This is a genomic window from Blautia glucerasea (assembly GCF_020537505.1).
In the GTDB taxonomy this organism is placed as follows: domain Bacteria; phylum Bacillota; class Clostridia; order Lachnospirales; family Lachnospiraceae; genus Blautia_A.
This window is the reverse complement of the sequence record NZ_JAJBMO010000004.1, coordinates 1-230,686: the sequence shown is the minus strand read 5'-3', so window position 1 is coordinate 230,686 and position 230,686 is coordinate 1. Positions and strand designations below refer to the sequence as shown.

217 protein-coding genes, 1 tRNA gene, 1 riboswitch and 1 other annotated feature are annotated in these 230,686 nt (G+C 43.9%); of the genes, 189 read left to right on the top strand and 29 right to left on the bottom strand.

The window, feature by feature from the left end; all coding sequences use genetic code 11:
• The first annotated feature begins 96 nt into the window (after positions 1–96).
• Complete coding sequence (locus LIQ05_RS05470; RefSeq protein WP_226819253.1) at positions 97–1,479, top strand: uracil-xanthine permease family protein; 1,383 nt, start codon at positions 97–99, stop codon at positions 1,477–1,479.
• 285 nt (positions 1,480–1,764) lie between these two features.
• Here LIQ05_RS05470 and LIQ05_RS05465 read toward each other — a convergent pair whose 3' ends face one another.
• A complete protein-coding gene (locus LIQ05_RS05465; protein ID WP_226819252.1) occupies positions 1,765–2,994 on the bottom strand; it encodes a 6-phosphofructokinase in 1,230 nt (409 codons plus the stop codon).
• Between the two features lie 205 nt (positions 2,995–3,199).
• Here LIQ05_RS05465 and LIQ05_RS05460 point away from each other — a divergent pair, with 205 nt between their 5' ends.
• The 13 genes from LIQ05_RS05460 (at position 3,200) to LIQ05_RS05400 (ending at position 14,592) form a co-directional block, all read left to right on the top strand.
• Complete coding sequence (locus tag LIQ05_RS05460; RefSeq protein WP_226819251.1) at positions 3,200–3,553, top strand: hypothetical protein; 354 nt, start codon at positions 3,200–3,202, stop codon at positions 3,551–3,553.
• A complete protein-coding gene (locus tag LIQ05_RS05455) occupies positions 3,543–4,886 on the top strand; it encodes a VWA-like domain-containing protein (RefSeq protein WP_226819250.1) in 1,344 nt (447 codons plus the stop codon). The genes LIQ05_RS05460 and LIQ05_RS05455 overlap by 11 nt, the downstream gene beginning before the upstream one ends.
• A gap of 2 nt (positions 4,887–4,888) precedes the next feature.
• Positions 4,889–6,415 carry an AAA family ATPase gene (locus tag LIQ05_RS05450; RefSeq protein ID WP_226819249.1) on the top strand — a complete coding sequence of 509 codons (1,527 nt, stop codon included), beginning with the start codon at positions 4,889–4,891 and terminating at the stop codon, positions 6,413–6,415.
• A 261-nt stretch (positions 6,416–6,676) separates the two neighbouring features.
• Complete coding sequence (gene srtB, locus LIQ05_RS05445; RefSeq protein WP_226819248.1) at positions 6,677–7,546, top strand: class B sortase; 870 nt, start codon at positions 6,677–6,679, stop codon at positions 7,544–7,546.
• 85 nt (positions 7,547–7,631) lie between these two features.
• Positions 7,632–8,360, top strand: a complete 729-nt coding sequence (locus LIQ05_RS05440; protein ID WP_226819247.1) for an NAD-dependent protein deacylase — start codon at positions 7,632–7,634, stop codon at positions 8,358–8,360.
• 75 nt (positions 8,361–8,435) lie between these two features.
• The gene (locus LIQ05_RS05435; RefSeq protein WP_226819246.1) at positions 8,436–8,630 is read left to right on the top strand and encodes a DUF951 domain-containing protein; all 195 of its coding nucleotides are present in this window, start codon (positions 8,436–8,438) and stop codon (positions 8,628–8,630) included.
• Positions 8,631–8,738: 108 nt separating this feature from the next.
• Positions 8,739–9,026 (top strand): 30S ribosomal protein S6, encoded by a 288-nt coding sequence (gene rpsF, locus LIQ05_RS05430; RefSeq protein WP_117851485.1) that lies wholly within the window; start codon positions 8,739–8,741, stop codon positions 9,024–9,026.
• A 74-nt stretch (positions 9,027–9,100) separates the two neighbouring features.
• Complete coding sequence (locus tag LIQ05_RS05425) at positions 9,101–9,553, top strand: single-stranded DNA-binding protein (RefSeq protein WP_118583680.1); 453 nt, start codon at positions 9,101–9,103, stop codon at positions 9,551–9,553.
• A 42-nt stretch (positions 9,554–9,595) separates the two neighbouring features.
• Entirely contained in the window at positions 9,596–9,862 is a 267-nt protein-coding gene (rpsR, locus tag LIQ05_RS05420) for a 30S ribosomal protein S18 (protein WP_118583682.1), read from the top strand.
• A gap of 195 nt (positions 9,863–10,057) precedes the next feature.
• Complete coding sequence (locus tag LIQ05_RS05415) at positions 10,058–12,112, top strand: DHH family phosphoesterase (RefSeq protein ID WP_226819245.1); 2,055 nt, start codon at positions 10,058–10,060, stop codon at positions 12,110–12,112.
• Positions 12,109–12,558 carry a 50S ribosomal protein L9 gene (gene rplI, locus LIQ05_RS05410; RefSeq protein WP_226819244.1) on the top strand — a complete coding sequence of 150 codons (450 nt, stop codon included), beginning with the start codon at positions 12,109–12,111 and terminating at the stop codon, positions 12,556–12,558. Before LIQ05_RS05415 ends, rplI begins: the two co-directional genes overlap by 4 nt.
• Before the next feature lie 36 nt (positions 12,559–12,594).
• On the top strand, positions 12,595–13,923 hold the full coding sequence (dnaB, locus tag LIQ05_RS05405; protein ID WP_226819243.1) for a replicative DNA helicase: 1,329 nt from the start codon (positions 12,595–12,597) through the stop codon (positions 13,921–13,923).
• A gap of 123 nt (positions 13,924–14,046) precedes the next feature.
• Positions 14,047–14,592 carry a helix-turn-helix domain-containing protein gene (locus tag LIQ05_RS05400; RefSeq protein WP_226819242.1) on the top strand — a complete coding sequence of 182 codons (546 nt, stop codon included), beginning with the start codon at positions 14,047–14,049 and terminating at the stop codon, positions 14,590–14,592.
• A gap of 67 nt (positions 14,593–14,659) precedes the next feature.
• On the opposite strand, the gene LIQ05_RS05395 is transcribed toward LIQ05_RS05400, so the two are convergent.
• Positions 14,660–14,830, bottom strand: coding sequence for a DUF362 domain-containing protein (locus tag LIQ05_RS05395; protein WP_226819241.1), 171 nt, complete (start codon positions 14,828–14,830; stop codon positions 14,660–14,662).
• Positions 14,831–15,063: 233 nt separating this feature from the next.
• Here LIQ05_RS05395 and LIQ05_RS05390 point away from each other — a divergent pair, with 233 nt between their 5' ends.
• The gene (locus LIQ05_RS05390) at positions 15,064–15,267 is read left to right on the top strand and encodes a DUF1858 domain-containing protein (RefSeq protein ID WP_226819240.1); all 204 of its coding nucleotides are present in this window, start codon (positions 15,064–15,066) and stop codon (positions 15,265–15,267) included.
• Between the two features lie 176 nt (positions 15,268–15,443).
• Here the strand turns inward: LIQ05_RS05390 and LIQ05_RS05385 are convergent, their stop codons facing one another.
• Positions 15,444–16,229: an adaptor protein MecA gene (locus LIQ05_RS05385; RefSeq protein WP_226819239.1), complete on the bottom strand. Its 786-nt coding sequence runs from the start codon at positions 16,227–16,229 to the stop codon at positions 15,444–15,446.
• A 985-nt stretch (positions 16,230–17,214) separates the two neighbouring features.
• Between LIQ05_RS05385 and LIQ05_RS05380 the strand changes: the two genes are divergently transcribed.
• The 21 genes from LIQ05_RS05380 to LIQ05_RS05280 all read left to right on the top strand — a co-directional run bounded on the left by LIQ05_RS05380 (position 17,215) and on the right by LIQ05_RS05280 (position 43,185).
• Positions 17,215–18,879 (top strand): glycosyl hydrolase family 18 protein, encoded by a 1,665-nt coding sequence (locus tag LIQ05_RS05380; protein ID WP_226819238.1) that lies wholly within the window; start codon positions 17,215–17,217, stop codon positions 18,877–18,879.
• Between the two features lie 166 nt (positions 18,880–19,045).
• Entirely contained in the window at positions 19,046–19,729 is a 684-nt protein-coding gene (locus tag LIQ05_RS05375) for an N-acetylmuramoyl-L-alanine amidase (RefSeq protein ID WP_226819237.1), read from the top strand.
• A 131-nt stretch (positions 19,730–19,860) separates the two neighbouring features.
• Positions 19,861–21,843: a hypothetical protein gene (locus tag LIQ05_RS05370; RefSeq protein WP_226819236.1), complete on the top strand. Its 1,983-nt coding sequence runs from the start codon at positions 19,861–19,863 to the stop codon at positions 21,841–21,843.
• The gene (locus LIQ05_RS05365) at positions 21,827–24,100 is read left to right on the top strand and encodes a DUF2298 domain-containing protein (protein WP_226819235.1); all 2,274 of its coding nucleotides are present in this window, start codon (positions 21,827–21,829) and stop codon (positions 24,098–24,100) included. The genes LIQ05_RS05370 and LIQ05_RS05365 overlap by 17 nt, the downstream gene beginning before the upstream one ends.
• 88 nt (positions 24,101–24,188) lie before the next feature.
• The gene (locus LIQ05_RS05360) at positions 24,189–25,253 is read left to right on the top strand and encodes an L-threonylcarbamoyladenylate synthase (protein WP_226819234.1); all 1,065 of its coding nucleotides are present in this window, start codon (positions 24,189–24,191) and stop codon (positions 25,251–25,253) included.
• Complete coding sequence (rpiB, locus tag LIQ05_RS05355; protein WP_226819233.1) at positions 25,250–25,684, top strand: ribose 5-phosphate isomerase B; 435 nt, start codon at positions 25,250–25,252, stop codon at positions 25,682–25,684. The genes LIQ05_RS05360 and rpiB overlap by 4 nt, the downstream gene beginning before the upstream one ends.
• 16 nt (positions 25,685–25,700) lie before the next feature.
• Entirely contained in the window at positions 25,701–26,231 is a 531-nt protein-coding gene (locus tag LIQ05_RS05350) for a dCMP deaminase family protein (RefSeq protein ID WP_330633950.1), read from the top strand.
• A 13-nt stretch (positions 26,232–26,244) separates the two neighbouring features.
• Positions 26,245–28,398, top strand: a complete 2,154-nt coding sequence (locus tag LIQ05_RS19825; protein WP_226819231.1) for an LTA synthase family protein — start codon at positions 26,245–26,247, stop codon at positions 28,396–28,398.
• A gap of 759 nt (positions 28,399–29,157) precedes the next feature.
• Positions 29,158–30,597 carry a proline--tRNA ligase gene (gene proS / locus LIQ05_RS05340; protein WP_226819229.1) on the top strand — a complete coding sequence of 480 codons (1,440 nt, stop codon included), beginning with the start codon at positions 29,158–29,160 and terminating at the stop codon, positions 30,595–30,597.
• Positions 30,598–30,737: 140 nt separating this feature from the next.
• On the top strand, positions 30,738–32,066 hold the full coding sequence (locus LIQ05_RS05335) for a CCA tRNA nucleotidyltransferase (RefSeq protein WP_226819227.1): 1,329 nt from the start codon (positions 30,738–30,740) through the stop codon (positions 32,064–32,066).
• A 132-nt stretch (positions 32,067–32,198) separates the two neighbouring features.
• Positions 32,199–33,182, top strand: a complete 984-nt coding sequence (locus LIQ05_RS05330) for a CotS family spore coat protein (RefSeq protein ID WP_226819225.1) — start codon at positions 32,199–32,201, stop codon at positions 33,180–33,182.
• Positions 33,183–33,253: 71 nt separating this feature from the next.
• Positions 33,254–33,529 carry an HU family DNA-binding protein gene (locus tag LIQ05_RS05325; RefSeq protein ID WP_226819223.1) on the top strand — a complete coding sequence of 92 codons (276 nt, stop codon included), beginning with the start codon at positions 33,254–33,256 and terminating at the stop codon, positions 33,527–33,529.
• A 117-nt stretch (positions 33,530–33,646) separates the two neighbouring features.
• Entirely contained in the window at positions 33,647–33,886 is a 240-nt protein-coding gene (locus tag LIQ05_RS05320; RefSeq protein WP_226819221.1) for an RNA-binding S4 domain-containing protein, read from the top strand.
• Between the two features lie 118 nt (positions 33,887–34,004).
• Positions 34,005–34,286, top strand: a complete 282-nt coding sequence (yabP, locus tag LIQ05_RS05315) for a sporulation protein YabP (protein WP_226819219.1) — start codon at positions 34,005–34,007, stop codon at positions 34,284–34,286.
• Positions 34,287–34,289: 3 nt separating this feature from the next.
• The gene (gene yabQ, locus LIQ05_RS05310; RefSeq protein ID WP_226819218.1) at positions 34,290–34,793 is read left to right on the top strand and encodes a spore cortex biosynthesis protein YabQ; all 504 of its coding nucleotides are present in this window, start codon (positions 34,290–34,292) and stop codon (positions 34,791–34,793) included.
• Positions 34,747–35,061 carry an FtsB family cell division protein gene (locus LIQ05_RS05305; protein WP_226819216.1) on the top strand — a complete coding sequence of 105 codons (315 nt, stop codon included), beginning with the start codon at positions 34,747–34,749 and terminating at the stop codon, positions 35,059–35,061. Before yabQ ends, LIQ05_RS05305 begins: the two co-directional genes overlap by 47 nt.
• Before the next feature lie 220 nt (positions 35,062–35,281).
• Entirely contained in the window at positions 35,282–36,772 is a 1,491-nt protein-coding gene (locus tag LIQ05_RS05300; RefSeq protein WP_226819209.1) for a SpoIIE family protein phosphatase, read from the top strand.
• Between the two features lie 102 nt (positions 36,773–36,874).
• The gene (tilS, locus tag LIQ05_RS05295; RefSeq protein ID WP_226819208.1) at positions 36,875–38,314 is read left to right on the top strand and encodes a tRNA lysidine(34) synthetase TilS; all 1,440 of its coding nucleotides are present in this window, start codon (positions 36,875–36,877) and stop codon (positions 38,312–38,314) included.
• Complete coding sequence (gene hpt, locus LIQ05_RS05290; protein WP_226819206.1) at positions 38,307–38,834, top strand: hypoxanthine phosphoribosyltransferase; 528 nt, start codon at positions 38,307–38,309, stop codon at positions 38,832–38,834. The genes tilS and hpt overlap by 8 nt, the downstream gene beginning before the upstream one ends.
• A gap of 16 nt (positions 38,835–38,850) precedes the next feature.
• Positions 38,851–40,698 (top strand): ATP-dependent zinc metalloprotease FtsH, encoded by a 1,848-nt coding sequence (gene ftsH, locus LIQ05_RS05285; RefSeq protein WP_226819204.1) that lies wholly within the window; start codon positions 38,851–38,853, stop codon positions 40,696–40,698.
• 354 nt (positions 40,699–41,052) lie between these two features.
• Positions 41,053–43,185 carry a glycoside hydrolase family 13 protein gene (locus LIQ05_RS05280; RefSeq protein ID WP_226819202.1) on the top strand — a complete coding sequence of 711 codons (2,133 nt, stop codon included), beginning with the start codon at positions 41,053–41,055 and terminating at the stop codon, positions 43,183–43,185.
• 394 nt (positions 43,186–43,579) lie between these two features.
• On the opposite strand, the gene LIQ05_RS05275 is transcribed toward LIQ05_RS05280, so the two are convergent.
• Positions 43,580–43,661 (bottom strand) — tRNA-Tyr (locus LIQ05_RS05275).
• 204 nt (positions 43,662–43,865) lie between these two features.
• Here LIQ05_RS05275 and fba point away from each other — a divergent pair.
• From fba to LIQ05_RS05230, 9 genes are all read left to right on the top strand, one after another.
• Positions 43,866–44,735, top strand: a complete 870-nt coding sequence (gene fba / locus LIQ05_RS05270) for a class II fructose-1,6-bisphosphate aldolase (protein ID WP_118581582.1) — start codon at positions 43,866–43,868, stop codon at positions 44,733–44,735.
• Between the two features lie 333 nt (positions 44,736–45,068).
• Positions 45,069–46,346 (top strand): ABC transporter substrate-binding protein, encoded by a 1,278-nt coding sequence (locus LIQ05_RS05265; protein WP_226819200.1) that lies wholly within the window; start codon positions 45,069–45,071, stop codon positions 46,344–46,346.
• A gap of 193 nt (positions 46,347–46,539) precedes the next feature.
• The gene (locus tag LIQ05_RS05260) at positions 46,540–47,394 is read left to right on the top strand and encodes a carbohydrate ABC transporter permease (RefSeq protein WP_226819198.1); all 855 of its coding nucleotides are present in this window, start codon (positions 46,540–46,542) and stop codon (positions 47,392–47,394) included.
• On the top strand, positions 47,394–48,230 hold the full coding sequence (locus tag LIQ05_RS05255; RefSeq protein ID WP_226819196.1) for a carbohydrate ABC transporter permease: 837 nt from the start codon (positions 47,394–47,396) through the stop codon (positions 48,228–48,230). Before LIQ05_RS05260 ends, LIQ05_RS05255 begins: the two co-directional genes overlap by 1 nt.
• A gap of 305 nt (positions 48,231–48,535) precedes the next feature.
• Positions 48,536–48,997, top strand: coding sequence for a response regulator (locus LIQ05_RS05250; RefSeq protein WP_226819194.1), 462 nt, complete (start codon positions 48,536–48,538; stop codon positions 48,995–48,997).
• 4 nt (positions 48,998–49,001) lie between these two features.
• Positions 49,002–50,084 (top strand): helix-turn-helix transcriptional regulator, encoded by a 1,083-nt coding sequence (locus LIQ05_RS05245; protein ID WP_226819191.1) that lies wholly within the window; start codon positions 49,002–49,004, stop codon positions 50,082–50,084.
• Positions 50,056–51,876, top strand: coding sequence for a cache domain-containing sensor histidine kinase (locus LIQ05_RS05240; protein WP_226819189.1), 1,821 nt, complete (start codon positions 50,056–50,058; stop codon positions 51,874–51,876). The genes LIQ05_RS05245 and LIQ05_RS05240 overlap by 29 nt, the downstream gene beginning before the upstream one ends.
• Positions 51,860–53,707 (top strand): sugar ABC transporter substrate-binding protein, encoded by a 1,848-nt coding sequence (locus tag LIQ05_RS05235; RefSeq protein WP_226819188.1) that lies wholly within the window; start codon positions 51,860–51,862, stop codon positions 53,705–53,707. The genes LIQ05_RS05240 and LIQ05_RS05235 overlap by 17 nt, the downstream gene beginning before the upstream one ends.
• Positions 53,708–53,711: 4 nt before the next feature.
• Entirely contained in the window at positions 53,712–54,614 is a 903-nt protein-coding gene (locus tag LIQ05_RS05230; protein WP_226819185.1) for a radical SAM protein, read from the top strand.
• A gap of 43 nt (positions 54,615–54,657) precedes the next feature.
• Here the strand turns inward: LIQ05_RS05230 and LIQ05_RS05225 are convergent, their stop codons facing one another.
• From LIQ05_RS05225 to LIQ05_RS05210, 4 genes are all read right to left on the bottom strand, one after another.
• The gene (locus tag LIQ05_RS05225; protein WP_226819181.1) at positions 54,658–55,290 is read right to left on the bottom strand and encodes a manganese catalase family protein; all 633 of its coding nucleotides are present in this window, start codon (positions 55,288–55,290) and stop codon (positions 54,658–54,660) included.
• Between the two features lie 6 nt (positions 55,291–55,296).
• Positions 55,297–55,572, bottom strand: coding sequence for a spore coat protein CotJB (locus LIQ05_RS05220; protein WP_226819179.1), 276 nt, complete (start codon positions 55,570–55,572; stop codon positions 55,297–55,299).
• Positions 55,569–55,862, bottom strand: coding sequence for a spore coat associated protein CotJA (locus LIQ05_RS05215; protein ID WP_226819177.1), 294 nt, complete (start codon positions 55,860–55,862; stop codon positions 55,569–55,571). The genes LIQ05_RS05220 and LIQ05_RS05215 overlap by 4 nt, the downstream gene beginning before the upstream one ends.
• Positions 55,863–55,955: 93 nt before the next feature.
• Positions 55,956–56,606, bottom strand: coding sequence for a restriction endonuclease (locus tag LIQ05_RS05210; protein WP_226819175.1), 651 nt, complete (start codon positions 56,604–56,606; stop codon positions 55,956–55,958).
• Positions 56,607–57,092: 486 nt separating this feature from the next.
• Here LIQ05_RS05210 and trkA point away from each other — a divergent pair, with 486 nt between their 5' ends.
• Together trkA and LIQ05_RS05200 are read left to right on the top strand one after the other, a co-directional pair.
• Positions 57,093–58,451 (top strand): Trk system potassium transporter TrkA, encoded by a 1,359-nt coding sequence (trkA, locus tag LIQ05_RS05205; RefSeq protein ID WP_226819173.1) that lies wholly within the window; start codon positions 57,093–57,095, stop codon positions 58,449–58,451.
• Between the two features lie 12 nt (positions 58,452–58,463).
• Positions 58,464–59,903: a TrkH family potassium uptake protein gene (locus LIQ05_RS05200; protein WP_226819171.1), complete on the top strand. Its 1,440-nt coding sequence runs from the start codon at positions 58,464–58,466 to the stop codon at positions 59,901–59,903.
• A gap of 1 nt (position 59,904) precedes the next feature.
• Here LIQ05_RS05200 and LIQ05_RS05195 read toward each other — a convergent pair whose 3' ends face one another.
• Together LIQ05_RS05195 and LIQ05_RS05190 are read right to left on the bottom strand one after the other, a co-directional pair.
• Entirely contained in the window at positions 59,905–60,678 is a 774-nt protein-coding gene (locus LIQ05_RS05195) for a DUF6062 family protein (RefSeq protein ID WP_226819169.1), read from the bottom strand.
• A 151-nt stretch (positions 60,679–60,829) separates the two neighbouring features.
• Positions 60,830–61,462: a TetR/AcrR family transcriptional regulator gene (locus LIQ05_RS05190; RefSeq protein ID WP_226819167.1), complete on the bottom strand. Its 633-nt coding sequence runs from the start codon at positions 61,460–61,462 to the stop codon at positions 60,830–60,832.
• A 398-nt stretch (positions 61,463–61,860) separates the two neighbouring features.
• Between LIQ05_RS05190 and LIQ05_RS05185 the strand changes: the two genes are divergently transcribed.
• The 25 genes from LIQ05_RS05185 (at position 61,861) to recN (ending at position 88,708) form a co-directional block, all read left to right on the top strand.
• Positions 61,861–65,430 carry a hypothetical protein gene (locus LIQ05_RS05185; RefSeq protein WP_226819165.1) on the top strand — a complete coding sequence of 1,190 codons (3,570 nt, stop codon included), beginning with the start codon at positions 61,861–61,863 and terminating at the stop codon, positions 65,428–65,430.
• 254 nt (positions 65,431–65,684) lie between these two features.
• Positions 65,685–66,827, top strand: a complete 1,143-nt coding sequence (locus LIQ05_RS05180) for an FtsW/RodA/SpoVE family cell cycle protein (RefSeq protein ID WP_226819163.1) — start codon at positions 65,685–65,687, stop codon at positions 66,825–66,827.
• Positions 66,828–66,930: 103 nt separating this feature from the next.
• Positions 66,931–67,164: an acyl carrier protein gene (gene acpP / locus LIQ05_RS05175; protein WP_021924300.1), complete on the top strand. Its 234-nt coding sequence runs from the start codon at positions 66,931–66,933 to the stop codon at positions 67,162–67,164.
• 217 nt (positions 67,165–67,381) lie between these two features.
• On the top strand, positions 67,382–68,836 hold the full coding sequence (gene gltX, locus LIQ05_RS05170; RefSeq protein ID WP_226819161.1) for a glutamate--tRNA ligase: 1,455 nt from the start codon (positions 67,382–67,384) through the stop codon (positions 68,834–68,836).
• Positions 68,837–68,854: 18 nt separating this feature from the next.
• The gene (locus LIQ05_RS05165) at positions 68,855–70,681 is read left to right on the top strand and encodes an ATP-dependent helicase (protein ID WP_226819159.1); all 1,827 of its coding nucleotides are present in this window, start codon (positions 68,855–68,857) and stop codon (positions 70,679–70,681) included.
• 75 nt (positions 70,682–70,756) lie between these two features.
• Complete coding sequence (locus tag LIQ05_RS05160; RefSeq protein ID WP_226819157.1) at positions 70,757–71,896, top strand: hypothetical protein; 1,140 nt, start codon at positions 70,757–70,759, stop codon at positions 71,894–71,896.
• Between the two features lie 104 nt (positions 71,897–72,000).
• The gene (gene spoIIIAA, locus LIQ05_RS05155) at positions 72,001–72,924 is read left to right on the top strand and encodes a stage III sporulation protein AA (protein ID WP_226819270.1); all 924 of its coding nucleotides are present in this window, start codon (positions 72,001–72,003) and stop codon (positions 72,922–72,924) included.
• The gene (locus tag LIQ05_RS05150; RefSeq protein WP_226819156.1) at positions 72,921–73,436 is read left to right on the top strand and encodes a stage III sporulation protein AB; all 516 of its coding nucleotides are present in this window, start codon (positions 72,921–72,923) and stop codon (positions 73,434–73,436) included. The genes spoIIIAA and LIQ05_RS05150 overlap by 4 nt, the downstream gene beginning before the upstream one ends.
• 16 nt (positions 73,437–73,452) lie before the next feature.
• Positions 73,453–73,647 (top strand): stage III sporulation protein AC, encoded by a 195-nt coding sequence (spoIIIAC, locus tag LIQ05_RS05145; protein WP_021924294.1) that lies wholly within the window; start codon positions 73,453–73,455, stop codon positions 73,645–73,647.
• A gap of 103 nt (positions 73,648–73,750) precedes the next feature.
• A complete protein-coding gene (locus LIQ05_RS05140) occupies positions 73,751–74,137 on the top strand; it encodes a SpoIIIAC/SpoIIIAD family protein (protein WP_226819154.1) in 387 nt (128 codons plus the stop codon).
• Positions 74,134–75,402: a stage III sporulation protein AE gene (locus tag LIQ05_RS05135; RefSeq protein ID WP_226819152.1), complete on the top strand. Its 1,269-nt coding sequence runs from the start codon at positions 74,134–74,136 to the stop codon at positions 75,400–75,402. Before LIQ05_RS05140 ends, LIQ05_RS05135 begins: the two co-directional genes overlap by 4 nt.
• Before the next feature lie 89 nt (positions 75,403–75,491).
• Positions 75,492–76,058 carry a stage III sporulation protein AF gene (locus LIQ05_RS05130; protein ID WP_226819151.1) on the top strand — a complete coding sequence of 189 codons (567 nt, stop codon included), beginning with the start codon at positions 75,492–75,494 and terminating at the stop codon, positions 76,056–76,058.
• Complete coding sequence (locus LIQ05_RS05125; protein ID WP_226819149.1) at positions 76,000–76,389, top strand: hypothetical protein; 390 nt, start codon at positions 76,000–76,002, stop codon at positions 76,387–76,389. Before LIQ05_RS05130 ends, LIQ05_RS05125 begins: the two co-directional genes overlap by 59 nt.
• An 11-nt stretch (positions 76,390–76,400) precedes the next feature.
• Positions 76,401–77,093, top strand: a complete 693-nt coding sequence (locus LIQ05_RS05120) for a SpoIIIAH-like family protein (RefSeq protein WP_226819147.1) — start codon at positions 76,401–76,403, stop codon at positions 77,091–77,093.
• 275 nt (positions 77,094–77,368) lie between these two features.
• Positions 77,369–78,958: a peptide chain release factor 3 gene (locus LIQ05_RS05115; protein WP_226819145.1), complete on the top strand. Its 1,590-nt coding sequence runs from the start codon at positions 77,369–77,371 to the stop codon at positions 78,956–78,958.
• Between the two features lie 180 nt (positions 78,959–79,138).
• Positions 79,139–79,525, top strand: coding sequence for an Asp23/Gls24 family envelope stress response protein (locus tag LIQ05_RS05110; RefSeq protein WP_226819143.1), 387 nt, complete (start codon positions 79,139–79,141; stop codon positions 79,523–79,525).
• Positions 79,526–79,614: 89 nt separating this feature from the next.
• The gene (nusB, locus tag LIQ05_RS05105) at positions 79,615–80,172 is read left to right on the top strand and encodes a transcription antitermination factor NusB (RefSeq protein WP_226819141.1); all 558 of its coding nucleotides are present in this window, start codon (positions 79,615–79,617) and stop codon (positions 80,170–80,172) included.
• On the top strand, positions 80,165–81,394 hold the full coding sequence (gene xseA / locus LIQ05_RS05100) for an exodeoxyribonuclease VII large subunit (RefSeq protein WP_226819139.1): 1,230 nt from the start codon (positions 80,165–80,167) through the stop codon (positions 81,392–81,394). The genes nusB and xseA overlap by 8 nt, the downstream gene beginning before the upstream one ends.
• 85 nt (positions 81,395–81,479) lie before the next feature.
• Positions 81,480–81,704, top strand: a complete 225-nt coding sequence (xseB, locus tag LIQ05_RS05095; RefSeq protein WP_226819137.1) for an exodeoxyribonuclease VII small subunit — start codon at positions 81,480–81,482, stop codon at positions 81,702–81,704.
• Positions 81,688–82,584: a polyprenyl synthetase family protein gene (locus tag LIQ05_RS05090; RefSeq protein ID WP_226819268.1), complete on the top strand. Its 897-nt coding sequence runs from the start codon at positions 81,688–81,690 to the stop codon at positions 82,582–82,584. The genes xseB and LIQ05_RS05090 overlap by 17 nt, the downstream gene beginning before the upstream one ends.
• 13 nt (positions 82,585–82,597) lie before the next feature.
• Positions 82,598–84,469, top strand: a complete 1,872-nt coding sequence (dxs, locus tag LIQ05_RS05085; protein WP_226819135.1) for a 1-deoxy-D-xylulose-5-phosphate synthase — start codon at positions 82,598–82,600, stop codon at positions 84,467–84,469.
• The gene (locus LIQ05_RS05080; protein ID WP_226819133.1) at positions 84,466–85,290 is read left to right on the top strand and encodes a TlyA family RNA methyltransferase; all 825 of its coding nucleotides are present in this window, start codon (positions 84,466–84,468) and stop codon (positions 85,288–85,290) included. Before dxs ends, LIQ05_RS05080 begins: the two co-directional genes overlap by 4 nt.
• 85 nt (positions 85,291–85,375) lie before the next feature.
• Entirely contained in the window at positions 85,376–86,254 is an 879-nt protein-coding gene (locus LIQ05_RS05075) for an NAD(+)/NADH kinase (protein ID WP_226819131.1), read from the top strand.
• A gap of 176 nt (positions 86,255–86,430) precedes the next feature.
• A complete protein-coding gene (gene argR, locus LIQ05_RS05070) occupies positions 86,431–86,886 on the top strand; it encodes an arginine repressor (protein ID WP_226819129.1) in 456 nt (151 codons plus the stop codon).
• A 139-nt stretch (positions 86,887–87,025) separates the two neighbouring features.
• A complete protein-coding gene (gene recN / locus LIQ05_RS05065) occupies positions 87,026–88,708 on the top strand; it encodes a DNA repair protein RecN (protein ID WP_226819127.1) in 1,683 nt (560 codons plus the stop codon).
• A gap of 238 nt (positions 88,709–88,946) precedes the next feature.
• Here the strand turns inward: recN and LIQ05_RS05060 are convergent, their stop codons facing one another.
• Positions 88,947–90,275 (bottom strand): SpoIVB peptidase S55 domain-containing protein, encoded by a 1,329-nt coding sequence (locus LIQ05_RS05060; RefSeq protein WP_226819125.1) that lies wholly within the window; start codon positions 90,273–90,275, stop codon positions 88,947–88,949.
• 503 nt (positions 90,276–90,778) lie between these two features.
• On the opposite strand from LIQ05_RS05060, the gene spo0A reads away from it, so the two are divergent.
• The 9 genes from spo0A to xerD all read left to right on the top strand — a co-directional run bounded on the left by spo0A (position 90,779) and on the right by xerD (position 99,531).
• Positions 90,779–91,585, top strand: a complete 807-nt coding sequence (gene spo0A / locus LIQ05_RS05055; RefSeq protein WP_226819123.1) for a sporulation transcription factor Spo0A — start codon at positions 90,779–90,781, stop codon at positions 91,583–91,585.
• A gap of 65 nt (positions 91,586–91,650) precedes the next feature.
• Positions 91,651–93,096, top strand: coding sequence for a glycogen synthase GlgA (gene glgA, locus LIQ05_RS05050; protein WP_226819121.1), 1,446 nt, complete (start codon positions 91,651–91,653; stop codon positions 93,094–93,096).
• Positions 93,097–93,326: 230 nt separating this feature from the next.
• Positions 93,327–93,512 carry a hypothetical protein gene (locus LIQ05_RS05045; protein WP_226819119.1) on the top strand — a complete coding sequence of 62 codons (186 nt, stop codon included), beginning with the start codon at positions 93,327–93,329 and terminating at the stop codon, positions 93,510–93,512.
• Between the two features lie 12 nt (positions 93,513–93,524).
• Positions 93,525–93,773, top strand: a complete 249-nt coding sequence (locus tag LIQ05_RS05040) for a spore coat protein (protein ID WP_226819117.1) — start codon at positions 93,525–93,527, stop codon at positions 93,771–93,773.
• A 432-nt stretch (positions 93,774–94,205) separates the two neighbouring features.
• The gene (gene recA, locus LIQ05_RS05035; protein ID WP_226819115.1) at positions 94,206–95,279 is read left to right on the top strand and encodes a recombinase RecA; all 1,074 of its coding nucleotides are present in this window, start codon (positions 94,206–94,208) and stop codon (positions 95,277–95,279) included.
• Between the two features lie 3 nt (positions 95,280–95,282).
• Positions 95,283–95,774: a regulatory protein RecX gene (locus LIQ05_RS05030; RefSeq protein WP_226819113.1), complete on the top strand. Its 492-nt coding sequence runs from the start codon at positions 95,283–95,285 to the stop codon at positions 95,772–95,774.
• A 187-nt stretch (positions 95,775–95,961) separates the two neighbouring features.
• The gene (gene rny / locus LIQ05_RS05025) at positions 95,962–97,506 is read left to right on the top strand and encodes a ribonuclease Y (RefSeq protein WP_416385977.1); all 1,545 of its coding nucleotides are present in this window, start codon (positions 95,962–95,964) and stop codon (positions 97,504–97,506) included.
• Positions 97,507–97,684: 178 nt separating this feature from the next.
• A complete protein-coding gene (locus LIQ05_RS05020; protein WP_226819109.1) occupies positions 97,685–98,284 on the top strand; it encodes a stage II sporulation protein M in 600 nt (199 codons plus the stop codon).
• 365 nt (positions 98,285–98,649) lie between these two features.
• Positions 98,650–99,531 (top strand): site-specific tyrosine recombinase XerD, encoded by an 882-nt coding sequence (gene xerD / locus LIQ05_RS05015; RefSeq protein ID WP_226819107.1) that lies wholly within the window; start codon positions 98,650–98,652, stop codon positions 99,529–99,531.
• Between the two features lie 374 nt (positions 99,532–99,905).
• Here the strand turns inward: xerD and LIQ05_RS05010 are convergent, their stop codons facing one another.
• Positions 99,906–100,937 carry a 3-deoxy-7-phosphoheptulonate synthase gene (locus LIQ05_RS05010; RefSeq protein ID WP_226819105.1) on the bottom strand — a complete coding sequence of 344 codons (1,032 nt, stop codon included), beginning with the start codon at positions 100,935–100,937 and terminating at the stop codon, positions 99,906–99,908.
• Between the two features lie 91 nt (positions 100,938–101,028).
• Positions 101,029–102,372 carry an MATE family efflux transporter gene (locus LIQ05_RS05005; protein ID WP_226819103.1) on the bottom strand — a complete coding sequence of 448 codons (1,344 nt, stop codon included), beginning with the start codon at positions 102,370–102,372 and terminating at the stop codon, positions 101,029–101,031.
• Positions 102,373–102,614: 242 nt separating this feature from the next.
• Between LIQ05_RS05005 and nifS the strand changes: the two genes are divergently transcribed.
• From nifS to LIQ05_RS04990, 3 genes are all read left to right on the top strand, one after another.
• Positions 102,615–103,796 (top strand): cysteine desulfurase NifS, encoded by a 1,182-nt coding sequence (nifS, locus tag LIQ05_RS05000; protein ID WP_226819101.1) that lies wholly within the window; start codon positions 102,615–102,617, stop codon positions 103,794–103,796.
• Between the two features lie 185 nt (positions 103,797–103,981).
• A complete protein-coding gene (nifU, locus tag LIQ05_RS04995) occupies positions 103,982–104,428 on the top strand; it encodes a Fe-S cluster assembly scaffold protein NifU (RefSeq protein WP_226819099.1) in 447 nt (148 codons plus the stop codon).
• Between the two features lie 208 nt (positions 104,429–104,636).
• Positions 104,637–107,258, top strand: a complete 2,622-nt coding sequence (locus tag LIQ05_RS04990; protein WP_226819097.1) for a cation-translocating P-type ATPase — start codon at positions 104,637–104,639, stop codon at positions 107,256–107,258.
• Positions 107,259–107,313: 55 nt separating this feature from the next.
• Here the strand turns inward: LIQ05_RS04990 and LIQ05_RS04985 are convergent, their stop codons facing one another.
• Positions 107,314–108,147, bottom strand: a complete 834-nt coding sequence (locus tag LIQ05_RS04985) for a histidinol-phosphatase HisJ family protein (protein WP_226819095.1) — start codon at positions 108,145–108,147, stop codon at positions 107,314–107,316.
• Positions 108,148–108,516: 369 nt separating this feature from the next.
• On the opposite strand from LIQ05_RS04985, the gene gap reads away from it, so the two are divergent.
• The 3 genes from gap to tpiA all read left to right on the top strand — a co-directional run bounded on the left by gap (position 108,517) and on the right by tpiA (position 111,814).
• Positions 108,517–109,536, top strand: a complete 1,020-nt coding sequence (gap, locus tag LIQ05_RS04980) for a type I glyceraldehyde-3-phosphate dehydrogenase (protein ID WP_117851616.1) — start codon at positions 108,517–108,519, stop codon at positions 109,534–109,536.
• A 143-nt stretch (positions 109,537–109,679) separates the two neighbouring features.
• Entirely contained in the window at positions 109,680–110,873 is a 1,194-nt protein-coding gene (locus LIQ05_RS04975) for a phosphoglycerate kinase (protein ID WP_118580955.1), read from the top strand.
• 188 nt (positions 110,874–111,061) lie between these two features.
• Positions 111,062–111,814, top strand: coding sequence for a triose-phosphate isomerase (gene tpiA / locus LIQ05_RS04970; protein WP_173771569.1), 753 nt, complete (start codon positions 111,062–111,064; stop codon positions 111,812–111,814).
• Positions 111,815–112,277: 463 nt separating this feature from the next.
• Here tpiA and LIQ05_RS20250 read toward each other — a convergent pair whose 3' ends face one another.
• The gene (locus LIQ05_RS20250; RefSeq protein ID WP_318289485.1) at positions 112,278–112,481 is read right to left on the bottom strand and encodes a DUF6783 domain-containing protein; all 204 of its coding nucleotides are present in this window, start codon (positions 112,479–112,481) and stop codon (positions 112,278–112,280) included.
• 194 nt (positions 112,482–112,675) lie between these two features.
• Between LIQ05_RS20250 and LIQ05_RS04965 the strand changes: the two genes are divergently transcribed.
• From LIQ05_RS04965 to LIQ05_RS19810, 9 genes are all read left to right on the top strand, one after another.
• Positions 112,676–113,665 (top strand): LacI family DNA-binding transcriptional regulator, encoded by a 990-nt coding sequence (locus tag LIQ05_RS04965; protein ID WP_226819093.1) that lies wholly within the window; start codon positions 112,676–112,678, stop codon positions 113,663–113,665.
• A gap of 257 nt (positions 113,666–113,922) precedes the next feature.
• Entirely contained in the window at positions 113,923–115,173 is a 1,251-nt protein-coding gene (locus tag LIQ05_RS04960; protein ID WP_226819091.1) for an ABC transporter substrate-binding protein, read from the top strand.
• A 74-nt stretch (positions 115,174–115,247) separates the two neighbouring features.
• Entirely contained in the window at positions 115,248–116,153 is a 906-nt protein-coding gene (locus LIQ05_RS04955) for a carbohydrate ABC transporter permease (protein ID WP_226819089.1), read from the top strand.
• Positions 116,146–117,030, top strand: coding sequence for a carbohydrate ABC transporter permease (locus LIQ05_RS04950; protein WP_226819087.1), 885 nt, complete (start codon positions 116,146–116,148; stop codon positions 117,028–117,030). The genes LIQ05_RS04955 and LIQ05_RS04950 overlap by 8 nt, the downstream gene beginning before the upstream one ends.
• A gap of 27 nt (positions 117,031–117,057) precedes the next feature.
• Positions 117,058–119,529 carry a GH116 family glycosyl-hydrolase gene (locus tag LIQ05_RS04945; protein ID WP_226819086.1) on the top strand — a complete coding sequence of 824 codons (2,472 nt, stop codon included), beginning with the start codon at positions 117,058–117,060 and terminating at the stop codon, positions 119,527–119,529.
• Between the two features lie 2 nt (positions 119,530–119,531).
• On the top strand, positions 119,532–121,001 hold the full coding sequence (locus LIQ05_RS04940; protein WP_226819085.1) for a glycoside hydrolase family 32 protein: 1,470 nt from the start codon (positions 119,532–119,534) through the stop codon (positions 120,999–121,001).
• Positions 121,002–121,069: 68 nt separating this feature from the next.
• A complete protein-coding gene (locus LIQ05_RS04935; RefSeq protein WP_226819084.1) occupies positions 121,070–121,693 on the top strand; it encodes a sugar O-acetyltransferase in 624 nt (207 codons plus the stop codon).
• Between the two features lie 89 nt (positions 121,694–121,782).
• Positions 121,783–122,484: an MATE family efflux transporter gene (locus LIQ05_RS19815; RefSeq protein WP_318289484.1), complete on the top strand. Its 702-nt coding sequence runs from the start codon at positions 121,783–121,785 to the stop codon at positions 122,482–122,484.
• Positions 122,366–122,830, top strand: a complete 465-nt coding sequence (locus tag LIQ05_RS19810; RefSeq protein ID WP_318289483.1) for an MATE family efflux transporter — start codon at positions 122,366–122,368, stop codon at positions 122,828–122,830. Before LIQ05_RS19815 ends, LIQ05_RS19810 begins: the two co-directional genes overlap by 119 nt.
• A 100-nt stretch (positions 122,831–122,930) precedes the next feature.
• On the opposite strand, the gene LIQ05_RS19645 is transcribed toward LIQ05_RS19810, so the two are convergent.
• On the bottom strand, positions 122,931–123,122 hold the full coding sequence (locus LIQ05_RS19645; RefSeq protein ID WP_264292711.1) for a hypothetical protein: 192 nt from the start codon (positions 123,120–123,122) through the stop codon (positions 122,931–122,933).
• 167 nt (positions 123,123–123,289) lie between these two features.
• Complete coding sequence (locus LIQ05_RS04920; RefSeq protein WP_226819083.1) at positions 123,290–123,664, bottom strand: hypothetical protein; 375 nt, start codon at positions 123,662–123,664, stop codon at positions 123,290–123,292.
• 223 nt (positions 123,665–123,887) lie between these two features.
• On the opposite strand from LIQ05_RS04920, the gene LIQ05_RS04915 reads away from it, so the two are divergent.
• The 10 genes from LIQ05_RS04915 (at position 123,888) to LIQ05_RS04870 (ending at position 135,148) form a co-directional block, all read left to right on the top strand.
• Positions 123,888–124,583, top strand: a complete 696-nt coding sequence (locus tag LIQ05_RS04915; protein ID WP_226819082.1) for a polyphosphate polymerase domain-containing protein — start codon at positions 123,888–123,890, stop codon at positions 124,581–124,583.
• A gap of 11 nt (positions 124,584–124,594) precedes the next feature.
• On the top strand, positions 124,595–125,272 hold the full coding sequence (locus tag LIQ05_RS04910; RefSeq protein WP_226819081.1) for a DUF4956 domain-containing protein: 678 nt from the start codon (positions 124,595–124,597) through the stop codon (positions 125,270–125,272).
• A 1-nt stretch (position 125,273) separates the two neighbouring features.
• A complete protein-coding gene (locus tag LIQ05_RS04905) occupies positions 125,274–126,755 on the top strand; it encodes a CotH kinase family protein (protein ID WP_226819080.1) in 1,482 nt (493 codons plus the stop codon).
• 3 nt (positions 126,756–126,758) lie between these two features.
• Positions 126,759–128,933: a hypothetical protein gene (locus tag LIQ05_RS04900; protein WP_226819076.1), complete on the top strand. Its 2,175-nt coding sequence runs from the start codon at positions 126,759–126,761 to the stop codon at positions 128,931–128,933.
• Positions 128,930–130,021, top strand: a complete 1,092-nt coding sequence (locus tag LIQ05_RS04895; protein WP_226819074.1) for a HEAT repeat domain-containing protein — start codon at positions 128,930–128,932, stop codon at positions 130,019–130,021. The genes LIQ05_RS04900 and LIQ05_RS04895 overlap by 4 nt, the downstream gene beginning before the upstream one ends.
• Positions 130,018–131,421 carry a glycosyltransferase family 2 protein gene (locus tag LIQ05_RS04890; RefSeq protein WP_226819072.1) on the top strand — a complete coding sequence of 468 codons (1,404 nt, stop codon included), beginning with the start codon at positions 130,018–130,020 and terminating at the stop codon, positions 131,419–131,421. The genes LIQ05_RS04895 and LIQ05_RS04890 overlap by 4 nt, the downstream gene beginning before the upstream one ends.
• 104 nt (positions 131,422–131,525) lie before the next feature.
• On the top strand, positions 131,526–131,708 hold the full coding sequence (locus LIQ05_RS04885) for a hypothetical protein (RefSeq protein WP_226819070.1): 183 nt from the start codon (positions 131,526–131,528) through the stop codon (positions 131,706–131,708).
• 28 nt (positions 131,709–131,736) lie between these two features.
• Positions 131,737–131,880, top strand: a complete 144-nt coding sequence (locus LIQ05_RS20560; RefSeq protein WP_264292710.1) for a hypothetical protein — start codon at positions 131,737–131,739, stop codon at positions 131,878–131,880.
• Between the two features lie 497 nt (positions 131,881–132,377).
• On the top strand, positions 132,378–134,186 hold the full coding sequence (locus LIQ05_RS04875) for a Na/Pi cotransporter family protein (RefSeq protein ID WP_226819068.1): 1,809 nt from the start codon (positions 132,378–132,380) through the stop codon (positions 134,184–134,186).
• Between the two features lie 548 nt (positions 134,187–134,734).
• Positions 134,735–135,148, top strand: coding sequence for a polymorphic toxin type 15 domain-containing protein (locus tag LIQ05_RS04870; protein ID WP_226819066.1), 414 nt, complete (start codon positions 134,735–134,737; stop codon positions 135,146–135,148).
• Between the two features lie 93 nt (positions 135,149–135,241).
• Here the strand turns inward: LIQ05_RS04870 and gpmI are convergent, their stop codons facing one another.
• Entirely contained in the window at positions 135,242–136,783 is a 1,542-nt protein-coding gene (gpmI, locus tag LIQ05_RS04865) for a 2,3-bisphosphoglycerate-independent phosphoglycerate mutase (protein ID WP_226819064.1), read from the bottom strand.
• A gap of 322 nt (positions 136,784–137,105) precedes the next feature.
• Positions 137,106–138,407 (bottom strand): homoserine dehydrogenase, encoded by a 1,302-nt coding sequence (locus tag LIQ05_RS04860; RefSeq protein ID WP_226819062.1) that lies wholly within the window; start codon positions 138,405–138,407, stop codon positions 137,106–137,108.
• Positions 138,408–138,710: 303 nt separating this feature from the next.
• On the opposite strand from LIQ05_RS04860, the gene LIQ05_RS04855 reads away from it, so the two are divergent.
• The 3 genes from LIQ05_RS04855 to LIQ05_RS04845 all read left to right on the top strand — a co-directional run bounded on the left by LIQ05_RS04855 (position 138,711) and on the right by LIQ05_RS04845 (position 142,608).
• Positions 138,711–140,051, top strand: coding sequence for an MATE family efflux transporter (locus LIQ05_RS04855; protein ID WP_226819060.1), 1,341 nt, complete (start codon positions 138,711–138,713; stop codon positions 140,049–140,051).
• Between the two features lie 284 nt (positions 140,052–140,335).
• Positions 140,336–142,273 (top strand): L,D-transpeptidase family protein, encoded by a 1,938-nt coding sequence (locus LIQ05_RS04850; protein ID WP_226819058.1) that lies wholly within the window; start codon positions 140,336–140,338, stop codon positions 142,271–142,273.
• Positions 142,274–142,311: 38 nt separating this feature from the next.
• Positions 142,312–142,608, top strand: a complete 297-nt coding sequence (locus LIQ05_RS04845; protein ID WP_226819056.1) for a DUF3784 domain-containing protein — start codon at positions 142,312–142,314, stop codon at positions 142,606–142,608.
• Positions 142,609–142,823: 215 nt separating this feature from the next.
• On the opposite strand, the gene LIQ05_RS04840 is transcribed toward LIQ05_RS04845, so the two are convergent.
• Entirely contained in the window at positions 142,824–143,438 is a 615-nt protein-coding gene (locus LIQ05_RS04840) for an HAD family hydrolase (RefSeq protein ID WP_226819054.1), read from the bottom strand.
• A gap of 256 nt (positions 143,439–143,694) precedes the next feature.
• Here LIQ05_RS04840 and sfsA point away from each other — a divergent pair, with 256 nt between their 5' ends.
• Genes sfsA through LIQ05_RS04825 form a run of 3 tightly spaced genes read left to right on the top strand, consistent with a single transcriptional unit; the run spans position 143,695 to position 146,452 of the window.
• Positions 143,695–144,387, top strand: coding sequence for a DNA/RNA nuclease SfsA (gene sfsA, locus LIQ05_RS04835; RefSeq protein ID WP_226819052.1), 693 nt, complete (start codon positions 143,695–143,697; stop codon positions 144,385–144,387).
• Positions 144,384–145,439: an A/G-specific adenine glycosylase gene (gene mutY / locus LIQ05_RS04830; protein WP_226819050.1), complete on the top strand. Its 1,056-nt coding sequence runs from the start codon at positions 144,384–144,386 to the stop codon at positions 145,437–145,439. Before sfsA ends, mutY begins: the two co-directional genes overlap by 4 nt.
• Positions 145,436–146,452 (top strand): glycosyltransferase family 2 protein, encoded by a 1,017-nt coding sequence (locus LIQ05_RS04825; protein WP_226819048.1) that lies wholly within the window; start codon positions 145,436–145,438, stop codon positions 146,450–146,452. The genes mutY and LIQ05_RS04825 overlap by 4 nt, the downstream gene beginning before the upstream one ends.
• Before the next feature lie 159 nt (positions 146,453–146,611).
• Here the strand turns inward: LIQ05_RS04825 and LIQ05_RS04820 are convergent, their stop codons facing one another.
• Together LIQ05_RS04820 and LIQ05_RS04815 are read right to left on the bottom strand one after the other, a co-directional pair.
• Positions 146,612–147,301 carry a phosphatase PAP2 family protein gene (locus tag LIQ05_RS04820; RefSeq protein WP_226819046.1) on the bottom strand — a complete coding sequence of 230 codons (690 nt, stop codon included), beginning with the start codon at positions 147,299–147,301 and terminating at the stop codon, positions 146,612–146,614.
• 68 nt (positions 147,302–147,369) lie between these two features.
• Positions 147,370–148,302, bottom strand: a complete 933-nt coding sequence (locus LIQ05_RS04815; protein ID WP_226819044.1) for a diacylglycerol/lipid kinase family protein — start codon at positions 148,300–148,302, stop codon at positions 147,370–147,372.
• 218 nt (positions 148,303–148,520) lie between these two features.
• Here LIQ05_RS04815 and LIQ05_RS04810 point away from each other — a divergent pair, with 218 nt between their 5' ends.
• The 8 genes from LIQ05_RS04810 (at position 148,521) to LIQ05_RS04775 (ending at position 157,551) form a co-directional block, all read left to right on the top strand.
• Positions 148,521–150,719, top strand: coding sequence for a DNA topoisomerase III (locus LIQ05_RS04810; protein WP_226819042.1), 2,199 nt, complete (start codon positions 148,521–148,523; stop codon positions 150,717–150,719).
• 124 nt (positions 150,720–150,843) lie between these two features.
• Positions 150,844–151,515, top strand: coding sequence for a YkgJ family cysteine cluster protein (locus LIQ05_RS04805; protein ID WP_226819040.1), 672 nt, complete (start codon positions 150,844–150,846; stop codon positions 151,513–151,515).
• Between the two features lie 460 nt (positions 151,516–151,975).
• Positions 151,976–153,460 (top strand): AAA family ATPase, encoded by a 1,485-nt coding sequence (locus tag LIQ05_RS04800; protein ID WP_226819038.1) that lies wholly within the window; start codon positions 151,976–151,978, stop codon positions 153,458–153,460.
• Positions 153,461–153,708: 248 nt separating this feature from the next.
• The gene (locus LIQ05_RS04795) at positions 153,709–154,215 is read left to right on the top strand and encodes an NUDIX hydrolase (RefSeq protein WP_226819036.1); all 507 of its coding nucleotides are present in this window, start codon (positions 153,709–153,711) and stop codon (positions 154,213–154,215) included.
• A 122-nt stretch (positions 154,216–154,337) separates the two neighbouring features.
• A riboswitch (TPP riboswitch) is annotated at positions 154,338–154,444 on the top strand.
• A 192-nt stretch (positions 154,445–154,636) separates the two neighbouring features.
• The gene (locus LIQ05_RS04790) at positions 154,637–154,933 is read left to right on the top strand and encodes a thiamine-binding protein (RefSeq protein WP_226819034.1); all 297 of its coding nucleotides are present in this window, start codon (positions 154,637–154,639) and stop codon (positions 154,931–154,933) included.
• The gene (locus LIQ05_RS04785; RefSeq protein ID WP_226819032.1) at positions 154,902–155,684 is read left to right on the top strand and encodes an ABC transporter permease; all 783 of its coding nucleotides are present in this window, start codon (positions 154,902–154,904) and stop codon (positions 155,682–155,684) included. The genes LIQ05_RS04790 and LIQ05_RS04785 overlap by 32 nt, the downstream gene beginning before the upstream one ends.
• Entirely contained in the window at positions 155,677–156,684 is a 1,008-nt protein-coding gene (locus LIQ05_RS04780) for an ABC transporter substrate-binding protein (RefSeq protein WP_226819030.1), read from the top strand. The genes LIQ05_RS04785 and LIQ05_RS04780 overlap by 8 nt, the downstream gene beginning before the upstream one ends.
• A 114-nt stretch (positions 156,685–156,798) precedes the next feature.
• Entirely contained in the window at positions 156,799–157,551 is a 753-nt protein-coding gene (locus LIQ05_RS04775; RefSeq protein ID WP_226819028.1) for an ABC transporter ATP-binding protein, read from the top strand.
• A 184-nt stretch (positions 157,552–157,735) separates the two neighbouring features.
• Here LIQ05_RS04775 and LIQ05_RS04770 read toward each other — a convergent pair whose 3' ends face one another.
• Positions 157,736–158,197, bottom strand: coding sequence for a TspO/MBR family protein (locus LIQ05_RS04770; RefSeq protein ID WP_226819026.1), 462 nt, complete (start codon positions 158,195–158,197; stop codon positions 157,736–157,738).
• A 230-nt stretch (positions 158,198–158,427) separates the two neighbouring features.
• Between LIQ05_RS04770 and LIQ05_RS04765 the strand changes: the two genes are divergently transcribed.
• From LIQ05_RS04765 to LIQ05_RS04735, 7 genes are all read left to right on the top strand, one after another.
• Entirely contained in the window at positions 158,428–159,783 is a 1,356-nt protein-coding gene (locus tag LIQ05_RS04765; protein ID WP_226819024.1) for an MFS transporter, read from the top strand.
• A gap of 179 nt (positions 159,784–159,962) precedes the next feature.
• Positions 159,963–160,958, top strand: coding sequence for an alpha/beta fold hydrolase (locus LIQ05_RS04760; RefSeq protein WP_226819022.1), 996 nt, complete (start codon positions 159,963–159,965; stop codon positions 160,956–160,958).
• 357 nt (positions 160,959–161,315) lie between these two features.
• On the top strand, positions 161,316–161,819 hold the full coding sequence (locus LIQ05_RS04755; protein WP_226819020.1) for a gamma carbonic anhydrase family protein: 504 nt from the start codon (positions 161,316–161,318) through the stop codon (positions 161,817–161,819).
• A gap of 4 nt (positions 161,820–161,823) precedes the next feature.
• The gene (locus LIQ05_RS04750; protein WP_226819018.1) at positions 161,824–164,808 is read left to right on the top strand and encodes a DUF3427 domain-containing protein; all 2,985 of its coding nucleotides are present in this window, start codon (positions 161,824–161,826) and stop codon (positions 164,806–164,808) included.
• Between the two features lie 13 nt (positions 164,809–164,821).
• Positions 164,822–165,223, top strand: coding sequence for a (deoxy)nucleoside triphosphate pyrophosphohydrolase (locus tag LIQ05_RS04745; RefSeq protein ID WP_226819016.1), 402 nt, complete (start codon positions 164,822–164,824; stop codon positions 165,221–165,223).
• 14 nt (positions 165,224–165,237) lie between these two features.
• Positions 165,238–165,729, top strand: coding sequence for a hypothetical protein (locus tag LIQ05_RS04740; protein ID WP_226819014.1), 492 nt, complete (start codon positions 165,238–165,240; stop codon positions 165,727–165,729).
• A gap of 166 nt (positions 165,730–165,895) precedes the next feature.
• A complete protein-coding gene (locus LIQ05_RS04735) occupies positions 165,896–166,222 on the top strand; it encodes a hypothetical protein (protein WP_318289482.1) in 327 nt (108 codons plus the stop codon).
• Here the strand turns inward: LIQ05_RS04735 and LIQ05_RS20555 are convergent.
• A complete protein-coding gene (locus LIQ05_RS20555) occupies positions 166,178–166,498 on the bottom strand; it encodes a PBECR4 domain-containing protein (protein WP_226819011.1) in 321 nt (106 codons plus the stop codon). The genes LIQ05_RS04735 and LIQ05_RS20555 overlap by 45 nt on opposite strands.
• A gap of 532 nt (positions 166,499–167,030) precedes the next feature.
• On the opposite strand from LIQ05_RS20555, the gene LIQ05_RS04725 reads away from it, so the two are divergent.
• From LIQ05_RS04725 to LIQ05_RS04690, 8 genes are all read left to right on the top strand, one after another.
• A complete protein-coding gene (locus LIQ05_RS04725) occupies positions 167,031–167,600 on the top strand; it encodes a histidine phosphatase family protein (RefSeq protein ID WP_226819009.1) in 570 nt (189 codons plus the stop codon).
• 171 nt (positions 167,601–167,771) lie between these two features.
• The gene (locus tag LIQ05_RS04720) at positions 167,772–168,368 is read left to right on the top strand and encodes a metallophosphoesterase (protein WP_226819007.1); all 597 of its coding nucleotides are present in this window, start codon (positions 167,772–167,774) and stop codon (positions 168,366–168,368) included.
• Positions 168,369–168,383: 15 nt separating this feature from the next.
• Complete coding sequence (locus LIQ05_RS04715) at positions 168,384–169,496, top strand: heparan-alpha-glucosaminide N-acetyltransferase domain-containing protein (protein WP_226819005.1); 1,113 nt, start codon at positions 168,384–168,386, stop codon at positions 169,494–169,496.
• Positions 169,497–169,498: 2 nt separating this feature from the next.
• Positions 169,499–170,524, top strand: coding sequence for a transglutaminase domain-containing protein (locus LIQ05_RS04710; protein WP_226819003.1), 1,026 nt, complete (start codon positions 169,499–169,501; stop codon positions 170,522–170,524).
• A 5-nt stretch (positions 170,525–170,529) separates the two neighbouring features.
• Positions 170,530–171,015 carry a low molecular weight protein-tyrosine-phosphatase gene (locus LIQ05_RS04705; RefSeq protein WP_226819001.1) on the top strand — a complete coding sequence of 162 codons (486 nt, stop codon included), beginning with the start codon at positions 170,530–170,532 and terminating at the stop codon, positions 171,013–171,015.
• A 107-nt stretch (positions 171,016–171,122) separates the two neighbouring features.
• Positions 171,123–171,405: a binding site (T-box leader), on the top strand.
• Positions 171,406–171,619: 214 nt separating this feature from the next.
• The gene (locus LIQ05_RS04700; RefSeq protein ID WP_226818999.1) at positions 171,620–172,570 is read left to right on the top strand and encodes a bile acid:sodium symporter family protein; all 951 of its coding nucleotides are present in this window, start codon (positions 171,620–171,622) and stop codon (positions 172,568–172,570) included.
• A 299-nt stretch (positions 172,571–172,869) separates the two neighbouring features.
• Positions 172,870–174,474 carry a phosphoenolpyruvate carboxykinase (ATP) gene (gene pckA / locus LIQ05_RS04695; protein WP_226818997.1) on the top strand — a complete coding sequence of 535 codons (1,605 nt, stop codon included), beginning with the start codon at positions 172,870–172,872 and terminating at the stop codon, positions 174,472–174,474.
• Between the two features lie 287 nt (positions 174,475–174,761).
• Positions 174,762–175,754, top strand: a complete 993-nt coding sequence (locus LIQ05_RS04690) for a DUF5688 family protein (protein WP_226818995.1) — start codon at positions 174,762–174,764, stop codon at positions 175,752–175,754.
• A 161-nt stretch (positions 175,755–175,915) separates the two neighbouring features.
• On the opposite strand, the gene LIQ05_RS04685 is transcribed toward LIQ05_RS04690, so the two are convergent.
• From LIQ05_RS04685 to LIQ05_RS04675, 3 genes are all read right to left on the bottom strand, one after another.
• Positions 175,916–176,710: an ABC transporter ATP-binding protein gene (locus LIQ05_RS04685; protein ID WP_226818993.1), complete on the bottom strand. Its 795-nt coding sequence runs from the start codon at positions 176,708–176,710 to the stop codon at positions 175,916–175,918.
• Positions 176,703–177,629 (bottom strand): ABC transporter permease, encoded by a 927-nt coding sequence (locus LIQ05_RS04680; RefSeq protein ID WP_226818992.1) that lies wholly within the window; start codon positions 177,627–177,629, stop codon positions 176,703–176,705. The genes LIQ05_RS04685 and LIQ05_RS04680 overlap by 8 nt, the downstream gene beginning before the upstream one ends.
• A gap of 216 nt (positions 177,630–177,845) precedes the next feature.
• Entirely contained in the window at positions 177,846–178,823 is a 978-nt protein-coding gene (locus LIQ05_RS04675) for an ABC transporter substrate-binding protein (RefSeq protein WP_226818991.1), read from the bottom strand.
• A gap of 295 nt (positions 178,824–179,118) precedes the next feature.
• Between LIQ05_RS04675 and LIQ05_RS04670 the strand changes: the two genes are divergently transcribed.
• The 22 genes from LIQ05_RS04670 (at position 179,119) to LIQ05_RS04565 (ending at position 197,903) form a co-directional block, all read left to right on the top strand.
• A complete protein-coding gene (locus LIQ05_RS04670; protein WP_226818989.1) occupies positions 179,119–180,474 on the top strand; it encodes a DEAD/DEAH box helicase in 1,356 nt (451 codons plus the stop codon).
• Between the two features lie 179 nt (positions 180,475–180,653).
• A complete protein-coding gene (locus tag LIQ05_RS04665) occupies positions 180,654–180,938 on the top strand; it encodes a hypothetical protein (RefSeq protein ID WP_226818986.1) in 285 nt (94 codons plus the stop codon).
• Positions 180,939–181,038: 100 nt separating this feature from the next.
• Positions 181,039–181,977, top strand: a complete 939-nt coding sequence (locus LIQ05_RS04660) for a hypothetical protein (protein WP_215659784.1) — start codon at positions 181,039–181,041, stop codon at positions 181,975–181,977.
• Positions 181,962–183,200: a DEAD/DEAH box helicase gene (locus LIQ05_RS04655; RefSeq protein ID WP_215659786.1), complete on the top strand. Its 1,239-nt coding sequence runs from the start codon at positions 181,962–181,964 to the stop codon at positions 183,198–183,200. The genes LIQ05_RS04660 and LIQ05_RS04655 overlap by 16 nt, the downstream gene beginning before the upstream one ends.
• Positions 183,201–183,737: 537 nt before the next feature.
• Positions 183,738–184,766 (top strand): hypothetical protein, encoded by a 1,029-nt coding sequence (locus tag LIQ05_RS04650; protein ID WP_215659788.1) that lies wholly within the window; start codon positions 183,738–183,740, stop codon positions 184,764–184,766.
• A gap of 23 nt (positions 184,767–184,789) precedes the next feature.
• Positions 184,790–186,103 (top strand): DUF3440 domain-containing protein, encoded by a 1,314-nt coding sequence (locus LIQ05_RS04645; RefSeq protein ID WP_226818984.1) that lies wholly within the window; start codon positions 184,790–184,792, stop codon positions 186,101–186,103.
• Entirely contained in the window at positions 186,104–186,484 is a 381-nt protein-coding gene (locus LIQ05_RS04640) for a GNAT family N-acetyltransferase (RefSeq protein WP_226818982.1), read from the top strand.
• The gene (locus LIQ05_RS04635) at positions 186,481–187,011 is read left to right on the top strand and encodes an IbrB-like domain-containing protein (protein ID WP_264292709.1); all 531 of its coding nucleotides are present in this window, start codon (positions 186,481–186,483) and stop codon (positions 187,009–187,011) included. Before LIQ05_RS04640 ends, LIQ05_RS04635 begins: the two co-directional genes overlap by 4 nt.
• Positions 187,008–187,625, top strand: coding sequence for a hypothetical protein (locus LIQ05_RS04630; protein WP_226818980.1), 618 nt, complete (start codon positions 187,008–187,010; stop codon positions 187,623–187,625). The genes LIQ05_RS04635 and LIQ05_RS04630 overlap by 4 nt, the downstream gene beginning before the upstream one ends.
• Before the next feature lie 189 nt (positions 187,626–187,814).
• Complete coding sequence (locus LIQ05_RS04625; protein WP_215659797.1) at positions 187,815–188,162, top strand: hypothetical protein; 348 nt, start codon at positions 187,815–187,817, stop codon at positions 188,160–188,162.
• A gap of 12 nt (positions 188,163–188,174) precedes the next feature.
• Positions 188,175–188,381 (top strand): hypothetical protein, encoded by a 207-nt coding sequence (locus tag LIQ05_RS04620; protein WP_215659800.1) that lies wholly within the window; start codon positions 188,175–188,177, stop codon positions 188,379–188,381.
• Positions 188,371–188,724 carry a hypothetical protein gene (locus LIQ05_RS04615; protein ID WP_226818978.1) on the top strand — a complete coding sequence of 118 codons (354 nt, stop codon included), beginning with the start codon at positions 188,371–188,373 and terminating at the stop codon, positions 188,722–188,724. The genes LIQ05_RS04620 and LIQ05_RS04615 overlap by 11 nt, the downstream gene beginning before the upstream one ends.
• On the top strand, positions 188,702–189,037 hold the full coding sequence (locus LIQ05_RS04610) for a VRR-NUC domain-containing protein (RefSeq protein WP_226818976.1): 336 nt from the start codon (positions 188,702–188,704) through the stop codon (positions 189,035–189,037). The genes LIQ05_RS04615 and LIQ05_RS04610 overlap by 23 nt, the downstream gene beginning before the upstream one ends.
• Before the next feature lie 99 nt (positions 189,038–189,136).
• Positions 189,137–189,796, top strand: a complete 660-nt coding sequence (locus LIQ05_RS04605; protein WP_226818974.1) for a hypothetical protein — start codon at positions 189,137–189,139, stop codon at positions 189,794–189,796.
• 54 nt (positions 189,797–189,850) lie between these two features.
• Positions 189,851–190,087: a hypothetical protein gene (locus tag LIQ05_RS04600; RefSeq protein ID WP_226818972.1), complete on the top strand. Its 237-nt coding sequence runs from the start codon at positions 189,851–189,853 to the stop codon at positions 190,085–190,087.
• Positions 190,088–190,389: 302 nt separating this feature from the next.
• Positions 190,390–190,956, top strand: a complete 567-nt coding sequence (locus tag LIQ05_RS04595) for a recombinase family protein (RefSeq protein ID WP_226818970.1) — start codon at positions 190,390–190,392, stop codon at positions 190,954–190,956.
• The gene (locus tag LIQ05_RS04590; protein ID WP_226818968.1) at positions 190,953–191,168 is read left to right on the top strand and encodes a hypothetical protein; all 216 of its coding nucleotides are present in this window, start codon (positions 190,953–190,955) and stop codon (positions 191,166–191,168) included. The genes LIQ05_RS04595 and LIQ05_RS04590 overlap by 4 nt, the downstream gene beginning before the upstream one ends.
• Positions 191,169–192,096: 928 nt before the next feature.
• Positions 192,097–194,568: a DUF927 domain-containing protein gene (locus tag LIQ05_RS04585; protein WP_226818966.1), complete on the top strand. Its 2,472-nt coding sequence runs from the start codon at positions 192,097–192,099 to the stop codon at positions 194,566–194,568.
• Between the two features lie 658 nt (positions 194,569–195,226).
• Positions 195,227–195,727 carry a hypothetical protein gene (locus tag LIQ05_RS04580; protein ID WP_226818964.1) on the top strand — a complete coding sequence of 167 codons (501 nt, stop codon included), beginning with the start codon at positions 195,227–195,229 and terminating at the stop codon, positions 195,725–195,727.
• On the top strand, positions 195,696–196,247 hold the full coding sequence (locus LIQ05_RS04575; RefSeq protein ID WP_226818962.1) for a hypothetical protein: 552 nt from the start codon (positions 195,696–195,698) through the stop codon (positions 196,245–196,247). The genes LIQ05_RS04580 and LIQ05_RS04575 overlap by 32 nt, the downstream gene beginning before the upstream one ends.
• A 3-nt stretch (positions 196,248–196,250) precedes the next feature.
• Entirely contained in the window at positions 196,251–196,742 is a 492-nt protein-coding gene (locus LIQ05_RS04570) for a hypothetical protein (protein ID WP_226818960.1), read from the top strand.
• Between the two features lie 960 nt (positions 196,743–197,702).
• Positions 197,703–197,903, top strand: coding sequence for a hypothetical protein (locus tag LIQ05_RS04565; RefSeq protein ID WP_215659831.1), 201 nt, complete (start codon positions 197,703–197,705; stop codon positions 197,901–197,903).
• 160 nt (positions 197,904–198,063) lie between these two features.
• On the opposite strand, the gene LIQ05_RS04560 is transcribed toward LIQ05_RS04565, so the two are convergent.
• Entirely contained in the window at positions 198,064–198,312 is a 249-nt protein-coding gene (locus tag LIQ05_RS04560) for a hypothetical protein (protein WP_215659834.1), read from the bottom strand.
• Positions 198,313–198,556: 244 nt separating this feature from the next.
• Between LIQ05_RS04560 and LIQ05_RS04555 the strand changes: the two genes are divergently transcribed.
• The 27 genes from LIQ05_RS04555 to LIQ05_RS04425 all read left to right on the top strand — a co-directional run bounded on the left by LIQ05_RS04555 (position 198,557) and on the right by LIQ05_RS04425 (position 221,947).
• Entirely contained in the window at positions 198,557–199,099 is a 543-nt protein-coding gene (locus LIQ05_RS04555) for a hypothetical protein (protein ID WP_215659837.1), read from the top strand.
• A complete protein-coding gene (locus tag LIQ05_RS04550) occupies positions 199,096–199,515 on the top strand; it encodes an HNH endonuclease (RefSeq protein ID WP_215659840.1) in 420 nt (139 codons plus the stop codon). Before LIQ05_RS04555 ends, LIQ05_RS04550 begins: the two co-directional genes overlap by 4 nt.
• A gap of 278 nt (positions 199,516–199,793) precedes the next feature.
• A complete protein-coding gene (locus tag LIQ05_RS04545) occupies positions 199,794–200,252 on the top strand; it encodes a phage terminase small subunit P27 family (protein WP_226818958.1) in 459 nt (152 codons plus the stop codon).
• Between the two features lie 11 nt (positions 200,253–200,263).
• The gene (locus LIQ05_RS04540; protein ID WP_226818956.1) at positions 200,264–202,036 is read left to right on the top strand and encodes a terminase large subunit; all 1,773 of its coding nucleotides are present in this window, start codon (positions 200,264–200,266) and stop codon (positions 202,034–202,036) included.
• A 13-nt stretch (positions 202,037–202,049) separates the two neighbouring features.
• Complete coding sequence (locus LIQ05_RS04535; protein WP_226818954.1) at positions 202,050–203,393, top strand: phage portal protein; 1,344 nt, start codon at positions 202,050–202,052, stop codon at positions 203,391–203,393.
• On the top strand, positions 203,390–204,076 hold the full coding sequence (locus tag LIQ05_RS04530) for a head maturation protease, ClpP-related (RefSeq protein WP_215661399.1): 687 nt from the start codon (positions 203,390–203,392) through the stop codon (positions 204,074–204,076). Before LIQ05_RS04535 ends, LIQ05_RS04530 begins: the two co-directional genes overlap by 4 nt.
• Positions 204,077–204,284: 208 nt before the next feature.
• Positions 204,285–205,475: a phage major capsid protein gene (locus tag LIQ05_RS04525; RefSeq protein WP_215661397.1), complete on the top strand. Its 1,191-nt coding sequence runs from the start codon at positions 204,285–204,287 to the stop codon at positions 205,473–205,475.
• 29 nt (positions 205,476–205,504) lie between these two features.
• Entirely contained in the window at positions 205,505–205,828 is a 324-nt protein-coding gene (locus tag LIQ05_RS04520; protein WP_215661390.1) for a hypothetical protein, read from the top strand.
• Complete coding sequence (locus LIQ05_RS04515) at positions 205,825–206,151, top strand: hypothetical protein (protein WP_215661383.1); 327 nt, start codon at positions 205,825–205,827, stop codon at positions 206,149–206,151. Before LIQ05_RS04520 ends, LIQ05_RS04515 begins: the two co-directional genes overlap by 4 nt.
• Positions 206,141–206,674 carry a hypothetical protein gene (locus LIQ05_RS04510; RefSeq protein WP_215661381.1) on the top strand — a complete coding sequence of 178 codons (534 nt, stop codon included), beginning with the start codon at positions 206,141–206,143 and terminating at the stop codon, positions 206,672–206,674. Before LIQ05_RS04515 ends, LIQ05_RS04510 begins: the two co-directional genes overlap by 11 nt.
• Positions 206,671–207,003, top strand: a complete 333-nt coding sequence (locus LIQ05_RS04505) for a hypothetical protein (RefSeq protein WP_226818952.1) — start codon at positions 206,671–206,673, stop codon at positions 207,001–207,003. Before LIQ05_RS04510 ends, LIQ05_RS04505 begins: the two co-directional genes overlap by 4 nt.
• A 34-nt stretch (positions 207,004–207,037) precedes the next feature.
• The gene (locus LIQ05_RS04500; protein ID WP_215661377.1) at positions 207,038–207,592 is read left to right on the top strand and encodes a major tail protein; all 555 of its coding nucleotides are present in this window, start codon (positions 207,038–207,040) and stop codon (positions 207,590–207,592) included.
• Positions 207,593–207,664: 72 nt separating this feature from the next.
• A complete protein-coding gene (locus tag LIQ05_RS04495) occupies positions 207,665–208,063 on the top strand; it encodes a hypothetical protein (protein ID WP_215661375.1) in 399 nt (132 codons plus the stop codon).
• A 214-nt stretch (positions 208,064–208,277) separates the two neighbouring features.
• On the top strand, positions 208,278–211,592 hold the full coding sequence (locus LIQ05_RS04490) for a phage tail tape measure protein (protein ID WP_215661373.1): 3,315 nt from the start codon (positions 208,278–208,280) through the stop codon (positions 211,590–211,592).
• A gap of 13 nt (positions 211,593–211,605) precedes the next feature.
• Positions 211,606–212,052, top strand: coding sequence for a DUF6711 family protein (locus LIQ05_RS04485; protein WP_215661371.1), 447 nt, complete (start codon positions 211,606–211,608; stop codon positions 212,050–212,052).
• Complete coding sequence (locus tag LIQ05_RS04480; RefSeq protein ID WP_226818950.1) at positions 212,045–213,460, top strand: hypothetical protein; 1,416 nt, start codon at positions 212,045–212,047, stop codon at positions 213,458–213,460. The genes LIQ05_RS04485 and LIQ05_RS04480 overlap by 8 nt, the downstream gene beginning before the upstream one ends.
• A 14-nt stretch (positions 213,461–213,474) precedes the next feature.
• On the top strand, positions 213,475–214,737 hold the full coding sequence (locus LIQ05_RS04475; protein ID WP_226818948.1) for a hypothetical protein: 1,263 nt from the start codon (positions 213,475–213,477) through the stop codon (positions 214,735–214,737).
• Complete coding sequence (locus tag LIQ05_RS04470; RefSeq protein ID WP_215661365.1) at positions 214,737–215,072, top strand: serine/threonine protein kinase; 336 nt, start codon at positions 214,737–214,739, stop codon at positions 215,070–215,072. The genes LIQ05_RS04475 and LIQ05_RS04470 overlap by 1 nt, the downstream gene beginning before the upstream one ends.
• Positions 215,073–215,164: 92 nt before the next feature.
• Positions 215,165–215,788: a hypothetical protein gene (locus LIQ05_RS04465; RefSeq protein ID WP_226818946.1), complete on the top strand. Its 624-nt coding sequence runs from the start codon at positions 215,165–215,167 to the stop codon at positions 215,786–215,788.
• A complete protein-coding gene (locus LIQ05_RS04460) occupies positions 215,788–217,077 on the top strand; it encodes a leucine-rich repeat domain-containing protein (RefSeq protein ID WP_226818944.1) in 1,290 nt (429 codons plus the stop codon). Before LIQ05_RS04465 ends, LIQ05_RS04460 begins: the two co-directional genes overlap by 1 nt.
• 15 nt (positions 217,078–217,092) lie before the next feature.
• Positions 217,093–217,365, top strand: coding sequence for a hypothetical protein (locus tag LIQ05_RS04455; protein WP_215661356.1), 273 nt, complete (start codon positions 217,093–217,095; stop codon positions 217,363–217,365).
• A 16-nt stretch (positions 217,366–217,381) separates the two neighbouring features.
• Positions 217,382–217,528 carry an XkdX family protein gene (locus tag LIQ05_RS04450; protein WP_215661354.1) on the top strand — a complete coding sequence of 49 codons (147 nt, stop codon included), beginning with the start codon at positions 217,382–217,384 and terminating at the stop codon, positions 217,526–217,528.
• 3 nt (positions 217,529–217,531) lie between these two features.
• A complete protein-coding gene (locus tag LIQ05_RS04445; RefSeq protein ID WP_226818942.1) occupies positions 217,532–217,975 on the top strand; it encodes a holin in 444 nt (147 codons plus the stop codon).
• Positions 217,976–218,033: 58 nt separating this feature from the next.
• Positions 218,034–218,957 carry an N-acetylmuramoyl-L-alanine amidase family protein gene (locus LIQ05_RS04440; RefSeq protein ID WP_215661352.1) on the top strand — a complete coding sequence of 308 codons (924 nt, stop codon included), beginning with the start codon at positions 218,034–218,036 and terminating at the stop codon, positions 218,955–218,957.
• A gap of 122 nt (positions 218,958–219,079) precedes the next feature.
• Complete coding sequence (locus LIQ05_RS04435; RefSeq protein WP_215661350.1) at positions 219,080–220,378, top strand: tyrosine-type recombinase/integrase; 1,299 nt, start codon at positions 219,080–219,082, stop codon at positions 220,376–220,378.
• Positions 220,379–220,476: 98 nt separating this feature from the next.
• Positions 220,477–221,241, top strand: coding sequence for an N-acetylmuramoyl-L-alanine amidase (locus LIQ05_RS04430; RefSeq protein WP_226819263.1), 765 nt, complete (start codon positions 220,477–220,479; stop codon positions 221,239–221,241).
• A gap of 100 nt (positions 221,242–221,341) precedes the next feature.
• Positions 221,342–221,947: a YdcF family protein gene (locus LIQ05_RS04425; protein ID WP_226818940.1), complete on the top strand. Its 606-nt coding sequence runs from the start codon at positions 221,342–221,344 to the stop codon at positions 221,945–221,947.
• Between the two features lie 101 nt (positions 221,948–222,048).
• Here LIQ05_RS04425 and LIQ05_RS04420 read toward each other — a convergent pair whose 3' ends face one another.
• Complete coding sequence (locus tag LIQ05_RS04420; RefSeq protein WP_226818938.1) at positions 222,049–223,335, bottom strand: HlyC/CorC family transporter; 1,287 nt, start codon at positions 223,333–223,335, stop codon at positions 222,049–222,051.
• Positions 223,336–223,631: 296 nt separating this feature from the next.
• Between LIQ05_RS04420 and LIQ05_RS04415 the strand changes: the two genes are divergently transcribed.
• The 5 genes from LIQ05_RS04415 (at position 223,632) to secD (ending at position 230,477) form a co-directional block, all read left to right on the top strand.
• Positions 223,632–225,632, top strand: coding sequence for an MSCRAMM family adhesin SdrC (locus LIQ05_RS04415; RefSeq protein WP_226818936.1), 2,001 nt, complete (start codon positions 223,632–223,634; stop codon positions 225,630–225,632).
• A 72-nt stretch (positions 225,633–225,704) separates the two neighbouring features.
• Positions 225,705–226,055: a TIGR04086 family membrane protein gene (locus tag LIQ05_RS04410; RefSeq protein WP_226818934.1), complete on the top strand. Its 351-nt coding sequence runs from the start codon at positions 225,705–225,707 to the stop codon at positions 226,053–226,055.
• Between the two features lie 132 nt (positions 226,056–226,187).
• Positions 226,188–226,328, top strand: coding sequence for a six-cysteine ranthipeptide SCIFF (scfA, locus tag LIQ05_RS04405; protein ID WP_021926839.1), 141 nt, complete (start codon positions 226,188–226,190; stop codon positions 226,326–226,328).
• Positions 226,329–226,609: 281 nt separating this feature from the next.
• Positions 226,610–227,977, top strand: a complete 1,368-nt coding sequence (gene scfB / locus LIQ05_RS04400; RefSeq protein WP_226818932.1) for a thioether cross-link-forming SCIFF peptide maturase — start codon at positions 226,610–226,612, stop codon at positions 227,975–227,977.
• 73 nt (positions 227,978–228,050) lie between these two features.
• Complete coding sequence (gene secD / locus LIQ05_RS04395) at positions 228,051–230,477, top strand: protein translocase subunit SecD (RefSeq protein WP_226818930.1); 2,427 nt, start codon at positions 228,051–228,053, stop codon at positions 230,475–230,477.
• The last annotated feature ends 209 nt before the right edge of the window (positions 230,478–230,686 follow it).

Sequence of the window (230,686 nt, the reverse complement as noted above, 5' to 3'; positions counted from 1 at the left end):
TGTAAATATTATAGCAAAAGATTTTTTGCTCATCTAATTGTTTTTGTATACCTGATTTGTTATACTGTAAAAAACAAATGAAAGCAGGAAAACATTATGAAAAGAGGCAGTATTTTTGAAACGGATGGTATCCCGCGGATACAGGAAGCTCTTCCTCTTGCATTGCAGCATGTAGTTGCAATGATCGTGGGATGTGTCACCCCTGCCATTATTGTGGCAGGTGCAGCAGGTCTTGAGAATAAGGATCAGGTCATTCTTATTCAGGCAGCTCTGGTAGTTGCAGCGCTGTCTACTTTGCTCCAGCTTTTTCCGTTAGGGAAGAAGTTTAAGATCGGTTCGGGACTTCCTGTTATTATGGGCGTCAGCTTCGCATATGTGCCCAGTATGCAGGCTATTGCGGACGGATATGGAATCGACACCATTTTGGGAGCGCAGATCGTGGGCGGTATTGTGGCTATTTTTATGGGAATCATGGTGAAGAAGATCCGGGTCTTTTTCCCTCCGCTGATCACAGGGACAGTAGTATTTACCATCGGACTTTCCCTGTATCCCACTGCGATCAACTACATGGCTGGAGGAACCTCTAATCCGGACTATGGCTCCTGGCAGAACTGGCTGGTGGCATTTTTCACACTTGCTGTAGTAACTGTCCTGAATCACTTTGGAAAGGGAATCTGGAAGCTTTCTTCTATTTTGATCGGTATGCTGGCTGGATATGTTGTGTCTATTCCTTTTGGCATGGTGGATCTTTCCAGCGTAGGGGCAGCAAGCGTGTTCCAGGTACCGCAGCCGCTGCATTTTGGAGTGCATTTTGAGATTTCGGCATGCGTGGCTATTGGATTGCTTTTTGCCATCAACTCCATTCAGGCAATCGGTGATTATTCTGCTACTACCATCGGGGCTATGAACCGGACGCCAAAGGATTCGGAGCTTCAGGGTGGTATTGTGGCTTACGGTATCACCAATATTGTGGGAGCGTTGTTTGGAGGTCTTCCGACTGCTACATACAGCCAGAATGTTGGTATTGTTACCACGACAAAGGTTATTAACCGGTGGGTTCTGGGGCTGGCAGCTGCTTTCCTTGGAATTGCAGGGTTTGTGCCGAAATTTTCTGCACTTCTTACTACCATTCCCCAGTGTGTGCTGGGTGGTGCCACCGTATCTGTATTTGCTTCCATTGCCATGACCGGAATGAAGCTGGTGGCTTCAGCCGAGATGGATTACCGGAATTCTTCCATTGTAGGTCTGGCAGCAGCACTTGGCGTGGGTGTTTCCCAGGCGAACGCAGCACTTGCTACACTTCCTGCATGGGTAACCACCATTTTCGGAAAATCCCCGGTTGTGCTGGCAACCCTTATTGCAGTCTGTCTGAATCTGATCCTGCCGAAGTCAAGAGATGAAAAGAAGGAAGAGAATATCCACGATAGTCAGATCCAGGAGAAGCTGGAAGAGGATCATAAGATGTTTGGGAATGAGTAGTGCTGGGAAAACGGTGGGAACTGGGTGTTTTTACTGTTTGTACGTGAAAATTCAATAAAAATAAGAACCCCTTTGTTATGGAATACCGGGTATACGAAAGCCTTTTTCAAACAGGCTTTAAGGTTCGTAGTATCCGATATTGTGAAGAAAGGGGTTCTTTTAATTTATACGGGCAACGGGCCAAAGTTTGCGTTAACATACATGCGTGTACGAAATTTTGGAGATTGTTGCGAGTATTTTAAAGATTGTTGTCTGGGCCTTAAGAGCCAGATGATGGGGCTGGTGCTATTTTCTATAAACACAAACCGGAAGGCCGTCCTTGTCTATAGGCAGTTCTACCTGTCCCTGAATCAGCGGGTGGGCGTAGCGGATGAAGTCTTCGGTCACGTCAGAACCATCCTGGCAGATCCAGGAGAGGGGAACGGTTTTCTCCTCGTTACAGATCTCGTTGACATCCTCAAGTCCGCATTTCATCTGGTAGACTCCCTCAGAGGTCTCCTGACGGATGAAAGAAACCATCTTTCCTGTCTCTCCCTTAAGTGCAGCCTGAACGCCGAAAATACCGGCTGTAATGGCCTCCTGGCGGTCCGTATCAGAGAGCATGGAAGCACTGCAGCGCTGGCTTACATTCAGCTCAATGGAGCGTGCTTTCACACCAAGGCAGCTGCGAACCAGATTCTCCAGGTATTTGCCGCAGCCTGCCAGCATTTTGTGGCCGAAGGTGTCTGTGCCTACGGAATTGTCATATTCGCAGATGAAAGTGCCTTTCTCATCATGGATTCCCTCGGAAACGCAGACCACAACGTTGCAGTTTTTCTGGAAGCTTGCCTCTACCTTTTTCAAAAATTCCTTTGTGTCAAAGGCTGTCTCCGGAAGATAAATAAGAAGGGGGTTATCCCCTGGGTATTTGCGGGCAAGGGCACTGGCAGCAGTCAGCCATCCGGCATGACGTCCCATGATCTCAACAATGGTGACAGATTTTTTCTCATAAACATTGGCGTCCAGGGTGATTTCACGGACTGTGGAAGCCACATATCTGGCAGCGCTTCCGAATCCCGGGGTGTGATCGGTGTGGATAAGGTCGTTGTCAATGGTCTTCGGTTCACCGATAATGCGGATATCGCTGCCGATCTTTGCCGCATACCGGGAAAGCTTGCTCACCGTATCCATAGAATCGTTGCCGCCGATATAGAAGAACCATCCAATGTTCCTCTCCTCAAATTTACGGAAAAGCTCCGGATAAACCGGATCCTCCAAGGATTCCGGAAGCTTATAGCGGCAGGAACCAAGGTATGCGCCTGGAGTGTAGGTGAGATATTCCAATTTTTCTTCTGGAAGTGCTTCCTCAAAATCCAGGACAGTGCCCTTCAGGAATCCCTCGATTCCATTTACCATGCCGTAAACATGTCCAATTTCTTCCTGGCGGATTCCCTCAGATACCACGCCGTAAAGGCTGCTGTTGATGACTGCTGTAGGTCCGCCGGACTGTCCGACGATCAGATTCTTTTTTGCCATTTTAGTGAAACCTCCTGTTGTTCTTAATAGCCTTATTATAACAGGGGATGGTGAATGTGGCAAATCCGAAAAATACGATTGTGGGAAAGGGATGGATGGATTATAATAAAGGGCAGGGAAACTGCTAAAAAAAGCAAAGTGTGATGTTTAAGACAGCAGAAATAAGTGGAGAATCTGCCTCCTTAAGCATTTATAAGGATTAGAAATGAAAGAAGAACAGAATATTCTGTACCGGAAATTTCAAACCACCGGGCAAGAGCGGATCAGGCTTGCCTGTGCACTGGAAGGTTTTTTTTCAGAGGAAAAGGACAAAGAAGCAGAAAAAAAAGTCTATGGACAATACCTGAAGCGCCGGATCCGCCCGGCTATGGAAGCACTGATCCAGGAAGAAAATGTGCTGAAAATGGAGCAGCTTGAAGCCAAGGGATGGTTTGGAGCAGAGGAACTGGATCAGTTTATTGCCGTAGCAAGGAAGGAACGAAGGCTTGAGAGCCTGGTGTGGCTGATGAAACTAAAGGATTCCAAGTACGGATATAAGGATAAAACATTTGAACTCTGATAGCAAAATTAAAGAAAAAAACAAGATTTACCAGGACATGGGACTAAAGATCCTATACACCTGTAAGAATGAAATATGCGCACGTTTTCCCTTTTTTTCACAGGGTGCAGCGGCACTTCCTTTTGTTATGGAAGAGATTGATTCGGCGAAGCAAAGTGTAGATAAAATAGGCACAAAGACGCAGATTACGTCTATTGGAACCGATGGAGAGTGCATAAAAGCACAGCCCCTGTTTCTGATCCAGACCTGGGCAAAAGAACCGGAAATGCTGAAAAGAGGGTATCTTCACATGCTGCTTCATTGTCTTTATCTCCATCCTTTTTATGGGGAAAAGAGAGAAAAACGCCTCTGGAATCTGGCCTGTGATCTGGCTGTAGAGCTTCTGACAGAGGAGAATCTTCCCAAGAATTTATGGGGATTTTCAGACGAAAAACAGAGAAAAAGAAAGCAAATTTTACAGTCCTTTGAAGGGAAAATTCCCTCCGCAGAGGTGATCTATCAGAGGCTTTTGGAGGATGAAATTCCTTTTGAAATAGAAGAAATGGAGACTCTTTTTTCCTTTGATAACCATGCTTTATGGGAGAAAATATTGGGAAATAGAGAGGAAAAAAGAAGCAGATGGGAGAGAATCCTTACCTACACGAACCTGGGAAAAGAACGGCAGAAGCACCGGATCGGAGCGACTGCCGGAAGCATGGAAGAAGAACTGGAAGAGCATTATAAGGGCAGGTATGACTACCGGAAATTCCTCAGAAGGTTTGCTTTTCCAAGGGAAGAAATCCTGTTGGATGAGGAGAGCTTTGACTATGTTTTTTATCATCTGGGGATGGAGCAATATGGAAATCTGCCGCTTATAGAGCCACTGGAATATAAGGAGGTGAACCGGCTGGAGGAGCTTGTGATTGCCATTGACACTTCCGGTTCCTGTTCGAAAGAGCTGGTACAGCGATTTCTTGGGGAAACATACCAGATTCTCAGCACAAGAGAGAACTTTTTTAAAAAAATGAAGGTATATATCGTACAATGTGACTGTTGTATTCAGTGGTACCGTATCGTGCATTCAGAAGAAGAATGGAGGTCCTGTATGCAGGAAATCACCATACAGGGGCGCGGCGGCACTGATTTCCGTCCTGTTTTTGAATTCATCCGGAAGGAAAAGGCGAAGCGGGAACTGCGGAATCTGAAAGCGCTTATTTATTTTACTGACGGAGATGGGATTTATCCCAGGGAGAAACCGGATTACGAGACCGCCTTTGTATTTGTGAAAAAGACGGAAAACATGAGATTTGTGCCAAACTGGGCTTATAAGCTGGTAATCGTGGAAAGGACATAAAGATGAACATAAAAGAAGCCAAAAATGAGATTATCCATACGCTTGCTGCATATCTGAAAAAAGATGAAAACGGGATCTATACCTATCCACTGGTGCGGCAGCGCCCGATCCTTCTCATTGGACCGCCTGGAATCGGTAAAACAGCCATTATGGAACAGATTGCTGATGAGTGTGGTGTAGGGCTTGTGGCTTATACCATTACCCACCATACCAGACAGAGCGCAGTGGGATTGCCGAAAATCGTCTCTCGAAGCTATGGGGGTATTCAGATGAATATAACGGAATACACCATGAGTGAAATTATTGCTTCGGTATATGACTGCATGGAACAGACGGGAAAGAAAGAAGGAATCCTTTTTATTGATGAGATCAACTGTGTGTCAGAGACACTTGCTCCTGCTATGCTGCAGTTTTTGCAGAATAAAACCTTTGGAACCCACAAAGTGCCAAAAGGCTGGATCATTGTAGCTGCAGGAAACCCGTCTTCATACAATAAATCTGTCCGGGAATTTGATATTGTAACACTGGATCGCGTGCGTAAAATTCCCATACAGGCAGAGCCGGATGTGTGGCTGGAATATGCCAGAAAGAGAAAGCTGCATGGAGCGGTTCTATCCTATCTTTCCATGAAAAAAGAGAATTTTTATGTGGTGGAAAATACAGTAGATGGTAAGTTTTTTGTGACCGCCAGAGGGTGGGAAGATCTGTCGGAAATTCTGAAAAGTTATGAAGAACTTCAGGTAGAGATCAGCGAAGCATTGATTGGGGAATTTCTTCAAAAAGAAGAGATTGCCAGAGACTTTGCTTCTTATTACAGACTATATGAGAAGTATAAAACAGATTATAAACTCCTGGAAATTCTTGGGGATACTGCAACACGGGAACAGTATGAACTTAGCTGCAATATGGCAAAGAAGGCGTCTTTTGAAGAACGCTTTATGGTCACAGAACTGATCGTGCAGGTGGTAGAAAATCAGATCACAGCCTTTGAAAAATATGATAAAAAAACAGAAACCCTTCATGAAAATCTGAGACAGTTAAAGGCTTTTCTCCAGGGAAAAGACAGTATTGATGCGATGGAAAAATTTATTTTTTCCAGAAGAAATGCGCTTAAGGCGAAGCTGGATTCTGAGCTTCTGACCTCTGCAGAAGGAGTGCTGGAAGAAGAACAGATCCGGATTCTGGAAGAGTATTTCCAGACCTTGAAGGAATGGCATATCAGGGATATCATAGATGGATACGGCCGGATCTGTATCCTGTTTGCAAAGGTTTGTGCAGGAAGAAGAGAACTGTTGAAAAGGACGAAAAAAGTGCTGGAAAATGCTTTTCTTTTTCTGGAAAAATGTTTTGGAAAGGAACAGGAGCTTTTACTGTTTGAGACAGAGCTGACAGCAGATGACCAGGCAGGTATTTTTATATCCAGTTATGGATGTGCTCATTATTTCCAGAATTGTGATCTTCTGCTTTACCAGAAGCAGGAGAGAGAACTGCAAAAAGAGTGCAGGGTGATTTTGGAAGATAAGGACTGAAATCTTGCGCCTGGCGACGGGAACGTTACTGTTATAGCATCGCGGAACATTCTTTGTGAGCAGCAACACGGGAACTTCTGAATGTGGAAATTACCACAGGAAAGTCAGAGAGAGTTATAATAAGAAATGATAGTTGCGTGAAAAACCAGTACCTATTATAATAAGTGAGATGTAAGGAATCCATAACGTTTCCGTTATGGAGAGGAGGAGCATGCTGCTGGTCATGTTGTAAACAGTGAACGCTACATAAAGGAGGTATGTATGAGCGAAGACAAGAAACCCAAAAAGAAGAAAAAAGCAGGGGACGTTCTGCTGACAGTTGTGCTGATTGCTGCAATCTGTATATTCTGTTACGCAGCATACAATCTTTACCATATTTATACAGAGTACAAGAAGGGCTCTGATGAGTACAATGCCATTGCACAGATGGCTGTAACGGAGCGTGATCCGGATAAGGACAGTGAGAACAGCGAGGCGGCAGGGCCAGAGGGACCAACCTTGAAGGCGCCTCTTGACATTGATTTTGACTCCCTTCGAAGCATTAACACAGATGTGATCGGCTGGATCTATGTGGAGGCATTGGACGGTGTGAGTTATCCGGTGGTTAAGGGAACGGACAATGAGCAGTATCTTCATATGACATACGAGAAGAACTACAATTTTGCCGGAACGATTTTCATTGATTATGAAAATAAAGCGGATTTCAGCGACTGCAACACACTGGTGTATGGACATAATATGAAGAATGGCACCATGTTTGGACAGCTGAAGAATTTCAGTAAGGATGATTCTGCTTATAATAAGAGTAAATATTTCTGGATCTTTACCCCGGAGAAGACTTACCGGTATGAGATCATTTCAGCCTATACCACAGCAGTAAACAGCGATACCTATACTCTGTTTAAGGGACCCGGACAGGAATTTGTGGATTATATGAATAAGATCATTTCCTATTCAGATATCAAGACCACACCAGGAGAGCTTGGGGTGGAGGATAAGATCGTTACCCTTTCCACCTGTACTGGCAACGAGTCTACGCGTTATGTGGTGCAGGGAAAAAGAGTGGATACCATTGATGTTGTGAAGAAGTCAGACAGTGCAGACCAGACGGCACAGACAAGCGGGAACTGATCTGCAGCTGACAACAGGTATAAAAATGCAGAGCTGAGAACATGTGGGGAATTCTTACAGGAAGCGGGAGATTGGAGGATTGGATATGAGTAAAGAAGTGGAAAGACTTCAGGAACTGATCGACCAGTATGATAATATTGTGTTTTTCGGAGGTGCAGGAGTTTCGACTGAGAGCGGAATACCGGATTTTCGAAGCCAGGACGGACTTTATAACCAGAAGTATGATTACCCACCAGAGACCATCTTAAGCCATACCTTTTTCATGCGCCATCCAGAAGAGTTTTACCGTTTTTACCAGGATAAGATGCTGTGCGATACGGCGAAGCCCAATGCAGCCCATATGAAGCTTGCAGAACTGGAAAGAGCAGGAAAATTGAAGGCAGTCATTACCCAGAATATTGACAATCTGCACCAGATGGCAGGAAGCCGGAATGTTCTGGAGCTTCACGGAAGCGTATACCGCAATTACTGTATGAAATGCGGGAAGTCTTATGATTTCAAATATATGAAGGCTGCAAAAGGGGTGCCAAAATGTTCCTGCGGCGGAACCATCAAGCCAGATGTGGTTCTTTATGAGGAAGGGCTTGATAATGATACCATTCGTGCGGCAGTACGGGTGATTTCCCAGGCACAGGTTCTTATCATAGGGGGAACCTCCCTGGCAGTTTATCCGGCAGCAGGATTGATCGACTATTTTTCCGGGGAGCATCTGGTAGTGATCAACAAGTCCGCGACGCCAAGAGACCGGTATGCGGACCTTCTGATCAAGGAACCTATTGGACAGGCGTTTTCCCAGATAAAAGTGGGCAAATAGGCAGAGTATACGGGCAGGTAAGCTGTAATGGCTTACCTGTCCGTGTCAAAGAAGAAATAAGGAGTTTATAGATATATGGCAGCAGTTGTTTATGAAATTGGAGATATTGTTACATTAAAAAAAGGTCACCCTTGCGGATGCAAAGAGTGGGAGATCTTAAGGGTGGGCGCTGATTTCCGGCTGAAGTGCACGGGCTGTGGACACCAGATCATGGTGCCGCGTAAAATGGTGGAGAAAAACACAAAAAAACTTCAAAAAAAGGAAAAATGATGCTTTACAGCTCATAAAAAGTATGTTATAATCAAAAATCGTGATATATAAATATCCTTGCTCTTTGACAGGCAAAGGGCCAACAGACCATAAGGAGGTAAGACAAGCATGAACAAGTACGAGTTAGCATTAGTTGTTAGCGCAAAAGTTGAAGACGAAGTACGTGATGCAGTAGTTGAGAAAGCTAAAGGATACATCACTCGTTACAACGGCGTTATCACAGACGTTGAAGAATGGGGTAAGAAGAAATTAGCTTACGAGATTCAGAAAATGCATGAAGGCTTCTACTACTTTATTCAGTTTGAGGCAGACGCACAGTGTCCGGCAGAAGTAGAAAGACATGTACGTATCATGGACAACGTATTAAGATACTTAGTTGTCAGAAAAGACGCATAATCTTTTTGCATAATCGGATTTAGAAAGCACCATTAAGAGCCCGTTCACTTAGCATATTAAGAGAGGTAAGAAGAATGAACAAAGTAATTTTAATGGGACGCTTAACCAGAGATCCTGAGGTGAGATATTCCGCAGGGGAGAATGCACTGGCAATTGCCAGATACACATTAGCGGTAGACAGAAGATTCCGTCGTGACGGAGAAGCAAGTGCTGATTTTATTCAGTGTGTTTCTTTCGGACGTACAGCGGAGTTTGCTGAGAAGTATTTCCGCCAGGGACTGAAGATTGCTGTTACAGGCCGTATTCAGACTGGAAGCTATACCAACCGCGATGGACAGAAGGTTTACACTACAGAGGTTGTGGTAGAGGATCAGGAGTTTGCTGAGAGCAAGGCTTCCAGCGACAGCTATGCTGCTTCCCATCCGCGCACAAGTGCTCCGGAGGCATCCATGCCGAACCCGGGAACCGCTGCAGAGGGCTTTATGAACATTCCAGACGGCATTGACGAAGAACTGCCATTTAATTAGAGCCTGGCTCTAAAGACTGAATAAAACAGGAGGAAAACCAACATGGCTTACAATAATAGAAGCGAAAGACCAGATTCTCCAATGAAGAGAAGAGGCGGCCGCAGAAGAAAAAAAGTTTGCGTATTCTGTGGTAAAGAGAATAACGAAATCGATTACAAGGATGTAGCAAAATTAAGAAAATATGTTTCTGAGAGAGGAAAAATCCTTCCTAGAAGAATCACAGGAAACTGTGCAAAACATCAGAGAGCTCTGACTGTTGCTGTTAAGAGAGCACGTCATCTTGCTATGATGCCATACATCCAGGACTAATTTGGAAGTGCAAACCGTCATCCGCATGGGTGGCGGTTTTTCTATCTAATGGGTTACTGCGAACGAAGTGAGCGGTAACCTTTAATCTTCTATGGAAAATTCCTCAGAAATCTGTTATACTATAACGAAAAGGCGGATTTGGGGCCTGTGGTTATGTAATGTGCTGTCTGAGGTTTTGCAAGTGAGGATAAACTTATGAATAAAAAACTGAAATTCAAGGGATCCATGAAGCAGTTCATGAGGTGGCCGCTGTATCTGACCATACTTCTTATTTGGTTGGATATCCTTATTTTTATGATAAGTGTGAAAGCAGGAATCCTGGCTACATTGGGAATTGTGGTCTATGTTGTGGCAGCTCTTTTGCTCACACGTTTTCACAGACCGCTGATCCTCAATGATCTGATTGCATTTGCCAATCAATATGAATCTCTTGAGAAGCGGCTTCTGGATGATTTGGCTCTTCCATACGCCATTATGGATACCAACGGAAGAATGATCTGGTCCAATAAAGTATTTTCAGAGCTTACTGGAAAAGAGCAGCTTTACAATAAACATATCAGCACGATTTTCCCAGAAATCACATCTGAGAGGCTTCCCGTTCCGGAAAAGCAGGAAATCGCAGAGATGAGCACCAGCTTTGGTGACAGGATCTATCGGGTTTCCATGCAGCTGATCACCATGAAGGACGTGGTAAACGAGGCACGTATTCTGGAAAATGTGGATACAGATATTAACCTTGTGGCAATGTTTTTTTATGATGAGACAGAGCTGCAGGAGTATATTCAGAAGAATGAAGATGACAAGCTGGTAGTTGCGCTGGCTTATCTGGATAACTATGAAGAGGCATTGGAAGGAGTAGAAGAGGTAAGACGTTCCCTTCTGATCGCCTTGATCGACCGAAAGATCACCAAATATTTTTCAAATTTCGATGGACTTGTGCGTAAGCTGGAGAGAGACAAGTATTTCCTGATTATGAGACAGAGCTCTCTGGAGGTTCTGAAAGAACAGCGCTTTCACATTTTGGATGAGGTGAAAACAGTCAATATCGGAAACGAGATGGCAGTTACCTTAAGCATTGGTATCGGACTGAACGGTGCCAATTATCTTCAGAATTACGAATATTGCCGTATCGCTATTGAGATGGCTCTCGGCCGCGGCGGAGACCAGGTTGTGATCAAGAATGGGGATTCTATCACTTATTTTGGCGGAAAATCCCAGCAGATGGAGAAGAACACCAGAGTAAAAGCCAGAGTAAAGGCGCAGGCATTGAAGGAGTTTATGAGCACCAAGGACCGTGTTGTGGTTATGGGACACAAGATTACAGACGTAGATGCCCTTGGAGCTGCGATCGGTATTTACCGGGCTGGCAAGACTCTTGGCAAGCCAGTGCATATTGTAGTGAATGATCCTACTACTTCCATCCGTCCGCTGATGGCTGGCTACATCAACAATCCAGATTACGAACCGTCTATGTTCGTGGATTGCAGCCAGGCAAAGGAGCTGGTAGACAACAATACTGTTGTGGTTGTAGTAGACACCAATAAACCAAGCTACACAGAGTGCCAGGATCTTTTGTATCTGACAAGGACTATTGTGGTTCTGGATCATCACAGAAGAGGAAGTGAGGTCATCCAGAATGCAGTTCTTTCCTATGTAGAACCCTATGCATCCTCTACATGTGAGATGGTTGCAGAGATCCTTCAGTATTTTGCTGAAGATCTCAGGCTTCGCAGTCTGGAGGCAGACTGCCTGTATGCAGGTATGGTGATCGATACCAATAACTTTACCACACGTTCTGGTGTGCGTACGTTTGAGGCAGCAGCATATCTTCGAAGAAATGGTGCGGATATTACAAGGGTCCGCAAAATGCTTCGGGATAACATTGATGCATATAAGGCAAGAGCGGAGGTTGTCCGCACTGCCCAGATTTACAGAAATTGTTTTGCAATCGGAAGATGCCCAAGTGAAGGCCTTGAGAGCCCTACTGTAGTAGGTGCGCAGGCGGCAAATGAGCTTCTGAACATTGCAGGCGTGAAGGCTTCTTTTGTTCTGACTCCATATAATAATGAAGTATATGTAAGTGCACGTGCCATTGATGAGGTTAATGTGCAGGTTATGATGGAGAGAATGGGCGGCGGCGGTCATCTGAACATTGCCGGAGCCCAGGTAAAGGCTACAGAAGATGAGACAGAGCAGATGATCAAAGAAATCATAGATCAGTTATACCAGGAAGGAGAATTCAAAGAATGAAAGTAATTTTATTGGAAGATGTAAAATCTCTTGGAAAAAAAGGTGAAATTGTAAACGTCAGCGACGGATATGCAAGAAACATGATCCTGCCAAAGAAGCTGGGACTTGAGGCAACTCCAAAGAACTTAAATGACCTGAAGCTTCAGAAGGCAAATGAGGAGAAGGTAGCCCAGGAGAACTTAGAGGCTGCAAGAGCTTTTGCAAAGGATCTTGAGGATAAAGAAGTGATCCTTACCCTGAAAGTAGGAGAAGGCGGAAGAACATTCGGTTCCGTTTCCACAAAGGAGATTTCCGAAGCTGCCAGAAAACAGCTGAATCTTGACATTGAGAAGAAAAAACTGGTCCTTCCAAATCCAATCCGTAATCTTGGCGTGACAAATGTACCGGTTAAGCTTCATCCAAAGGTAACCGGAAGCCTGAAAGTATGGGTAAAAGAGGAAGCCTGAAGATCGTAAGCTACAAGAGAGGATGTTTGTCACTAAATGGAAGAAGCATTGATCAAGAGGATACTTCCTCACAGTATTGAAGCGGAGCAGTCTGTGATCGGTTCCATGATCCTGGACCGAGATGCGATTCTGGTAGCGTCAGAGATTCTTACAAGCGACGATTTCTATCAGAGCCAGTACGGTATTATTTTTGATGCCATGGTGGAATTGTGCAATGAAGGAAAGCCAGTGGATATGATCACTCTTCAGAACCGTCTGAAGGAGAAAGAGCTTCCGCCAGATATCAGCAGTATGGAATATGTGAGGGATCTGATCTCTGCAGTTCCTACCTCTGCAAATGTAAAATATTATGCCAATATTGTCAGCGAGAAGGCGGTCCTCAGACGCCTGATCAAGGTAAATGAGGAAGTGGAGAACGCCTGCTATCTGGAGAAAGAGGGCACCCAGATGATTCTTGAGGAAGCGGAGAAGAAGCTTTTTAATGTTCTTCAGCGTCGTTCCAGTGATGAGTTTGTGCCCATTCAGCAGGTTGTTTTAAATGCGGTTAATAATATTGAGAAGGCTTCCAAGATGAAGGGCACTGTAACGGGTATTCCTACTGGGTTTGTGGATCTGGATTACAAGACTTCCGGAATGCATGCTTCAGATCTTGTACTGATCGCAGCACGTCCTTCCATGGGAAAAACTGCTTTTGTTCTGAACATTGCCCAGTATATGGCATTCCGCAAGGATGTTACTGTCGCTATATTCAGTCTGGAGATGTCAAAGGAGCAGCTGGTAAACCGTCTCCTTGCAATGGAATCCCACGTAGACTCACAGAATATGCGAACCGGTAATCTAAAGGATGAGGACTGGACCAAACTGGTTGAGGGCGCAGATATCATTGGCCGATCCAACCTGATCATCGATGATACACCTGGTATTTCTATTTCCGAGCTTCGTTCCAAGTGCAGGAAATATAAGCTGGAGCACAATCTGGGAATTATTATGATTGACTATCTTCAGCTGATGAGTGGAAGCGGGCATTCGGATTCTAGACAGCAGGAGATTTCAGATATTTCCCGTTCCTTAAAGGCACTTGCCCGTGAGATCAGCGTTCCGGTGATCGCCCTTTCCCAGCTTAGCCGAGCGGTTGAGCAGCGCCCGGATCACAGACCTATGCTTTCTGACCTTCGTGAGTCAGGAGCTATTGAGCAGGATGCGGATATGGTAATGTTCATTTATCGTGATGATTATTATCATAAGGATACAGAGAAAAAGGGAATTGCTGAGATCATCATCGCCAAACAGAGAAACGGCCCTATTGGTACCGTAGAACTTGTATGGCTGCCTCAGTATACACAGTTTGTAAATATGAAAAAATAGGGAAATGCTGAGAAATTCAGTCATTTCATGGAAAAGGCCGGCATGTTATGTCGACCTTTTTTTCTTGCATTTAAATGCCCCTTTGTTATAATGGAGTTAGTGAATTTCATAAGGAGGGGTAGTATGGAAAAATGCTATACCGTGGCTGAGACGGTGAAGCTGACAGGGGTAAAGTCCTATGTTCTCCGTTACTGGGAGGACGAGCTTTCCATTCCTGTTGGCAGAAACGAGCTGGGGCACCGCTGCTACACTCAGGATGATATTCAATTGTTTTTGAACATTAAAGAACTGAAGAACAGAGGTCTGCAGCTGCGGGCCATACACGATCTGCTTCCCAAGCTTGTGAAAAAAGAAGCAGTGGAAGTGACTGCGCCAGGGGAGCAGGACAAAATACAGCTGCTTGAATTGGAAAGTCTGGAAAAAGAGGAGAAAGAAAACAGAGGAGCGCTTCAGGATGGAGAGCTGGAGAATGGGGAAGCTCTGAAAGAAAAAACAGATCCAAAAATTCTGGAATTCCAGGAAATACTGGAGCGTCTCATCACCCAGGAGCTTCATGCGAAAAAAGAAGGGGAAGAGAGATGGCGGACGCTGGATGAAGCAATCCGTAGGCAGCAGATGGCAAGAAGAGAAGCGGCCGCAGTTTCAGAGAAGAATAAAAAGAGAAAATGAAACAAAAAGAGGGGAGCTCCCGTAGAAAGCTCCCCCCTTCATGCTATCAATATCTTGTACGAGAGAATCAACCCTCGCTGATAGCGCCTGTAGGACAGGCATCAGCACAAGTTCCGCACTCCATGCAGGAATCTGCATCGATTACGTAATGATCATCTCCCTGAGAAATAGCACCTGCTGGGCACTCGCTCTCGCATGTTCCACAGCTTACGCACTCGTCAGAAATTACATATGCCATTGTTATATCCTCCTTTAATCTCTTTAATTCCCTAATGGGATATGATTCTATTTTAATATATATGGCATAGGATATCAAGTACAAAATTATAAACAAAATTTTAGAATTGTGGTAGTTGCGCAAATGTGCATTTGGTATTATAATGGTGGAACGTGGAGAATCGTTGCTGTTTATAGAGAAAAATAGTTTGGATTTTTCATGGATGTTTTAATTCAAAAAGGAGGAAACAGATCATGGCACAGGTGACAAAAGACATGCTGATCGGTCAGCTTCTTCAGTTAGATCCTAATATGGCTGGTATTCTTATGGCATCCGGTATGGGATGTGTAGGATGCCCATCCGCACAGATGGAATCTCTGGAGGAGGCTGCTATGGTACACGGAATTGATGCTGACGTTTTACTTCAGCAGCTGAACGATTATCTTGCAGGCCGTTAGTATATGAATACCCGTAAAGGGTTATATACGAAGTGATAAATAAAAGGGACTGGCGCAGTTTGCCAGTCCTTTTTATTTACGGTAGACGAGCCAGGGTTCGTGCTTGCACGAAAGACTGGCGGGTGCAGTGGTAACGGGATAAAACTCGCAAAGCGTGCTTTATCCCGTTTATTGTGTCAGATTTTCGCAAGCTGCTGCAATGCCTTGCGGGAAATCAGTTCCCCGTGTTCTTTCAGATGGGCCTCTCCAGAAGAAGTGAAAGCACGCCCATTTCCATACTCAGAGAGAATGTTGCAGACTTTGTTAAAATCCTCCGCAGTACAGGAGGATTGATGTACAATCAACTGGTAAAGGGCATTTTCATCTTTATAAAGAGTGTTGACACCATTATAGAAGCCGTCCAGCCCATGAGCTGCTGCAATGACATCATCCAAGGCCTGGAAGGTGTAAAGCCTTACCAGATTTACAGAAACCTTCCGCGTATCGGCGGAAGAATTCTTAGAAGCAGTCTCACTGGAACTGGCGGAAGCAGCAGGTGCTTCGTCAGAACTCTTTTTCCCAGAAGCGTCCTTCTGGCCAGATGATTTTACTGCCTCCTCATAGAGCTTCTGGAAAATATCAATGATATTGTCTGCTCCATCAAAATGGAGGGTATCTGTTTTGGGCTTCTTATTATATGGTGAAAACTTGGAAAAACGGGTGTCAAGCTCTTCTGGATCTTCTACTTTCGTGACGATCAGAATCACACTTTCCCCGTTTACCGGAATTGCCTCGATCATCAGCGGGATGTTATCAGCTTCAAAGCCAAATTCAATCTGGGCCTGCTGCATCATTTCCCGGAAAAGCTTCTTCGCTTTATCTGTGCCATAGGCAAGCTCGCTGATGCGAATCTGGTGACTGTCGAGATCTTCTTTTGTAAGGGTACAGCGAATCTGGTTATCACTGATTTTTTCTATTTTCATATAATCACATCCTGTTCTTTGTGGAATCATCATATTATATTATCTTGATTTCTCATTGTATAATATATGTTTCAAAAGTGCAATAGGAAAAAAACAGGTAATTTTCACCTTAATTATAAAATTTTTCGAAACAGATTGGGAAAAAAGAATAAACTGGTCAAAAGCTCTTGCATAATGGAAAAAGAATCCGTATAATGAGGAACAGAAAAAGGAAACGGTTCTGTGACTCACAAGATTAAGAGCGCAACTGTTCACAAGTTCGTATTAAGTATTAACATTAACATCTGTTTTTTCTAAAAACAGCGCTTATTTATCATACAGCGTATCAGCTGTGGCGTTGTTTATATTCCCTGAAGATGAAATGAATCCAAGCTCCGTCTCTTTTTTCTGTAAAATGATTCAGGTGTTTTCTGAATCCATAAAATGGGAAAGGAGGTTAGGACACGAAGCGTATATCACGACCAGGAAAGGAAGAATCCTGCAGATCGCTGGAAGGTGAACTTGCCCAGTACGAAGAGCTTGGAATCACTCTTTATCTGGAAGGAAAGCCCAGTGATGCCAGATCCATTGCAAAAGCCTGTCAGATTGCAGATGGAGGAGGATATATGCGGGATTACACAGAAGATGGGCAGGGACATATTGCCCGTGTAGATTTCGATTTTGTGCTCGACGAGCAGTAAGAGGTAAGCCATGTAAAATGCCGGAAATGCTTCTGAAACAGCAGTTTCCCCCTACTCATGCTTTATAAGAAGACATTTCCGGCATTTACCAACAGGAAGAACGATTCAGCAGCGATATGCTGTGGCTGTTATAAAATGAAGTGAACAGCGACAAAAATAGTAAAGAAGAATGTAAACAATTTGTAAAAAGTCGAATTATGTAATACAATCCCAAAATAAAGTGTGCTATAATAAACGGTATCTGCGGTGAAAAGCCAGCAGGAAATTGTAGCGATGAAATTTGTACCGAGAGGATAAATTAATTTATGAAAAGAAGAATTAATCCGGTAGTGATAGTGGGCGTTCTGATCGCAGTAGTGGCATTGATCGGAATCATAACAACCCTGATCATGCGTCGTATCCCTACCAGAAAACAGATGGATTTAACGGAATATTATGGACAGACGGATGATTCCGAAGCTGTGCTCATAATTGGAACACAGATTCTGGAAGAACGGGCAGTCATGTCTGGAGAACAGCCATACCTGCCTGTTGATGTGGTGGACAGCTATCTGAACCAGAGATATTACTGGGATGAAGAAGGTCAACAGATTCTTTATGCCACACCTTCAGAACTGGTATATACGCCAGCTTCTTCTGAAGCAGGCGGGGATGTGTGGCTGAAGGACGGAACTGCATATCTGAGCCTTGATTTTATAAAGAAATATACAGATTTGGATACTTATGTGTACCAGCAGCCGAACCGTGTGGCAATTCAGAAAGATTTTTCTGATGTATCAGTTGTCACAGCAAATAAGGATACTTATGTACGTTACCGCGGTGGAATTAAGTCTGAAGTCCTTTCACGAGTAAATAAAGGAGACAATCTGATCCTTATGGAAGAACTTGAGAACTGGGATCAGGTGGCAACCTGGGATGGCTACATCGGTTATGTGGAGAAGAAGAGTGTAAGCGATGTCCAGACACTGAATATGGACCGGGCAGCAGTGGGAGAGTCTTATACGTACCTTACCTTGGATGAGCCAGTGAATCTGGTATGGCATCAGGTAATGTCCACAGATGCCAATGCAGGACTTTCCGATTCCATCCAGAACATGACCGGAGTAAATGTGATTTCCCCTACCTGGTTCTATGTGACAGACAACAGCGGCAATATTATTAACAATGCCACTGCTGATTATGTAGCTACAGCTCATGACCGGGGCTTGAAGGTATGGGGACTGGTGGATAACTTTACTCAGGATATCAGCACTTATGAAGTATTGTCTAAGACAAGTTCCAGACAGAATCTGGTCACCCAGCTGGTGAATGCAGCAGTTGGAGCTGGAATTGATGGAATCAATGTGGATTTCGAGCAGCTAAGTGAAGAGGTAGGCGTTCATTTCCTGGAGTTCCTCCGTGAGCTTTCAATAGAGTGCCATAAGAACAACCTGGTCCTTTCCGTAGACAATCCGGTTCCGGAAGATTTTACCAGTCATTATGACCGGGCAGAGCAGGGAAAAGTGGTAGATTATGTAATTGTTATGGGATATGATGAACACTACGTAGGTTCCGAGGAGGCTGGTTCCGTAGCTTCTCTTCCATGGGTTGAGAAAGGAATCCAGGATACCATCGCAGAAGTTCCTGCAGAGCGTGTGATCAATGCAGTTCCATTTTATACAAGACTCTGGAAGACAGAGGCAGGCAGTCTTTCCAGTGAAGCCATCGGAATGGATACTGCGCAGGAAGTGGTAACTACAAATAATGCCCAGGTATACTGGGACAGCGATGTAAGCCAGAATTATGGAAGCTTTGAGAAAGATGGTTGTACCTATCAGATTTGGATCGAGGATTCCCAGTCCATCGCAGCCAAGGTACAGCTGGTGCAGAAGTATAATCTGGCAGGTGTTGCTGCATGGAAGCTTGGATTTGAGAATAGCGGTATCTGGCAAGTGATCACAGACAACCTGTCTGGCAGTACAGCAGAATAAAGAATGCTATTGCTTACGAAGCAAATAATAGCCGAAAATTACGAATGATAAAAACACTCTTTGAAACATATATATGGTGTGAAGGGCGATTGTTGATTACTGTTCCTCGAGAGAACAGTAACCAATAGGTTCAGGCAGTTTATATATGACAGGGGTGTTTTTTTCATTGAAAAAACATATAATGGAATTGCTGATGGGATGTTTTTTACTGGTATGCTTCTATTATCTTTCCAGAGAAGCAGCGGTTGTGACTGTGGAGATGAACCAGAAGAAGGTAATTGTGGTAGATTGTGGACATGGTGGAAGTGATCCAGGAATGATCGGCATAGACGGCTTAAAGGAGAAGGATTTTAACCTTGCCATTGGCTTGAAGGTAAAGGAGTCTCTGGAGAAAAGAGACTTCCAGGTTGTGATGACAAGAGACACAGATACAGGTCTCTATGAGGAGGCCTCCAATAATAAAAAAGCCCAGGATATGCAGAAGAGGATCCTTCTGATACAGGAGGTGAAGCCGGTCCTCACAGTGAGCATTCATCAGAACAGCTATGAGGATTCCAGGGTAAAAGGACCTCAGGTGTTTTATTACCGGGATTCCCCACAAGGAGAAAAACTGGCGAAGATCCTACAGGAGAAATTAAATGAGTACCTTCAGGTAGAACGGCCAAGGGAAGCGAAGGGGAACACTACATATTATCTGTTGAGACGGAGTCCGGGAGTTTTGAATATTGTTGAGTGTGGCTTTCTTACCAATCCGGAGGAGGCTACCATGTTATCTCACGAAGAATATCAGCAGAAAGTGGCGGAGGCTGTAGCAGATGGTGTGGTGCAATATATGAATGGGATGAAATGAAAAGCCGCTGTGGGGAAGACGGCGAATTGTAATTGCTAATGAGAAAACCTCTCATTTGATTAGAACTATATACTTTTCAGAAAGAACGGATTCTGCTATACTGGACTGGAAAAAATAAGTGAGGAAATACCATGTTAGGATATATTTATCTGATTTTGGCGACGCTTTTGGGCAGGGAGATTACAAGACCGCTTTTACCAGAACAAAGAATAAAAGAAAAAGAAGTTACTCCCTGTTGGATCACATTTTCCGCTGCTTTCGGGTGCGGGGTATTGTTTCTTACCTGGGCGGTATACATAGCTGCATGGCTGTTTAGCGCATGTGGAGGAATGGAGAAACCGCTTTTTGCAGCCAATCTTCTGGTACTGGCGGCAGTGGGACTTCTTCTGACCGGGATTTATTATAGAAGAAAATGCTCTTTTAAGAAAATAAAAGAGAATATTTCCCGAAATTTTCCGCCACGGAAGGAAATTTTCTTTTTCCTGATCCTGTTTGCTGCGGTTATGTGGATCATGTTTTATGTATTTCACATAAGTGGTGGATACCTGTATTCCGGATTTACTGTATTTGGTGATTATGCGCCCCATACAGCCATGATACGGTCTTTTTCATTGGGAAATAATTTCCCTACCCAGTATCCTCATTTTGGCGGTGCTGATGTGAAATATCATTTTATGTTCCAGTTTCTAACTGGAAACCTGGAATATCTGGGAATGCCAATTGATGTTGGATATAACCTTGTAAGCAGTCTGTCCCTCTGGGGCTTTTTCGCAATGCTGTATTCCCTGGCGAAGTGGTTTAGCAAAAGCATGGCAGCAGGTGTGCTGGCTGTGGTCTTTATGGTATTTCGAAGTGGAACGGCATTTTTCAGATTTGCCTTTGAGCATTTTTTAACAGGTGATCTGTGGGAGACACTTTCACAGAATACTACCTTTATTGGCTATACCCCCAATGAGGACTGGGGACTTTGGAATTTTAATGTTTATCTGAATCAGAGACATCTGGGGTTCGGACTTTTGATCGTGGCTCTTTCCTTGTGGATTTTTATGGAGTGGCTGGAAGAGGGATGTGCACAGGAAGAGAAGGGCTTTTTGTGGTTGAGAAAACGCTTCTTTACCAGTGAAGCCTGGAAATGCAAAAGACCCGAAATAGCCCTCTTGGTTGGAATGCTTCTGGGACTCTGCTCCTTCTGGAATGGGGCAGCGGTAATTGCCGGCCTTTTGATCCTTGCAGGCTTTGCAGTGTTTTCAGATGGCAAGCTGGACTACCTGATTGTGGCGGTGGTAACGATCTTGTTCTCGGAAATCCAGTCGAAGATGTTCGTAAGTGGAAGCGTTGTTACCCCTTCTATTTATCTTGGGTTTCTGGCGGAAGAGAAGACTCTTTCGGGAGTGGCGTGGTATCTGTTTGAGATCAGTGGGCTGGTTTTCCTGGGCGTGCTGGTACTTGTATTTTTTATGAAGCGAATGGAAAGAGCTGCGGCAGTCAGTATGCTGTTTCCAGCAATATTCGCATTTCTCATTTCTCTTACACCGGATATAAATGTAAATCATAAATATATTATGATCTCATATGCGTTTCTTACAATTTTCTGGGCGGATGCGGTGTGCAGACTATTCAGAACCAGATATTTAACCGGAAAATTGATGGGAATCCTTCTGGCAATGAGCCTTACGGTTACAGGAATTTATGATTTTGTGGTAGTATTAAAGGACAACGATTCCGGACACAGAGTTGCTGTAAATCTGGAAAGCAGCCTTACAGCATGGCTTTCAGGGAATCTTGGGAAAAATGACCTTATCCTTACGCCGGAATATAGCATGAATGAGGTTACAATGTCTGGTGTAATGCTGTACCTTGGCTGGCCTTATTATGCATGGTCTGCCGGATATGATACGTATTACAGGGCAGAGCAGGCGGTGGTGATGTACACTACAGCTAGTTCCCAGGTGTTGAAGGAAACAGTTGAGAAAGAACATATCACTTATATCCTTTACGAGGATGGGATGAAATTTGAGGAAAAAGAATGCCGTGAAGATGTGATCGCGGATACTTATCCTCTGGTTTATGAATCAGATGATGGGAGAATCAGAATTTATGGAACAGAACAATAAGAAAAAGCTGAACACGCAAATGATCATAAAAATCCTGTTAGCAGTGATGCTGCTTGGATTGTCTGCTTTTTTACTAAAAGGGGATGTCTGGACCTTTTGGACCTGGTGGCTGCTGGCAGGTGTGCTGGGATTTTCAGCTATGCCGGTTACAGGCAGGCTGTTCTGGCGTTTTGAGGACAAAGGCTGGATTTTTTCAAAGGTTCTGGCAATAGCAGCTACAGGATTTCTTACCTGGTTTCTGGTTTCTATTAAGCTGCTGCCATTTAATGCGCTCACATGTACAGCGGTATGTGTAATATGTGCGGTCATCTGTCTTTTCTTATTAAAAAAACAGTCCAGGGAGAAGATTGAGTGCTTTCCAGTAGAGCATATATCCTTGATCTACTGGGAGGAACTGCTGTTTTTTGCTGCCTTTCTAATGTGGACCTATCTGGCTGGCTTCCATCCGGCTGCATATGGCACTGAGAAATTTATGGATTATGGATTTATGGAGGCCATGATGAGAAGCACCACACTTCCGGCAAGGGATCTGTGGTATTCAGAAGGCCATATTAATTATTATTATGGCGGTCAGTATTTTGCGGTATTTCTTACCAGGCTTTCCCATACAAAGGTAGAGCTGACCTATAATCTTATGCGTACCTTTGTTGCCGGACTGGCTTTTGCCATGCCGTTTTCCCTGGCTTACCAGATGATGGCGGACCGCATGAAAGGGCAGGAAAAAGGTGAAAAAACAATCAGAAGGCTTCCATATGCAGCTGGTTTTACAGCTGGTCTGGCAGTCTCCATTGCTGGAAACATGCATTATGTAATCTATGCACAGATCATTCCATGGATCGAGAAGCTGACCGGGCAGGAGGTGAGCTCTTACTGGTTCCCCGATGCCACCCGGTATATCGGCTATAATCCATACCGTGAGGAAGACCGGACGATCCATGAATTTCCATGCTACTCTTTTGTATTAGGAGATCTCCATGCCCATGTGGTAAATATTATGTTTGTACTTCTTGTGATAGCACTTCTTTATGTGTGGTTAAGAGGCGTGCGTAAGAAGACGGTGCCAGTGGATGCCTCTATGAAAGAGGGAAGCTTCTGGAAAGAGCAGCTTCTTATGCCTCATCTTCTGGTTGTAAGTGTGCTTCTTGGCATGTTCCAGTGGACAAACTTCTGGGATTTCGTAATTTACTATGTGGTAACTCTTGGAACGGTATTATTTGCCAACATTCTCAGATTTCAGGGAAAAATAAAGAAGATCATTGCTGTGACTTTTGTACAGATGGCAGAGATTTATCTGGTGGCATATCTTGTGATTCTGCCCTTTACCCTGCAGTTTGATACTATGGTGGACGGCGTTGGAATCGCAAAATATCATTCCTATTTTTATCAGCTGATGGTATTGTGGGGGCTTCCGGCAGTTCTTACGATCACCTTCATAATTGCCATTCTCTGTGAGAAATTAAGAGGGATGGAGCACAAGAGCCTGTATCGTCTTATGAAGGCAATCCGTACAGCGGATCTTTTTGCCATTATTACCGGGCTTTGTGCAATTGGGCTTGTAGCAATTCCAGAATTGGTCTATGTGCGCGATATTTACGAAAATGGAAATGCCAGGGCAAATACCATGTTCAAGCTTACCTATCAGGCCTATATTTTGTTTGCATTGACTATGGGATACGGAATTTACAGGCTATTGGTGGTATCCAGACAGAAGCTTGCTAAGATTATTTCTGCAATCTGTCTGTTTTTCCTGATCTGGACGGTAGGATATTTTGGAAAGAGTGTCACCTCCTGGTTTGGAAAAGTACTGGATCCGTCTGGCTATCAGGGACTTTATGCACTGGGCTATCTGGACACAGATTTTTCAGAGGATGTAAATGCTATCCAGTGGTTGAAAGAAAATATAAAGGGTTCTCCTGTTGTGCTTGAGGCAAATGGGGACAGTTATTCTGGCTTTGAGCGTGTTTCTGCATCCACTGGCCTGCCGACCATTCTTGGCTGGTATGTTCATGAATGGCTGTGGAGAAATGACACAGATGATCTGAATCAGAAGAGTGGAGATATTACGGCAATCTATACTTCCCGGGATGAAGAACAGGTAAGAGCACTTTTAAAGGAATATGACGTTTCTTATATCTTTGTGGGTTCTAAGGAAATTGAGAAATATGAAGATTCTTTAAATAATACCCTGCTTCAGAATCTTGGAGAAACCGTGTTTATGGATGAAGATTCCGGTACTTATATTGTAAAGGTGGATTGACATTAATTCAGAACTGGTGTTATAGTAAGGAATGCTGAAAAAAATAGAAATATACTGAAAATGAAAGGAAAAAGAAAGCTGGATTAAAATGAAAGCAGAAATTGTATCCATGACGGCAGAGGCCATTGATCAGGAAGCCCTTGCCCGAGGCGGAGAAATATTAAAAAAAGGAGGCCTGGTTGCATTTCCTACAGAGACTGTCTATGGTCTTGGCGGAAATGCGCTGGATCCTATGGCATCCAAAAAGATCTATGCTGCTAAGGGACGTCCTTCTGATAATCCGCTGATCGTGCACATTGCAGATATTAAGGCGCTTGCACCTATTGTAAAGAATGTGCCTGAGAAAGCGAAGATCCTGGCTGAGAAATTCTGGCCAGGTCCTCTTACCATGATCTTTGAAAAATCAGATTTAGTTCCATTAGAGACAACTGGCGGACTTAACAGTGTGGCGGTCCGTTTTCCAAGTGATCCCATTGCGGCGCAGCTGATCCTGGCAGCAGGCGGTTATGTGGCAGCACCAAGTGCCAACACTTCTGGAAGACCAAGCCCTACTACAGCACAGCATGTAGAGGAAGATTTAGGAGATGCCATTGATATGATCATTGATGGCGGCCCGGTTGGAATTGGCCTGGAATCTACCATTGTTGATTTTACAGAGGATGTTCCTGTGGTTTTAAGACCAGGATATATTTCTCTGAAAATGCTTCAGGAGGTCCTTGGAGATGTGCGTATGGACAAAGGCCTGATAAAGCCTGACAGTAAGGTACATCCTAAGGCTCCAGGAATGAAATACCGGCATTATGCACCGAAGGCCGACCTTGCGATCGTGGAAGGTCCGACGGAAGAGGTGATTCATGCCATCAACCAGTTTGTAAAGGAAGACCAGGCGAATGGTCTTCAGGCAGGTATTATTGCCACAGAAGAGACCATTTCCAAATATCCTCTTGGAACTGTGAAATGTATTGGAAGCAGGGAAGCTGAGGAGACCATTGCCCATAATCTTTATGAGGTACTGCGTGAATTTGACCAGTGCCAGGTAAGTAAGATTTATTCAGAAGCTTTTTATACACCTAAGATGGGACAGGCGATTATGAACCGGCTTTTAAAAGCAGCCGGACACAAAATCATTCAGGTAGGGAGAGAAGAAAAATGAGAGTAGCATTAGGTTGTGACCATGGCGGATTTGAACTGAAACAGGAGATTATGAAACATCTGGAAGAGAGAAATATTGAATACAAGGATTATGGCTGTCACAGCACCCAGTCAACCGATTATCCTATTTATGCCAAGAAGGTAGCACATGGTATTCTGGATGGAGAATGTGACCTTGGAATTCTGGTATGTGGAACCGGTATCGGTATCTCTATTACCGCAAATAAGATCAAAGGCATTCGTGCAGCAGTGTGCACCGACTGTTTTACTGCTGAGGCTACAAGACTTCACAATGATGCCAATATCCTGGCACTTGGCGGCCGTGTGGTAGGTCCTGGACTTGCCCTTAAGATTGTGGATACCTTCCTGGATACCCCATTTTCCAATGAGGAAAGACATATCCGCAGAATCGCTCAGATCGAGACCGAGTAGAAAGGAGTGCTTTCCTATGGAAAAAAATATGCAGATGGCGCCTGTAAGTGCAGCTGTAAATCTGAATCATAAAAGAGAGGGATATCTGACCTGGGATGAGTATTTTATGGGAGTTGCCATGCTTTCCGGAATGCGTTCCAAGGATCCCAATTCCCAGGTGGGGGCATGTATTGTCAGCGATGACAATAAAATCCTTTCCATGGGATATAATGGTTTTCCCAAGGGCTGTTCTGATGATGAGTTTCCCTGGGCAAGAGAAGGGGAGCCTCTGGACACCAAGTATCTGTATGTAACCCATAGTGAGCTGAATGCTATTTTGAATTATCGTGGAGGAAGCCTTGAAGGGGCGAAGATGTATGTAACGCTTTTCCCCTGCAATGAATGTGCCAAGGCGATCATCCAGGCTGGAATCAAGACTCTGGTCTATGATTGCGATAAATATGCAAGTACTCCGTCTGTTCTGGCATCCAAGAGAATGCTGGATTCAGCAGGCGTGCGTTACTATCAATATAAAAGAACCGGACGCGAGATTTCGCTGACAGTGTAAGAAGAGGTTAGTCGTGGAAAATACAAATGAAAATAAAGAAGGATTAATAAAACAGTCTGGCAATTGGAAGAAGACGCTTGGACTTGTTTTGAATATTGCATTATTAGTGCTGATTGATGGATTGATGATCTATACTTTTATCAGTGATGGAAATACTCTTTCCAGAAAAACCGCATTTAAGATATTACTGCTTCTCGTAGGCAATATCATGTTTCTTGTGCTTTTGTTCTGGGGAGAGAGAATAAGCAGCAAAATAAAAAATACAGCTGCTATGAGGATTGTGGATGTATTGCTTTTGCTGGCAACTCCTGTGATCGTATTCTGGTTTGTACAGATGATTACATGGCTGTCAGGTTACAAGAATAAAGCAGTAGGAACGATTCGTGGACTGTTTACCATGTCTTTGAATATGAATCAGCCGTATCTGGCTGTTAACCTGGCAGTTTATGCAGCATTTTTTGTTCTGCTGATTCTAATCTGCCGTAAGGTGAATCTTGCATCAGCTGCGCTGTGTTACTTGCTGGTGATCATGGCAATGGTAAACTATTTTGTAATGGAGTTTCGTGGGGAACCATTTTTACTTCTGGATGTTGTGGGAATGGGAACCGCTGCAGAAGTAGTTGGGGAATATAGTTTCAAAATCAAGCTTATGCTGGGAATCCCCCTGATTTATTCGTTGGTGTTCAGCCAGCTGGTTCTGAAATTCCAGAAGTTGGAGCTTGGTAAGAAGAGCAAAAAGAACACAGGGGTTCGTTTTGGTGTACTTGCAGCACTTATTTTAACACTTTGTGTTTCGATGAAGCCTCTTATGCAGGTTTTAGGACCAGTGCCGTTATGGAGGATTAACCGTATTTACAAACTGCAGGGGTATACATTGTCTCTGTTCAAGGAAATTCAGTATTTCTATATTGACCAGCCTGCGGGATATTCAGAAGAGAAAGTAGAAAAGTTAGCTCAGAAACTTGAAGCTGGGGAAAATATCGTGGCTGAAGTTATGGGAAATGATTCCAGTGATTCAGGTAAAGAAGCGGATACATCAGCAGATACTTCTTCAACGGTGACGCCTACTAATATCATTATGATTATGAACGAGAGTCTTGCGGACTTTGAAAATGTGGGAAAAATAAAGACGGATGTGGAGATTCTTCCATACATAAGAAGTCTTAATAAGAATGTAAAACATGGACAGCTTCATGTACCTACTTTTGGAGCTGGTACTGCCAGATCAGAATATGAGGCGCTTACTGGAAACAGTATGAGTTTCTTACCGTCAGGAAGTGTGCCATATCAGTTGTATGTGCGTGATCCGGAATACGGTATGGCTGATATTTTGAAAGACCAGGGCTACTATACAATTGCAATGCACCCCAATAAGGCTCATAACTGGAATCGTGCTGCAGTATACCCGGAAATGGGATTTGATGAATTTATCAGTCTTGAAAACTGGGGAGATGAGCATAGAGAGCTGCTTAGAAATTACGTCAGTGACAAGGCTACTTTTGAAAAGATCATCAGTCTCTATGAAGAAAAGAAACAGGATGAAAAGCTGTTTACGTTCTGTGTGACAATGCAGAATCATGGTGGATATACAGTGGGCGACAGAGCCGGCTTTGAACCTACTGTGAAGCTTAATTACGGTAAGGAATTCCCGCTGGCTGAAACATATTTATCATTAGCCAGAGAGTCTGATTCTGCCTTCAAAGAACTTTTGGAGTACTTTGAAAAAGTAGATGAACCTACTATGATCGTTATGTTTGGCGATCACTGGCCAAAGATTGAAGAAGAATTTATGGCCAAACTGTTAGGTGGTGACAGACAGGGACTTGATCTGGTTGCTGGTCAGCAGTCTTATACGACACCATATGTGATTTGGACCAACTATCCGTCTGAGACAGTAGAAGAGGATTTCAGTGCCAATTATCTTGGCAGCTATATGCTTCAGCTGGCTGGACTTGATATGCCGGAATACAATCAGTACCTTATGAATCTGAAGGAACAGCTTCCGATCATCGGAATTGGAGCTGTTTGCGATAAAGATGGAAACTGGTATGCAACGGATGATCTGCCAGCAGATTACAGTGAGCTGATGACGGACTACAATATCCTGGAATACAATAACCAGTTTGAGAAGAAAAATGTGCTGGAGAGTTTGTTCACACTGCACTAAACGGACATGTCGCCTACCGGCGACATCACCGTTTCTGAAAGTCAGCTGTTCCGCGCCTGTGGCACTTCCACAGCTGCCGACCGCATTCGTAATCGGTGAATGTTCCCTCCGCCAACAAACTAAGAACGCCAGAAGAAATTTTCCTTTAAAAGAATTTCTTCTGGCGTTTTTTCTTCCCCTTTTTTGAATATCCATACTTGACATAAGAAAAATTTTCGCATAAAATAAACGAGTCAGACAGATAAATTCAGTAAATCAAATTTATATGGAAACGGCAATGAAGAGAATAGTACATGAGGAGCAATCTCAGAGAGAAATCCAGGCTGGAAGGCAATGGTGTGAGGATTTTGTGCGCGAGTCATGGAACCGGCCTTGGAGCTCCGTATGATTGAAGTACGGCGTATGTCCTACGTTATCGGGATAATTGAGTGAGCAGTGGAATAGAAATTTGAGGATAGATTTCCCTTGATCCGGTGCTAATCAGGGTGGTACCGCCGAAGCCTTTCGGTCCCTTTTTCAGGGATGGAAGGTCTTTTTTTATGTGATTTTCAGATTATACATAGAAGAAACCAGATTTCCCTGGTATGAAAATGAAAAAGTCCCAGACAACGGCCTCGAATCAGGAAGCTGAATGGGCAGAATGCATGCGTGAGCAGGGCACCAGAGCCTTTTTTGAACACGCTCTGGTTTGGCTGCGAATGCGGAAGTTATTTTCCTGTATGGGAAATATTTGCAAAAATTGGAAAAAGGAGAAAAATCATGGCAAAAGAAAAGAAAATGGTAGAAGCCATCACTTCTATGGATGTGGATTTTGCACAGTGGTATACTGACGTTGTAAAAAAAGCGGAACTGTGCGGCTACACAAGTGTAAAAGGATGTATGGCAATCAAACCCGCAGGGTATGCAATCTGGGAGAATATCCAGAAAGAGCTTGACCGCAGATTCAAAGAAACAGGCGTAGAGAACGTATACATGCCAATGTTCATTCCGGAATCCCTTCTGGACAAAGAAAAAGATCACGTAGAGGGATTTGCACCGGAGGTTGCATGGGTAACACACGGTGGACTTGACCAGCTTCAGGAGCGTCTTTGTGTACGTCCGACTTCTGAAACCCTGTTCTGCGATTTCTATCAGAAAGAGATCCAGTCCCACAGAGATCTTCCGAAAGTATACAACCAGTGGTGTTCAGTAGTACGTTGGGAGAAAACAACCCGTCCATTCCTTCGTTCCCGTGAGTTCTTATGGCAGGAAGGCCACACTGCTCATGCAACTGCTGAGGAAGCAAAAGAGCGTACTATCCAGATGCTGAACCTGTATGCTGACTTCTGTGAGGAAGTTCTTGCAATCCCGGTTATCAAAGGCCAGAAGACAGAAAAAGAGAAATTTGCAGGTGCTGAAGCTACTTACACCATCGAGTCCCTGATGCATGATGGAAAAGCGCTTCAGTCTGGAACAAGCCATAACTTTGGTGACGGATTTGCAAGAGCATTTGGCATTCAGTACACAGATAAAAATAATCAGCTCCAGTATGTACACCAGACATCCTGGGGAATGACAACCCGTATGATCGGTGCCCTGATCATGGTTCACGGAGATAACAGCGGACTTGTTCTTCCGCCAAGAATTGCTCCGGTTCAGGCTGTTGTGATCCCGATCCAGCAGAGAAAAGAAGGGGTTCTGGAGAAAGCAGATGAACTGACACAGATCCTGAAGGCAGCTGGCATCCGCGTAAAAGCAGACGTTACAGACAAGAGCCCGGGATTCAAATTCGCAGAGCAGGAAATGCGCGGTATTCCGGTAAGAATCGAGTGTGGTCCGAAGGATATCGAGAACGGACAGGCTGTAATCTGCCGAAGAGATACCAGAGAGAAATACGTTGTGAAATTCGAAGAGCTTGCAGCTAAGGTTCAGGAAGTTCTGGACACTATGCAGAAAGAAATGCTGGAGCGCGCAAGAGCTCACAGAGATGCTCATACTTATGTGGCAACAAATTATGAAGAATTCAAGGAGACCATCAACACAAAACCTGGTTTTGTAAAGGCTATGTGGTGCGGTAACCGTGAGTGCGAGGATAAGATCAAAGAAGACGTTCAGGCAACATCCAGATGTATGCCGTTCGAGCAGGAGCATTTAAGTGACGTATGTGTATGCTGCGGAAAACCTGCTAAGAAAATGGTATACTGGGGACGTGCATATTAAAGAGCAAAAGGGTTACGGTTTACTTCGCAGCCAGCAACACGTTTTGCAATGTGTAGTAAACAATGTTAGCGAATTGTAATGAAAAGGGGCAAAATTATTTTGCCCCGCTTTATTTTCTGGAAATGAGGCAGGTGATCACAATGGTATTTGAAATTCCGCAAAAAGTTGAAATAATCATAAATACTCTGGAAAAAGCGGGCTATGAAGCCTACGCAGTTGGGGGATGTGTCCGGGATGCGCTTCTTGGAAGAACGCCGAATGACTGGGACATCACCACTTCAGCTAAGCCAGAGCAGGTGAAAGCCCTGTTTCGGAGAACGGTAGATACCGGTATCGCCCATGGAACTGTAACGGTTTTGCTGGACAAAGATGGATTCGAGGTTACCACTTACCGGGTGGATGGAGAGTATGAGGATGGACGTCATCCCAAAGAGGTGACCTTTACCGCCAGCCTGGAGGAAGACCTGAAACGCCGTGATTTTACCATCAACGCCATGGCCTACAATCCGGGAAAAGGTCTTGTGGATCTTTTTGACGGCCAAAGGGATCTGGAAAACAAAGTGATCCGCTGTGTAGGCGATCCCCTGGAGCGTTTCACAGAGGATGCCCTTCGCATTATGCGTGCGGTCCGTTTTTCCGCCCAGCTTGGTTTTTCCCTGGAAGAAGAGACCAGAAAAGCCCTTTCCGTCCTGGCGCCTAATCTGAAGCATGTAAGTGCAGAGCGGATCCAGGTAGAGCTTGTAAAACTGCTGGTATCCCCTCATCCCGATTATCTGCGGATCGCCTACGAAGCGGGAGTGACAAAGGAATTTCTGCCAGAATTTGACCGCTGTATGGAGACTTCTCAGAACACCCCGCATCATTGCTACAATGTGGGAGAGCACATTCTTCACAGCCTTTTATATGTGCGCGAAGATAAGGTGCTGCGTCTTACCATGCTTCTTCACGATATTGCAAAGCCTGTTGTGCGAAAAACAGATGAAAATGGCAGAGACCATTTCAAGACACATGCCCCTGTTGGGGAAAAAATGTCTAAGGAAATCCTTCGCCGCCTGAAATTCGACAATGATACCATTGGAAAGGTCAGCCGTCTGATCCGCTGGCATGACCTGCGTCCCACTCCGGTTCCAGCAGAAGTGCGTAAGACTGTGAATCTCATCGGAGAGGATCTGTTCCCCATGTGGATGGAAGTCCAGTATGCGGACAACAAGGCGAAAAGTGATTACCGTCAGGAAGAGAAAGTTGCCCGTCAGGAAGGCGTCCGAAAGATCTGGGAAGAAATTCTGGAAAAAGGAGAGTGCGTTTCCATGAAAGAGCTTGCTGTTACAGGAAGTGACCTGATCGCAGCTGGTATGAAGCCGGGAAAAGAAATGGGAACGGTACTTCATAAACTTCTGGATGCAGTTCTTGAGGATCCTGGGTTAAATGAGAAAAAGAAGCTTCTTTCCATGGCCTTTGCTGAAAAATAAGTGTCCGTATTCGTGCTGCATATAAGTCATGTCTCTTTTGGAAATCTTATATAGAATAACATATCCCTCCCACTCATAAGATAGAAGGTATCTGAAAGCCGTTTTTATCTATGCGTGACGGGGGGATTTTTATTGTATGATTATGGTCTTAGCACCCTGACCCAGTATGGGATGGAAGCGAAATCCTCATCCCGGACAAGGGGAGCATTGGTATGCCGTACCGATCAGGGACTTCTGATCCTGCGGGAATTTCACGGTTCTGAAAAAAAACTGCTGTTTCAGCAGGAATTGTTAAAAAAAATATCCCAGGAAGGCAGCCTGGTGGACACATTTCTGGAAAATCAGGAAGGATCTCTGATTACCCGTGATAAGGACAACATTCCTTATACCGTCCAGACGTGGTATGAGGGGCGTGAGTGCGACACGAAGTCCAGAGAGGATATTGTAAGAAGTGTCCAGACTCTGGCAAAAATACATAAGTCCATGAACATGCCTGTGGAGGTACCCTATGTGGTACGGCCTCTTACAGAGGAGTATGTAAGACACAACCGGGAAATCCGGAAGATCCGCAAATTTATCCGGCAGAAAGGTGCCAGTGTCACCTTTGAAAAAGCTTTTCTTGGAAGTGTGCAGCGTTTTCTGGAAAAAGGGGAAAAAGCACTGGAAATGCTTACCAGGTCAGATTATGAAAAGCTTTTATACAAAGCAAGAAAAGAAGGGGCTTTGTGTCACGGGGAGTACAATCAGCACAATGTGCTTCTTGGCAGAAATCAGACAGCCGTAACGAATTTTGGACATTTTGGATTTGATGTTCAGATCAGTGACCTGTACTGTTTTATGAGAAAAATCCTGGAAAAATATAACTGGGATGTTTCTCTGGCATTAAAAATGATGGAACAGTATCACAAAGTACGCCCCATTTCACCAGAAGAATGGGAAAATTTAAAAATCCGTTTTACCTACCCGGAAAAGTACTGGAAACTGGCAAATTACTACATTTCCCACAGAAAAGCATGGATTTCCGGTAAGAATACAGAAAAACTGGAAAAGGTGATCGGACAGCTGGAAATATGGGGAGATTTCCCCGAAAAATGCTTTGGAAAATACCCTTTCTGACGCAAAAACCTTGACAATACAAGGCAAAAGGTATATATATAGATAGAAGAATCTTTAGAGGAGGAAACACCATGAATAAGACTGAATTAGTAGCAGCTATGGCGAAAGAAACCAATCTGTCCAAGAAGGACGTTGAAGCTGTTTTAAAATCATTCATCGACGTTGTAGCAGAAGAACTGAAAAAAGGTGAGAAAGTTCAGTTAGTTGGCTTTGGTACATTCGAAGTCAGCGAGAGAGCTGCCAGAGAGGGAAGAAATCCTCAGACTGGTGAGACCATGAAGATCGAAGCTTCCAAGGCTCCGAAATTTAAAGCTGGTAAAGCTTTAAAAGATATGGTAAATGCATAATAGCGCAGGCTTTTGCAGGGAGGAACTTCTTAGTTCCTCCTTTTTTTTCACGGGCAACGAGCTAAAGCCGTAACAAAGATATAACCATCAGGTAATATTTCATTTTAGGAGAGTGCTATGAGATTAGATAAATTTTTGAAGGTATCCCGCCTGATCAAGAGAAGAACTGTAGCCAATGAAGCCTGCGATGCAGGCCGTGTGCTGGTAAATGACAAGCCAGCCAAGGCATCCGTACAGGTAAAGACAGGGGACACCATTGAGATCCAGTTTGGAAGCCGTAATGTGAAAGTGGAAGTGCTGGATGTGAAAGAAACAGTAAAGAAAGAAGAAGTTGAGAACCTTTATAAGTACATTTAAGACTGCGCAGAGTGTGCCCAAATCATTTTTGCAGTCAGTACGATCCATTTTGCAGGTTCTATTTGAAAAGAAAATTTCATAGATTATCTGTGAACCCACATATTCGGGAGAGAGGGATTTGGAAGAAAAGATCAGGAACATTTCCCACAAGCTGACCTTAGATAACAGAAAGGAAGTATTGCTCACAGGTGTGAAGGATGTGGTTTCTTTTGACGAAAAAGAAATCCTTCTTCAGACTTCTGAGGGAAGGCTGCAGATCAGAGGCAGCCAGCTTCATGTAAAAGGACTGGATCTGGAAAAAGGAGAAGCTGTTCTTGCCGGACATGTGGATTCTCTTGTCTATTTGTCAAAAGATTCCCCAAAAAAAGAAGAACCATTATTTACAAGGTTGTTCCGTTAAGCTATGAGTACCTATATCCATAACGAAATCTGGCTTTTCCTGCAATCCATGCTGGGAGGTGCCGGTCTTGTGATCTGCTACAGTCTGATCGGTGTTATCAAACGGCTGCTCCTTGAAAATCCGGCAGTAGGGGGGATTCCGGATATTCTGTACTGGCTGGCAGCAGGCCTTCTGGTGTTTGCCAGAATCTACCAGATCAACCAGGGAATCCTGCGGAATTTTCTGTTTTTAGGAATTGCAGCAGGCGCATTTCTTACATATCTGACAATAAAACCAATATTGGACAAAATATGCTATATTATTCTGGAGATTCCTGTCAGATTCATAAAAAAAATTTCAAAAAAATATATAAAGCGGTTGCTATTTTGGGGTAAACGTTGTAAAATTTTGGTTAGACAATCTGCAAATCAGTACAAAAATAGTACCAGAAATCATTTGCAGACGAGAAGAGGCAGGAAATTTGGGAAAATCAGGGAAAAAGCGAAGGAAAAAGAGAATAGGGTATAATCATCTCGGAATGTTCGGCATTTCTCTGATCGTTCTGATACTCATGCTGTCTCTTATGGCACAGAGCCGGAATCTTCAGGAATCTCTTGCAGGCTATGAGACCAGGGCGGAAGCATTAAGTCAGCAGATTGAGGATGAGAAGGCACGGACCGAGGAGATTGAGGCACTGAAGGAATACATGCTCACAGATGAGTATACAGAGGAGGCCGCCAGAGAGAAGCTGGGGCTTGTGAAGGAGAATGAGATCATTTTCCAGGAAGAGAAGTAACGAAGTTTGGAAGTTTCTGACGATATATTTTATTGGATGTTCGTCGTTGTTTGACATATATTTTTATACCTATCCCCTATAATAAGTGTAAGGTGCTGCCGGAGGCGGTGCGTAAGGCAGTAGCCATAAGGTGTTACTGTTCACCGGTAATATTCTGCGAAGCGTGTTACTGTGAACGGAGTGAACAGTAGCCACAAGGCTGTACAGGGGAGGGGAGAATATGCAGGAATGGATAATTGCCATGCTCGTGATCAGTGTACTGCTGGTGGTGCGGGACATGGCAAAAACTTTTTTCAGGGGAAGAAGCTTTCTTAAGGCGGAGCAGCCGGCCGAAGAGAAAAATCCCCAGAAGGAGAAAGTAGAGCGCTATGCAGCGTCTTTCCGGAAATTAGCAGACAGCTTTTATGGGCTGCCCTACCGAAAGGATTATTTAAGCAGCGGGCAGGTAGAGGGCATGATAAGGGAGACCTGTGAGGAAGTGTGTGACCACTGCTACCAGCGGGAAATGTGCTGGGGAGCCAGGGCACAGGAAATGTACCAGGGAAGCGAGCGGCTGATCCATTCCATGGAAGAGGGGAAGCCGGACATGATCCAGGAGACAAAAAGTGACTGGATGAGTGTATGCAGTCGCTTTTCCAAGTATTATGAGGTGCTGGGAAGTGCCTATATGCGGGAACGGCAGAAGCTCCTTTTTGATAACCGGATGATCGAAAGCCGCCTGGCTGTGGCACAGCAGCTTCAGGAAATGTCCAGGATTATGGATATGGTTGCAGAAGATCTGTACGATATTTCCCTTGCAGATCCCCCTCTTATGACAGGATTGAAGAAGCTTCTGGGAAAGCGCCACATTGTGGTGAAGCAGGTCTGGGTGATGGACAAGGTAGAGGGCAGGCGGCAGATTTTTCTCACCATGCGGGCAAGAAGCGGACAGTGTATTTCTGTCAATGAGGTGGCACAGCTTTTGTCCAGGGAATTTGGGACTCCCATGGCTGCTGCCGGCGGGGGAAGACGGATTGTAAATGGAGAATACCACACCGTTCATTTTGTGGAGGATGTAAGCTATCAGATCCTTTACGGAGTGGCCAAGCTGACTAAGGAGAAGGAAAAGGTTTCCGGGGATAATTATATCTGTAGACAGGAGGAGGCCGGGCGCTTTGTCATGTGCCTTTCCGATGGAATGGGCTCTGGGGTGGAAGCCTGCCAGGAGAGTGAGGAAGTGGTGGAGCTTCTGGAGCAGTTCCTGGAATCCGGTTTTTCCCAGGAAACAGCAGCAAAAATGGTAAATTCGGCTCTTGTGATGAAGGGACAGGATGGAAATTTTTCTACTGTGGATATCTGTGCTGTGGATCTGTACACCGGAATCTGTAATTTCCTGAAGGCAGGCGCTTCGGCAACGTTTATCAAAAGGGATCACTGGGTGGAGGCAATTTCTTCGGAAAGCCTGGCAGCAGGACTGATGCAGCAGGTGGATTTCGAGACCTCTTCCAGGAAGCTGTATCACGGGGATTACCTGATCATGATGACGGACGGCGTTCTGGATGCACTGCCGGCCATGCGTGAGGAAGAGACCATGAAGGAGATCATTATGGATATCCATGAGGAGACGCCTAAGGAGATGAGCCGGGGAATCCTGGACCGGGTGCTGGGATACAGCGATTACTGCGCCAGGGATGACATGACAGTAATTGTAGCTGGCATGTGGAAGAAGTAGGGTGGCTGTTTTCCCGGCGCGATGGATAATGTGGGAAATAGGTATGCAGCCAGATGAGAACGTGAAAGAGATTGAAAAAAGTAATTCAGAGGCAGATGTAGTATGTATCAGAAAGTGAAAGCATATATAAAAGAACATGGCATGATAGAGGCTGGAGATGTGGTTTTCGCCGGAGTTTCCGGAGGCGGGGATTCTATGGCCATGCTGACATTGTTAAAAAGGTATCAGACGGAGATGCCCTTTTCCCTGTGTGCAGTACATATACACCATGGCATACGGGGGGAGGAAGCCGACCGGGATGAGCTTCTGGTAAAGGAGACCTGTGAGAAATGGGAGATTCCATTTCTGGCCTATCATTATCCAGTGCCGGAGCTTGCAAAGAAGTGGAAAATGGGTTTGGAAGAGGCTGGAAGAAAGGTACGGCAAGATGGGTTTTCCAGAGCAGAATCCGATTATTTCGTAAAAATAGAAGTGGCGGACCATCGGAATGAGCAAAATGGCGCTGCCGCCCGGCGGGGGAAAGCGCGGATCCGCATTGCCCTTGCCCACAACGAAAATGACGTGGCGGAAACCCTGCTCCACAATCTTTGCAGGGGGACAGGGCTGAAAGGTCTGGCTGCGATCCTGCCGGTGCGTGATGGAATCATTCGTCCGGTTTTGTGTTTAAATAAACAGGAAATTGTCAATTATCTAATAGAAGAACAGATTCCATATGCCATAGACAGTACCAATCTTACAGATGATTATACAAGAAACAAGATCCGGCACCAGATTCTGCCCCTCCTGGAAGAACAGGTGAATTCATCAGCTGTGCGTCATATGGCGGAGACGGCCAGTCTGGTAAGCCAGGCGGAAGAGTATCTGGCGCGTCAGGGGGAGCTTCTTGTGAAAAAGTATGGGGAGAACCGGGAACGGGGGATCTTTCTGTCGGAAGCCTTCTGGCGGGAAGAGCCTGCAGTAGCATCTTACGGGGTGCTGCAGGTGTTTGAAGAACTGGCAGGAAAACGCAAGGATTTCACAGCTGCCAATGTAAAAAGCGTGGAAAACCTTCTGAGACTTCAGGTGGGACGGAGGATCAACCTGCCTTATGACCTGGCGGCCCTTAGAACTTACGGGGGGATTTTGCTTGGGGAGAGAGAACTGCTTGGAATGTCAGACCGAAATTCCAAAGGGGATGAGCCTGTTTCCAGGGATGATCCTTTTGCGTTAAAAATATTTTCCAATGAAGGCCAGAAGATTGAAGAAAAAATGTATACGAAATGGCTGGATTATGATAAAATAAAACAGGAACTGTCCATCAGGACCAGACAGCCGGGAGATTTTCTCGTTGTAGATGAAAAGGGAAGCCGTAAGAAGCTGAACCGTTACTTCATAGATGAGAAGATCCCATCAGAAGAAAGAGACAGCGTTCTGCTTCTGTGTGCCGGTTCTGAGGTTCTGTGGGTGGTGGGAGGCAGAATCAATGAGAATTATAAAATAACTCCCAGAACCAGGAGAATATTGGAAATACAATACCAAGGAGGAAAAGATATTCATGAGTGAAAAAATCAGAGTTTTACTAGATGAGGAAACTGTGGAGAAGCGTATCTGTGAAGTGGCAGCCCAGATCAGTGAAGCGTACAAGGGCAAAGAGATCCACATGATCTGCGTTCTTAAGGGCGGAGTATTTTTCATGTGCGAGCTGGCTAAGCGGATCACAGTACCGGTAACTCTTGATTTCATGTCTGTTTCCAGCTATGGAGATGACACCAAATCAAGCGGAGTTGTAAAGATCGTTAAGGATCTTGATCAGCCTCTTGAAGATAAAGAAGTTCTTGTTGTAGAGGATATTATTGACTCCGGAAGAACATTAAGCTATCTGCTGGATGTTCTGAAGAGACGTAATCCAAACAGCGTGAAGCTTTGCACCTTACTGGACAAACCAGACCGCAGAGTGGTAAAAGGTGTTGATGTGGATTATTGCTGCTTCAATATTCCGGATGAGTTTGTTGTGGGCTATGGTCTTGACTATGCCCAGAAATACAGAAATCTGCCATACATCGGAGTGGTAGAGTTCGAATGAAAGGAGAATTATACAAGTGAATAAGCAGTCAGGCAGAATTGGCTTGTATCTTGTCCTGATCGTAGCTTTGATCGCAGGTTACCTGTATCTGAACAATCAGGTGTCTGTCCAGAGTGATTATACTTATGGACAGCTGGAGCAGGCCGTAGCAGACGGTAAGGCGACCAGTGCCACGATCCATCAGAACAGCGAGGTTCCAACAGGTTCTGTGATTGTGAACATTAGCGGCGAGGGACAGAAGCGTATTTATGTGGCAGATGTAAATGAGGCTGAGCAGCTTCTTCGTGAGAACGGGCTTGATCCTGCTGTGGAGGATGTGCCGAAGCAGAGCGTATTTCTGGCCTCGGTATTTCCGGTGCTTCTTACCTGTGGCCTTATCATCTTCCTTATGCTGATGATGAACCGCCAGATGTCAGGCGGTGGCGGCACTAACGCCAAGATGATGAATTTCGGCAAAAGCAGGGCAAGAATGTCCATGCCGGATGATAAGAAGGTAACCTTCCAGAATGTAGCCGGTCTGGAGGAAGAGAAGGAGGAACTGAAGGAGGTTGTAGATTTTCTGAAGGATCCTCAGAAATATACCAAGGTTGGAGCAAGGATCCCGAAAGGTGTGATCCTTGTAGGCCCTCCAGGAACTGGTAAGACTCTCCTTGCCAAGGCGGTTGCAGGGGAAGCGGGGGTTCCGTTTTTCTCCATTTCCGGTTCTGATTTTGTAGAAATGTTTGTTGGTGTAGGTGCTTCCCGTGTAAGGGACCTTTTCGAAGAGGGCAAGCGTCACGCGCCTTGTATTATTTTTATTGATGAGATCGACGCGGTTGCAAGACAGCGTGGAACTGGTATGGGCGGCGGCCATGATGAGAGAGAGCAGACTCTGAACCAGCTTCTTGTAGAGATGGATGGTTTCGGGGTAAATGAAGGAATCATTGTAATGGCAGCGACCAACCGTGTGGATATTCTGGATCCTGCTATCCTTCGTCCGGGACGTTTTGACCGTAAGGTTGGCGTTGGACGTCCGGATATCAAGGGCAGGGAGGAAATCCTTCATGTCCATGCCAAGGATAAACCTCTTGGAGAGGACGTGGATCTGAAGCAGATCGCCCAGACCACAGCTGGATTTACAGGAGCAGATCTGGAGAACCTGATGAATGAGGCTGCCATTGCAGCCGCAAGAAAAGGCCATGTATTTATCCGCCAGAAGGATATTAAGAATGCCTTTATCAAAGTTGGTATCGGTGCAGAGAAGAAGAGCAAGGTGATTTCCGGGAAAGAGAAACGGATCACTGCTTACCATGAGGCAGGTCATGCGATCCTGTTCCATGTGCTGCCGGATATGGAGCCTGTTTACACCATTTCCATTATTCCTACAGGAATGGGAGCTGCTGGTTATACCATGCCTCTTCCGGAGAATGATGAAATGTTTAACACCAAGGGCAAAATGCTCCAGGATATTACCACACTTCTTGGAGGACGTGTGGCCGAGGAATTGATCTTTGGGGATATTACAACAGGTGCATCCAATGATATCAAGCGTGCTACCAGTGAGGCCAGAGCTATGGTGACCAAGTATGGTATGTCTGATAGGATCGGTCTGATTTCCTACGGGGATGATGACGATGAGGTATTTATTGGCAGGGATCTGGCACATACCCGTGGTTACAGCGAGGATGTGGCCAAGGCAATCGACAGTGAGATCCACAGTATTATTGAGGAGTGCCACGACAATGCGAAGAAGATCATTTCTGAACATATGGACGTTCTTCACGGCTGTGCGAAGCTTCTTCTCGAGAAGGAAAAAGTACATCGGGACGAGTTTGAAGCACTTTTTACAATGGAAAAACAGGGTGAATCAAACAATAGTATATAACATGCACAAAAAATAATAGCAATTTTTGTGAAGTTTGTGCACACTTTTTTGTGGACACATGGTACTATATACATCGTAAAAACCCCCCAATACATTATATAGTTTTTGCTACACCCCATAAGAAGAAATACCTTCTCCAAAAAAGACAGCTTTCATCGGCTGTCTTTTTTACGTTAAGGGGATTGAGAAAGAAGTGCAGGGTTATTGGTCAGAGTATAAGTGACAGCCCTTTGGTGAAATCGCCTTGAAGATGGGCGGAAGTTTGGAGAATAAGCCGAATTTTAATTGTTGTGGGAAGACCTGTTTTCAGTTAAAATAAAATACAGGGCGTAATTTTTTAGAAAGAGGGATGTTATGGATTGTAATAATGCAGATGTGATGAAGAAAATGCAATATATATTAAATATGAGACCGGTTTTGAATACAGAGGCATTGTTCAGCGATGGTTCTGATTATTACCGTAGTCCGTCAAATCCCAAGGCAGGAGACAAAGTCCGGATCCGCTTCCGTACCAAGTGTAATAACGTGGATATGGTTTATCTGGTGTATGATGGCAGGCGTCAGCAGATGGAGCGTGTAGCGAAATCCAATGGATTCGATTATTATGAGACTTCTATTATGATGGGGGAGAAGATCATCCGCTATCATTTTGAGATCACATACGGATGGGTGACCTGTTATTATAATTATCAGGGTGTTTCCATGAACCCGGAGGAACGCCTGGAGTTTGAGATTTATCCGGATTATGACACACCACAGTGGGCGAAGGGTGCAGTTATGTACCAGATTTTTGTAGATCGTTTTTGTAATGGGGATCCGTCTAATGATGTGGAGGACCGGGAGTATTTTTATATTGGGGATATGACTTCCAGGGTGAGAGACTGGGGGAAAGTTCCGGCAGTTATGGGTGTCCGTGAGTTCTACGGCGGTGACCTGCAGGGAATTATGGATAAACTGGATTATCTGCAGGATCTGGGAGTGGATGTTATTTATCTGAATCCGATTTTTGTTTCTCCAAGTAATCATAAGTACGATATTCAGGACTATGAGTATGTGGATCCTCATTACGGCAAAATCGTGGAGGATATGGAGGGCGGCCTACTGAATGAGGGGGACCGTGAGAATGCCCATGCCCAGAAGTTTATTAAGCGTGTGACAGATAAACGGAATCTGGAGGCTAGTAATGAGCTGTTTGCCAAGCTGGTGGAGGAGATTCACAGAAGAGGCATGAAGGTGATCCTGGATGGGGTATTTAACCATTGTGGATCGTTTAACAAATGGATGGACAGGGAGCGGATTTATGAGAATCAGGAGGGGTATCCCAAGGGAGCTTATATTTCTGCGGACAGTCCATATAGATATTACTTTAATTTTTATGATGAAAACCGCTGGCCGTATAATCCGACTTATGATGGCTGGTGGACTCATGATACCTTGCCGAAGTTGAATTACGAGGCTTCCAGGGATCTGTATGATAGGATTCTGGAGATTGGTAAGAAGTGGGTTTCAGCACCATATAACGTAGATGGATGGAGACTGGATGTGGCGGCTGACCTTGGTCACAGCAATGAATTTAACCATCAGTTCTGGAAGGATTTCAGGAAGGCTGTAAAGGAGGCAAATCCAAATGCTATCATTCTGGCAGAGCATTATGGTAATCCGGAGAGCTGGCTGCAGGGGGATGAGTGGGATACGGTTATGAACTACGATGCCTTTATGGAGCCGCTGACCTGGTTCCTTACTGGTATGGAGAAGCACAGTGATGAGTGCAGGGATGACCTTTATGGAAATAGTGATGCGTTTATCGGGGCGATGAAGACGCATATGAGGGCGCTTCATATGTCTGCGCTTTATACTTCTATGAATGAGTTGTCGAATCATGACCATTCCAGGTTCCTGACAAGAACCAACCGTCGTGTGGGACGTATTTCCTATGCAGGGGCGGAGGCTGCTTCTCAGAATATCAATCCTGCTGTAATGCGTGAGGGCGTTGTGGTGCAGATGACATGGCCGGGAGCTCCGACGGTTTATTATGGAGATGAGGCTGGTGTCTGTGGATTTACGGATCCGGATAACAGGAGGACGTATCCCTGGGGCCATGAGGATCAGATGATGATCGCGTTCCATAGAGATATGATCAGGATCCATAAGGAGTATGAGTTCCTTAGCAATGGGTCACTGGTGTTCCTTTGGAATGATTATCAGGGACTTTGTTTTGGTAGATTTTCTCATGATGAGAGGATGATCGTGATTTTGAATAACCGGAATGAGGACCGGGAGGTGGAGATTGAGGTCTGGAAGACGGGAATCAGCAGGCTGAAGGATTCGGTGTTGAAGAGAATTATGCTGTCTTACCGGGACGGATATACCACTGAGGAATATGCGTATACAGCGAAGGCTGGCGTGATCAGGGTGCCGATGCCGGCGTTTGGGGCGATGGTGCTGTATCATAAGTGTGAGAATCCGACTGTTTTTGTGGAAGATTAAGGGACGCCGTGAGGAGGGGCCTATGGGCTGGCGGCCAGAGCTGCGGTTCCGGGATTTTCCATATACGCCTTTTTGCAGGAGGTGGAGCAAACTCGGCCACAGGGTGGCCTCAGACAGTGCTCCACCTCCTGCGCGTATATGGAAAATCCCTGGAATCCTCGCAATGGCCGCCAGCCCATAGGCCCCTCCTCGCGGCTGTGGACTCAAGGCGGAAGGAAAAATGAAAAGTTTGGTATCAGGGCGCTGCGCTGCTGATACGGGGAAACAGGAAATAAAAAACTCCCGAGCGGAATACTCAGGAGTAAATAAAATAGTGGATGGAGAAGGATTCGAACCGCTTTGGCGTATGACAGAAAAACTCCCGAGTATAAAATACTCAGGAGTTAATAAGTAGTGGATGGAGAAGGATTCGAACCTTCGAAGGCATCGCCAGCAGATTTACAGTCTGTCCCCTTTGGCCACTCGGGAATCCATCCGTGAACGAACTTATTATATACAAAGAAGAAGGTTTTTGCAAGATATTTTTTCAGTTTTTTTGATGTTTTGCACGCTCCAGAAGAATGAAAAAAGAATCAATAACTCATTTTTTTTGCAAAGAGGTAGACGAATGGGGAAAAATCTGCTAAACTACAGACAATGGAAATAGTTAAGGTGTTTCCAAAGATAGGAGGAATTTTATCATGTATGAGTTAGTTAATGCAACAGAAATGCTGAAAAAAGCAAAAGCTGGACATTATGCAGTTGGTCAGTTCAATATCAACAACCTTGAGTGGACAAAGGCTATCCTGCTTACAGCACAGGAACTGAACTCTCCAGTTATTCTGGGTGTTTCCGAAGGCGCTGGTAAGTATATGGCTGGTTACAAGACCGTTGTTGGAATGGTTAAAGGTATGATGGAAGAGCAGAAGATCACTGTTCCGGTTGCACTTCACCTGGACCATGGTTCCTATGAAGGATGCCTGAAATGCGTTGAGGCTGGATTCTCATCTATCATGTTCGACGGTTCTCATTACCCGATCGAGGAGAACGTTGCTAAGACTAAAGAGCTGGTTAAGATCACAAGAGAGCATGGAATGTCCTTAGAGGCAGAGGTTGGATCCATCGGTGGTGAGGAAGACGGCGTTATCGGTATGGGCGAGTGCGCAGATCCTAAGGAATGCAAGATGATTGCTGATCTTGGTATCGATTTCCTGGCAGCAGGTATCGGTAACATCCATGGTAAATATCCGGCTAACTGGAAGGGCTTAAGTTTTGAGACTCTGGACGCAATCCAGCAGCTTACAGGCGATATGCCGTTAGTACTTCACGGTGGCACAGGTATTCCTACAGACATGATCAAGAAAGCAATCGACCTTGGAGTTTCCAAGATCAACGTTAACACAGAGTGCCAGCTTTCTTTCGCAGAAGCTACACGTAAATACATCGAGGAAGGCAAAGATCAGCAGGGTAAAGGATATGACCCACGTAAACTTCTTGCACCTGGCTTCGATGCAATCAAGGCTACTGTTAAGGAGAAAATGGAGATCTTCGGATCCGTTGGAAAAGCCTGAATATGATTTTCCTCCGCACATGCGGGAAGAGAGAGGGGACTGCAGTTTGCAGTCCCCTTTTTATAGTTTTGTTAGAGACTGCTTGAAAATGTGACGCACATCCTGCAGAAAGCCTTTTTCAAATACGCTCTAGAACTTGGAGAATATAACAACAAGAAAAGAAAACAGGTTCTCTTTTTTTTATACAAATTGCAGCAAAATATCCATATTCAAATTTTACTCTCTAAAAAAATCAACATGTTTCTTGATTTTTTATCATGGTTTTTTAACAGAAAAATCAGTATTATATAAATATCTTAAGAAACGGTTCTCAAAGAAAAGGAGAGTAAAATTATGAAGATGAGAAAAATCGCAGCAATGGGACTTAGCGCAGTTATGGCAGTTTCTATGGTACCAGCATTACCGGTTATGGCTGATGATGCAGCTGGAAAGGTTTACTACTTAAACTTTAAACCAGAGCAGGATGAAGCATGGCAGAACCTGGCAGCAAAATATACAGAAGAAACAGGAGTTCCGGTAACAGTTGTTACAGCAGCTTCCGGACAGTATGAGACCACACTTCAGTCTGAGATGGCTAAGAGCGATGCTCCTACACTTTTCCAGGTAAACGGACCTGTAGGACTTAAGAACTGGAAGGATTATTGCTATGATCTGTCCGGATCTGATATCTACTCACAGCTTACATCCGATGCTTACACTGTAAAAGACGGTGATGCAGTTGATGGTATCGCATACGTAATCGAGTCCTATGGACTGATCGTAAACAAAACCTTACTGGAAAAAGCTGGTTACACAGTAGATGATATTAAGAGCTTTGATGATCTGAAGAAGGTTGCTGATGACATTCAGGCAAGAAAAGATGAGCTTGGAGTGAAAGGTGCTTTCACAAGTGCTGGTATGGACGGATCCTCTGACTGGAGATTCAAAACACACCTTGCAAACCTTCCAATCTACTATGAGTATCAGGCAGATGGCATCGATGATACAGATGCAATCAAGGGAACATACCTTGACAATTACAAGAACGTATTTGATCTTTATATCACAGATTCTACCTGCGATGGAGCAGAGCTTTCCGCTAAGACAGCAGATGACTCCCGTAACGAGTTCATCAACGGAGATGCAGTATTCTATCAGAATGGTTCCTGGGAATATGGCGAACTGTCCAAGACATACGGCGATGACGAGCTGGCTATGATCCCGATTTACTTCGGTGTTGATGATGAGAACGAAGGCCTTGCAACCGGTACAGAGAACTTCTGGTGTGTAAACAAAGAAGCTTCCGAGGAAGATATCCAGGCAACACTTGATTTCATGAACTGGTGTGTAACTTCTGAGGATGGAACAAAGGCTATGTCAGAAGACATGGGCTTCACAATTCCTTTCAAAACAGCACAGGAGTCCACAAACGTATTTGTAAAACAGGATGCAGAGTATACAGCAGCAGGTCTTACACCTGTATCATGGAACTTCACAACAATGCCATCTGAAGAGTGGAAGAACGGTCTTGGTACAGCACTTACATTATATGCAGCAGGAAGCGGTTCCTGGGATGATGTAGTTTCCGCATTCGTTGACAATTGGGCAACTGAGAAAGCTCTTTCCGAATAATCGTAACAGGTAATAAATTTCTTTCCAACAGCATATAATATGTCAGAAGAAATTCGGGGCATAATATAGAATGGTGAACAGGGTGGGGAGGCGAACTACAGCCTCCCCGTTTTATTGGGAAAATGATGTAGTGTTTTTGGGTGGCGGATAACCTTCCGAAAAGGTGTCATAACAGGAAAAGGAGGAGTGAAAAATGGTAGGAAAATCTCTGAAAAAATGGTGGCCGGTATTTGTCCTGCCAACATTGGCTGCATTTATTATCGGTTTCTTATGGCCGTTTATCTGGGGTATTTATCTTTCATTTTGTAAATTTTCAACTGTAAAAGATGTAGTCTGGGTTGGACTTTCCAACTATCAGAAAATTTTTATCGGTGGTGACTTCAGTCATGCATTCTGGCTGACCGTTGTATTCGCATTTGTTTCCAGTATTCTGATCAATGTGCTGGCATTTTCCATTGCACTGGCTTTGACAAAAGGCTTAAAAGGAACAAACGTGTTCCGTACTGTATTCTTCATGCCGAACCTGATCGGCGGTATTGTACTTGGTTATATCTGGCAGACACTGTTAAACGGTCTGCTTTCCATGTGGGGACAGCCTCTTTTAAAGCTGTCTGCAACAAATGGTTTTATTGGAATGATCATCCTGTTGTTATGGCAGCAGATTGGATATATGATGATCATTTATGTAGCTGGTCTTAATAACGTATCTCCGGATCTGATTGAGGCCGCACAGATTGATGGCGCAACCGCATCACAGATCCTGTTTAAAATCAAGATTCCGATGATCATGCCATCTGTTACAATTTGTACATTCCTTACTCTTACAAACGGATTCAAGATGTTCGACCAGAACCTTTCCCTTACAGGCGGAGATCCTGGAAAACAGTCACAGTTACTGGCACTGAATATTTACGATACATTCTACGGACGAAGCGGCCCTGCATGGAAGGGTATCGGCCAGGCAAAAGCTGTTGTATTCTTTGTACTGGTTGTTGTGATCGCATTGATCCAGCTTCGTGCAACATCATCTAAGGAGGTGCAGGCATAATGGCAGATAAGAAAAAAAGTATTATCCCAACTATAATTCTTTCCATAATTTCAATTATCTGGATCTACCCGATTGTTATGATCCTGTTTAACTCTTTAAAAGTGGAGTCTGCAATCACTACATCTGGTGTATTCCAGCTTCCTACAGCTGAGACCTGGAACGGAATCCAGAACTTTGTAGCCAGCGTTACACAGATGGATTTCCTGAAATCCTTCTGGTACAGTCTTGCGATCTCTGTAATGTCCGTTGCTCTGATCCTGCTTTGCTGTTCCATGTGCGCATGGTACATTGTGCGTGTAAACGGTTTGCTTTCCAAGGTTCTGTATTACCTTTGTGTATTCAGTATGGTTGTTCCTTTCCAGATGGTTATGTTTACCCTGGCAAAGACAGCGGATACTTTGAAGCTGAATAATCCATATACCATCTGTATTGTATACCTTGGATTTGGTGCAGGACTTGCAGTATTCATGTTTACCGGTTTTGTAAAGGGAAGCCCTCTGGAAATCGAGGAAGCTGCCATGATCGACGGATGCAGCCCTCTGCAGGTTTACTTTAAAATCCTGATGCCAATCCTGAAACCAACCATCATCTCTACTGCAATCCTGGAGCTGATGTGGGTATGGAACGATTATCTTCTTCCAACACTGGTTCTGGATATTAAGAAGTATAAAACAATCCCAATGGCAATCCAGTACTTCCGTGGAAGCTATGGTCATGTACAGATGGGACCGATGATGGCAAGTATTATGATCGACATTATCCCGATCATTGTTGTATATCTGGTTTGCCAGAAGTATATTATCGAGGGAGTTGTTGCTGGTGCAGTTAAGGGTTGATTCCTTTGGGTAAAAGAACGGTTTTTACCTGAGAAATTTGGAGATTATTCCCTTTTCAATATGATACCTGGATGTTAAAATAAAGATAGTTCTTTGCAGAAATGCGAGGGGCTATCTTTATCTTTATATAAGACCTCATGTGCGCCAGACAGAAAAATAGTTACTGTTCACTCCGTGACCAGTAACAAAAATGAGACAGAAGCAACAGGCGGTATGAGATTTTGACTTTTTCTGACAGACGGACATAAATGATAGTTGGAAGAGATGTCCTGGTATTAAATATAATAAAAGATCGGAGTCCCAATATGTACAGAGTTTTGATAACAGACGATGAGAAAATTGAGCGGGAGGGAATTAAATTCCTTCTGGCACAGGAAGAGGGAGAATACGAGATCCATGAGGCTGCCAATGGCAGGCAGGCACTGAATGTATTGCGAAGTAAAGAAATTGATTTTCTTTTAACAGACATAAAAATGCCTCATATGGACGGTCTGGAGCTGGCTGGAAAGGCCAGAGAAGAGTATCCCAATCTTCCAATCGTAATTTTTAGTGGATATAGTGATTTTGCTTTTGCCCAGGAAGCCATGCACTATGGAGTGAATGATTATGTGCTGAAGCCGGTTGATCCGGATACCTTCCATAAAAAAAACTATCGTGAAAGTAAAAGCAGAGCTCCAAAGTATCCGATCTCAGAAGCAGAAGGAAGAGAAGGGGAAGAATTTCCTTCTTCAGTATTTTCTTCAGACTTACCTGTATTCTGGAAATGAAGAAGTGTTGAAAAAGGCTGGGGAGATTTTGGATGAATCTAACTGGGAGCAATGGCACTGTGCGATTCTCATCGAATCAGATAAAGCATTTTTTGACAATGTTCCAGATAATATTGATGAGGAACTGATGCAGGGATTGCACCGGAATTTCTTTTACCTGAATCTGAATACCAGACAGTCTGTGTTGTTTTTTTCGGATGTGTATTGCGATTATCAGCTGGTTGCCAAGCATTTATATGACCTTTTGAAGCAGAATTACTCTGCAAGTTTTCATCTTGCAGTGAGCAGTCAGTTTGAAGGGCATGAGGCGCTGCCTAAAATCATGTCCCAGCTGGAGCAGACCATGGAGGAGAAATTTTATCATCCAGATGTGCATGTATTTAATAATGAGGCCTCTGACAGCCAGCCGGTGAATGCGGAGACGCAGGATTCCCGTCTGATGGAGAAGATTTCCGAAGACATTTCCCGCAAAGATGTGGAGCAGCTGAAGAAGCATTTTGAGTGTCTGGTGAAGAAATATGAGAATGATACCCGTTTCTCTGCCATGTACGTGAAATTTGTTTTTTCCAATGTGATCCAGGAGCTTTTCCAGGAGAACCAGTTCTCTGAGGAACGGAAGCTGGACCATGAGGTGGAGAGGCTCTATGGCTGTACGAATCTGAAACAGATCCTAGCAATTACCCAGGAGAATATTAAGGAGTATGAGGAGTTCCTGGAGCGTTCCATGAGTAGTTCCAGAGACGAGGTGGCTTCTGTAAAGAATTATATTTATCAGCATTATGCGGAGGATTTAAGTCTTGAGACTTTGGCGGAGAAGGTGTACCTGTCCTCTGGTTATCTCAGCTTTATTTTCAAAAAAGAGACTGGCATGAACCTGAACCGTTTTATCCGTGTGGTCCGCATGGAGAAGGCGAGGGAGCTTTTGTGCAGCTCCAATATGAAGGTGGCACAAGTCAGTGAACAGGTAGGAATCCCGAATGTTTCTTATTTCTGCAGAAGTTTCAGGGAGTATTACGGAAGCAGCCCGGAGTCCTACCGGAAAGGAACCGGTGAAGAGGATGAGAATACCGGCAGCCATAAAGAATAAATTTAAGAATATGAAATATCGTCACAAGCTGACCATTCTTCTTGTGACAGCCAGCCTGGTTCCGATGATCCTGCTTGTGTGGTACAGTCACGGCCGCATGAGCAGTCTGCTCCGGGAAAAAGAGATGGAGGATATGTCTTCCATCCTTGAGCAGACCGGAGAGGGAATCGACAGTCAGATCGAGGTTTTTTCCAGTCTTCTGAATTATCTCACTTATTCCCCGGATATTGAGGAGTTGATTGCAGAGAAAAATATGGATAATTATTACGCTTATAAGAAGTATACGGAAGTTGCGGATCCTCTTTTGTCTGTGCCAAAAGCCTATCATGATGCCATTACACAGATCCAGCTGTTTGCGGACAGTATTAAGGTTCGCCATGAGTATACACTTGTGCCTTTGTCTGAGGTGGATAAGGAATGGTGGTATGACGAGCTGGCGGAGGATGTGTCTGTACAGTGGGTGGTAGATAAGGAAAAGCCGGAAATTGCAGCTGTAAGACGGATCTACCATGGAAAAGAGCAGACAGCGGTTCTTTGTATTACACTGGATTATAATAAGATTTTTCAGCCTTTTGAGAATATTATCTCCGAAGAATCCGGGGGAATGATCCTGGATAAAGGAGGAAATGTGCTGTTTCAGAAGGAAATGCTGGGCAAAAAGGAAGAAAAGGATTCGGGAGAGGCTGTCTCCAGGGAATTTCTGGAGTCTAGGCAGAGAGATTATGCTTTTGTAAACCGGAAGAACGCGGCTTGTGGATGGATTTTTTATCTGTATAAGCTGCAATCAGCAGTGGACAGCTCTGTGTCAGGAATCCTGGTCAGCGAGATCCCACTGATTGCGGCCTGTGTAGCTATTATTCTGGCACTGGGACTTTCTTTTTCCAGGATTTTTACCAGAAAAATCGAGGAGCTCACAGACAACATGAACCAGGTGAACCAGGGCAGCCGTATGGTTACGGTGGACAGCGATGCCGGGGATGAAATCGGTCTTCTGGTGCGCAGCTTCCGAAGGATGATGGATGAGATCAACCGTCTGATCCATGAGGTTTATGAGAATAAGATCGCGCTGAAGGAGTTTGAACTGAAGGCACTGACTGCCCAGATCAACCCACATTTCCTGTATAATTCCCTATCTGTTATCAATTGGATGGCTATTCGGAGCAACCAGAGGGAAATCAGTAAGGTTACGTTGTCCTTATCCATGTTTTACCGGACTGCTTTAAGTAAGGGGCAGGACATGGTTACCGTGGACAACTGTATTCAGAATATTAAGGCGTATCTGGATATCCAGCTTGTCATGCATGACAATGATTTTCAGGTGATCTGGGACATTGATCCAGAAGTGAAAGGAGATATTGTGCCCAAACTGCTACTGCAGCCGGTAGTGGAGAATGCCCTGGAGCATGGACTGGACATGAAAGAAGAAGGAGAGAAGATTCTGAGATTGTTTTTGGTAAAGGACGGTGAGGATGTGCTTCTTGCTGTGGAGGATAACGGACCAGGAATGGAACAGGAAGAGGCAGATAAGCTGGTGACTTACAAGGCTTCCGGATATGGTCTTAAAAATGTCAATGACAGAATGCAGCTTCTTTATGGGATGGAGTATGGAATCAAGGTGTTTAGCCAGATTGATCAAGGAACCAGGGTAGAAATGAGAATTCCAAGAGAAAAAGCGGATGAAGAGGCTGTGGCAGCCGGAGAGTTTTCTGCGAAAAAGTTTTTGCAGGACCCGGAAGGAGCCTCAGGGGACGCAACAGGAAAGAAAGGTGGAAAAAGTGAAGAAAAAAAATAGAATTCTTGTATTGGGACTGACTTTTTCCATGGTGATTTCGTCTGGTTCATTGACAGGCTGTGACAGCGCAGCTGGAAGTATGGGGAAAGAGACAGCTGGTGTGGAATATGAAGAGGCAGATAATAAGTCTTCTGAGACATTAAGCAGTGATTCCGGAATCAATGCAGCTGACACAGGCATTGCAGGCGATGAGACGGAAAAGACAGCAGAAAACAGAACTGATGCAGGGAAAAGTACAGAAACGGAAGAATCCCAGACGGATAATTCTACAGATAGCGGATTGTGGAAAAAGGCTTCCACAACTCCGTATGGAAAGTACCCGGAGCTTGTGACCTATACTTTGGGACAGATGAGCGGTGCCAATAATTCCAATCTTCCAGCAGGAAATACCTACGAAGACAGCGCTTATACCAGATATGTGAAGGAGATTCTGAATGTGCAGAATGAAAATGCCTATATGGAGCGGGAGGATCGTTATGACGAGTATGTGAATGTGCTGGTAAACGATCACACTTTGCCAGATGTACTGGTGGTTTCGGATCGGGAGACTTTGAATATTCTTGTGGAAAATGATATGGTGGAGGATCTGACTGATGTTTATGCAAACTGTACCTCTCCGAGAATCAAGGCCATGTACAACAGCTATGGTCCCCAGCTTCTTGGTGCAGGAACCTTCGATGGCAGGCTGATGGCGCTTCCGGAGGCAGTGATCGACCATGGACCCTGCCTTTTGTGGCTGCGGAAGGACTGGATGGATCAGCTGGGACTTTCTGAGCCGGAGACTCTGGAAGAGGCTATGGATATCATCCAGGCCTTTCAGGAGAACCGGATGGGAGCTGAAGATGGGGAAGATCCTGTAGGACTTGTGTGTGATACCAATTTTGTGTCTACTACCAGTCAGAATTATTCGGTAGAGCCTGTTTTTGAGAAATTTTATTCCTACCCGAGAAGATGGATCAAGGATGAAAATGGGGAGATTGTTTACGGTTCCCTGACAGAGGAAACCAGGTCGGCAGTTGCTTATTTACGGGAGCTGTATGAAAGGGGAATTCTGGATCAGAATTTTGCCCTGCGTGCACAGAATAATCTCCGTGACCTGGTGGTGGAAGGAAAATGCGGGGCGTTTTTCGGACTTTGGTGGGCACCGAACAATCCGCTTATGGACGAGATCGAGAATGATCCGGAAGCAGACTGGGAGCCATATTATCTCACAGCTGATTATCAGGAAAAGGATAATGTGTATGCTTCTTTTCGGGATAACAAGTATGTGGTGGTTCGAAAAGGCTACGAGCATCCGGAAATCGTGATGAAGATCATCAGTGTGCTATTTGATTACAGCCGTTTTGATGATGTGGAGAATGCGGACGAGATCAACAGTTATTTTGCCCTGAATGTAGATCCAACAGCCAGACCGCTGGTAATTAATGTGGATTATAATGAGGCAATTTATAATGTAACCAAGGATATCCGAAGGGTGATGTCCGGCAAACAGAAGGAGAGTAATTTAAGTGCTCTGGAGAAGTCTTATTACGACGCCTGCATGAAGTACCTGAGTGGGGAAAATGTTACCGTGGAGGACTGGGCGGCGTATAAGTCCAGGATTTCCGCAGTGGGCGTGCTGGTAGATGGTCACTATAATCCGGTGCGGCGCCAGTATCTGGTGGACTCTGATGGGGAGATCCCGAATATGCTGGCAACTTTGGAGAAGAATGCTTTTATCCAGATGATCATGGGGGAGCAGTCTATGGATTATTTTGATACCTTTGTGGAAGAGTGGTATGAGCAGGGAGGACAGGAACTGACACAGAAGATCAGAGAGGAGAATTCGTGATTTTATGTTTGAGGAATTGTTGAAAAACTGCACCTTATGTCCCCGAAATTGTAAAGTGAACCGTCTGGAAGGCAGGCAGGGATATTGTGGCATGGACAGCACCATAAGGGCTGCCCGTGCCGCTCTTCATATGTGGGAGGAGCCCTGTATCTCAGGGGAAAAAGGATCTGGAGCTGTATTTTTCTCTGGCTGTGGCCTTCGGTGCTCCTTCTGTCAGAACCGGGACATTGCCATTGGAGATTCAGGAAAAGAAATCACAGTGGAGCGGCTTGCCGAAATTTTCCTGGAATTGCAGGGAAAGGGGGCGGCGAATCTGAATCTGGTTACCGGGGCCCATTATGTACCGCAGATTATTTGTGCGCTGGAACTGGCCAGGGGAAAAGGTTTGGGGCTTCCGGTGGTATATAATTCCAGTGGCTATGAGAATGTGAAAACAATCCGTATGCTGGAGGGGTATGTGGATGTATATCTGCCAGATCTGAAATATATGGAGCCTGAGCTGGCAGCTGCTTTTTCCCATGCAGAGGATTATCCCAGGGCAGCACAGGCTGCAATCGCAGAAATGATACGCCAGACTGGACCGTGTCAGTTTGGGGAGGATGGCTATATCCGCCGTGGAACCATTGTCCGCCACCTTATTTTGCCAGGCCACACGAAAAATTCCATTGCGGTGTTGAAATATCTGCACCAGACTTATGGGGAGGATATTTTTATCAGTGTGATGAATCAGTTTACACCTGTCTGGAAAAATGAAAAGTATCCGGAACTGAACCGGAAAGTAACCTGGCGAGAGTACGAAAAAGTCCTGAACGCTGCTGTAGAGTTCGGAATCGGGAACGGCTACTTCCAGGAAGGGGAGACCGCGAAGGAGAGCTTTATACCGGCGTTTGATTATGAGGGAGTATAGCACCGCCTAGTACAATCGCTGGGCAGTGCTATACTGTGTATAGCTATCTTGCTTCCGGTGCACAGCCTGCAGTGCACGGATTATCAAAGCTTGGATTGAAGGCGTAGAAGTTCTTGGAATCCAACTGTTCCTGGATGGAACGGAGAGCTTCACCGAAACGCTGGAAGTGTACTACTTCCCTTGCTCGTAGGAAGCGGATCGGGTCAGCAATTTCGGGGATATTCCGCACTACGCGGAGGATATTGTCGTAAGTGGAGCGTGCCTTCTGTTCGGCAGCAAGATCTTCAAACAGATCCGTGACCGGATCCCCCTTACTCTGGAATTCGCATGCATTAAAAGGAATTCCTCCTGCCGCCTGTGGCCACACGCCGACCGTATGGTCAATATAATATGATCCAAGCCCGGAATTCTCGATTTCCTCCATGGTGAGGTTACGGGTAAGCTGATGAACCATAGTGGAAACCATTTCCAGGTGAGAAAGTTCTTCGGTGGCTATATCTGTTAATACAGCAGTAGATGCGCGGTTTGGCATTGTATAACGCTGTGAGATATAACGCATAGCTGCGCTGATCTCACCGTCGGGGCCGCCATATTGACTTAAAATGAACTGTGCCAGCTTCGCATTCGGTGTTGTGATATTGATGGGATACTGCAATCTTTTTTCATAGTTCCACATAAACTGTCACGCTCCTTCCTTTTCCCATGGGAATGGCTGCTGGGACCAGTTCCATAATTTTTCGCTGCTTACTGCTGCATCATCGATGGTCAATGGACCATATTTCTCGGCATATTCCGCCATCAACTTGTTGCGGCGGTCTGAAGCCTCGGCAAAATAGCGCAATGCTTTTTCATCCTCTGGATGCGTATCCAGATATAGGATCATATCGTTGACCGCGAAACTAACTTCATTGATCTGCTGTAAGAGACAGCATTTGGGGGACATCTGATTCCTCATCATCTGCACACACCTCTCTTTCCACAGAATGGTTTGCAAAGCTGTGGGAAAATAGTGCCCACAGACAGGGCATAGTCAAGGTCATAGGCGGAAGTAAACTGCTGATATGGCGCATAGGCCATGGCTGGCGTCAGGTGTTTCAAATGTTCATACATATTATCTGCGTTTGCTGAAGCAGATTTGGAACAAGGGCAGTCTTGTGCTCTGGAAATTGCAGAATTACAGGAATTCATCATCCCACAGGTTCTATTATAAGGGCGGCAGCCCGAACGGTTCATCTGATAATTTTCCATAAACAAATCCTTTCAGGTTTTATCAAAGCTTTCTTTTTATTTTATGTAAAAACATATAAATGTGTTTATAGAAGTATTTGTATTTTCTTCAGATCAAGGTTTCGGTTTCAGCAAATATACATGCACAAAATAAATCAGTGCCGGTATCAGAAAGGTAAGATTCATACCACCCACCAGGAATGAGGGGATGGTATCACCAGTCTGGGTAAATCCAAGAAAAAGGTATAATGCTCCAGTAAAAGCGCTTACTGCCCAGTTCCCCCAGCCAAGCCATCCCAGCAGTCCGGCGAGAATCAGGGTAAGCTCCCGGTAATACTGCATATAAGCATCGGAAGAAAAGGGAAAAACATTTCTTAACAAATAGCAGCCAAAGAGAATCCCCAGAATATTCATGGCTCGCATAGCTTCAAAAATCAGGCTGGTGCTCTTTAACATAGAGCAGTTGTCCCATAATTTCACATCCAGCTTGTTGGCCGCACTGATTGCAGCCTTGGTAAAAGTACCGTTGGTCATAACAATACATCGGTCACAATCGTAATATTTGCCGCCGGCATAGACCTCCTGCACCGCCTTATTCCCTACCGGATAAGAATAATATTTACACTGGACTGCATATTTGGAAAATCTTTTATAAGCAATGATGTCAACGCCCTGGTCGCCGCTTTTTTTTGTGACTTCTACATGGTGAAAGCCCTTCCGTCGCAGCATTCTGGCGCATTTGTATTCAAATTTATGTCCGTTCATCTGGTAAAATCCTTTATGTAGATTTGGTCTTTTGTTCTTTTTCACAAAAATAGTAAAGACTGTTTCACGATTTTTTCAAAAGTATTTCACACTTTTATCACAATTGTTTCGTATATTATTACCTGTAGAAAGCACCAAGTCTTTCTTAATTTAATATTTTTCTTTTTCATACGCGCCGGTGCGAAAGCACCGGCCTCCTTCCATTTCTGGTAAATTTTATCCATGGTCAAAGAGATATAACGAAAACGATATTTATTTTGTACAGGAGTATTGTACTACATAAATATAAAAAAGTAAACACCTGTTCGGATGATGCGGGATTGCTGACATGAAAATGGGAAAAAAGCCATACATACTGTAAGAAAATGACTATTTCCAAAAGCATACAGTAGTGTTATAATAGCACTGTTTACAATGTTAGGGGCAGACTCACCTTTTTGTCTGTGGCCTGACATTTTCCTATTATTTATACATTTTGGAGGAGTTATGCGAATTATAATTGTTGGGTGCGGAAAAGTTGGACGTACCCTTGCAGAGCAGCTTCAGGAAGAGGATACTGACATAACCCTGATCGATATCAATGCAGACAGGATTAATGAGATTATAGACGAAGTAGATGCCATGGGTGTTGTGGGAAACGGCGCCAGCATTAATACTCTTATGGAAGCAGGAATTGAGACTGCGGATATTCTGATCGCAGTTACAGTCTCAGATGAGATGAACCTTTTGTGCTGTCTCATCGCTCAGAAGACAGGACACTGCCACACTATCGCCCGTGTGCGTAATCCAATTTACAGCAAGGAGATTGGATTTATCAAGGAGCGTCTGGGTGTGACGATGATCATCAATCCAGAACTGGCAGCAGCACAGGAGATTTCCAGGCTTCTGCGTTTTCCATCTGCCATCAAGATCGATACCTTTGCAAGAGGTAAGGTAGAGCTTCTGAAATTTAAAGTAATGCCGGAATTTGATCTGGATGGAAAGAGCATACAGCAGATCACCGAGCATTTCCGCTGTGACATTCTTTTCTGTGCCATTGAAGGAAAAGATTTTACCACTATTCCAGGCGGTACCAATATGATCCGCAACGGAGACGTGGTGTCGATTCTTGCTACCCCACAGAATGCAGCTGCTTTCTTTAAAAAAATCGGCCTGAAGACCCATCAGGTAAAGAATACTGTGATCGTAGGCGGTGGCACTATTTCTTATTATCTTGCCAAGGCACTGCTGGCTATGAAGATTAAAGTTAAGATCATTGAGAAAGATAAGAACCGTTGCGAATTCTTAAGCGAAGAGCTTGCAGGTGCCACTATTATCAATGGTGACGGCACAGACCGTTCCCTTCTTTTAGAAGAGGGGCTGGAGAATGCTGAGTCCTTTGTAACTTTGACCAATATGGACGAGGAGAATATTTTCCTCTCCCTTTTTGCAAAGACCATTTCAAATGCCAAGCTGGTTGCCAAGGTAAACAGACTTGCCTATGACGACATTATTGACAGTCTGGACATTGGAAGCGTGATTTATCCGAAATACATTACTGCGGATTATATTTTGCAGTATGTAAGGGCAACCCAGAATTCCATTGGAAGCAATGTGGAAACATTGTATCACATTCTGGATGGCAAAGCCGAGGCACTGGAATTTAAGATCTGCGATAATTCATCTATTATAGGAAAAACACTGTCAGAGCTGAATCTGAAGAAGAATCTTCTGGTTGGATGTCTTTACCGGGATGGCAATGTTCGTATTCCACGTGGACATGATACCCTGGAGATCGGTGACAGAGTTGTAATTGTTACCACAAACAAAGGTCTTCGCGATATCAACGATATACTTGAGAAATAAAGGAGTCCGGACATGAATTATTCCATGATATTTTATATTCTTGGCTGGATTTTTAATTTTGAAGCGGCGTTTATGCTCCTGCCCGGGATCACAGCGATCATTTACCTGGAAAAAAACGGCCTGGCATTTCTGATCACTATGCTGATCTGCCTGGCAATTGGAATTCCGCTTACCAGAAAGAAAAGAACAAATAAAGTATTCCATGCCAGGGAAGGAGCGGTTACTGTTGCCTTAAGCTGGCTGGTGCTTAGTATTACAGGTGCCCTTCCTTTTATTATTTCGGGAAGTATTCCACATCCTGTGGATGCGATCTTTGAGACTGTTTCCGGTTTTACTACAACTGGTGCCAGTATTTTAAATGATGTGGAGGCACTTTCCCATTGTATGCTGATCTGGAGAAGCTTTACCCACTGGATCGGCGGTATGGGCGTTCTGGTATTTATTCTCTGCCTGCTGCCTCTTACCGGCGGTTATCATATGAACCTGATGAAAGCGGAGAGTCCGGGACCATCTGTAAGCAAGCTGGTGCCTAAGGTTCAGTCTACAGCCAAGATTCTGTACACCATTTATATTATGCTTACTGTTGTAGAGATCGTATTCCTTCTCATTGGAAAAATGCCTCTCTTTGATACCCTATGTCTCAGTTTTGGTACGGCAGGTACAGGAGGCTTTGGCATCCGAAATGACAGTATTGCAAGCTACAGCACCTATAGTCAGGTAGTAATCACCGTTTTTATGATTCTTTTTGGAATCAATTTCAATGTCTATTACCTGCTTCTGACGAGGAAGGTTATGCAGGCGGCGAAGAACGAAGAGGTGCGTTACTATCTGGGAATTATCGGCCTGGCCATTGTAGCCATCGCTATCAACACAAGAGGGATGTTCAGCAGCTTTGGAAGAGCCTTCCAGCAGGCTGCATTCCAGGTTGGTTCCATTATTACTACTACTGGATATGCCACCACAGATTTCAATGTGTGGCCGGTGTTTTCCAAGACCATTCTGGTCATTCTTATGTTTGTGGGAGCCTGTGCGGGAAGTACAGGCGGCGGAATCAAGGTATCCCGTCTTCTGATTCTTTGCAAATCGGCCCGTAAGGAGCTGCAGCTTTATCTGCATCCCAATGCAGTCAAGAAGATCAAGATGGACGATAAGGCCATCCCACATGAAGTAGTGAGAGCTACCAATATGTTCCTGTTTGTATATATTATGATCTTTGTAACCTCCCTGCTGATCATCAGTCTGGATAATCTGGATATGGTTTCCAACTTTACCGCGATCACAGCGACTTTGAATAATATTGGACCGGGACTTGGAGCTGTTGGTCCTACAGGAAATTTTGAAACCTATTCTTATGTATCGAAGATTGTAATGATTTTTGACATGCTGGCAGGAAGACTTGAGGTATTCCCGCTGCTGCTTTTATTTGAGAGAGATACCTGGAGAAAGTTTTGATTTATTTATCCATAGTATATGGTTCATCTGCCGGATATCCGCCAGCCGCTTTCTGCATTCCACGGGGGAGCGCATCTTTGGAGGTACGCCAGTCCGCGTCCTTGTTGCGGTAATCAAATTTGTCACAGAACCAGTCCAGATCATCGGAAAGCCTTTGCATATTCTGTTCCATCATTGGGAAAAGGAGATTGTAAAAGGCTTTTTTCTCTTTCTCGGATAAGGCGGTTTCTGCAGTTTCGGCCAGATCCCCGAAATGAGGAATGCAAAAGCCTTTGCAGTTCTGGAAAAGAGGGAGAAACTCCTGATTTTTCTTGAAAAGTTCAAAAAAGGTGTCCAGATATCTTGCGTAGGTATCTTTATAAAAATTGCAGATATAGCAGGTATCTTCCTGTTCTTTTACCCAGGCACCGAGAGAGGTTTTTGGCGTATTTGTATCTGTGTTTCCCCTTTTGAATCTGGAAAAAACAGAAGCCTTGGAAGGAGCAAGCATTTTGATCTGTTCATGCAGCTCTTTGGTTTTGCACTGGAAATGGGTTTTCAGGATCAGTCCGGTTCCAAGGCGGTTGCCATAGTCATACATTTTCTTATAGTGGGTGCGGCAAAATCCCATCTTGTCTGTTTCAGCCCGCACATCGTCCTCCATATAGGAAGCGCCTGCGCCAAGGACAAAATCCATAGCATGCTGCTCCAGCTGACGCTCCACGAAACAGAAAGGGCATTCATCACCTGCTTTAAAAGCATCCATCAGGGGAATTGTGTACAGTTTTTCTTTCATGTGGTAAGATCTCCTTGAATATAAGATGTATAGTTTCATAGTAGGTGAAATGGAGTGTTTTGTAAAGCTTTGTTTTAAGAAAAAAATTACACTTTTTGATTTGAAGCAGTCTGTCTATGAATATGAGACGACCTGTGGGGAAAAAGCCGCATTAGAGCGTGGGTGAAAAATCATTCCCGCCTGTACCATGAGTAAAGGCCAGCAGGATACAATCAATCGTCCGGTGGAGGTAAGGGCGGTATTCATCAAGAGAGACAGGCTGTGAATGAAGAATACAGCTATAGCTTGTGGAGCTTACCAGTTCAATGATGGTGAAGAGCAGCAGCTCTGGGGAATCGTACTGGACGTCCGACTGTCCCAGAAGACCCAGGTATTCCTGAAAGAATGGAAAATCCTCTTCGTCTGCCTGTTCCTGAAAGGCATCTTTAAACACACCCCATGACAGATTCTTGGAAATAAAGCCAAGCAGACTGCTTTCTGTCTGAAGCCGGTCCAGAATATTATCTACAATAAAATGAAGCTGGGCAGTGAAGCCGGTAATATGGGCTGCTTCCAGGGCATTCCGGGCTTCCGAAAAAAGCTCGCCAGCCTTATGCGAAATCAGCTTGTTCCGAATATCATATTTATCTTTGAAATAGAGATAGAAAGTGCCCTTTGCCACTCCTGCATTTTCCACAATATCGGAAATGGTTGTCTTAGCAAGTCCTTTTGTAGTAAAGAGTTCAAAGGCAGTGTTGTACAGAGCACTTTTCTTTCTTTTCTTATTTAACTCCAGTTTTCCCATGCCTGCTCCTCCTAAAGCGATGTCTGCTAGGCAGACATTATATAAATAAAGATAACTGTTCAGCACCTTCACATCTATTTGTTTCGCACTGCACTTTCCGTCTGTTTTGTGAAAACCGCAACCGTAATGTTAAATATTATACATTTATGACATTGTTGTCTGGATTTTCTACGTAATTACACAGGTTTGATTTTTATTTTAAACAAAAATGACCAAAAGTCAATATCAAAACAGGAAAAGATTTGGATAAAAAACAGATATTGACTACTGGTCAGTTTTGTTGTATAACTTTCATAGGCTAAGAGATGACTAACTGATGTCGAAAAAAATAGGCTGCAAGGCAGCAGAAAGATTCACAGACGTCAGATATTTAACTAAGAATTAAGGAGTTGGCTAACATGAACCGAAATAAAAAAATTCTGAATGTTACTATGGCTGCTGGAATGGCTGCCGTCCTTGGAACTACACCAGTGATCGCTGCAGCACAGGAAGCAGACAATGCAGTGTCCAAGGAAGAAACCGTATATGTAAATGCCACTGCAGAAGGTGAAGTAAAGGACATCACCGTATCTGACTGGCTGAAGAACTCCGGATCTGCAGAGGGAGATGTATCCGATGTATCTGATCTGGAAGGAATCAAGAATGTAAAAGGCGATGAGAGCTTTACCCAGGATGGCGACAAGGTTACCTGGAGTACGGACAGCAGCGATATCTACTATCAGGGAACATCCAATAAAGAGCTCCCGGTAGATATGAAGATCAAATATTATCTGGATGATCAGGAAATCACTCCTGACGAACTGGCAGGCAAGAGCGGTCATCTTCGTATGGAAGTTTCTTATACAAACAAATCCAAGAAAACAGTAAAAGTTGACGATAAAGACGTAGAAGTGTATTCCCCATTTGTTATGGTAACCGGAATGATCCTTTCTTCCGATAATTTTTCCAATGTTACCATTGACAATGGAAAAGTAATTTCAGACGGTGACAAAGAAATGGTTGTTGGTGTTGCAGTTCCTGGCCTGAAAGCCAGCCTGGATTTAAGCGATGATCTTTCTGATAAGATTGACATTCCAGAAGGCTTCACCATGGAAGCTGACGTTACCGACTGTTCCATGGAAAATACCTTTACTATGGCAGTGACAGATCTGCTCAGCAGTCTGAATCTGGATGAGTCCGATGATCTTGACGACCTTCAGGATTCCCTGGATGAGCTGGACGATGCTGCTGTGAAGCTGGTAGACGGATCTAAGGATCTTTACGATGGAACGAAAGAGCTCTATGATGGAACCAAGGATCTGAAGGATGGAACCAGCCAGCTTTATGATGGAGCGAAGGATCTGGATGACGGAGCTAAAGAACTGGCAGACGGAACCGATACCTTATATGATGGAACGAAAGAACTGGATGATGGAGCCAAGACATTAAATACAGGTGCCGGAGAGCTTTATGATGGAACCTCTCAGCTGTACAGCGGAACCAAGACACTGTATGATGGAACCAGAACTCTTTATGGCGGCGCAAGCACACTTGCTTCCAGCTACAATGAGTTTGATGCAGGCGTTGCAAGTGCCAAGAGTGGTGCTTCCAAGTTAAACAGCGGAGCGAAATCTCTTCAGAGCGGTATTGCACAGTATACTTCCGGTGTAGGCAGCCTGGCATCTGGTGTAAACAGCTACACCAAGGGTGTTGATACTGTAAACAGCAACATGAAAGAGTATAAAAAGGGAATGAAATCCCTGGCAGATGGTGTGAACCAGTATGTGGCAGGCGGTAACCAGCTGGCATCCGGTGTGACCACTTATGTAAATGGAGCCCTTCAGCTGACAGATGGTGTAAGCCAGTATGTAACAGGTGCACACAAGCTTGCAGAAGGAACGAAGTCCTATGTAGACGGAACCAGCGCACTGGTAGAAGGTGTTGGACAGCTGGCACCTGGAATCCAGCAGGCTTCTGATGGACTTACAAGTGCGGCCGAGGCGTTATCTGGAATCGCAGAAAATGTTGCCAAAGCAGATATTCCAAATATGACTTCCAATCTGAAGACGTATGCAGCAGGAGCTACTGCTCTTGCAACTGGAATCCAGAAATATACTGCTGGTGCTGAGCAGGCAGCAACAGGAGCGCAGCAGGTGGCAGATGGAGCTTCCGGCCTGGCAGATGGAGCTTCCAGTGTTTCAGAAGGTGCTTCCACTGTCGCAAGTGGAGCTGCAACCGTAAGCGAAGGAGTATCTGGGCTTAAGGGCGGTCTGGAGGGACTGCGGGATCTGATCAGTCAGATTGATGATGGTACTTCTGCAGAAAGCCAGGTAAGTGGTCTTGCACAGTCTGTGCGTGATGCTGCAGCAGATATTCAGACAAGTGTAGAAGTGCAGACCGCAGGAGTTTCTACAGGTGCTGCATCTGGACAGATCAGTGCAGTATCTGGTTCTGTCAACGGAGCTTTGTCCAGCCTGGAAAATATTGATACTTCTGAACTTGATGAGGGAACGGCAGCTGCAATCAACAGTGCTATCAGCCAGCTATACGCAGCAGCAGACAGCGCAGCTGCAGCCCAGGGAGAACTTGCTGAAGCAGCATCTCAGGCAGGAGGTACTGTAACTGCGGATACAAACGGAGCAGAAATTCAGGCAACCTTAAATGCCCTTGCAGATCAGATGGAAGGTACTATAAGCACTTATGCAGCAGCTGACAGTAAGAGTGAAGCACTCCAGACGGTAAATGCACTGATTACTACAGCTGGTCAGGTATCTGATGGAGCATCTAGTGTAGCAAACGGTGCACAACAGACTGCTGATGGAGCAGGGAATGTAGCAAAAGGCGCAAATACTCTGAAAGAAAGTACAGCAGCATTGAACACTGGTTTACAGGAGCTGACCAGCCAGGACGAGACACTGAACAAAGCAGCAGAGCAGGTGATCGAAGCCGGCGACCAGGTTAATACCAGCGCAGACGCAGTAAGCGCAATTGCTTCTGAACTCACTGAAGAAAAAGTAGAAGCAATGCAGACCCAGGTCAAGGCATTAAGTGACGGTGCAAAACAAATCTCTGAAGGCAACAAAACACTTCAGGCAGGTTACAATAAATTACAGAAATCCGGTGCAGCGAAACAGCTGACAGACGGAGCTGATCAGCTGCTCGCCAACGAGAGCACTCTTACAAACGGTATTACAGCCCTTCAGGGTAAAGATAATGCAAATGCAAACGCACTTCTTAGTGGTGCAAACACACTGCAGAAAGCAAAATCCAGTCTTGACAGCGGTCTTAGCTCAATCAGCAAGGCAACAAACCAGCTGGTATCCGGTGTTGGTACAATTGCTGCAAACAGCGTAGCACTTAGAAGCGGTGCATCCCAGCTGACTTCAAGCAGTGATGACCTGAACGATGGAGCTGCACAGCTGAAAGCAGGAACCAGCAGCCTTGTAAGCGGAGCAGGTACACTGGTAGCAGCCAGCGGACAGGTGAAATCTGGTATTGCCCAGTTAAAGAGTGGCGCCAGCGATCTCAGAAGCGGTGCATCCCAGCTTAGAAGCGGAGCAAACAGCGTAAATAACGGAACCCGTGAACTGAAGAGCGGTACAGCTTCCCTTGCAAGTGGAACCAGCGAACTGAAGAGTGGAGCTAAGGACCTGAATGACGGAGCCAAGACTCTGAAAGACGGAACCAGCACACTGAAAGACGGAGCTAAGGATCTGGATGATGGAGCTAAGGATCTGCAGGATGGAGCAAAAGAATTAAAAGACGGTGCAAAAGAGCTGAAAGACGGCGAGAAAGAATTCTATGATGAAGGTATCAAGAAACTGAAAGATACCATGGAAGATGATTTCCAGAGCGTTCTGGATCGTCTGGAGGCACTTCAGTCTGATGACGCAGCTTACACCTCCTTCACTGGAAAAGATGCGGCTATGAGTGGAAATGTGAAGTTCATTATTGAAACCGAAGGCTTCGATGATGGCAGCGAAGACTGATCCACAGTCAGATAGATAACGGTTCATGGAACATAAAACAAAAAATAGAGGAAGGGGACAGGAGTAATTCTGCTCCCCTTCCTCTATTTTTATCTCATCCTTGCACCGCAAATAGGAGTCTGCTATAATGAAACAAACTAAAAAATCAGAAACAGATACAGAAAACAGGTGATGAAGTGGAGAATGTAAAGAAAAAATCCGCAAAACCCCAGTCAGTGAAAAGAAGCACTGGCTCTGCTCGCAAAGGCGGATCTTTGTTTTATAAACTGAAGTCTGATTATTACGATTTCAATTTAATAGCGGTGATCATCCTCATTATGTGCTTTGGACTGATCATGCTTTACAGTACAAGCTCGTACATGGCACAGATCAAAGAAGGGGATGATATGTTTTATTTCAAAAAACAGGCATTATACAGTATTGGCTGTCTGTTCCTGGCTATTGTAGTGTCCTATTTGGACTATCATATTCTGGCGAAGCTGGCGTTCCCCATCTATCTTGGTGCGATTTTTCTTATGGCACTGGTTAAAACCCCTCTTGGGGTTTCTTCCCATGGTGCCAGAAGATGGCTGAAGCTGGGAGTACAGTTCCAGCCCGCAGAGATCGCCAAGATCGCGGTGATCGTTACCCTGTCCTATATGATCGTCCATATGGGAAAAAAGGTGAAGACCTTAAAGGCAGCCATGACGCTTCTTGGCTTGGGCGGAATTCAGGCGTTGTGTGCGTATGTGCTTACAGAGAACCTTAGTACAGCCATTATTATTTTTGGTATTACAGTAGGGCTTGTGTTTATTGCACATCCAAGGACCAAACCCTTTGTGATCGTGGGGCTTGTGGTGGTTGTGCTGCTGGCGATTCTGGTTTACAGCCTTTCCCATATGGATAAGAGCTCTAATTTCCGTCTGCGCCGTATTCAGGTATGGCTTCATCCAGAGGACTATGCTGGCGATGATGGATATCAGACGGTACAGGCATTGTATGCCATCGGTTCCGGCGGCTTTTTCGGCAGAGGCCTTGGAAACAGTATTCAGAAGCTGGGAAGCGTTCCTGAGGCACAGAACGATATGATCTTTTCTATTATCTGTGAAGAGCTTGGGGTATTTGGCGCAATCATGGTATTGTCGCTGTTCGCCTATCTTTTATACAGACTGTTTTTTATTGCACAGAATGCTCCGGATATGTTTGGCTCGTTGCTGGTTAGCGGGATATTTGTACATATCGCTTTACAGGTTATTATGAATGTGGCGGTTGTTCTGAATCTTATGCCGAACACAGGTGTTACCCTACCGTTTATCAGTTATGGTGGTACGTCTATTTTGTTCCTGATGTCCGAGATGGGACTGGCGCTTAGCGTGGCCAGACAGATTAAATTTAAAGAGCCAGAGTTTATTTTATAATCCTCTTGACAAATGAGTCAGCAGATTATATACTTTCCGCAGTATATGACATACGGCTGTTTGGGAGCCGGTTTTCGAGATATTTATTAAAGGAGAATGAGCAATGTTAGAAAAGATGAGTGAAATGATCGCAGAGCAGCTTAACTGCGACGCAGAGACAATTACAGCAGACACTTCCTTCAAGGATGACCTGGGAGCAGATTCCCTTGACCTCTTCGAGCTGGTTATGGCGCTGGAAGATGAGTACAACATCGAGATTCCGGCAGAGGAGCTTACAGAGCTGAACACAGTTGGTGACGTGATCGACTATCTGAGAGATAAAGGAATCGACGCTTAATTATTTTTTACAGAGAATCTTCGTGAACAGTAACGATCTCCCTGAGGCTGGGCTTCGGGGAGATTTTTTATCCGCAGACTATAGGACTGCTTTTTTCCTATGGACATTTTGAATGGATTAGGTATATAATGTGGAAAGATAGTTGTCATTCAGAACTCACACTTATGAGGATGACAATAGAAGAAAAGAAAGAATAAACAGGGAGAATAGAGAAGACATGACTAAGATCAGAACCAGATTTGCACCAAGCCCTACAGGCAGAATGCATGTTGGAAATTTACGTACAGCGTTATACGCATATCTTATTACCAAACATGAAGGCGGAGATTTCATTCTCCGTATTGAGGATACAGACCAGGAGCGTTATGTAGAAGGTGCTGTTGATATTATTTACCGTACCATGGAGAAGACAGGTCTTCTTCACGACGAAGGTCCGGACAAGGACGGCGGATATGGTCCTTACGTACAGAGTGAGCGCCAGGCCCAGGGAATTTACCTGAAATATGCCAAGCTGCTGGTAGAGCAGGGCGATGCATACTATTGCTTCTGCCAGAAGGAAGAGTTAGAGAGCATGAAGCGTGTTGTTGCAGGCAAGGAGATATCCATCTATGACAAACGCTGTCTGAAGCTTTCCAGGGAGGAGGTTCAGCGCCGCCTGGATGCTGGTGAGCCTCACGTAATTCGTTTTAACATGCCGACAGAGGGAACTACTACCTTCCATGATGTTATTTACGGAGACATTACAGTAAACAACGAAGAGCTTGAGGATCTGATCCTGATCAAATCCGATGGATATCCAACCTATAACTTTGCAAACGTTGTAGATGACCACCTTATGGGAATCACGCATGTAGTAAGAGGTAACGAGTATCTTTCCTCTTCTCCGAAATATAACCGCATCTACGAGGCATTTGGCTGGGATATCCCGGTTTACGTACATTGCCCGTTAATCACAGATGAGACACATGCCAAGCTGTCAAAGCGTTCCGGACATTCCTCTTATGAGGATCTTCTGGATCAGGGATTTGTTTCTGAGGCAATTGTTAACTACGTTGCACTTCTTGGATGGAGTCCGGCAGATAATAACGAGATCTTCAGTCTCCAGGAGCTGGTTGAGAAATTTGATTATCACCACATTAACAAATCTCCAGCTGTATTTGATATCAACAAGCTTCGCTGGATGAACGGCGAGTATATTAAGAAAATGGATCCGGAAGTATTCTATGAGAGAGCTCTTCCATATATGAAAGAGGTTCTGAAAGGTGACTTTAACTTCAAGAAGATCGCGGGAATGGTACAGACAAGAATTGAGACTTTCCAGGATATCCCGGCACTGATCGATTTCTTCCAGGAGGTTCCGGAGTACGATGCGGCGATGTACTGCCACAAGAAAATGAAAACAAACCAGGAGACTTCCCTGACTGTCCTGAAGGAAGTTCTTCCGCTTCTGGAAGCCCAGGAGGATTACACCAACGATCCGCTGTTTGCTTCTTTAAGTGAATTTGTGAAGGAGAAAGGTTACAAGAACGGCTATGTAATGTGGCCTCTTCGTACAGCTGTTTCTGGCAAGCAGATGACACCGGCAGGTGCTACCGAGATCATGGAGATCATCGGCAAGGATGAGACCATCCGCCGTGTGAAAGCTGCCATCCTGAAGCTTGAAACCCTGTAAAGAGAATCCGTTTCCATTATGAAAAAAAATCCATCTCAATTAAGGGCAATCGTCCACCTGTCAGGACCGATGATGGTTCTGGCAGGCCCCGGTTCGGGGAAAACCTCAGTAATCGTTGAACGAACTGCATATATGACCGGCGAGGGGAAAATACCTGCTTCCTCTGTCCTTGTGGTGACTTTTTCACGGGCTGCTGCAAAAGAAATGAAGGAGCGGTTCCTGAAATTCACTGGACAGACTTCCACTGCTGTTACCTTTGGAACCTTTCACGGTGTATTTTACGGGATACTGAAACAGGCCTACGGTCTGGGAACCAGCAATATTCTGTCAGAAGAAGAGAAATATGCCATTTTGAAAGAAATGACACTGGAATTTGGCCAGGATCTGGCTCAGGAAGGGGATTTTCAGGAAGATGTGGCCAAGGAGATCAGTGTGGTAAAGGGGAATCGTATTTCCCTGGATCACTATTATTCCTCCTGCTGCCCGGACGAGGTGTTCCGCCAGATTTACAATGGTTACCAGAAAACTCTGCGTCAGAGACGAAAGCTGGATTTTGACGATATGCTTCTTTGCTGCTATGAACTTTTTGACCAGCGAAAAGACATTCTGGCGGCATGGCAGAATAAATTTCAGTATATTATGGTGGATGAGTTTCAGGACATCAACCATCTCCAGTACGACATTGTGCGGATGCTGGCAAAGCCCAGGGATAATCTGTTCATAGTGGGGGATGATGATCAGTCTATCTATCATTTTCGTGGGGCGAAGCCCGAGATCATGCTGAACTTTACAAAAGATTATCCAAAGGCAGAAATAGTTCTTCTGAACATCAATTACCGCTGCACGAAAAATGTACTTCAGGCAGCCATGAATGTGGTTAACTGCAACCAGAAGCGTTTTAAGAAGCAGCTATCCACTCCCAATGAACAGGGAAAGCCTGTAAAAGTGATGGAATTTGACAATCCAAGAGAAGAATATGTGAAGGTGGCAGCCTTCCTGAAAAAACGGCTGGATGCAGGTGAAAGCCTGGAAGATACGGCGGTTCTTTTTCGTACCAACCAGGAGGCAGAGGGCCTTGTGGGAGCTTTGATGGAATATCAGATTCCTTTTACCATGAAAGAACAACTGCCCAATTTGTTCCGTCACTGGATCAGCCGGAATTTGATGGCTTATCTGAAAATGGCAGCAGGAGACCGGACAAGAAAGACCTTCCTTGAGATCATGAACCGTCCGAACCGCTATATTGCAAGGGATGCGCTGACACAGACAACAGTGGATTTCGCAGCTCTTCAGGAATTTTACAAGGACAAGGACTGGATGTGCGACCGGATCATCACACTGGAGACACATCTGCGCATTCTTTCTACGCTGGCACCTTATGCAGCGGTAAATTTTATCCGAAAAGGAATGGGCTATGAGCAGTATCTCATAGAGTATGCACAATACCGTAAGATCCGTACGGAAGAGCTTCTGGAGGTTCTCGACCGCATCCAGGAAAGTGCAAAAGGTATGAAAACTCTGGAAGAGTGGGAAAATTACATTGAGGATTATACGAAGAAGCTGGCGGAACAGGCGAAAAAGCAGGAAACCAAACGGGAAGGCATTGTGATTTCAACTCTTCATGCGGTAAAAGGACTGGAATATGACAAGGTTTATATCATGAATGTAAACGAAGGCAGTATTCCTTACAAAAAAGCGGTTCTGGCGGAGTCTCTGGAAGAGGAACGCCGGCTTTTCTATGTGGGTATGACACGGGCAAAGAAAGAGCTGACGATCTGTTATGTAAGACGCCAGTATGACAAAGAACGGGATCCGTCCAGATTCTTAGAAGAAACAGGGTTGTAAACATTAATAATATAAAGTATAATAATGTCTGTTGTGCGAAAACAGTAATTAAAATTGCGGAAGCAGTGCAAATAAATGACAACAAAGATGAAATGGAGAAATCGCATTTTCTGGCTCAGGATCCTGATTATGATCCTGGTCATTGCGGGATCTTATCTGGCGTATGCCTTTATATACAGAGGAAGAAATGAGCCACCGGCCAAGCGCAAAACCACCAATCAGGAAGCGGCCTATTACACCCTTCGGGGACAGATCCAGATGCTCTCCCAGAAAGAAGAGCTGATGGCATTTGCCTTTGAAGACCGGAAAAAAGAGCGGGAATACGGAACCTATATTATTCCCGGACTGAAAGCAACACGAACCCTCCTTACCAGCGAGGGCGATATGCCGGCCATGTGCACCACTATGACGCCGCAGGGACTGGCAGTAACAGAGAATTATGTTTTTGTAAGTGCCTATTGCCATGCGAAAAAGCATAACTCTGTAATTTATATGATCAACAAAGAATCACATCGTTTTATAAAAGAAATTGTTTTGCCCGGTCAGCCCCATGTGGGAGGCCTGGCCTATGACAGTGAACATCAGATTCTGTGGTATTCCTCCAATACACAGGAGCTTGCCCAGGCGGTAAGCCTGACCATGGAATCCATCGAAAATTACGACTATGATGAGAGTAAGCGTCCCATAAGCACCAATCAGGTAGCCAGCCTTTACGGAATTGTCCGTGATTCCTTTATGACTTTTTACAAAGGCTGCCTGTACGTTGGCTGTTTTACAAAATATACAGACAGCGCCATCGCAAGATATGCAGTAGATAAGCAGGGAAACCTGGTCAATACTATGGACGAGGGACTGGGAATGAACTTTGAGATGGCAGTGCCCCTTGATTATTCCACTATTTCCGAGCAGGCCCAGGGAATGACTTTTTATAATGACAAACTTTTGCTGTCCCATTCCTTTGGAATTTTGCCTTCCCGTGTGGTATTTTATGAAAAATCCGATAAACGTCTTTATGTAGATGAAAATTCTGCCATCAGTTACCGCTTCCCGGAGCGGATTGAGCAGATCTTTGTGGACGGGGATGACTTGTATGTGCTGTTTGAATCCGCTGCCTATGCATATAGTTCAGCGTCCGTAAATATTGTGGACAGGGTTCTGAAATTAAGCCTGCCGAGAATGGAAAAGTATCAGCAGAGCACACAGAATCAGTACTAAAGAATTTTTACACACTCCAGACTGAAACCAGAGAGAAATCCAGTGCGTTTCTAAGAATGAATCCGGGATTGTCCACATATATTAAAATTGAGAGGTGATACAACATAGAAGCAGAGCAGATTCAGAACCTGTTTGCAGGCAATATCCGCAGACTGTTGATGAATGCAAATCTTGATTATGATAAAATATACGAGATACGTCTGAGAGTGGGACGGCCATTGTTCTACACCTATGACGGCGGTGAGGGGTTTCTTACGGATCACGATGGCAAATATGTGGTGACCAGGGAGGATCTGAAAGAAACAATGGAATATGTAAGCGGCTATTCCCTTTATTCTTATGAAGATGAAATGCGCCAGGGGTTTCTCACTGTTCAGGGAGGACACCGTGTGGGGGTTACCGGGAAGGTAATTTTAGATGGAAATGAGATCCGGGGAATGAAATACATTTCCTGCATCAATGTGCGGCTGGCTCATGAGGTGGTAGGCTGTGCAGATACGGTAATGCCTTATATCCGCAAAAAGAACTGGGTAGCCCATACCTTGATCGTTTCCCCGCCAAGAGGAGGGAAGACCACCCTGCTTCGGGATATCATCCGCCAGTTGAGTAACGGGGAAGATAAGAAAAAGATTCCCGGGATGACAGTAGGCGTTGTGGACGAGCGAAGCGAGCTTGCCGGTTCCTACCAGGGGGTTCCCCAGAATGACCTTGGCATGCGCACTGATGTGCTGGATGGCTGTCCGAAAGCAGAGGGAATGGAGATGCTGATCCGTTCCATGTCCCCGGCCGTTGTGGCTGTGGATGAGCTGGGACGAAAAGAAGATTTCAAAGCGGTGGAGTCTGTGATCCACAGTGGCTGCAAGGTGATCGCAACTGCGCATGGAGATTCCATCGAAGATGTGATCCACCAGCCCTATTTTGAAAAGCTGGTGAGAAGAAGAGTGTTTGAGCGTTACATTTTCCTTGACAAAGGGGATCATGCTGGAACCATAATGGGAATTTATGACAGAAACGGGAGGCCTTGTTGAAAACAGCAGGAATCATTCTGATCCTTTTTTCCGGAACCGGTCTTGGATTTTGCAAAAGTATGGAACTTGACACCAGGCTGAAAATCCTGGAAACACTGGTTCAGCTTCTTCTGTTACTGAAAGGAGAAATCCGCTGTACCGGGGCGGCATTGGAAGATGCATTCTTTGATGTGGCGGCAAAAATGCCAGGCGGGTACAGGCTGTTTATGGAGAAAACAGCTAAGCGGCTGCAGAAACGTCCTGGAATTCCCTTTGGCAGTATTTTCCGGGAATGTGCATTAAAGGATCTTCCGTTGCAGAAGATTTCTGCGGAAGAGAGGGAATGCTTTCTTTCCCTGGGAGAAAAACTGGGATATCTGGACCGGGAAATGCAGGTGGCACAGCTGACGCTTCTGGAAGAAGAACTGAGCCACCGTATAAAGACTCTGAAAAACGCTCTGCCAAAGCAGCAGAAAACCTATCGGAGCATGGGAATCCTGGGGGGAATTCTGCTGGCGATCCTGTTATGGTAGGAGAAAGGAGGCCTCCTTGGAAGTCAGTATTATTTTCAAAATTGCGGCTGTAGGGATTCTGGTCTCCGTACTTTCCCAGGTGCTGAAGCACAGCGGCCGGGAGGAACAGGCATTTCTGGTCAGCCTGGCAGGGCTGCTGGTGGTGCTTTTCTGGATCGTGCCATATATTTATGAGTTATTTGACAGTATTAAGAAATTATTTGAATTGTGATCTGGTTCACCAACATTTTGAAAATGTGGCGCAAATTTATGGCTTTACGTGAGTCTAAGTGCAGCGGGAGGCTGCCGGCCGCAGGTTTTTATGGAGGTGGAAAATGGACATTATAAAGATTTCGTTGTTAGGCGTATGCGGTGTTATGCTTGGATTCCTTATGAAAGGGACCAAACCGGAATACGCCTGTTTTATTACAGTAGGGATCGGTCTTGTGATCATGGGACTTGCTGTTGGGAAAATCCGTTATCTCTTTGAATCCCTGGGGAAAATTCAGGAAACACTTCCGGTAGATACAGAATACATTTCCACTTTGGTAAAAATGATCGGAATCACTTACATCGGACAGTTTGCCTCCGGAATCTGTAAGGACGCAGGCTGCAGCACCACAGCGGCTCAGATTGAGCTGTTTTGCAAGCTGTCTGTGATGGTGCTGAGCATGCCGGTGCTGATGGCGCTTCTGAAAACCATTCAGGAGTTTATGGTATGAGCGTTTGTGGAAGAAAACAAAAATTCCATGTGACGGCCATGCTGCTAATATTTATGACCGGACTTTTGATGGAAAATCAGAAAATAAATATTAAGGCGCAAAGTCAGGCAGCAGAAATTGTATCTGGTGAAATATCTGCAGGGACAGAAGAAAAAAATACAGCGGAGTCTGTGGAATCTGATGAGAATGGAGCCGAAGTGATAACTTCTGCCAGCATTACCGATCAATTGGTTTCCGATATGTCCTTCCAGCAGGTTCAGATTTTGATGGATGAAATGCTTGGGGAAGACAGCTTCTCTATAGGAACAGCGTTAAAAAACATGATAAATGGCAAAACAGTATTTTCAAAAGAGGCGGTGCAGCAGTTTCTGCGCAGCCTCTTTTTTGACCGTCTGGAAAAGGAGCGGATCAATTTTTTCAGGATCCTTCTGCTGGTACTTGCGGCAGCAGTGTTCTCTAATTTTGCAGCAGTCTTTGAAAATGATCAGATTGGGGACGTTAGCTTTTATATGATATATCTGCTATTGTTTACCATTTTTATGAACAGCTACCAGCAGCTTGGAATTTCCCTTGGAAAACAGCTGGACTGGATGACACAGTTTATGAAAGGACTGGCACCAGCCTATTTTGTGGCAGTTTCTGCAGCTTCAGGGGCAGTTACGGCTTCCGTATTTTATCAGGGGGTTCTTCTCCTGGTATGGCTGGTGGAATGGATCCTTCTTACCCTGATTCTGCCGGGAGCAAATTTGTACGTCCTGCTTTGCCTGGTAAACCACCTTTCCAAAGAGGATATGCTAAGTAAGATGGCAGAGCTTCTGGAAACCTTGATCAGCTGGAGCCTGAAAACCATACTTGGGGCAGTTCTGGGGCTTCAGGTAGTGCGTGGTCTGGTGGCACCTGCAATGGATTCCATCAGGCGGACAGCCATAGGCAGAACGGCCGGGGCAATCCCAGCGGTGGGAAATGCTGTAAATGCAGTAACAGAGCTGATCCTGGCAGGTGCGCTTCTGGTGAAAAACTGTCTTGGAGCAGTGGCTGTGATCGTGCTGTTTCTTGTGGGGGCCGGACCTGTGATCCACTACGGGCTCCTTTCTTTAAGCTACCGATTCTTAAGTGCGGCAGTCCAGCCGGTATCAGATAAAAGAATTGTGGGCTGCCTTAGCACAATGGGAGAAGGCTGTGCCATGCTTCTTCAGATCATGCTGACTGCAGAAATCCTGTGTGTGCTCATCTTCGTGGTGCTTATGGCGTCGGTGGGAGGTTAGGGCATGCTTGAAAAAGGCTTTCTGCAAGATGGGCGTCACAATTTATAACAAAGGTATGGGCAAAAAGGGGACATGGGATGTGATAGAATATGAAAGAAGCTATTTACAGCTGGATCAAATGTCTTGCCATATTTTACATTTTACTTACCATGACCATGCATCTGGTTCCAACAGAAAAATATCAGCGCTATGTGCGTTTTTTTATGGGCCTGCTTCTGATTGTTATGCTGATCACTCCGGTGCTTTCCGTACTGGAGAAAGCAAAGGCATTGCCGGAAAGCTTTTCCAGTCTTTATCAGCAGGAAGAAAAACAGCGCCTTACCCTGGATATGGAAAATCTCCAGAAATGCCTTCTGGAAAAAGGAGTAGAAGAGCAGCTGGACCGAAATATTCTGGAAACTTTGCAAAAGAAAGGAATAGATGTGATGAAGTGTGAAGTACATATAGAAGGGGAGCTGTTAAAGGCCACTCTATGGACAAAGGAAGTGCCGGATACAAAGACAGAGAGGGGGATCAAGGATGAACTTGCAGCAAACTGGGGAATCCGGGAAGAAAACTGTGAAGTCCTTACTTGGGAAAATGGGCAGCAGGCAGTGGGTGATCCTTCTGCTTCTGGGGGTGCTGCTCACGGTGATCGCACTTCCGGTATCCAATAAAACAGACAGTTCTTCCACAGAAGAAAAAAGCAGACCGTTTTTCACAGATGCTTCTTATGAAGAGCAGACTGCACAGCGCTCCCTGCTGGAAGAAAAACTGGAGGAGCTTTTGTCCCAGGTAGAAGGTGTGGGAAAGGTCCGGGTGGTCCTTATGACCGGGGAACAAAAAGACAGCAGCAGCTTCTACAGCTCTGGAAACCAGGCAGTTACCGGAGTGCTGATCGCAGCAGAAGGAGCAGATAATTCTGTGGTTTCCAGAAATATTGTAGAGGCAGTTATGGCATTATTTCAGGTAGAAGCCCATAAAATTAAAGTAATGAAAATGAAATGAGGAGAGGTAAAGTGAAAAAGATTCTGAAAAAGAACCAGGTAATCATTACTTCACTGGCGGTTTTGATCGCAGTTGCAGGATACCTGAATTTCGCAGATGTAGATCTGGGACTGAAGAATAAGGAGGCCAGCGCAGACAGCAGTATCCTGGAGGATGTAAATTACGATCTTACCGATGAAACAGCCCTTCTGGATGAGAACGGGGCAGATAGCAGCCTTACAGATGTGCAGGACCAGACCACCAGCACACCGGGGGAAGCTGTACTTACTGCGGTCTCTGATTTTGCGGCCCAGGCCAAACTTTCCAGGGAGCAGATCCGTTCCCAGAATAAAGCGGACCTTCAGGCAATCATCAATAACCAGGATCTGGGGGATGACCAGAAGCAGGAGGCTGTGAGCACTCTGGTTTCCATGGCAGACCTGACAGAAAAAGAGTCTGCTGCAGAGCTTCTTCTGGAGGCAAAGGGCTTTACAAATGTGATCGTAAACCTTACCGGGGAGACCGCAGATGTGGTAGTTCCGGAAGCAGATCTGACAGATGCAAAACGCGCCCAGATTGAGGATATCGTGAAGAGAAAAACAGGAATTGCACCGGAGAATATTGTGATTACACCTTTAAATGCGAGTGAAGAGGAACTGGTGAACAAGGATGAATCTCTGGAGACCTCTGTGGATATTGATGATGATACCACAGCGAATCCGTAACGGCCGGTATAGCCAAAGGTGTATTTTCAGGCTGCTGTGTTGTGAACAGTAGCTTTCGGGAACGATTAGTCACAGATTAGTCACAAATCCCCTTGACAGTGCAGCAGTCCATATACTAGAATAGGAATGCTGCAAAATTGTAAGAATACAGGCAGATTATCCCAGAAGCAGTGTTGGTGGAACGTTATGGCAATGGGAGCTGGAAAGGTTACCAGGGAACAGTAGTCTGGAAATCTGCCTGTTTAGGGATATAGAATTCAAATAGGAGGCTAAACGTGTCGAAGTATACGAAAGAAATAGAAAAAAGAAGAACCTTTGCCATCATTTCCCATCCGGATGCAGGTAAGACCACTCTGACTGAGAAATTCCTGCTGTATGGCGGAGCCATTAATCTGGCCGGTAGCGTAAAAGGAAAGGCAACGGCCCGCCATGCAGTATCAGACTGGATGGAAATTGAGAAGGAGAGAGGTATTTCCGTTACTTCTTCCGTATTACAGTTCCATTATGATGGATATTGCATCAACATTCTGGATACTCCTGGACATCAGGACTTCTCTGAGGACACCTACCGTACCCTGATGGCAGCAGACTCTGCGGTCATGGTAATTGACGGTTCCAAGGGTGTTGAGGCGCAGACCAGAAAGCTGTTTAAGGTCTGCGTAATGAGACACATTCCTATTTTTACCTTTATCAATAAAATGGACCGCGATGCCAACGATACCTTTGACCTTCTTGATGAGATTGAGAAAGAGCTTGGAATCGCAACCTGCCCCATCAACTGGCCAATCGGTTCCGGTAAAAAATTCCGTGGCGTTTACGACCGCAACACAAATAAGATCCTTACCTTTACAGATACCCAGAAGGGTACCAAGGAGGGAAATTTCGAGGAGATCGATCTGGACGATCCTCACGCACTTGAGGTTATGGATCCGGAGCAGAAGGAGCAGCTTCTGGAAGAAATCGAGCTTCTGGACGGTGCAAGCGCAGAGTTTGACCAGGAGCTGGTAAGTAAGGGAGAGCTGACCCCTGTATTTTTCGGATCTGCCCTTACCAACTTTGGTGTGGAGACATTCCTGGAGCATTTTCTGAAAATGACCACATCACCGCTTCCAAGAATGGCAGATACAGGTCTTGTAGATCCAATGAGCGACGATTTCTCAGCTTTTGTCTTCAAAATCCAGGCAAATATGAACAAGGCTCACCGTGACAGAATCGCATTTATGCGTATCTGTTCCGGCAAATTCGACGCTTCCCAGGAAGTTTACCATGTGCAGGGGGACAAGAAGATGAGACTTCTTCAGCCGCAGCAGATGATGGCAGAGTCCCGTCACGTTGTAGACGAGGCTTATGCAGGTGATATTATCGGTGTTTTTGACCCGGGTATTTTCTCCATTGGAGATACCATCTGTACACCTGGCAACAAATTTGCATTTGAAGGAATTCCTACATTCGCACCGGAGCATTTTGCAAGGGTAAGACTTTTGGATACCATGAAGAGAAAGCAGTTCGTAAAAGGAATCAACCAGATCGCACAGGAAGGTGCTATCCAGATTTTTCAGGAGCTTTATGGAAATATGGAAGAGATCATCGTGGGCGTTGTTGGCGTGCTTCAGTTTGATGTTCTGAAATATCGTCTGGAGAATGAGTATAATGTAGAAATTCGTCTGGAAAATCTGCCATATGAGCATATCAGATGGATCGCAAACAAAGATGAGGTAGCGGTGGACAAGATTGTTGGAACCTCTGATATGAAGAAGGTTACAGACCTGAAGGGTAATCCGCTGCTTCTGTTTGTCAATGCATGGAGCGTCGGCATGACCGAGGACAGAAATCCGGATTTAATATTAACAGAATTCAGTAAATAACTCTTTTCATTTTTGACGCATTTTGCTATAATTGAATAAAAGTCTCGGATGATGGCTGTCAGTTCAGGCAGGCATGTCCGTATAGTGTAAATACGCCGAGAGGCAGATTTGACGTCAGATGTCAGGAAAGATAAGAATTTTTCTGATATCTGGCAGATTAAACCTAGGAGGTTTGTAAGCATGGCAGAGAAGAGAACAACATATAAAATACAGGATATTGAAGGAATCGGAGAGGTTCAGATCGCAGACGAGGTGGTCACCATTATTGCCGGACTTGCTGCTACAGAGGTAGACGGTGTTGCATCCATGGCTGGCAATATTACCAATGAACTGGTAAGCAAGCTTGGAATGAAGAATCTTTCCAAGGGTGTTAAGGTTGAAATCGTAGACGGTGTTGTAAGCGTGGATCTTACCCTGAATATTGAGTATGGCATGAACATCCTTGAGACCAGCAAGAAGGTCCAGGAGAAAGTAAAAGCAGCAATTGAGAACATGACAGGACTTGAGGTTGCAGATGTCAATATTCATATTGCAAGCGTAGATATGGAGAACGAAAAAAGTAAGTAAACGAAAAAGGAAAGATCGTATAGAGATGTCTGCGAAAGCAGACATTTCTTTGTATCGTTAAGAGGGAGTTATAGATAGTAGGAGGAAACATGAGAAGAAGGGAACAGAGAGAACACATTTTTAAGCTGCTTTTTATCAGCGAGTTTAATACACAGAAAGAAATGGAAGAGCAGCTTGCTTTATATTTATCTGATATTGAGAACCTGGAAGAGAGCGACAGAGACTATATCAGCCGCAAATATATGAACATTATGAACCACACAGCAGAGCTTGATGAGAAGCTGAACAGCATTAGTATGGGATGGAAGACCAGCCGTATGAACCGTGTAGACCTGACAGTACTCCGCCTGGCTGTGTACGAGCTTGAATATGAGAAAGAAGAAGTGCCGGTAGGAGTTGCCATCAACGAGGCAGTAGAGTTGGCGAAATGCTTCGGCTCCGAAGAGTCCGGTGCATTCGTAAATGGAATCCTTGGCAAGATCGCAAATCCGGATAAGAAGGTTGCTGCAAGAAAGGCTCCCGTCAAGAAAGAAGAGCAGGCTGCTGCAAGACCGAAGTCTGGCTTTAAAGTAAAAGATCCTTCCAGGAAGGTTGTTGTTGTTAACCGCAATGTAAGCTCCAAGGCACCGGGAAGTAAGGATGAATAATGTTTATTCTGTTGGTCAGGTAAACCGCTATGTGAAGAACATGTTTACCCAGGACTATTTTTTACAGAATATTTATGTAAAAGGAGAGGTATCCAACTGTAAGTACCACTCCACAGGACACATCTATTTTACCCTGAAGGATGAAGGCGGCACACTGAAATGCGTGATGTTTGCCGGCTCCAGGCGGGGACTGGCTTTCCGTATGAAGGATGGGGACAAGGTTGTAGCCGGGGGCAGAGTTGATGTCTATGAAAGAGACGGCGTCTATCAGTTCTATGCGAAGGAGATTACCTTAGAAGGCGCTGGTGCGCTTTACGAAAGATATCTGGCCCTAAAGCAGGAGCTGGAGGATATGGGCATGTTTGCACAGGAGTACAAGCAGCCCATCCCGGAATTTGCCCACAGGGTAGGAATCGTAACCTCTCCTACAGGAGCTGCCATCAAGGATATTATCAATGTTTCCAGCAGAAGAAATCCTTTTATCCAGAGCATTCTTTATCCTGCCCTTGTGCAGGGAGAGGAAGCAGCAGACAGCATTGTACGCGGAATACGTATGCTGGATGAGGCTGGTGTGGATGTTATCATTGTAGGCAGGGGCGGCGGCTCCATTGAGGAATTGTGGGCCTTCAATGAGGAGAAAACTGCCAGGGCGATTTTTGAGTGCCGCACCCCTGTGATCTCAGCAGTAGGACATGAGACGGATTTTACCATTGCGGATTTCGTGGCAGATCTTCGAGCGCCAACCCCGTCGGCTGCGGCGGAACTGGCTTATTTTGACTGCCGGGGCATTCTGAATTCCATGCAGGGATATCAGGAGCGGATGGAGCGTGCGATCTGGAATAAAATTGATGTGAACCGGGCAAGACTGGAACGATACCGGACGGAGCTTTCCTATCTGAATCCGGAGAGCCGTCTGCGTGACCGTCAGCAGTTTGTGGCAGATATGCAGGACCGTATTCAGTCTGCCATGGAACAAAAGATAAAAGACAAAAGACACAGGCTGTCCCTCTATCTGGAGCGTTTTCACGGCCTTTCTCCTCTTCGGAAGCTGAATCAGGGCTATTCCTATGTTTCAGATGGGGAAGGGAAGACGTTGACAAGCGTTTCACAGGTAAAACAAGGGGATAGTCTGCTGGTTTATGTGACGGATGGTACCATAGAGGCATCTGTACAGAATACAAAGATCAGCAGTCACGGAGCAGCTGCAGAGAGCGGACAATAAAGGCTGCGGTGCAGACCGTGAGCAGTAAACAATGGATTATTGTGCGGATCACGGACGATAACCATAAAGAAGGAGGTTCGGGACAATGGCTGATGAGAAAAAAGAAGAGAAAACTCTGGAGAAGGCTTTTTCAGAGCTGGATGTTCTGGCTGGCAGGCTGGAAGACCGTGAGACCTCCCTGGAGGACTCCTTCCGTCTGTATAAACAGGGAATGGAGCTTCTGAAATTTTGCAACGAGAAACTGGATACTGTAGAGAAGAAAATGCTGCAGATGAATGAGGATGGTAGCCTTGGTGAATTTTCAAGATGAATTAAAGAAAAGAACAGATGAAATCGAGAGTGTGATCGCGTCTTATCTTCCAGTAGAGGAAGGCTTTGCAAAGACCATGGCAGAGGCTATGAATTACAGCGTTCTGGCCGGTGGCAAGCGTCTGCGCCCCATGTTGATACTGGAGACATTGCGGATGTTTGGCGGTGACGAAAACATTGCCTATCCGTTTATGGCGGCTATGGAGATGATCCATACCCACTCTCTGGTTCATGATGATCTTCCGGCACTTGATAACGACGATTACCGGAGAGGACGCCTTACCACTCACAAGGTCTATGGAGAGGCTATGGGCGTGCTTAGCGGAGTGGCGCTTCTGAATTTTGCTTATGAGGTGATGCTTACAGCTTTTGACAAGGCAGATACACAGGAGAGCCAGGCATATGTGATCCAGGCTTTAAAGGTGATGTCCCATAAGACTGGGCTTTACGGAATGCTTGGGGGACAGAGTGTGGACGTGGAAAATGACGGCAAGCCTATGAGCCGTGAGATGATCGATTATATATACGAGAATAAGACTTCTGCGCTGATCGAAGCTTCTATGATGACAGGAGCCATTCTTGGAGGCGCTGCAGCAGAAGAGACTGCTACAGTAGAAAAGGCAGCGAAAAATATTGGTCTTGCCTTCCAGATCCAGGATGACATTCTGGATGTGACAAGCACTGCTGAAGAGCTTGGAAAGCCAATTCACAGTGATGAGAAGAACCATAAGACCACTTATGTGACACTTATGGGAATCGGGAAAGCGTCGCAGCAGGTAAAAGCACTGTCCGATGAGGCAGTTGCCCTGTTGGAAGGACTGAATAAGAAAAACGAATTCCTGTTTACCCTGTTGAAAGAACTGGTGGGACGCAGGAAGTGAAAGAGGGATACAAATGATTCTGGATAAAATAAAAAAGCCCAACGATATTCACAAAATTCCTCTGGCTGAATTTCCTCAGCTGGCTGATGAAATACGAAGCTTTTTGATTAAATCCGTCAGTAGGACAGGAGGACATCTGGCATCCAATCTCGGAGTGGTGGAGCTTACACTGGCACTGCATAATGTACTGGATTTTCCAGATGACAAGCTGATCTGGGATGTAGGCCACCAGGCTTACACCCACAAGATCCTCACCGGACGGAAGGGAGAATTTGAAACCCTGCGTAAAGAAGGCGGACTTAGCGGTTTTCCAAAAAGAGGAGAGAGCAATTGTGACTCTTTTGATGCGGGCCACAGCTCAGATTCTATTTCCGCAGGCCTTGGCTATGTGCGGGCAAGAGACCTTCTTGGTGAAAAATATCACGTAGTTTCCGTGATCGGAGATGGCGCGCTTACAGGTGGGATGGCATATGAGGCGCTGAATAATGCGGCTGATCTGGAGACGAATTTTATTATTATTTTAAATGATAATAATATGTCCATTTCTCCCAATGTAGGAGGAATGTCAAATTACCTCAGCGTTATTCGTACCGCGGAAGCATACACAGGAATGAAGATGAGCCTGAATAAGGCAGTGAAGAAGATCCCCCGTGTAGGAACTGCCATGGTAGATGCCATGCGAAGGACAAAAAGCAGCATTAAACAGCTTTTTATCCCGGGAATGCTCTTTGAAAATATGGGACTGACTTACCTTGGCCCTGTAGATGGCCATAATATGCGCCAGATGATGAGGCTTTTTAACGAGGCCAAGCGTGTGAAGGGACCTGTTGTGGTTCATGTACTCACAGAAAAGGGGCGCGGCTATGAGCCTGCCAGACAGAACCCGGATATGTTCCACGGAATTGGACCATTTGATATAAAGACTGGAAGACCAGTTCAGAAGAAGGTCTGTCCTGGCTATACGGATGTTTTTGCAGATGCTCTGTGTGAAGCTGCAGCAGAGGAAGAGAAGCTGGTGGCGATTACGGCGGCTATGCCGGACGGTACCGGACTTAAGAAATTTTCCCAGAGATTTCCAGACCGTTTCTTTGATGTGGGGATCGCAGAGGAGCATGCGGTTTCCTTTGCGGCAGGACTGGCTCTTGGTGGTGTGATCCCGGTGGTTGCTATCTATTCCTCTTTTTTACAAAGAGCGGTGGATCAGATGCTTCATGATGTTTGTATGCAGAAGCTTCATGTGATCTTTGCTGTGGACAGAGCTGGTCTTGTGGGCGCAGATGGTGAGACACATCAGGGAAATTTTGACATTTCCTATCTGAGCATGATGCCAGGGATGACTGTGATGGCGCCGAAGAATGACTGGGAGTTAAAAGAAATGCTCCGCTTTGCAGTGAAGGCAGATGGTCCTGTGGCAATCCGCTATCCGAGAGGGGACGCTTATCAGGGTTTGCAGGAGTATGAGACACCTGTGGAGCCTGGAAAAAGCGAAGTCCTTCACAGCGGAAGCAGGGTGGCAGTTCTGGCCCTTGGCAGTATGGTGGAGATCTGCCAGGAGGTTACCAAAGAATTAGAAAATGCCGGATTTGATCCAACCTTTGTAAATGTCCGCTTTGTAAAGCCAATGGATACAGCTTTGCTGGACCAGCTGGCAAAGAATCACAGTCTGGTAGTAACAGTAGAAGAAAATGTGCAAAATGGCGGCTTTGGGCAGCAGGTGTGCGGTTATATGGAGAAATACCACTCTGACATCCAGGTGCTGCCAGTGGCAATCCCGGACCGTTTTGTGCCCCATGGAGGTGTGGACAGCCTTCGGGCACAGCTGGGCCTTAGTGCCCCTGCCATTGCAGATCAGATAAAGAAATTTTCGGAAGGAATAAGAGAATGAAGAAACGATTGGATATGATGCTGGTGGAGCGCGCTCTTGCACCTTCCAGAGAAAAGGCAAAAGCATATATCATGGCCGGACAGGTTTATGTAGACGGTCAGAAAGAAGATAAAGCAGGCTCCATGTTTGCAGAGACGGTGAAGGTGGAGGTAAGAGGAAACACCCTTCCCTATGTAAGCCGCGGCGGACTGAAGCTCGAGAAAGCAATGAATGAATTTGACGTGACACTTGAGGGGAATGTATGCATGGATGTAGGTGCTTCCACCGGAGGATTTACAGACTGCATGCTCCAGAACGGCGGAGTGAAGGTATATTCCATTGATGTGGGATATGGCCAGCTGGACTGGAAGCTTCGCAATGATCCAAGGGTTGTCTGCATGGAGAAGACCAATATCCGTTATGTGGTGCCGGAGGATATTCAGGAGAAGCCTGCATTTTCCTCAATTGACGTTTCCTTTATTTCCCTGACAAAGGTACTGGGACCTGTGAGAAATCTTCTTACAGAGGATGGTGAGATCGTCTGCCTGATCAAGCCCCAGTTTGAAGCTGGCAGAGAGAAGGTTGGAAAGAAAGGTGTTGTCCGTGATCCGGCAGTCCATCAGGAAGTGATCGAGAAGGTAAGGGACTTTGCCATGGGCATTGCCCTTGAGCCCTGTCACCTTTCTTTTTCCCCGATCAAGGGACCGGAGGGAAATATTGAATACCTGCTGCATCTGAAGAAAAGACCGGAAGGAACGGAAGTTCCGGACAGCCTTACTGTGAAAGTGGAGGACGTGGTGGCCCAGGCGCATGGAGCACTGGATAAACCGGCAGCGAATTGACAGATGCTTTGGCAGTAATAGAATAGGACGGAAAGTCATCTGATATCAGGGATTTTCCCAGTAAACGGATACAGGAACTTAAGTTATGAATAATTTTTATATTATAACGAACAGTGAAAAAGATAAAAATCTGGAATTTACAGACCGCGTGGTGGATTACCTTGAAAATAGAGGCGGATGCTGTGAGGTTCAGCTGGCAGACAGACAGCCTGCGGGACCGTTCCACTATACGGATCCAAGAAAGATTCCAGAAGAAACACAGTGCATTATCGTACTTGGGGGGGATGGAACCCTTCTGCAGGCCGCAAGGGATATTCAGGCGGCTCATAACGGGAAGCGCAGCCAGATTCCCCTTCTGGGAGTCAACCTTGGAAATCTGGGCTTCCTGGCTGAGGTGGACAGGCAGTCTGTATATCAGGCTCTTGACAAGCTCCTGGCGGATGTCTACGAGGTAGAGGAGCGGATGATGCTCTCAGGCACGGTTTACCGGGGAGATAAGGTTATCGGCGAAGACATTGCCTTAAACGATATTGTAATTGCAAGGGAAGGACCACTCCGTGTTGTCAGATTTAAAAATTTTGTCAATGACGAATATCTGAACTCTTATAATGCAGATGGAATTATTATTTCTACTCCTACAGGTTCTACAGGATACAGCCTTTCCGTTGGCGGCCCTATTGTTTCTCCAAGCGGGGAGATGACGATTATGACACCGATTGCGCCACACACTCTGAACAGCCGGAGCATTGTGTTCCCGGCTGAGGACGTGATCACAGTGGAAATGGGAGAGGGACGCCACCAGGATTGTGAAAAGGGACTGGCTTCTTTTGATGGGGATTCGGAGATCCCAATGATCACCGGGGACAGAATCGTAATCCGTAAGGCAGAAGTGAAGACCAGGATTTTGAAGCTGAATCATTTAAGTTTTGTTGAAGTGCTGAGGCAGAAGATGAGAGATAGCTGATTAACTATGCTGTACAGATATTATTAAGAAATGTCTGGCGGATGCTATATGGGTATTTTATATAAATATTATTTTCAGATTGCGTTGCAAAGATTAAATCAGAGCAGGTAAAAGGCATATCGTAAGAGGGGTAAAGCAGACTCTGAGGGAGAAGATCTTTGCAGGGAGGTTTAGAAGTGAAATTAGCAAGACATGAGAAGATCATCGAACTGATAAAAGAATATGATATTGATACACAGGAAGAGCTTGCGGCCAGATTAAATGAAGCCGGTTTTAAGGTGACACAGGCTACGGTTTCACGAGATATCCGTGCACTGAAAATGACCAAGGTTGCAGGAAAAGACGGGAAATCCCGCTATGCCATCCTGCAGGACACCCAGCCAGGACTTGGAGACCAGTATACAAGGGTGTTAAATGATGCAGTTGTGTCCATTGATGTGGGACAAAACCTGGTGGTGATCAAGACTGTTACTGGCATGGCCATGGGGGTTGCTACTGCATTGGATGCATTAAAGTGGCCGGAGATTTTAGGCTGTATTGCAGGAGATGACACTATTATGTGCGCCTGCAAGAGCACAGAGCTGGCTGAGGGTGTCATGGAGAAGCTGGGCAGTATTTTAAACAGAAGATAAGAATGGAAACAGTCTGCGTGGATAATTGTTGCTATCTGAAGGGCATGTGCTGTTTTTGCGGTACAATATTGCCTGACAGTACATAGGGACCAGCTGGTCCTGTTTTTAGCAGTATGAGCGAACAGTAAGGAGGTCAACCTTGTTAGTACATTTACACGTAAAAAACCTTGCACTCATAGATGAAATCGAAGTGGAATTCGGACCTGGACTTAACATCCTCACTGGTGAGACTGGTGCTGGTAAGTCTATTCTTCTTGGTTCCATGCAGCTGATCCTGGGAGGGAAGACATCCAGAAGCATGGTCCGGGAAAATGCCCCTTATGCACTGGTAGAGCTTTTATTCCAGGTAGAAAATACAAAGGCAAAAGAGGCACTTGCCGCACTTGACATTTACCCGGAAGACGGACAGGTCCTCATGTCCAGAAAAATTATGGACGGCAGGAGCATTAACAAAATAAATGGGGAGACAAGTACTGTGAGTCAGATGAAAGCTGCAGCAGCCTGCCTTCTTGATATTCATGGACAGCATGAGCATCAGTCCCTTCTCTATGAAGAGAAGCAGCTGGAAATCCTGGATGCCTATGGCCGTGAGAGAATTCTTCCGGAAAAAGAAAAGGTGAAAGCAGCCTATCAGGAATATAAGAAATGTCAGGCGGAGCTGAAATCCCTTGATATGGACGAAGAGCAGAAGAACCGGGAAATGGCGTTCCTGGAATTTGAGATCAATGAGATCGAGAAGGCAGCTTTGGTTCCGGGAGAGGACGAGGAACTGGAGAAGCAGTACCGGAAGCTGTCCAATGGGCGTAGAATTATCGATTCCCTTCAAAGCACCCATGTCCTTACCGGATATGACGGACAGGGGGCTGGTGAAGCTGTGGGAGAAGCGCTTCGGGAGCTTTCCAGAGTGACAGAATATGATGACCAGCTGGAATCCCTTTCCCAGACTCTAAGCGAGGTTGACGGGCTTCTCAATGATTTTAACAGGGAACTGTCCTCCTATATGGATGATATGACTTTTGACGAATCTGTATTTTATGAGACGGAGCGCCGCCTGGATCTGCTCAATGGTTTGAAAGCAAAATATGGCCAGCGGATCGAAGAAATTCAGGAGTATCAGAAGAAACAGCAGGAGAAGCTGAATAAACTCCAGAAGTATGAAGAAATTTTCGAAGCTGCCAAGGAAGAACTGAAAAAGGCAGAGAAGAAACTGGAAGCGGCTTGCAGCCGTCTGTCGGAGGTTCGCAAAGAATACAGCTGTCAGTTAGAGGAAAAGGTGATCCAGGGATTGAAGGACTTAAATTTCCTGGATGTACAGTTTGCCATCACATTTGCCAGAAGAAGCAGCTTTACAGACAATGGCTTTGATGAGATCCAGTACGAGATTTCCACAAACCCGGGAGAGAGTCTGAAACCTCTTGGCAAGATTGTATCCGGCGGTGAGCTCTCCAGAATCATGCTTGCCCTAAAAGCAATTCTGGCAGACCGGGACCAGATCGAGACTTTGATCTTTGATGAAATTGACACCGGAATCAGCGGCCGTACCGCACAAAAGGTTTCCGAGAAAATGGCAGTGATCGGTCACCATCACCAGGTGCTGTGCATTACCCACCTTCCCCAGATCGCAGCTATGGCAGATTCCCATTTTGAGATTAGGAAGCAGGTGGAAGGCACCAAGACCACAACCCAGATCCACCCTCTTGACGAAGAGTCCTCCATTCGCGAACTCGCCCGTCTTCTTGGCGGCGCCCAGATCACAGGCACTGTGCTGGAGAATGCAAGGGAGATGAAGAAGCTGGCAGGAGCGTGCAAGGCGGGATTGTAAGGTGCAGACGCGTGGCCTTTTTTGGCGGGTCAGACAACGTCTGCACTGAATCCTGAAGATTAACGTGATAACGGGAAAATTCTGTTAGATGTATTTGCTCCAGTGTATTTATTCATACATTGCATCATTGCGTATTAGCACCTATCAGAAAAATGGGAAAGATTTAGATTTTGAAAATCTTTCCCATTTTTTACACTACAGAGAAGAAAAATCCGCGAGGTGTGTTTTTCTTCATTTCTTAGTTTTTCAGCATATTCTCAATAAAGATCCCATACCCGCTTGCAGCGTCCTGGACGAAGACATGGGTGACGGCTCCGATCACTTTTCCATTCTGGAGGATAGGACTACCTGACATGCCCTGGACAATGCCGCCGGTGGTGTTAAGAAGCTCCTGGTCAGTAATGCGGATGACGAAGCTTTTGTTAGTGTCTTCGTGGTTCATGTCAATCCTGGTGATCTCTGCGTGGTATTCTTTTACTCCATCACCTACGTCGCATAGAACAGAGGCTGAACCGGTCTGGACTTCCTGTTTGTAGCCGATCTTCATTTGACGCAGTGTAATCTGCTGTGGATCATCTGCTGAAAAACAATCCGCCAGATCCCAGGAAGAGGTTTCCTGCTGTCTGGGACTTGCAGAGGAACTGCCTGTAACATCTGGAGCAGAAGCTGCAGCCTGGATTTCTGTAACATTATTGTCAGAAATGTTAGTGAAATCCCCGTAAATCCCGTTTGAACTATTTATACATATTTGTCCGATCACATTGTCATTTCGATACCGAATCAGCCCGGAAAGTTCTCCTGGGCTTCCTTTTTCCCCCTTTTGCACCCCAAGAATCTGGGCGTAGTAAAGCTTTCCTCCTTTTATGGACAAAAGATTCCCAGTGTCGATATCGCTGATCCCATGTCCGAGAGCACCGAAATTACCATCCTTTGTCACATAGGTAAGGGTGCCGATTCCCTGAGTATCGTCCCGCACCCAGATCCCAAGCTTGTATTTGCCCGAAGAATCCTGCACAGGAGTAAGAGAAACAGGAATGGTATTGTTATCCCGCCGCACATTTACTGTAACAGGATTCCCGTTAATCTTTTCCAGATCCTGGATCAGCTCCTGCTTACAGGATATTTTCTGCTGATTTAATCCAATAATATAGTCACCAGGCTTTAATCTGTTTTTGGCAGGATCCTGTAACTGCCCGTCTTCAGAAAGAATTTCCCCAGTGTCGATCACCAGAACCCCGGCTGTTTCCATGTAAATTCCAACGGTGCTTCCGCTGACCAGAATACTGTCGCCTTTCGTTGGCGTTACTTTTATATCCTTAAAAGGGATTTTTCCAAAAAGCGTGCATGACAGCTGGTAACTGCCTTCCCCGGAAGCTGTGATGGACTCTCCAAAAGATACAAATGGGAGATTGGAAAGCTGGGACAGGTCCAGTCCTGAATTTCTGTCAATGTGTATTTCATCCGGAATTTTCCGGTCCAGATAACGATATCCCAGAAATACCATTGCCAGAAGGTCAAGAATGAGACAGAGCAGGATAAAAGCTTTATATTTTCGTTTCTGGTACATGTTTTCACTTCCTTTTCTTTTGTTTTTGGCAAAATATCTTTTGCAGATTTCACTTTTTAGTATGGAGCGAATTACGGATTTCAATCTTGTATTTTTATGAATGGATTCCATTTCCTGCAATTCAAAACTCGAAAAAAAGAAAAATCCGATTAAAATGAAGGGCTTTGTAAAATGCTGTCTTATTATAAAAAAATCATCAGAAAAACCAGATCTTTTGTCTTGAAAATAGGCTAAAAAGCTCGAAACAAATCGAACGAAAATGCAGTAAAATCGGCACTTTCGGCTTGATTTCACCATGTCAGTTCCACTATAATAGACGTTGTTACAGCAAAGGAAAATTTTTCTGAAAAATGTGCAAGAGCAAACAGGGCCCTGCTGTTTTGTACAGGTGATAGGAAGATATTGGGGAGAAAAGGCCATTTGTTTCCGATATCGGGAATATAGTAAAACTTCGGCTATAGAATGCTGGAGAATTTTCAAAATGGTAGGAGGAGAATAGCCTCATGGAAAAATTAAATGTGGCAATTGCGGACGATAATGAGAAAATGGTGGAAGTACTGAGTAAGATCATTGACCAGGACGAAGACCTGAAACTGGTTGGAAAAGCACATAATGGAGAAGAAATCTGTAACATCATCAGGGAAAAACAGCCCGATGTGGTTGTTCTGGATATTATTATGCCAAAAGTCGACGGACTTTCCGTGATGGAGCGTTTCAGTCATGATGAAAATCTGAAAAAGGTGCCGTCATTTATTGTAGTTTCAGCAGTTGGACAGGAGCGGATTACAGAGGACGCTTTTGATCTTGGAGCAGATTATTTTATGCTGAAGCCTTTTGACAATAAAATGCTGTTGAACCGGATCAAGCATATCCGCCGGGCCGGAGAGCGGCGGGCAAGGGAAATGAACCGTCCAAGACCAAAGGAGGAAGAAAGTGCATACAATTCGGGCAATCTGGAAACTGACGTGACGGATATCATACATGAAATCGGAGTTCCTGCACATATTAAAGGTTATCAGTATTTGCGGGATGCCATTATTCTATCCGTAAATGATATGGAAATGCTGAATTCAATTACAAAAATTTTATACCCTACCATAGCCAAGCGCCATCAGACCACGCCAAGCCGTGTGGAGCGTGCTATCAGGCATGCCATCGAAGTGGCATGGAGCCGTGGAAAGATGGATACCATTGACCAGCTGTTTGGCTACACCGTAAGCAATGGGAAAGGGAAACCTACCAATTCTGAGTTTATTGCATTGATTGCGGATAAAATTCGGCTGGAATATAAAAATCGTTCTTTCCAATAAGGAAATTATGGGGTATAATATGAGTTATAAGAAGCTATTCGCTATTACTAAGGAGGTTTTTTCGGATGAAAAGAATTCTTTTTGCAACATCAGAAGCAGTGCCTTTTATAAAGACCGGGGGGTTAGCTGACGTAGCTGGTTCACTGCCGAAATGCTTTGATAAACGTTATTTTGACATTCGTGTAATCTTACCGAAATATGCCTGTATGAAGCAGGAATGGAAAGATAAAATGGAATATGTCACACACTTCTATATGGATCTGGGCTATAAGAACTGTTATGTAGGTGTTCTTCAGATGGAGTATGATGGCATTCAGTTCTACTTTATAGATAATGAATATTACTTCAGCGGCCCGAAGCCATATGACAGTGCTCCGTGGGATCTGGAGAAATTTGCATTCTTTTCCAAGGCAGTGCTTTCCGTACTTCCGGTAATTGGATTCAGACCTGACATTATTCACTGCCACGACTGGCAGACAGGCCTTGTTCCTGTTTACCTTCATGACAGCTTCCAGCAGAATCAGTTCTTCTGGGGCATTAAGACCATCATGACCATACATAACCTGAAATTCCAGGGTGTATATGACGTGAAGACCATCAAAGAGCTTACCGGACTTTCCGATTATTACTTTACACCGGACAAGCTGGAAGCATACAAGGATGGTAACTTCCTGAAGGGCGGTATCGTATTTGCAGATGCAGTTACTACAGTAAGCAATACTTATGCAGATGAGATCAAAACACCGTTCTATGGCGAGGGCCTGGATGGACTGCTCCGCGCACGTTCCAACAGTCTCCGCGGTATTGTAAATGGTATTGATTATAACGACTTTAATCCAGAGACAGATAACAATCTGACTGCACGCTATAATGCCACCACCTTCCGCAAGGAGAAAGTGAAGAACAAAATCCAGCTTCAGAAGGATTTAGGCCTTGAGCAGGATCCGAAGGCAATGATGATCGGTATTGTTTCCCGTCTGACTGACCAGAAGGGATTTGATCTGATCGCATATATTATGGATGAACTTTGCCAGGATTCCGTACAGATCGTAGCTCTTGGTACAGGTGATGAGCGCTATGAGAATATGTTCCGTCATTTTGACTGGAAATATCACGGCAAGGTATCTGCACAGATTTATTATGATGAGAGCATGTCTCACAGAATCTATGCAGCTTCCGACGCATTCCTCATGCCGTCCCTGTTTGAGCCATGCGGATTAAGCCAGCTGATGAGCCTTCGCTATGGTACACTTCCGATTGTCAGAGAGACTGGCGGCTTGAAGGATACAGTAGAGCCTTACAATGAATTTGAGGGAACCGGAACAGGATTCTCCTTCAGCAATTACAATGCACATGAGATGCTTTCTACCATTCGTTATGCAGAGCATATTTATTATGATAAGAAGCGCGAATGGAATAAGATGGTAGACCGCGCTATGGCCAAGGATTTCTCATGGAACAATTCTGCACGCCAGTATGAAGAGATGTATAACTGGCTGATCGGGGAATAAAAGACAACAGAATCCGGTTTTGGCTGGATTTTGGGACATAAGATTTGTTGCATAATAGGATGAAAAGGCGGGCATACTGCTTCTTGTAAGGTGTCCGGTTCAGGATACAGGAGGAAATTATTTTCTCCTGTATTTTGCTGTGAGGGACTCAGATACAGCTTTGCTGATCTGGGAAATTTATAGATACCGGACATTCTGGAAAAGAATTTTATGAACAGGAGGCAGGTTATATGAACCAGATTTCAGAATTGGATTTACAGAATTTAAGACACCTGATCGGTGGATTTGACACAACCCACTGTAAAATGGATGAGTACGCAGGCCAGGCTACGGATGCCCAGGTGAAGCAGTTTTTCCAGAAGTCTGCCCAGTCAGCGGTAGATTGCAAAAATCAGCTTATGCAGTATTTACAGTAGGAGGTAGCACACATGAATGAAAAAGTGATGGTTGCAGATACACTTGCAGGAATCAATGGGGAACTGACACGTTATGGGGAAATGATCCCTCAGACAGAGAATCCACAGCTGAAACAGACCTTGAAGCAGATGAGAAACCAGTGCGAGATGTCCCAGGAGGAAATCTACCAGATTGCGCGTGCAAGAGGCTATTATGTGCCTGCAGCACAGGCTACAAGGGAAGAAGTAGAGCATGTGAGAAGTGTGCTGAGCCAGGGATAGGGAAAAGCGGTTAATAAGGAAATCCGGAATTGCAGGAAAATGTTCTTGTAATTCCGGATATTTTGCTATATAGTAAAGTTACTGACAGGAAAGTGGCAGCTTAAAAGCTGCGCAGATCCATCTCAAATTTACCGGAGGTTTATCTGTCTCCGGCACACAGAAGAACTTCACACCCGTATTCCGGGATGATTCCACAGGTGAAAATAAAGTATTGTAAAAATAAAATTTTTATATGGCGAGTAGGGGCTTGACAAGTGAACGGATTTAAGATACTATGTACTACAGAAAGAAACGAACATAGGTTCGTATTAGCGGAAGCGGGAATGATATACAGTCCAATTAATGTTACTGGTCTGCAGTGGGCAGTAAGAATTGAATAGCTGCAGAGACCACCGCGGACTGACGGATTATGAAGAATAGGAGATTTGAATCATGATAAATGAAGAGAAGAAGAAAGCGCTGGAAGCAGCCCTTGGACAGATTGAGAAGCAGTACGGTAAGGGTTCTGTAATGAAGCTTGGTGAGTCCAGTGCCAATATGCAGGTAGAGACAGTTCCTACCGGTTCTTTAAGTCTTGACATTGCACTTGGCGTAGGCGGTGTGCCGAAGGGACGTATTGTAGAGATTTATGGACCAGAGTCCAGTGGTAAGACCACAGTCGCCTTGCATATGGTTGCTGAGGTGCAGAAGAGAGGTGGAATTGCAGGTTTCATTGATGCAGAGCACGCACTTGATCCTGTATATGCCAAGAATATTGGTGTAGATATTGATAACCTTTATATTTCCCAGCCGGATAACGGCGAGCAGGCTCTGGAAATCGCAGAAACCATGGTCCGTTCCGGTGCAGTAGATATTATTATCGTAGACTCCGTTGCAGCTCTGGTTCCCAAAGCTGAGATTGACGGCGATATGGGCGATAGCCACGTAGGTTTGCAGGCACGTCTGATGTCTCAGGCTCTTCGTAAGCTAACTGCCATTATCAGCAAGTCCAACTGTGTTGTAATCTTTATCAACCAGCTTCGTGAGAAGGTTGGCGTTATGTTTGGTAATCCAGAGACTACTACCGGTGGACGTGCCCTTAAGTTCTACTCTTCTGTACGTCTGGATGTGCGCCGTGTAGAGACTTTGAAGCAGGGCGGCGAGATGGTTGGGAACCATACCAGGATCAAGGTTGTTAAGAATAAGGTAGCTCCGCCATTTAAGCAGGCTGAGTTTGATATCATGTTTGGTACCGGTATCTCCAAGGAGGGCGATATCCTTGATCTTGCTGCTGAGAATTCCATTGTGAATAAGAGTGGCGCGTGGTACGCATATGAGGGCAATAAGATTGGCCAGGGCCGTGAGAATGCCAAGCTGTTTCTGAAAGAGCATCCGGATATCTGCGACGAGATCGAGCGTAAAGTTCGTATTCGTTACAACCTGCTCCCAGGAGAGGAAGAAGAGCAGTCTGAGAAGAAGCCTGATGCGGCACCAGCAGCTGATACTCCAGCATCTGTAGAGGAATAAAATATGGCGGTTACACTTGAAGAGCAGAAGAATGCCAGGAGAAAGGCGATGCTTCTTCTGGAGCATATGGACCGCACAGAGAAAGGCCTGTCTGACCGGCTGCGTCAGGCAGGCTTTTCAGCAGAAGCAGTGGAGGATGCCATGAATTATGTGCGTTCCTACGGCTACCTCAATGACCAGCGGTATGCGATGAACTATATTTCCTTCCGAATGGGAACCAAGAGCCGCCAGAAGATCCTTCAGGCGCTGGCTGGGAAGGGAATCGACAGGGAGACTGCCCTTGCAGCCTGGGAAGAAGCAGCAGAAGTAGAAGAGCCAGACGAGCTGGCTGTTCTTCGTGCCACTGTGGAGAAGAAGTGTCAGCCAGACACCGCTCTGGATGAGAAGAAAATGCGCAGACTTCAGGGATTCCTCCTTCGAAGAGGCTTCTCCTACGGTGATGTTTCCCATGTGCTGGACGAGATGAACATTACCTGTGAGAGAAGCTATGAATAGGCGGTTCTGCCTTTTTTCCGGCTGTGCATATAACTATGCGTGAGTGGAGCTGCAGCGCCCTGCCGAAATTAAAATTTTCTTTTTCGGTAGAAAAACTTGACATAATTCTAAAAAAAAGATAAACTTGTATTGTTGTGATTGCACAATGAAAATTAAATATTGAGGAGGTGCTCCTGTGACAACAATTATTGTTGCAGTTGTCGCTGTAGTAGCCACTCTACTGATTGCAGTTCCTATTACTAGTAAAGTTTCTGTGGATAACAAAGTTAAGAAAGACGCAGAAACGATTGGGTCAGCTGAAGAAAAGGCCAGAGGCATCATTGATGAAGCCTTAAAAACGGCCGAAACAAAGAAACGTGAAACTTTATTGGAAGTAAAGGAAGAATCTCTCCGTACCAAGAATGAACTGGAGAAAGAAACCAAGGAACGTAGAAACGAACTGCTGAAATATGAGAAGCGTGTCTTAGCGAAGGAAGAAACCGTCGATAAGAAAGCTGAAGCAGTTGAGAAGCGCGAGGCAGAGTGCACAGCGAGATTTGCAGAATTGCAAAAGAAAGAAAAGAGAGTAGATGAACTCGAACTGAAAGGAGTACAGGAACTGGAACGTGTTTCCGGTCTGACCTCCGAACAGGCAAAAGAAGAATTGCTCAGATCTGTGGAAGACGATGTGAAAGTTGATGTTGCCAGACTTTACAAGGAACTTGAGAGCCAGGCGAAGGAAGAAGCAGGAAAGAAAGCCAAAGAATACGTGGTAAATGCCATTCAGAAATGTGCAGTAGACCATGTGGCTGAGACTACTATTTCTGTAGTGCAGCTTCCAAGCGACGAGATGAAGGGACGTATTATCGGACGTGAGGGACGTAATATCCGTACCATGGAGACCTTGACAGGTGTAGACCTTATCATTGATGATACCCCTGAGGCGGTAGTTCTCTCATCCTTTGATCCTATCAGACGTGAAGTGGCAAGAGTAGCACTTGAGAAACTGATCGTTGATGGACGTATCCATCCGGCCAGAATCGAGGAAATGGTTGAAAAAGCACAGAAAGAAGTTGAGACTCAGATCCGCGAGGATGGTGAGAATGCAGCGATGGACGTTGGAGTCCACGGCATCCACCCAGAGCTTTTGAAGCTTCTTGGACGTATGAAATTCCGTTCAAGCTATGGACAGAATGCATTGAAGCATTCCATTGAGGTTGCACAGCTTTCCGGTCTGCTTGCCGGTGAGATTGGTGTGGATGTGCGCATGGCGAAACGTGCAGGTCTTCTTCATGATATCGGTAAATCTATTGACCATGAAGTTGAGGGGTCCCATATTGAGATTGGTGTAAACCTTTGTAAGAAATATAAGGAATCACCGCTTGTGATCAATGCGGTAGCCGCACATCATGGTGATGTGGAGCCGGAGAGTCTTATTGCTTGTATCGTGCAGGCAGCAGACGCAATTTCCGCAGCGCGTCCAGGTGCCAGAAGAGAGACACTGGAGACGTATACCAACAGGCTGAAACAGCTTGAGGATATTACAAACCAGTTCAAGGGTGTAGAGAAATCCTTTGCAATCCAGGCTGGTAGAGAGATCCGTGTTATGGTAGTTCCTGAGCATGTGAACGATTCTGAGATGGTACTTCTCGCAAGAGATATAGCGAAGCAGATTGAAGCTGAGCTTGAGTATCCGGGTCAGATTAAGGTTAATGTGATCCGCGAGAGCAGAGCTGTTGATTATGCCAAATAATCGGAGTTAATTTACATTAGAACTTAAGGCTGCTGTTCACGGAGTGAACAGTAACAACTTAAGAAACCGCTTCCGTATTTTTCATATTATATGAAAGATGCGGGGCGGTTTTTTTATGCCATATGAAATGTCAACATAATCAGGAACAAAACTGCGTACAATGGTACAGGGTGAATATATGGAAACTGTACTCAGTACCAAAATAAAAAACTTTTTTCCAGGACTGGCCCTGCTGATGGCCGGATTCCTTGCCGGCCTGCTGATTCCGAATTTTATTTATTGTTTTTCTTGGAAGCAGCAGGCATTTTCTGCAATTTATCTATTGGCTGCTTATGGAAAAACAGGGGCAGAGGGAACCGATTATCTGCTGAAGATCATATGGATGCGAGGCAGCTTCTTTTTCCTTTCTCTGCTATGTGGTTTCACTGTATTTGGCGTTCCAATAGCAGTGGGGGCAATGCTTTTTACAGGGCTTGAATTGGGAATGGTATTCTCCATGTCCATTTTGCAGTTTGGGCTTACAGGCGGAGTAGTTGCAGCAGCGCTTCTTTTTCCACAGTATCTGATCTATCTGCCATTATGGAATGTGGTTTATCAGATGATCTACAGGGAGTCTATGGGAATCTGGCGTAACCACGGCATTTTCCCCCGGAAGGTGAGTGATTATTTTCTGAAAGTATTCTTGTATACAATGCTGTATGGTGTGGGAATCTTCCTGGAATGGCGTGTGAATCCGTGGATTTTAAACAAAATTCTAGATTTTTCGAAATTTTTTTAGAGGAAAACAACAGAAAAGTCACAAGATATAGTGATGGTTACCATAAAATCTGCTTTATTTTGTAAAAATAATGAAAAAGCCCTGCTTTTATACGATTTCAAAAGGAAAAAAAGGTTTGATTTTATGTTAATTACAAAGTATAATACAGGTACATTTTAAAAATGGTTATTGTGGGGAGATAGCCCGTCCTTACAACATATGGAGTAAAACGCAAGATTCGAATGTACAGGGCCCCATGAATTGAAATCTATAACGTTACTGTTCACTGGTAATGTTCCGCGAGATGTTTTTGGGTATCACGAAGCGTGTTGCTGTGATGGTCGTGAACAGTAACTCCACAACTAGAGAGACAGGAAGTAAACAATATGGAACTGGAAATACGCGAGTTTATAGAATACTTACATAATACGAAGAAAACATCCCAGAATACAGAGGTTTCCTACCAGCGTGATCTGAATAAAATGTCTGCATATCTGGAAACAAAGGGGATCACTGCAGCGGCAGATGTCCGTGAATTTGATCTTCTGGGATATATGGATTATATGGAAAAAGAGAACTTCGCGTCATCTACGATTTCCAGAAGTGTTGCTTCCATTCGTGCTTTTTTTCAGCATATGTTTGCGTTGCGGAAGATCCAGGAGAACCCTGCAGACAATCTGAAATCACCCAGGGTTGAGAAGAAGCTTCCTGAGATCCTCAGCATTCAGGAGGTGGATGACCTTCTGAAGCAGCCAGATCTGACTACCCCTAAGGGAATCCGGGATAAAGCCATGTTAGAACTTTTGTATGCGACTGGTATGCGGGTAAGTGAACTGATCCATCTTGAGACTACAGATGTGAATCTGCAGCTTGGCTATGTGGTATGTCAGGAGAACAAAGAGCGTATTATTCCAATCGGAAATGTAAGTAAAGAGGCATTGAAGCTTTATCTGGAAGAAGGGCGTAAGGTATTCGTGAAAGACGATACAGAGCCTGCCTTGTTCACCAATTGCTCCGGCAAGGCCATGAGCCGCCAGGGATTCTGGAAAATGCTGAAAGGGTATGCGCAGGATGCCGGAATTCACAGAGATATTACGCCTCATACCTTAAGACATTCCTTTGCAGTCCATATGCTGCAGAATGGAGCGGACATCCGAAGCGTTCAGGAGATGCTGGGACATTCTGATATTTCTACTACCCAGGTGTATTTAAGCATGAATATTAACCGGATGAGAGATGTGTATATGAAGGCACATCCGAGACATTGAGAAGAGAATAAGATGATAACTGCCCATGAAATTAGAAATCTGTGGGCAGTATTTTGTGTAATAGGAAATTTCGTTGGAATTCCTTATTACATAGAATAGCCCTGCCGGGCAGGATACGGAAGCAGCAGAAAGGCAGATGCTGCCTGGGAAACCGCCGCAGGTGGAGAATCCTGCAAACAGGATTTTCGGGTGAATATTTCCAGATAAAAAAATCTCCCACATTCGTAAAGAACGTAGGAGATTTTTATTTACACGGGTAACGAGCCAAAGTCCGTGCTTGCACGGGGGCATAGCGTCTGCCGCGATAACAGGCAAAACCTGCAGAATGGTTTTGGCTCGTTTCCTGAAAACGGGAAATTCAGAGCATTTTATAATTAGCACATTTCAGCAATTGTATACAGCAGTTCCTCAGACTCTTTCCATCCAAGGCAGGCATCTGTAATGGATTTGCCATATACATGGTTTGGTCCGATCTTCTGGTTGCCTGGCTCGATATAGCTCTCGATCATAAGACCCTTTACCAGTCCTCGTACATCAGAATCAACCTGACGGCTGTGAAGAACTTCCTTGGCAATACGGATCTGCTGCTCGTACTGCTTATTGGAGTTGGAATGGTTGGTATCTACGATGGTAGCCATGTTCTTCAGGTTCTTAGCGGAATATTTCTCGAAAAGAAGACGAAGATCTTCGTAATGGTAGTTCGGAATTGCCTCTCCATGTTTGTTTACAGCTCCACGAAGAATAGTATGTGTTAACTCATTTCCAGTAGTTTCAACTTCCCATCCTCTGTAAATAAAGGTGTGGCTTCCCTGGGCTGCAACAACAGAGTTCAGCATAACGCTGAAGTCACCGCTTGTTGGGTTCTTCATTCCAGCCGGAACGTCCATACCGCTGACAGTCAGGCGGTGCTGCTGATCCTCAACAGAACGTGCCCCTACAGCAACATAGGAAAGAAGATCGGAAAGGTAGCGCCAGTTCTCTGGATAAAGCATCTCATCTGCACAGGTAAATTCACTCTCCTCGATTGCACGAATGTGCATTTTACGGATTGCTACAAGGCCGGCAAGCATGTTGGGCTTTTTCTCCGGGTCCGGCTGGTGAACCATTCCTTTATAACCTTCACCTGTAGTACGCGGTTTATTTGTATAAACGCGAGGAATGATTAAAACCTTATCCGCGATCTTGTCCTGAACTTTGCGAAGTCTCAGCAGATAGTCGCATACAGCATCTTCATTATCTGCAGAGCAGGGACCAATGATTGCAAGAAATTTATCGGATTTTCCAGTGAATACATCACGGATCTCCTGATCACGTTTCTCTTTCAGTGCCTTGATCTTTGCATCAATGGGATATTGGTTGCGGATCTCGTCGGGGGTTGGAAGCTTTTTGATGAATTCAAATCCCATGGTATTTTCTCCTTTTATCGGCAAAATTTGCTTTCAATTCAATATTATAGACTATGAGGGAAAAAATGTCGATAGGCAAATTTCGTGAAAATTACTCGGATAATTCCATCCTATTTAGGTAAATGAAATGAAGTAAAGTAAGAATCAGCTGGGAAAGGAGCATTCCATAGAAATATCCCCGGAGTCCAAGCAAAGGAATGGAAAAGAATACAAATCCAATCCGGATGCATACACCTGCGATATTATGAAAAAGGCAGGCATCCGGGCGCCCAAGCCCATTTAAAATACTTTCCAGTGCTGTATTTGTATAAAGAAAAGGACAGATAAAAGCCAGTGTTCTTATGTAGATTCCCGCAGTCTCACTGTGAAAAAGAAAAATTCCAAAAGTTTTTCCAAAAAGAAAGAAAAAGAAGGTACAGAAGGCTCCAAATAAAAAGCAGGTTTCGCAGGTGCGGCGGATCACATGACGGATCCTTTTTTCATGTCCAAGTGCCTGCAAGCCGGCCACAGAGGGCATCAGCATAACGGAAGCAGAGTTTGTGACTGTTGCCGGAAAAAGGATCAGTGGCAGCGACATTCCGGTAAAAACTCCGTACACAGACAGGGAATCAGCATGATTCATTCCGGCCAGAAGCAGTCTTTGGGGAATGAGGACCATCTCGATTCCGGAAAGCAAAGTAAGCAGCAGCCGGTTTACCGAGTGGGGAACTGCGATCTGGGCAATCTCTTTTGTAAGAGAATTCACGGAAGTAGTATTATGATGAGTATTTTCAGGAGAAGATGGTTTTATATTTTTTTCCCTGGAGAAATCAATTCCCAGCGCTAAAAGACATGCTGCAGCTGCCACAACCTCACTGAAAAGGGCACCACCGGCAGCCATTACAGGTGTGATTTCCTTTTCCTGTGAAATCAGGATCTGATAGATCATATAAGTACTGCCAATCCGGGAACACTGTTCAAAAAGCTGGATAAAAGCCGGAATCCCGGCCTTTTTCCGGGCATAATAAAAGCTGTTTATGCATGAATGCAAAGCAGAAAGGGGAAAGCTAATGGAAAGAATGCGGAGCAGGATCTCTGTACGCGGCTCTTTTAACAAGAAGGAAGCCACAAAATCAGCATTCCAATACACAAGGAAAGACAAAAGCCCGCAGAATGCCACCGAAAGAAAGGTTCCAAGAAGTAGTGTGTCCCTGGACTCTTTTTCTTTTCCAAGGGCAGTAAAAGAGGCGCACAGCCTGGAAATAGCTGCCTGAATCCCCATACAGCAGGCAGCCAGTACAATTCCGTGAACCGGAAGGGTAAGCTGATAAATCCCTACGCCCTGTGCACCAATGGTATGAGATAAGAATATTCTATAGAAGAAACCCATAAGGCGGCTGGCTAGCCCCGTAAGAGTGAGAATCAGGGTTCCTTTGATAAAAAGTCTGTCAGACATAAGAATCCGCCTGTCTGGTTATGGCTTGAAGCAGCCGTCATACAGAACCATAACCACTCCGTCTTTTTAGTTAGTTTATGCTGTAAATGTGCCTTGACAGAACTGTTATTATCTGGTAAAGTGGGATAGAAATCCAAGCGATTTACTAGGAAATAGAAAAGTACCTAAGGAGATAGATGAAACAACCCTTTCCCGGGAGTCTTTCATATCGAATTGATACCAATAAACCAGGAGGAAGAAAAATGGGAAAAATGATATATCTGGATAATGCGGCAACCACCAAAACCGCTCCGGAAGTAGTAGAAGCAATGCTTCCTTATTTTAGCGAAATGTATGGAAATCCATCCAGCATTTACGATTTCGCATCCAAGAGCAAAGAGGGCGTCAGCAAGGCTAGAGGCCAGATTGCAGATGCACTTGGTGCCAGGAAAGAAGAAATCTATTTCACAGCTGGCGGCTCAGAGGCTGATAACTGGGCACTGAAAGCCACTTTTGAAGCATATAAATCCAAAGGAAACCACATCATCACCACCAGGATCGAGCATCATGCGATCCTTCACACCTGTGAATATCTGGAGAAAGAGCGCGGAGCAAAGATCACCTACCTGGATGTAGATGAGAATGGTATTGTGAAGCTTGACGAGCTTGAGAAAGCCATCACACCGGAGACCATCCTGATTTCTGTTATGTTTGCAAACAATGAGATCGGATCCATCCAGCCGATCAAGGAAATCGGTGCAATTGCCAAAGAGCACGGCATCCTTTTCCACACAGATGCAGTACAGGCTTTTGGACAGGTGCCGATTAATGTAGAGGAATTAGGAATCGATATGCTCAGCTCCAGCGGACATAAGCTGAACGGACCGAAAGGAATTGGCTTCCTTTATATCCGCAAGGGCGTTAAGATCCGTTCCTTCGTACACGGTGGAGCTCAGGAGAGAAAGCGTCGTGCCGGTACAGAAAATGTTCCAGGAATCGTAGGCTACGGTGTAGCAGCAGAGCGTGCAATCCGCACTATGGAAGAGCGTACTGCCAAAGAAATCCAGGTGAGAGATCATTTTATCGAGAGAATCCTGGCTGAGATCCCATATGTGAAATTAAACGGTGACCGTACCAAACGTCTTCCAAACAACGTAAATGTAAGCTTCCAGTTCATCGAAGGAGAGTCCATGTTGCTTATGCTTGACAACTATGGTGTTTGTGCATCCAGCGGTTCCGCTTGTACATCAGGCTCCCTGGATCCGTCTCATGTACTGCTGGCAATCGGACTTCCTCATGAGATCGCACATGGTTCCCTGCGTATGACCTTAAGCGAGGAGACTACCATGGAAGATGCTGACTTTGTAGTAGATAAGCTGAAAGAAATCGTAGCATATCTGAGATCAATGTCTCCATTATATGAAGATTTTATTAAAAAACAGTAACTGTTCAGTACCTTCACAGTTACACGCTTCGCGATGCACAGAAATCATGCTTTGCATGATTTCGCGCCGAGATTCTCGGGTTTTCTGTGAACTACGTTCACAAAAAACACCTCGCGGAATAGTACCTACTGAATAGTAAAAAAAACAAAAAATTTGATTAAAACACTTGCCAGGAGGAAAAAAAGATGTATAGTGAGAAAGTAATGGATCATTTCCAGCATCCACGTAATGTTGGAGAAATAGAGAATGCAAGCGGTGTCGGTACAGTAGGAAATGCCAAATGCGGCGATATTATGAGAATTTTCCTGGATATCGATGATGAGACACATATTATCAAAGACTGTAAATTCAAAACCTTTGGCTGCGGTGCTGCAGTTGCAACAAGCAGTATGGCTACTGAGATGGTAAAAGGTAAGACTATCGAGGAAGCTATGAAGCTTACAAACAAAGCTGTTATGGAGGCTCTTGATGGACTTCCGCCAGTGAAAGTACATTGTTCTCTTCTTGCTGAAGAGGCTGTACATGCTGCACTGTGGGATTATGCACAGAAGCATCACATCGAGATCGAAGGTCTGAAGAAACCGAAGTCTGACATCCATGAGGGTGAAGAGGCAGAGGAAGAAGAGTACTAATTTTCGTCATCTATATTCAAAAGAATAATATTTTTTACAGGAAACCGAATCCTTAAGCAGATTTATTTCGTTACAGATAAATAGGTGATAAAGATGAGGCATACCGTAAAGTGAATTCATCAGGGCGGATGTTATCATCTGCCCTGATTTTCATATAACGGGAAAGCAAAAAGAGTAAAACTGAAACATCCTTAAAGAAAACATAAGAATGAAGGAAGTAACGATGACAGGACTGACGAACGAACAGGTACAACAAAGAATTGAAGAGGGAAAAATCAATGCCAATGAGAACCCCAATACAAGAAGCTATAAGCAGATCATAAGGGAGAATGTGCTAACATTTTTCAACTTTCTGAACCTGGCCCTTATGATTATGGTATTGCTGGTTGGTTCCTATAAGAATTCCATGTTTATGGGAATCATTGTGATCAACACGGTGATCGGAATCATCCAGGAGGTCCGGGCGAAAAAAACCCTGGATAAGCTGGCCATCCTCACGGAGAGCAAGGCTGTGGTCTTGCGTGAGGGAAAAAAATGGACCATTTCCACGGAGAAACTGGTGCTGGATGACATCCTTTTTCTGAAAACAGGAGATCAGGTGCCGGCAGATGCCAAGGTGCTGGAGGGCAGCATTGAAGTCAATGAATCCCTGCTGACCGGTGAATCCGACAACCTTCAGAAAAATGAAGGAGACGAGCTTTTTTCCGGAAGTTTTGTCACATCTGGTGAGGCCTGCTGCCAGGTGATCCACGTTGGCAAGGATAATTACGCTTCCCAGATCACCAGTGAGGCGAAGGAATTTAAGCGTCATAACTCAGAACTTCGTAATTCCTTGAATGCGATTCTGAAGACTATAAGTGTGATCATAGTTCCTATGGGAATGCTGTTGTTTTATAAGCAATATTACATTGCGGGAAACGGAATCCGGGATGCAGTAGTGAATATGGTGGCTGCTGTCCTGGGAATGATCCCTGAGGGACTGGTGCTGCTTACCAGTGTGGCACTGACACTCGGCGCGCTGGCGCTGACCCGTAAGAATACTCTGGTGCAGGAGCTGTATTGTATTGAGACGCTGGCGAGAGTAGATACTCTCTGTCTGGATAAGACTGGAACCATTACAGCCGGAACCATGTGTGTGGAGCAGGTACAGCCCTATGTGGAGGGTATGGAGATCAGGACTCCGGAAACAGAAAATGAGAATACAAGCGAAAGTTCAATAAATGGAACAGGGAATCAAGCTCAGGGAGTTCCAGAAATGGCAGCTGCAGAGGCGCAGTCTGAAGTATCCGCGGTTGCGGTACAATTGCGGATGGGAGCTGTTATGGGAACTACTGAACAGCTGTCAGCACAAGATTCACAGGACAATGTCAATACTGATTTAGCCATCAGCGGCGCTCAGCCTGAGATGACCATGGGCGAGATCGAGCGTGTCATGGCAAATATGATGTCCATTTTAAAGGACAAGAACGCTACCGCAGATGCCCTTCACAAGCGTTTTTCCAGAAGAACAGACATGCCGGTAGATCATTGCATTCCGTTTTCATCCGACCGTAAATACAGCGGAGTAGCCTTTCAGGAAGAAGGAACCTACCTGATGGGTGCAGCCCAGTTCCTTTTCCCAGATGGAAATGAAGACCTGATAAGGCAGTGTGCCGCTTATGGAAAAGAAGGCCTGCGTGTTCTGGTACTGGCTCACAGCACCAATCTGAACCAGGAAAATGAACTTCCAGAAGGCCTGAAACCAGTTGCCTTATTTATGCTTACCGATATTATCCGGGACAATGCACCTGAGACTCTAGCATTTTTCAAAGACCAGGGAGTAGATCTGAAGGTGATCTCTGGAGATGATCCAGTGACAGTTTCTGCCATTGCAAAAAAGGCAGGCCTGGAAAATGCAGATAAATATATTGATGCCACCACCATTACCACATCGGAGGATATGGAGCGGGCCGTTGCAGAGTGCTCTGTATTTGGACGTGTAACCCCGCAGCAGAAGAAAGAGATGGTGCTTGCCCTTCAGAAGCAGAAGCATACGGTCGCCATGACCGGTGACGGTGTAAATGATGTTCTGGCTTTGAAAGAGGCAGATTGCAGCGTGGTTATGGCAGAGGGAAGTGATGCGGCCAAGAATATTGCGAATGTAGTCCTTATGGATTCTAATTTCGCCGCTATGCCGGAAATCGTGAACCAGGGCCGCCGCGTAGTAAACAACATCCGCACTGCAGCATCCATGTTTCTGATCAAAACCATTTTCTCTGTACTGCTTTGCCTGATCACCATTTTCTGGGGCGAGAGCTATCCATTCGAGCCAATTCAGATGTCCCTGATCAGCGCCTGCGCAGTGGGAATCCCAACCTTCCTGCTTGCCCAGGAAAACAACTTCAACAAGATCGAGAGTGGTTTTCTGCGGTATGTATTTATGAATGCATTCCCGGCAGCAGTCACCATCACAGGATGTGTATTTACCATTATGCTAGTCTGCCAGAACGTTTACCATAGCAATGCAATGCTGAGTACAGCCTGTTTTCTGGTAACCGGATGGAACTACATGGCAGCTTTGAAGACCGTATATGCACCTCTGAGCAGGTACCGGAAGATTATTATTTACGGCATGCAGTTCATTTTCTTCTTTGCAGCTGTATGCGTACAGAACCTGCTGGCACTTGGTTCCCTGGAGTTTGGAATGATCATCCTGGTATTTATCCTGATGACCTTCTCCCCAGTGGTGATCGAAGTTATCACCGAATGGTGCAGATCCCTGTACGATAAGGCACATGAGAGGGAAAAGAAAGGACTTATTGCGCTGTTTCTGGAAAAAGTGCAGAAATAATGCTCATAAACAAAAATGCTCCATCGCTTGATTATTCTAGCAATGGAGTATTTTGTTATAATTTCATAAAGTCTGGTTTCCGGTTTTTAAATACAGTGTAATATTCAAAACCACATTTTTTTAGCACCTGTGCCGCCCTGTCAAAGGCGTAGCCAATTTTATCCGGTGTATGGGCATCGGCGCCGATGGTGATGATTTCGCCGCCAAGCTCCCTGTAACGGCGAATGATGGCCGTACATGGGTTGGGTTCCCCAAGACCATAGTGATAGCCACCGGTGTTGATCTCAAGCCCCACATTTGTGTCCATCAGCTTTTTCAAGATCCCATCCAGAATATCCTGATATTTTTCATAAGAATAGAACTGGTTTTTATTCGGGCCATAGCGGACAATATAATCCAGATGCCCATAAGTGTCCATTTCATGGAAGGCATCCAGATTCTCCAGAATGGATTCGAAATATTCAAGGTATGCCTGTTCCTCGTCCCTACCCTGGAAAAATTCGGGGTAGTAGGGATCAGCGCCGTGGACTACGTGAGAGGAACCAATTACAAAGTCAAAGGGATATTCTTTTAAAAGATTGTGAAAATATTGTCCAAGGTGAAGCTGCAAACCGATCTCAATACCGAAATGGATGGCAATTTGGTCCCTGTAAGCTTCTTTCAATTCCATAAGCCGGGCGTAATAGGCAGGAAGATCCAGGGAAAATTCCAGGTCATCCGGAGTTGGCGGATAGTCTGGATCCAGATGTTCCGTAAAGCATATTCCCTTAAGCCCCAGTGCAATGGCCTGGCGGATCATATCCCCGGTGGGAGTGCCGGAATCTGCGGAAAATTCAGAATGCATGTGGCAGTCCCACAAAACTCCGGGAGAGTTGGAAAGTATTTTCATAATAACCTCCTTATAAATTATAAACCAAGCATAGTATTTTAAAAATATATTTTCTGCAAATATAAAGATATATTTTATGGACAAGTGTATAGCGAAGGAACATGTGAAAAAATTTCTTCCTACACGAAAAAGAAAGGAAAAAACGTGCATAAATGCTGCCACTGTGTCATAAAAGGGACTTAATTGTATCATTTGAGAGCAGTATATCATATCAGAGGATATTTGTGGAAATTTGCCTGTTATTTTTTTGAAAATAGGCTTGAATTTTTGTTCAGAATTAGGTACAATACGCTATAGGTTGATGTTTCTTTCACAAAGATTGAAGCACTCACATAATTTTTACCATTTAATTCATAGGAGGAATTTATCATGGCAGTAAAAGTTGCAATTAATGGTTTTGGACGTATTGGTCGTCTTGCATTCCGTCAGATGTTCGGTGCAGAAGGATTTGAGATCGTTGCTATCAACGACTTAACATCTCCTAAAATGCTCGCTCACTTATTAAAATATGACTCAACTCAGGGAAGATACGCTCTTGCAGATACAGTAGTAGCTGGAGAGGATTCCATCACAGTTGACGGAAAAGAAATCAAAATTTATGCAAAAGCTAACGCTGCTGAGCTTCCATGGGGAGAAATCGGTGTAGACGTAGTTCTTGAGTGTACTGGATTCTATACATCCAAAGACAAAGCTCAGGCTCATATCGATGCAGGTGCTAAACACGTTATCATTTCCGCTCCGGCTGGAAACGACCTTAAGACAATCGTTTACAACGTAAACCATGAGACTCTTACAAAAGAGGATCACATCATTTCCGCAGCTTCCTGTACAACAAACTGCTTAGCTCCAATGGCTAAAGCACTTAATGACCTTGCTGCAATCAAATCCGGTATCATGTGCACAATCCACGCTTACACAGGCGATCAGATGACACTTGACGGACCGCAGAGAAAAGGCGATCTGAGAAGATCCCGTGCAGCTGCAGTTAACATCGTTCCGAACAGCACAGGTGCTGCTAAAGCAATCGGTCTTGTTATCCCAGAACTGAACGGCAAACTGATCGGTTCCGCACAGCGTGTTCCAACCCCAACTGGTTCTACTACAATCCTTACAGCAGTTGTTGAAGGAAATGTTACAAAAGAGCAGATCAACGCAGCTATGAAAGCTGCTTCTAATGAGTCCTTCGGATACAACGAGGATGAGATCGTTTCCAGCGATATCGTTGGTATGAGATTTGGTTCCCTGTTCGATGCTACTCAGACAATGGTTCTTCCACTTGAGAATGGCACAACAGAGGTTCAGGTTGTTTCATGGTATGACAATGAGAACTCCTACACAAGCCAGATGGTTCGTACAATCAAACACTTTGGTAAACTGCTTAACGCTTAATTAGTAGCAGAGTAGGGTTTTCGGATGCTGACAAGCTATAGTTTGGCGGCATATGAATAAGACTCAGAGAAGGGTCCGGTCTGAATAGGACCGGACCCTTTTGTCTGTATAAAAAGTTAAATTTTATAAGGAGGCATAACAAGATGCTGAATAAGAAATCTGTTGATGACATCAACGTAAAAGGCAAAAGAGTCCTCGTAAGATGTGACTTCAATGTACCTCTGCAGGACGGCAAGATTACAGATGAGAACCGTCTGGTAGCAGCTCTTCCTACAATCAAGAAGCTTGTTGCAGATGGTGGAAAGATTATCCTTTGCTCTCACCTTGGAAAACCGAAGGGAGAGCCGAAACCGGAGCTTTCTCTTGCACCTGTTGCTAAACGTCTCACAGAACTTCTCGGACAGGAAGTAAAATTCGTTCCTAGCCCGGTTGTTGTAGATGATACTGTAAAAGCAGCAGTAGCTGACATGAAAGACGGCGAGATCATTCTTCTTGAGAATACCCGTTATCGTGCAGAAGAGACTAAGAACGGTGATGAATTCAGCAAGGAACTTGCTTCTCTTTGCGATGTATTTGTAAACGATGCATTTGGTACCGCTCACAGAGCACACTGCTCTAACGTTGGTGTTACCAAATATGTAGATACAGCTGTTGTTGGATATCTGATGCAGAAAGAAATCGATTTCCTCGGAAACGCTGTAAACAATCCTGATAGACCATTCGTAGCAATCCTTGGCGGTGCTAAGGTTTCCAGCAAGATCTCTGTTATCAACAACCTTCTTGACAAGGTGGATACTCTGATCATTGGTGGTGGAATGTCCTATACATTCTCCAAGGCTATGGGCGGACACATTGGTGTTTCCCTTTGCGAGGATGATTATCTTCAGTATGCATTAGACATGATGAAGAAGGCAGAAGAAAAAGGCGTTAAGCTTCTTCTTCCGGTTGATAACAGAATTGGTGATTCCTTCTCTAATGATTGCAATATCCAGGTTGTAAAACGTGGTGAGATTCCGGATGGATGGGAAGGAATGGACATCGGACCAGAGACAGAGAAACTTTTCGCTGACGCTGTAAAAGATGCCAAGACAGTTGTTTGGAACGGACCGATGGGCTGCTTCGAAATGCCGAACTTTGCTCATGGTACAGAGGCTGTTGCTAAGGCTCTTGCTGATACAGATGCTACAACTATCATCGGTGGTGGTGATTCTGCAGCAGCAGTAAATATCCTTGGCTATGGTGACAAGATGACACACATCTCCACAGGTGGCGGTGCGTCTCTTGAATTCCTTGAAGGAAAAGAGTTACCAGGTGTAGCAGCAGCTAACGATAAATAAATAGAGCACTTAATGAAAGCAAGCTGTAAGCGCAGCTTGAATTATGTGCGAATTTGGTTCGAAGGAACTTAATGAGGGCAAGCCAACGGCGCAGACCAGCTGACTTTCATATATGGTGATGTCGCTTGCCGGCGACATGTCCATTTAGTGAATCGAACTTCCTTATTACACAAAAGGAGATATATAAAATGTCTAGAAAGAAAATTATTGCCGGAAACTGGAAAATGAACATGACTCCAAGTGAGGCAGTTAAATTAGTTGAAACTTTAAAACCATTAGTAGCTAATGATGACGTTGACGTAGTATTCTGCGTACCGGCTATTGATATTCTCCCTGTAGTTGAGGCTGCAAAAGGCTCCAATATCCAGGTTGGTGCTGAGAACATGTACTTCGAGGAGAAAGGTGCTTTCACAGGCGAGATTTCCCCGAACATGCTTACAGACGCTGGTGTTAAATACGTAGTTCTGGGACACTCTGAGAGAAGAGAGTACTTCGCTGAGACAAGTGAGACCGTAAACAAGAAAATGCTCAAAGCATTTGAGCACGGAATCACTCCAATTATGTGCTGTGGAGAGACTCTTGCTCAGAGAGAGCAGGGCGTAACTATGGACTTCATCCGTCAGCAGGTTAAAGTTGGTTTCCAGAACGTTACAGCTGATCAGGCTAAAACAGCCGTTATCGCTTACGAGCCGATCTGGGCTATCGGAACTGGTAAAACAGCTACAACTGAGCAGGCTCAGGAAGTTTGCGCAGGAATCCGTGCTTGCATTGCTGAGATCTATGATGAGGCAACTGCAGCAGCAATCCGTATCCAGTATGGCGGATCTGTAAACGCTAAGACTGCACCAGAGTTATTTGCTCAGGCAGACATCGACGGCGGTCTTGTAGGCGGCGCATCTCTGAAACCAGAGTTCGGTGATATCGTAAACTATAACAAATAATAAAATAATAGCTATTTTTTAGCTAATGTGTCCAAGCGAGAAGTAATTAAACGCCCCTAAACACAAGGATGATTGGTAAATATTACCAATTGAATTGTGGGTAGGGGCGTTTTATAATTTACCTACTATCACCTTTTGGTATCACTTTTGGAAGGAAAAATCACTGTCATTCAAAAAAGTGATAATTGCTACAGGGGAGGAAGTAAATGGCGAAGAACTATGAGGGTAGAAAAGAAAATGGTGAAGGCAATAATTGTATAAAATGTATTTCAAATTAAAAGAAAAATTTGAATGAGGATAAAGCGCCTTATGGAAGTTACATGGAAATTAGGCAATACATATTTAAAAATCCAGGATTGTGAGTCGGGTTGGGATTTCACAATTCTGGATCTTTTTATTTTCATAAATTGATGTAGGATAGGCAGAAGCAATGAAATTAGGAATCGTAATCTACGAGCCAGTTTCACGTATTTTTCCTTAAAATATCGAAGATGGTTAAATGCCGATAGCTAGAGCGTGTTTGAAAAATCATTCCCGCAATCTGCACGCCCCACTTTGCGGTATATTTCGCCCGAATTCTCAAGCATGCCCTTAAAGTAAAATGTATATTGATCGAGGCTGTCAAGAGTGTAAATAGACCTCCTCGGTTTTTTGTACAATTTTTCATTTTGATAAAAATAATTGGAATAAACTGTATAAATTATTACATATAAGAGCTTTTAACACTTTGCTTTTTGTAAAAAATATCTAAAAAAGATTGTAATGTAAAATGGCAAATGATATACTGTTACTACATACAATATGAAATACAACATAATAACAGGAAAAAATAGTTTGTATGAAAGTGAAGGGGGCGATTGTTTGGCTAGTATAAAAGAAGTAGCGCAGAAGGCTGGAGTTGGTGTTGGTACGGTATCGAGAGTTTTAAATTCTACAGGGTATGTATCGGATGAAACACGAATTAAAGTAGAGACCGCAATGAAAGAATTAAATTATATTCCAAATGAACTTGCAAGAAATTTGTTAAGTAAGAAAAGTGGAATTGTTGCAATTATTATTCCCAAAATATCACATCCGTTTTTTGCAGAGGTAGTTTTATATGCAGAAGCAGAACTGATGAAAAAGGGATATAAGACAATGATCTGTAGTACCTACAGTGAGCAGAATTACGAAAAAGAATACATTAATATGTTGAACAGACATATTGTGGATGGAATCATAGCAGGAAGCCACCTGCTGGATTTTGAGGAATATCAAGGTGTGCAGGGACCTATTGTTGCACTGGATCGTTTTTTGGGTGAGAGTATTCCCGTCGTTTCAACAAATCATAAGATCGGTGGAAAATTGGCGGCTGAGGAACTGATTAGAAATAATTGTCGTTGTGTGTTACAGATTCAAGGTGCTCGAGTAGTTGACTCTCCGTCACATGAAAGGCATTATGAGTTTGAGCGATATATGAAAAAACATGGTGTGACTGTTTATTCCCATGAAATGGACTGGAATGATTTTGATTATGGACAGTATGATGTAATGGCAGATATGCTTATGGATAAGTATCCGGATATTGATGGGATTTTTGCAGTGGATATGGTAGCAATTGCATGTATAAGACAGTTATTAAAACGTAAGAAAAAAGTTCCAAGAGATGTAAAGGTAGTAGCTTATGATGGAACTTATGTAGCGAAGGTTGGAGTTATGAACCTGACTGTTGTACAGCAGCCTATTGAGGAGTTAGCGAAACGTGCAGTTAATATTTTGCTTAATATGATACAAGGGAAAAAGTATCATAATAAAAAAGTATTTTATGAGCCTACATTACTTCTGGGAGATACGACAGATGATAAAGAATAATACGTTGAAAAAAAGTGTTACAATTTAATCCGATTGGATTTGTACAAAATAAACAAAAATATAAAAAATGGAACGGATTCCACACAAAACTATTGACAAAAGCAAGGGCAAAGTATATACTCATAACCATAAAGGATGAGCGCACATCTAGGTAACTCGTATCAAATAATGTATTGGAACTAAGGATTTCTGAACGGAAATTCTTTTTAAAACACAAACGTGGAAACCTTTCCACATCAAAGTATGGAGGTTTTAGAATGAGAAAAATGATGAAAAAAGCGATTGCATTAGGTCTTATAGCAACAATGTCTATGTCAGCAGCTACTATTGTTCATGCAGAGGATGAAGTGACTCTTAGAGTATTAAACTGGGGAAATACTGATGAGGAAAACATTGCAAATGATGCCATTGCTCGTTTTAATGAGGAAAATCCAAATGTAAAGGTGGAACAGACTTGTGTACCGGTTGAGTCCTGGTCAGACTTTATTCAGAAATGGATTACCATGTGTACTTCAGGAGAAGCTCCGGATGTAATCAGCCTTGGTCTGGAAGCTGTTAATATGGCTGTAAGTAATGATTTACTGGTACCACTTGATGACATCATTTCAGATGATGAAGAGCTTACGGCTAAGAAAGATCAGTATGCGCCATCTTTACTTGACGGCTTTACTGTAAACGATTCTCTGTATGGTCTCCCGAACGGAACTCAGACAATGGTAGTTTATTATAATAAGCATATGTTCGATGAGGCTGGTTTAGAGTATCCACAGGATGGATGGACATGGGATCAGTTCAGAGAAACTGCTGAGAAGCTTACCAAGGATGGTGTTTACGGATTTTGTTTCCCATGCACTTATTTCCAGCTTACACCGTGGTGGTCAACCAACAATGCAGCATTAGTTGGTGAGGATGGTGAGACACCTACTGTTAACAGTGAAGGTATTGTAGAAGCTGTAGATTTCTTAAATGGTATGTATAAAGATGGTATTTGTCCAGAACCAATCAGCTCAGACGGATATACTATGTTTGCAAATAATCAGGTTGCTATGGTTGGTGCTGGTCGTTGGGTATTAAATACCTGGCAGGATGCAGGATTAACAAATGATGATTTTGATTGTGTTCAGTGGCCGGTAAAAGAAAAAGAAGGTTCTGTATATGGAGGATCTGCATGGTGCATTGGTTCTACAACAGAGCATCAGGATCTTGCAATTGAGTTGTTAAAAGAAATGGTATCTGATGAAACATTAACAGCTGTTGCAGCAGGTGGCCAGCAGGTACCGCCAACAGAAACATTGGCAACATCTACAGATGTTATGGGTACATGTCCTGATAATATTATGGGAATCTGGAAAGCAGTTACAATTGCAGATCCAATTGCAGCTCCAAGCTATTTCGGAAACCTTGAGCAGACTTTCTTACGTGAGCTGGAGGAAGTATTCTCCGGAGCAAAAGAGCCTCAGGCGGCAATGGATGATGCACAGAGCCAGATTGAGAGTGAGATTCAGTAGAAGGTAGAGCCGGGAGGATTTCATCCTCCTGGCAGAATGTAAGACCGTTTTATCCGTAAAGGAGGAAAAAATCGGTGAATAAGAAGAAAAACAGACATAAATGGGATAAAAAAGAGTTAAAAGCAGCGTATCTTTTTACACTTCCATCATTTATTGGCTTTATGTGCTTTGTGCTTATTCCTATTATGTGGGTAATTGTAATTTCGTTTCACAAATACAACGTATTTACAGGTGCCAGTACATTTGTAGGAATGGAAAATTATAAAAAAATATTTGCAGATGTCAGATCCTTAACTGCTCTGAAAAATACTTTGTGGTACACCATATGTTGTTCACTGGGAAATACAGCAATAGGACTTATTCTTGCTGTGCTGGTTGACAACATTCTGCCCAAAAAAATAACTGTATTTTTTAGATCTGTTTATTTCTTTCCGTCATTAGTAGCATTGACGTTTGTAGCAATCATCTGGCAGGCTTTTTTTCAGACGGATGCAGGAGTTATCAATTATTATCTTGGGCAACTTGGAATCGCAAAAATTGGATGGTTGAATGATCAGGCTTATTCTAAACTGTCTGTTTTGATTCTGGATATCTGGAAAAACTCTGGTATGTCAATGCTTTTGATATTAGCAGGACTACAGAATGTTGACCAGGGACTTTTGGAGGCTGCCAGCATTGATGGTGCGAATGTAGTACAGCGCTTTTTCAAGATAATTATTCCGGTAGCATCACCACAGATATTTTTTGTTCTTGTTATGAACGTAACAGGCGCATTGAGAATATATGAATCTATTTATGTATTAACAAACGGAGGACCGGGAGATTCATCAAGAAGCTTGGTTATGTTGATTGCTGAAAAGGGATTTACATCGTTTGATTATGGAACTGCGTCGGCACTATCAATTATGCTTTTGATTCTTATTGGTATTGTAACGGTATTTCAATTTGTAGGAAGCAAGTGGTGGGTACATTATGAATAAGAAAATACATTTATTTGGAAAGACAATAAAAGTAAGCCATATCCTGCTGACTATTATCATGTTTGGCATAGCATTTTTGATGATTGCCCCATTTCTTTGGGTGCTTTCAGCATCATTCAGAACATATAGTGAAGCAATTTCATTACCGCCTAAATGGCTGCCTCCATTTTTTACAGAAATGAGATTAGGATATTTTAAAAAATTATTTTCAAATACTATTCCGTTTTTTGTATTTATGAAGAACAGCTTAAAAATAAGTGTGATTATTACATTTGGCATGAGTCTGCATGGTGCTATTGCAGGATATGCATATGCAAAGTTTGATTTTCCAGGAAAAAATATTATGTTTGCATTGCTGATGGTTGCAATGATGGTTCCGGTTCAGGTTACGATTGTAGCACTGTACAAGATCATGACGATGCTGGGAGTGATTAACACATCCTGGGCAGTTACACTTCCATCAATTTTCGGTGCAAGTTGTCCTGGTCTGGCTGGTGCATTTGGAGTATTTATGATGAGACAGTTCTTTATGGGAGTTCCTAAAGAATTGAATGAAGCAGCTGCAATTGATGGTGCAGGACCGATCAGAACATTTATTTCTATTATGCTGCCAATGGCGAAATCAACATTGGCATCATTAGCAATTATTGTATTTACATATTCTTGGAACGATTATTTTACAACATTTATTATGATCAATGATACGGAGAAACTTACACTTCCAGTCGGAATTTTGTCAATAAAACAGCCGTTTTCAACAGGAGACAATGTAGTATTTGCAGCGGTAGTTCTAGCTATTCTGCCAGTTCTTATTGTATTTCTGATTGGACAGAAATGGATTGTCAAGAGTATGACCCATGTAGGAGTGAAAGGATAATAAATAATATAACAGGAGGCAAATGACATGAACAAAGATTTATTACATTCTAAAGTTGAGCTGTTTGAAACAGGCGGAGAGATTTCTTATCAGGGAGATGCAAACGTGGCAAAATTCCTTCTTGGTGGAATCGGAACAGGAAATATTTCAGTGGGTGCAAGAGGACAGTTATTAGATTGGGAAATTTTTAACTGGCCTGGAAAGGGACAGTTTGTACCATTTTCTTTCTTTGCAATTCGTACAAAGGAAGAAGGAGAAGAACCAGTAAGCAGAATCCTTGAATCAAAAATTAAACCACCATTTTATAAATCACATGGATTTTTGAATGGCGAATTAGCAGGAATTCCAAGATTTGAAAAATCCAAAATGGTCGGAAAGCAGCCATTTGTTTATGTAGATTTGGAAGACAGTAAAGTTCCGGTAAAGGTTCGTATGGAAGCGTATACACCATTTATTCCGCTGGATGCAGACAATTCTGGTATTCCAACTGCAATTATTAAATATAAAGTGTCTAACCCGACAAATAAACCTATTGATGTGTCTGTTGTTGGTACAATGGCGAATGTAGTTGGTTTTGATGGATATGATGTTTTCAATAATGTTAAACTGGTAGATCAGGTTGAAAATGAATATCGTGAAGAAGCTGGATTAAAAGGCTGGTATTATAAAGCAAAAAATCTTACAGAGAAAGATATGAAATTTGGTTCCATGTCAATTGCAACTACAAATGAAAATGGAATCAGCAGAAAGAAATGGCTTCATGGTCAGTGGACTGATAACGCACAGGATTTCTGGGATGATTTTGTTGAAGATGGAAAATTAACAGAAGAAGAGGAAATTGAAGCAAAAGGATGTGACCTTCTTGCCCATTATGACTTCAGCTTCTTAAACCTGAAGGAGAGAATCAGTTCTATCTGCTGTTCTGAAACAATCAAACCAAACGAGGAAAAAGAATTTGAATTTTTAATTTCCTGGTATTTCCCAAATCGTCCTAAGGGATGGATTGAGTATGATGCTGATTTAGAGCGTTACAGAAATGGCGGTTATGACATCATCCGTAACTATTATGCTACTTTATTTAAGGATGCATGGGATGTAAGTAAATATGTAGTAGATAAGAAAGACTATCTTGAAGGAAAATCCAAAGATTTTGAGAATGCATTATTTAATACGTCACTTCCGGCATATGTTATTGATGCAGTTGCCTCAAATATTATGTCAATGAAGAGTCATTGCTGCTTCCGTATTGAAAATGGCAATTTCCTTGGATGGGAAGGTATTCGTGACTACGTTGGATGTGGACAGGGAAATGTTAACCATGTATGGAACTATGCAACTGCTGTTGCAAATCTGTTCCCGGAACTTGAAATTACAATGCGTAATGTAGAGTTTAACGTAGAACTGGATGATGATGGATGCATGCCTTTCCGTGCAAGAAAATGTCTGGGAGAAAGCAGATGGGATATGATTCCAGCCTGCGACGGAGAATTTGGTTCTATTCTCAGAATTTACAGAGAGTGGAAATACACTGGTGATGATGAATTCCTCAAAGGCATCTGGGATAGTATGATGAAGGCACTGGAATTCTCTATTAAAGAGTGGGATACAGATGGAGACGGTGTTCTGGATGGAAAAATGCATGTCACATATGACATTGAGTTCTATGGTCCAAATACAATGACAAACACCATTTATCTGGGTGCTATCAAGGGTGTTGTAGAAATGGCAGAACATCTTGGCAAACAGGATATTGCAGATAAATATCGTGCTTTGTATGAAAAAGCCTCTGTATTAGTTGATGAGAAGCTGTTTAACGGTGAATATTATATTCAGGAACTTGAAGATGTAGATGCATATCGCTATCAGTATGGTATTGGCTGCCTTACAGATCAGCTCCTTGGCCAGTTCATGGCTCAGGCAGCAGGACTTGGCTATGTGCTTCCAAAGGAACATGTAAAGAAAGCTTTGCAGTCTATTTATAAATATAATTTCAAAGAATGCATGGATGATGTTCCTAATGTACAGAGAACATATGCGTTAAACGACGAAGCAGGACTGGTTCTCTGCTCCTGGCCGAAAGGTGGAAGACCGAGATTCCCATTTGCATATTGTGACGAGGTATGGACTGGAGTTGAATACCAGGTTGCTGTAACCATGATTAAAGAAGGTATGATTGAAGAGGCCTTTACAATTATCAAGGCTATCAGAGATCGTTATGACGGTTATAAGAGATGCCCATGGAGTGAGACAGAAGCAGGCCATCATTATATCAGACCAATGTCCAGTTATTCCCTGATTCCAACACTGGCAGGCTATAGCTGTGATATGGTAAATAAGACAATGTCATTTGCACCTGTAATTAATGAAAAGGATTATACAACATTCTGGATCAATGGAAAAGGCTGGGGAACTTATCATCAGACAATTGACGATAAGGGAGAAGTCAAGAAAGAAGTAACCGTATTATACGGAAATATTGATGATGTAAAGGTAGACTAATTATGGAGCAGGCTCTTGAAAGAGCCCTTAAAAGATCGGAAACTGAAGGAAAATGGCGGCAAAGATATCATTTTACGCCGCCGGTTTCCTGGATGAATGATCCTAACGGGCTAATATATTATAAAGGACTTTATCATCTTTTTTACCAGTATAATCCTAAGAGTTGTAAATGGGGTTCTATGCACTGGGGACACGCTGTCAGTGAAGATATGATCCACTGGAAAGATATGCCAATTGCATTAAGACCTGACCAGGAGTATGACTGCCACCTGGAAGGAGGCTGTTTCTCCGGAAGTGCTGTTGAGAAAGATGGTGTTTTATTTCTTTTTTATACAGCAACAACACAAATTGATGGAGTAGTACGTCAGACACAGTGTATTGCGACTTCAAAAGATGGTGTGAATTTTGAAAAATATGAAGGTAATCCAGTAATAAAAGAGCCGCCACAGGGATTTTCCAATGATTTTCGTGATCCGAAGGTGTTTAAGAATCATGGGAAATGGTATATGGTGGTTGGCGGATGCATAGGAAGTGCCATTGCTGATGGAGATGGTCGTATTTGCCTGTATGAATCGGATGATCTTTTTAATTGGAAGTACAAGGGAAATGTTCTGGAATCCAACGGTAAACTGGGAACCATGATGGAATGTCCGGATATGTTTGAATTGAATGGGAAATGGGTAGTCACATGTTCTCCTATGAATCATCCTGACTATAATAAATCTCTTTATTGTGTAGGAACAATGGATTTTGAGAATTGTATTTACACAATTGAAAAAGTGGGAAATATGGATGTTGGGTTTGATTATTATGCTCCGCAGTCTTTTACAGATAAAGATGGAAACAGAATACTGGTTGCATGGCAGAATGGATGGCTGTGGATGCCCTGGTGTACAGACTGGGGTCCAACCAGTCAGGAAAATTGGAGAGGCTGCCTAAGTGTACCGCGTAAAGTACAATTGGATAGTGAAAACAACTTGTGCATGTATCCGGTAAAGGAAGTTGAGTCTCTGGTTTCGCAGACTGTTACCTATACAGATGTGGAAATTGGCGAAAAAGCAATCAAGCTATATGATGATCCAAACAGAAGTAATCGTATAATTTTGAAATTAGATATTACTAAGATTGAATCAAGAAACCTGGAGATTTGTGTCCTTGGAAAAGAATCCAGTTATACTGCAATTCAGATTGATTTTCTGTCTAAGATTATTACTTTGGACAAAAGCCATGGAGACCATTATGAAGGCGGTAGAATGAACTGTCCATTTGAACTGCATAATGGTTGTCTGGAACTTTGTATTCTGGTTGATCACAGTAGTGTTGAACTCTATGTGAATCACGGAGAAAGATGTATAACAACAAATGTATATCCGGAAGAGAATCAAACAGAGTGCTGGATTCAAACTCCGTATAAAAATGCAGTAGTGGATTATGTACAGATAGATTTTCTTACTTCATCATGGGAAGTGTAAGAAGTCTGTAAAGTTATAAGGTACTGGCTTCTTGTTTCATTCGATTAAAATATGTGGGGAATCAAAAAATGGACAACGTTTACAGAAGAGATCATGAAATGCCGTACATTGCCGATGGTGCAGTTACATTACAGCAGGAAGAAACAAAAAAAGCCATCAGGGAGTATAATGAGGCAATGCCTTTTGAATTGGAAAAAGGTATGGAATGTCTGGAGCGTGCAGGAATCAAACATAAGGAAAATGTATATTTTGAGCCGCCGTTTTACTGTGAATACGGAAACCATATTGAAGTCGGAGAGAATTTTTATGCCAATACTCACTGTGTGATGCTGGATGTGGGAAAAATCACTATCGGAAACAACGTATTGTTTGGACCCAATGTAGGCATTTACACAGCTGGACATCCTATCCATCCGGAGAGTCGGAACTCAGCATTTGAGTATGGAATTTCTATCACCATCGGGGATAATGTGTGGATCGGCGGAAGCTGCTGTGTCCTTCCTGGAGTAAAGATTGGAAATAACGTTGTGATTGGTGCAGGAAGCGTGGTTACAAAGGATATTCCAGACAACGTATGTGCAGCTGGAAATCCTTGCCGCGTGATTCGTGAGATCACTGATGCGGACAGGCCATATTATTTTAAAGACCGTAAATTCGATGAGGAAGCATGGACAAAAATAAATGCGAAATAAAAGAGATTCGGTATTTACCAGAAAGCTTATAAGTCTGGTAATGCCCATAGCATTCCAACAGTTTATGCTAGCACTTGTCAGTGCGTCTGATGCTTGGTGTAATTTCTCAGGATTCACTGTCAGCGGTATCTCTGGCAGGACAGGTTACTTTTATTCACAGCCTGCTTCTAGAAGCTATGACTATTGGTCTTTCTCTTATAGCTGCCCAGTACTGGGGCAAGGGAGATATTCCGGCAGTAGAGAGGATATTCGCCTTTGTGACGAAAGTTACAATTGTGATATCACTAATCTTTACTTTATCCGCGCTGCTGCTTCCGGGAATGCTGATGAGGATTTTTACAAATGACCCGGTCTTGATCAGGGGAGGTTCTCTGTATCTTAGGGTGATTGCGGTATCCTATTTGCTTACTGGAATCTCACAGATGTATCTCTGTATTCTGAAAAACAGTGGCAGAGCGGCAAAAAGCAGTATGATCAGTGCAACCAGTGTGGTGATAAATATTTTCATCAATGCAGTGCTGATCTACGGATTATTTGGAATGCCCAGAATGGAGATTGCAGGAGCTGCGTTGGCAACGGTAACGGCTCGCATCATTGAGGTGATGTGGTGCGTGCTGGAAACCAGAGGAAAAGATCGGGTAAAGCTCAGGAGAAAAAAATGGCGGTGGTATCATGGTAGGAAACGAACTGGGGGCTGGAAAACTGGAGAAAGCCAGAGAGTACGGCAGAAGGCTCTGTCATTTGTCTATTTCCAGCGGAATCGTATCCGGACTGATATTTCTGGTATTTAGCCCGCTGATCCTTAAGTTTGCAAATTTAAGTGCCATGTCAGAAAGTTATCTTAAAGGAATGCTGCTGATCTGTGCTTATTATATGATCGGACGTTCGGTAACTGGTGTAACTATCAACGGAATTTTCTGTGTAGGTGGAGATAGTAAATTTGGATTGTATTGTGACTGCATTTCCATGTGGTGCGTTATGGTTCCGTTGGGGCTGATTGCTGCATTTGTACTGAAACTTCCGGTGCTTGCGGTTTACTTTATCATCAGTCTGGATGAATTTGTAAAGATCCCGGCTGTGTACCTGAATTATAAGAAATACAGATGGGTGAAAGATCTGACAGTGAAAAGTGAATAAATGTATAAACAGCAGAGCGGTATATTCTGAGATTACAGGTAATATACTGCTCTGTCGTTTTATATACGGCTTTAGCCTGTCCTCCGTGATTTTCCTTATTTTATGCGAGTGAATCCGATTTTGTGGTTTCAAGCCGATACTTTATTTTGATAAATTCTTCGCTTATGCCAATACCTGTAATGATATATATATCTTCTTTTGCAAATTCCTCAATGATTCGTTCATTGTTGATTGCCCTCATAGAACTTGAAACAATTGCATCTATTTTGCTGGATTGTAAAGCTTCTTCCATATCAGGAATCATATCGAAATAAACTGGCGTATATGAGAAATTCTTTTTTAGGGCAAAGTCAGCGAAAACAGTATTCCGGAGGTTTCCGTTTAGTAAACCAACACGTATGCTATTGTAGGTCGTATAGTCCTGTACGGCAAAGGATGTATTGTCGTTGCGGACAATTATTATACATTCGTTGCTTCCAATCGGTCTGGAAAAATCAAATTTTTTTCCAAATCGGGGGTTTTATGTGTGGAAGTACCTATATCAATTTCGTTGTCTTCAAGCATCTTTTGCATATTACCACAGCTCTTGTCGTAGCCAATGTATTCAAACCGAACATTCCAGTAGCGTGCCATAAGACGTAAGGTATCATATCCATAGCCGCTTCGTTTTCCGATTTCATCCTGCATATGGTATCCGTCCATCTCAAAGAAGCCCACGCGTATGTTTTCACGCTGTGAAATGGCTTCGGTGGCATAGGTCGATTGTGGATACAGTACGATCACATAGATAAATGTTAATAATATTGCAAGATATTTTTGGCAGTTTGATATCATACAACATCCCCATTTCATAAGGAATCCCCATTTCCATTATGAATTTTATATATTTATTTATAAAATATCATATATCTTTTGGTATATATTGTCAATAAATGTTGATTTTATCGAGAGTTCATTGTATACTAAAAAGTTTTATTCTATATATGGACAAAAAAATTTTATAGATGTATACTACCGTAGTATTTACTAAAAAGCAAAAGCAGGAGGAAATAATACTGTGCGCGATGTACTGCGGGAAGAAAAGAAATTTCTACTTAATCAGGCAGAAGCATTAAAACTTCGGAATTATTTGTCAAATGTGGTTCATACTGACTCACATAATGGACCGGATGGTTATCAGGTACGTTCTTTGTATTTTGATTCTTTGTCAAATCGGGATTTTCAGGAAAAGGAAGATGGTCTGGAGTTAAGAAGGAAGTTTCGTTTGCGGGTATATAGTCCTGATGCGGATTTTGCACTGTTTGAAATGAAGCAGAAGCAGGGACCTTATCAGCGGAAGCGATCATTAAGATTATCCAGAAGGGAAGCGCAGGCTCTCATTGAGGGTGATTATTCTGTACTTTTAAACAGTGGCAGTGAGTTTGGACAGGAATGTTATTCAATTATGGAAATGTGGGCATACCGTCCTAAAACAGTTGTAGAATATGACAGATTTGCATTTATCGCGCCGGAAAATTCTATTCGAATAACTTTTGATTCCGGAATACGGGCTAATGAAGTAAATTTCAATATGTTTGATAGAAATCTGGTGTTAAACAGTGTAATGTCTCCTTTTGCTGTAGTGTTGGAAGTAAAATATAACGGTTTTTTGTTAAGCTATATCAAGCATATGCTTCTGCCCGTTCAGAAAAGCGAGCTTTCCGTGAGCAAATACTGTATGGCAAGACAAATTGGCTGTGACTACAGATTTTAGGAGGAAAGGAAATGAAAGAGACGATTTATAACCTGCTTACCCAGCAGGGGGATATGACCTGGCAGCAAATTACAATGCATATTCTGGTAAGTGCTGTCATTGGTCTGTTTATTTTTATTTCATATGTGATCTCACATAAGGGAACGATTTACAGCAAAAAATTTGGAGTAACACTAATCGTTCTGACGGTTATGACAGGAACAGTTATGACTGTCATAGGAAACAATATTGCATTGTCGCTTGGTATGGTCGGTGCATTATCTATCGTGCGTTTTCGAACGGCAATAAAAGATTCCAGAGATACTGTATATATTTTCTGGACGATCATTGTGGGAATATGTTGTGGAGTTGGAGATTATCTGGTTGCTGCAGTAGGCAGTTCTGCTATTTTTCTTATCTTTCTTATCATGGGAGCAATCCGCAGTGATAACCGTATGCTTTTGATCATCCGTGCAAAAAGAAGCTGCTGTGAAAATATAGAATCCCAGGTCTTTCGTTATTTTGGGACTGGTGCCGTTCTTCGGGTAAAAAATACGACAGAGGAGAATGCTGAGTACATTTATGAATTATCCAGAAAAATACTGGAAAAAGTTCAGAAACAGCATCCGGCTTTAACAGATGATTTCTATAACCTTGGACAAATCGAAAGTGTTAATATTGTAGCTCAAAGCGATGAGATTTATAACTGATATGAAATATAAAATAATAGGATTTACATGCTGCTTTGCGGTTATCCTGATTGCTGTTTTTGCGCCACTGTTTTATCGGGACTATCGAAAAACAGAGAGAATTCACCAGCATGAACAGGAAATTCCCCAGGAACCATGTACGGATCCTGCGGATGGCGGTCTGTGTACATATCTTCCGATTGTCAAAATTGATACAGATGGGGTGGTAATCCCGGGAAGACCCATTAAGGATGATGGAAACAACCGCATTTATACACGTGCTGCTGATGGGGAAACTACAATTGCTGCTCAGATGGATATAATCGGAAATGACAGCAAAGAGTACCATCATGCAAATGAAACGGCAGATGTATCTTCTGCAATCCGCATACGAATGAGAGGTAATTCCTCAAGAGAGTTTGATAAGCCAAGCTATGCCATCAGACTTGTAGATAAAAAAGGGGAAAACAATCCGCTTTCCATTATGGGAATGGATGCGCACCATGAATGGGTATTATACGGTCCCTGGCTCGATAAAACAGCCATACGAAATTATATGTTTTACAATCTTGCCGGAGAAATGATGTCTTATGCGCCAAATGTAAGATTCTGCGAAGTAATTCTTAATGGTGAATATGAAGGTCTATATGTAATGACTGAAATGATAACCGGCGGAAAAGATGGCACCAGGCTGGGACTTCGTGTAAATGCCAAGCGCAGCACATTTTCCGGATACCTGCTTCGCCTGGATCATCAGCATGCGGGCGAAGAAGCTTTAAACAGCTTTACAACGTATACCTACAAAACCCCCTTCCTGCTGCAGATAGAATATCCCGGAAGCAGGAACAGGGATGCCAGACTGACAGAAGAAATCCGGCAGGATTTTTCAAATTTTGAAAAAACTCTGTATTCATATGATTATGACAGGGAAAAACATGGCTACACTTCTATGATAGATGTAGACAGCTTTGTAGATTACTTTATAATCAATGAGCTTTCCAGTAATGCAGATGCCGGAAACTATTCCACTTATATTTATAAGGGAACAGATAATCTGTATCGTATGTGTGTATGGGATTTTAATAATGCCTGCAATAACTATTTCGAGGAGGAACTTCCTTATACAGGATTTTTCCTGAACAACCGATTATGGTTTGAAATGCTTATCAAAGATGAGGATTTTACTGAACGGATCATCCAGCGATATCATTCCCTGCGAAAAGGTCTGTTAAGTGAGGAATCACTTTATCGTTATATCGATGAAACCCTTGATTTTATCGCACCAGCTCTTGCAAGAAACGATGCACGATGGGGAAGTGTGGAACAGCAGGCAAAGGGACTTCTGGTTCCGGTATCGAGAAATTTGGACAGCAGATCTGCCGCTGAAGGACAGTTAAAAGGTTACTTGCGAAACAGAGGAAAATGGCTGGATGAAAACATTGAGACTCTGCGTCAGTATTCAGCATCCTCCCGTGTAAAGCAGTATAATGAGGTTAATGATTAAAATATGAAACGATTTATTATCAGCATATCTGCCATCATTCTGCTTCTATTTATTGGATTTATAGCTGTGTTTTATGGCGGATTTTATATGGACTCAGACCGGGATAATCATATAAACACATTTGTCCGGACTGAGAATAAAGAGATACTTATAAAGGACAAAGATAAGTGGAAACCATTTGAAGTCAGGGGAATCGATATGGGAAGCGGTATTCCTGGTGAATGGTCTACAGATTATGCGATCACCAAAGAAACCTATCTGCACTGGTTTCAGCTGATCCAGGAAGCAGGAGCAAATACGCTGAGAGTCTATTCTGTCCAGAATCCGTCTTTTTATAAAGCGTTCTATGAATACAATTCCCAACATGAGGAGCCGTTATATTTACTTCAGGGAATCTGGGTAAATGATTATATACAGAACTCCCGAGTGGATGCATATGCCGACTCCTTTGCAGGAAAGCTTCTGGATAATTGCCTGGTCACTGTAGATGTGATCCATGGAAAACGACTTATCATCAATAATGATGCAGATACAAGTACAGGACTTTATTTACACGATGTCTCGAAATGGGTGCTGGGATATATTATCGGAAATGGATGGGAAGATACAACAGTTGCATATACAGATGAGAAATATCCGGATATGGAACCTTATAAAGGAACCTATCTTACTGCTTCAAAAGATGCCTCTGCCTTTGAATCCCTGCTTGCAGAAACAGGTGACAGGATGCTACATTATGAATCAACAAGATATGATGAGCAGCGTCTGATCTCCTTTTCCAGTGGAAATGCAACAGATCCCTTTGATTATCCTAAAGAGATTGCAGAATATTTCCGAAAATGTGCCCGGATCGACACAGAACATATAACTGCAACTGATAAATTTATATCAGGTCAGTTTGCCAGCTACAGTGCATCTCCATATGATCAGGATTACTTTTCCTGTATGGAATACACAACATGGAACAGCTTGTCTGATAAAAAGATTGACTTTAGTGACTGTATCACTCCTGACGGAAAACGGAATACTTATCGGGCATATTTAAGACTTTTAAACGAACATCATACAATGCCGGTTTTGGCTGTTGAATTTGGTGCAGCCACAGGACGAGGTGAGATTCAGGAGAATCAGGTGACCAGCAGAGGACTTGGATACTATTCTGAAAAAGAACAGGGAAGGATTCTGGTAGATTGTTATGAAGACATTATGGCTGCCGGACTTTCCGGAGGCTGTGTCTATTCCTGGCAGGATGAATGGTTCAAGCATACCTGGAATACCATGTATGCTGTAGATTTAAGCCGTAATATTTACTGGGAAGATGCTCAGACAAATGACCAGCATTTTGGTTTGCTGGCATTTGACTGTGGGGAAAAAGAAAGTGTTTGTTACGTGGACGGGGATACTTCCGAATGGACGGAAAAAGAAATGGAGATCCAATATGAAGACGGCTCTTTCATCAGTGTGAAGTATGATGCCTCCGGTGTTTATTTATATCTCCATAAAAAGGACTTTGATCTGGAAAATGACACGCTGTATGTTCCGGTTGATACTACCCAAAAAACAGGCAGTACCCGTATGGAAAATTGTACAGCAGAATTTGAAAGACCTGCAGATTTTGTACTGATCTTAAATGGAAAAGATAATACTCGTCTGTTGGTTCAGGATCGGTATAATCCCATTCATGCCAATTATGAGGAAGATATTACAGGAAAAGATCCTTATATTGATCCACCAGCCAGGGACAGCGCTGTATTCGAAAATATCAGCATGGTATTACGGGATGTTATTGGTCAGTATCAGGATGCTGCCACACCGTTAAAAACCTTTGAAAGTGGAAAGCTGTATTATGGTAATGGAAATCCATCTGCATCTGATTATGATTCTAGGGCAGATTTTATCTGTAACGGAGATGATGTGGAAATTAGAATCCCATGGCAGCTGCTGAATTTTTCTGATCCGTCCCGAATGCAGATCCATGATGATTATTATGACGGAAATTATGGCATTGAAGCAGTGGGAATCAAAGAGATGTTTATAGGTTTTGGCAGAGAAGGAAATACAATCGAGATGGGATGCCTTAAACTGAAAGGATGGGAGAATACAGTATCCTACCATGAAAGATTAAAAGAAGCATACCAGGTTCTGAAGACATACTGGACAGGAAAGGAATACGAATGATAGCACAGCTTGTGATTGTTTTTTATTTTATTGTCTGTGTGGGGATTATCATGTTTAACTGCTTTACAGAGGTAATTTCAAGATATCGTTCCTGTGTTCTGAAAAGGAGGGAACAACGATATTGCGAAGAATACAGAGAGTTGTTTTTAGAAAATATAACGGAAAATAAAAAGCAGGAAAAAAGGCTGGTTAAAGAGCTTCATTCAACCAGTAGACTTCTGACGTTCAGTGAAGCATTATATAAAGTTGAAAACAGTATGCCGGAACAATTCCAGCAGGGAATAGCATCTGTAAGTCGGCTGATGGAAGAACTGATACCGGTTTATAAAAGAAAATCGGATATGGAAAAGGCCTGCCTGGCTTATGTATTTGCCATATTTCATATGACGAAATTCCAGGCTAAGGAAATTGTTTTCCCATTTCTTTTTGACCTGCTTGGAAATAAAAGTCTCTATTGCAGGGAGAATGCTTTGCGGGCATTATACAGTTCAGAAGATATACACGCGGTTATGCAGGCATTGACATTTCTGGATGCAAATGAGCAGCTGCTTCCGCATGAAAAAATACTTACAGATGGACTTCTTTCCTTCGATAAAAAAGAAGAACTGATACCACTCCTTTGGAAAAAATTGAGTGAATTTCATCCAAGGATGCAGGTAAACTTGTTGGATTATATTCGATATGCATCGTCAAACTGGAAGGATGAAATGCTGTCTATGTTGGAAACAAGCCAGGATATGGAAATTCAAATCGCATGTGTCCGCTATTTTGGCAGATATCAGGATGAAAGAAGTGTTTCTTTTCTGCTTCATCACGCCGAAGAAGAAAAGGAAGGGTTCTGGGAATTGCAGAATGCCTGTATTTCTGCTCTTGCTGTGTATCCCGGACCGCAGACACTGGAAATCTTGAAAAAAGAGACTTCCAGTAAAAACTGGTATGTCCGTCATAATGCTGCAAAAAGCCTTGCAGTTCTGAATACAGATAGGGAGGCATTAGCTGATATTTTACAGGGAAATGACCGCTACGCAAAAGAAATGTTAGAGTACCAGCTGGATGCAGTAAAAGCACAAAGGAGGGAGGGTTTATGACCGATGCATTTCGTTTTTTTCTGGAATGTATCAATCTGTTTTTTATTATATACCTGATTGGATATTCCAGCTTTTTGTTTTTGTCGGTTGTAGCAGGCGCAATTGAGCTGTACAGATCATACCGCCTTGAACAGCTGCACAATAAACTGTGGCAAAGCTATTACATACCGGTTTCCATTCTTGTTCCGGCTTATAACGAAGAGGTTACGGTGAAGGATACAGTCACTTCACTTCTCAACCTGGATTATAAATTATATGAAATTATAGTAATAGATGATGGTTCTAAAGACAAAACATCTCAGGTTCTGATTGATGCATTTCATATGGAGCGAGTGGAACGCCCGATCCGTCATCTGATCCAATGCCAGCCTGAGGAAGAGATTTATGAATGCCCGAACCAGAAAGTGCCCATTACTTTGATCCGCAAGAAGAATGGTGGAAAAGCAGACAGCTTAAATGCCGGAATCAATGCAGCCAGGTATCCTTGGTTTATCTGTATGGATGCGGACTCTATTTTACAGCATGATTCGCTGGAGAAAATCGTTCGCCCGGTTCTGGAGGACGAAAATGTAATAGCCGTTGGTGGAAGTGTCCGCCCAGCCAATGGTGTCGTCATAAAAAAAGGTCATGTGATAAAATACAGGCTGCCCAGAAATATAATAGCAAGAATGCAATCCCTGGAATATGACCGTTCTTTTCTGGCAGCACGTATCCTGTTGGATAAAATCAATGCAAACATGATCATATCCGGAGCTTTTGGATTATTTGAGAAAAAAACAGTGATTGCCGTAGGCGGATATGACAGCAGTACAATGGGCGAGGATATGGAACTGGTAGTCAGACTTCATGAATTCAGCCGCATGAATCGTAAGCCATATAAGATTGATTTTGCACAGGATGCCATCTGCTGGTCGCAAACTCCGGAAAAATTAAGTGAATTGTGCAAGCAGCGGAAAAGATGGCAGAGAGGATTGTTCCAGTGTATGTGGGGACACCGTAAAATGCTGGCAAACCCACGGTACGGAGCTGTAGGACTTTTATCCTATCTTTATTTTCTGCTTTACGAATTATTGTCACCATTTATCGAACTTTTGGGTGTACTTACAATGGTTTTATCTGTGAGGATGGATATGCTGAATGTGAAATTTATGCTGGTATTTCTTGCCTGCTATGCCCTGTATGGTATTTTACTCACATTAACTGCATATTTTTCAAGAATCTATACCATTGACCAGAGGCTTTCTTTTCGAGAACTGATCCGGGCTATTACTGCTTGTTTTTTTGAAACAACTTTTCTCCGCTTTTATCTGGCATTTGTCCGTGTGACTGCATTTGTGGGATACAAGAAGAACAAACTGAGCTGGGGTAAACTGGAAAGAAAGAAAATGAACAGAATATAGTTTTATTACTATGTCAATTTATCTAGTGTGACGACAAGCTGATTTCTAACGCAAAATGTGTTATCATAAATTATCCAAATTCATTTATCAAAAAGGAGTTTTTTATGGGACGTCATACGCAATATATAGTTTCTCTTAGTCAGGAAGAGAAAAACAAGCTGCAGGCAATGAGAAAAGATAACAAACTTTCAGCACGTGTTTCCAAACGTGTCCTGATTCTTCTGGCTCTGGATGATAAGAAAAATTCCAATCTGAATCATAGACAGATTAATTGTTTCTGCTGGTGATACATTAGTCTTTGATTCGGTATCTCGTATGAGTCGTACTGTACAGGAAGGGTACGGAATGTATGAAGAATTATATAAGCGTGGAGTGGCAATGGTATTTTTTAAAGAGCCGCATATAAATACCAGTACCTATCAACAGGCAATGGAAAATTGGTCCTATGTCAAGATTTAGTACAAGTTAAAATGAGAAATTTCTCCTCATTTTAACCTGCCAGAAGCTCAGCCTCAGTGTTCGTTCTTTCATACACTTTATGGCATATGATTGGGGGATTCCTTTTTATATTTGAAGGAATACAACGAAATTGTAGCTGGAAATAAGGTTGAGAAAGGGTTTGGGCCTTCTTACGAATTCTTTCCCAATATGTCGCATTGTAAAACTACTAAACATGAACAAATAAATAAGAAAAGTGACAGTTATCGGACAGTATCTTTTTTACAGCATTTTAAGGAGTAAAATTTCGTCAGATTATACATAAAAGTGGAATTTTTGCACCACAAAAAATTACGATTAGAAATTAATCCAATATTGTAATCGGCCTATGATTATGGCATAATAATTAAGGATATGTAAAAATTGAGAAAAATCCACGTTAACAAAAGAAAATACTTTGAGAAGAAAGGTCGTCCCTGCAGAATTGGCAGAGGGAAACGACGACAGAGGATTAAAACATGGCAATTTTTTCAATGGTTTTATCTTTGCTGTGCGGAGTATCATTTTTCCTGTTTGGAATGTCTCTTATGGGAGACGGACTGAAGTCCGTTGCCGGAAATAAGCTGGAAGCATTCCTTTACAAAATGACCAATACCCCGCTGAAAGGTGTAGCACTTGGAACAGGTGTTACCAGTGTAATTCAGTCATCATCCGCCACTACCGTTATGGTGATCGGTTTTGTTAACTCCGGTATGATGAAGCTGAAACAGGCAATTGGTATTATCATGGGTGCAAATATCGGAACCAGTATTACAGGATGGATCTTGTGTCTGTCTTATATCCAGGGCTCCGGTGGAATTGCAAGTATTCTTTCTACAGCCACTATTTCAGCAGCAGTTGCTGTGGTCGGTATTGTGCTCCGTATGATCTGTAAGAGATCCGCACACAGAAATATCGGAAACATCATGCTGGGTTTTGCCATTTTGATGAATGGTATGCAGATGATGAGTGGAGCTGTTTCCCCTCTTCGTGAGAGCCCGGTATTTATTGATATGCTGACAATGTTCTCCAATCCTATTGCAGGTATTCTGGTTGGTATTGCATTTACGGCAGTGCTTCAGAGTGCATCCGCTACAGTTGGTGTGCTGCAGGCCCTTTCTGTAACCGGAATCCTTACCTTTGCCAGTGCATTTCCAATCGTTCTTGGTATCGGTGTTGGTGCTGCCTGTCCAGTCCTGATCTCTGCAGTTGGAGCAAATAAGAACGGTAAGAGAACAGCTCTTATATATCTGCTGAATGACTTATTTGGTCTGATTCTTTGGTCCATTATATTCTATACCGTAAATGCCATTGTGCATTTTGGATTTATGGATATGATTATGACTCCGGTATCCATTGCGTTTCTGAATACCATTTTCCGTGTGGCTACTGTAGTAGTTCTTTTCCCATTTATTCCGAAGCTGGAGAAGCTTGTATGCTATCTGGTCAAGGACAGCGCGGAAGAACTGGAGGACGAGGCAGACTTCGATCTTCTGGAAGAGCGTCTTCTGAACTATCCTGCGCTTGCAATCGGACAGTGCCATCGTGCTATGAATGGTATGGCAAAGAAGCTTCGTAAGAATGTAAACAGAGCCATGAACCTTCTGAATGATTATCAGCAGGACAAATATGACAAGGTGCAGCGCAAAGAAGACCTGATCGACAAGTACGAGAGCCGTCTTGGAGAGTATCTGATCCAGCTCACCAAACGTGAGATGAATACAGCCCAGACACGCCAGACATCCCTTTATCTGCACACCATCAATGACTTTGAGCGAATTGGTGATCACGCTTCCTACATTGCACATATGTCCAATGAAATGCATGATAACCACACAACCTTCTCCCAGACAGCATGGGATGAGCTGAACGTAGTTATGGATGCAGTCCGTGAGGAGATTAATGTGACCTGTAATGCATTTATGAACGATGACAAAGAAGCCGCACAGCGCGTGGCACCTCTTGGCGTTGTGATCACAAGACTTTGTGATGAGTTGAAAATGCGCCATGCAGAGCGTCTTAGCCAGGGTAAATGTGGCCTGGAAGAGGGAACCGTATTCAGTGATATCCTGAACAGCTTCGGACGTATTGCTTCCCACTGTGCAAGTGCCATGACAGCACTGATGAAGAGTGGGGAAGAGACCACTGATATCCATATTCATAACTCCAGGATTTATCCTACCGACAGCCTGGAGTATTATACCTATTTTAAGGAATACAGACAGAAGTATGATATTGGCACAGAAGTAGAGCATAAGCTGAGTATGGAGCCAGAAGAAGTAGAATAACTTAGAGCCAAACAAACCTCACCGCACCAACGGCAAATAATACGCAATAAAAACACCGTCAGATGAAAATTCCCAAATAAAGCAGGGAGTATCATCTGACGGTGTTTTGCTATTTTGTGGGTTGAAAAGTTCGTCGAAGAGTGACGCATTCGGACAATGGGGATTACTCACTCACCGGCGCAACGCTACGATGAACTAATCGCTAACTGCGACTAAGGAGTTCCGGAGAGCCGTCACTCCTAAGTCTTCGTAAGCGCTGGATTTCATCTACGCTAAGAACGCGCCTGAAATGGTTCGCTGGAGTAATCCCAATTGTGAAATCGCGTACGGGGTAACGACCAACCCACAAAATAACAATAAGAACAAAATGCTCTAACAAGACATAAAAATATTATGATGTTCAAAATCTTTTCCGTAAAACCGTGTTTTACCAAAGATTGATACGTATATATGTATGATTTTATCTCTTGGGAGATTGAGCTGCCGTTACATTACGGAAAGATGCTCGGTGATAGTCGCTGCAGCCTCTTTTCTGGCACGCTTGGCATTTGTATTTTCAGCAAGCGTTTGTTATTTTTAATCTGGATGGATGTCCGGTTGGAAAAAAACACCGTGAGTCAAAAAAAATTAAAAAACAGTATAAGAAAGATGTGCGGGAAGCAGAGCAGAAAGCTGGAAAAGCGGCAAAAGATTATGAAAAAGAAGTGGCCGCAGTAAGGACTACCGATGCATATCTGCAGGCGGAAAGAGAGCTGGAAGCAGCCAAAGCAAGATTGAAAGAAGCCCAGAAGCAGGAAGACTGGATGGGAAAGCATCATGTTGGAATCGCGATAAGCTGGCATTCCCAGTGGTATGAATATCTTACAAAACTTTATGAAGTTCCCAAAATGCCAACTGCAGAAGAAAGAAAAAAATTCCGGGTAATTTATGTGAAACCAGTGGACTATGATTATGATGAATGAAGTAGGAGCTGTGAACAACAGATATAAAAAGAACAGTCCTGTCGGTTGTCGATGGGACTGTTCTTCTGTCTTTTATGAAATTAAGACTGTTCTTTATTTCTCAACTAACAGTGACTTACCAGTCATCTCAGCCGGCTGCTCCATGCCCATAAGCTGGATCAGGGTTGGAATGATGTCTGCCAGGCATCCGTTCTCCCGAAGGGTGTATTTTGGATCGGCATTCACCAGAATGAACGGTACCGGGTTGGTGGTATGGGCAGTGTATGGCTCGCCTGTTTCGTAGTCTACAAGCTGCTCTGCGTTACCGTGGTCAGCACAGATGAACATCTGTCCGTCAACCTCTTTCAGAGCCTCTACAGCCTTTCCTACGCACTCGTCAACGGCTTCAACAGCTTTGATGGCAGCTGCCTCAACGCCTGTATGTCCAACCATATCCGGGTTGGCGAAGTTGATGATGATCACGTCGTATTTCTCTGATTTGATGGCTGCAACAAGCTTTTCGCAAACCTCTGGAGCGCTCATCTCTGGCTGAAGGTCATAGGTCGGAACCTTCGGGGATTTTACAAGGATTCTGTCCTCGCCTTTGTTTGGCTCCTCAACGCCGCCGTTAAAGAAGAAGGTTACATGAGCGTATTTCTCAGTTTCGGCGATACGTGCCTGAGTCATGTTGTGAGCTGCAAGGTACTCGCCGAAGGTATTGTGAAGCTGAACCTTGTGGAATGCAACCAGTTTGTTTCCGATGGTGTCATCGTAGTCTGTGAAGCATACATAGGTAAGGGCAAGGCGTTTCTCTCTTGCGAAGCCTGTGAACTCGTCATCACAGAATGCTCTTGTGATCTCACGTGCACGGTCAGGACGGAAGTTGAAGAATACAACAGAGTCCTTATCAGAAACAACAGCAACTGGCTTGCCGTCTTTCTCGATTACAGTAGGAAGAACGAACTCGTCTGTCTTGCCATCGTCATAGGAAGCCTGTACAGCCTCAGCTGCGTTTGTTCCCTTAACGCCCTCGCCCTTGGTAAGTGCGTTGTAAGCAAGCTCAACACGATCCCAGCGGTTGTCACGGTCCATTGCATAATAACGTCCGGAAACAACACCGATCTCGCCTACGCCAAGCTCATCCATCTTCGCCTGGAGCTGCTCGATATATCCCTTTCCGGAAGCCGGAGGAGTGTCACGGCCATCCAGGAAGCAGTGTACATAAACCTTCTTAAGTCCCTCTTTCTTGGCCATCTCAAGAAGACCGAAGAGGTGTGTAATGTGGCTGTGAACACCACCGTCAGAGAGAAGTCCCATAAAGTGGACAGCGGAATCGTTCTCTTTAGCATTCTTCATAGCTGCAAGAAGTGCCTCATTCTGGAAGAAATCTCCATCCTGGATCTCTTTGGTGATTCTGGTAAGCTCCTGGTATACGATACGGCCTGCGCCCATATTCATATGACCAACCTCAGAGTTACCCATCTGGCCGTCTGGAAGACCTACAGCCAGTCCGCTTGCATTACCTTTTACAAAAGGATATTCAGCCATCAGTTTGTCCATGACAGGTGTGTTCGCTTCGTATACAGCGTTTGCGTCATGTCTCTCATTCAGGCCATATCCATCAAGAATCATTAAAACCGTTGGTTTTTTGCTCATAATGTGCTCCTTTATATGATAAAATTTCCCTTTTGTTGTTCCTTATATATAGTATCAAAAATCTGGAATTTTTCAATCACAATTTTTCGATTTTCTGGAAACTATTTTTAGCAGTATTTACTATGAAAGTTACAGAGAACAACTGTGCATGAATATGTGAATTCATTGATATGATCTGACCAGCCTGTATGAGTAAGTAGGGCGAAAGGGCGTTTATGAATATGGCTGGCAGCTGTGAAATAACGGACATGTTCATAATAACAAAAGGCACGAACGAATCGTGCCTTAGAATGTGTGTTCAGGAAAATTGTACAGTGTAATATTATTTTCCGTATACTCGGATGGTCTTGGAAATACGCTTCACAGAAGACTTATTAGAAAGCTCCTGTACCGCTGTCTTGAAATCACCCTCCCGGACCTTGGAAGTGATCACAACAACCTCTGCCAGATGGTCGTCCTGGCTCTGGCTGTCCTTCTGGATGATCTGTGCAATGCTTACGTGATATTTGGCGAAGACCTCTGTCATCTCAGCCAGCACACCGCAGCGGTCCTCCACATGGAGACGAAGGAAATAGCGGTTGTAAGTATTCTCCATTTTTTTCACCGGAAGTGACTTGTAACAGGTGCAACCGATTCGTCCGCAGCAGCCGGCCTCAATATTGCGGACAATATCAAAAATATCTCCAACTACAGCACTTGCAGTAGGAAGCTCACCGGCACCTCTTCCGAAGAACATGGCATCCTCCACCGCATCACCGTGAACAAAGACTGCATTGTAAGAATCATTTACAGTTGCAAGTGGGTGGTCGTTCGGAATCAGCATCGGGCAAACGTAAGCTTCCACGCCAGACTCTGTATTGCGTGCAACACCGAGAAGCTTGATGGCACAGCCCATCTCTTTTGCATAGCGGATATCCTTGGCAGAGATCTTGGTGATTCCTTCAATATAAACATCATCAAATACCACTCTGGAATTAAAGGCAACGCTGGCAAGAATGGCAACCTTGCGTCCGGCGTCAAGTCCGTCAATATCAGCAGTAGGATCTGCCTCTGCATAGCCAAGCTCTGTGGCAAGGGCAAGAGTATCCTGAAACTCCATATTCTCCTGGGACATCCTGGTAAGGATAAAGTTGGTAGTTCCGTTTACAATACCCATAACCTCGCTCATGTGGTTGCCCGCCAGACACTGCTTCAGAGGACGGATAATGGGGATTCCGCCTGCAACAGCTGCTTCGAAAAGGAAATCCACATGGGAGGCCTTTGCTGCGTCCATAAGCTCTTTTCCGTGGACTGCGATCAGATCCTTGTTTGCTGTTACCACATGCTTGCCTGCATGAAGGGCATCCAGAATATAGGTCCTGGCTGGCTCGATCCCTCCGATGAGCTCGATCACAATGTCGATAGAAGGATCCGACTTAATGTCCTCCCAGTTATTTGTCAGCATTGCAGAATCCTTTACCTTACCAGCTGCCTTTTCCAGATTGCGGACAAGGATCTTGCGGATCTTCACCTTGCAGCCGATCTTGGCAGTCATTTCTTCCTCCTGGCTTTTCAGAACCCTGTAAACACCGGTTCCAACTGTTCCAAGCCCAAGCAGGGCTGCGTTTATTACTTTTTCTTCCATGGGGAACTCCCTTCTTTATATGTAGTAAATGTAAGCGGGAAAGAAACAGATGTCTTTCGTACATTAACACTTCATTGTGTGGTTTCTATAGTATGGCAGAAAATGGATTTTGTCAAGCTGTTGAAGGAAGGAAAAACAATTAGTATGAAAGGAAAATTTATGTGAGAAGCAGAAGCGACAGATCAGGCTTATTTTGTATCTGGAAAAAAACAACAGATTTGTGAAAATAGGGGCTTGAAAGTAAAAAAAATAACGCTTATAATCGCTTTTAAACGATATTTTTCTTATGGAGGAAAACTGAATATGCAGACAGATATGACTGTGGGAAAGCCTATAAAAATGCTGCTGAATTTTATCATTCCCGTTTTCCTGGGAAATGTGTTCCAGCAGCTGTACAGTATGGCAGATGCGGTTATTGTAGGCAAGTTTGTGGGAACCAAGGGGCTGGCAGCAGTTGGCGCCACCGGCACCATTACGTTCCTTATTATTGGGTTTCTGATGGGGCTTACCACTGGGTTTACCGTTCTTACCTCCCAGAAGTTTGGGGCTGGGAGAATGGACGAAATGCGGAAAACAGTTGGAAATGCGGCAATCCTTTCCACAGTGATCGCGGTAGTTATGACTGCAGTGAGCCTGCTGGGAATGCATAGGCTGCTTGTTTTTATGCATACGCCGGAGGACATTTTTGACGGGGCATATGGCTATATTATGATCATTTGCGCAGGTATTGTTACACAGGTGCTTTACAATCTGGTGTCCAGTATCCTAAGGGCTCTTGGAAACAGTAAGACGCCCCTTTATTTCCTGATACTGGCTGCGGGGCTTAACATTGTGCTGGATCTTGTGTTTATCATCTTTTTCCACTGGGGAGCACCGGGAGCTGCATGGGCGACGGTTATTTCCCAGGGAGTGTCAGGACTGCTTTGCCTGGTTTATATGTGGAAGGCTGTACCGGAGCTTAAGATGAAGAGAGAGGACTGGTATTTTGACCGGAGTATTGCGGGGAAACAGATCCGTGTAGGAATCCCTATGGGACTTCAGTATTCCATTACGGCGATTGGAACTATGATGGTACAGAGTTCCCTGAATATTCTGGGCTCTTCTGCAGTAGCTGCTTTTACAGCCGGTTCTAAGATTGAGAACATTTTTACCCAGGCTTTTGTGGCAATTGGAACAGCAATGTCTACATATAATGCCCAGAATATTGGAGCACGTAAGCTGGACCGTGTGCGCCAGGGATTTCGCACTGCGGATGTGATCGGATGCACTTATGCGGTTGTTGTGGGATTTATCCTGTTTTTTGTAGGAAAATATTTTTCTTACCTGTTTATCTCCGACAATGCAGATGTGGTGATCCCAATGGTGGAGACCTACCTTCAGTGTATTGGTGTGTTTATGATCCCGCTCTATGTAGTGAACTGCTACCGCAATGGCTTCCAGGGAATGGGATATGGATTGCTTCCAATGCTCTCTGGTGTAGCGGAGCTGGTTGGAAGAGCTGTGATGGCAGTTGTTGCAGCGAAGAAACTGAGCTACACCATGGCATGTATGGCAAGTCCCTTTGCATGGATCGTGGCAACTGTCCTACTCATTGTACTTTACTTCTACGTGATGAAGGATATGAAAAAGAAATTATGCCTGTAAAAACAGAAAGTTAGGAAAAATAAGGATTACAAGGCAAAAGGGCAAATTTAATAGAATAAGTGTGTCAGATGGAATTTGAAATCTCTGTTCTATCTGGCACATTTTTTATGAAAAGCTATTTTTTTTACATAGTGGGATTCTTTTGAAGGAAATATACATTTTAAGATACAAAATGGAAAATATATGTTATAATGAAACAAGGTTTTGCCCTAGAGCCTTTTTTACAGGATCCAGAAGGGAAAACCTCGTTGCAACAGTGTTTTATTTAGAGGAGAATTTTATACATGAGTAAGGACAACAAGCATACTCAGGGAAGTCCAGGGGATTTTGAAGATAAAATAGACGCAGCTATGGCTGATCTGGAAGCGGATCCGGATGAGGAATTTCATGACGGAGACTTTTATGATGAAGATGATGCAGACCAGTCAGAAGACGGGGATGACAGCTTTGATTCCTGGGAGGATGAGGAGGCGTCCGATGGGGAAGAGATAGCGGAGGACTCCGGAGAAGAATATCCAGAGGAAGAGGAATACGCCCAGGATGGCTACGAGGAAGAGCCTGACGAGAATTCCCAGGATGAGGCGGAAGAAGAGGCCGGAGAGTATGAGAACGCGGAGAAAGAAGCAGAAAAGGCCGGGGAAGAAAGTGCTTCCGATAAAGAATTTCAGGTTGAATTGATCCCGCCACACTCACATCAGAATAGAAGCGCGCGCAGGGCAAATAAATCTGCACGCCCTACGAAGATTTCTTACGTTCCTATTTCCGAGGAAGAACTGGATGAGAAGATAACCCCCATTCCCAAGAAGAAGCATAAAGGACTTAAGGTTACTGGAATTGTAGCAGCCATTCTGGCTGTGACAGCAGGATGTGCCTATGGAGCGGTGAGCTACTATTATTCGGATAAGTTCTTTGAGGGCACCTATATTAATGGAATCAATTGCTCCAACAAGACGGCATACGAGGTGGAGCAGCTGATTGCAAGCAGTGTTGAGGATTACTCCATTGAGGTGGCTGCCAGAAATCAGGAGACCCAGACCATCAGCGGAAGCCAGATCAATTACCGATACATGTCTGACGGAGAGGTGCTGAACCTTCTGAAGCAGCAGAAGCCCTATAAATGGGTATGCGGCTTTATGGAGACAAGAAGCTACACTACGCAGGAGAATGTGACTTTTGACAAGAGCCTTCTTCAAAGTGAGGTGAAGGCACTGAGCTGCGCACAGGCTGAGAACCAGGTGGAGCCGGAGAACGCTTATGTGGCACTGGATGGAAGTGAATTTACCATTGTTCCTGAGACAGAGGGAAGCAAGCTGAAGGTGAAGGAAGCGTACAAGGCACTGGATGCTGCGATTTCCGGAAGTCAGACTTCTATTGATCTTGGAAGTACGCCGGATGTATACGCAGTGGCAGCTGTGACCAGTGATGATCCCACCCTTCAGGCTACCAAGGATGCCTATAACAATTATACCAAGGCAAGCATTACCTATACCTTTGGAGATCAGACTGTAACCCTTGATGGCAATACCCTTAAGGACTGGCTGCAGTTTGACGACAAGGGACAGTTGGTTCAGGATGATGCATCCTTTACCCAGCACATCAGAGATTATGTGGCACAGCTTGCAAGTGAGCATGATACTGTAGGAACCACCCGTTCCTTTAATACCACAAGCGGGCGTACGGTTTCTGTGTATGGTTCCGCATATGGATGGAAGATTGATCAGGAATCTGAGGTAGCCCAGCTTACCGATGAGATCCGTACCGGTACGCAGACCACCCGTGAGCCGATCTATTCCATGAGAGCTAATGCTTACGGTTATAATGACATTGGAAGCACTTATATTGAGGTAGATATGACCGACCAGCACATGTACTATTATCAGAGCGGCAGCATTATCTTCGATTCCGATATTGTTTCCGGAGATATCCGCTATGATGACAGAGCCACACCGCCTGGTATTTTCACCTTATATTATAAGAAGAGCCCGGATGTGCTCCGCGGTGAGAAAAAGCCAGACGGCACTTATGAGTACGAGACACCAGTTACCTACTGGATGCCATTTAACGGCGGAATCGGTTTCCATGATGCCACCTGGCAGGATTACTTCGGCGGAGACCGTTACACCTATGCAGGCTCTCACGGATGTATCAATATGCCTCTGGATGCGGCAGCAACCCTGTACAGTATTATTGATACTAATGTGCCGATCGTGTGCTTCTACTAAAATAGCATAACACAAAAGAAGTGGAGAATAAGTTAATTATGAATATGGATTCCTTTGACATGATACTGACCATAGCAGCTCTCGTAATGGGAGTGATGCTTCTCACCGGTCATGGAGATGTTCTGATGAAAGGCGGAAATGCTGCAGAGCGTAAGAAGCTTTACGATGAGAAAAAGGTCCAGAAAGTATCTGGCGTGACCATGCTCTTATTCGCAGCCCTCACCGGACTGGATATGGTAGTGAAGAGTTATGTGTATGATATTATTTACCTGGTAGTGGTAATTATTATTTTCATTATCATGGTAGTACTGATCCGCAGGAAATGTAAGAAATAAGAGGAAAAAAGCGCCTGTATATCTAGAAAATGGATATACAGGCGCTTTTTATATGGCAAGGTATTAAAATCCAGCGTTGGTGTGAATTTTCTGGCTTTCCGTAATAAATGAATCAGATATTATAGAAAATGTTAATATTGTTATATTCTTGAGGAGGATTTTGATTAGAGAATTTGTTGTTTAAATAAGATGGCAAGATTTATTTTCTGTCCGAATTAGAACAATTTCAATAAGTCAGCCGGTTTCCCAATCCTATAATCCGGTGTATCCACCTGTCCGAACCCATAGGAAGCAAATACAAATGGTACACCTGCCTCCAGGCATGCCTGATAATCCCCGAACGTATCCCCCACATAAACAGGTGCTTTCAGCTGATATTTCTTAGCAATAGACTGGATGTTGGCAGCCTTGGCCTCTCCCGTATCCCCCGGGCAGAGATGTCCGGTAAAATATTTTCCAAGCCCTGTTTTTTCAAAAACGAGCTCAATATATCCTGCCTGGCAGTTGCTGACAACAAACAGCGGATAGCGTTTTTTTAATTCCTTCAAAGTATCCTCCAGCCCCTCATAAACAGGAGCTCCCTTCTTGCGAAGCAATTCATGCTCCTCCTGGCAGCAAAGGTCAATAATGCGAAGCTGTTCCGCTTCGTCAAGCTCCGGCATAATTGCCTTTGCAATATCCGGAAGCAGTCTGCCGAACAATCCTTTCAGCTGATCAGCAGTGACACGGATATCAAGTCCCTCTTTTTCTAAAATCTCATTCCACGCGACAGCAACCACGTCTGTGGAATTCCATATAGTTCCGTCAATGTCAAAAATAATACTGTCCATTTAAAGTTCTTAATCCTTTCTGGTGGTATGTTGAAATTCTTAAATTATTTTGGCTTAGCTTGTTTTTTGAATAATAACGTTTTCTATTCTATATAGAAAAAGTGAAAAAATCAATCTCTTACGATCCAATTTTTTCATTTTTAACTGGCTTTTTGCGGATTTTATGTTATGATAAATAAGGCGATTGCTGTTTTTGAACCACTGGTCAGTTTTGTACTGGGGCAATAGGAAAAATGACAGTAACGCGAGGTGAAGAATGAAATACGAAAACATTACAGAAGGCCGCTTCCTTGACCGTCCCAACCGCTTTATCGCACATGTGGAGATTGCAGGTCAGGTGGAAACGGTTCATGTAAAGAACACAGGCAGATGCAGGGAACTTCTGGTTCCTGGAGCGCAGATTTTTTTGGAAAAGAGCAGCAATCCGGCCAGGAAGACCGCATACGATCTGGTCTGTGTGAATAAAGGTGGGCGCCTGATTAATATGGATTCCCAGATTCCAAATAAAGCAGTCTTAGAGTGGGTAAAAGCAGGTCATCTTTTTCCTGAAGAAGTGCAGGTAACGCCTGAGAAAACTTATGGAAATTCCAGATTCGATCTGTATGCCTGTTCAGATAAGAGGAAGGCTTTTATTGAGGTGAAAGGGGTAACCCTGGAAGCTGACAATATTGCCCGTTTCCCAGACGCTCCCACAGCGCGGGGAGTGAAGCACTTGGAAGAGCTGATCCGCTGCATGGAGGATGGCTATGAAGCCTACCTGCTTCTGGTTATTCAGATGAAGGGGCTCACAAGGTTTGAGCCCAACTGGGATACCCACTGGGAATTCGGGGAAACCTTACAGAAAGCGCAGAAGGCAGGAGTACATATTCTGGCCTATGACTGTCTGGTAGAGCCGGACAGGATGGAAATCCAGGATCCGGTGCCGATATGTTTGGAGGAAACGAAATGACAGATGAGTTTATACAGCCTCTTTTGGCGTGGTATGATGAGAACAAGCGGATCCTTCCCTGGCGTGATAAGCATAACGCCTATTACACCTGGGTGTCCGAGATCATGCTCCAGCAGACCCGTGTGGAAGCTGTAAAGCCCTATTTTGAACGATTTATCAGGGAGCTTCCAGATATACCAGCCCTGGCAGCCTGTCCAGAAGAAAAACTGTTGAAGCTGTGGGAAGGCCTTGGCTATTACAGCCGTGTGCGCAACATGCAGCTGGCAGCACAGGAGATGGTAGAAAAATATAATGGCAGACTTCCTGAAGATTTTTCCCTTCTTATCTCGTTAAAGGGTATAGGAAGCTACACTGCAGGCGCTATTGCTTCTATTGCATATGGCATTGTGGTGCCTGCCGTAGATGGAAATGTTTTCCGTGTGGTAACCAGAATGACTGAAGATCCGGAGGATATAACCAGGCCAGCATTTCGCAAAAAGACCGAAAGTGCATTGCAGGAAATAATCCCGAAGGATCGTCCTGGTGATTTTAACCAGGCCATGATGGAGCTTGGAGCAGTGGTGTGCGTCCCCAACGGACAGCCCAAATGTGAACTTTGTCCTGTGAGAAGCTTTTGCCAGGCGGGGCTTCACGGCACTATGGAGAAGTATCCTGTGAAAGCGCCAAAGAAGCCAAGAGCGGTGGAAGAGCGGACGGTCCTTGTGATCCAGGATGGAAGCTGTACAGCAATCCGCAAGCGGCCGCCGAAAGGTCTTCTTGCCGGATTATACGAGCTTCCCAATACAGAAGGCTACCTTAACCGTGAGGAAGCCCTGGAATACGTGAAAGAGCTTGGCACAGAACCCTTATATATAGAAGAACTTCCAGAAGCCAGGCATATTTTTTCCCACATTGAGTGGAGAATGAAAGCATACCGGATCCGTGTGTCATCCTTAGAACAGACATATGCCCCGGAAATCCTTTTTGCAGATAAAAAAGAATCAGAGAGAAACTACGCCATACCTTCTGCGTTTGGCGCTTATGTGAAATACATGAAGGAGGAAAATCAATGAAATTACTGAGCATAGCAATTCCATGCTATAATTCTGAAGCATATATGGAGAACTGTATCAAATCCCTTTTGCCAGGAGGAGATGAAGTAGAGATTCTTGTGATTGACGACGGTTCCAAAGACAGAACTGCAGAAATCGCAGATGAGTACCAGGAGAAATATCCGGGAATCGTCCGCGCTATCCATCAGCCAAACCTTGGACACGGAGGTGCCGTAAATACTGGTATCCACAACGCACAGGGGCTTTATTTCAAGGTTGTAGACAGCGATGACTGGGTAAATGAAGAGTCCTACAAAGAAATTCTGAAAAACCTGGAAGAACTGGTAAAAGGCTCCAAGACCGTTGACCTTCTTATCAGCAATTTCGTATATGAGAAACAGGGTGCTGCCCGCAAGAAAGTTATGCAGTACCGCCACTGCCTGCCAGTGAACCAGATTTTTACCTGGAATGAAGTAGGCCACATGCCAAAGGGAAAATATCTTCTTATGCATTCCATGATCTACCGTACCCAGCTGCTTCTTGAGTGCAATCTGACTCTGCCAGAGCACACCTTCTACGTAGACAATATTTTCGCCTTTGATCCGCTGCCATATGTACAGAATATGTACTACCTGGACACCAATTTCTACCGCTACTTTATCGGCCGTGACGACCAGTCTGTAAACGAGGCAGTTATGATCCGCCGAATCGACCAGCAGCTCCGCGTAAACAAACTGATGGTAAACTCTTACAACAGCAGTGGAAGCATGAATAAACGCACTAGAGCTTACATGATCAGCTACCTGGACATTATCACTACCATTTCCTCTATCATGCTGATCCGCTCCGGTACAAAAGAAGCCCTGGAAAAGAAGAAAGAGCTTCTCGAGTACATCCGTTCCACTAACCGTGCCCTCTACGGAAAACTTCGTCACAGCCTCATGGGCAACTTCATGAACCTCCCAGGCCGCAGCGGACGCAAGGTCTCTGTAGCAGCTTACAAGCTCTGCCAGAAGTTTTATGGATTTAACTGAAATGTTTAACTTTGCAATAATTAGGGCGCCCGCTTCAGCGAGTCGCCCGGATTGCAAATGCGTTCGGCAGCTGTGGGAGCGCCATAGGCGCGGAATAGCTGATTTTTTTTGCAACTAAAAAACGCACACTCCAATTTCTTGAAGTGCGCGTCCTTGTTTTTAATAACGTTTCCTGCGATTATTCCGTCCGATTCTCTCTACCGCCACGTCCCTGGCCTCATCCCCCGCTTTCTGCGGATAGAAAAACAAATATCCAAACAGCGCCAAGGTAGCTCCACAGCAAACATCGATCACCGAATGCTGCTTCAGGAACATGGTAGACATGATGATCAGTAATGTAAGAACCAATGATCCATACCTTACCCTCTTATGATCCCTTAGCGCCTCACAATTGGTAAGAGACATATGAACAGCCAGAGAATTAAATACATGAATACTCGGCAGTACATTGGTAGGCGTATCTGTCTGGTACAGCCATTTCACCATATCCGTAAATACGTTCTCCCTTGGAAACTCCGATGGCCTTAAATGCAGTACATTGGGATATACATAAGACACGATCAGGAAAACGGTCATACCCATCATCATGTTGAGAATCAACTGATAATATTCCTTTTTATTCTTGTTCTTGAAGATGAAGAATAAAACTGTAACAATCTGATATGGAAACCATAACAGATAGGGGACAATAAAATACTCGCAAAATGGTATGTAATCATCAAAAACAGTGTCGATCACATGAAATCCACGTACCGTTCTGTGTTCAAGATACCCGAAAAACATCAGATAAACAATGGCATACGCAAGTATGATCAGACCATGCTTATATTTTTTTATAAATTGTGCCAAGTTTTTTCACTCCTTTTCAGATCCAGAATCTTGTCTATATAGTGTCAAGCCTCTAAAATCGTGACAGATTATATCACAGGTAAAAGGATTTTTAAAGAGCTTTTTTCAACAGAAACTGTTAAATCTTTACGAATTCCCCCAGATTCCCCGTCAATATGAATAGGAAGAGGCGCTTCACTGTGCACATGGATATCCCCGCAGGTGAAAATATGTATCCCTCTGATTCCCACATGCTTTCCGAAAAAAGCAGTAGGCAGACAAAACAGAAGTTTTATCTTACTTACACCTTCCACAAGGATCACATCCAGAATCCGGTCATCTGGTCTGGCTTCCGGGCAGAACTTAAAACCTCCGCCCTCATATTTCTGATTCATGATCGCTGTAAAATATACGTGGTTATAGGAAAATGTTTTCTCGTTATCAAGAGTGACAGTCAGTTTCCCAGGAGAGATAAAAATCAGCTGCTTTAACGCAATGAACAGGTAGATCAATTTTCCAAGTCCAAGACGATTGAATACCTTCTTAAGGGGCGTAGCCAGAACCTCCTGGCAAACACCTGCGTCATATCCGATTCCCGTACTGATGCCGAACCGTGACTTCTTATTTTCACGGATCAGATAAGGAACATCCATCTGGCTGATACGCTGGGCCTTTAAAATATATTCCAGAGATTCCATTGGATCAAAGGGAAGTCCCATGCTTCGGCAGAAATCATTGCCGGAGCCGGTTGGAATGTATCCGAAAACCACCCGGTCAAAATCGGTGATACCGGTAAGCACCTCGTGAATAGTGCCGTCACCTCCAACTGCAATCATATATACAGGCGAAGAAGCAGTTCCAAGGGCACAAGCATTAGATGCAATTTCCGTGGCATGTCCGGAATATCTTGTAAGGCAGTACTGGAAATCCACGCCGCGCAGCATAAGCTGCCGGTGGATCTTATTCCAGATAGAACGTCCCCTGCCAGAGCGGGAATTTGGATTTACAATAAAATAATACATAATTTCTCCCTAGGTTTTTTGAGCATGTTAAAAAATGCTCTGAGGCAGAGAACTTAAAACATCGCGATATGAATTCTCTGTCTTTTATGGTTTCATAATACCATCCGTTGGCTTTTATTACAAATTAATTTTAACAAAATATTCTTAAAATTTTCTGAAGTGTGTTATAATAGCTACAAGTTTGTGAAGCAAATATTAAAACCGATCAGGAGAATGATATGAAATCACTTGTAATCGCGGAAAAACCATCCGTTGCCAGAGATATTGCCCGTGTTCTGGGTGCGAACCAGAAGAATGGCGGTGTTCTCGAGGGCAAAAAATATGTGGTCACCTGGGCACTGGGACATCTTGTGACTCTGGCAGATCCGGAAGAATACGATAAGAAATACGAAAAGTGGGAGATAGCAACCCTTCCTATGCTTCCCAAAGACATGAAGCTGGTGGTCATCCGTCAGACAGGCAAGCAGTTTTCCATCGTGAAAGCCCAGCTTTTTCGAAAAGACATTGAAGAAATCATCATTGCCACAGATGCAGGCCGTGAGGGAGAACTGGTTGCCCGCTGGATTTTGGAAAAGGCAGGCTGCCATAAGCCGATCAAAAGGCTGTGGATTTCCTCTGTTACAGACAAGGCGATCAAAGAAGGCTTTGCTAATCTGAAGAATGGACATGATTATGACAACCTTTACCGGGCAGCTGTTGCCAGGGCAGAGGCAGACTGGCTGGTGGGAATGAACGGCACCAGAGCCCTTACCTGTAAATATAATGCCCAGCTTTCCTGCGGCCGTGTGCAGACTCCGACTCTTGCCATGATCCAGAAAAGGGAGGAAGAGATCCGTAAATTTGTGCCAAAAGAATACTATGGCATTTCCCTGGAAACCCAGGATGTGAAATGGACCTGGTGTGAGGAGAAGACAAGAAGCTTCCGCACTTTTTCCAGGGAAAAGGCAGAACAGATAAAAGGTAAGCTGGAGAATGCCTCCCTGGAAGTAACCAATGTGGAGAAAAAAGCGAAAAAGACCATGGCTCCAGGGCTATACGATCTGACAACCCTGCAACGGGAAGCCAACCAGAAATATGGTTTTTCTGCAAAGGAAACCTTGAATATCATGCAGCGCCTTTACGAGAATCACAAGGTGCTCACCTATCCCAGAACCGATTCCAGATATATCGGCAGGGATATAGTGCCAACTATCAGGGAAAGGCTGAAAGCCTGCGGAGTCGGCCCATACAGGAAGCTGGCTGGTGCACTTATGAACGGGCCTGTTCAGGTGAACGGGAGCTTTGTAGATGATAAGAAGGTCAGTGACCACCATGCAATCATTCCCACCGAGCAGTTTGTCCAGCTGGATCACATGACAAATGAGGAACGGAAGATTTATGACATGGTTGTCCGTCGTTTCCTTGCGGTTCTTTATCCAGCGTTTTTGTACGAGCAGGTAAATATGGAGGCAAAAGCTGCCGGGGAAATCTTTGCAGCCAGCGGTAAGGTGGTAAAAAGCCAGGGCTGGAAGGAAGTCTATGAGGGCAGCCTGGAGGATGATTGTGAAGAAGAGGTGGAAGATGAGAGAAAACTGAAAGACCAGCGCCTTCCTGAACTGAAAGCCGGAATCAGGTTAAAGGTTCTGAAAACCTCTTTAAATACAGGAAAAACCAAGCCTCCAGCCAGATTTACCGAGGCAACCCTTCTTGCAGCCATGGAAAATCCGGTGAAATATATGGAGACCAGGGATAGAGAAGCGGTGAAAACCATTGGTGAGACTGGTGGTCTTGGAACGGTAGCCACAAGAGCAGACATTATTGAGAAACTTTTCCACTCCTTTATGATGGAGAAAAAGGGCAATGAGATCCACATCACCTCCAAGGCAAAGCAGCTTCTGGAACTGGTTCCCGAGGATCTGAAAAAGCCCGAGCTTACCGCTGACTGGGAGATGAAGCTTTCCCAGATCGCAAAGGGCAAGATCCGCCAGGGTGATTTTCTCCACGAAATCCGGGACTATACCTGTGAGATCGTAAATGAGATTAAAGCTGGGGAGGGCACCTTCCGCCATGACAATCTTACCAACAAGGTATGTCCTCGCTGTGGTAAAAAGCTTCTGGCGGTCAACGGCAAAAACAGCAAAATGCTGGTATGCCAGGACAGGGAGTGCGGTTACCGGGAGACCATTTCCCGTACCACAAATGCCCGCTGTCCGAAGTGTCATAAGCGCATGGAAATGTATGTGAAGGGAAAAGAAGAGACCTTTGTATGTCAGTGCGGCTACAAGGAGAAACTTTCCGCATTCCAGGCAAGACGCCAGAAAGAGGGCGCAGGGGTTGGCAGGCGGGATGTACAGAATTATCTGCGCAGGCAGCAGAAAGAGGCCAATGAGCCGGTGAACAATGCGTTTGCACAGGCGTTGTCAGGAATTAAGCTGTAAATATAAAGGATAGATAATTTGAATTCGAAAATACATCTGCCAGTTGTGGATGTGTTGTAGGTATAGAACAGCTGATTGATTTTGCCGGAAAAAATAGAATAATATAAGAAAGAGGAATTTGCATATGCGCCGAGAAGTATCTTTGGAAGAGATTTCCGACGGAAGACTTTATGGATTAAATGATATGGTAAAAGCAGACTGCCAGGATTGTGCAGGCTGTCATGATTGCTGTGAGGGAATGGGAGACTCCGTTGTACTGGATCCCATGGATGTGTACCGCCTTTGCAGAAATCTGGGAAAAGCACCTCAGGAGCTGGTAAGCCAGGGGCTGATCCAGTTTGATGCTATGGATGGGAATATCCTGCCTCACCTTTGCATGACCGGGAAAAACGAATGCTGCGTTTTCTTAAATGAGCAGGGCCGCTGTAGTATCCACAGCTTCCGCCCTGGTTTTTGCAGGCTTTTCCCTTTGGGACGTTTCTATGAAAATGGGGGATTTAAATATTTTCTGCAGATCCATGAGTGCAAAAAGACAAGCCGCAGCAAGATCAAGGTGAAGAAATGGATCGACACACCGGATCTTCGTCAGTATGAGAAATTTGTGGCGGACTGGCATTATTTTCTACTGGATGTGCAGGAAGTGCTTTACAACGCCACAGATGTCCAGCTGATCAAGAACCTGAATCTTTATGTGGTGAACCGTTTTTATATGAAGCCTTATGCGGAAAATAGGGATTTCTATGAACAATTTCAGGAGAGACTGACAGAAGGAAAAGAGCTTTTAAGTCTGGCGTAAGCCCAAGAAAATAAAAACTCTCGGAACTCAAACGAGCCCGAGAGTCTTTTATTTTTAGAGTGCAGTATTCCAGTAGAAGCTTTGGGAGGGACTATGGTATTCTGCGCACTAAAAACCGTATATGAAAAACAAATGTTAAGTAGAAATCAAATATAAGAAAAACCGTCCGTTTAATAGAATACACGAATCGTTTGCATTTTGCAAGAGTTTTTTGTAAAAATCGAAAAATCGAAACTAAAAAATCGAAATTAAATTGTCACAAAATGACGAAATGAGCCAGAAAACAACAATAATCCATGAAGGATGTTGTAGAATTGAGAAACCAGGCAACTCATTCTGGACATTGAGGTGATTTATTGCTATAGTAGGAAAGAGAAATTTGAAGGATATTGTCCATGCTATGAACAGTATCTGTTGAAGTATATGGATTTGTTAAAGAAACAGGAAAGAGGAAAATGCTATGCCAGTATTTGATTTCAGTGGTGCGTCTGCAGGCAAGGCAGAGGCAAAATGCACTTATACAACTTTTCACAGTAACAATACCAAGCCGTCACCGGCACAGCCAATCATGGTGCTTGACAATAAAGAAAGACAGTGGAAGCATCATTCCTGCGGCGTGTTTACCAATCCAGTAAACCGCACAGCCTTTGATTTTAAGGAAGAGGATGGAACCCACACAGCAGATGTGCTGAAAATTGATTCCAGATTTACAAGCCTGCTGAAATGGCTGGGAGACAGCCGCATTCATGTACGTCTCTCCGGAGAAAACAGAGAAGACGGTTATGCCGTGTACCGGATCCGCGAGACTGCGTTTGGTGGCGGTACCAAGCTTTCCGCAGAGGATGGCTTCCTTCAGTTTATGATCGAGAGACTTTTGGAGAGTAACGCGCCTGCTGAGGCAGAAGAGGATGAAGACCAGGAGGAAACAGGAGATGAGATGAAACTTACCAGCATTCAGAGCATCACCGATTTCATGACCTGCGCAGGCAAAACATTGCCGGACAATATCAGACTGTGGACCAGAAGAAATCTGGCGGTTGCAAGATCCAGTGAGGTTTCCCAGGAAGAGCGGCATCATGCACAGAGAGCTCTTTCTATTATGCTGAATATCCAGTGGAAGAACAATTATTTTGAAGCCATCGATCCTGTAGAAGCAAGAAGGATTCTGGATGAAGAGCTTTACGGAATGGAGAGGGTAAAACAGCGTATTATTGAGACCATTATCCAAATCAACCGTACCCATACCCTTCCAGCTTACGGACTTCTGCTCATCGGACCAGCCGGTACAGGTAAGTCCCAGATTGCCTATGCAGTAGCAAGAATCCTTAAGTTACCCTGGACCACCCTGGATATGAGTTCCATCAATGATTCCAAGCAGCTTACCGGAAGCCCGCGTATCTATGCCAATGCAAAGCCTGGAATTATTATGGAGGCCTTTTCCATGGCTGGCGCTTCCAATCTGGTATTTATCATCAATGAGCTGGATAAAGCTAATTCTGGTAAAGGAAATGGCAACCCGGCAGATGTACTTCTCACTCTTCTGGACAACCTTGGATTTACAGACAACTATATGGAATGTATGATCCCAACGGGCGGTGTTTATCCAATCGCTACAGCCAACGACCGTGACCAGATCAGCGCACCGCTGATGTCCCGGTTTGCGGTTATCGATATTCCTGATTATACAGCGGAGGAGAAGAAAGTGATCTTTTCCAGATTTTCCCTTCCAAAAGTGCTTAAGAGAATGCATATGGAGGATAGTGAGTGCATCATCACAGAGAGAGCCCTGGATGCGATCATCCAGCGTTATTCCAGTACTTCCGGTATCCGTGACCTGGAACAGGCAGCAGAGCACATTGCAGCAAATGCCCTGTATCAGATCGAGGTCAACCATGTGGAGAAGGTAGAGTATACCAGAGAGATGGTGGAAGAACTTCTGAAATAGATCATATTAAAAATGTAATATAGATATGTCTTTGGACTTTTTATTACTTACATAAATTGGTTTTGGGAATAGCACTTTAAATGGTGATCAGTTAGGCTGCTGATAAATATTTTGTGAGATATTTGCATGGAAAGCAATTTTCCTGTATTGGTCCCAGGAAAATAAAGATAAATATATTCAATAACAATATCTACAAAAATAATGTAACAAAAGAAAAAATATGAGAAATATATAACAGGAGTGACGAAATGGAATTTTGGGACATCTATGATATTAACAAAAGACCTACCGGCCGTACCATGAAGCGAAACGACTGGTGCTTAAAAGAAGGAGAATACCATCTGACCGTTCTGGGGGTAGTGGCAAGACCAGATGGAACCTTTCTCATTACCAAACGTGTGAGGACAAAAGCCTGGGCACCAGGCTGGTGGGAAGTTTCCGGCGGTGCAGCCCAGGCAGGGGAATCCTCCTATGATGCAGTTCTTCGTGAAGTGAAAGAGGAGACCGGCCTTGATGTAAGCGGCGCGCAGGGCGGCTATCTTTTCACCTATAAAAGAGAAAATCCAGGCGAGGGCGACAACTACTTTGTAGATGTTTACCGCTTTGTAATGGATGTGAAGGAAGAAAATCTTCATCTTCAGGAAGAAGAAACTGATGGCCACATGTTTGCAACCTTAGACCAGATTAAAGAATTTGCAGCTCAGGGAAAATTCCTGCATTATGATAGTATCCAGGCTGCTTTTGAGAATGTTTAAGCAGGCGGATCTGTTTTTTATAAGAAGCTGTCTTTACGTTAAAAATCTGTAAAAAATAATTGAGATCAAAATAGTTTCTTGTAATTTGCAGGAAGCTGTATTATAATAGGCAACGAAATCTGAATAAAGACCAGGGGAGTTTCGAACGAGAAGCTGAGAGTAAGGTAGACCTTAGACCCTTTTAACCTGTTGGATCATGCCAGTGTAGGAAGTGTTAAGAGATGTAATGGTGAGCATTTGTCTGAATGGCAGGTGCTCTTTTTTCATACTAACTGATTCATAATAATGGGTGACTGTACAGTTACCAGAATGGTTCTTATTCGATTTTTAGTCAACATAGGTATTCGCTAAACAGATATCTACGCTGACGTAAGTCCTATTTATTGGATAGAAAAACAAACCAACTCAGGAGGAAATGAAAATGAACGCAAGTGTAGCAATTCAGGTACTGCCAAATGTACGGGATGACGAAGAGGTGATCCGCATTGTAGACGAGGTGATCGCTTACATCAAATCCACCGGTCTGAATTACTATGTAGGACCATTTGAGACCACCATCGAGGGTGACTACGATCAGCTGATGGACATTGTAAAAGAGTGTCAGCACGTAGCAGAGCGCGCAGGATGCAAGGCGATGAGCGTATATGTGAAGATCTCTTACAAACCAGAAGGAGATGTACTTACCATTGAAAAGAAAGTTACCAAACATCACCAGTAAGATCCCGCCGATCATTGCCATGGCCATTATCCTGCTTGGATGGGAGCTGGTTAGCATTTCTGGAATCGTTCCTTCCTACATGCTCCCCTCTCCGGTAGCAGTGGTAAAAGCCCTGTTTGGGGATCTGCCAACCATACTTTTCCATGCGAAATTCACTTTGCTGGAGTCCTTTTATGGACTTCTCATTGGAATCGCGCTGGCATTTGTGTTTGCAACTTTGATGGATCGTTTTCATGTGATGAATCAGGCATTTTATCCGATCATGATCATTACACAGACCATCCCTACCATTGCCATTGCGCCGATTCTGGTGCTGTGGATGGGCTTTGGAATGGCACCGAAGATCACTCTGGTTGTGATCACCACCTTTTTCCCGATCACGATCGGACTGCTGGATGGATATAAAAGTGTGGATCCGGATGCCATCCGCCTGATGAAGGCAATGGGAGCAAGCCGGGCGCAGATTTTCCGCCATGTGAAATTTCCAGGCGCTTTGCCCCAGTTCTTTTCCGGACTGAAAATCTCTGCTTCCTACGCAGTTGTAGGCGCAGTTGTATCTGAATGGTTAGGCGGATTTAATGGACTTGGTGTTTATATGACACGTGTAAAAAAGGCATATGCTTTTGATAAAATGTTTGCAGTCATTATCTTTATTGTGATCATCAGTCTGCTGCTTCTTCTGGCAGTAAACATTATAAGCCGGATCGCAATTCCATGGCTGCAGGTAGAAAAGGAGAAAAATCATGAATAAGAATCTGAAAAAAGTAATCGCACCAGTTGCAGCGGCAGCTATGGTGCTTGCAGTTCCTACTGGTGTATACGCTGAAGATGGCGCACAGGAGAAAATCACATTTTGCCTGGATTGGACACCGAATACCAACCACACCGGACTTTACGTAGCGCAGGCAAAGGGCTATTACGAAGAAGCTGGTCTTGATGTGGAGATCGTTCAGCCGCCGGAAAACGGTGCCGCTCTTATGTGCGCAGCTGGTCAGGCACAGTTTGCAATCGAGGCACAGGACACCATGGCAGCTTCCCTTGCACTGGATGAGCCTCTTGGAATTACAGCAGTTGCAGGAATCATTCAGCACAATACCTCCGGAATCCTTTCCAGAAAAGGTGACGGAATCGACAGGCCAGCAGGACTTACTGGAAAAACCTATTCCACATGGGATTCCCCAATCGAGCTTGCTATGCTGGAAAATGTTGTAAATGGTGACGGCGGAGATTTCAGCCAGGTTACCCTGATCCCCAACGATATTACAGATGAACCTGCAGCACTTGCAGCCAATCAGACAGATGCCATCTGGGTATTCCAGGGCTGGGGCGGAATCAACGCTGACGTAGAAGGTGTAGACTGCGACTATTTTGCATTCTCTGATATCAACCCTGTATTTGACTACTACACACCAGTAATTATTGCAAATAACGACTACCTTGCTGAGAACCCGGACCAGGCGAAAGCATTTATGGAAGCAACTGCAAAAGGCTATGAGTATGCAGCTGAGAATCCAGATGAAGCAGCCCAGATCCTCATCGACGGCGACAATACAGGTTCCTTGAAAGACGCAGAGGAGCTGGTAAAGAAGAGCCAGGAATTCCTTTCCACAAAATACATTGACGATGCAGAAAGCTGGGGCGTAATTGATGCTGACAGATGGAACGCATTCTATAAATGGCTGTATGAGAACCAGCTTTGTGACAAGGATCTTACCGGAATCGGATTCTCTAATGGGTATCTTCCACAGTAAGGAATGAAAGAGAAAGAAATTAACGCACAGAGCTATTCTGTCAGGGAAATTTACCCCAATTTTTGTGGAAAATGGAACTGGTTATAGAAGTAGCGCTGTGTATAAGGAACGAATATGTCATCAGAACAAAATAAAGTGATTTTAAGAGCAGAACATATTTCAAAAACATACGGTGAAAAAAAGGTTTTGGAGGACATTTCCATTCATCTGGAGCAGGGGGAGCTGGTTTCCCTTCTGGGAGTCAGCGGTTCCGGAAAGACCACACTGTTTAACGTGCTTTCCGGTATTATCACTCCAGATGAGGGAAAAGTATATCTGAAAGATCAGGATATTACCTCCGCTCCTGGAAGCATCAGCTACATGCTGCAGAAGGATCTTCTCCTTCCACACAAGAAAGTAATCGATAATGTAGCACTTCCTCTTGTGTTGAAAGGCATGAAGAAAGCAGAAGCCCGGGAAAAGGCCAATCCTCTTTTTGCAGAATTCGGTCTGGAGGGCACCCAGTATCAGTATCCAAGCCAGCTGTCCGGCGGTATGCGTCAGCGTGCGGCTTTGCTTCGGACATATTTAAGTTCCAGCGGAGTTGCCCTTTTGGACGAGCCCTTCAGTGCACTGGACACCTTGACAAAGGCCAGCGTGCACAAATGGTATCTGGAGGTTATGCAGCACATTGATCTGTCTACCTTGTTTATCACCCATGATATCGACGAAGCCATTCTTTTGTCCGACCGGATTTACATTCTGAACGGAACTCCGGGAACCATCAAAGAGGAGATCGTGATCCGGGAGAAAAAGCCAAGGGCAGAGGATTTTGCATTGTCGGAAGAATTTTTGGAATATAAGAGACGGATTATCAGCAAGCTGTAGAGCCCTTTTCCAATACGCTCCAGAACGGGATGAAAGGAAAATGATGACTATAGTAAGTGATGGAAATTTGAATAATAGTTTGTTATAAGGTTGATGAATAAAACATCCCGACAGGTTTCACGTTCCTTGGGTTTGAGCGCTCAGGAGGCGGAACCTGGCGGGATATTTTTTCGTAATAGGAAATTTAATTCAAAAAATAAATCCCAAGATTCAAATACCCTGCAAACGTCACCCACGCCAGATAGGGCAGCATAAGATTGGCCGCTGCAGGCGACACTATTCCAAAAGAGCGGATCGTCGCAAAAATCAACAGCCACAAAGCCACCAGCCAGAAAAATGAAAATAAGTACCATTCACAGTTAAAGAACCAGATAGACCACATAAAATTGAAAAATAGCTGCAGTAGATAAAAGAACAAGGCATTATTTCCACATTTTCCAGAATTCACAACCAGAAAGGCTGCAAACCCCATCAACAGATAAAGAAATGTCCATACCACTGGAAACACCCACCCAGGAGGAGAAAGCGGCGGCAGACACAAATCTGCAAAAGCTTCCATAGAACCGGCTGTTAAAAGCGCAGAGACTGCACCCACTGCAAGGGGGAATAAAAGGAATGGGAGAAGATCGCGGAATTGGGATTTCATGAGGGAGACTCCGTTTGGGATAACGTTGTTTTATTATATGCGAAGATCTATACAATATGAAAAGTTTAGGTTTATGTTTGCTTCATTCAAAGAAAACATCTAGTGGAATATTACCTGTAAAATAGTAATAAATTCTGTGGAATTTGTGCAATAACCATAATTCGTATGTTGAGAGACTGGCTAAAAAATGATACTATCATTATAGAAAAGAAGCAGGAGGTAAGTGTGTGATGAAGAAACTTACAACAGAAAAAATCTGGCAGTTTGCAGCAGGCCAGTTTGGATGGGCGATGTTGTCCGGAATCATTTCAAACTGGCTTGTGTATTTCTATCAGCCAGATGAAACCGCCATCAGCCAGGGGCAGACCGTATTTATTCCCCAGGGACTGGTGGTGCTTGGCATTTTCACCATTATCGGAGGAATCACAGCCTTCGGAAGAATTTTTGATGCTTTCACAGATCCTATGATCGCGTCCTGGTCAGACCGTTGTACGTCCAAAAACGGACGGCGAATTCCATTCCTGAAATGGGCGTCCCTGCCTCTGGCACTTTCCACAGTGCTGGTGTTCTGGTCCCCGGTCAATGAAAACAGCTGGCTTAATGCAGCGTTTTTGCTGGTGATGGTTCTGGCCTATTACCTTTCCATTACAGCTTATTGCACACCGTATAACGCCTTGATCCCGGAACTTGGACATACCCAGCAGGAGCGGCTTAATATTTCTACGGTGATTTCCTTTACGTTCATTGCAGGAACTGCAGTTGCATATCTGGCACCAACTATCTGGGGCGCATTTATCCCGGCATTTGGACGTGTTGGCGCTATCCGCGTCACCTTCACGCTGATGGCAGTGGTGGCATTTATCTGCATGCTGGTGCCTGTATTTTGCATTCGGGAAAAAGATTATGTGGACACAGTTCCGGCAAAAGAATCCGCTTTTCGCTCCTTGACCGCTACGTTTAAGAATGGAGAATTTTGTAAATTTGTAGGCTCCGATATTTTTTACTGGATCGCCCTTACCATGTTTCAGACTGGTCTGCCTTTCTTCGTAACCAGTCTTCTGAAGCTGCCGGAGACAATGACAACCCTGTATTTTGTGGGGATGACAGCATTGTCTTTGGTATTTTACATTCCGGTAAATAAGCTTACCCCGAAGCTGGGTAAGAAAAAGATGATCCTGTTTGCATTCGCTGTCTTCAGCCTTGCTTATTTCTATACCGGATTTATGGGAAAAATGAGCTTTATTCCGGAAATTGTACAGGGACTGATCCTGACGGTGGTGGCCGCACTTCCCATGGCAATTTTCGGAATTTTGCCCCAGGCGGTGGTGGCAGACATCGCCCAGAGTGATTCCATTACATCCGGAAGCAACCGGGAAGGAATGTTTTATGCGGCAAGAACCTTTGCATTCAAACTGGGCCAGAGTCTTTCCATGCTGATCTTTACTGCCGTTTCTACCATCGGAACAGGAGAGGGAACTGGTTATAGAATCGCAGCCTTTGGCGCAGCGGTGTTCTGTATGGTGGGCGGAATTATTCTGGTATTTTATAATGAGAAGAAGATTAATGGGATTATTGGGGGAAAGTAGATTTGCACACCCCATTTTACAGTATACTTCAGCTGTATCCTAGAGCGAAACTTGTTATTGAGAACGGCGCGAAAAGCGAAGTTTGCTCGTTACTGGTCACGGAGTGAACAGTAACGTTTGCTTATAAAAGGGTTATGTGACTTATAGGATAGCTGTTAGGCGTTAATAGGAGTTATAAGATGAAAATGATACAGGAAGACGAATATTTACATACTATGAAAAATGAGGTGGAACCTTATTTAAAGGCTCATTGCCGGGAGGGGTACATTCCAGGAGCAGAAGACATTTACCATGGGAAAAATGGAATTACGGGAAAAATTCATGTGAAACGTTACCTGGCAGATGATCCAAAAGGTGTGGTAGTGATCAGTCATGGTTTCACAGAAGGCGCACCAAAATATGAGGAGATGATTTACTATTTTTTACAGGCTGGCTATCACGTTTACATGCCAGAACATATGGGACACGGCCAAAGCTACCGCCTGACAGCAGATCCCTCATTGGTACATATTGATATCTGGAAACGTTACGTGCGGGATTTCCTAAAAATCAGCCACAAAATCAAAAAGGCACATCCAGACCTGCCCCTGGACCTTTTTGCCCACTCCATGGGTGGTGCAATCGGCGCAATCGCTGTAGCCTGGGAACCAACTCTTTTTCATAAAGTGATATTAAGCTCTCCTATGGTGAAGCCGCTTACAGGAGGCGTTCCCTGGCCGTTGACTGTACTGATCGCCCATGTAGAATGCCTTTTGGGAAAGGAAGAGTCCTACGTCTTAGGTCAGAAGCCCTACGACGGAGCCGATACCTTCCAAACCAGCGCCGGCACATCTGAACCTAAATTTACAAGGTACAACGACCTGCGAAAAGAAAAACAATTTCTCCAGACCTGTGCACCATCCTATGGCTGGCTGAAAGCATCCATAAAAATGAGCTGGTATTTAAAATACCGTGGCTGGAAAAATCTCCAGTCCCCACTCCTTATTTTCCAGGCCGAAAAAGACGATTTCGTATCCGTCCACGCACTTCAGAAATTCGCAGCGAAAATCAAGAAGCGCGGTGCTGTTTCCTGTGAATATGTCTACGTGCCCGGGACGAAGCATGAGATATATTGTGGTGGGGATGAGACGATGGAAGTTTATTGGGATATAATAGAAAAGTTTTTAGGACAATAAGTTTGGTGTTGTCTATAAACGAAGATTATTAGTGTAGGAAACTCTACTTTGCTGGAGCCCATTGCAGATGCGTTTTCCATATCTGTTACCGAACTGATTTCCGGTAATACCGTGAACAACGCTAACGTGTTCGCAAACATACTATAGATGCAATGTATGGCTGGTATCGTTACGAGTCATTGTACCCCCATAGTAGCAAAAAGTCAAAAAAAATCTAGAATAAAAAGACATCAGTTCGGATCGGAAAGCAAAGGTGAATAAACGTAAGCATTATGACGAAAGAATATACAATCTCTTTTTTGTATGTTACTATTAATGAAAACAGATTGATATTTACTCTAGATCGGGGAAAGCCAAATGAACTATATGAATGTAAAAATAGATAAAACAGCTAAGATTGCGAAGCAGTCCGTAATCATCGGTGATGTAACAATCGGCCGTGACAGCTGCGTGCTATACTACAGCGTAATCCGCGGAGATGACGCGCCAATCGTCATCGGCGAGGAAACTAACATCCAGGAAAACTGCACAATCCATGTTAGCCGCGACCTGCCAGTCCACATTGGAAATAATGTCACAATAGGCCACAATGCCGTAATCCACAGCTGCACAATTGGGAATCGCACTTTAATCGGAATGGGCGCCATAATTCTCGACGGAGCCAAAATTGGCAGCGACTGCATCATCGGCGCTGGAAGCCTTGTTACCAAAAACACCATCATCCCAGATGGCTCCCTGGTAATGGGAAGTCCTGCGAAGATTAAGAGAAATCTTACATGGGAAGAGAAGATTGGGATTATGGAAAATAGTAAAGAGTATGCGATTGTGTCAGAAGAAATGTGGAAGCAGGGAGTGTTATAAATAAATGAGCAAAACTGATGAAATGCGATCTGGATTTGAAACAGCATACATAGACGGGGCTGTTGCATCTGGCAGTACATATCGTCCTAGATTTGTATCAAACAATTACAAAAAAGGGAAAAAGGTTCTTTCAACCATAGAAGATGAGCTTTTGGCATGCGATCGCTTCCAGATTAGCGTGGCTTTTATCACTATGGGTGGCATCACTCCATTACTTCAGACTCTGAAGGAATTGGAAAAAAGAAATATTCCAGGTGAAATTCTGACTACTAATTATCTGAATTTCAGTGAACCAAGAGCCTTAGAAAAACTTCATTCTTTATCAAACATCACTTTAAAAATGTTTGATGTGGAAAGGGCAACGGAAGGCTTTCATACCAAAGGATACATTTTCAAAAAAGATGAAATATACCGCATTATAATTGGCAGTTCCAATATTACCAGCGCCGCACTTACCAGCAATCGTGAATGGAATACTAAGCTGCTTTCAACGGAACAAGGCGAAATGGCGAAAGAAATTGTTGCTGAGTTCAGAGAACTATGGACCTCGCCTTATGCGTTGGCCTATGATGAATTCTATGAAAACTATAGAGAGCGTTATAAAATAATCAAGCATCAAAGAGAGATTGCTAAAGAACAAGAGATTACGTCAATAGAAAGTTATAAGCTGAAACCCAATAGTATGCAGGTGAAATTCATTACTAATCTGCGAAAAATTGTCGAATCAGGAGAGAAAAGAGCACTCTTGATTTCGGCAACAGGAACGGGAAAAACTTTTGCCTCGGCCTTTGCGATGCGAGAATTAGGTTACAAACGAGTACTGTTCCTGGTACATAGAGGTCAATTAGCAAGACAGACAAAGAAATCTTACGAAAAGGTCTTTGGAAAGTCTGTTTCTATGGGGCTGGTAGGTGCTGGGTATCATGAGTATGATGCGGATTACATTTTTGCTACAGTTCAAACGTTGAATCGTGATGAGCATTTACTCCAATATGAAAAGGATGCATTTGATTGTATTATTTTGGATGAGGCGCATCATGTTCCAGCCAATACTTATCAGAAAGTAATGAAACATTTTACTCCGAAGCTTTGGCTTGGTATGACAGCAACTCCGGATAAAAGAGATGATAATATGGAAGGCAGAAACGTCTATGAGCTTTTCAATTATCAGATCGCATACGAGATTCGGCTTCAACAGGCAATGGAAGAAAATCTGCTTTGTCCGTTCCATTATTTTGGAATAACAGATTTATCAATTATTGGTGATGCTGAAAATGCCAGTAGAGATTTTTCTATGCTGACAAGTGATGAGAGAGTAAAACATATTATCAGCCAAGCTGATTACTATGGTTACAGTGGAGAAAAAGTCAAAGGACTAATCTTTTGTAGCAGTATAAAAGAAACAGAGGAACTGTCTGAGAAATTTAATCAAATAATGAATCCTTCCACTGGACGTAAGTTTAGAACAATAGCGCTTAATGGGAATGCTTCTGAATCGGAAAGACAAGCTGCTTTTGAAAGATTGGCAATGAACGAGGATGAAGCAACAGATGACAACCAGCCATTAGACTATATTTTTTCTGTTGAAATATTAAATGAAGGTGTGGATATTGTTGAAGTTAACCAAGTTATTATGCTTAGACCCACGCAGTCCCCGATTGTTTTTATCCAACAACTTGGTCGTGGCTTACGAAAGGCGAAGGGAAAGGAATATGTAGTTATTCTGGACTTTATTGGAAATTATAATAACAATTTTATGATTCCAATTGCGCTATCAGGGGATAGAACTTACAATAAAGACAATATTCGTAGATACATTATGGAAGGTGGAAGGATAATTCCAGGAGCTTCTACCGTACATTTTGATGAGATTAGCCGGAAAAGAATTTTTGCATCTGTAGATAATGCAAACTTCAGTGATATTAAGCTTATCAAAGAAAATTATACGAATCTGAAGAATAAGCTTGGAAGAATTCCAAACCTTTGCGATTTTGATGATTACGGAGAGATGGATGTTATTCGGATTTTTGACAATAACAGTCTTGGCTCCTACTACAAATTCCTGGTGAAATATGAAAAAGAATATAAAGTTCGGTTGTCCTTGGATGAGGAAAAGGTAATTGAATTTGTATCCAAGAAATTAGCAAATGGAAAACGTATACAAGAACTTCAACTATTAAAACGGATGCTCACGTATTCTTATGAATTTTCTAAATTAGGTCTCTTTGCAGAGCTTTCCAAAGATATGAAATCATATGGAAAAGAACTTAGCCAGGAGCAAAAAGAAAATATTGTAAATGTGATGACAAATGAATTTCCTGCTGGAACAGGTAAGAAGACCTATTCTCAGTGTGTGTTTATTGAAGAAGCTGGAAATGACTATAAACCAACGAAATCGTTTGTGGAAATGTTATCAAATGACGATTTTTATAATATCCTTAAAGAATTGGTTGATTTTGGAATAAGCCGCTATGAAAGAGATTACAGGAATAGTTATGCTAAGACTGATTTGGTTTTATATCAAAAATATACTTATGAAGATGTTTGCCGTTTGCTGAACTGGGCACAAAATGAAGTGCCTTTAAATATTGGTGGTTACAAGTTTGACAAAAAGACAAAAACATTTCCTGTATTTATCAATTATGATAAAGAAGAAAATATTAGCGATACAACCAAATATGAGGATCATTTTATTCCTGGCTTTCGAGATCGCCTGATTGCAATTTCGAAATCTGGAAGAAGCTTGCAGTCAGAGGATGTACAGAATTTCTTAAAAGCGAAAGAGCGAGGAATCCAAGTGGAACTTTTTGTACGAAAAAACAAGGATGATAAAATTTCCAAAGAATTTTATTATCTTGGGCATATGACAGCAAGCGGAAAAACGAAAGAATTTAAAATGGCAAATACAGAAAAAACAGCAGTGGAGATAGAGTGGATTCTTGATGTACCTGTAAGGGAAGATATTTATGAGTATATTGTGAATTCATGATGAGGAGGAACTTATGAAAACAGTTAGAGTAGTCGCAGCAGTAATAAAAGCTGTTAATGAAAAAGGCGAACCCATTATTTTTGCAACTCAACGTGGCTACGGCCCCTTAAAAGGTGGCTGGGAATTCCCCGGAGGAAAAATAGAACCTGGCGAGACACCACAGGAAGCGTTAAAACGCGAAATTATGGAGGAACTTGATACTGAAATTGCAGTGGGAGAGTTAATTGATACCATCGAGTATGACTACCCAGACTTTCATCTTTCCATGGATTGCTTCTGGTGCGAGATCGTGAGCGGAGACCTTGTGCTAAAAGAGCATGAAGCTGCAAAGTGGTTGACGAAAGAGAATCTGGGAAATGTAGAATGGCTGCCGGCGGATGTGACGGTGATGGAGGAGATTAGCATAAGAATGTAAGAACGAGGTGGAATATGTGGAATGATATAGCAAATATGTCGGCTATTGCTACTTTGATTTTATTTATATTCTATTTTCTTGGACGATTGTGGTGCATTCGGGTAGAAAAGAAAGATTTATATGAGAAAATAATTGTTAGGGGTGTAGATTTAAAAGATAATGATTTAAACATCGAATATGTAAATGGGGATGAGATTATTGAAATTATATCACAAAAATATTTGAATTGGATAAAAGTTTATGCCGCTGAATATGTTGAAGGAAAGGTAAAAAAGGCTAGTAAAAAACCAATAGTACAAGTGAAAGACGTAAATCGAAATACCCCACGATATTTTGGATTCTGTATTCCAGAAGGAATTCCAAATACGATTATAGAATATCAACGTTCAGACTATGTTAAAGGGACTTTTGTTGTTGTATTTGATGGAAGAGGATGTGGATATACTGCGGAAAATTTTCAAATTAAAACGACTTTAAAGAGTGTATTATATTATCTGTTGAAATAGTGGAAAAAGGTGTAGTGAGTGAACTATTGACATACAAATTTCCTGAAAGTGATGATGAGGAATTTTATGAAGAAAATCCAGGTGGCATAGATGAAAGCTACATATATAATTCAATGAAATGGAGTGAGTGTATGGGTTGTGTCCTGTTTTTCCAGGGAATATGGTATTGATTGCTGGTTGTACTGGTTCGAAGAAAAGTACATATTTACATCATATTGTAAATCAGAATATTATAGCTGGTCACAGAGTGGCATATTGCTGTATAAAAGATAAGCCTTTTGATGTAGGTATTGAAATAATTGGTGAAAATGTTCACGTAAATGCAGAGTATATAAAACGTGGAATAATGACAGAAGAAGATTGGGGCAAGTTAACAAGCAGTCCGTCTTCTTTGGATGGTGAAAACTTGACCTTATTTGATATAGTCCAATTATTATATAAACCAGATTTATTTTATAATACAGAAGAGGAAAAGGAACGATTGGAAGTTTAAAGCTTTTTTATACATTTTGGATGTAGTTGCTATGTTATTTGGGATAATTGCTGGGCTAACAGGATGTCTGTTGATGATATCATTAAAGAGATATTGAGGTCTATTGTAACCGTTTGATCTGTATGTACTATTTTGAATTCCCATTAGATGTGGGAAATTTGCCTTGTCACCGATAAGGATAAAACTATTACCATTATAAGTGATGACAAGATAAAAAGTTTTCAAATAGTTTTCCAGGAAGAAATCGGCACATGACTGAATTGTGGTAATATTCATATATGCTTCTCCTTTTATAAAACAAAAGCTCTTAGGAATTACCCAAGAGCCTTGTTATCGGCAATCGTTCACGATTATTTTTTTTACAGGGGAGTGCCCGGATCAGCCGATATGATTCCCTCAGCAAGTGAGCCTGCGTTTTTCTATCTTTATTATACACAATTATGGAGAAAAATCTGTAGGTAAATTGTGACAAAAACAGGAAAGATATTAACAAGTATCCTTGCACCTCAAAAGGTTTCATAGTATCATATATCCTATAAAAAGATAATGATGCTATGAGCCTTTTTTATTTAAGGGTGATATAAATGGGAAGATTTGTAAATTTGGATAATAGTGCTTTTGGAATGGCTATGAATTAAAAAAATGAAAGAAGTTTTGAAATGAGATTTGAAATAATTGGAAGAAGTTGGATATAAAAAAGTGTAATTATTTGGATTGAAAATGACTTGAATTGTCCGAATAAATGTCCGATTAATGTCCAAATCAATGTCCGAATCAAGACTCAAATTAATAACTGGAGGAACTCACCATGGGACATTTCTATTTCATCCGACACGGGCAGACCGTGTGGAATGTTGAGAACAAAATTTGCGGGGCTACAGACAGTCCGCTTACAGAATATGGACGTGAGCAGGCTAGGGAGACGGGGCGGAAGATTCTTGCGGAGGGAATTGAGTCGGATGAAATCCTCTGCTCTCCGCTTAGTAGGGCAGCAGATACGGCTCGGTTGATTTCTGAAATGACAGGGATTCCATGCAGGGTGGAACCAAGGCTGATCGAGCAGAATTTTGGAAAATGGGAGTCCACTCCACGGGATGGAAAGGATTTCAAGAAAGCCAAGGAATTTTTTGCATGCAGTCATGAAGGCGGAGAATCCACGCTTCGGCTGGCGCAGAGAATCTATAATCTTCTTGATGAAATAAAAGCAGAGTCCGATAAAAAGACCTACATTCTGGTTGCCCACAACGGAATCGCCAGAGTGGTACAGTCCTATTTTACGGACATGACTAATGAAGAATACGCTGCATTTGGAGTAAAGAATTGTGCTGTGGTTCGATATGATTTTACGGTGAAAGTACCGGACGGCAATCAGGAATGAGCCATGTTCGCATGAGCGAATTTTTGGATATGGTCCTTTCTGGAACGTAGGAGTAAGTAGGGTGATAGCCCGGATTACGAATACTTACGGAACTGGAGCGAAAAAGAGATTGGGAGAAAGGAGAATAATCTATTACCCTTTAAAGGGGATAATGAGATTATAAGTAATAGGGTGGCAATACTATTTACCAGTGATCTGCACCTGGGACATGCGAACATAATTTCCACGTGCGGAAGAAATGCCGAAAGCTGTGGGAAAGATTTTGCCTCTGTGGATGAGATGAATACTTTTCTCATTGATAAGTGGAATCAGAAAGTGGAAAAAGATGACGAAGTATACATTTTAGGGGATCTGTCATTTCGTTCCAGCCAGTCGGTAAAAACCTACTTGGAACAGCTAAAAGGACGCAAACATTTAATTATAGGAAATCATGATTTTAAATGGCAGAAAAATATTCAAAATATGAATGACTATTTTGAAACAGTAAGCAATCTTGAGGTGATCAAGCTGGATAAGAAACTGATCACCCTGTGCCATTATCCCCTTTTGGAATGGAATGGCTCCAGACGGGCGAAGGACCAGGAAACCTCTATTTCCTGGCTGATCCATGGACATATTCATAACAGCAGAGATGATGTTTTTGAATATATTAGGGATCATCTGCCCTGCGCCCTCAATTGTGGTGTGGATATAAACGGATTTGAACCTGTAACTTTTGAGGAACTGCTTGCAAATAATAATAAATGGTATGGAAGAACGGAAGCGTAAGAAGGGGGATACTATATGTTTTCTTTAAAGAACGAGGAAGTGAATGTTGGGCGGCAGAGAGAGCTTGATCTGGTAAAAGGCTTTCTGATGATCATGATCGTATTTATACATTCATTTCAGACAATTGCAGGCACAGCAGCGGCGGAGTCAAGTGTACATAAGATTATGTTTGCCCTGTTCATGCCTACTGGAGCCTGCTTATATCTGTTTACCATGGGCTTTGGAAGTGTTTTCACACGCCATTCCCAGCCAAAGGACATGGTCAGAAACGGTATAAAACTGTTGATTTACCAGGGTATAAGCAATTTATGCTATGCAGCAGTAATGACGGTCAGTTACGCCATTAGAAATTCCATTACAGGAGAAGCGGCAGGCAGCAGGGAAGTATTTGAAGCAAGCCGGTATTCCATGCTTACATTTGTGAATATCTTTTTCATATCCGGTATGTGCTACCTTGTACTTGCTTTATACAGGAAATTAAATGTCAAACTTGTCGGCTACATAATAAGCGCATTGATAGTTGGAATCGTGACACCTTTTACCAAACTGCTGGTATCCGATAACCAGGCACTTAACTGGATCCTGGACATGACCTTTGGAGGAAAAGGAGAGACCAGCTTCTGTTTCTTCCCATATCTGAGCTATGTATTTTTAGGATATGTTTTTGCAAAAGTAATCAGAAGAGTACCAGAAAATGAAAAAGGAACCTTCTATAAAAAGAGCGGCATAATATGTGGACTGATAGCAGCTGTGTGGTTTGTGGGCTGTGTTGTGCTGCATCCAGGTGTTGACGGATTCTTTAATTATATGATCGATCAATACAGGACACCAGGTCTTACAAAAGTAATCGGAACCTTCTGCAGTATCATACTTGTATTTGCAATTGCATTTGGAATCATGCCGATTATGGAAAAATGGAAATTTGGATATACCAAATTGAACTATTACTCCAAGCAAATATCGAAAATGTATGCAGTACATATAGGCGTATATTGGGCACTTGCTGGTGTTGCTGCTTTTTACGAATTTAATGTAACAGAATGTCTGATCTTGTCAGTGGTAGTGCTGATCGCAACTGATTTACTTGTGCAGGGATATCTGAAACTGACGGATAAGATAAAAGGATAAAAATGGAACAATACTATTATAATCACATGAACAAACCCCAGCAGGCTGCTTATCACAGCATCTTTGCAGGGGTGAAAAATCTATCGGATGAAATTCAGGTTCCGGCGCTTTCCGGAGAGGAACTTTACAATGTCTTTTTCCAGATGAGGCTGGACCATCCGGAAATATTCTGGGTAACTAATTTTAAATATCGTTACTACAAAGATTCGCCGAATCTGATTTTCATACCGGAATATCTTTTTGAGAAAAACAAGATCCGGGAGCATCAGAAGGCTCTGACAGCCAGGGTAGAGAAGCTTGTCCGCCCGGCACAGAAGATGTCTGAGTGGGAAAAAGAGAAATATGTGCACGATTTTATCTGTGAAAATGTCCGTTATGACAAACTGAAAAAAGCATACTCCCATGAGATCATTGGCCCTCTGGGACAGGGCGTCGGGGTATGCGAGGGCATTGCGAAAGCGGTGAAGGTCCTTCTGGATGCGCTGGGCGTATGGTGTGTGATCGCAATTTGCGGCAACAATCCGGAAAAAGGAATCAAATACCGGCACACATGGAATATTGTAAAAATAAATGGCATCTATTATCATTTAGATGCCACTTTTGACAACAGCCTGGGAAAAGATCACGAAAACACGGAAATCCGCTATGATTATTTCAACCTGGATGACCAGCAGATCTTTCGCGACCACGAGCCCCTGATCGCGCCTGCGCCCCATTGCAGCGATCATGATCATTTTTTCTACAAAGAGAAGAAATTATCCTTTACTAAACAGGAGGATGTGTACAAGCGGTCTTTGCAGGCTGCTAAGAAAGGAAAGGTGCTTGTTTTTCACTGGCGGGGCGGATACCTGACCAAAGAAGTATTAAATGAGCTGCTGCATCTTATACGCAAGGCGGGCATGGAAAAAGAGAAAAACGCAATGGTCAGCATAAACTGGCCCCAGGCAGTTCTTCGCGTCCAGTATGCTGACATACAGGTACAGGAGAGCGTTACGCTGGAGGAAGCGAATGAAGGGGAGAAGGATTGATGAAAATGAGTTATATAAGAGTGTTATTCGTGTGCTTGGGAAATATCTGCCGCAGCCCCATTGCGGAGTTTGTCATGAAAGATATGGTTTCGAAACGTGGGATTGCGGACAAATTTTATATTGCATCTGCAGCCACCAGTACGGAGGAAATCTGGAATGGAATCGGGAATCCGGTTTATCCGCCAGCGAGGAAGGAATTGGCGAAGCATGGAATTTCCTGCGAGGGGAAAAGAGCAGTGCAGATCACCAAAGCAGATTATGGAAAATATGATTACATTCTGGGAATGGAACAGCGGAATATTCGGAATATCCTAAGGATTGTAGGAATGGATTCTGAGGGAAAAGTGAAGCTTCTGCTGGATTATTCAGATGATCCAAGAGACATTGCAGATCCCTGGTATACGGGGGATTTTGAATCTACCTATAGAGACGTGGTGGAAGGCTGTGAGGGGTTTCTTCGATATCTGGAAAAGAATAAACTGGTACAATAGTTAAAATGCACAAAATAGAAATTACAAAATTGTAAAAAATATATAAGAAAATGATCTGCGGCTCTTGACAATTTCTTTCAGCAGGACTACAATAACCTCAATCTAAGAATTTCGCAATGACGAGGAAGAGTAGCAGGCAGTGAAATCCACAGAGAGCCATCGGTGGTGAGAGATGGCGAGGAAGCTTTTGTGAAAATCACCTCTGAGCTTTCAGACTGAAAAATAGTACCTGTTGGTTCTAAAGGACAGAAGGAATCGCAGTGCTTATTCGAGTAAGTCCGGACGGTTAACAGTCGTTATCCTGTTTCTCATTTTATAAGATGGGTAGTGAGTGGCTGCGCAGCAGCAATAAGAGTGGTACCGCAGAGGACTTTAGCCTTTGTCTCTTAATTGGAGACAGAGGCTTTTTTGTTGCTTCAACTCACACAGAGGAAATACCATCATGTGAAATCCCTAGGAAACGGGATAAAACACGCTTTGCGGGTTTTACCCGTTATCGCGGCAGCCGCCAAGGTTTCGTACAAGCACGAAATTTTGGCTCGCTTATCGCGTAAAATAAAGAAGGCATCAAAAACTGCCTTCAAAAAACGAAGGAGAAACAAAAATGGAAACATTAAAGAAAATCACAAACTTTGTCAGCAAGTACATGGCAGTGATCGTAATCGCAGTTGCCGCACTTGCACTGTTCGCACCGAACACGGTAAGCTTCATCAAAACCAGTTACGTAAACACTCTGCTTGGAATCGTAATGTTCGGTATGGGACTTACCCTGAAGCCAAATGACTTCAAAGTTGTATTCAGCCGTCCAAAAGATGTAATCATCGGCTGTATCTCCCAGTTTACTGTAATGCCGCTGCTTGCTTTTGCCCTTACAAAAGTATTCCAGCTTCCAGCTGAACTTGCAATTGGTGTTATTCTTGTAGGAACCTGCCCAGGAGGTACCTCCTCCAACGTTATGACCTACCTGTCAAAAGGTGATGTAGCCCTGTCCGTTGGAATGACAGCTGTATCCACAGTGCTTGCGCCATTTTTAACCCCGCTTCTTACTTATTTATATGCAGGACAGAAGGTAGACGTCAACATGTTCAGCATGTTCCTTTCTATTGTGAAGGTTGTGATCGTGCCGATCGTGCTTGGATTTGTGATCAACCATTTCTTTAAGAAATTTACAGAAAAAGTAGTAGAGATCCTGCCGCTGATTTCCACCACGGCAATTGTAGCCATCGTAGCAGCCGTTGTATCTGCGAACTCAGCAAAACTGATGACATCTGGTATTCTGATCGTGGCAGTTGTTATTCTTCATAACCTGCTTGGCTATGGCGTTGGTTATGGAATTGGCCGTGCATTAAAGCTTGATACCACAAAATGCCGCGCAATCTCCATCGAAGTCGGCATGCAGAACTCCGGACTTGCAACATCACTTGCAACCACACACTTTGCACAGTACCCACTTGCAACCATTCCAGGCGCTGTATTCAGTGTATGGCATAATATTTCCGGCGCTGTTCTTGCAAATATCTACGCCCGCAGTGCGGAAAAGAAAGAAGAAAAATAGAGTCATGCCCGTATCAGAAAACACGTCTCACAAATTTTTCCTGAGGCGTGTTTTCTATATGATAAAACTTTAACAAAAATGCAAAAAATCGGAAATTTGTGTTGATTTTATCAGTCAGTTATGTATAATATAGGATAAGGAAAAAAGGAATCAATCTGATTCCATTCCTTGGGTTTTGTACCATAGAAGCTGCTGGCTCAGGTAATATTTCCAGAATCATTACCGGGAATCGAGGACAGCAGTCACGAATCTGCATTCGCGGATGAATTCCATTTTAGAGAAAAGAGGTTAAGTGTAAGATGGCAAAAATCGATTTAACAAAGTATGGTATTACCGGAACTACAGAAATTGTTTACAATCCCTCTTATGAAATGTTATTTGAAGAGGAGACCAAACCAGGTCTTGAGGGCTTCGAAAAAGGACAGGTCAGCGAGCTTGGCGCTGTTAACGTTATGACAGGTATTTATACTGGACGTTCTCCTAAAGATAAATATATCGTAATGGACGAGAATTCCAAAGACACCGTATGGTGGACATCTGACGAATATAAGAATGATAACCATCCTGCAACACAGGAAGCATGGGCAGCAGTAAAAGAGATCGCTAAGAAAGAGCTTTCTAATAAGAGACTTTTCGTAGTTGATGCATTCTGCGGCGCTAACAAAGATACCCGTATGGCAATCCGTTTCATCGTTGAGGTTGCTTGGCAGGCACACTTTGTAACAAACATGTTCATCCAGCCTACAGAAGAAGAGCTGAAGGATTTCGAGCCAGATTTCGTTGTTTACAACGCTTCCAAGGCTAAAGTTGAGAACTACAAAGAGTTAGGTCTTAACTCTGAGACAGCTGTAATGTTCAATATTACAAGCCGTGAGCAGGTTATCGTAAATACATGGTACGGCGGAGAAATGAAGAAAGGTATGTTCTCCATGATGAACTATTATCTGCCGCTTAAGGGCATCGCTTCCATGCATTGCTCTGCAAACACAGATATGAACGGTGAGAATACTGCTATCTTCTTCGGCCTTTCCGGAACAGGTAAGACTACACTTTCCACAGATCCTAAGAGACTTCTCATCGGTGATGACGAGCATGGCTGGGATGACAATGGAGTATTTAACTTTGAGGGCGGCTGCTACGCTAAGGTTATCAACCTTGACAAGGATTCTGAGCCAGACATCTACAATGCAATCAAGAGAAACGCTCTTCTTGAGAACGTTACACTTGACGCAGAAGGAAAGATTGATTTCGCTGATAAGAGCGTTACAGAGAACACTCGTGTATCTTATCCGATCAACCACATTGAGAAGATCGTTCGCCCGATCTCTTCCGCACCGGCTGCTAAGAATGTTATTTTCCTTTCTGCAGATGCATTCGGAGTACTTCCTCCAGTATCTATCCTTTCACCAGAGCAGACTCAGTACTACTTCCTGTCTGGATTCACAGCTAAGCTTGCTGGTACAGAGCGTGGAATCACAGAGCCTACACCTACATTCTCAGCTTGCTTCGGACAGGCATTCCTTGAACTGCATCCGACCAAATACGCTGAAGAGCTTGTTAAGAAAATGGAGAAGAGCGGAGCAAAAGCATACCTGGTTAACACAGGATGGAACGGAACCGGAAAACGTATCTCCATCAAAGATACCCGTGGTATTATCGATGCAATCCTCAGCGGCGCTATCTTAACAGCACCGACTAAGAAGATCCCATTCTTCAACTTTGAGGTTCCTACAGAGCTTACAGGCGTTGACACAGGTATCCTTGATCCTCGTGACACCTACGCTGATGTTTCTGAGTGGGAAGTAAAAGCAAAAGATCTTGCAGATCGTTTCGTTAAGAACTTCAAGAAATATGAGGGAAATGCAGCTGGTAAAGCACTTGTTGCAGCTGGTCCTCAGGCATAATCATATAAGATTATTTATGGGTCTGCCGTATTTACGGCAGGCCCTTTTTGTGTAGAATTTTGTCGATGAAAAGTTCTTTACAAAGAACCACATATCTTATATACTATCCCTACAGCAACTCAAAGCAGTTTAAATGGAAGCAGGATCAATTCTGATATTTTCTATCTGCCTCCATCTTTTAGTTCAAATACAGGGTATCTGCAGTGCACAGCAGGTCCGGTATTCGTTAGGGTATTTCGCCCGTTTTTATTTCAGAAATTAATATTTTTTGAAGAAAGGAACTTAATATGAGCAAAGAGTATGATGTGTTTGTGGAAGGTCTGCGTCAGGAATTGATGGAACGACTTGGACTTAGTGAAAAACAGGTTTATTTCGAGGAGCGGGACGAAGATGGTATGACACCAAATGGCGACCGGCTTTTTGTAGAATGCAGTGCTTCCTCTGCAGGAAAAGAAGTTTGTGGAATCCATACAGAAGAGCTGTTTGAGGATTATGAGGATGGTGTTTCCCTGGAAAAAATAGCGGAAACTGTAGAAAGCGAAATTCGCAAACTGAAAGAAACCGGCTTTTTTGAGAAAACCAAAAACCTGAATAATTATGAGAAAGTGAAAAAGGATCTTTTTATCCGGCTGCTTAATGTAAAACAGCACAAAAGAGAGCTTTCCAGAGCGGTCTACCGCAGAGTTGGGGACATTGCCCTGGTGCTTTATATGCAGCTCGGCAAGATGAACGGGCGCATCAGCAGTGTAAAAATACGCAGAAACAGTCTGGAAGAATGGAAGCTTGATGAAAACACGGTGTTTGAGGCGGCACTTTTGAATACTTATTTTATCTCTCCTCCCCGGATCTATTATTGGGAAAAACTGGTCTATAATCCAGATTACGATGGGGAAAGCTTTATGGATCTGAGTCATGAGTTCTTTCTGAAAAGAGACAGCATTGGGAACTGTCTGAGCACCGCCAGAAGGACCAATGGTGCGGTTGCTATCTTTTTACCAGGAGTGGCGAAAAGACTGGCGGAACTATTGGATGCGGATTTTTACATGGTATTTACAAGCATTCATGAGGTGATGATCCACAATGCAAATCTGACTTATCCGGAAGACCTGGAGAATATTTTAAGAGACACACTGCGGGAGGCTACACCGGAAGAGGATTTTCTTACCGATAAGGTGTATCGGTATTGCAAAAATACTGGTACGTTTCTGGTGTATAAAGGTACTGTTTTCCTGGAACTGGGAAAACCAAAGGCTTGTCCGGAGAAACCGGAAGAAAATTAGGAGTAAGCAGGCACCAAGGTCTTGTGCAAGCTCAGGCCTTGGCTTGTTGCTTACACAAATAAAAAGAACTGCAGCAGATTTTTTTATCTGACTGCAGTTCTAAGAGCATGCGAAAATGAAACTGAATAAAAATACTCTTTTTATGCTTATCTGTCTCGTGCTTAACCAAGGATTGCGGAGTCATTGGAGAATTCTTCCCCGCTGGCCTCCTCAAATTTATCCAGAAGCTGTTTTACGGTAAGCTTTTTCTTTTCTTCCCCCTGAATGTCAAGGACGATTCGTCCGTTCATCATCATGATCAGACGGTTGCCGTGGGTGATAGCATCTTTCATATTGTGTGTGATCATCAGCGTGGTAAGGTGATCACGGTTGACGATTCGGTCTGTGATATCAAGTACTTTCGCAGCTGTTTTCGGGTCAAGGGCTGCGGTGTGCTCATCCAGAAGGAGAAGCTTCGGTTTCTGAAGAGTAGCCATCAGAAGGGTGAGTGCCTGTCTCTGACCGCCAGAGAGAAGTCCTACTTTGGAAGTAAGACGATCTTCAAGTCCAAGATCCAGGATCTTCAGAAGCTCTTTGTATTCTTCACGTTCTGTTTTGGTAATACCAGGACGAAGAACTCTTGTTTTTCCACGTCGTTTGGCAAGAGCCAGATTTTCTTCGATTCCCATGGTAGCAGCAGTACCAGTCATAGGATCCTGGAATACACGGCCAAGATAAGCAGCTCTCTTGTGTTCGGAAAGTTTGGTAACATCTGTTCCGTCAATGATGATCTGGCCTTCATCTACTGGCCATACACCGGCAACCGCATTCAGCATTGTGGATTTTCCGGCACCGTTACCGCCGATGACAGTAACGAAATCCCCTTCGTTTAATTTCAGGGAAAGTCCGTTCAGAGCCACCTTTTCGTTGATGGTTCCGGGATTAAAGGTTTTGTATATGTTTTTGATCTCAAGCATTGTTCTTACCTCCACGTTTTGCTGGTTTTGCGAAATATTTTCCCTTCCAGTAAGGTACTGCCAGGAAGACAGCAACTACAAGTGCGGACAGCATTTTCAGAAGGTCAGTATCGATACCCATCCAGATAACGGTCTGGAGAACCAGATAGTAAAGGATGGAACCGAATGCTACAGACAGAAGGCGAAGGGCAAAGTTGCGGAAAATACGGCTGAAAATAGCTTCACCGATAATAACAGCAGCAAGTCCGATTACGATAGCACCACGTCCCATGTTTACGTCTGCAAAGCCCTGATACTGGGCAAGAAGGGCGCTGGAAAGAGCAACCAGTCCGTTGGAGACCATAAGTCCAAGTACTTTACAAAAGTCTGTGTTGATACCCTGTGCGCGTGACATGTTTGGATTGCATCCGGTAGCACGAAGGGAGCAGCCAAGCTCAGTTCCGAAGAACCAGTACAGGATTGCAATGATCACAACAATAAATAAAGCGGTGATGAGAATAGTATTCTGTGTGATCGGCACGTTTTTAATACGGCGTAAGGAAATCAGAATGGGATATTTGTCAACGTTGATCGCCTGGTTTGCTTTTCCCATGATCTTTAAGTTAATGGAATACAGGGAAAGCTGTGTCAGAATTCCGGCAAGGATGGCCGGGATTCCCATGAATGTATGGAAAATACCAGTGACAAGTCCGGCAACCATACCGGCCAGGGTGGCAACCAAAAGAGATACCCATACGTTATGTCCGCTGATCATCATCATGACACAGACGGCACCTCCGGTACACATGGTACCGTCTACGGTCAGGTCGGCAATGTCAAGAACGCGGAATGTAAGGTAGACGCCGATGGCCATAATACCCCAGATCAGACCCTGGGCAGCAGCACCTGGAAGTGCCATGATTAAGTTTGCGATTTGCATGTCTTTATCCTCCTGCATGCGTAAATTGTTTTATGTATAAATATGCATGAAATGTGTCTAAAAATACATTCTTTTAGAAACGACACAAACAGCGAGAGAGGCTTCCCTTCCCGCTGTCTGTGATTATGCTGCTAAAAACGTTACGGTTCACTCTGTGACCAGTACCATAAAAGCAACTGAATGTCCAAAATAATCTGTCAAAACATTATGAAAAATTTATTCTGCGTCAGCACCGATTGCGACATAATCATCCGGAACTTCGATTCCAAGCTCAGCACAGATGTCTGCATTGTACTCTTTTGTGAAGTTTGGTGCATACTCGATTGGCATTGTGGAGATGTCCTCGCCATCTTTGAGGATCTTAACTGCCATTTCACCAGTTGCTTTTCCAAGATCATAGTAGCTGATGGAAAGGGTAGCAACACCGCATCCGGAGCAGATTCCCTCTTCACCTGCGATTACCGGAACCTTTGCCGGAAGGCAGATGTTGTTGATCAGCTCTGTATTGGAAGCAGCTGTGTTATCGGTAGGAACGTAGATAACGTCACTGTCTGCAACTGCGTTTGTTACAACAGTAGAGATATCGTTGGAATCAGAGAATGCGTAATATTCGCAGGTGTATCCAAGATCCTCAAGAGCGGCCTTTACGGTATCAACCTGATACTGGGAGTTTGGCTCTGCGGAGCAGTAGAGAAGTCCTACGTTCTTGGCATCTGGGAAAAGCTCATTTAACATAGCTGCCTGATCCTCCAGTGGAGCCAGGTCAGATGTACCGGAAATGTTTCCGCCTACAGTTCCATCAAAATCAGTAAGGTCAAGAGCTACGCCATACTCTGTAACAGCAGTACCAAGAATCGGGATATCGCTTGTTCCTGCAGCAGCAGCCTGAAGAGAAGCAGTAGCGTTTGCAAGGATCAGATCTACATTGCTGGATACGAAGTTGTTGACGATTGTGCTGCAGGTAGCGGAATCGCCCTGTGCGTTCTGCTCGTCGAAGGTAACATTTTCTTCGCCAAGACCTTCTTTTACAGCGTCCTTAAATCCCTCTGTAGCTGCGTCCAGTGCTTCGTGCTGAACCAGCTGGCAGATACCGATGGTGTATGTTTTCTGTTCTTCAGCGTGAACGGTTACTGTACCTGCAAGACCTGCTACCATAGCGCCGGTCAGAATTACGGATAAAACCTTTCTTTTCATATTTTATTTCCTCCTTAAAAAGTGTTTTCGTGTTTTAAAGTGTTTTGCTACTTTAAAGTATTGTCTGCACAAAATAATACCGCTTTAAAGCGTAAAAGTCAAGTTGCTTTTGGCATTTTTTTTTAACTAGCATTTTCAAGGCTTTCACGGCATCAAAATCAATCTGGCAACAGCTTGGCAACACCCCCTGTTGGCAGGTATTAATGTCAAAATATGACATATCACTCAAAAATTTTTCATTTTTTCAATTATTTCGCATATTAACTGTAGAGCAATCTATAGGAGGAATGAGAAAATGAAAAAACAAAAGCAGAGGCAAAAAAAGAGCCTCTATCAATTCCAGCGAGAGGCGCTGGAAAAAATAAAAAATTTTGACAATGCGGCGTTATTTTGGCAGATGGGCGCTGGAAAAACGGTCTCATCTATAGAGTTAACCGAGTGTGAGGAATGGAACACCCCGATATTGGTATGCCTGGTACTCAAATCAACCGTGAATCAGTGGTTAGAGGAGTTGTATAACCAGACAGAAAGAACAGTGTTCAATGGTTATAAAAAGACGAAATCGGACGGTATAGAGTCGTTTATTGCATGCAGTGATAGAAAATGCATCGTCATCGGTTATGACGCGTATAAGGCTAAATGCGGGACAAGATTAAGGACATACATAAATCAGCACGCCGAAGACGTGACAATCATCTGCGATGAGTCAAGCTTGATTGGACATATGGAGAGCGAAAGAACCAAAGCAGTCATGAAGACGAAGGCGAAACATAAATTATTATTATCCGGAACCCCGGCAACCGGGGGTAGACTCGAGGCCATGATTCCGACAATGAATATGCTGGGATGGGAAACTACAAAAAGAGACTTCTTAGACCAGTTCTGTTATGTCTACGAATGGAGAGACCCAACCCGCCCCTGGATGACTATACCAATCATACAGGGATATAAAAATATAGATGAACTGAGAGCCGGACTGAAAGAGCACGGCGGCAGCTTTATTACTATGGAGGAAGCCGGCGTTCAATTACCAGAGACCACCGAGCAGCGAGTCACAATCACAACCCCGCCCGAGTATAAGAAATTTATGCGAACTGGTATTGTTGAGATAGACGGGCAGGAGATTATAGGTGAAAACAACCTGACGAAAATGCTATATGCAAGGCAGATTTGCAGCGTATACAACCAGGCAAAAGCCGCAGCCCTGGAGGAGTTACTAGAGCAGGCTGGAGACGAGCCGGTTATCGTATTCTATAATTGGACATCTGAACTGAAAATCCTGCAGAGTATCTGTGAGCGTCTGAAACGCCCTGTATCGGTTGTAAACGGACAACGTAAAGACCTGCAGGCATACGAGCAGGACAAGCCCGGAACGGTCATCCTGGCGCAATACCAGGCGGCCAGTATGGGACTGAATCTGCAAAAAAGCCGCATCTGCATATTTTTCAGCCCGGTTTGTTCATATAGTGATTACGAGCAGGCAAAAGCCCGCATACATAGAATTGGACAGAAAAGAAATTGTATCTTTTACAATCTAATCTGTGAGGACTCTATAGAAGAGCATATCATGCAGACACTGGCCGAGCGGCGAGACTACACCGAGCAATTATTCACGGAGCAGTATGGGCCGAAGGCAGAGGTGGCAGCATAAAGAAAAAATATAAAAAAATCTGAAAAAATCTGAAAAAATATTTGCATTTTGTAAAAAATCTGATATTATATAGATGAGGTCAGAGTTTAAATTTGATTCTGTATTGCTCATATTACAGAGTCACCTTTCTTTGTTTAGTTTTTACACTCTCTGGCCTCATTTTTTTATGAGGTGATTTAGTGAGTTGCATTATAGATGACAGACTGTATATAAACCCCGGAACACCCGGGCTGTCTGTATGCATAACGGCAAAAAAGATTGGGAAAAACGGAAACATAAAAAAGCAGATTGCCTGGCAGACAATCGGAGGACCTGATGCGGAGCGTCTGGTTGAGAGCCTTTTATCTGTGCAGCATATAGAGATTGCAGTAACAGTAGCGCCAGAGCCTGGTGTGAAGATGGCGAAAAGCGAAAAAGAATTTAAAAAAGCAGTGAAAAATATGGGAATATGGAAAAATGAGTAATTTACAAACCGGCAAAAAAATCTGCCGGTTTTTTCTTTTTTTTATTTTTTTTCAGCATATTATATGTGTAAAAAAAATAAAACAATTAGGAGGACAAACAATGTTAAATGCAAGAAAAATTTTACGAAACGTGAGAACAATGACACAGCAGGAGAGAATCGGGCTGCATAGCGGCAGAAAGCCGTGGTTGTTAGACGTCGCAGTTGATGATTTCGGGCATATCCCGCGTGAGGTGATGTTTACATGCCTCAGAATGTACATAGAGCAGCAGTGCAAGAATGGTTACAAGCCGTTTCCGTTATGGCTGCATGGCCTCTATAATAACGCAGGCCAGGGAATACAGCTCAGAATCGGAAAAACGATTGATGCGATGGATGCAAAGAAAGTGTATCAGATTGACAATTATGCCGTGATTAAACTGTTAAGAGATAAACCGAAAAATATTATGATTGATGTTGAGGCTCTTATTAATGATTTAGATGACATCTATAACCTGGACGAGCAGCGGGAGATGGACAGCGAGAAAACAGTGATTGACAGATGGACATGGATTATTGCATGTGGGATAAAAGCAATTTTGCCTGAATCTGAACTGCAGGCAGAGGGCGAGTTTTCCGGGTATGAAGAACACACCGTATCATATGCAGCGGCGCAAGCATTGGAGCGCGTGAATGGCATGCAATACATAGATGGTGAAAAAGTCAACGAAGGCATGATAAAAATTGCAGTAGACACAAGATTTTTAAGCAGTGAGTTTTCCGGCAATTACGAAGAAATTACAGCGCCGTATGCAGACTGCAAGGCCTGGAACAACTCAAACCCGCCTGAGCTGCAGATTGTTTTTGAGTCATATGACAGCGAAACCGGATTATGTAGAGCAAAGAAACCGGCAGAATGCAAGATTCAGACAGATGAAAAATATAATGCCGCATACTCATATAAGCGAAAGCAAAGACAGCGAGGCAGCCATGATATAACACCGCCGGTAATCAATGTAGATGACCTGAATGTGGAGGTGCCGGAATGCCTGCTGAATTGACTGATAAACAAAAAGCAGCCCTGGAAAGATTTAAAAAATTGAAAGTCGGAGCCCTGTTTATGAAGCAGGGCACCGGCAAAACTAGGGTGGCGCTGGAACTGGTAAACTACAACAAGCCGGATTATCTATTATATATTGCCCCGGTCAGCACTATTGAGAACGCCCGCGCAGAGATAGAAAAATGGGGCTGCTGCTGCCCGTATGACATTATTGGATATGAAACAATAGCCTCAAGTAATAAACAATACGTTGAGATGCACGATAAAGTAGAAAGGCTGAAAGAAGACGGTAAAAGAACCTTCATTATTGCAGATGAAAGCATATTTATCAAAAACGGTAAGAGCAAAAGAACATTCCGGGCTAAAGAACTACGGAAATTCTTTGACTATGCATTGATATTAAACGGCACACCGCTGACCCGTAACGAATGGGATTTATTTAACCAGATGGATTTTCTATCAAACAGAATCCTCAATATGAATTACAGGGAATTTATCAAGATGTTCTTTGTAGAACACGAACATAATGGGCAGCGGTATCACACATTTTACGAGCCAAACCGCCCGGCACTGGTGAAATTATGCGCCCCGTATGTATATGAGGCGGATTTGGATTTTGAAAATGAAGAACACAGTTATATGCGATGGGTTATATGTTCACAGACTGCATATAAAGAGGCAAAAGAGAGGGTTTTGGAGGCATACGGTGATTACAGCATTGATTCATTGCTGACGCTGTTCTCCGAGCTGCAGAGAATTGCCGCGAATATGCCGGCCAAAAACGAGGCTGTTGCCGAGTATATTCGTGAGCGGCAGTGTATCTGTTTCTGTAATTACAGAGATGAAATAGAGCAGATACAGGAATTGTGTGAGTGTTATGTTATCACCGGCGAAACAACACTAAAAAAGCGAAAAGAGATAATCAAGAAATTCAAGGAGGACGGGAACAGGCCGCTGTTAATCATGTTAGGTTGCGGTTCATTTGGCCTGAATCTGCAGTTCTGCAATGAGATTGTGTACAGCAGCATTAATTTTGACTATGCCAAGATGGAGCAATCACAGTATAGAATCAAACGAATGGGGCAGGAATCAGACATCTCATACAGATACATTTTAGCGGATACAGGTATCAACCGTATGATGCTGAAGAATCTGGACAAAAAGGAACGTCTGCTTGATATCATAAAAAAATTGATAGAGGAGTCGGCTGAAAAAGAGGTCTAAAAAGCCTCTTTTTTTTATGCAGAAAAAATTTTTATTTTTATTTTTTTTCGGCATATTATACGTGAAAGATAAAAAGGGGAATAAAAAAGAATAGAAATCCGAACGGATGTACGATTTTTTATTTTTCAAATTATTTTGCATATTATAAATGTAAGAAAAGAAATGGAAATGAATCAATAAGGCAATACAACAATACAAAAAAATACAAAAACTTTTAGGTAGAAAAAATTTTCATTTTTAAAATTATTTAGCATATTATATATGACAATAAAAAAGGAAATAAAAATCGGCCGGTGACAATGATAGTGATGAAGATGAATAGAGGATGCCAACCGCGAGCTGTTTTTTATAAATAAAATTATTTGTCATATTATAAGTGTAAGAAAAAACGAGCCGGAAAGAACGGCATTAAATTTTAATCAAAAAAAATGCATATATGATATATGCAAAAAAAAGAAAAAGGAGAAAAAAACTATGAAAAACACAAATATCAAAAACACAACAGAAAATATTAATAAAATTCAGGAGGAAAAAGTTATGAAAAAAGAAATGATTATTGACATGGTAGAAAGTACATATGAAATCGTTGGTAAGACAAGAACAATTAGTAACTGCACAGGAATAGATGAATCAAAGGAAGAAGAGTTTCTCGGCAGAGAGGACAGGGCAGTTATGGCAGCAGAATATATTTTTGGCCACAGCGAAGCAGAAGAAAGCGAAAATGAAAAATTGCTTGTAGATTACTATAAGAATCAGCCGGAAGAATTCTTTGAAAGCTGGACGGATGACGATATTGCTGGTGAGGGATTGGTTGAGCGTATGGCAAAAGATTTGCTGAGTGCAAAAGCCAATGCACCTGAATTTGATAAAAGCGACAGAAGAAAATTAAATATTCAGGATATGTATGGCGTCAAACTTTACAGAGCAGAATTTTTACACACATATAGAAAACTTGATACAAGAGATGATGTGATGGAAGATTACCTCACAAATTTCCTTACATCATATATGACATGGCACAGTCTGATGATTCAGACTGACGGATGGCACCTGTTGATGCGAAAATTTTATGGACATGACGGAGTATACGAGCCGATGTTAGATTGTGAACCAATTTTTGCAGATGGAACAGAGGGAGAACAACATGTGTACAGTTGGGCTGATTATGTATCAGATGTGACAGCATGGTTATATGACATGGTGAAAATTGCTCTTGTATGCGGAACATATGCACCAAATGGAAAATATAAAACAGTTACATATGAAGGTTATGAAGATTGGTATATGGACACCCTGGATATCAGGCTAGGAGCAGAAGAAAAAGTTCATGCATATGACGAGGAAAGGGATTTCCGGTTATACAAGATTGAACCGGAAAAAGTTGACTTTGATACGATTTCTGATTTCATAATTAAGTTTAAGTACGAAGAACCGAAGCCGGTGAAAGAAAGCACCAGGGACGAGCTGAGAGAGTTGGATGATGATGAGCTCGATGAGTATTTTTATTCACGTAGAGCATACAATGAAGGAATTGGAAAGAAAAAAGCATATTATAGAGCCGCGTAAGGCGGCTCTGAGGAGGTAAGAAGATGAAAAAATATTTAGAAAAAAATGTATATGACGCAACAATGGAGCGAATAAAATTCATCTTTGATGAGTTTGATAATGTACTGGTCAGTTTCTCCGGAGGTAAAGACTCCGGAGTGATGTTGAATCTCTGCTATGATTACGCGAAAGAGAATAATTTATTAGATAAATTGGCAATGTATTACATGGACTACGAGGCCGATTATCAGGAAACATACGAATACATAAAAAGAAGCTTTGATGAAAATTTTGCAGGCATTAAGAAATATTGGCTATGCCTACCGATTTCAGCGCAATGTTCATGTTCAATGACTGAAACTCATTGGATACCATGGGATGCTGATAAAAAGAACATTTGGGTAAAGCCTATGCCTGACAGCCAATATGTAATCAATGAGTCAAATTGCCCGTATGCATTCAAGAAGGGAACATATGGGCGAGATGCAAAAAAAGAATTCACTACGTGGTTTAGTAGTAAATACGGAAAAACTGCTGTTTTAATTGGTATCAGATGCGATGAAAGCCTCAGCAGATTGTCAACTATTACCAGTCAACACAGAGCGTATATGTATAAAAACACGAGGTATACAACGAGAATAAATGATAACACATTTAACACATATCCAATTTATGACTGGACAACAGAGGATATATGGATAGCGAATGCAAAATTCGATTACGACTATAATAAAGTTTATGACTTGATGTATCAGAGTGGACTAAGTTTGGCACAAATGCGTATAGCGTCTCCATTTCATAGCTGTGGACAAGCAAATCTGAAATTATATAGAGCATTATCTCCGAATATCTGGGGAAAAATGATTAGCAGAGTGAACGGAGTCAATTTTATGGGGATTTATGGCGGAACATCAGCAACCGGCTATAAGAATATCAAGAAACCAGACTGGTTCACCTGGAAAGAATACGCTGAATTCTTATTGAAAACACTGCCTGATGACATCAGAAAGAGATTTGAGGAAAATATTGCAAGATTTGAAAAATCATGGTCTGAAAAAGGATACGGCAGAAACCCCGATGTTATCAGACAGATGGAATCAGAGGGCATAGAAATAGAGAACACGCATAAAACATCAAAATTATGTACAAAGCCCGGAGTTTATGAGATTGTCAAAATCAAGAGCGGTATTCCGGACGATACGGAAATCAGTGATTTCAGACACTGCCCGAGTTGGAAGGCGATTTGCATTACGATACTGAAAAATGATTTTACATTACAATATATGGGAGTCTCAAAGAGCAAAAAAGACGCAGAAAAGAGACGAAAGGCAATTGAAAAATACCAGGGGGTGTTATAAATGAAGATTATGCATACAAAAGACAATGCTAAAGTGATTGAATTTATGTATAAGAACGGAGCGGGCGAAGAACAGGTAGACTTGAGCGAATCTTCTTTCTGGTGTGTAGCGGTAGTTGATAACGAGGTTGTCGGAGTTGCCGGTGTAAATATTGGAAAATATGCAGACAGAATAAAAGGATTTTTCGTTATAAAAGAAATGAGAAATAATGGAATTGGAACAGCGTTATTGCAGGACGCAATGAAATGCACCAAGGCCGGACGGGTTACAGCATACTGCACCCGAAAGTCGGAGGGAATTTTCACAAGATACGGCTTTAAGGTTACAAGACAGCCGCACAGATGCGGCATCAGCTTTACAGAATGGAGGAGAGAATCATGAAAGAAAAATTTACATCACCGGTTTACAATGTCAGACCGATACCAATAGAAAAAATACAGGCGAATGCATACAACCCGAACAGTGTAGCGCCGCCAGAGATGAAATTGTTATATAAATCAATTTTAGAGGATGGATATACAATGCCGATTGTATGTTATCACATACCTGAGACAGATACATATGAAATTGTTGACGGATACCACCGATATCTCACTATGAAACAGCATAAGGATATTTATGACCGTGAGGGCGGCTGCCTGCCGGTTTCCGTCATAGATAAACCGATTACAGACCGTATGGCGAGTACAATTAGACATAACAGAGCCCGCGGAACTCACAGTATTGAACTGATGACGAATATTGTAGCTGAATTAGTTGAAAGCGGAATGTCTGACGCGTGGATTATAAAAAATATTGGAATGGATGCTGAGGAATTATTGCGATTAAAACAAATTTCAGGCCTAGCAGCGTTATTTAAAGACAAAGATTTTTCACATGCATGGACAACAGGAGGTGATGCGGCATGATTAAATACGGATTCGTAACAATGTTTACACAGGATATCTCACAGGATATGCCGGAGGAAATGAAGCAGGCGGATTGCATATACTGCAAGCCGCCCTGTAGTTACAATATCCTGTCCAGGCAGGCGGTCCCAGCAGCGTTTGATACATACGGTGTATACGTAAAGAGATTTTTTGAGTACGTAGACGAGATAACCCCGGAGTATATGTATCTGCAGGTTACAGCCAGTAACAGAGATATTTTTGTTGATGAATGCAAAAAACGGTTCAAGGTTGTAGACATAGATGAGGCATATTACAACCGCAACAAGAAATTCAAATGTTGGATTATCCGATGCAGTAACGCAGAACCGGCACCAAATCCGGGAAAAGCTGTAGAGGTTAACACGTACATCAGACACATTTGCAAGAATTCAAATTTCAGATGCATTGCAGACCCGGTTATGCAGTCAGCGGCAATTGAGTTCTATGCTCATAAAAACGAGATAAAAATTGTTAGTCTGTGTTCAAATCAGATACATATAGACAGATTGAGAGATAGAATTGCCGAGTATGACGCAAAACAGGCAGCACGAGAGCGGAAGAAATTGACGAAACAAAAAAATTTTCAAAAATAATTTTATTTAGCATATTATATGTGAGCACCCGAAGGGGGCGCTTAAATATGTGTACGGTTAAGAGATGGCCTGGACAGCGTCTCTGATACCTTACAAAAAAAAGTTCATATGTATACCCTTTTTAAATACTGCCGGTGTTGTCAGGCAATGCCGGCGAAAACAAAAAATCAAAATAGGAGGAAAAAGAAAATGAAAAAGAAAAACAAGAGGCATAAAGAATATGCCAGCGGCAGCGCCCGCTTAACACGCATCAAAGAAATTGTGGTGGAATTGGCAGAGCCAAGGGATTTCACAATTGAGAAAAAAGAAAGAAAATTATATATCATGGACAATGCCATTGATACAGTTACGCAGTATCAGCTGAAAGTGTATGACAGCGATAGTAATATTACATATACACTGGGATGTTACAGCACCGAGCAGGAGGCCGAGCGAGTAATGCGGCAGACTATCAGAAGACGGAAGCTGCCGGCATTCAAAAAATTAACCCTGCGAGATATTGCAGAGGCAGCAGCAGCAGCCGGAGCGGCAGCATAAGGGGGCGAGGATATGTACAGTGGAGAATTTACAATTGAATTGATAAACAAGGGGCGGTATCAATGCGAATACTGCGGAACACCGCGGAATATAGTGCACACAGTTTTTGCAGGTGACAAAAGAACGGCAACAAAAATATTTTCAGATTATATCAGAGCCGCATGGAGAGCGGAGGAAAAGAGAAGACAAAAACAGGAGGGAAAGAAAAATGTTAATTAGAGCACAAAAGCACTGCGAGAGAGAGGGAGAAACATACTACAATTCAGCAGTCATGCGGAATATTTACATATTTGAAAGTCCGGTAACAAACCGTTGCTACATTTCAGCAGTTTTCGGCAGACAGGCTGAGTCACTGGGCGAATACACAACCAAACAGCAGGCAGAGGACGAACTGGAGCAGTTCAAGCACGCGTTAGGTATGGGGGCGATGGAGTTTCAGTTTGCAGATGATGAGCCCGAGGACGAAAAGAAAGAAGTGAAAAATCTATTGAGTAAATTGATTATCAATATCTTATATGATAATTCAAAGAAAAAAGAAAATGGCAGCGGAAAAACAGTTTGAAAACAAAATCAAATCCGAATTACACCAGCGCGGGGCGTGGAGAGTTAAATTCTTCGCCAATGCTTTTACACCGAGCGGTGTTCCCGATATATTGGCGTGCTACCGGGGAAGATTCCTGGGAATAGAGGTTAAAGGCGGCACTGGTTACGGGTTGACCGATTTACAGAAATACAATCTGAAACATATTCGTGAGGCCGGCGGGATTGGCATCTGTGTCTATCCGAGCGGCTGGGAGCAATTTTTGGAGATGCTGGACAGACTGGACAGCGGGGAACAGGTAGTGGTTACTGATGATAATTACATTTTGAAATAAAGAAAGAATATATGTAAACGACGAAAACAACACCGGAACGGTTAAACAATTAACCGCCCGGTTTTTTTGTGTTATAATGCAAATAGAGGTGAGAACATTATGGGCGAGTATTTTGTATCTAATCTAAAACGGCTTTTACAGTATGAGGCGAGCCAGACCGGCCGGATGGGCGGCGTGTATGATTACACACAGAAGAAATTTGCATGCCGGTCAATCCGTAGAGCCGGCGGGAGTCTATCAGAGGCGAACGCAAGCCGCATCTATGACACAGGACATTTTTGGGCGGATAAACCGGGAGAACGATTCAGTGCAGAGGAAATCATACAGGCCGAGGCGTGCTTTTATGCGTTCAGATTCTGTATAGAGCATATGGGAGAGGCAATAACCCCGGAGTATGTAGAGGAGATACAGCGGAGATTATACCCCGGAACACCGACATATATGACCGAGGAGCTGAGAGCCCTTATAATAGGAAACGGAAACCCGAGGAAGTTAAGAGATATTGCCAATTTTCATATACAATACGTGCAGCGCGGCAGGGACAGCCGGACCGCATCTCTCATATCATATATGCAGTGCATTAATGCGAATCTGACGCCGTTTATCATACACCCGGAAAATCAGGCTCTGTATGAGAGATATATGATTGTTGATGCAGATAAATTCTGTCATCTGTTACATGTGGAGCAGAACCGATACAAAGAGGAGACCGAGCCGCTTGTGATGGACTGGGAGGCGGAAAAAGCCCCGCTGGCGTAAATTTTTCACCGTTTACCGGAAATTCCTGCATACTACTATTGGTGCAGATGGTGTATGATAATAATGAAAAATACTGGATGGGGTGAAATCATGGTAATCAATTTTAAGAGCAAAGAAGAAGAGGAGTCAATGCTTGTTAATGCATTCATCAGAGAGGCGGAGACAATTGAAGCGGCACTGCTGGCGACACCAGAGGCGCAGGCGGTGACGATTACAGACGAGGAGCGCGATGCCGCATATGAGAGACTGATGCAGAGAGTGCATGAGGCAGCCAAAGCAGGCCGGGAGTAAAGCAGGCAGCTAAAGCAGGCCGGGATTTAATCCCGGCCCTCTTCATGCCCTTATATGTAAAAATAGGGCACGCTCATAATTGCACACGTCCTTTGATAGTAAAGGCGTAAAAATAGACTCAAAAAAACGCATTTTTTTACAAAACGTAAAAAACACACCTTTGAATGCAGTATGGCGGCTTTGGCCGTCCATACTGTTTATTTTTGCCGAGTTTTTCAGGAACCAAAGAGGGTCTGGAGGAGGTTTGACTCTGGAAACGGTTTTGATATAATAAGGATAGAACAAGGGAGGAGGCGAAAACAGTGAGGCTTGCATATGTCAGAGTATCAACCGAGGAGCAGAACGAAGCCAGACAGGTTGAGGCGCTGAAAAAATATGACATTGAAAAATGGTATGTTGAAAAAGTCAGCGGAAAGAACCAAAAGAGACAGAAATTGCAAGAGATGCTGGATTTTGCCCGAGACGGTGACACAATTTATATTCACGATTTAAGCCGTCTTGCCCGTAGTACAAAAGACCTGCTCGAGATAATTGAGAGATTGCAGGCAAAGGGCGTTCACCTGGTAAGCAATAAAGAATCTATTGACACCAATTCCGCCACAGGAAAATTAATCATCACGTTTTTAGCGGCAATTAATGAGTTTGAACGGCAAAACATGCTGGAACGCCAGCGCGAAGGAATCGTCATTGCCAAGCGTGAAGGGAAATACAAAGGAAGGCAGAAAAGAATTGTTGATAAGGACACCTGGGACAGATACTATGCTCAGTATATGAGGCGGCAATTAACAAAGGCGGCGATGGCGAAGGCATTAAAGGTTTCAAGGCCGACTTTGAACCGATTACTCAAAGAACAGGAGGCGCTGGTATGATTCAGGACTTTCAGAGCGCAAAAAGGATGTATCAATTGGCGCGAGCCCTTGATATGACAGATGCAGAACTTTCAGACATGATGCAGCAGACGCAAAACTCAGTGCAAAAACACTTTGACGAGCCCTTTGACGTAGAACTGCCAGACGGTACACACGCCCGCAGCCGTGACGAGCTGGAAGGGTGGTATGCCGCCCGCGGGGAGCGTATATAACCGCCCCGCATAGATTAGAGCCCTGAGTCCACCTGGATGGACTCTCCAGGAACGATACGTTTTTTATCTTATCCTTTCTTTGTTTGGCGTATCGCATAAACCGCCCCCCGATTCGTGAGGCTCAGGGTTGTAATGTATGCAGGACCGCATACGAGCCAGCAGGTGTAACGGGCGCCTGCTGGTGCTTTCTATGTCTACACATAGACCAAAATGGACTATAAAAACATTGATTTCTTTTCATTTTCCGTTACATTTCTCTCTTTTTTCAGCATACTATATATGAGACAGGCAGCAGCCAATAGACCAGGGCACGCACGGTCTAAATATACTGTCAATAGTATAGCCCTGTCTCAAAAACGACAACTGAATATGGAAAAGATTTTTTGCGGATAATATTTCTTTTAGGTTTATTTTTACACTTTAAGGGGCGGCGGATGCTGCCCCGTTTTTTATCTTATAAAAAATTCTTCATACTATAGATGATGGAATGGGGAAGACTCACCGGCTTGAACCGGAAGAGCGCTCATTGCAGCGATTGTTTTTATTTCATTTTCAATTTCTCTATTTTTTTAATTATTTTTATTTTATTTAACTCAGGCCCTGGCGGGTGGTTACCGCCGGGGTTTTCTTTAACTCTCTAAAATTAACATTTCTGTAACATCTCTGAAAAATCTAGTTAACTTATGGTCGATTTTTTTTTCTGAAGATTTGTCATATTAATAATGAAAGAAAAATAATTAAAAAATTTCTTTCACGTGCTGAAAATTTTAAAAATCCAGCATACTAAGTTTACCCGAGGATGGAGAGCCCGGGAAAGTTTCAAGGAATCTCAAATCCGTCATGTTATATGATGACGAGACCCTGAGAAAGACAAAGAAAACTAAAAGACAAACATAAAAAAAATCTGAAAAACAGGAGGAAAGATGTTATGAATACAAATTTAGATATGATGCAGATGATGCAACAAATGCAGCAGATGACGCCGGAGCAGATGCAATTGATGATGGCGACGATGGCGAATATTATGACAGGAGCGGCAGCAGCTGGAGCTGAAAGTATGACAGCTACAATACCTCACGATGACGGTGAGGCCGAGTATGTGAAAACCGTAAATCAAAATGGAGATGATGCGGCAGCAGGAACGGGGACAGCATCCGGGACATATTATAGATGTTTTGAGGCTGGAAGAATTGACTACATCAAGACAGCCGATGCATTCCAGGATGATACATTATACCGGGCACTGTTCAAATTGATGACAGATGAAATTAAACAGCGAAAAATCCAGTATCAGTTAGAGCAGAAAGCGAAAGACCTTGGCGGAACGGCATTGGCGACGATGTTCAGACAGACCTGTACTGCTGCAAAAAGGAAATACAAAAAAGAAAAGGAAGAAGAGGACAGAAAAAGAGAGGCTGCTGAGGCTGACCTGAGACGACAGGAGGAGCAGAACAGGAGAGCAGCGGGGCATAAAACGGAGTATACGAATTTGCCAAAAGATTGCCAGCAGATGTATGTTGGCGAGGAATGGATTGCAAACGATGACGGCGTTAAGAAATTCGAAGAAAGTGGTAAAACCATCAAAGAGGTTGAGGCGTGTATGTATCCGATTCTGGTAAGTAAGCTTTACAGACCTCTTGACAATATGGCGAGCGGGGCAACCCGTAGAGTTGAGGTTCATTTTGGCAGTGAAGAAGGCTGGCAGAAAGCCACTGTGGAAAGAGAAGTTATTTCAAACGTTAACAAAATTATTTCTTTAAGTAATATGGGCGCAGGTATCACAAGTGACAACGCCCGCCAGTGTGTGAACTTTATGGCGTCTATGATGAAAGAATCATCAAAGCGCGGTGCTTTAAGGATAGTGAATACCCTGAACAAATTGGGCTGGGATAAGGAGTTCAAGAACTTCCTGCCTTACACAACCGATGATTATGTTTTTGAAAGACAAGACGAATTGCCCGATATGATGGCAGCACTTTCAGAGCAGGGAAACCGTGATGCGTGGTATACGAAATTTAAAGAAATCCGAGCTTTAGGTTATGAACCTTTTAAGTTGGCAACGGCTGGTCTTCTGGCATCTGTGATTTTACCGATGCTGCCGAAGCAGGATGGTTTCATTGTGAACTTGTATGGCGGTTCTGGACACGGAAAAAGCGCGTTACTGTCTATTGTGTCAACAATCTTTAGTAATATGGATAACAAATCCGGCGGCATCTTCCTTGATTCCGATAATACACTGACATCATTGGAACTGGCTTGCGATACATTTAACAATTTCCCGGTTATTCTGGATGATGCATCAAAGGGAGACCAGGACAAGAAAAAGAAATTCCAAGAGGCAGTCATGATGCTTGCGAACGGACGAGGACGAGGCAGAGCCACAAAAGACCTGAAACAAAGAAAACGAAACACATTTGAACTGACTTCCCTGGTTAGCTCAGAGCAGGTAATCACTAAGGATTACACAACGAACGGCAGCATTTACCGAGTTCTGCCAAAACAGGTTGACGAATATTTGCCGTACCTTGATAAAAAGAATTATCCAGACCTTGAAAACATTGAGGATATAATCTGGTTCTTCCAGAACAATTATGGGTTCTGCGGCCGCGATTTCGTAGAAGAGGTGAAAAAATTAGGCCAGCAGAAGATTATAGAAAGAAACAAAAAGAACCTGGAAAGAGCGCGAAAATTGGCAAAAGAGCACGGACGCGAGGGCAGACAGGCAACGGCGATTGCCGTTCTTCTTACCGCTGATGAAATTGCAACGGAGCTTCTCTTTAAGGACGGTCAGACGTTTTCAGATGAAGAACTCCTGGACATCATGGTTAAGCCTGATGATGCGGACCAGTATGTGAGATTTTACAACACCGTCATTGAGAGATGTGTCAGCAACCCTGGAAAGATTGAGGGATTCACAGCACCGGAGGATATCCGCGGGGAATATATTGGAATCTACAAGAAAAGCGACAAAAGAGAAGGCATTAATGGTGAATTTGAATCAATATCTATCTTCCCGTATAAATTACAGGAATGGGCAAAAGAGCTTGACCTTGACCTCAGCCTGTTCTATAGGGAGATGCGAGGCAGGGGCTTATTGATATCAGATAAAGGCACTAACCAGACAAAAGCAAAGTCAGAAAAAACAGGACGAAACGAAAGAGTTATTAAGCTGATTATGCCTGTATATAAAGATGAAAAAGAAGAGGCAAAAGAAGGCTCAAAAGAAGGAGCAAAGAGCGCCGAGGAGGCAGCGGCAGCGGCGAAGGATGCGGCGGCAGCAGCAAAGGCGGCAGCGGAGAAAGCGAGCCAGGCAGCACAGCAGGCGGCGAACGCAAAATATATTGAGCAGTTGAGACTTGAAGCAGGCATGACGGACGATGAGGACATCCCGTTTGATTGATACATATATGAAGCACCACCGGAAGGAAAAGCCGGGGGTGCTTTTTTTGCGGGCAGCGGCGGGTTTATCCCAGAATCCCAAGCAACCCAAGCGGAAATGTATGTGTATATAAGAAAATAAAAAATAAAAAAAAATTATTTTTATTTTTTTTATTTCTCTTATATATAGTGGTTCTTTACTTGGGATTCTGGGATAGAATAAATAATATAATAAAAATAACAATATATAGTATATAGAAGATTGAAATAACACAATATATAGAAAATATTGATGTTTTTTTATCCCAAGTAGTGGTTGGGATGCACTTGGGATAAAATGAAAAATCTGGGATAAGAGAAAGATTCCCGCGTTTTTCCTTCAAAGGAGGTTTTGAACATCTCAAATTGGGAGGATTATCTGGGAAAAGATAGTGTATCGGCTGTGAAAAGTTGAGATTCCTGGGACGGGAAAAGAATTTCTTGTAGAGTTAACCTGGGAATCTGGGACAAAAACGCCCGCAACCCAGATTCGCACTTGGGATTCTGGGACAACCCCCGCCAGCCCCGCCCAGCAATTTTTGCCGAAAGTTTCAGCCGGAGTATATGCCCCGGCTCTTGGGTTGCTGTAGTTTTTCCTGGTTGATATAATGGAGTTAGAAAAACGAAGGGAGGGTTTGTGAATGGGTATCCGTGAAGATATAAGACAAGAAACTTCCGAGGAAATCGCTCGCAGGCTGATTTTTGACGGGCGAGTATCTGATGAAGATATCGCTGCCGGTTGTGGACTCACGCCGGAGCGGGTGCAGGAGCTCATTTCCGAGGTGGCACACGAGACCCGGGAGCTGCTGCAGGAGTTAAGAAAAATGCTCTTTGATATCCGAAACCCGGAGATATCAGACGAGGACCGGCGGGACATACTGCTGCAGATTGTGATGCTGCTGCGATTGATGATTGATAATGAGGTATGCGAGGAGCCGGAACAGGCAGAGATTCGCGATTATATCAGATATCACGACGCCGCGGACATCCGGCTCACACTGCTGCCGATTTATCCAGAGAGTGAGGACTATACGTTACTGTATCACGGACAGGAATTTGTACACAGCTTTATGAATTCTCTGTTTTTGAATAAAAAGAGGGAGGGCCGCCATGGACTACGACCAGGCAACGAAAACCGCTGAGAAACTATTACGTATTGGTACACTGTCATATAAACAGATTTCATATGCAAGCGGCATTCCACTATGGAGTATCCGCGAGATACAGACTGAGATGAATATGGAGCGCCGGAGGCTGCTTCGTGTATTACGTAAAACCATGTTGGAAATCGGGGAAGGCATCCACGGCGCGGCAATAAATGAAGAAAAGCTGCATGATAAGTTTATGGCCTTTGTAGAGACATCGCAGGCGCTTATCTACGGCCGGACGATAACAGAGGAGGAACGGGACGACCTCTGGAGTTTTATCTGTGATGTTGACGGTTCAGACCTGGATGAATTCTTATCTGATTTCGTATGCGGCCCGGAAGATTCCGAGGTTAAGATTATGACGCGCGCTTATGGTGTACTGCATAGTGTGTATGCCGAAATGTTGATTAAACACTATGATTCCGAGAACATCACGCCGGAAGATGATAGAGGTTATGAGGAGGACAAAGAGGAGCCGGCAGACGACGCCCCCGGCGAGGATTGGGAGGTGTAACCGATGACCGAAAAAGATGGCAAGGTCATTATGACGCAAGAGGAGCACGAAGCGGCAATAGAACTTTGCGAACAGCTGGCCTATTCAGGCGGACTTTCGCAAGAGATGATGGCGCAGACCACCCGGCTGGAGCAGTGGGAGGTGTTAGATATTGTGAACGATGCTATACTGCTGAAAAATTCAAGATTGCAGGAGTTAAGGGAGGCCATTTATGACATTGATGACACTAACCATGAGTTGGATTATATGCAGCATACGCTATATGAAATTGCATACTGGATGCAGTTTCTCATATATAACCGTGAGATGACCGAGCACGAGGTCCTGGCAGTTAGATGGTATTGCACATATGCAGATGTGGATGTATACAAGGAATTAAAGATTCTTTCCTGTTATGCCTCACTGCCAGATTCAGAGTTCATACATAAAATGCACACATACATCAATGATGTGTATGCACACATTTTGCGGCATACATACGACGCCGCCGATTAAAGCCAAAGGTGCACACTGTAAAAGGTGTGCACTCTTTTTTTTATGTGTACACTTTATATCTGCCCACACCCCGCTGCCGCGCCCTGATTGGCCTGCCGGCCTCATAAAGTGCACACACTAGCCGGTACATTTTTTCTGCTTTTTTGTGTATACATTAGCGTATGCATAAAATATGCCGGAAAACGCAATGTGTATATCAAAAAAAGTGCACACCCTTGCATATGCATACCAGTTCTGCACTGCTGCCGGCAATATATGCGAAAAAATGCACACCTATATGTATACTTAAAAGCCCCGGTTTTATGCGTACCTTTACCCCCCTCTTTTTCCTTCTTCTTTTTATTTTTCTTTAAAAAAGTGCACACCCTAGCCGGACACTATAAATGCGGGCAGCATCTTCAAAAAGTGCACACCTATATGTACACATTAAAACAACGGGCAGCAGCCGGCAGTATATATAAAAAAGTGCATACCTATATATACATATAAAATATGCGGTTTTATGTACTGCATATATAGTACACAATCCCGCTGCCGCGCCCGGAATCCTGCTGCCGCACTGACATAACAAATAAAGGTGCACACTTTTTTTTAAAATATTTTTCATTTTTATTTTTTTTCGGCATATTATATATGTAAGGCGAAAGCACGGCGGCGTTAAATGCCGCTGCCTTGTGGGGTTTTATATGCATTCCTCCTATTCGTGCAGGTTTTTTCCCCGCCCGCCGCCTCTCCAAATCTGCGGCGGAGCCTTATTTTCTTACGTGACGAGGTCTCAGCGGTTCAGGCAAAGCGCCAGCCGTTGGGGCTGTTTTTTTTGCTCTTTTTTTAGTTCTTCAGTATATCTTTTCTCTTGTTTTTAATGCTTCTTTTGTGTATTTTTCACAATTTTCTTTCGGCTTTTCTTTTTTGATTTTCTTTGTGCATTCGTTATGTATCCCTTGTTTTGGTGTGTACATTATGAAAAAAACGGCAGCAGCCTTGCCGGCAGGTGTGATTGTGGTGGTGATGATAACTGCATTGTTGAGACGAAGACCGCAGGTCTTCATTAAAAGGAAGCTCAACCCATCCGGGCAGATTGCCCGCAGCCGCTCAGGCGAGGCATTCGCGGCTGCAGAAAAAAAGGTGCAAATGGCGTTTTCAGGTGTACACATTTATTGAAAATATTTTTCGCACTCAAAGTTTATTTTTGGGCCTGTGACAGATTGAAAGTGTGATTCTGGTAAAGCAAGATTACCAGAATTGGAATTATAGAAAAGTGCGGCGTTGTTTCTTATGTGATATGCATAATAAAAAGATGCACATACTAGTATGCACATCTTTATTTCGGTGCATGATACAGACCGCCGAGCAGGTGAGACTGTGTCAGGTGCAGCTCATCAAGAGTGATTTCATTACATGAGAATGCAAATTTGGCATCCGAGTATATGGCGACGGCCAGGCCCTGCAGCTCATAAAAGGTGTCATCATCTGGGTGTGTAAGGTATGCATCTTTTTTTCTTATAAGATAGTTATAATCGCTATTGTTAGTCCAGCCTAACAATTCAATCAGTTCTCTCAGTTCTCTCATGATATTCCCCCTTTCTTTTTATTATACATCCAGGGGTGGGTGTACACAATGGAAAAGCTGAACCGCAGACCGGTTGGCCCTGGCAGAAACCGCCCGATATGCACAACGGCAAGCCGGCTGTGCATACCCGGCGGAACACCGTTTTTTATTTTTAAAATTATTTGTCATATTAACAGTAAATAAAAATAATCAAAAAATAGCGCTAGACCAAGCGCGCGCCGGACGTAGGCGCGAAGGAGAAAGGATGAAAAAGAAAAACTATGAGAAAAGTTATGAAAGAAATAACGAAGAACCGGTTTTAACACCGGAGCAAATTATAAGAAGGAATGAAATTTCCACGGCACTATGCCAGGAAATCCTGAATGCAAAGCAGGTGTATAAGAGCAGCCAGGATTTTTATAACAGCAAGGAGTGGAAGACGGCAAGGGCAATGACACTTGCCCGTGATGGCCGTATGGATGTCTGGGAATATCTGATATCTGGCCGCATTACATACCCGAAGCGTGTAGATGTACACCACATAGAGGAGCTGATAGAGGCACCTAAACTCAGGAGTACTTTGGACAATTTGGTTACAGTATCGCATGAGAATCACAGATTGATTGACGCACTATATCACAAGGGAAACAAGAAATTAATACAGGATATCTTGAAGGAGTATGTGAGGGAGAGGAACGCAGTGTTCTTTTCACATGAAGAGGAAGTAAAGGAAGAGGAAGAAGAGGAGGCAACTGGCGAGCAGCTGTCACTCTTTGATTTCGGCTACGATTTCGGAGGCATAGCATGATAAATAAGATTTGCAGCAGATGCGGGAAGATATTGCCGGTTGGTGAGCGGTGCTCATGTCAGCCGGCTTATCGGCGCGACTACAATAAATTCAGGCGAGATAAAAAGATTCAGCAGTTCAGAGCATCCGCCGAGTGGCGGGCAATGAGGCAGCAGATAATAGAGCGAGACAATGGGACAGACCAATATGTTCTACACACTACGGGAGCATTGAGGCCTGGCTTTTCTGTGCATCATATCATCCCGCTGAGCGAGGACTGGAGCCAGAGATTGAATCCGAATAATCTGATTTGCTTATCAGATGACACACATGCGAGCATTGAATACAGATACAAGACAAAACATAAAGAAAGTATACAGCAGGAATTGTTTGCGATTGTGAACCAGGTGACGGAACGCGGGCACCAGGGCGATTAACATAATCAGCGGTGGAGGAATAGGTAGACTCTAATGTCAGATAGACTGCGCTTAGCGGTTCGATTCCGCCAGTGCTTTTGACGGTGAAATAGCCGACAGCACTAGGGCTTAGATGGCGAGTAGTAGCGAATTATGCGCGGTGCAAATCCGCGCCCGCTGATTTGAAAGGGCGGGGGGGGGGTATCAAAATGTTGAGCCCCTCAGCCCTTGTAGCCCATAGTCGGTACAGCGAACACAAATTTCCGAATGGAAAATTTTTCAAAGGAGGTGTGGCCCGTATGGGTGCAAAGAAACCGATGGCATTACATACTAGCCATCACACAAAAGCAGAGTTGGCGGTTATGGAAGAGGAGAACCAGGTTGCAACATGTAGCCGGTCATTTCTGAACAGTAAACCGCCAAAAATTTTAATTGACAAAACCGCCCGTGATGAGTGGAAACGAATTTGTTTGATTTTAAAGGAGATGTCGGTTATCGGCGACCTGGATATATACGCATTGGTCGGCTATTGCAACAGTTGGAGTCTCTATTGTAGAGCAACAACAGAGTTGGCACAACAGCCGCTATCCGTAGAATCAGGAAAAGCGAATCCATTGGTAAATGTACAAATCAAGTATGCGAATGAAATGCGCGCGTTTGCCGTTAAAGCCGGAATTTCTGTCAATGCACGACTGACCTATGCATCGTTACAGGTTAAAGATACCGATAACGAAATCAATAATGAATTCGGGTTATAGGCGGTGTGGATATGACAAGAAGAGAAATCATTACTCACTATGCTAGAGACTGCCTGGATGGAAAATTCCCGGCCTGTCAAAAGCATAAGTGGATGTGTCAAAGGCTGTTAAGAGATTTTGACCGGCTAGATAATGACCCGGATTATCCGTATTACTGGGATGAGGCGGAAGCCGAAAAAATCGTGAAATGGTTTACATATCTAAGGCATCAAAAAGGGGAGTTGGCAGGACAGCCAATAAACTTAACTCCGTGGCAGCAGTCTCATATATGTCAATTATACGGCTGGAGGCGTAAAGATAACGGTCGCCGTAGATTCACAAAAATGATGATACAGGTTGCCAGAAAGAATGCCAAAACGCAGGAAGAAGCGGGCGTGTGCCTTTATGAGATGTCCGTTACAGCTAAGAAAAACGGCGAGATGATGGAGTTGTTTACGGCCGGAGGAAAAAAAGAAGAAAGTAAAAAGTGCTTCGAGGAAGCCGGAAATTTACTTAATGGTTCGCCATTAAGACCAAAATTTCAGATTAACCGGTCTGAAATCCGTTATCCAGATACGGGCAGCTATCTAAAAATGCTGTCAAAAGATGACGGTAAAAACGGCGATGGGTCCAATCCGGCCGTTCTGGTGCTCGATGAGTATCACCAGCACAAAAATACAGATTTTTACGACTTGGCGATGGGTAGTAACAGCAAAAGTCCGTTACTCATAATTATCACTACGGCCGGGGTAGACCCGCAAAATAGCCCGGCCTTCCGCGAATATAACTATGTGTCTAATGTTTTAAATCCAGATTCTGATATTGAAGATGAGATTTACCTAATAGACATATGCGAGCAGGACGAGGGAGAGGTTGACGACCCGAGAATCCTAACAGATGAAAAGTTATGGCTGAAATCAAACCCTATAAGGGCATCATTTGAGGAGGGCAGGGAGAGGATTCGCCAATCATACGAAAAGGCCCTACAGGTTCCGGAAGAGATGCCAAAGGTTTTAACAAAAAATTTCAATATATGGGTGCAGGCGAGAGCCGGCGGCTATATGGATATGAAAAAATGGAAAGCCTGCGAGGTGCAGGAGTTACCGATTGATATAAGAGGTCTCTCATGCGCTGTTGGTATAGACGTATCAGCGACAATTGACCTAACATCATGCGTGTTTGTAATACCGTATGAGGACCCGGTAGAAAAGAATGCTGCCGGAGAACCAGTTGTTAAGTACATTGTGTTCCACCATTCATTTATCCCAAACCGCGACAAGATGATTGAAAGAATCAATGTGGATAAAGCCCCATATGACGCCTGGGAGATGCAAGGCTATCTATCGGTTACAAATACCGATGTTGTAGACCAGATGGAGGTTGTGTTATGGGCGATGAATTTTGCTAAAGAACATGACCTACATATTGCATATTGGGCTCCAGACCCTAGTAATGCAGGATTATTGATAACAACGCTATCCGATGCCGGTTATAACGTCTGCCCGGTAAAACAGAGTTATCAGAGCCTGAATGACCCTACTCTCGGGTTACGTGACGAAATTTTTTCCAAGAACGTTATGTACCTGCCAGACCCGTTGCTCAATTTTGCAATGGGAAATGCAGTTGTGAGAAGGAGTAACGGTCTAATCAAGATTGATAAAGATTCTACAAAACAGCGTATTGACCCGATTGATGCTCTCATATGTGCATTCAAACTGGCCCGCTACATAAAACAAGATGCATACAGCAGAGAAAGGGCAAACGCCGCCCTTGATGCATGGATGAGGACCTTGGACGCCCTGTAATGGAGGTTAAAAAATGAGCAAGAAAAAGAAACAAAAAAAGAAAAAAATAGAAAACAGTTCAAAAAGTATACAGAATGCCGTCACAATCCCTGCCGGGGGCGGGACGGCGGAAAGCCGTATTTTGGACTGGCTGGATGTTTACGGTGTAGACCGTGACTCAATGCCGAGGGATGCATTAAGTGAGATTACATATTACACATGCATCAAAACCAATTCCGAGATGCTGGGAAAGATGCCGCTGAAATACTACCAGAAAACGAAAGACGGAACTATTCAGCCGCCGATGACTGAGACACTGCGGCTGTTGGATTTGCGCCCGAACGAGTACATGTCGGCGACAACCTTGAAGAGCTGGTGGGAGATGTGCTGCGGCAGATGGGGTAATGCATTTACCTGGATTCAGCGTGAGTTTAAGCCGGATGGAAGATATGGCGGAAAATATATTGTAAAAGGTTTCTACCCTATGCACCCGAAAAATGTATCTGTCATCATAGATGATAAAGGCATTTTTGGCACTACTGGCTGCGTTTACTACCAGTACACAAACCCTGACACCGGGGAGCAGGTCATCCTAAAGAACGATGATGTTTTGCATTTTAAGGGCTGGTTGTCTAATGACGGTCTCATGGGTATGTCAATTGAAGACGTGCTGAAGGCAAATTTTGACGGTTCAAATGCTGCTTCGTCTTACGAAAATTCACTGTATAAAAACGGCATGACGGCCCGGCTTGTTCTACAATATACCGGCAATTTTGACGATGACAGGATACAAGAAATACAGCGAAAATACGGTGACAAACTCACCGGTGCAAAAGCCGCCGGCAAGGTGATTGCGATTCCTGCGGGCCTGGCTCTCACACCTCTAAATATGAGTATGGTTGATGCAGATTTTGTAAACATCAGAAAGTATAGTGCATTGCAGATTTGTGCGGCCGCGGGATGTAAACCGTCAAATATATGCGATTACTCAAATTCCAAATATGCAAGCAGTGAGGCCGAGGCTTTGGCATACCTGGATATCTTTTCATACAGGCTGAAAATGTATGAAGATGAGATTAACGCGAAATTATTGACCCCGAAAGAGTACAAAAAGGGCTATCGTTACAAATTTAACGAGAAGGCGGTTCTGCGTATCAATTCAAAAGAACAGGCTGAAATTATTGGAATCCTGATGGACCACGCGGTATACACAACCAATAATTCACGTGACATTTTGGATATGCCTCACGTAGAAGGCGGAGACGTTCCGCTGATTAATGGCAGCTATATGCCGATTACAGAAGCCGGCGCTGCATACAGAACAAAGAAAGAAAACTCAAAAGAGCCCGAAACTACTGAAGGAGGTAATGACGAATGAAAACTATAACAATTAACGGAGAAATCATCCCTAATGACTATGCCTGGTTGTATGACTGGTATGAGATGGAATATACATGCCCGGCAAATGTTAAAGATATTTTGAACGCGCTGGAAGATGGAGAGGATGTCACGGTCATTATAAACAGCGGCGGCGGTGATGTAGTAAGCGGCCAGGAAATCTATTCTATCCTGAAAGGCGTAAAGAATCACGTTACAGTTGATGTACAGTCAATGGCTGCATCTGCTGCATCTATGATTGCAATGGCCGGTGATACAGTGAGAATGTCCCCTGTTTCACTGCTGATGATTCATAACGCGAGCACCTGCACGAGCGGCGATTACCGCGATATGCAGCATACGGCAGAGGTGCTGCAGACAGTCAATGCGGCAATCATGGAGGCATACAGTAGAAAGACCAATCTCACCTACGACGAGCTGAAAGACATGATGGACAGAGAAACCTGGCTTACTGCTAATCAGTGCGTAGAGAAAGGCTTTGCCGATGAAATCATCAAAGACGAAAAGCCGGCGATTATCACTAATGCCATGGTTGGTAAGCTGTCAATCACTGATGACATGATAAGTAAAGCTAAAGCCGAAAAAAGGGCCAAAGAGGAAAAGGCAGCAGCAGATGCAGCCGGAGCCGAGATTCTGGCGGATTTGGATATGTATGGGGTGTGATTTGTGAGGGCTGCCGCCCTCACTGGTGACATTCAGAATAAAAACTGTAAACATGCAAAATGAATTTTTCATGTTTACAGGTGCAATTTTTATCCCGAATTTTATTTGTCATATTATATGTAGAAACAAAGCCGGGAAACCGGCAGAAAAATAACGGCCCGTTATGGGCTGAAACATACCCGATAAATGGGAAAGGAGAAAAGAAACTATGAATAAGAAACTTCTTGAGTTATTAGATTCAATTAATGAAAAGAAGGCCCTTGTAAAGAACCTGGTAGATGAGGGTAAAATCGCCGAGGCGAAGGCTGCAAAAGCAGAACTCCAGGAGATGCAGGACAAATTTGACCTGTTAAAGGACATTGAAGACACAACCCCTGCACCAAAGAACCCGAAGCCGGTGAAGCCAGTACAGGACGAAACAGTAGAGGCAAAATTTGCTAATGCTGCCCGTCACGGTTTCAGAAATACTATGACCGAGGGCGTAAAGACGGATGGAGGTTATACAGTTCCGGAGGATATCCAGACAAAGATTATTAAACTGCGTGAGGCATCCTTTAACCTGGCTCAGTTAGTAAAAAATGAGTCTGTAACCGCTCCAACTGGTGAAAGAACATTCCAGAAGAAAAAGAAAAAGAAAGGTTTTTCAAAGATTGGTGAGGGTGGAAAATACACCGCAACCGAGCAGCCGGAATTTTTCAGACAGAAATACACTGTTGAAAAGTACGGCGGATATCTGCCTGTTTCCTTTGAGTTACTGGATGATTCAGATGCGGCTATCAATTCCGTAATCATTGAATGGCTGGCCGATGAGTCACGAGTTACCCGTAACCGTCTTGTTCTTGATGCTATCAATGCAGGAAAAACTGATGAGGGTGCTGACGCTCCTACATATACAACTCTGGCCGGAATTGATGACATTGTGAGAGCCCTGAATGTTACTCTTGGTAGTGCATACAAGAGAACATCCAAAATCATTACAAATGACAATGGATTCCAGGCTCTGTGTGAGTTAAAGGACTCTAACCAGCGCCCGCTGATGAACCCAAATCCGGCTGACCCAACAAAAATGCAGCTGGCTGTTGGCCCGCTGGTTGTACCGATTGAGGTAGTACCAAATGACGAGTTAGAGGATGTAACTGTTGATACAAAGCAGTACCCGCCATTCATCATTGGAGACCTCAAAGAGGCAGTCACTCTGTATGATAGAAAACAGTTTTCTATCAAATCTTCAGATGTTGCAACCGTAACCGGCCTGTCTGCATTTGAAGAGGACTGTCTGTTATTCAAGGGTTCCGAGCGTCTGGATGTTAAACCAAGAGACACCGATGCATACGTGCTGGGTTATCTTGCAATTGAGACCAAGACACCTACAAAGAAAAAGATTACACCTGCGGCCTAAGACCGCGGGTATGACATGGAGGCGCCGGCATGACTGAAGAATTTAAAAATAAAGCACTAAAAAAATCCAAAACGACCGCCGGCATCCCGGATTCCGTCACAGTCTATGACGAGAGGATATCTGACCTGATAGACGATGCAATAATAGAGATGCGAACGGGAGGCGTTCCACAGTCTGTAATAGAGGAGGGCGCAGCCCCGGTCATCTCATGTATTGCTCACTATGTCTGTTATGAGTTGCGTGGAGATACCGGGGAGACGAAAGATGCAAACTGGCATCTGGGGAAATTTGAGAGGAAGGTTTTTCGTCTTTCTCTTGAACAACCGGGCGCGACAATGGAGGGGCTGCTATGAAAAGGATGACATCAATAAAATTGCCGGTCTCTGCTGCGGCAGAGCGTGACAGCGAAGGTTTCATAAAAGAAGATATTAAATGGCAAGAGGCAATCCCGGCAACCGCCCGCGAGGCTACACGCCGCGAGCAGGTGCAGGCGAGCCAGGCCGGATACAACATCTCTTTAATTTTTGAGACACGTTTTTATGAGGGTCAATCAATTCTAGTTGACGAGTCAGACGGTCAGGAGTATGACATCCAGCAGGCAACGATATCATCCGGCGGTGTTTCTCTTGATTGTACACGTAGACAAAGCGGAAGAGGGTTTAATAATGGCTTATAAGAAGGGTGTAAGGCAAGAGGGCGATATCCTCATTGACCAAAGAAATAACGGCAATTTTGCGATAACGGGTTTTGCAGAATTAGAAGCAAAGATGGACCAGATGCAGAATGTAAAATTGGGCGAGCGGCTGTTAAATGCTGCCGAGCCTCATATCATAACTGCAATGGACACGCAGATGTTGAGACATAAAGGACCGTTACAGAAAAGCCTGAAGTCCACCGGAGCAGTTCAGAACAGCGCCGGAGGCTGGTTTTTGGCATACAGGGCCACAACCGGAAATGAAAACCCAGGAGACAAATCAAACCCGGACAAAATGATATATCTGATAAACCGCGAGTATATACGAATCCGAGGCGGCAAAGTGTATAAGCGTATGTATAAGGGAAAGGAAGTTATTGGCTATGCTATCCCCGCATACGACGTAATCACACAGGCAATTGCAGCCAGTGAAAATGCTGTGCTGAACGCAATGGAGAACGAATTTGACCGGGCATTATCTGAAATATGGGGTGATGACGAATGATAAAACCGCTTGAAAAATTAAACCGCATTGCGGAGCGGCTCAATGTCCCCTATGGAATTCATAAGTATGAAGGAGAGGAGCCCGAGTTTTGTGTTTACCAGGTGGACGATGTAAAGCCTGCCAATTTCGCAGACAATAGAGCACACGCCCGCATTGCTCATGTAAGGCTTTCATATATACAGCCGATAGATAAGAGTTATGACGCTGTTATGTGGAAAATTATAGATTTAATGACCACCGAGGGGTTCACCGAGCCGCTGGTTGGCATTGATATGCAAGACGAAACGAAAAGAACAGTTCTGCTATTTTCGGCAGACATTAAACTTTAACACGCTAAAGCACAGCGTGAGGAGGTAAAGAATTATGGCATATTTTGGAATTTCAAAGCCGATTATTGCAAAATATAACGGCGAGACCGAGAAGTATTCTGAAGCGATTGAGTTAGAGGCAGCTGGAACTAGTGTAACCCCGGCGTTTTCCGAAGGCTCATTTTACTGTGATAACCGCCTGGGTCTTCACAGAAAATTGTTTAAACAGGCCGATGTAACAGCCGAGATTAAGACAATCCCGCTTGCTGCTGGCGAGCTGCTTTTTGGTCATACAATTGACACATCAAAGAAAGAGGAGACAGCAAAGACAAACGATAAGTCCAATTACGTTGGATATGGTTTTGTTGGATGCGAGGCAATAGACGACGAGCACGACGTTTACACCGCCTGCTGGCTGCCAAAAGTCCTCTTTACAGAGGGCGAAGACTCTTACACAACACAGAATGACTCACTTACCTTTACGGCACAGAAAATTTCTGGTGTTGCAGTTGGAGCAAAGGATAAAACATGGAGAGAAAAGGCTCAGTTTGATACTGAGGACGAAGCCTACTCCTGGCTGAAAACTAAAGCGGGCATTGTGGCTGCGTAACTGACACAAAGACGGGCAGAGGCTCTTTTGCCTCTTTCCCGTCTTTTTTGTTTATAAGGAGGAAAGAACAAAATGGACTTAACGACAATTGAACTGAGTGGGGATAAAATCCCGCTGATGTGTAACCTTGGAGTCCTGGAGGAGCTGCAGGACGAATTTGGCACCATACAGGATTTTATAAGCAAAATCGCCCCGTTAAATGACGACGGGCAGATTGATTTTAAGACAGTTCGCGAGGACTGGCTGCCGGATGCTCATGCGCTGGTGTATGCATTACCGCGTATGATTAGTGAAGGTATAGAAGTGTACAACGAAAACCACAAAAACAAAATTGAAAAAATGACACCAAAGGAAATTTTCAGACGGTGCGACCAGTCTATTTTCACAGTGTCTGCTACTATATATGGCGAAGTTATGAGGTCATTACGAGCCCCAAAACAGCAGCCGCCCGCCGAAACGAGCCACCAGTAAGCGACCCTGACCCGCATATAGATTTTGAATGGATTTATCTGTGGGGAATGAGAATGGGCTTTACTTATGACCAGGTGCGGCGGCTATATTTTGGCCGGTGGTGTGATTTGTTTGAGACGTATAAGAAAATACACAACATGACCGCAGGACAGGCATTATTTGCCGAGCCGCGAAAGGTTGAAAGCCTGAGTGTGTTGTAGATGGAGGTTTAGATATGGCGAATAAAAAGCGCGCGATTGGCGCTATCATAAAACTTGACGGCGAGAATGCTTTCAAAAGTTCAGTGAAAAACTGCCGCTCGTCCCTGGCTGCAATGCATTCTTCATTGAAGAACATTCAGGCCTCATATGCGGGAAATGCTAACAGTCTGGAGGCATTAATCGCAGTCCAGGAAAAATACGGGGAGATGCAGTCCACCGCAAGAGCACAGGTGGAAAAGATGTCCACCGCATACGAAAGGAGCCGAGAGGCACAGCAAAAAACGAAAGAAACAATGCTGCAGATGCTGGAGGCATACAAAAGGGCCGAAGAGTCTTTACAGGAAATGAAAGACAGCGGCGAGGCATCCGCCGATGCGATAAAACAGCAGCAGGAGGCAGCAGATAAGGCTTATCAGTCATATCTTGATTATTCCGAGCAGGTGGAGAAATGCGGCAGCAGAACCGCATATTTTCAGAAGGCATTGGAGGATGCGAAGGCGGCCGAGCGTGAGGCCGGTTCAGAGGTTGACCGTTATGCGAGATATATTGAGGAGGCTAGAGAGAGCGCGGATGGGTGTTCTCATAGTATAAATGAGTTCGGGGAAGCCGTTTCAGAGTCAGGAGAGGCAGCAGACGCCGCAGGCGGTGCAATGAACGTTTTTGCCGGTGTTGTCGGCGGTAATATTGCCACAGCCGGCATTGAAAAAGTCTGCGACTGGTTAAAACAGGGTGCACAATATGCCGTAGAGGTTGGAAGCGGCCTGGAATCCAGTTTATCAAAGGTACAAGCCCTTTCAGGTGCAACCGATGCAGAAATGCGTGAGTTAAAGGCAACCGCCGAAGATTTGGGACGGATTTCAAAGCGTTTCAATGCTGAAGATGTCTCCGATGCCTTCGGTTATATGGCGCTGGCCGGCTGGAATGTTCGTCAGCAGCTGGCGGCAATTCCGGGTGTAATCAACCTGGCAACCGCGTCAGAAATGGACCTGGCGGAAGCGTCCGATATGGTGACAGATTATTTAACGGCATTCGGTTTAAGCGCAGATTATGCCGGAAAGATGGCCGATATGTTGGCGTATGCACAAAGTCACAGCAACGCCACAACGGCGCAGTTTGGCGAGGCATATAAGAACAGTGCGGCGTCACTAAATGCGGCCGGGCAGTCTATACAGACCGTAACGGCATTGCTTGAAGCATACGCCAATCAGGGGCGTAAGGGAAGTGAGGCGGGAACCTCTTTATCCGCCACGATGCGCGACATCACAAGCAAAATGAAAGACGGGGCAATCCAGATTGGCAATACCTCAATTGCCGTTCAGGATTCTAACGGTAATTTCCGTGACCTCATTGACATTATGTCAGATGTAGAGGCAGCAACAGAAGGTATGGGAAATGCCCAGCGTTCAGCGGCCCTGAGTGCAGTGTTTACCGATGATTCTATTAAGGGCGTCAATATGGTGCTGCAGGAGGGCATGGACAATGTAAGGGGCTACCGCGAAGAGCTGGAAAACTGCGACGGAGCAGCCGAGCAGATGGCAGAAACGATGTCCGATAATTTACAAGGAGCCATGGCCAGCGCCAGCAGTGCCGCAAACGGCCTGGGCGATGCGGTATATGATTACATAAAAGGGCCGCTCACAGATATGTTTGATGGCATTGCAGACGGCTTAAACGGCATCACAGACGCAATCAAAAAGCAAGAGAGCGAGCTTGACCTGTTCATAGACCAGGTAGAAAAGGCCAATGATAAGGTGCAAAACACAATCAGTCAGGCAGACACTGATTATGCTGAAGGCATGGCGAATGCCGAGACTGTGAAATACTACATAGATATCATAGAGCAGGCAAGAAGTAAGACGGAACTAACCGAATATGAAACTTTCCAGCTAAACAATGCGATTGAGACGCTAAGCGGGACCATACCGGAACTCAACCAGTATATCGGAGATACTAACAAAATTCTGGAATTGTCAGCGTCCGATTTTGAGACATTAAAGGATACTATGGTTCAGTCCTACCAGGAAATCATTGCCGCAGCGATTGCCGCAAAGAGAAACGCCTATGTCATGGCAAAAGCAGATGCGGAGATTGCGAGGGCACAGGCACAGTCTGCGTTGGATGAGTCTGACAAAAAGATAAAAGAGCAAAAAGAAAAAATCAAAGAGATTGAAAAAAGGCAGGACGAAGCCAAATTCAATGATTTCAGCGGTAACTATAAACTGACAAAAGAGCTCAACGCCGCCAATGAGGAAATGACCGATTACCTGCAGAACCAGCGAGAGGCGACATCCGAGCTAAAGAAGGCTGAGGAGCAGTATTCCAAAACATCCGAGACGGTTGAGGATTTTGACAACCGCAGCAAGGAATTATATGAGGATTACGGGCTGTATGTAAACCAAAGCGGCAGCCTGACGACGAAAACCATAGAACAGGCAAAGGCTGATGAGGAGGCTGCGAAGGCTAGTGAGAGTTTAAGTGATGCCGTAGAGGATACCGCAGCCGCCTATATAGATGCCGCAGGGAATATTCAAAGCGCAGATGTTTCTGCAGCAATAGAGTCACAATTAACCGCGGCGGCGCAAAATGTAGAGGATTTTAAAGATTCTCTTAAAAATGCTTTTTCTTCTTTTTCTCTTTTTGGTGATACGGAAGGCCTCATGGATATATACACATCATCCAGCAAGGGGCAGATGGAGAAAAACGCGCAGATATCACTGGATATCATGGGAAAGTATGCCGATGAGTTAAAGAGTCTGAGTCAGCGCGGGTTATCTGATGAGTTTTTGAGTTATCTGACCGAGCAGGGTCAAAGCGGGCTGGAATATGTACACAACCTGGCAACCTGGACATCTGACGCGGAATTGCAGCAATTCCAAAAGCAGTTTGACGAGTTCAGCAGCTATACAAGCGGGACGAATGAGAGGGTTGATGACATTATGCAGGCATACACGGAAAACATCATGGAAGGTGTCACCGATGGATACAATGCATGGTATGAGTTCGGCATTCAGTCCACACAGGGTCTGCTGGATGCGATAGAACAGGCTAAAGCAGCGATGCAGGATGAGAATTTCAGCGGGGATTTTACAGACGCAATGAAGAATGTTCTTACTACCGGTTACAGCCAGATACAGGAGGACCGGAGCCGGAAGCAGGCACTAAGAAGCGAGGTGCAGAGCGACCGCGGCATTGGTGCATCTATGGCAGATTTAACTATTAGACCGGAGATTCAAAATGAGGTTAAGGTGTATCTGGACAGCGAGGACGTGAGCGCCGCAGCACTAAAGCGGCAGGCGAGCAGCTACCGTATTACAGGTATGCGAAAGTGAGGTGGTGAGTGATATGTATAAAGGCTATATTTTAAGGATTGGACAGCTGAGACTGGACGAAGCGGAAGATGGGGGATATATTTCCCCCGGTTCATATAAGGTCTCTGCAAATAAAGAGAAGATTGACGATTGGACAGACTATAACGACGTCCGGCATGTAATTTATTCAATCGGTAAAAAGACTGAAATTTCATTTGAAACACCTGGCAAGCCGAATCTGTTGACGGAAGAAGAAATTGCAAAAATTCTTGAGGCGTTAGAAACGGCAAAGCATACCGGGGCTGGATTAAATAAAGATTCCTATATGCTGGATTACTATGACCCGAGAACAGGAGAATACGTAATAGATAAGGATTTTACACTGGAGGATATCAACTTTACTATAGAAGGAACAAGCCCGGAACATGTCTATTATAGTCCGGTGAAGTTCATTTTCCGGGAGGTGAGCAGCGTTGACTGATAAGATTTACAACAACGTTCATTTTTCCCCCGATTATGTAAGAGAAAATCCGGTTATCATAACAATAAAATCACTGGACAAAAAGTTTGATGACCTCACGCATTACAATCTGGTGCGAAAGAGCGTAAAGTTGAAGCAGACCTTATGCAGCGAGCCCTATTTTCTCTGGGGCGGTTTCAATTCGTCTCAACTAACCTTTGAATGCTACGCGGATGCACTAAAAGATAATGCCCCGGAGGGTAAAATTCAGCTGACAATCACCCCGACTGTATACAAAGATGGCGCTTTAAGCGAGCGCTTAAACAGCGAGGAAACGGCGCTTTTTACAGGTTATATTGAAACGGCAGAGCCGACCAATCTGCCGCAGCATTGGAAGGTTACGGCGTATGATAGACTGTACAGAGTACGAAATAATAACATTGCACACTGGCTGTCAGAGACAGTAAAGATTGCAAAAGAGAACGGAAAACATTTTACCTGGCGTGAAATGATACACCAAATCGGGGCGCAATTGGGGTTACTGATTTATCACGATGAAGACCTGCCAGCAATATCTGACGCAGTATTTTTCCCGGATAATCAGGACATTACGACTGAAAACGGCGTTGATTTGCTACGTGATTTTGCATTATGCCTGCAGCGTTTCGGCATAGTAGACGGAGAGGGCAATTTGAGATTCATAGAGGCTCAGGACAGTAAAACCGGCACAGAATGCTACTGCATTGATACATATGACCCTGATAAACTGAGATACAGCGCCGGTCACGTATGGCTGCCAAAATTCTTTACATCCGAGCCAAGAAGTAACATTTTTTATACTACCGGAGACACTACGACCGAGGAGGACTATTTCAATAACTGGTATACAATCAAGAACAGCCCGGTAATCGGCAACCAGGATTACATCAATGAAAAGTATGGTTGCGATGAGTACGGAACTCCAAATCCTGCATATAGTGCGGCAAATATGCCGGCAGGGCTCTTTGATACGAGTAAGATATGTCTAACTAGCGGAGAAGAATTTTACCAGCAGGAGTATAACATAAAAACATATGCAGACCCGACAATCCCGATGGGTTCAGTGCTGCATATAAGAAAAAACGGGGTGGTTGTGATTCGGTCTTATATCATGCAAAGAACGATTACCTTTATAAGCCGGCAGGCTATACAATGCGAGTACAGCGCCAGCAACTCACCATATAATGAAGCCGTTTCCGAATTGGATTACGGCGTAAGAAGCGCAAATGTTCTGGCAAATGAAACCAGCGCAAGAATGCCGTTCATTTCAGACGGCTCAAATCTCACAAAATTGAGAGCCCATAAAGTTCTGTCAAAGAGCGATTACAGCGCCCTCAAAGAGAAAAGGGCAGATACGATATACTACGTATACGACGACAGCACGAGTTAAAGGAGGCGGGGAAGATGAAATATGCAATGTATTATGGCGGCAAAAAGATTCTGCCGCCGGATAATATCAAACAAATTTATCACGGCGCCCGCCTCATCTGGGAGCGAGCAAGCGAGCAGCTGGCCGATACAACGCTCAGGTATTATAGATTCACTAAAAACGGCCTGTTATGCCCGTATGTAATCAGCCGAGGAACCGACAAAGAAGCAAAATTTTTCAACGTTCACGGTCAGAATATTTTTACAGTTTCTTTTTCAAATTTTCTTGATGATAATGAAAGCGCATCATTTCTATGGAACGATACGCCGCTTTACGGTGTGCACGTGTTAAATGATGGCGCAATTGTGGAAAGTGAGACCGCCTGGTATATAGAGGGCGGGGAAACTGCTGAAAGTTTTATTTGTCACACATTCGCCCCGGAGCTGACCGATACCGAGGAACAATGGGGCAGCATTTTTTCAAAGATGTCAAATTATTTGTCCGCTCACCCTAACCGCCCGAATTTTAACGGCGGGGGCGGAATGATTCCAATGCATTTTCCTATGGGTTACATAGAGGGAGCGGAGCAGGCCGAGACCGTATCCCGCCCGCCAATGCTGGCATATATCAAAGATGGAAAACTGGTAACGGATACTGGGTATGCGGTGCTGGCGGTATGCGGTGAGTCAATGGTGTGTGCAGAGAGTGCATATATCAGCGGCAGCGGTCCTAACGCATACGGAAAAATCACCGAAAGGGCGCTAGACGGTACATATATCCGGGATTTGATGAGCAGCAATCAGCGAATTATCAATTACACGAGCGCGGAGAAGGCCCGCCGGTTCTATATGGCTGGAGATTATGTTACATATTATTCAATACATAACAGTAAGCAGTATCTAACCGTAAAGCCAAAAACAGCGACAAGCACACTGTATAATCAAGATGGTTATAATAACTCAACTCTGGACACTATCCCGGAAAACGTATTTTATTATGGCGGTTACTACTATCTGCTCAGGAGACGGAGCACCGACAAAATCGGCTTTCTATTCAGAGGAACAACACCGGAGGGTGCAAGCAATTTTGACTATGAATGGACGGCTGAAAACGGCATACCTGCATTGGGTGATTACGATATTGCCCCGGATTATTTCAATGAACCCGGGCAGTATTGGATAGATGAGAAAAACGGCATTTTATATGCAATCGGGCAATCAACCGAGAAAGACAGTAATGGAAGATATGATTACAAAATTATTCACCTGCAGTTAGAGAAAGCAGGCGGGGAGGCATAATGGAACAGTTATTTATTACGGCAATTACAATAATTTGCAGCATTATCGGTGCGGTTTCTGCTGCGTTTGGCATTGTAAAGAGTATGACAGAAAAACACGAGAAAGAGCGCAAAGAGAGGGAAGAGCGGCAAGAAGCGCTACAATTGATAATTCTGAAATCGTTAGATGGTGCGCTAGATTTATCAATCAGTACAGCCACTGCCATTAGTAGAATCCCGTCCGCCCACTGCAACGGCGATATGCACGCGGCATTAAAGGCGGCGCAAAAAACAAAAGAGGACCAGCGCCGAGCCCTCACGGCGGCAGGCGTTTCACATATGATGCATGATGACTAACCAAGCCCCGGAGCAATCCGGGGCGATTTTTATTTTTCGGAGGATTTGTCATATTAACTATAAGGAAGAAAACTACAAGGAGGCATAAAACAATGAGTATGATGCCAAAAAATGGAACGATATTAAATTCAGCCGGCGAGCCAGTGAATTGGGTTGATGCGCTGAGCGGTGGAGTCAAAACCGGAGAAAGATATAATATGGATACGATTGCGCCGATGACAGGCGAGTTTTTAAACAGCGCCGGCGAAGCGGTAAACATTGCCGATGCATTAATCGCATTTCTGTCAGGTGGTTCTGGCGGTGGAGGCGGTACAGTCTCACTGCAGACACTCACAATTACAGTAAACGGAACTGCATATACATATGACGGCAAGACCGCAATTGAGATTCCAATCAATACCGGCGGAGGCAGCACCCCGGCAGCATCCGAGCCGCTGACAATTACAATTGGAGACCAGGAGTACACATACACCGGAGCAGAGGCTGTAACCCTCACGATTCCGGCAGTAACGGATAACCAGGTCCTGACAATCAAGTATGGAACAACTACATATACATACGACGGCAAAAACCCCGTTACCGTAGAAATCCCGGAACCGGTAACACCAGAACCGGCACAGGCTTTAAATATCACGATTAACGGCAAACGATACAGCTACGACGGCAGCACACAGATTGACATCGTGATGACCGCAGCAGAGGAGGGAGTATATTAATGAGCAATATTTTAACAGTTCAGGAAACATCCCTCACATCTATTGCCGATTCAATCAGAAAAAAAACGGAAAAAAAAGACAAATTGGCATTCCCCGCCGGTTTTGTATCAGAGATTGACAGCATACAGACAGGCGGAGGCAGTGCACCGGCAGAAGAAATCAAAGAGAAAGATGTTAATTTTTTTGATTATGACGGAACCCTGATTGCCTCATATACCGAGGCAGAGGCGAAGGCGTTGACGACATTACCAACGCCGCCGGAACATTCCGGGCTGGTGTTTCAGGGGTGGAATTACACCCTGGAGGAGGTTAAAGCCAATGCTGAAATGGCAGACATTGGGGCATTGTATACGACCGATGACGGGGCGACGAGGCTGGAGATTGAAGTTTTAGAGAGACGCGATATTCGTGTGAGATTTTCGCAGACTAAAGCGTCAGGTGTGCTGATTGATTGGGGAGATGGAAAGAATGAGCGGTCAGCGGCAGTCTCTAGTGATGTCTCTTCTACTCACATTTATAACCAGCCGGGACGATACACAATTACACTGACAATTGATGAGGATTGTGACCTTTTATTTGGAGCAAACGCACTACCTCTAATTAGCATAGATTCCATAGACACTTCCGAGGGATGTAATACACTGAGAAAGGTATATATTGGAGATAGGGTTACGAAATTTAACAAGGGCATATTCCTCAAGAATTATGCATTACATAGTGTATCTATGAACCAAGGGATAACGGCACTGGCTGATGAATGTTTTAAATGCTCATCAATTGAGTTTATGACAATTCCGTCAGGAGTTGAGGCTATACCGTACAGCGCATTTAATATGTGCAGCTGCCTAAGAACCATTTCACTCCCGGTGAGTGTCCAAAATCTAGAGCAGAATGCAATCTATCAGTGTAATGCGTTGAAAAGACTAAATTTTAAAAACATCGTAAACCCGCAAGAAGGAGCTGTCGCTTACGATAATGCAATCAGTGAAATTGTCGTAAATGCAGGTATCGCGTATATTCCGAATGAATTTTGCAGGAACTGCAAGAGTTTAGAGAAAATTTCTTTTCTTGGGAATGTAAAGATTTTTTATTCAGGCGCATTATCCGGTTGTTGGAGTCTAAAAACTGTTAACCTGACGCATTGTAAGGCAGTGCCGACAATGCAAGATGCAACGATATTTAACGTGGCTAGTTCTGACCTGGAAATCCTAGTCCCTGCCGCCCTGGCCGATGAATGGAAGCAGACGACAAACTGGACGAGACTAGCAGAATATATTAAAGGAGTATAAGGAGGATTTTTTATTATGATTATTTCAGAAACTGTCAAAATAGACGACAAAAACTATACCAAAACCGCCTCAGACAGCGGGTTCTATATTGAAAGAAACGGCATCCGTTATGTTGAGGCGATAGACCCGTTGGGAAGCTGCAGAGAATACACCGAGACTTCTGAGCTCATAGAGACCGAGCCGGAGACAACCGAGGCGAAATTAGAGCGAGTGTCTGCAAAGGTGGAAAAGATTTCTGCCGACCTTGAGTATCTGGCCATGATGACAGATACCGACCTCGAGAACTAAAAAGGAGGGTAAAAAAATGAGTAAAAAATTTGGCACTGTAAAAAGATTCTACGACCGCGGATTGTGGAGCAAATCCCGGGTGCATGATGCGGTGGATAAAATGTGGATAACAAAAGAAGAGTACAAAATCATCACAGGTGAAGGTTTTGTGGAGGAGGTGTAAGAGATGGAGAAATTAAAAGCAAAATTTAACGCCTGGCTGAAAACTAAATCCGGGCAGTGGTGCAAGGCAGCAGGAATCAGGGCATTAAAGACTGTTCTGTGTGCTGCTATTGGTCTTATTCCGGCAGGTGCTACAATTTCAGCAGTAGATTTTCGGCTGATGATTGGTATGGCGCTGTGTGCTGGTGTGGCATCAATCATCACGAGTCTGGCCGGATTGCCTGAAATCAAGGATAAGAGTATGCCGTGGTGGAAAGCGGCCCTTATACGATGCATAAAAACTTTTGGACAGGTTGCGGCGCCTCTCATACCTGCGAGTGTGGTTATATCTGCCGTAGATTGGAAAACAATACTTAGTACAGCCGCGTTGGCCTGTCTGGCGTCAATCCTGATATCAATGAAAACCGGATTGCCAGAGGTAGACAACGAGGAGAAGGGCGCCGAGTGAGGCGCCAAGGGGGGGCGGTTTTGCCGCCCCTTACTATATTTAAAGGAAGGTGAAAAAGATGACGATTAACAAAAATATCACTAACATAAATCATACCGCATTACATAGAACAAAAGCCGATATCAAATATATCGTGGTACATTATGTGGGCGCCCTTGGAGATGCGAAAAATAATACAGAGTTTTTCAAGAACATTAACAGGCACGCCAGCGCCGATTTATTTGTTGGGTTCAACGGTGACATCTGGCAGTGTAACGACTATTACACGCATTACAGCTGGCATTGCGGCGGAGACCGTCAGACGCAGTATGGCGGGGCGTTTTACCAAAAGTGCACAAATGCAAATTCAATTGGAATTGAATTATGTGTTAAAAAGAAAAACGTTGAGAGTTTGGGAGACTGGGATACTGACTGGTACTTTGAAGATAAAACCGTTAATGCGGCAATTGAATTAATTAAAAAACTCATGAAAGAACTGGACATTGACGCCGAACACGTAATCAGGCACTACGATGTAAACGGCAAAATCTGCCCGAACCCATGGTGTGATAAAATCCACCCGGGAGAGTGGGAGAAATTCAAAGCGAAATTGACAGCTGCCAATACTACGCCGGCAGCCCCAGCCGCATCCGGTCAATTATACCGAGTGAGAACCGCATGGAACAAAGCAGCGTCACAGATTGGGGCGTATAGAGTTCTGGAAAATGCGAAGGCGAATTGCCCGGAGGGGTATTCCGTTTTTGACAGCGCTGGAAAGAAGGTCTATACACATAAAAAGGCCGCTGCCGCAGATGGTTCATTCCAGGTACAGGTGACGAGTAAGTATCTGAGAATCCGAAAAGCAGCCAGCATCAACGCCGGCGTTTTGGGTTATACCGGAAGAGGCATTTTCACAATTACTAAAACATCCGGGGATTGGGGTTATCTGAAGAGCGGCGCGGGATGGATTAATATTAAGATTGACTGTGTAAAACGGTTATAAGCGCCGGGAGGTGTTTTTCAAGAGAGGGAAACCTCTCTTTTTTTTAAATTTTTTTGCCGTTTTATCGTTTTTCAAAAAATCCAGCATATTGCCTTCAAACACGAATACGGAGGGAAGGCAATATGGCAAACGTTAGCGATAAATTATTGGAAATGTTGGTAAAATCTGGTAAAATTACTGCAGATGACATGAAAGCGGCGAAAATGCTGGAGATTCAGGAGGTATTGATGGAGAACAGCGTTATAACGCCGAAGATTACGGAAAGGCAAAAAGGCGGCGTTACACAGTATTACTGTGTACTGCCGGCGAGATATTCAAAAGATGGCAAGCGTCATCAGATTGTATGTAATACACGCGAGGAGGTAGAGCAGAGATTTCAGCAGGCTGCATACGATGCAATTACAGACGCCAATAGTGAAAACATCACGGTTGCGGATGTTATGCAGAAATGGTTAAAGAGCCGAAAAGAGGGGGTCAAGGGCCAGACGCAGAGCGGATATTACGGGATGTATGAAAATCACGTAAAAAATTCGGCATTCGGGCAGTCACGTATTGCGGACGTGAGGTTACCGGAATGCCAGGAGTTCATTAATTCGCTCTACAAAAAGGAATTGAGCAAATCCACTATGAGTCATATCAAAAGCGCAATGTCAATGGTTTTTGAGTATGCTGTCGCACATGATATTATATTAAGAAACTATTTTTCATATGTCAAGATAAACACGAATTTATGTAGTACAAAACGTACTCACGAAACGGACGCATGGAGCGACGAAGAGATATTGCAGTTATGGGACGCATCAGAGCGGTTTTGGAGGACAAGATGCAAATACCGGTTCAGTGCAATTATGTTATTTCAGATTTTTTCAGGTATGAGAATCGGGGAAATCATTGAGGCAACCTGGGATGATGTGGATTTTGAGAAAGGATTGTTTCATATTAATAAGACTCACGCCCTGTACAAGGATTATGAAGCGGGGATGATGGTAAGCGAACCCAGCACTCCGAAGACCGAGAACAGCCGCCGAGTAATTGAACTGAATGACGCGGCACTGTATTGGCTGAAAGAAATGAAACACCGAAACGAGCAGCAGGGCATTGACAGCAAGTTCATTTGCTCAAGTTTTAGGAATACCCTCATCCCGCAGCCGGATATGGCAAAGAGGTATAGAGTTTTTTGCCGTGCTGCAAATCTGCCATATAAACCAAGCCATGCAGGCAGAAAATCATATGTCACAATGATGTATGAGCGCGGAATCAACTTAACAGATATCAGTTCTGATGTCGGACATAAATATCATACCACAACAGAGAACATTTATCTGAAAGAGCGCCATAAAAAGGAATCCACGCTAGGTCAAAAAAACGCAGCGATTCTGGCAACAGTTGGCAACAGGTTGAGAACCTCAGAAACCGCGTAAAATCAAGGAAAAATAACATAACACCAATTACCAAGTTGCTTTTGGTATTTTTTTACATATTCTAATAGAGAAATAGTATTTTGGAAGGAAAATTTGACATGCCGTATTCTATTATGATTGACGCCGGGCATGGCGGAAACGATCCAGGTGCCGTATATAAAGGCCGTAGGGAAAAAGACGACAACCTTGCTCTGGCTATGGATGTAGGAAGGATTTTGTCTGAAAACGGAATTGAAGTTTTATATACAAGAACTACAGACGATTATATTTCTCCATTTGAGAGGGCAAAACTGGCAAATGAGGCGAAGGTGGATTATTTTATTTCGTTTCACAGGAACAGCAGTCCTGAGGTGAACCAGTATAACGGAGTGGAAGTGCTGGTTTATGACAAAAGCGGAATCAAATATGAGATGGCGCAGAACATTGTAGGGGCATTAGGGGAACTGGGCTTTCGGGAAATCGGAGTTCAGGCAAGACCAGGTCTTGTTGTGCTGCGAAAAACAAAAATGCCGGCACTTCTTATTGAGACTGGATTTATAAATTCTGATGAAGACAATAAAATGTATGATGAAAAGAATGAGGAGATTGCCCGGGCTATTGCCGGTGCAATCCTTGGAACACTGGATCAGCAGCAAGGCGAGGAGCCGATGTACTACCGTGTGCAGACCGGTGTTTTCCGCAAACGGGAGAATGCAGACCGGATGCTGTATATGCTTCAGGAAAAAGGCTATCCGGCATATATTTTACAGGATGGTGAATTTTATAAGGTACAGGTGGGGGCATTTTTGCAGCTGGACAATGCCATCCGCATGGAGCAGCGGCTTCGGGATGATGGCTACAGTACGCTGATCGTGACGAAATAAGAAGTCAGCAGAAATGTGCTTTGGGGTAGAAAAAGGAGAAAAAAGAAGCTATAATGTAAAGAATTGGAAATACCATATGGGATAGAAAAGGGGATAAAACGTGGATTACACTGAGTTTTTGAAAAATACAGAGGATTTTGTTTTTGCAGAAAATAAACCAGAGAAGGCAGACATTATTTTTGTGCCTGGAAATGGTTTTCCGGAGATGGCCGAAAAAGCGGCTTCTTTATATAAAGAAGGCTATGCCCCTTATGTTTTACCAAGCGGACGATATAGTATTACTTTGGGGAAATTTGTAGGTGTACAGTCGAAGAAAGAACTTTATGATGGAAATTACGAGACGGAATGGGAATTCCTAAAAACAGTGCTTATGAAAAATGGAGTTCCAGAAGAGGCAATTTTTAGGGAAGACCAGGCTACATTTACCTATGAAAATGCAATTTTTTCCAGACAGGTGACGGATCTTCACAGACTTCCGGTGAAAAAAGCAATTCTCTGCTGCAAAACTTATCACGCCAGAAGATCCCTGATGTATTATCGACTTTTATACCCGGAGACAGAGTTTCTGGTGTGCCCGGCGTGCCCGGATGGGATCACCAGAGAAAACTGGCGGGAAACAGAAGCCGGAGTGGAGGCTGTCACCGGAGAAATCGGCCGGATCATAAAGCAGTTCTGCCTGATGCTGGGAGATAGAGGAAAGGCGTAGAAACAGAAAATCCGAATGTTCTTATAAAAGAATAAGAAACATTCGGATTTTTAGCTAGTCCATATAGGCAGAAGAATTGGACGCGAAATTATGATTTTTGTTTAAACGTTGTTGGTCTCTTCGGTATCTTTGCGCTCCGGAAGCCAGATGTGCACCAGTTCAATACGATTCTTATCTAACTCGTCCACAACCAGATGCATGCCGTCCTCCAAGGTAACGGATTCTCCCTCCCGCGGCAGGCAGTCAAGCTGCTCAATAATATAGCCGCCTACAGAGTCATAGTCCTCTGATTCAAGATGGGTTCCCAGAGATTCATTGATATCATCCAGTTTGGCAGAACCAAGCACCTCATATTCTCTGCCAGGCTGGATCTCACGGATGGGCTCTTCCTCATCCTCGTCATATTCATCCCGGATTTCTCCTACAATCTCTTCCAGAAGGTCCTCCAAAGTGACAAGACCAGCAGTAGAACCGTACTCGTCAAGGACAATTGCAAGGTTCACAGAAGCCTTCCGCATTTCCATCATAAGGTCTGTGGTGCGCTTATATTCATAGGTGAAATAAGGCTCGCGAAGAATCCTTCGGATAGAAAATGGTTCATGTTCCGGATAGAGAAGAAGATCTTTCACATTGATAATTCCAACTACATTGTCTGTATTGTCCTCATAAACCGGAAAACGGGTATGCATATCCTCCTTAAAAACATCCATAAGCTCCTGGTACGTGGAGTCCACATCAATAAAGGTCATGTCGATTCGGGGGATCATAACATCTTTGGCAGCAGAATCGCCGAAATCAAACACATTGTAGATCATCTGCTTTTCTTCCCGCTCAATAACACCATTTTCCTGTCCCACATTTACCATGGAACGAAGCTCGTGCTCAGTGATGGTATCCTTCTTGGCATTGGGATCTACCCGAAGGACAAAAAGAATGCCGTTTGCAAGCTTTCCAACAATATAAATGACAGGAGTCAGCACTGTCATAAGGGCATAAACCGGTCTTGCGTAAGAAAGGGCCAGGTCATCGGCTTTCAGGGTGGCAATGGTCTTCGGGGTAATCTCTCCGAAGAGAAGAACCAGAAGAGTCATAACACCGGTAGCAACACCGATATACATGCTTCCAAACACTTTCATGGTAAAGGTTGTGGCAAGGGAAGAAGCAGCGATGTTTACAATGTTATTTCCAATTAAAATAGTGCTGAGCATTTTTCCTGAATTGGAAATTACCTTCTCCAAAGTAATCGCACGCTTGTTGCCCTGTTCAGCCAGGGAATGGATGCGGATGCGGTTGGCTGCCGTCATAGAGGTTTCTGCAGAGGAAAAGAAGGCGGACAAAAGCACCAGAATCAATATGGTGACCGCCTGTATAGGGACACTTGAATCCAAACTATGTTCACTCCTTTTTTATAATAATGTTAAGAAAGAATATACATGATTCAGAGTGAAAATGCAAGGAAAACAAAAAGGGGAAAAACAACGAAAAAATAGGATATAAAAAATAGAATTGGGGGGTGTCGAAAAAGGTAGAACTGTGTTATAATTCGGTGTGGTAAAGAATAAAATAAATTGTTACAGAATATTTACAAAAGAGTAAAGATTTGATATAGTATACGTTAAAGAAAAAGAAATGCTTACATTTTGATCATATAATTAATTTATATATATACAACAGAGGTGCCAGGATGAAGAAGAAAAAAAACGTTATGTACAGAAAAAGTGTATCCTTACTTGCGGCAGCTGCAATGACAGCAGTTTTGATGACCGGACAGGCTTATCCGGTTACTGCGTGGGGACAGAACACCGAGACCACACTTGAGACATCCAGTCTCATTCCGGATAATATTACCATAGACCAGCCAATAGCCCTTTCAGAAGTGACATTGCCGAAAAGTGATTATGGAACCCTTTCATGGGTGGACACATCTTTTGTTCCAAATAAAAGAGTCCAGTCCTGTGAAGTTGTGTTTAAACCAGCAGAAGATGTGGATCTTTCCTATCTTTCCGGCTGGGATGCGGATAAAAAGGTTGTGAAGGGCAAGATCACAGTCGTAGTCAGCAGCATAGAAGGGGAGGGGGAAGCAGTATCATCCGAGCAGACACCGGCAGAAGATTTCCTTTCTGGCACAGATACTGTGACGAAAGATGATTCATCACAGAATGATGCTTCAGATAAAAATGCTGATGCTCCATCAGAAGACCAGAAAACAGAGAATATAAAAGAAAACACAGCAGATTCTGGCAAGGAGAATACCGATACCGAGGACAGTTCATCAGCAGATGAAAGTGAGACAGCAGCTGACAAGGAAGAAATTTCTCAGGATACGGTTACTGGAAGTGCAGAAGATATTTCCAGTGATGCAGAAAATGTGACTGTTGGCACAGAAGCTCCAGATGAATCATCTGACGAAAGCCAGACAGAAAATGATACAGCATCTTCAGACCAGAAGGCTGAAGCAGATACCAGAGACGACACAGAAGCAGATAACAGCCTATCTGCAGCTGACAGTACAGAAACAGTAGACCCGCTAGAAGGAACTGGTAAGCTGAATGAGAATTTTGGCGCAGCAATGCCAGGAGCGACTGTCCTGGACGGCAGTGATGAGGCTGATGAGTCGGAGGAGAAATCTGCAGAGGAAGAGGGAACAGAAGGTGATCAGAAGAACATTTTCGACAATCCCCTTGATTTTTCACTGGCAGATTCAAGACCTGACACAGCAGAGGACAATCTGACAGAAGAAGAGCAGGCTGCAAGAGCAGCTGAGAACCACAGCTGTGAGGGCATTTCCGTATCTGGAATCGACCTTCCTTGGTATGTTCAGTTCCAGGTAACCAGCGGCAATAGCTATGAATTTAAGAATGAAGAGAAAGCCACTATTTTCCAGTCCTATGAGTTCAAATTATGGAATCTGAAGAATAATACAGAGTATGAGATCCCGGACGGACAGTATGTAAGTGTAACCATTCCGGTGAAAGAGGGATACGAGTACTCCATCGAGCATCTCCTTGACAATGGCGCCACAGAGACCATTGTTCCAAGTGTAAATGGAAGCACCATGATATTCAGTACACATTCCTTCAGTCCCTTTGGAATCGCAGGTTTCCGTCCGATCGTAGGGGAGGATATTGCAAATGGCGCTTACGGGGATAAAGGTACACCTACCCCGACACCAACCCAGGCTATTAGCGGGACTCCTACACCATCCCCGTCTGTAACTGGAACAGGTACTAATGGAACAGCAGGAACAGCTGGAAATGGTACAGGAACTTCCAATGGAACCAGCGGAAATGGAACTGGAAATTCAGATAATTCCGGTACAGAAAGCAACTCTGGAACCACAAATGGTACTTCTGGAACTACTACAGGCAGTGCAGAAAACGGAACTGGCAGCTCCATAACAAATGGAACTTCTGGAAGCGGAACTTCCGGAACTGGCACTTCAGCAGGGACATCCCAGGGTACAACCAGAACAGATGGTACTTCCGCAAATGGAACAGAAAACAGCTCCAACGGTACCTCTGGTGGACAGACAGCTGGGACTACAACTGGAAGCAATGGCCAGAACCAGACCTCAAGTGCAGTAAAAACCGGCGATAACACAGTGATCCTTCCGTTTGTGATCCTTGTGATCGCAGCAGCGGCTGTTATCATTATTGTGATCATAGTCCGCAAAAAGAAAAAATAAATAACAGGCTTTGACATAAGACGAATAACCAGGTCAGCCCTTCCATATATTGCATATGGGAGGGCTGTTTTTATGAAAATGAAAGCAATTTTAAAATCCTTACTTTTTTCTTATGCAGTTACTGGAATATTCCTTTTGTTTCTGGCATTCCTTCTGTTCCAGTTTGACCTGGGGGAAAAGCCGGTGTCGGCAGGAATTGTAGCTGTTTATATTTTGTCCTGCCTTTTAGGAGGCTTTCTGGCAGGAAAAATCCTACGCAAAGATAAATATTTATGGGGGATTCTGGTAGGTGTTTTTTACTATCTGCTTTTAATTACGGTATCTTTTGTGGCAAAAGGAAAATGGGATATGAGCCTGATGCATGCAGTAACTACGTTCCTGATGTGTCTGGGAGGCGGTGCTCTTGGGGGCATGTTATCCTGAAAAAATACAGCTTGAGGGATTCCATGAAAGAATCCTGGAAGATTCCCGTCTAAGCCTATAAAAAAATGCTTTAAAAATAAAAAAAAATATGGTATACTAGGCAAAGATTATATACATAAGGAGGCTAATACTATGCAGCATATCAAAACATTAAATACAAAGAATCTGCAGAACACTGTAAAGAAAGGCGGTTGCGGCGAGTGCCAGACATCATGTCAGTCCGCATGCAAGACATCCTGTACAGTAGGAAACCAGAGCTGCGAGAATAAATAACTTACTATGAAAGTCCCAGATGGCGGCTGGGCAGTTGAGCAAGCTCGCTTGCTCGGCTGTACAGACATCAGACGGGCTAGACCGTAGGAGTAAGTAGGGCGGTAGCCCGGATTACGAATGCGGTCGGCAGCTGTGGGAGCGCCATTGGCGCGGAGCAGCTGACTTTCATAGGAATGTCGCCCACAGGCGACATTTCCTTCGCAACTGGGAACAACGGTAAGCAGCGGTGTAAAAACCGCTGCTTATTCATGCAATAGGAAAGAATGAAAGGATATATTAACATGAGTCTGATTCACCGTTATCAGAACAATGGCTATAACATCGTGCTGGATATCAACAGCGGATGTATCCATGTTGTGGACGAAGTGACCTACGAAGTACTTCCTTATATGGAAGAGGGTCTGGACACAGCTGCCATTGTAGGAAAACTGGGAGATCAGTTTTCAGAAGAGGATATTAAGACATCAGTGACAGAGTGTGAGAAGCTGAAAGCTGACGGCATGCTTTTTACCAGGGATGTATACGAAAATGCCATTGATGCATTTACCAAGAACCGTCAGACAGTGGTGAAAGCCCTCTGCCTGCACATCGCCCATGATTGTAACCTTGCCTGTCGCTACTGCTTTGCAGAAGAAGGAGAGTATCATGGAAGACGAGCTCTCATGTCTTTTGAGGTAGGGAAGAAGGCACTGGATTTCCTGATCGCCAATTCAGGCTCCAGACACAATCTGGAGGTGGATTTCTTTGGCGGCGAGCCGCTTATGAACTGGAAGGTTGTAAAGGATCTGGTAGCATACGGCCGTGAGCAGGAGAAGCTCCACAATAAGAAATTCCGTTTTACCCTTACTACCAACGGCGTTCTGCTGAACGATGAGGTAATGGAATTCTGCAACAAAGAGATGGGAAATGTGGTTCTCAGTATTGATGGCCGCAAGGAGGTTCACGATTTTATGCGTCCGTTCCGCAAGGGAGCAGGAAGCTACGATCTGATCCTTCCGAAATTTGAGAAATTTGCAGAATCCCGCCACCAGGACAAGTATTATGTAAGAGGAACCTTCACTCACCATAATCTTGACTTCTCCCAGGATGTCCTTCATCTTGCAGACCTTGGCTTCAAGCAGATTTCCGTAGAGCCTGTAGTGGCAGATCCATCTGAGGAGTATGCGCTTCGCGAGGAAGACCTGCCGAAGATTATGGAAGAATACGACCTTCTTGCGAAAGAGATGATTAAGCGTGAGAAAGAGGGCAAAGGCTTTAATTTCTTCCACTTTATGATCGATCTTACCGGCGGTCCCTGTGTATACAAGAGACTCTCCGGATGCGGAAGCGGCACAGAGTATCTTGCCGTAACTCCATGGGGGGATTTTTACCCATGTCACCAGTTTGTTGGTGAGGAAGAATACCTGATGGGAAATGTGGATGAGGGAATTACAAGACCTGACATCCAGAAAGATTTCGGATGCTGCAATGTTTATACTAAGCCAGCCTGCAAGGAATGCTTTGCAAGATTCTACTGCAGCGGCGGATGCGCAGCAAACGGATACCATGCCCATAAGGATATCAGAAGTAATTATGAAATCGGATGCGAGCTCCAGAGGAAGCGTGTGGAGTGCGCCATCATGATAAAAGCCGCACTGGCAGAAGACTGATAGCACTTCGCCAGCTGCGAAGATTTCTGTCAGCCCCTGCTTTTGCGAAAAACAAAAAAGAAGGGACAGAACAATGAAAAAATCAAGAGGTATCTTAGTCCTGATCCTGACTGCCATCGTTACCGTGTTCTTTTGCTATACGGCTGCTGTAGGTATTGGCCCTACGGGAACCGGTTCCATGAAGAATATCAAGACCGGACTTGATCTGGCAGGTGGTGTCAGCATTACATATCAGGCGAAGGACAGCAACCCAAGCAGTGAAGACATGAGTGATACCGTGTACAAGCTGCAGAAACGTGTTGAGCAGTACAGCACAGAGGCTCAGGTATATCAGGAAGGCTCTGACCGTATCAATGTAGAGATTCCTGGTGTAACAGATGCAAATGCCATCCTGGAAGAACTTGGCCAGCCAGGTTCCCTCTGCTTTATCACACAGCAGGACGATGATGGAAACGCAAACTTCCAGGCAGATTCCAACAGTGAGACAGGATATTCCCTGGCAAGAAGCCTTGACGAGATCCGTGCAGCAGGCTCTGTAGTTCTGGAAGGTACTGATGTGGCAGATGCTACAGGTGGTGCGATCCAGCAGCAGAATTCCAGCAGCAGAGAGTATGTAGTAGATCTGACTCTTACAGATGAAGGAAAGACCAAATTCGCTGAGGCAACCCAGAACAATGTGGGAAAACAGATCGCCATCATCTATGATAACGGTGTATTAAGCGCTCCGAAAGTAAACGAAGCCATCACAGGCGGTAAAGCACAGATCAGTGGTATGGAAAGTGTTGAGAGAGCACAGGAGCTTGCTTCTTATATCCGTATCGGATCTCTTAGCCTTGAGCTTACAGAGCTTCGTTCCAGCGTTGTAGCAGCACAACTTGGTGAGGAAGCTATTTCCACCAGCCTTATTGCAGGTCTGATCGGTCTGATCATCGTAATTCTGTTCATGATCATTGCTTATCGTGTACCTGGTGTGGTTGCAGGCTTCTCCCTGATTTTCTACACAGCAACCATTCTGCTTACCTTAAATGCATTTGACATTACCCTTACGCTTCCGGGTATTGCAGGTATTATCCTTGGTATTGGTATGGCAGTGGATGCAAACGTTATTATTTATGCACGTATCCGTGAGGAAATCGGTGCAGGTTCTACCGTAAGAGCCGCTATCAAGGCAGGTTTTTCCAAAGCCTTTTCCGCAATCTTTGATGGAAACATCACAACCCTGATCGCAGCATTCGTGCTGATGTGGTTAGGAACCGGTTCTGTTAAAGGTTTCGCATATACACTGGCACTTGGTATTGTGATCTCCATGTTCACAGCACTGGTATTCTCCAGACTTGTGATCAATGCATTATATGCAGTTGGTGTTCGCGATGAGAAATTCTACGGCAAGACCGAAGAGAAGAAAGTTATCAATTTTGTTGGAAAGAGAAGATTCTGCTTCACCCTTTCCATTATCCTGATCTTTGCAGGACCGGCAACTATGCTGATCCACAAAGCTACAGGTGGAAATGCCCTGAACTACAGTCTTGAGTTCTCAGGCGGTACTTCCACCAACGTTACCTTCAACGAAGACATGGACATTAAGACCATCGACTCTGAGGTTACACCTGTTGTAGAAGAGGTTACAGGAGATAAAAATGTACAGCCTACCAAGGTTGTAGGAACGAATCAGGTTATCATCAAGACCCGTTCCCTGGATCTTGATGAGCGTGAAGCATTGAACCAGGCACTTGTTGACAAGTTTGGTGTAGATGAATCCCTGATCCAGGCAGAAAGCATTTCCTCTACTGTCAGCAATGAGATGAGAAGAGATGCAGTAGTAGCGGTTATTGTTGCGACTATCTTCATGCTTCTTTACATCTGGTTCCGTTTCAAGGATATCCGCTTTGCAGGCAGTGCAGTACTTGCACTTCTTCATGACGTACTGGTTGTCCTTACATTCTATGCGATTTCCAGAATTTCCGTAGGAAATACCTTTATCGCTTGTATGCTGACTATCGTTGGTTATTCCATCAACGCCACAATCGTTATCTTCGACCGTATCCGTGAGAATCTTCATGGAAGCAAGCGCGTAGATGATATCGAGGAAGTGGTGAACAGGAGTATTACACAGACACTTACCAGAAGTATTTATACTTCCCTTACTACCTTCATCATGGTAGCAGTTCTTTACATCATGGGTGTATCTTCTATTCGTGAGTTTGCTGCTCCTCTGATGGTTGGTATTATCTGCGGTGCTTATTCTTCTGTATGCATTACCGGAGCATTGTGGCTGGTAATGAAGAAGAAAATCGGCGGCGGACAGGCACAGACTGTAAAAGCTGTAGCTGGTTCTGCACCGGCGAAGCAGACTGTTTCAAATGCAAAGGCACCAAGTGCTCCATCTGCAAATGGACAGGCGGCACCGAAGAAGAAAAACCGTAAGAGAGTTCAGGAGCGTCTTGCAGCCCAGGAAGCTGCAAAGAATGCCGGGGACAGTACATCTGAGGAAGAAAAATAAATAAATGAATTTCAAGCCAGGACAGGCGGGAACATCTGTCCTGGCTTGCTTTTTGTGTAAAATTCTATTACAATTTAGTACAGTGAGTTGCTATTTTGTGGGTTGGTCGTTACCCCGTACGCGATTTCACAATGTATATTCACCGCCGCGCGGAGCAACGTTCCGGCAAGCTAGCTGGTAACTACGACTAAGGCGCTCGGGAGAGCCCT

Excerpts from the sequence above, each read along its gene's own strand:
- LIQ05_RS05470 (WP_226819253.1), top strand. The coding sequence starts at position 97 with ATGAAAAGAGGCAGTATTTTTGAAACGGATGGTATCCCGCGGATACAG.
- LIQ05_RS05465 (WP_226819252.1), bottom strand. The coding sequence starts at position 2,994 with ATGGCAAAAAAGAATCTGATCGTCGGACAGTCCGGCGGACCTACAGCA.
- LIQ05_RS05460 (WP_226819251.1), top strand. The coding sequence starts at position 3,200 with ATGAAAGAAGAACAGAATATTCTGTACCGGAAATTTCAAACCACCGGG.
- LIQ05_RS05450 (WP_226819249.1), top strand. The coding sequence starts at position 4,889 with ATGAACATAAAAGAAGCCAAAAATGAGATTATCCATACGCTTGCTGCA.
- srtB (WP_226819248.1), top strand. The coding sequence starts at position 6,677 with ATGAGCGAAGACAAGAAACCCAAAAAGAAGAAAAAAGCAGGGGACGTT.
- LIQ05_RS05440 (WP_226819247.1), top strand. The coding sequence starts at position 7,632 with ATGAGTAAAGAAGTGGAAAGACTTCAGGAACTGATCGACCAGTATGAT.
- LIQ05_RS05435 (WP_226819246.1), top strand. The coding sequence starts at position 8,436 with ATGGCAGCAGTTGTTTATGAAATTGGAGATATTGTTACATTAAAAAAA.
- rpsF (WP_117851485.1), top strand. The coding sequence starts at position 8,739 with ATGAACAAGTACGAGTTAGCATTAGTTGTTAGCGCAAAAGTTGAAGAC.
- LIQ05_RS05425 (WP_118583680.1), top strand. The coding sequence starts at position 9,101 with ATGAACAAAGTAATTTTAATGGGACGCTTAACCAGAGATCCTGAGGTG.
- rpsR (WP_118583682.1), top strand. The coding sequence starts at position 9,596 with ATGGCTTACAATAATAGAAGCGAAAGACCAGATTCTCCAATGAAGAGA.
- LIQ05_RS05415 (WP_226819245.1), top strand. The coding sequence starts at position 10,058 with ATGAATAAAAAACTGAAATTCAAGGGATCCATGAAGCAGTTCATGAGG.
- rplI (WP_226819244.1), top strand. The coding sequence starts at position 12,109 with ATGAAAGTAATTTTATTGGAAGATGTAAAATCTCTTGGAAAAAAAGGT.
- dnaB (WP_226819243.1), top strand. The coding sequence starts at position 12,595 with ATGGAAGAAGCATTGATCAAGAGGATACTTCCTCACAGTATTGAAGCG.
- LIQ05_RS05400 (WP_226819242.1), top strand. The coding sequence starts at position 14,047 with ATGGAAAAATGCTATACCGTGGCTGAGACGGTGAAGCTGACAGGGGTA.
- LIQ05_RS05395 (WP_226819241.1), bottom strand. The coding sequence starts at position 14,830 with ATGGCATATGTAATTTCTGACGAGTGCGTAAGCTGTGGAACATGCGAG.
- LIQ05_RS05390 (WP_226819240.1), top strand. The coding sequence starts at position 15,064 with ATGGCACAGGTGACAAAAGACATGCTGATCGGTCAGCTTCTTCAGTTA.
- LIQ05_RS05385 (WP_226819239.1), bottom strand. The coding sequence starts at position 16,229 with ATGAAAATAGAAAAAATCAGTGATAACCAGATTCGCTGTACCCTTACA.
- LIQ05_RS05380 (WP_226819238.1), top strand. The coding sequence starts at position 17,215 with ATGAAAAGAAGAATTAATCCGGTAGTGATAGTGGGCGTTCTGATCGCA.
- LIQ05_RS05370 (WP_226819236.1), top strand. The coding sequence starts at position 19,861 with ATGTTAGGATATATTTATCTGATTTTGGCGACGCTTTTGGGCAGGGAG.
- LIQ05_RS05365 (WP_226819235.1), top strand. The coding sequence starts at position 21,827 with ATGGAACAGAACAATAAGAAAAAGCTGAACACGCAAATGATCATAAAA.
- LIQ05_RS05360 (WP_226819234.1), top strand. The coding sequence starts at position 24,189 with ATGAAAGCAGAAATTGTATCCATGACGGCAGAGGCCATTGATCAGGAA.
- rpiB (WP_226819233.1), top strand. The coding sequence starts at position 25,250 with ATGAGAGTAGCATTAGGTTGTGACCATGGCGGATTTGAACTGAAACAG.
- LIQ05_RS05350 (WP_330633950.1), top strand. The coding sequence starts at position 25,701 with ATGGAAAAAAATATGCAGATGGCGCCTGTAAGTGCAGCTGTAAATCTG.
- proS (WP_226819229.1), top strand. The coding sequence starts at position 29,158 with ATGGCAAAAGAAAAGAAAATGGTAGAAGCCATCACTTCTATGGATGTG.
- LIQ05_RS05335 (WP_226819227.1), top strand. The coding sequence starts at position 30,738 with ATGGTATTTGAAATTCCGCAAAAAGTTGAAATAATCATAAATACTCTG.
- LIQ05_RS05325 (WP_226819223.1), top strand. The coding sequence starts at position 33,254 with ATGAATAAGACTGAATTAGTAGCAGCTATGGCGAAAGAAACCAATCTG.
- LIQ05_RS05320 (WP_226819221.1), top strand. The coding sequence starts at position 33,647 with ATGAGATTAGATAAATTTTTGAAGGTATCCCGCCTGATCAAGAGAAGA.
- yabQ (WP_226819218.1), top strand. The coding sequence starts at position 34,290 with ATGAGTACCTATATCCATAACGAAATCTGGCTTTTCCTGCAATCCATG.
- LIQ05_RS05300 (WP_226819209.1), top strand. The coding sequence starts at position 35,282 with ATGCAGGAATGGATAATTGCCATGCTCGTGATCAGTGTACTGCTGGTG.
- tilS (WP_226819208.1), top strand. The coding sequence starts at position 36,875 with ATGTATCAGAAAGTGAAAGCATATATAAAAGAACATGGCATGATAGAG.
- hpt (WP_226819206.1), top strand. The coding sequence starts at position 38,307 with ATGAGTGAAAAAATCAGAGTTTTACTAGATGAGGAAACTGTGGAGAAG.
- LIQ05_RS05280 (WP_226819202.1), top strand. The coding sequence starts at position 41,053 with ATGGATTGTAATAATGCAGATGTGATGAAGAAAATGCAATATATATTA.
- fba (WP_118581582.1), top strand. The coding sequence starts at position 43,866 with ATGTATGAGTTAGTTAATGCAACAGAAATGCTGAAAAAAGCAAAAGCT.
- LIQ05_RS05265 (WP_226819200.1), top strand. The coding sequence starts at position 45,069 with ATGAAGATGAGAAAAATCGCAGCAATGGGACTTAGCGCAGTTATGGCA.
- LIQ05_RS05260 (WP_226819198.1), top strand. The coding sequence starts at position 46,540 with ATGGTAGGAAAATCTCTGAAAAAATGGTGGCCGGTATTTGTCCTGCCA.
- LIQ05_RS05255 (WP_226819196.1), top strand. The coding sequence starts at position 47,394 with ATGGCAGATAAGAAAAAAAGTATTATCCCAACTATAATTCTTTCCATA.
- LIQ05_RS05250 (WP_226819194.1), top strand. The coding sequence starts at position 48,536 with ATGTACAGAGTTTTGATAACAGACGATGAGAAAATTGAGCGGGAGGGA.
- LIQ05_RS05240 (WP_226819189.1), top strand. The coding sequence starts at position 50,056 with ATGAGAATACCGGCAGCCATAAAGAATAAATTTAAGAATATGAAATAT.
- LIQ05_RS05230 (WP_226819185.1), top strand. The coding sequence starts at position 53,712 with ATGTTTGAGGAATTGTTGAAAAACTGCACCTTATGTCCCCGAAATTGT.
- LIQ05_RS05225 (WP_226819181.1), bottom strand. The coding sequence starts at position 55,290 with ATGTGGAACTATGAAAAAAGATTGCAGTATCCCATCAATATCACAACA.
- LIQ05_RS05220 (WP_226819179.1), bottom strand. The coding sequence starts at position 55,572 with ATGATGAGGAATCAGATGTCCCCCAAATGCTGTCTCTTACAGCAGATC.
- LIQ05_RS05215 (WP_226819177.1), bottom strand. The coding sequence starts at position 55,862 with ATGGAAAATTATCAGATGAACCGTTCGGGCTGCCGCCCTTATAATAGA.
- LIQ05_RS05210 (WP_226819175.1), bottom strand. The coding sequence starts at position 56,606 with ATGAACGGACATAAATTTGAATACAAATGCGCCAGAATGCTGCGACGG.
- trkA (WP_226819173.1), top strand. The coding sequence starts at position 57,093 with ATGCGAATTATAATTGTTGGGTGCGGAAAAGTTGGACGTACCCTTGCA.
- LIQ05_RS05200 (WP_226819171.1), top strand. The coding sequence starts at position 58,464 with ATGAATTATTCCATGATATTTTATATTCTTGGCTGGATTTTTAATTTT.
- LIQ05_RS05195 (WP_226819169.1), bottom strand. The coding sequence starts at position 60,678 with ATGAAAGAAAAACTGTACACAATTCCCCTGATGGATGCTTTTAAAGCA.
- LIQ05_RS05190 (WP_226819167.1), bottom strand. The coding sequence starts at position 61,462 with ATGGGAAAACTGGAGTTAAATAAGAAAAGAAAGAAAAGTGCTCTGTAC.
- LIQ05_RS05185 (WP_226819165.1), top strand. The coding sequence starts at position 61,861 with ATGAACCGAAATAAAAAAATTCTGAATGTTACTATGGCTGCTGGAATG.
- acpP (WP_021924300.1), top strand. The coding sequence starts at position 66,931 with ATGTTAGAAAAGATGAGTGAAATGATCGCAGAGCAGCTTAACTGCGAC.
- gltX (WP_226819161.1), top strand. The coding sequence starts at position 67,382 with ATGACTAAGATCAGAACCAGATTTGCACCAAGCCCTACAGGCAGAATG.
- LIQ05_RS05165 (WP_226819159.1), top strand. The coding sequence starts at position 68,855 with ATGAAAAAAAATCCATCTCAATTAAGGGCAATCGTCCACCTGTCAGGA.
- LIQ05_RS05160 (WP_226819157.1), top strand. The coding sequence starts at position 70,757 with ATGACAACAAAGATGAAATGGAGAAATCGCATTTTCTGGCTCAGGATC.
- LIQ05_RS05140 (WP_226819154.1), top strand. The coding sequence starts at position 73,751 with ATGGACATTATAAAGATTTCGTTGTTAGGCGTATGCGGTGTTATGCTT.
- LIQ05_RS05135 (WP_226819152.1), top strand. The coding sequence starts at position 74,134 with ATGAGCGTTTGTGGAAGAAAACAAAAATTCCATGTGACGGCCATGCTG.
- LIQ05_RS05130 (WP_226819151.1), top strand. The coding sequence starts at position 75,492 with ATGAAAGAAGCTATTTACAGCTGGATCAAATGTCTTGCCATATTTTAC.
- LIQ05_RS05110 (WP_226819143.1), top strand. The coding sequence starts at position 79,139 with ATGGCAGAGAAGAGAACAACATATAAAATACAGGATATTGAAGGAATC.
- nusB (WP_226819141.1), top strand. The coding sequence starts at position 79,615 with ATGAGAAGAAGGGAACAGAGAGAACACATTTTTAAGCTGCTTTTTATC.
- xseA (WP_226819139.1), top strand. The coding sequence starts at position 80,165 with ATGAATAATGTTTATTCTGTTGGTCAGGTAAACCGCTATGTGAAGAAC.
- xseB (WP_226819137.1), top strand. The coding sequence starts at position 81,480 with ATGGCTGATGAGAAAAAAGAAGAGAAAACTCTGGAGAAGGCTTTTTCA.
- dxs (WP_226819135.1), top strand. The coding sequence starts at position 82,598 with ATGATTCTGGATAAAATAAAAAAGCCCAACGATATTCACAAAATTCCT.
- LIQ05_RS05080 (WP_226819133.1), top strand. The coding sequence starts at position 84,466 with ATGAAGAAACGATTGGATATGATGCTGGTGGAGCGCGCTCTTGCACCT.
- LIQ05_RS05075 (WP_226819131.1), top strand. The coding sequence starts at position 85,376 with ATGAATAATTTTTATATTATAACGAACAGTGAAAAAGATAAAAATCTG.
- LIQ05_RS05060 (WP_226819125.1), bottom strand. The coding sequence starts at position 90,275 with ATGTACCAGAAACGAAAATATAAAGCTTTTATCCTGCTCTGTCTCATT.
- spo0A (WP_226819123.1), top strand. The coding sequence starts at position 90,779 with ATGGAAAAATTAAATGTGGCAATTGCGGACGATAATGAGAAAATGGTG.
- glgA (WP_226819121.1), top strand. The coding sequence starts at position 91,651 with ATGAAAAGAATTCTTTTTGCAACATCAGAAGCAGTGCCTTTTATAAAG.
- LIQ05_RS05045 (WP_226819119.1), top strand. The coding sequence starts at position 93,327 with ATGAACCAGATTTCAGAATTGGATTTACAGAATTTAAGACACCTGATC.
- LIQ05_RS05040 (WP_226819117.1), top strand. The coding sequence starts at position 93,525 with ATGAATGAAAAAGTGATGGTTGCAGATACACTTGCAGGAATCAATGGG.
- recA (WP_226819115.1), top strand. The coding sequence starts at position 94,206 with ATGATAAATGAAGAGAAGAAGAAAGCGCTGGAAGCAGCCCTTGGACAG.
- LIQ05_RS05030 (WP_226819113.1), top strand. The coding sequence starts at position 95,283 with ATGGCGGTTACACTTGAAGAGCAGAAGAATGCCAGGAGAAAGGCGATG.
- LIQ05_RS05020 (WP_226819109.1), top strand. The coding sequence starts at position 97,685 with ATGGAAACTGTACTCAGTACCAAAATAAAAAACTTTTTTCCAGGACTG.
- xerD (WP_226819107.1), top strand. The coding sequence starts at position 98,650 with ATGGAACTGGAAATACGCGAGTTTATAGAATACTTACATAATACGAAG.
- LIQ05_RS05010 (WP_226819105.1), bottom strand. The coding sequence starts at position 100,937 with ATGGGATTTGAATTCATCAAAAAGCTTCCAACCCCCGACGAGATCCGC.
- LIQ05_RS05005 (WP_226819103.1), bottom strand. The coding sequence starts at position 102,372 with ATGTCTGACAGACTTTTTATCAAAGGAACCCTGATTCTCACTCTTACG.
- nifS (WP_226819101.1), top strand. The coding sequence starts at position 102,615 with ATGGGAAAAATGATATATCTGGATAATGCGGCAACCACCAAAACCGCT.
- nifU (WP_226819099.1), top strand. The coding sequence starts at position 103,982 with ATGTATAGTGAGAAAGTAATGGATCATTTCCAGCATCCACGTAATGTT.
- LIQ05_RS04990 (WP_226819097.1), top strand. The coding sequence starts at position 104,637 with ATGAAGGAAGTAACGATGACAGGACTGACGAACGAACAGGTACAACAA.
- LIQ05_RS04985 (WP_226819095.1), bottom strand. The coding sequence starts at position 108,147 with ATGAAAATACTTTCCAACTCTCCCGGAGTTTTGTGGGACTGCCACATG.
- gap (WP_117851616.1), top strand. The coding sequence starts at position 108,517 with ATGGCAGTAAAAGTTGCAATTAATGGTTTTGGACGTATTGGTCGTCTT.
- LIQ05_RS04975 (WP_118580955.1), top strand. The coding sequence starts at position 109,680 with ATGCTGAATAAGAAATCTGTTGATGACATCAACGTAAAAGGCAAAAGA.
- tpiA (WP_173771569.1), top strand. The coding sequence starts at position 111,062 with ATGTCTAGAAAGAAAATTATTGCCGGAAACTGGAAAATGAACATGACT.
- LIQ05_RS20250 (WP_318289485.1), bottom strand. The coding sequence starts at position 112,481 with ATGAAAAATTGTACAAAAAACCGAGGAGGTCTATTTACACTCTTGACA.
- LIQ05_RS04960 (WP_226819091.1), top strand. The coding sequence starts at position 113,923 with ATGAGAAAAATGATGAAAAAAGCGATTGCATTAGGTCTTATAGCAACA.
- LIQ05_RS04950 (WP_226819087.1), top strand. The coding sequence starts at position 116,146 with ATGAATAAGAAAATACATTTATTTGGAAAGACAATAAAAGTAAGCCAT.
- LIQ05_RS04945 (WP_226819086.1), top strand. The coding sequence starts at position 117,058 with ATGAACAAAGATTTATTACATTCTAAAGTTGAGCTGTTTGAAACAGGC.
- LIQ05_RS04940 (WP_226819085.1), top strand. The coding sequence starts at position 119,532 with ATGGAGCAGGCTCTTGAAAGAGCCCTTAAAAGATCGGAAACTGAAGGA.
- LIQ05_RS04935 (WP_226819084.1), top strand. The coding sequence starts at position 121,070 with ATGGACAACGTTTACAGAAGAGATCATGAAATGCCGTACATTGCCGAT.
- LIQ05_RS19815 (WP_318289484.1), top strand. The coding sequence starts at position 121,783 with ATGCTTGGTGTAATTTCTCAGGATTCACTGTCAGCGGTATCTCTGGCA.
- LIQ05_RS19810 (WP_318289483.1), top strand. The coding sequence starts at position 122,366 with ATGGTAGGAAACGAACTGGGGGCTGGAAAACTGGAGAAAGCCAGAGAG.
- LIQ05_RS19645 (WP_264292711.1), bottom strand. The coding sequence starts at position 123,122 with ATGGAAGAAGCTTTACAATCCAGCAAAATAGATGCAATTGTTTCAAGT.
- LIQ05_RS04920 (WP_226819083.1), bottom strand. The coding sequence starts at position 123,664 with ATGATATCAAACTGCCAAAAATATCTTGCAATATTATTAACATTTATC.
- LIQ05_RS04910 (WP_226819081.1), top strand. The coding sequence starts at position 124,595 with ATGAAAGAGACGATTTATAACCTGCTTACCCAGCAGGGGGATATGACC.
- LIQ05_RS04905 (WP_226819080.1), top strand. The coding sequence starts at position 125,274 with ATGAAATATAAAATAATAGGATTTACATGCTGCTTTGCGGTTATCCTG.
- LIQ05_RS04900 (WP_226819076.1), top strand. The coding sequence starts at position 126,759 with ATGAAACGATTTATTATCAGCATATCTGCCATCATTCTGCTTCTATTT.
- LIQ05_RS04895 (WP_226819074.1), top strand. The coding sequence starts at position 128,930 with ATGATAGCACAGCTTGTGATTGTTTTTTATTTTATTGTCTGTGTGGGG.
- LIQ05_RS04890 (WP_226819072.1), top strand. The coding sequence starts at position 130,018 with ATGACCGATGCATTTCGTTTTTTTCTGGAATGTATCAATCTGTTTTTT.
- LIQ05_RS04885 (WP_226819070.1), top strand. The coding sequence starts at position 131,526 with ATGGGACGTCATACGCAATATATAGTTTCTCTTAGTCAGGAAGAGAAA.
- LIQ05_RS20560 (WP_264292710.1), top strand. The coding sequence starts at position 131,737 with ATGAGTCGTACTGTACAGGAAGGGTACGGAATGTATGAAGAATTATAT.
- LIQ05_RS04875 (WP_226819068.1), top strand. The coding sequence starts at position 132,378 with ATGGCAATTTTTTCAATGGTTTTATCTTTGCTGTGCGGAGTATCATTT.
- gpmI (WP_226819064.1), bottom strand. The coding sequence starts at position 136,783 with ATGAGCAAAAAACCAACGGTTTTAATGATTCTTGATGGATATGGCCTG.
- LIQ05_RS04860 (WP_226819062.1), bottom strand. The coding sequence starts at position 138,407 with ATGGAAGAAAAAGTAATAAACGCAGCCCTGCTTGGGCTTGGAACAGTT.
- LIQ05_RS04855 (WP_226819060.1), top strand. The coding sequence starts at position 138,711 with ATGCAGACAGATATGACTGTGGGAAAGCCTATAAAAATGCTGCTGAAT.
- LIQ05_RS04850 (WP_226819058.1), top strand. The coding sequence starts at position 140,336 with ATGAGTAAGGACAACAAGCATACTCAGGGAAGTCCAGGGGATTTTGAA.
- LIQ05_RS04845 (WP_226819056.1), top strand. The coding sequence starts at position 142,312 with ATGAATATGGATTCCTTTGACATGATACTGACCATAGCAGCTCTCGTA.
- LIQ05_RS04840 (WP_226819054.1), bottom strand. The coding sequence starts at position 143,438 with ATGGACAGTATTATTTTTGACATTGACGGAACTATATGGAATTCCACA.
- sfsA (WP_226819052.1), top strand. The coding sequence starts at position 143,695 with ATGAAATACGAAAACATTACAGAAGGCCGCTTCCTTGACCGTCCCAAC.
- mutY (WP_226819050.1), top strand. The coding sequence starts at position 144,384 with ATGACAGATGAGTTTATACAGCCTCTTTTGGCGTGGTATGATGAGAAC.
- LIQ05_RS04825 (WP_226819048.1), top strand. The coding sequence starts at position 145,436 with ATGAAATTACTGAGCATAGCAATTCCATGCTATAATTCTGAAGCATAT.
- LIQ05_RS04815 (WP_226819044.1), bottom strand. The coding sequence starts at position 148,302 with ATGTATTATTTTATTGTAAATCCAAATTCCCGCTCTGGCAGGGGACGT.
- LIQ05_RS04810 (WP_226819042.1), top strand. The coding sequence starts at position 148,521 with ATGAAATCACTTGTAATCGCGGAAAAACCATCCGTTGCCAGAGATATT.
- LIQ05_RS04805 (WP_226819040.1), top strand. The coding sequence starts at position 150,844 with ATGCGCCGAGAAGTATCTTTGGAAGAGATTTCCGACGGAAGACTTTAT.
- LIQ05_RS04800 (WP_226819038.1), top strand. The coding sequence starts at position 151,976 with ATGCCAGTATTTGATTTCAGTGGTGCGTCTGCAGGCAAGGCAGAGGCA.
- LIQ05_RS04795 (WP_226819036.1), top strand. The coding sequence starts at position 153,709 with ATGGAATTTTGGGACATCTATGATATTAACAAAAGACCTACCGGCCGT.
- LIQ05_RS04790 (WP_226819034.1), top strand. The coding sequence starts at position 154,637 with ATGAACGCAAGTGTAGCAATTCAGGTACTGCCAAATGTACGGGATGAC.
- LIQ05_RS04780 (WP_226819030.1), top strand. The coding sequence starts at position 155,677 with ATGAATAAGAATCTGAAAAAAGTAATCGCACCAGTTGCAGCGGCAGCT.
- LIQ05_RS04775 (WP_226819028.1), top strand. The coding sequence starts at position 156,799 with ATGTCATCAGAACAAAATAAAGTGATTTTAAGAGCAGAACATATTTCA.
- LIQ05_RS04770 (WP_226819026.1), bottom strand. The coding sequence starts at position 158,197 with ATGAAATCCCAATTCCGCGATCTTCTCCCATTCCTTTTATTCCCCCTT.
- LIQ05_RS04765 (WP_226819024.1), top strand. The coding sequence starts at position 158,428 with ATGAAGAAACTTACAACAGAAAAAATCTGGCAGTTTGCAGCAGGCCAG.
- LIQ05_RS04760 (WP_226819022.1), top strand. The coding sequence starts at position 159,963 with ATGAAAATGATACAGGAAGACGAATATTTACATACTATGAAAAATGAG.
- LIQ05_RS04755 (WP_226819020.1), top strand. The coding sequence starts at position 161,316 with ATGAACTATATGAATGTAAAAATAGATAAAACAGCTAAGATTGCGAAG.
- LIQ05_RS04750 (WP_226819018.1), top strand. The coding sequence starts at position 161,824 with ATGAGCAAAACTGATGAAATGCGATCTGGATTTGAAACAGCATACATA.
- LIQ05_RS04745 (WP_226819016.1), top strand. The coding sequence starts at position 164,822 with ATGAAAACAGTTAGAGTAGTCGCAGCAGTAATAAAAGCTGTTAATGAA.
- LIQ05_RS04740 (WP_226819014.1), top strand. The coding sequence starts at position 165,238 with ATGTGGAATGATATAGCAAATATGTCGGCTATTGCTACTTTGATTTTA.
- LIQ05_RS20555 (WP_226819011.1), bottom strand. The coding sequence starts at position 166,498 with ATGAATATTACCACAATTCAGTCATGTGCCGATTTCTTCCTGGAAAAC.
- LIQ05_RS04725 (WP_226819009.1), top strand. The coding sequence starts at position 167,031 with ATGGGACATTTCTATTTCATCCGACACGGGCAGACCGTGTGGAATGTT.
- LIQ05_RS04715 (WP_226819005.1), top strand. The coding sequence starts at position 168,384 with ATGTTTTCTTTAAAGAACGAGGAAGTGAATGTTGGGCGGCAGAGAGAG.
- LIQ05_RS04710 (WP_226819003.1), top strand. The coding sequence starts at position 169,499 with ATGGAACAATACTATTATAATCACATGAACAAACCCCAGCAGGCTGCT.
- LIQ05_RS04705 (WP_226819001.1), top strand. The coding sequence starts at position 170,530 with ATGAGTTATATAAGAGTGTTATTCGTGTGCTTGGGAAATATCTGCCGC.
- LIQ05_RS04700 (WP_226818999.1), top strand. The coding sequence starts at position 171,620 with ATGGAAACATTAAAGAAAATCACAAACTTTGTCAGCAAGTACATGGCA.
- pckA (WP_226818997.1), top strand. The coding sequence starts at position 172,870 with ATGGCAAAAATCGATTTAACAAAGTATGGTATTACCGGAACTACAGAA.
- LIQ05_RS04690 (WP_226818995.1), top strand. The coding sequence starts at position 174,762 with ATGAGCAAAGAGTATGATGTGTTTGTGGAAGGTCTGCGTCAGGAATTG.
- LIQ05_RS04685 (WP_226818993.1), bottom strand. The coding sequence starts at position 176,710 with ATGCTTGAGATCAAAAACATATACAAAACCTTTAATCCCGGAACCATC.
- LIQ05_RS04680 (WP_226818992.1), bottom strand. The coding sequence starts at position 177,629 with ATGCAAATCGCAAACTTAATCATGGCACTTCCAGGTGCTGCTGCCCAG.
- LIQ05_RS04675 (WP_226818991.1), bottom strand. The coding sequence starts at position 178,823 with ATGAAAAGAAAGGTTTTATCCGTAATTCTGACCGGCGCTATGGTAGCA.
- LIQ05_RS04670 (WP_226818989.1), top strand. The coding sequence starts at position 179,119 with ATGAAAAAACAAAAGCAGAGGCAAAAAAAGAGCCTCTATCAATTCCAG.
- LIQ05_RS04660 (WP_215659784.1), top strand. The coding sequence starts at position 181,039 with ATGTTAAATGCAAGAAAAATTTTACGAAACGTGAGAACAATGACACAG.
- LIQ05_RS04655 (WP_215659786.1), top strand. The coding sequence starts at position 181,962 with ATGCCTGCTGAATTGACTGATAAACAAAAAGCAGCCCTGGAAAGATTT.
- LIQ05_RS04650 (WP_215659788.1), top strand. The coding sequence starts at position 183,738 with ATGAAAAAAGAAATGATTATTGACATGGTAGAAAGTACATATGAAATC.
- LIQ05_RS04645 (WP_226818984.1), top strand. The coding sequence starts at position 184,790 with ATGAAAAAATATTTAGAAAAAAATGTATATGACGCAACAATGGAGCGA.
- LIQ05_RS04640 (WP_226818982.1), top strand. The coding sequence starts at position 186,104 with ATGAAGATTATGCATACAAAAGACAATGCTAAAGTGATTGAATTTATG.
- LIQ05_RS04635 (WP_264292709.1), top strand. The coding sequence starts at position 186,481 with ATGAAAGAAAAATTTACATCACCGGTTTACAATGTCAGACCGATACCA.
- LIQ05_RS04630 (WP_226818980.1), top strand. The coding sequence starts at position 187,008 with ATGATTAAATACGGATTCGTAACAATGTTTACACAGGATATCTCACAG.
- LIQ05_RS04625 (WP_215659797.1), top strand. The coding sequence starts at position 187,815 with ATGAAAAAGAAAAACAAGAGGCATAAAGAATATGCCAGCGGCAGCGCC.
- LIQ05_RS04620 (WP_215659800.1), top strand. The coding sequence starts at position 188,175 with ATGTACAGTGGAGAATTTACAATTGAATTGATAAACAAGGGGCGGTAT.
- LIQ05_RS04615 (WP_226818978.1), top strand. The coding sequence starts at position 188,371 with ATGTTAATTAGAGCACAAAAGCACTGCGAGAGAGAGGGAGAAACATAC.
- LIQ05_RS04610 (WP_226818976.1), top strand. The coding sequence starts at position 188,702 with ATGGCAGCGGAAAAACAGTTTGAAAACAAAATCAAATCCGAATTACAC.
- LIQ05_RS04605 (WP_226818974.1), top strand. The coding sequence starts at position 189,137 with ATGGGCGAGTATTTTGTATCTAATCTAAAACGGCTTTTACAGTATGAG.
- LIQ05_RS04600 (WP_226818972.1), top strand. The coding sequence starts at position 189,851 with ATGATAATAATGAAAAATACTGGATGGGGTGAAATCATGGTAATCAAT.
- LIQ05_RS04590 (WP_226818968.1), top strand. The coding sequence starts at position 190,953 with ATGATTCAGGACTTTCAGAGCGCAAAAAGGATGTATCAATTGGCGCGA.
- LIQ05_RS04585 (WP_226818966.1), top strand. The coding sequence starts at position 192,097 with ATGAATACAAATTTAGATATGATGCAGATGATGCAACAAATGCAGCAG.
- LIQ05_RS04580 (WP_226818964.1), top strand. The coding sequence starts at position 195,227 with ATGGGTATCCGTGAAGATATAAGACAAGAAACTTCCGAGGAAATCGCT.
- LIQ05_RS04575 (WP_226818962.1), top strand. The coding sequence starts at position 195,696 with ATGGACTACGACCAGGCAACGAAAACCGCTGAGAAACTATTACGTATT.
- LIQ05_RS04570 (WP_226818960.1), top strand. The coding sequence starts at position 196,251 with ATGACCGAAAAAGATGGCAAGGTCATTATGACGCAAGAGGAGCACGAA.
- LIQ05_RS04565 (WP_215659831.1), top strand. The coding sequence starts at position 197,703 with ATGAAAAAAACGGCAGCAGCCTTGCCGGCAGGTGTGATTGTGGTGGTG.
- LIQ05_RS04560 (WP_215659834.1), bottom strand. The coding sequence starts at position 198,312 with ATGAGAGAACTGAGAGAACTGATTGAATTGTTAGGCTGGACTAACAAT.
- LIQ05_RS04555 (WP_215659837.1), top strand. The coding sequence starts at position 198,557 with ATGAAAAAGAAAAACTATGAGAAAAGTTATGAAAGAAATAACGAAGAA.
- LIQ05_RS04550 (WP_215659840.1), top strand. The coding sequence starts at position 199,096 with ATGATAAATAAGATTTGCAGCAGATGCGGGAAGATATTGCCGGTTGGT.
- LIQ05_RS04545 (WP_226818958.1), top strand. The coding sequence starts at position 199,794 with ATGGGTGCAAAGAAACCGATGGCATTACATACTAGCCATCACACAAAA.
- LIQ05_RS04540 (WP_226818956.1), top strand. The coding sequence starts at position 200,264 with ATGACAAGAAGAGAAATCATTACTCACTATGCTAGAGACTGCCTGGAT.
- LIQ05_RS04535 (WP_226818954.1), top strand. The coding sequence starts at position 202,050 with ATGAGCAAGAAAAAGAAACAAAAAAAGAAAAAAATAGAAAACAGTTCA.
- LIQ05_RS04530 (WP_215661399.1), top strand. The coding sequence starts at position 203,390 with ATGAAAACTATAACAATTAACGGAGAAATCATCCCTAATGACTATGCC.
- LIQ05_RS04525 (WP_215661397.1), top strand. The coding sequence starts at position 204,285 with ATGAATAAGAAACTTCTTGAGTTATTAGATTCAATTAATGAAAAGAAG.
- LIQ05_RS04520 (WP_215661390.1), top strand. The coding sequence starts at position 205,505 with ATGACTGAAGAATTTAAAAATAAAGCACTAAAAAAATCCAAAACGACC.
- LIQ05_RS04515 (WP_215661383.1), top strand. The coding sequence starts at position 205,825 with ATGAAAAGGATGACATCAATAAAATTGCCGGTCTCTGCTGCGGCAGAG.
- LIQ05_RS04510 (WP_215661381.1), top strand. The coding sequence starts at position 206,141 with ATGGCTTATAAGAAGGGTGTAAGGCAAGAGGGCGATATCCTCATTGAC.
- LIQ05_RS04505 (WP_226818952.1), top strand. The coding sequence starts at position 206,671 with ATGATAAAACCGCTTGAAAAATTAAACCGCATTGCGGAGCGGCTCAAT.
- LIQ05_RS04500 (WP_215661377.1), top strand. The coding sequence starts at position 207,038 with ATGGCATATTTTGGAATTTCAAAGCCGATTATTGCAAAATATAACGGC.
- LIQ05_RS04495 (WP_215661375.1), top strand. The coding sequence starts at position 207,665 with ATGGACTTAACGACAATTGAACTGAGTGGGGATAAAATCCCGCTGATG.
- LIQ05_RS04490 (WP_215661373.1), top strand. The coding sequence starts at position 208,278 with ATGGCGAATAAAAAGCGCGCGATTGGCGCTATCATAAAACTTGACGGC.
- LIQ05_RS04485 (WP_215661371.1), top strand. The coding sequence starts at position 211,606 with ATGTATAAAGGCTATATTTTAAGGATTGGACAGCTGAGACTGGACGAA.
- LIQ05_RS04475 (WP_226818948.1), top strand. The coding sequence starts at position 213,475 with ATGAAATATGCAATGTATTATGGCGGCAAAAAGATTCTGCCGCCGGAT.
- LIQ05_RS04470 (WP_215661365.1), top strand. The coding sequence starts at position 214,737 with ATGGAACAGTTATTTATTACGGCAATTACAATAATTTGCAGCATTATC.
- LIQ05_RS04465 (WP_226818946.1), top strand. The coding sequence starts at position 215,165 with ATGAGTATGATGCCAAAAAATGGAACGATATTAAATTCAGCCGGCGAG.
- LIQ05_RS04460 (WP_226818944.1), top strand. The coding sequence starts at position 215,788 with ATGAGCAATATTTTAACAGTTCAGGAAACATCCCTCACATCTATTGCC.
- LIQ05_RS04455 (WP_215661356.1), top strand. The coding sequence starts at position 217,093 with ATGATTATTTCAGAAACTGTCAAAATAGACGACAAAAACTATACCAAA.
- LIQ05_RS04450 (WP_215661354.1), top strand. The coding sequence starts at position 217,382 with ATGAGTAAAAAATTTGGCACTGTAAAAAGATTCTACGACCGCGGATTG.
- LIQ05_RS04445 (WP_226818942.1), top strand. The coding sequence starts at position 217,532 with ATGGAGAAATTAAAAGCAAAATTTAACGCCTGGCTGAAAACTAAATCC.
- LIQ05_RS04440 (WP_215661352.1), top strand. The coding sequence starts at position 218,034 with ATGACGATTAACAAAAATATCACTAACATAAATCATACCGCATTACAT.
- LIQ05_RS04435 (WP_215661350.1), top strand. The coding sequence starts at position 219,080 with ATGGCAAACGTTAGCGATAAATTATTGGAAATGTTGGTAAAATCTGGT.
- LIQ05_RS04430 (WP_226819263.1), top strand. The coding sequence starts at position 220,477 with ATGCCGTATTCTATTATGATTGACGCCGGGCATGGCGGAAACGATCCA.
- LIQ05_RS04415 (WP_226818936.1), top strand. The coding sequence starts at position 223,632 with ATGAAGAAGAAAAAAAACGTTATGTACAGAAAAAGTGTATCCTTACTT.
- LIQ05_RS04410 (WP_226818934.1), top strand. The coding sequence starts at position 225,705 with ATGAAAATGAAAGCAATTTTAAAATCCTTACTTTTTTCTTATGCAGTT.
- scfA (WP_021926839.1), top strand. The coding sequence starts at position 226,188 with ATGCAGCATATCAAAACATTAAATACAAAGAATCTGCAGAACACTGTA.
- scfB (WP_226818932.1), top strand. The coding sequence starts at position 226,610 with ATGAGTCTGATTCACCGTTATCAGAACAATGGCTATAACATCGTGCTG.
- secD (WP_226818930.1), top strand. The coding sequence starts at position 228,051 with ATGAAAAAATCAAGAGGTATCTTAGTCCTGATCCTGACTGCCATCGTT.